Here is a 228,403-nt window from a genome sequence, read left to right as displayed (position 1 = left end):
ACCATCGTCGATTAATTCATTGCCAGCCGTCGGATAGCGGCTGGTGCCAGAGCTGGATAGCTCAAACAACCCTAAATTTTAATTTCGAAGGAATCCATACACATGGCTAACACGCTTACCGGGTTGATCCCGACTATCTATACCGCTCTGGATACTGTGTCACGTGAGCAGGTTGGGTTTATCCCTTCCGTATCACGTAATGCGAAAGCAGATGCAGCAGCGAAAGGGCAGTCAGTTACTGCACCAGTCGCACCGCCTGCAACGACCGTTGACATTGAACCGGGGGCTACGGCGCCAGATGATGGCAATCAGAATATCGGAAACGTTGAAGTTAAGATCACCAAATCCAAAATGGCCCCGGTCAAATGGAACGGTGAAGAGCAACTGGCGCTGGGTCCAGCAGGTACCTACAACACTATTCTTGCGGATCAGTTTAAGCAGGCGTTTCGCGCGCTGTCTAACGAGATGGATGCCGATTTGGCGGCGCTGTATTACGCCTCATCCCGTGCTGTTGGTACTGCGGGTACAGCACCGTTTGGTATTGCCGGTGATTTATCCGATGCAGCAAACGCGCGACAGGTTCTTTCAGACAACGGCTCACCGACGACTGATTTGCAGATGGTTCTGGGCTCCTCTGCGATTGCGAACCTTCGCGGTAAGCAGTCGGTGCTGTTTAAAGTGAACGAATCGGGTACTGATGCCTTACTGCGTGAAGGTATCGTGGGTCGCCTGGAGGGCTTTAACATCCACGAATCCGCACACGTTAAGAAACGTGCAGCATCTGCTGCTGCCGGATACCTGGTCAATGACGCGAAAGATGAAGGCGACATTCTGATTCCCATTGATAGCGGCGCGGGGGCCTTTGCTGCCGGTGATATCGTGATGTTCGACGGTGACAGCAATCAGTATCTGGTGGCCGCGGCTACTGCTGCAACTATCACCCTGGCAGCTCCGGGCTTACGCCAGGCGCTGGCCGACAACACCGCTATTACTGCGACCGGCCCCTTCACTGCCAATATGGCGTTTGATCGCAACGCATTCCTGCTGGCGTCCCGAACCCCGGCAATGCCGCAGGGTGGCGATACCGCGGATGATGTTATGAACGTTACCGACCCGGTCTCGGGCATCACTTACCAGGTGGCGCTATACCGTCAGTACCGCCAGGTGCGCTACGAAGTTGGCCTGTCATGGGGTGTGGCGGCAGTGAAAACGGAACATTCGGTTCTGCTGTTGGGTTAACAATCAGGGGCTTCGGCCCCTTTTTTAGTGGAGGGCCAATGGCCGGATTAACTAAAGAACAGCGCGCTCAACGAGCGGCGGAAAAACTTGCTGCCGAACTTGCTGCAAAAAGCAATTCTGAGCAGCAGGAGCAGCAGGAGCAGCAGGAGCAGCAGGAGCAGCAGCAGGAGCAGCAGGAGCAGGATTATCTGGTTGCTATGGTCACTGACTTTCCGGCATTTCCCGGCGCTCCAACAAATGCTGACGTACATCCTGATGAGGTTGAAAACTGGAAGGCGCTCGGCTGGAAAGAAACGGAGTAATAGATGCTCACCTTCATAACTGTTGAAGACGTCAATTCCATTCTGGGAGATTCCTGGACTGATGAAAGCAAAAAAGTCAGGTCTGTATTGATGGCTAACACCTGGATGAATGGTCTCAATCTGAAGCTTCCGTGCAATAAGGCTACTCACGAAACCATTATTCCTGACGATGTGAAGCAGGCTGGCGCCTATGCGGCACTGGCTGCATCAAATGGCGGGCTGTATCAGCAGAAAACCGATTCTGGGGTGCTGCTGAGTAAGACGGTTGATGCTGACGATGTTTCTGTTTCAAAGTCCTATGCCGAGATCGCCACCAATAGCACGGCATTACTCGATTCCGACCTGCAGCTTGCGCTGGCCATGCTTATGCCATATGGCGTTAGTAAGTCGCAGGTGCGGTTAGTCAGGGGGTAGGTAGCATGGGCATACGTGACGAGCTACAAACTGAAGTCGCCGCAGCATTCGATACCGACCTGCAGGATGCTGTTAAGGATTTCACTGGAACATACACCGTTCGAGGTGACTGGGATCCGGTAACGGAAACCGGCAGTGAAACGCAGGTGACGTATTCAGGGCGCGGTGTTCTGGCGCGGTACAAACTCCGTCGTATCGATGGCATTAATATCCTGCACGGTGACCTGAAATTAACCGCCCTGGTTAACGAGGTGACCGATAGGCCAGCAGTCGGGCACTTTGTCACGGCGCCGGAACCGATAACTTGTGTACCTCAGCGTTATGAGGTCATAACCGCCGCTGTTGATTCCGCTGGTGCTGCGTATTCCATCCAGTTACGGAGGGCGTGATATGGCTAAGGGCTGGAGTATTGACCCGGCAGCATTCGCCGGGCTGGTGGCCGATGACGTGAGGTTGCGGCAGCGAGCCATCGCTACACAGTTGCTGAATGAAATCGTGAAACGGTCTCCTGTCGGCAATCCAGAGTTATGGGCGATTAACGCTACCGCCGTCGAGTACTCCAAAGCGGTTGGAGAATGGAACGAATCGCTCTACGACAACCCGGATAATCTGACCAAAACCGGGCGACTCAGGAAGAAAGTACGTGTTAACGACAGCATGGATATCAAACGCCCGGCAGATTATCGTGCGGGTACGTTCAGGGCTTCGCATTTCGTAAGTATCGGATCACCGGATTACTCGGTTCCAACAGAGGAGGACCCGCGCGGAACGACGACATTTCTCAACGGTAAAAACATCATCGATCAGGCTCCGGCCTACTCAGTGATTTATATCCAGTCAAACCTTCCTTACTCCGTACCTCTGGAGAACGGGCATTCAACGCAGGCTCCAGCGGGCGTCTATGCAGTTTCATTTAACGGTGTCGTTCAGGCCTACAAATGACCCTTACAGAAATCAGAAACGCTGTCATTTCCCGAATGACGGCGCAGACCGCTATTGCTTCTGATGGGGTGGACTATCCCAACGGACCGCTATTTGATCCGAGTGGCCGCGATATCTGGGCACGCTTCACCAATATTTCAGGGCAGGCGGGAGCCAACGAAACCGGGAACGGGCCGGTAGTTCATCGAACCGGTGTACTTATCATTCAGCTATTTGTACCGGTCTACACCGGCACGATTCTGCTTACTCAAACAGCAGACCAACTAACGGAGCATTTTGAATTCCAGAATGACGGACGACTGAGTTACTTCGCTGTATCGGCAATCCCGGCGGGCGAGGCCGACGGCTGGTCTCAGCTCAATCTACATATTCCTTACCGCGCTCTGTAGCGCTTAACTTCGATGGAGGTGACCGCATGTCGAGCGGCGCTAAGGTACTCTCGGCCTTTATCCGGGAGACGACACCAGGAATTACGCCTGCTGGCGTCTGGAATCTTCTCAAACGTACCAATTGGGGCGTTGGCCCGTCCCAGAACACCAACGATAACGATGAGATTGGTGGAACCCGAATGGCGCAGGGCGCTACGCTGGGGACGGTCGATGTTGGCGGCGATGTCGGGGCAAAATTCCGCTATGGCCAGCATGATGACTTTCTTGCTTCGTGTTTTGGCGCAGAGTGGGCAAGCAATGTGCTGACGATGGGGAATGACCGTATTTCCTTCTCTCTTGCGACATACGCTTCGGACGTTGGCATTGCCTCTATTGTTCGTGGCGCGCAGGTGAGCGTGTTCCAGTTGGAAGTTCCGAATGATGGCGACGTTACCGCGACAGTCACATTCGCCGGGCTGGGTTGGGACTCAAAAGCAGACGATACGAGTTACATCACAGGCACACCTGCTGATAATGCTGGCGAGTTGCGTTATTCGTTCAAAGAGGTCACTGCAATTAACCTGAATGGCGTCGATGGTGGTGATGGTTTCTGTATTGATACCTTTAACATCAAGTTTGATAACAACGTTCAGACTCAGCGTTGTATCGGTACCGGCTCACCGTATGCCGGGGCCAATATCCCGACTACGTTCACGCCGTCAGGTTCGATCACTTTGTCGTGGTCAAAAGCAGCGTGGGAGGTCTGGAGTAAAACGCTTACTGGCGCAACCGTGCCATTCAGTTTCACGCTGGCGAACGACGAAGGGCAATACACGTTTAACTTCCCGAAAGTGCAGGTCTCTGGCGACTGGCCGGATGGCGGCAATACCGACATTATTCAGGTTCAACTGGATATCACTGCAGCTGACGAGTCGCCGACGATTACCCGCGCTGTTACCGCCCCTGCCACGGCAATCAGCGTAACGCCAGAAACTTCATCAGGTGATGTCGGTACTTCCGTCACGCTGACAGCGAACCTTGCCCCGGCTGGTGCGACTGATGCTGTGCAGTGGGAGTCATCAGATCCGACTGTCGCAACGGTGGTATCGACAGGCCCAAAAACCTGCCAGGTAGTCAGAGCCGGCGCCGGCACCGCAACGATAACCGGTAAAGTGCGAGGCTTCACCGCCACCGCCGAGATTATCGTAACTGAACCATAAAATTTCCCTTGCCCGTTCCGCTCTCCATGGTGGCGCGGGCTTTTTTCATGCAGGAGTTTTTAATGATTATCCTAGCCCCACGAATTGATGTTGGTGGCGAGCGCTGGTTCACACCACTGAAAGGTCTGAAACCCATTGAAGGCCTGAAACTGCTCGTCAACAGCATTGATAACGACCAGTATCGCTCGCGTAATGCTCTTATCCGTCGTCATATTGAAAAAATGGACGCCAGTTACCAGGTTGGAACCAGCGAATTTAGCCTGTCAGCGGTCGGGGAAATAGACTCTGCTGATGATCTGCTTATCGACAACTGTGCGCATTACCTGCTCAAAGACTGGAAGGGCGTTGGTGAGTTTGTTGATGGCGAAGAAGTTCCGATTGAATACACGCCGGAACGCGGAGCTGCACTTCTGAAACAGGAGCCAGCGATTTACTGGCAAATTCTGGCGGAGGCAGCCAGCATCGCCCAGGGCAAAGAGCAGCAAAAGCAGGAAACCGTAAAAAAGCCATCGAAGCGCAGAAGTGGCTGAGTGAATTCGGCGGGGAGCGGGGTGAAAAGGCAAAGTGGCGAAGGGAGAAATTAAAACTCCCGCCAATTCCTGAGCCTGAGATTGATGCTGTAACGGGGGAGATACTCAACGCTTACGCAATGATTTCTCGCGGCAGACAGTATACCGGAATGGCTGGCGTACCGCTCCCGTTGTCCCTGCACGATATCGAGCGCTATCTGGCCTCACGTTCTATCCTGATTGACCGCACAGAGTTTGATGCTTCGATACTTGCCCTCGACGATGCCTGGCGGGATGAGTGGGCGAAGGAACAGAAAGGAAGCAGCAAGAAGAAATGAGCCTCGGTACAGTCCGGGGCTTTTTTATACCCGCAACAAATCGTGCATTCGCGTGCGCATCTTCCAGCAAGAGCTTTCCGTAGTGTGAGTCTGAGACAGGGTGGTGGATTTCATCGTACCGCTCTTGGCTGCCCATGTCTGGCCGCGTTCCCCGTCAAAGGGCAAATGAAGTTACTGTATGCGGCGGCATGAGCATGAATAACCGAATTGTTGAATGCGCCTCCAGAGCTGGGCGAGACTTCTCGGAGTTCATGAAAGGCGAGAAGAACATGGTGGAGGCGCTACGGTTTGCTGAAGAATTCACAGAGCAGTTACGCATTTACGGCTGCGTTAATCACCACTTTATCAAGTTCATGATGCTGAAGGCGATAATGAAGGTGTTCGACGATGTACAGCGTGAGGAAAAGCGTGAAGATCGCCGACGCAAACGAGCGACAGAAAAATGAAGACTGAACACAACCTCGCTCTGGCGGGGTTTTTTTACGCCCGGAGAAAGGTAAATGACCGAACAAACATCACGCCTTGCTATTGTTCTGGATAGTTCCGGGGCAAAGAATAATGCCGATAATCTGGCGACGGCGCTGGCTAGAATCACCCAGGCTGGCGAGCAGGCGGAAAGGTCAACAGACAGCCTGAAGCATGAGTTCATTGATTACAACATAGTGCAAAAATCTGTTTCCAAAGAGACGCGGAACCATCGCCAAGAACTGAGTGAGCAACAGAAAGCTCTTGCAAAGCTAAGGGACCAGATTGACCCGGTTAGTGCGGCCTTGGATAAGCTGGATGACAGATATCAGGAACTCAAGAAATACCAGAAGGCTGGGATTCTGCCGGATGACGATTTCGATTATCTGGCATCTAAGCTCCGCGAGACAGAAAAAGCAATCAATGGTGAGGCGCTGGCTGAAAGAGCTGCTGCAAAAGCCAGAGATAAGCAAAGCGCGTCACTTCAGCGTCTTTCCGCTCAGCTTGACCCGATAGGTACGGCATTTAAAAGGCTGGCAGACCAGCAGAAGCAACTCGACAGCGCGAAGGCTTCTGGTATGTTGTCGCCGGAAAGATACGATGTGCTTTCTTCCAGCCTTGCGACTACCCGTAAGCAACTGGAAATCACCCAGGATGCAATGAAGAAGACCGGGGTCACGTCCCGCGCGATGGCGTACCAGATGCGCATGATCCCAGCGCAAATGACCGATATTGTCGTGAGCCTCGCTTCCGGTCAGGCTCCGATGACGGTCTTATTGCAGCAGGGCGGTCAGCTTAAAGATATGTTCGGCGGTATCGGGCCAGCGATTAAAGGAGTTGGCGGATATGTGGCGGGGCTGATTAACCCGTTTACTCTGGCGGCTGCGGCGGTCGGTGTTCTTGGTCTGGCCTATTACAAAGGCTCTAAGGATCAGGATGCGTATAATAAATCCATTATTCTTACAGGTGGCTATGCTGGTAAAACTGCCGGTGAGTTGCAGATAATGGCGAAGTCGCTTTCGACATTTTCAATATCCCAGAGTCAATTTGCTGAAAGTATTGCAAAGGTCGTTGGTACAGGCAGCTTTTCAGGCTCCAGCATTATGATGATAGCCGATACTGCTGAAAAAATGCGGGACTCGGTAGGAGTGTCAGTCGATGACACAATAAAACAGTTCCAGCGCATTCAAGACGACCCAGTAAATGCTGTAAAAGAGCTTGATAAATCGATCCACTTCCTCACCGCTACGCAGTTAGAGCAGATCACCACTCTTGCCGAGCAGGGCAGAAGCCAGGAAGCGGCGAGAATAGCCATGGAAAGCTATTCATCTGCAATGCGAACCCGCTCAGAAGAAATTAAGGCTAGCTTAGGCTCACTGGAAACAGCCTGGAACTGGCTTGGTGACGCAGCAAAAAGCGCATGGGACAAAATGCTGGATATCGGTCGCGTGAAGACGACCAAGCAGCAAATAGATGAAATTGAGCGAAAACTTGTTGAGTTCCAGACGAATCCTGTAAGTAAGGGGCTGTATTTTAATGAGACCGGACTTACCGCTGATGACCTGAGAAATGAACTGAAGAAGCTGAAAGAAATTGATTTTCGCGAAAGCCTGGACAACGCCAGAGAGCAGGCAGATAAAAACGAAGAGGAAAGGAAAAAGCGCGAATTTAATGCGACAAAGAAACTCAACCAGCAATATGAAAACGAGGAAGAGCGTCACCAGCGCACACTGAATGAAATCAGAAATTCAGGGGCAAGTCAGGCGGCAATTGATCAGGCTATCCAGCGTGAAAATGCTCGTTATGAGAAGTCGCTACAGAAGGGAAATCGCGGCAGAAAAGGCAAATCTTACTCCGAAGACGCAGCAACCCGGCTACTCGACCAGATAAACCAGCAAACAGCCGCGATGCAGTCTCAACTGAACGCCGGCGACAAGCTGAACAGCGCTACACAGGCGCGAGTAAAGTTTGAACAACAGATTGCTGACCTCAAGTCTAAAACGCAACTCACCGCCGATCAGAAGTCAATTCTGGCGCGTTCTGAGGAAATCCTTCAGGCGTACAAAAATCAGGAAGCGTTGCAAAATTCGGTTAAGACGCTGGATGACTACCGGAAGATGCAGGAGCAGGTTCTAACAAAGGATGAGCAGACAAATAACCTTCTTAGAGACCGCCTCGAGCTTCTGGAAAAGGCAAAAGCGACCGGGCAATTGATGCTGGGAGAGTATGAACAAACCCGTTCAAATATTCTCGGTAGTACAACTGCACAGCTACCAAGTTCGGTAAAGAAAGTGACTGGCAGTCTTTCGCCTGTGGGGGGCGAGCTATCTGGTTCGTGGGGAGGCATTCAGCAACAATTGCAGGAAATACAGCGAGCGCAAATGGATTTAGATATGTGGCAAGCTGATCAGCTCGCTGCATATCAGCAAATGGATCTGACCACGAAAGAATATGAGCAAAAGATGTATGAGACGCGGAGATTGTATGCCGATCAGACGGCGGCGTTGAGCAATCAGAACTTCCAGATTCAGACCGCAGCCACTCAGTCTATGTTTGATAGTGTGGTTTCAATAGCGCAAACAGGATTTGGTAAGCAGTCAGGGATTTATAAGGCTGCATTTGCTGCAAGCAAGGCATTTGCGATTGCTCAGTCCCTGATTTCTATCCAGCAGGGTATTGCTATGGCAGCAGCCAATCCATTTCCTTACAACATTGCGGCAATGGCGTCTGTTGCAGCAGCTACAGCTAGTATTGTTTCCAATATATCGACAATTTCTGGCGTTGGCTTCGCAACTGGCGGCTATACCGGCCCCGGAGGTAAATACGACCCGGCAGGCATTGTTCACAAGGGCGAGTATGTTTTCGATAAAGCATCAACGAACCGGATCGGGGTGACTCAGCTTGATGCGCTTCGGAATGGTAAACCGCTTGATGCAACGCTCAGTAGGCCGGGATACGGAACGGGCGTTCAGAGTGTCAGCAACAACAACAGCAATACCACCATCATCAGCCCTACAGTCATAGTGCCTCCGATTACTATTAACGGCAACCCATCTGATTCTACCGTTATGCTTGTCCAGCAGGCAGCTGCGAAAGGGGCAAAGCAGGGATATCAGCAGGTGGCTCATGATCTTGCTAATGGGAGAGGTGACGTATTTAAGGCTCTCTCCGGCAAGTACAATGCGGGAAGGAAGATAGGTTGATTGCAGGCAAGGACGCCCCACATTGCCATGTACCCGGCCTGTGATAACATCAGGTTATGTTTACTGTTGGGGATAGGGATATGAAAAAATTATTGTTAGCGGCTTTTGTCGCTTCATTTTTGACTGGATGCGCTAATAATCAAGGGCAGGAAGCTATAACCGGAGTTGATCGTCATAGCGGAAGTAAGACGGTGTTAATGCAGCCACATGGAACTGATTGCAAAAGTATGCAGTGTATAGCAATTGGAGCTTTCTGGGCTGAAAGTGAGAAAGATACCGCCCTTCTCAATATTTCCCTGATGAACACTACTGATTTTGTTAGAAGTGCCTACTTCGAGATAGATGGCAAAAAGTATCAACTGCGTGATGGTGGCGATCTTACTCGTTATGAGCGTCCTTTAGCTAACTACTCAGCATATGCACAGTCCCGCAAGGATTACCTTGTGCCCTTAGACTTAATCAAGAAATTATCAACAGCTAAAAAGGCTTGGATTTTTGTTGAAACTGGTAGTGGCGTGATGTCGGATGCAATCATTGATTCACAAGGTGACAGCAAGGCGTTTTACGCCATGCAAAGATTTCTTAAGCAAATTCCATATTAAAGACGCATAGCCCACTCAGGTGGGCTTTTTAACAATTAGTGCCATTTACTTGATGCCCTCAAGATATCTCTAACTCACCATATCTACTCATACTTCATCGTATCTAATTGCGGGTAAGAGTCCATGACGCTATCCCGCTGCCGGTGATTGAAGAGCATTATTACACGGCAGCAGAGGCTGGACAGAAAATCGGCGTCAGCGCCAATAAAATCGGGCGCATAGCTAACGCGAACAACCTCAAAACTGAGCAGTAGGGCAAATTCTTTCTGGATAAGTCGGCTCACTCCACTAAGCAGGTTGAAGCATTCCGCAATAACACCAACGGCATTGAATCTCTTCGCCATCTGAACCATGGTGCTGATGTTGCCTGACGGATAACAAATTTAGGTCAAGAACCCGCTTAACGGTGGGTTTTTTATGCCCGGAGGAAAAGTGGCAGAAAAATACTACCCCCACGACTATCTCCCTATGCCGCTTCAGGATGGCTATGCATTTCAGCCAGTCAGTCCGTTAATGCGTACCGAAATGACAACCGGCCGTGCCCGCCAGCGCCGGGCATTCATTTCCACGCCAACACAGGCAAATGTGCAGTGGCTTTTTGAAACGGACATTCAGGCCCAGCTATTTGAGGCCTGGTACCGCGAAACGATCACTGACGGTGCTGACTGGTTTTTTATGCGACTACAGACCCCGCTGGGCGTTGAGTTCTATAAATGCCGGTTCACCGATATCTATCAGGGGCCGACGCTGGTCGCCCCGATTTACTGGCAGTTCTCCGCGACGCTGGAGCTATGGACACGTCCTGTTCTTGGCGATGGCTGGGCTGAGTTCCCGGATTACATCATCAACAGCAGCATCATTGATATTGCGCTTAACAGGGAGTGGCCCGAAGCATGACCAGCCCGACTTTAAAACGACTGTACGCCTCTTCCGGTGAAGAGGTCATTATCAAAACCCTACAAATCAACATCGGTGATGATGCTCTGTATCTCTGTGATGGCTATGACGACATAACCGCGACAACGGAAACCGGCGAAGAAGTGACATTTATCGCAAGCACCATCGACGTTGCGTTACCTGCGCGAAACAGCGACGGTACACAGGATCTGCAGTTTGCAGTCTCTAACATTAATGGCGAGGCATCGACATCCGTGCGTAGCGCGCTGGAAAACTTGCGTGGCGCCACAGTAACTTACCGCCAGTTTACCTCTGACGATTTAACCGCTCCCGCCGAACGTCCTTATACCCTGACGGTTAAAAACGGGTACTGGACCGCGACGCAGGCGCAGATTATCGCAGGGTACATGAACGTGTTGGATACAGGCTGGCCCCGCTATCGCTACACACTCCCGTTCTATCCTGGCCTTCGTTACATGAGCTAAGGAGTTTCAATGTTCAATCAAGATAAATACCTTTCAGTCACATGGCTGAAGGGCGGACGCGCTTACCCTGAACTTGACTGTTTCGGCATCGTGAATGAAGTGCGTCGCGATCTGGGGCTTCATGAATGGCCTGATTTTGCCGGAGTGACTAAAGACGATGGTGGCCTTGACCGAGAAGCAAAAAGTTTCTCACTGACTCTTTCCCAATGCGAGCCATGCGCTGGTGCAGGGGTTTATTGCTATTCCGGTTCAACGGTGACGCATGTTGCAGTCGTGGTGGATATCAACGAGCAACTTTATGTTGTGGAATGCAACCCAAAGACCAACGTGACCATCCTTCCATTGCCGCGCTTTATGCGTCGGTTTGTTAAAGTGGAGTTCTGGCAGTGACTATCAGAATTTATCCATCCCGGTTACCCGGCGAGCCGCTGGAAATACATGAACATGGCGCACTGACTCTTCATCAGTGGTTGTCGAGCAACGTTGATAATTATCGTTCAGATATTAAACACCCGATTGCGGTTGAAGTTGATGGCGAAAATATTCCCGCAACGGAATGGTTCGATTATGTCATAGCCCCATCCAGTGAAGTACGTATCTATCCGATCCCTTACGGGCTGGAGGCCGGGACAATTGCGTGGATAGCTGTTGCTATTTCTGCCGCATCCGTTGCATATGCGCTATTTTTTGCACCAGGCGCGGTCGATCCGGGAGGATATTCATCAGGAACAGGCAATTCACTCGATGTAAACCCGGCTAAAGCCAACCAGGCTAAGCTTGGGGAGCCGATTCGTGAGCTGTTCGGACGCCGCCGAATTTACCCCGATTACGTAGTACAGCCGGTAACCCGCTTCAGCCAGGATGATCCGACAGTGATGACCGTTGAAATGTTCGTCGCGCTGGGATTCGGACAATTTTCATTCGGCAAAGGGGATATGCGTGTTGGTGCCACGCCTGTTTCATCGCTGGGTGATAGTTTCGCGTACACCGTTTTTCAGCCCGGCCAGAATGTGGCTGGTGACCGCCGTAGCGAAAACTGGTTTAACTCCACTGAAGTTGGAGGCACCAGCTCTGGCGCCGGGCTGGATATGGCCCAGACGGCGCCGGACAAGGATGATGTTGTTGCGCAGTCACTGACGGTGTCTGGAAACACAATCACGTTTAACGGATTAAGCGCTGACGACGATACTGCAACAAACGAGCTGCCTGATTCGTGGATTGCTGGCGCAACGGTTGAGCTAATCGTACCCGATCAGTTTGTTGTAACCAACGATGGCGCATACAGCCGAATTACCAGTGACAATCTGGCGGAACTCGCCCCTTATGTCGGCATGCCGGTAACGCTCTGGTACAACAGCGTCGACTATAGCCTGTTTATCGCTTCGTATACGCCGCATGCAGACGCGACAGAGGAAGAAGAGGAAGTCACCGCCTCGGTAACGCTGGCTTATGAGAGTGACACCGGTACGCCTTTTACGGGTATTCCAGAGGGGGATATCAGGCTTTCCGTTTCTCACGCTGGATATCAGTACAAAATTTTCGACGTTGACGGCACAAGTGTGACTCTTCAGCGCTTGATTGACGGCGTTGTCAATAACACATGGCCGGGTTTCGTTGCGCGCACCGTGCTTGATTTTGACGCATCTGGCGTTAACCAGAATGATTCCTGGATGGGGCCGTTTCTGGCATGCCCGGATAATGAAACCATCGACATGTTTGAAGTGAATTTCTTCTTCCCGAATGGCATTTGCTGGTACGACAAAAAAGGGAGAAAACAAAACAGAACGGTTCGCTGGGAAGTTCAGTACCGCGTCTATGGCTCTGGTTCTGGATGGTTGAGCAAAACCGGCTCGTATAATACAAAAAATATAAATGGTCTTGGTTTTACTGAGCGCATCACGCTGAGTTCTCCTGGCCTTGTTGAAGTGCGATGTCGACGCACTAACGAGCAGGGACAGGATAACAGCCGCGATAATATGTACTGGCAATCGTTGCGTGGCCGCCTTCTGACCTCGCCGTCATCGTACGCTGGCGTAACGACGATGGGTGTCACGGTGGAAACAGGCGGCAAGCTGGCCGCTCAGTCCGATCGCCGGGTGAACGTGGTAGCGACAAGGATTTACGACACTGGCGCACCAAGAAGCATCTCTGGCGCCCTGTACCACGTTGGTAACTCGTTGGGGCTGGATATGGACACCGACGCCATTGATGCGCTGGAAAGTGCGTACTGGACGCCTGGCAATGAGTTTTTCGATTTCGAGACGACTGACAGCACATCTGCGCTGGAGGTTTTGCAGAAGATAGCCAACGCCGGGAAAAGTTATTTTCTGCTGACGGACGGGCTTGCTTCGGTTGCGCGTGAAGGCGTAAAGCCATGGTCCGGGGTTATCAGTCCGCATGAGATGACTGAAGACCTGCAAACTGCATTCGTTGCTCCCTCCGGTGACGATTATGACGGCGTTGATGTAACGTATATCAACGGAACGACCTGGGCTGAGGAGACGGTACAGTGCCGGACCCCGGATAATCCAACCCCTGTCAAAATCGAAGACTACACTCTTGATGGTGTGCTTGATCGTGATCGCGCGTACCAAATCGGCATGCGCCGGTTGATGAAGTATCAGCAGCAGCGGCTGACCCATACGACATCTACTGAGCTGGACGCACTTTGCTATAACATCGGCGACCGTATCGTGCTGACTGACGATATACCCGGTAGCCAGACGGTCAGCACACTGATTGAGTCGATGGCGTCTGTGGATGGCACAACGACATTCACGGTGACAGAGCGGCTTGACTGGTCGTTTCCAAATCCTCGCGTGCTGATTCGTTATCAGGATGGTTCGGCTTCCTCACTAATGGTGGCGACCAGTGCAGGTGATTACCGGGTTTCCGTACCTTACCTGGCGACGTTCGATGACATGATTCTTGATGATCCCGGCATTGAACCGCCACGCCTGATTTTCTGCGACTCTTCACGAGTGGGCTATAACGCTCTTGTCTCAGAGATAGCCCCGCAATCTGACGGCACATGTCAGATAACGGCGAAACAGTATAAACCCAGCTTCTACGATCACGACAATGCAACATATCCCGGCGATACAGCCTGATTTCACCTACTTAACTATCACCCGCTTCGGCGGGTTTTTTCGTTTATGAGGCTCATATGACGACTTATAACACCGGCAACTCGCTGGGATCTGCTGCTGCAAAAGACCTTAACGATAACGCGCAAAACATGGATTATCTGATGAATGACCAGGTGAATGATCGACGCAATGATCGTCTTGGACATTCCCGTAAAACCTGGCACGGTATGGAGTCAGCTCATGAGAAACAACTTGCCCGCTTTTCTGCTGCCTTTCAGGAATTTCTTGTTAAGTCCGGATATGACTTTCTCGGCGATTACGAGGACGGTCCTCTTACTTTCACTGCACGAAATCAGACAATCCGGTATCAGGGGCAGTTCTGGAGACTGAATACAGCAACGGATGTTCCATTCACGACACGCGGAACGGATGCCATAAGCTGGGCAGAGGATGTTAATCATCTGGTCCTGATGGACGCTGACATGCTGCGTCAGGAACTGGCACTACCGGATGGAGCCTGGCTGGTAGGACTGGGTGATTTGACGCTGGGTGAGATACTGGCTCAGAAAATCTTCATTATTGTCATTACCGGACAGTCGAATGCAGTCGGTGCAAATAGTGGAGGGCCTAATCCGGCAAGCGATAAAATCGTTATCTGGGATGGTGCAACGGGCGACTGGGGAAGCAGTGATTATACCCGTCCACCGCTGTCACGCTCCAGTCCGAACGGGAACGGCGGCAACAACAATATAGCGCTGGCATTTGCACATCGCCTTGTGGATGAGTTTAAGGCAGAAAAGGTGTTCATCATCTATGATGCGGCAGGTGGGCGTTCCATTGAGGACTGGACAGGGGAGGGGGTTAACTCAGTCCGCTACGCAGCGATAAAAGGCAAGGTTGAAGCGGCGCTGGCCTCACCGGAAATTGTCGCCACAGGGAAGACGAGAGTCGATATGGTTGTCTTTGCGCAAGGGGAAGCTAACGGACTGACAGATACCATTACGGATTACCGCAGCAAGCTTGCCACGCTGGACAGGCAGTTTCGTGCTGAAAGCTGGATGTCTGATACCACACCGATGTTTATCATGGGTATGAGCGGATTACACATGCGTTACCAGGTCTGGCAGGCGCAACTGGATTATTGTGAAAACCACAACCGCAACTGCATTTATGTGAACTCTGCAGGACTAAAGACACAATACGACGTTGATGGTGCGGGAGATTACACGCACTGGCTGGGTACATCCCTTTGGGAACATGGCTATTATCGAATCTGGCAAGCACTGCATGAACGCGGGGTCACACACCGCCATACTCTTGCAGCGTTCTCTGCCCGGGGGGCGGGTCCGTGGAGTGGCGAGGCCATCGCGCTGGCAAAATTTTCGAGCCTGGTAAGTGCAGGCTCCACAACGGGTGATTTTCCGGCGAACGGCCCTGCTGCGTCGCACGCGATTCACTGGGGTTATCAATGTACAGCTGCAAATAATGCGCTTGCTGGAGGGTATCAGGTAACGATGGAGTCCGGTGCGAGTTATTCTATAGCATGGGGCCGCCTGAATATGTTTGCTGCTCAGGCGCAAAACTCAGCAGCTTTCGGTTACGGCAATACCATTAATACTCCCTACGCTTTTGCCGGTGGGAGAGGACATACAATCGCAGATCCTTACTGCGCGGCACTTGGCGGATTCTCTGAATACAAAACCTCGCTGGCAGATCCTGTAAGGTTCCAGGTTGGCATCGGTAAGGCTGAGGCTTCGCCAAAAACCGGTTTTGCCGTATTTGAGTCAGGCAGGTCACTGTTCGCGGGTAACATTGATTTTAAAACGGATAATAATTCCTCTGTAGGGACGCCGAGCGCACGCGCGTCAGTTATCTATGCGGGTACTGCTGCAATCAACACCTCTGATATAACGACGAAAAAATCACGTGGAGCGTTAACCGATGCTGAATTACGGGCATGGGCTAAAGTGCCGCCGACAATTTATCAGATACTGGAGTCACTGAATGAAAAAGGTGAGGACGCGCGGCTACATGCAGGGCTGATTGCACAGGATGTTGCTACGGCGTTTGAATCTGAGGGGCTGGATCCGCGCCGTTACGCGTTGTTCTGTGAAGACGAAATATTCGAAGAAGTATTCGAACCTCAAATCAGGACTGTTTCACGTCAGAAGCGTGGGCCGGGAGTTATCAGGGAGTCCGGTATTGTTGACGGCGTAGAAGTTACGGTCGAGCGTAGAGTAGAAGACGCGCTTCAGTACAAGCTTGTTAATGATGAGTTCGTGCCAGAGATTGAAGAAGTGGAAGAGACAGTGATGATTCCGGTTCGAAAGTCAGCAGGGATACGCCTCGGGCTGCGTTATACAGAATGCCTTATTTTTGAAGCTGCTTATCAGCGCTCTGTCAGCACTAAACTGGCGGCGCGCCTTGATGAGCTTACTGTTCCGGCACGTTACGCAGCCAGGTGCGGGAACAGTAATAGCTAAAATCCAACCCGATCAGTATCTATTCCACTTTTCCGACGAACATATCAGGGCCAATCTGCTGGATGTCTATGACACTACCGGGGCGGGGTCAGTCCAAAAATGACTCTGAGGTGTCTGTTAAATCCGTGGCGATTCATCTCCTGTTCATCGTTCAGTTAGCTTTTATCCGTTTCCTCCACTTCTTACGCAGCATACATACTTCGGTGCTGGCCGAAGCGTCATACTTTCGTCGGTAATAAACTGATCGGAAATTAACGACGGAGCTAAATCATGATTGCGGTACTTTTTGAAGCTGACGCCCTGCCAGAGGCACAGGAAAGATATCTTCAGCTTGCTGCCGAACTGAAGCCTTTACTGTCAGACACGCCGGGTTTTATTTCTATTGAGCGCTACCAGAGCCTGAGCGCGCCCGGAAAAATTCTTTCTTTGTCATGGTGGGAAGATGAGGAATCTGTAGCAGGATGGAAGCAAAATGTTATGCACTTGGCAGCACAGAAAGAAGGTAAACAGTCAATTTTTTTATTCTACAGAATACGTGTTGCCAGAGTGTTCCGTGATTACTCTTCTGATAAGGAGGCACATCAGCATGTATGACATTCACGTCATTCTAAGCAATACTCCGGGTTCGCTGCCTCACTTGGCAGTGTGCTGGGCAAAAACGGTGTGCGCCCTGATGGATAGGCGCGCGTGGACAGTCATGGGGAGATTCTTCTTTCATGTCATGGGGCGTTGGCGGAGATGGAGAGAGAGCTTATTGTTGAGCGAACACGGGTTGGCTTAGCTGCTGCGCGCGAAGATGGTCGGATCGGCGGCAGACGGCCAAAGTTAAGCGCAGAAGAGTAGGCTCAGGCTGGAAGGTTGATTGCTGCAGGTGAGTCAAGAAAACGTGTGGCTATAATTTATGATGTCGGGGTGTCCACGCTATACAAAAAATTTCCTGCGCGGTGTTGAGAAGACGCCACGCGTCGTCGTATGCAAGAACGGGCGGCGGCGAACTGGCGAACGTTCGATAGTGCGAGTATTGAATGATTGCCAGTCCGCTTTGAGCGAGGAGCAGACATTGTAACTTTCGCAAGCTGATTTTGAGATAGGATGGCTTTCACTTGGCTGGCATTGTGTAATGCCGTCATAGAATATGCATAATAACTTTCTTCAGCGACTAACTATTCATCATAAAATCGATATTACTGTAGAGGACAGGCGTTTCTGGCCACATTGTCTCTACAAGGAAAAACTGAAAATGAGATTTATAACACTGTTTACATTACTTTTCGCTCTTCCCCTCCATGCCGAAGACCATGATTATGGTCCTCCCATCTCTAGATGCTTGAACAAACATACTATTCCCTATATCAACACGACGATTCCTGCTGAGAATATTGTTAATGATGCTTATAAGGAGTGCGAGGATATCGTTAATGAATGGAATAATGAGCGTGCATCCTTGCCCAAGGAAATGGTAATCAAGCAGAATAAGGAATTTAGGGAGATGTATGTCAGGATGATTGATACCCGCAGGAAAACAGATGTTAACAAAAGATGAAGGCTTTGTTTTACTTCATTTTGTAAAGTAGCGCTCTTAGGGCCAGGTAAAATCTCGCATTAAGCTTTCCTGAAAGGCAGTTTTGAGCGAAGATCGGGCATTTCCTTAAAAGAAAATTTAAATCTAATGTAAAGTAAAACTTAACATTAAATAGACCGGTCAAACTGAATGACTATAATTATTTTAATTTATAAAGTGGCCTGACTAAATATTTTTTTCAAAGCTTCCCTAACAATATACACCTTGGTTGCATCAGAAATTCTACCACCATGTGCTCCTGCCTTTTTGAACAACTCACTGAAAATTTCTTTGATAAGAATTTCATTAACTGCCATTTGAGTTTCTTTATTATATTTATCCATTTCCTGTTGGATTAGTCTTAACATGCTTTCCATTTCAGTAGGTTGCTCATTCATCCATTCAATAAGCGCAGATTCATTAGCAATATCTGGGCTTTCTCTATGGCATTTATTGCATAGCAGAATATAATTTGAGACATCATTACTTCCGCCTAGTGAGTGAGGGATAATATGCGCCCTCTCCAATTTTGAGGATTCGCGGCCACAGCAGACACATACATTGAAATCACACGCATTATCATAGCGCGTATCATCCAAACCTCTTTGAATTCCATTGTCAATCCAGTACTGCCAGATCTTTTTTTTACTTGGTGCGTTTTGTCTAGGAACTACTGCCATATTACTGCTCCTCAAGAATTCAAACAGTTGATTAGAGATCAGCTGACCTGCGCCCTATAGATTAACACACTACGCTGTTAGCAACGTCCGCTCCTGGCACAGAGCTGACGTGCTAACTAGGCCAAAGGTCAGCTGTAGAGCGGAAGCGGACTTAATGGTCTTAACAGCTATATTGGCCTATTTTATAATTTACGGCCTACCCGTTTCTACAATGATTGCGCATGGAATAGTTGTCATTAATTAATTTTTGGATTTTACTTATTCTTTTTCCAGATCTAAAAATGATCATAAATTGCCAAGAAAATATAAATGTCATAAACATAAAAAAGATCAATCCTATTGTTTTAAAAATTATCTCACCGAATTCAATAAATCCTACGCCTCCCATCGAACTTGCCCTATCAATTGATTTCATCATTTCAAGCATAAGATAAACAGATGTAAAGTAGCATATAGATAAAGACGAAAAACAAATGAGCATGCTAATTAACCTACTAGTTAATGTGTTATATGTGTCTGAATACCCCACTACAATACGATTGTTACTCTCTGAGAATTTAAGAATATCAAGTAATTTTCTACCAAATGAAAAAAGCTGGATGATTTCCAATGCATTATTATAATGGAGTAGTTTTTTTAAAATATTGAATGGGATAGGTCTGCTGTTATGTATTCTAGATACACACACTTGGATTATATAAGGAGTTGTTCTCTTATTACTTAGTTCTTTAGAAAGAGTATCAACAATGCCAGTTTTATTCCTATTATTACCATGAATAAAACTCACCCATAATGAAAAAAATGAGATAGCTATAGGGAGAAAGGCAAAAATAAGAGATATTTTCATCAGAAATCCTAAATTTTCAATTAGAAAGTTATGAAATTCGACAAGAGACGCCCAATAATATAACTCTTAACCACAGATAAATGCTATGAAAATTTGTTAATGTCACTGATAATAGGTAGGTTGACAGCAATGACCTGCCCGTCGCTTATTAAAGCAACTAAGTGTGAGCAACTTCCGCTTTTGGCACAGAGTGGACTGTCAGGTTAGGTTTGGCTCTGTGCCATAAGACTGCCAGCTCAGGTCTGAGCTAATACAACTCAAGCGATATGATGGTTCAAGGCGTTTAATCTGAAACCAGCCACATATCAGCCTCTTCAAACATTTCCTGAACAGTACGGCTTATCTGTTCCTTCTCATGCTTGCTGGCGTCAGTGTTGATCGCCGGCAGCGTCATCATCGGTTTAACCCGGACATCAGCATCGGGGAAAATCCGGTGAACCCTCTTGGTCAACTCGCCCAGAATGATATCTTTTGCACCGGGCAGACCATCAAAATTCCTTTTGTCATAAACGAGTTCCACGAACATTGCTTATTGCCTCTTTACTGGATGGATACACAGTATTTATACTGTTTTTTTATCCAGTATTCAAGAAGGGGTTAATGATGCCACGACGTAGCGATATTGAAATAGCCTGGCATGCTTCGATACAGCGAGAACCGAATGGTCGGAAGACTGTCACCACACAGCGGTTTGTCCAGGAACTGGGTAAGGTTAACTGGCACTGGACGCCGAAGCAGGCCAACGATTGGATAGAATGTTATGTGACAACATTCCGCGATGTCTCCACGCAGGAAGGCGAGAACCGAACCTTTCAGCTGTTCAATCCAAACGGAGGACTATAGCCATGGGGTTCCCTTCACCGGCCAGCGATTACGTTGAAACGAGGATCTCACTCGATCAGCAGCTTATCAGCCAGCCAGCAGCGACTTACTTCATGCGGGCATCGCGTTCACATTTCAGGGAAGGGATACTCCAGGGAGCGCTGCTTGTGGTAGATGCGTCACTTACTGCCTGCGATGGTTCACTGCTGATATGTGCAATCGACGGGGAGTTCAGGATCAAGCGATATCGGACTCATCCTCAACCCCATCTGATTAATCTGGAGAGCGGGAGAAGGGAGGCGCTACCAGTAGATGATGACGGTTACGGTTCTGCACCCGCTATATTCGGGGTGATTACTTACATCATTAATGATGCCAGCAATGCGGAGTTTGATGACTGCCCGGTGATGTAGATAGAAACACATCATGGGAAAGAATAATTATGCTCAATTGGTGGTTATTTGACCATTTATGATCTTGGTAAGATTTTAGTTAAAAATATTAGATATCAATCACAAAGATTTAATGACAACCATCTTTGTAATGACTATAAATTTACCCACTCGCTAAGGATATAGCGTATCCAATATGCACTGCTGTGTAATTACGGGGTCTGTTGATGTCAGCAGACACCCGGTTTTTCATCATCAACTACACAGTCACTGTACTGCCAGGCAAATTTAAAAGTTATGGTTGTGTTTCTCCCCAGTTATTCCCCGGAGTATCCCCCGCTCAGAAAACAGACATAAAAAAGCCGTAACAGGCTGGTTCTTAGATGATTTTTGGTCGGCACGAGAGGATTTGAATCTCCGATCTCCCCATGACGACGAGCCGCCGTCTTAAGGGCTGCTATGTGCCCAGAAGCAGACGCTGGTCATTCGTAATCAATATTGCTTCAATTAACGTATATCCCAAGTCTGATGCAGATTATGCAAATTTAATGCCCCAAGAAGTGGAAGGCTGACTAGCTAAGGAGCCCTTTAAAAATATGAATATATAAGATGATTTGTATCGAACCTCGTTGCACCATGCGTTCCGATTAATGCCGCATTGTCAGTTGAACTTTGCTACTCTATGAGTGGTAGTACCCTTTATCCAATGCGGATTTAAATTAATGGAATAAATGATTATGAGTGAAAATGATATAATCCCAAAGAAGTCTAAAAGCCAGATTAACAAAGCAGTATTCTTTACATCTGCTTTGTTAATTTTCCTTCTTGTCGCCTTTGCCGCCGTATTCCCGGATGTTGCCGACAAAAATTTTAAACTACTTCAACAACAAATCTTCACGAATGCCAGCTGGTTCTACATCCTGGCTGTGGCCCTGATTTTACTGAGTGTCACGTTCCTGGGACTCTCACGCTACGGCGATATCAAGCTGGGCCCGGACCATGCGCAGCCTGATTTCAGCTACCACTCCTGGTTTGCGATGCTTTTTTCGGCAGGGATGGGGATCGGCCTGATGTTCTTTGGCGTTGCCGAACCTGTGATGCATTATCTTTCGCCCCCCGTCGGCACTCCAGAGACCGTTGCGGCAGCGAAGGAAGCAATGCGTCTGACCTTCTTCCACTGGGGCCTGCACGCATGGGCAATCTATGCCATTGTGGCGCTGATTCTGGCGTTCTTCAGTTACCGTCACGGTTTGCCTTTAACGCTGCGCTCCGCACTCTATCCCATTATTGGCGATCGCATATACGGGCCTGTAGGCCATGCGGTTGATATTTTCGCTGTTATAGGCACGGTCTTTGGCGTTGCTACATCGTTGGGTTACGGTGTTTTGCAGGTGAATGCCGGTTTGAACCATCTTTTCGGGATACCCATTAATGAAACTGTGCAGGTCATTCTGATCGTGGTCATCACGGGGTTAGCGACGATTTCAGTGGTGTCGGGCCTGGACAAGGGAATACGCATCCTGTCTGAGCTCAATCTGGGCCTGGCGTTGTTGTTGCTGGCGCTGGTCCTGTGTCTGGGACCAACCGTGCTTCTGCTGAAGTCATTTGTGGAAAATACGGGCGGTTATCTTTCAGAACTGGTGAGTAAAACGTTCAACCTTTACGCGTATGAACCTAAGTCGAGCAACTGGCTGGGAGGCTGGACATTATTGTATTGGGGATGGTGGCTTTCATGGTCGCCGTTTGTGGGGATGTTCATCGCACGGGTATCCCGCGGCCGAACCATTCGCGAGTTTGTCACCGGTGTGCTGTTTGTTCCTGCCGGCTTTACGCTCATGTGGATGACGGTATTTGGTAACAGCGCGATCTATCTTATTATGAACCAGGGGGCGACTGACCTCGCCAATACCGTTCAGCAGGATGTTGCTCTGGCCCTGTTCAATTTCCTGGAGCATTTCCCGTTCTCCTCCGTACTGTCATTCATTGCAATGGCGATGGTCATTGTCTTCTTTGTCACATCTGCTGATTCGGGGGCAATGGTTGTAGATACTCTGGCATCAGGTGGGGTGGCAAACACACCCGTCTGGCAGAGAATCTTCTGGGCCTCGCTCATGGGAATTGTTGCTATTGCGCTTCTCCTTGCAGGAGGGCTAAGCGCGCTGCAAACGGTGACAATAGCAAGTGCATTACCCTTCTCAGCTATCTTATTGATATCCATATACGGACTGTTAAAAGCCCTGCGTCGGGATTTGACTAAGCGTGAAAGCCTGAGCATGGCGACTATTGCTCCGACGGCTGCACGTAACCCAATTCCGTGGCAGAGAAGGTTGCGCAATATAGCTTATCTGCCGAAGCGTTCTCTTGTGAAACGCTTTATGGACGACGTTATCCAACCCGCCATGACGCTCGTTCAGGAAGAACTGAACAAGCAGGGGACGATAAGCCATATCAGTGACGCTGCCGATGATCGTATTCGACTTGAAGTCGATTTGGGCAACGAGCTGAATTATATTTATGAAGTGAGGCTTCGCGGGTATAACTCACCGACATTCGCCCTAGCTGCGATGGATAATGATGAGCATCATGCTGAACAACATCGATATTATCGCGCTGAGGTCTATCTCAAAGAAGGTGGTCAAAATTATGATGTGATGGGCTGGAATCAGGAACAGCTTATTAATGACATACTCGACCAGTATGAAAAACATCTGCACTTCCTGCACCTAGTTCGTTAATATCCACATGCTGTCATGGAAGGCAGCATTTATTTATTCCGACCGCAACCCGAGGAAATGCAGAAAGAATTCACGGTGACCATATAGATATCTGATAGATATTTAATAAAGTCAATTTATTTTGATTTATAATATGGCAACAATTCTAATAAAAAAACCATGGTTGTGGGGCAAGCTATTGGGTTGTTGATAAGGAAAGGGCAAAGCATTCGCGTGAGGATGGGCGTCTGCTTTGTGCCAAGCGGACCTTGAGTGCTAATTATACTTTTGGAAACAGCAGCACAGGTTCTTACGCCATCACCAGATTATTTTTTCAATGGAAAAAGATGCAGGGTATTAGCTGCCAACGGGTATATCCCCAGCATTCGGGTTGACTCCTTCAGTTCTTCAAGGCTAGCGTTCTCCTGGGGCATACGGCCGTCCCAGATGGTTATGCCTTCCGACAGGTGCGCGGGGCGGCCTTGTTTCTCTTCACTGATTTCTATTGTTTCACCATTACTCAGTGTGATAATTAGAGATGCCACTTCCATAGGCTGGTTTTCTCCATTAACGTTCTTAAGTTCTACCTTCATCAAAATACTCCTGTAGCGAGTTTGTGAATGCTGCTCCATGCCTAGTAAGCACACTTACTGATAGCAAGAAAGACCACTAGATTAGTCCTGATGGTCTGCTAAATTGACTAATTTTACCTTATTTCGCCCAGACCTTTTAGCATCATAGAGTTTGGTGTCTGCCACTTTCAATAAATCATCAAAGGTAATAAGCTTCCCTTCTCTCGGATGGTATGTCACTGCACCAATACTGATCGTGACCGATCTTCTGAGCGAACTCAGTTTCTCAATGCTTTTCCTTAATCTTTCACAAGCCAAAAAACAGTCTTTTTCATCCGTTTCAGGGAAAAGCATGATAAATTCCTCACCGCCAAATCGTGCGACCTTATCTTGGCTTCGTAGGTTATGGCTAAGTTCTTTGGCGATATTCTTAAGTGCATAGTCACCTTCCTGGTGGCCATAGGAATCATTATATGATTTAAAAAAATCGATATCGGCAATGGCAATTGACACAGGTGCGGGATCTCGCGCAATTCTGGTCATTTCATTCTCAAACCAACGCATAAACTTTCGGCGATTCGCAATCTCTGTCAGGCTGTCTTCAGTAGCCATTCGCTCAAGCATAGTATTAATTTTGTGTAATTCTTCCTTTTGCTTTTTGAGCTCAATTTCCATCGTTTTACGCTCATTAATACTTTGTATCTGAGCAATATAATATTTGACTTCACCATTATCTTCGCGTACCAAAGAAACACTCAGAAGTATCCAGATATAATTCCCTGTTGCTGTCAGATATCTCTTTTCTAGTTGGTAGAAGGGAATTTCTCCTCGAGAAAGAGCATCTAATTGTTTTAAATCAGTGCTTAAATCATCGGGGTGGGTTATATTTTGAAAATTGATAGAAAGCAGATGGTCTTCAGTATATCCCAGCATACGGGTCAGTGAATTGTTGACTTTTTTCCATTGGCCAGAAGAGGCTACCAACGCCATCCCGATAGTTGAATTTTTAAAAATAGATTCGAGTATGTCATTGTTTTTTTGTAGTGCTGAAATAACAATTTCATTTTCACTGATTAATAAATTGATCTCGATTAACGAACCAATACCCTCAGCCATTAAACTAATGAATTCATAGTCATCCTCAGAGAATGATATGGATCTTATCTGAGTGGATGAGAAATTAATTGTACCCCACAATTTTTCCCTCACCCATATTGGCGCTGAGATATAACTCTCCAGCCTCATACCAATGTAGACCGGATGGGAATTAAAGTCAGGATGTGTTCCTGCATGTTCAACGCTTATTATTCTTCTTTCTCTGACCACTTGTTGACAATAAGTGTTTTTCAGTTCAAACACCATACCAGCTGAAATGTCTCCACTTGTTGGTGAAACCGCAAGTAGAGAGTAACGCTCACCCTCTATCTGACTAATAATACCAAGAGACAGGTCAAAGGCTTTTAATCCTTCATTCAGAATAGCCAGGTATTTATCTTCAGGAGAAGCATGTCTCTTGGCCAACGCCTCATAAAGGAAGTGAATTCGGTTGATATTAACGTTGTTTTCTTTCATTTTTAACATCGCATTATCTTTTCGTCTTTTTACGCATAAAAGAGGGTTGCTATTCGGCCTTGATTAGTTTTCTACATTGTACCGTAGCGACAGCAGCCGGTATTTGAATAACTATCTTGCTCATCGCCCCTTACTGCTTAAAAATTTATCAAAAAATCGAATGGTGACACTCTTTTTATAACAGGTATCTACGATCTTGACTAAGATTTTAGAAGGGCAGCTATGCGCTGCTTCTCATCTGGGCTTATCATCGTAAGGTCGCACTATGTGTACAAAAAGGGTAATTATTTGCCTGTCAGTAGCTTCTGTACTGTTCACATCCACTACATGGGCTATCAATAAAGATTATCGGCACAAACTTGAGCAGTCTGGTTGTACTCAGGTTTCTGAAGCGCAGGGTTGTGATATCAACAAATCTAAAGATGAAAATGCAAAAGCTGGTTTTGTTAATGAAAGCAGCGATACCACAACATCAGCAACCAGTCCTTATGCAGGTAAGTGGTTAGCTTTGAGTGATAGCGGTGTTACGGTTGCAAACATCAGTATTGATAAAAATGACAAAGTCATCGTCAATGGAAAGAGCGTACATGCCACAAAATCAGACGGTGTGCTGCAGTTCAAGCAGGGGATGGTGATTTATACTATCCAAGGAGATCGTCGGGTGAAAGGTGAGGATGTCTGGCGGGATACGGATGCCGGAACGCAGGGGAAAATCTTCAAAAAGTAAAAATATGTTCGGAACAATAGCTTGCAAGAAACCGTAAGGTTAATAGTTAAAACATATCAATTAGTTAGAATTGATCAACAAATTGCCTACTATTCTCAGATATTTTTTCTTAACGTCTCCCTGAAGGTGGTTGTATGGTATTTAGCAATCGTAAGGTAAGTAGTTTTCACTTATCTAATCCAACGTAGTTCGTAGTATATTAAGGGTATTCTTTGTTATCAGGTGTTCTGTATGTCCTATTCCATCGGTGAATTTGCGCGGCTTTGTGGAATAACCGCCACGACGTTGCGCGCCTGGCAACGTCGTTATGGACTTCTCAAACCACAGCGTACGGATGGTGGGCACCGGTTGTATAACGATGACGATATTCAGCAGGCGCTTAAAATTCTCGATTGGGTGAAAAAAGGCGTACCGATAAGCCAGGTAAAACCGCTGCTGGCCCGCCCTGGAGCCAAGCGAACAAATAACTGGCTCGCCCTGCAGGAGAGTATGCTGCAGCGGCTGAACGAAGGGAAAATTGAAACCCTGCGCCAGCTTATTTATGACGCAGGCCGCGAGTATCCTCGCCCTGAATTGGTGAGTGAGGTTTTGCGCCCTCTGCGAAGCCAAGTCTCAGCTAATGTGCCGGCTATAATGACGCTGCGTGAAATCCTCGATGGTATTATTATTTCTTACACCTCGTTTTGCCTGGAAGGGGATAAGCGTGCGCCGGGCGATAACTACCTGATTACCGGCTGGCATCTTACGGACCCCTGCGAGATCTGGCTTGAAGCGCTTTGCCGCACGGGACAGGGGCATCGCATTGATGTGCTTCCCGTACCGCCCGCGACGCTTGCTCCTGAGATTTTCCCCGAGCGCAAATGGTTGTTAGTGACCTCTGGTAAGCTCACCGCAGCGCGTAAAAAACAGATAGACCTCTGGCAACAGCAGGTTAATTTCCTCGATGTGATCCCGCTTTAATCCCCTGTGATTACCTTTCCTGTGTGTGTCGATTGGCCACTGTATTAGTGGCTGTTGGATAATTTAACTCAAAAAATTAAATTTTTAATTTATTGAATTAAATGAGTTTATAAAAAATCTCCAGCAAAAACTTGGACAAATTAAAGTGTTTGTGTAAGTTTTAATTATGCCGCGACGTCATGTGGTTCACTTAAGGGTAAGAGTTATGCGCGCACAGCCATCCGTTATCGACAGGTTTATGGATTACTACGCCAGTTTGGATCGCCAGCCCGTCCCCGCGCTTGCTGGGTTGTACGACGTGCATGCAGTACTTGTCGATCCCTTCGGGGAACATAACGGGCTGTTTGCCATCCAGCGCTATTTTTCGCACCTCCTGGGAAATGTAAACGCTTGCCGTTTTGCCATAGATCCTCCGCTATGTGAGAGCGGGCGGTTTGCCGTGACGTGGACCATGTACTGGTCGCATCCGCGCATTGCTGGCGGAGAAATACGATCTTTGCCGGGATGTTCAATGGTAGAGACGCATGGCGATAAGATTTTTCGCCAGCGAGATTACTACGACGCGGGTGAGATGCTTTATGAGCATCTGCCGCTGTTGGGCTGGGCCGTTCGCGGCGTTAAAAGGAGGGTGCGCGGATGATGACTGTCCTCATTACCGGTGCAAGCTCCGGGATTGGTGCCGGGCTTGCAAAGTCATGGGCCGATGACGGCTGTCAGGTGATTGCCTGCGGTCGCAATCCAGAAAGGCTGGAACAGCTGCGCCAATCCAATGCCAACATCACAGTACGCCTGTTCGATATGACAGACAGGGACGCCTGTCGCCAGGCGTTGGCGGACTGCAAACCCGAACTGGTTATTCTCTGTGCCGGGACCTGCGAATATCTCGACCAGGGCTGGATAGACGCCGAGAAGGTTGAACGGGTGATGGCGACGAATTATCTGGGTCCCATCAACTGCCTGGAAGCGCTTCAGTCGCAGTTAACCTCCGGTAGCCGCGTGGTGCTGGTCAGTTCGATGGCGCACTGGCTGCCGTTCCCAAGGGCAGAAGCCTATGGTGCGTCTAAAGCGGCGCTAACCTGGTTTGCTAATAGCTTGCGTCTGGACTGGGAGCCGAAAGGTGTCTCCGTGACCGTCGTGTCGCCAGGATTTGTCGATACCCCGCTTACCCGTAAAAACGATTTTGCCATGCCGGGTCAGGTGAGTGTTGATTCTGCGGTGAAGGCGATTCGCCGTGGCCTGGCGAAAGGAAAAAATCATATTGCCTTCCCGACAGGCTTTGGCGTGCTGCTACGTCTGTTGGCCGGGCTGCCTGAGAGTCTCCAGCGCGCGTTGCTGCGCAGGATGGTGCGTTCATGAAAATTGCTATCATTGGCAGTGGTATTGCCGGATTAACCTGCGCCTGGCGTCTGGCCGGACACCATCAGGTGACGCTGTTTGAAGCGGCGTCGACCCCTGGCGGCCATACTGCGACGGTGGATGTGGCGACCCCGCAGGGGAATTTCGTGATTGATAGCGGCTTTATTGTCTATAACGACCGAACCTATCCGCGTTTTATGGGCTTGCTGAGCGAACTCGGTATCCAGGGGCAAAAAACGCAGATGAGTTTTTCGGTGCATAATCCGCAAAGCGGTCTGGAGTACAGCGGTCATACGCTGACTTCTTTGTTCGCCCAGCGTCGGAACCTACTCAACCCTGCATTTTGGGGTATGTTGCAAGAGATTGTCCGTTTTAATCGTCTGGCGAAACAGGCATTAAATGAGGTCGATGCGAACGCGACGCTACAGACCTTCCTCGACCAGCACCACTTCAGCGCGTTCTTTGCGCGTCATTACATTCTGCCGATGGGCGCAGCCATCTGGTCATCTTCGCTTCAGGAGATGCGCCGTTTTCCGCTTCCGCTGTTCTTACGCTTCTTTGAGCACCATGGCCTGCTGGATATCCGGGATCGCCCGCAGTGGTACGTGGTGCCGGGCGGATCGCGGGAATACATCCGTGTCATATTGGCGAAGCTGGGCGATCGTCTGACATTGCACCTTAATGCCCCTGTTCAGCAGGTTATTCGCTACGACAGCGGCGTCAAAATCCAGTTGGCAGGATCGGTACAGACATTTGATCAGGTGATCTTCGCCTGTCATTCCTCGCAGGCATTGGCTTTGCTTGAAGATGCGACCCCCGCAGAACGCGACGTGCTGGGCGCAATTGGCTGGCAGCGTAACGAGGTGGTGTTGCATAGCGATCGCCGCTGGTTACCGGTACGCGAACGCGCGTGGGCAAGCTGGAATTACCGTCTGAGTGGACAAGATCGTGCCAGCGCCTGCGTCACCTATAACATGAATATACTCCAGGGCTTACCTGAAGGAAGCCCGCTATTTTGCGTGACCCTCAATCCAGACACTCCAATTGACGATCGATTCGTCTGGCGACGCTTTGTTTACGAGCATCCATTGTTTAACCCTGAAAGCTGGCGGGCGCAGGCTCGCCGCGCTGAGATCAACGGCCTGCATCGGAGCTGGTTCTGCGGTGCCTATTGGTTCAACGGTTTTCACGAAGATGGCGTACGCAGTGCACTGGACGTGGTGTACGGCATTGCTGCAGGAGAGGGGCGCTAAGATGAACAGTTGCCTGTATCAGGGCGTATTGCGTCATCGCCGCCTTCAGCCTACAACGCACCAGTTTACTTATCAGGTGTTTATGGCGTGGCTCGATCTGGATGAACTGGCGCAGCTTCCGGGCGTCGGCGTGAAACGTAATCGCTTTGCCGCGGCGGCTTTTCATGATGCGGATTACCCGCTGGGGACACCGTTAAAAGAGAACGTGTTGAATCAGCTTGCCCTCCTGACTGGCGAACGTCCCGAAGGTCGCGTGATGCTCCTGACGCAATTGCGCTATTTCGGCTTTCATTTTAACCCGGTCAATTTTTACTACTGCTATGACCACGCGCAAATCCTGCGCTGGGTACTGGCGGAGGTCCGCAATACGCCATGGAATGAGCGACATTACTACGCCGTAGATGCACAGGAAAAGCGTCCGCTGGAAAAAGCGTTCCATGTATCGCCATTTAACCCGATGGATATGGTCTATCACTGGCGATTTAACTCGCCGGTTAAAACGCTGCATATGCATATCGAAAACCACCAGGAAGAGAAGATTTTTGATGCCACCCTGATGCTCAAACGCGAGCCGTTGACGCAGGCGAATTTACGTACGTTGCTGCTACGACTGCCGTTGATGACGCTGAAAACGGTGTCAGCGATTTACTGGCAGGCGTTACGACTGTGGCTCAAGCGAGTCCCTCTCTACAACCATCCCGTGAGCAGGAGTGAACGATCATGACCGATCCCGTCTTTGCGCTTGAACCTGATATTCCGCGCAACCTGCGTGTGGCGCGTTGGCTTCTTTTCCGCGTGCTGAGCGGTCTTCGCCAGGGGGCAATCACGGTGCGGGAAGGGGAGCAGACTTTTCATTTTGGTGATGTTTCAGCTGAGTTACGCGCCGACGTACATATTCTCTCACCCACGGTGTACTGGCGGGTGCTGAAAGGCGGAAGTCTTGCGGCGGCTGAAGCCTGGATGGACGGAGAGTGGGAAACGCAACAGCTCACGCCGTTATTGCAAATATTTGCGCTTAACACCACCCTGCTGGGACGGCTGGAAAGCGGATTTCGCCTGCTTGGACGACCCGTCGAGCGTTTGCGTCACTGGACACGTCGCAACCATCGGCAACAGGCGAGAGAAAACATCGCCGCGCATTACGACCTCGGCAATGCGTTTTACGCGCACTTTCTTGATGAGGATTTACTCTATTCCAGTGCCTTGTTCACCTGCCCCGAGCAGTCGTTAGCGCAGGCTCAGCAGGCCAAAATGGCGCGGCTTTGCGAACAGCTGGCGCTCACCGCGAATGATCATCTGCTGGAAATCGGTACCGGCTGGGGAGCGATGGCGGAATACGCCGCGCGTCATTACGGCTGCCGGGTGACCACCACGACCCTGTCGCAGGAACAGTTCGCCTGGGCGAACGCGCGCATTGCCCGCGCAGGTTTACAGGACAGAGTCAATGTACTGCTGTGCGACTACCGCGACCTGACCGGGGAATTCGACAAACTGGTGTCGGTTGAAATGATCGAGGCGGTGGGTCAGCGTTATCTGCCGACGTTTTTCCGCACCTGTCAGGCGCGCCTGCGCCCTGGAGGGAAAATGGCGATTCAGGCCATTACCATTCAGGATCAGCGCTATCGCGATTACAGCAAAGGCGTGGATTTTATTCAGCGTTATATCTTTCCGGGAGGCTTTTTACCCAGTATCACCGCGATGAGCGGTCTGATGACAAAGCACACCGACTTTGTGGTTCGCAATCTGTTCGATATGGGGCCTGACTACGCCCGGACGCTTGCGCACTGGCGACAACGATTTGTTCACGCCTGGCATGATATTGAAAAGCTGGGCTTTGATGAGCGTTTTCGTCGCATGTGGCTGTATTACTTCGGCTACTGCGAAGCCGGTTTTAATGCGCGCACTATCAGTGTGGTGCAACTGACGGTGGAACGTCTATGAACCGCCATTTACAGGTCTTTATCCTGGCTGTCGGGTTCGATTTGTACTGGCTCATGGTGGTGTTATTACGTGAGCGCGGCCTGGTGTTATGGCTTGGGCTGGCTATTCTGGCCTGCTTCTTGCTGCCGCCTGCACAACGTCTGTACGCGTTAATGCTGGCAGCAGCGGGCAGTAGTCTGGATGCGCTGTGGGCGTTGACGGGGTTGATCGATTTTCACGGTGAAGCATTGTTACCGTTATGGATGGTCGCGCTCTGGCTCATGTTCGCCGCCCTGTGGACGCACCTTACCTGCTCGACCACTTTGCCGGGATGGCTGCTGGCAATCATGGCCACCGGTGGTGGCCCGGTCGCCTATGTGATAGGAGAGCGTTTGGGGTCTATTACTTTTCTGGAACCGGCATTTATCGTTGTCGGTTTAATGGCGGCGGGCTGGCTGGTGTTGATGCTGTTTTTTCATATTTTCATGGGGAAACGCCAATGAAACCTGCCTTACTGATACTGCTGGGCGTCATGGCGATTGCGCCGTTTGCAGGGGCTACAGACTGGTTAAGCTGGCATAAAGTCGGCGATGCAACGCTCACCTGGGGGCCATTCACGATCTATACCTCACAACTGCGCACGCCGGATGGGCGTTATCGCGGGCTGAAAGAGGAGCAGGCGCTGATTATCACCTATCAGCGCAAAATTGAACGGCAAGAACTGGTGGATGCCACCCGCGATCAGTGGCGAGCGCAGGGGATTCTGGCGCGGGAAGCGCAGAGCGAGTCCTGGCTTCGCATGTTGGGTGAGCTATGGCCAGACGTCGCGCCGGGTACGCAACTGGCTTTTGTATTGCAAGATAAGCAGGGGCAGTTCTGGTATCGCATGTCAGCGACACAAAGGCAATTTATCCCGCTTGGCCCACCGCAGTCGGCGGCGTTCAGCGAAAACTTTCTCGCTGTCTGGCTGGGTTCCCGCACGCAATATCCTGAGCTGCGTCAGCAGCTTACTGGAGGTGAAAAATGAAACGTTTATTGACCCTGAGCCTGCCCTTGCTGATGCAACTGGCTGGTTGTAGCGCTGAAATTGCCGACTATCGACAACAACAGCCGACGCTGGATATCTTTCAGTATTTTCAGGGAGAAACGCAAGCATGGGGGATGGTTCAGGACCGCAGCGGTAAACAGCTTCGTCGCTTCCACGTCGACATTAACGGCGATGTGGTGGGAGACACATTGACCCTCAACGAACGCTTTGTGTACGACGATGGCGAGAAACAGCAGCGTGTGTGGCATATCCGTAAAGTCAGCGCCGATCGTTACGAAGGCACCGCCGGCGACATTGAAGGTGTTGCGAAGGGACAGGCGGCGGGCAACGCGTTCAACTGGCATTACAGCATGAATGTGAAAGCCAGCGGCAGAACCTGGTTGCTAAATTTTGATGACTGGATGTACCTGCAGGATGCCAATCATCTGTTTAATAAAACTGAGATGAAGAAATTTGGCGTCACCGTCGGCACGGTGACACTCTTCTTCTCCCGTAAAACGCACTAGCGAGGAAGACGCAATGAAAATGCAACCCATCGTTGGGATCAGCGGCTGTTTAACGGGGTCTGCCGTCCGCTTTGACGGCGGGCATAAGCGGGCGCAGTTTGTGATGGACAGGCTGGCACAGTGGGTGACATTCCGGCCCATTTGCCCGGAGATGGCGATTGGCTTGCCTGTCCCAAGACCGGCGTTGCGCCTGGTACAAACGGCTGTCGGCGATATTCGCATGCGATTTAGCCACGCACCTCACGAAGACGTGACCGACAAAATGGCTGACTTTTGCCAGCGGTATCTGGCCGGGTTGGACACTCTGTCCGGGTTTATCGTCTGCGCCAAATCACCCAGTTGTGGTATGGAACGCGTGCGCTTATATGACGAGAAAGGCAATCGCGGGCGCAAAGACGGGGTGGGACTGTTTACCGCCACGCTTATGGAGAAATATCCGTGGCTACCGGTAGAAGAGGACGGGCGGCTGCACGATCCGGTCCTGCGCGAAAACTTCGTCGAAAGGGTTTTCGCGCTACATGAGCTAAATATGCTGCGCAAAAATGGCCTGACGCGTCGGGCTCTACTGGATTTTCATAGCCGTTATAAATTGCAATTGCTGGCTCACCATCAGGCCGGATACCGGGAAATTGGCCCATTCGTCGCATCACTGCATGAATGGGAGGATCTGGAAGCTTTCTTTGCGGTCTACCGGGATAAATTAATGACGCTTCTGAAGAAACCCGCCTCACGTAAAAACCACACTAACGTGCTGATGCACATTCAGGGATATTTCCGTAATCAGTTAACAATGCGTCAGCGCGGCGAGTTGCGCGAGGTGATCCTTAATTACCGCGCAGGACTACTGCCCATACTGGCTCCTATGACGCTGCTGAAACATTATCTGGCGGAATACCCGGACGGTTATCTGCTGACGCAGAATTACTTTGATCCCTACCCGCAAGATTTAGCATTGCGACTGACTGTTAATTGATCATATTTGATTAAAAGAAGCGGGCAGAATAACAATTTATGTAATGTTCAAAATCTTTAATTTCCGCTAATTGCTCATAGTGGATTGCAGCGACTGTAAAATCTGTACCATCGAGGTTTGCCAGTAATGGTAGCGTGTTGAATGTGCCGGCGTGAAAAACTTGGATTCTTGGTGAAAACTCTCCCCAAAACAAAAAACATAGCTCGGATAATCAATGAGTTGAAAAAGGTAGATATGGTACATTTTGCAAAATGTAAACATTATAATTTAATATTTATTATAGTGTTATGAGAGTTGTGGCGATGTAATGCTGCGTTACATTGGCAGGATTAACTGGGCACCTTGATTTTTCACATTTCCAACGGCACTCGTTACGGCATGCCATATAAATTTATCAGCCGGAACGGAACCGTCAGCCGCAATTTCCGCAGCTTCTTTTCCTCCAATGTCCTGCCTCATCCATTCGCGAGCGGCTTCTGGTGACAGTACCAGCGGCCGCCTGTCGTGAATATCTACCAGTCCTTTGTCAGCTGCAGCTGTAACTATCAGGAAACCTTCTGCTTCATCTCCTCGATCGAATGGCGTGCTGCCAATCGCCGCCATAAATATCGGCTGTCCGTCGGCCCGATGAATGAAGTAAGGCTGCTTCGTGTCACCTTCCTTTTTCCATTCGTACCAGCCATCAGCAAAGCAAATTGCACGACCGTGCTGCCAGAGCGGTTTAAACATTCTGCTGGTGGCCGCAGTTTCAGATCGAGCATTAATTAGCGGTGGCTTATCCCACCACCCAGGGGCATATCCCCAAATGACAGGGTCAAGGTGCAGTTGCTCATCACGTTCGCTCAGAAGCAGGACTTTGGTGCCAGGCGCTACGTTGAATCTTCCGATGGGTTCCGGGTCATATGGAATGTCTAGTTCGGCTTCTTCAGCGAGCAGGGCAAGATAGTCCTCTCGTGTCATTGACTGTGAAAAACGGCCACACATAGAAACCTCCAGCCATATGTCAGACTGAAAGTATAGGGCAGGAAGAAAAAGTGGTGCGCCCGGTAATGATTTAAAAGGAATTTGTAAGGTAAATCGAAATGATGGTTTTGTGAATTGATGAATTCTTAAAAATGGATGGGCGCTCGTTGAAAGCGATCCCGAATTTTTCCCGACGACGCCACGAAACCAATAGCAACTGATTGATCTTGAACGGGTGCAATAGTAAGTATCAGGAGGTGTTTTTTAGTGGGCTTTTTATGCTAACCTATTGAAGTTTATAGGTTATTGCGTTTTGAGTTGTAAACAGGAATCGTATTCGGTCTCTTTTTATGTACTTTAAAAACCAAAAGGTTAGAAAGCACGGTGCCAAAACACACGAAATTCTTCGTGCGGCATTTTATGCCTGCTACAACAATCTAAACATTTTTGTCCCCATATCCAAGTACTTTTCTGTCATTTTTCACTTTGGTCTTGGACTCGGTGCTATCTGCATCCCTTTATGCAAATGTTCTCGTAACGTGGCAGATGGATATGATTTAAATGTTGTACTATTGAAAATGACAGTATATTAATTTTTTCATAGCCATGGGGATATCGGATAAAGTTAATTGGTAATAATCTAAGGATTATGATTTATTATGAACGGGTTATAGCGATAAAATTATTAAAGATGGAATGGATATATGAATGACTCAGATGGTTATGTTTATATTTTAAAGAATGATGCCTATCAGGATAATCTTTTTAAGATAGGGTTTACAAAGAACATGCCTGAGCATCGGGCTAAGCAATTGTTTAATGGGGTGACCGGTGTTCCACTACCATTCGATGTGGTTATGGCATGTAAAGTAGGAAATTATCGGGAAGCAGAAAAGAATATTCATCTTCGCTTAAAACCTTATAGAGTAAACCATAGAAGAGAGTTTTTTGAACTACCAATAGAAATTTGCAGTAAGGTAGTTCTAGATGAATGTAATAAGATAAATGCACGACTTAATTTCAATTGTATTAATCCTATAATATTGGTGGAAAAGAAAGAGATCGCTATTGAAATTGAAAAGTATCATGAGTCTAACTTTTTGATATCTATGAAAGATATACTTATGCAAGAAAAATATAATTCTAAATTAAATAGCGAGCAAAAAGATAGAATCGAAATATTGATGCTTGTATTAGCTGAGGTGTTCCCTAACGATCTTGTGGGTTGGTATGATGGATTTATGAAAGACCATGATCCGGAAAGAGAAATACAAATTTGGGAATCGTTAGTTAAGGCTTTTTGTAAAGCCAGGCGTTATTATGAATTCAATGCATATAAACAAGAAGTTTTTAATAGCCTGCTTCTACGGACCATTAATGATAAATCGTTTGTCATGAAAGCTATGGCTTCATCGGAGGTTCCTCATGACTTACTTTCACGAATACTTGACTGTTACGATTTAAAGCCAACACCACTTGTCGTTATTACAGCGAATGGGATTAAAATGGATGCCCGATTACATATCCATAAATAATTATGTCTCGGATATAAATAGAAACGTCCCCGCCTTTCTGATGTATTTGCTAAAATTAAAGTTGCATGAGAACTGTGTACAGGAGGTCAAATGGGACTGCCTGACAATGCTTATCAAAGAGTGGAAGCGACGCGCTGGCGACATGTTTGGGTGGTCGGGGATATCCACGGTTGCTTCTCATTATTGATGGCGAAATTGCGCCAGTGTCATTTTGATCCATGGCAGGACCTGCTGGTTTCAGTGGGGGATGTTATCGACCGCGGACCAGACAGTCTGCGTTGCCTGAAACTACTGCGTAAACGCTGGATTATCGCGGTCAGAGGGAATCATGAACAGATGGGGCTGGACGCGCTGGCAACCGGGGAGCAATTCCTGTGGTTTATGAATGGCGGTTCGTGGTTTGCGCAGGCGGAGCAGCCAGCGGCGAAAGCCGCTCTTGAAACGTGTCGGCAATTACCCTGGATTCTGGAGCTGCGTTGCCAGAACGGCATACACGTTATTGCTCACGCAGATTACCCTGATGATAATTATCAGTGGCAAAAAGAGGTCGATTTACAGCGGGTACTATGGGATCGCACAAGGCTGATGAATAAAGGCAACGGCATTCGCGGCGCGGATCACTTTTGGTTTGGCCATACGCCTCTGCGTCAGCGGCTGGATCACGAGAATCTGCACTATATTGATACTGGTGCGGTGTTTGGTGGCGAGTTGACGCTGGTGCAACTGCAATAATCAAAAATCGCTGTATTCCTGGGCCGGACGCCAGAAGCTGTCGATGTAGTCATCCGCGGGTAAACATCCGCCGTTACGAATACGCTGATCGTCCATCGATATCAGGCACTGCTGCTCAGTTTTGTAGACATCAACAACGATATCTTCACAACCGCCACCCAGGTAGCACACAAAAAGAACCAGCGTGAACATTCCATCCTCAAATGGTAAAGCCATAGCTGTAGTGTAGAAGATGTTGATAGATGAGGGAAATTAACCAAGAAATAACCCGTCTGGCGACGGGTTCTTTTTGAATCAGGCAAGGCGCATGATCCAGGCATCTGACTTACGATCGTAGTGCTCGCGAAATAGAACTGAATGTTCTCCGTTAAGAAGGGCCGGGACGCTGGTGTCGGCATCCCAGGCATCAAGTTGCATGCATAAATCCGGATCGGATTTACATGGAATGGTTAACGTTCGGTCCCCTGGCGATTCGCCATGTAACTCGGCGTCGTCGATTTCAAAAGCGCCAATGCGCACACTGGTTTTCATCATCGTGCTCTCCGTTTATTTGCTGGTTGTGGTACGACCAGTTAGGCCGTCCATTTTTCAGCGTAGTCAACGTTAGCAAAAGCGCCAGTAAAAACGTGCGTTATCCTGTAAAGAGTTTGCCATCCCGGACAAGATCGCGCGGGTAGCTATTCTTTAATCGCGATCCAATACGTTTCGCCAGGCCAATCGGCTGATGCTGGAACGTAACCAGCACATCGTCGGTGGTCGGTGCGGTCTGCGGGTAGACATCCCGTCCGCGGTACCACTCTTCGGCTTCGGCAAGGGTCAGTTCGAACGCATGGCTGTGATTTGTGCTGGCGAGAGCAATGATGGCTTCATGTTGCCAGCGGTACCCTTTATTGTGCGTTTCAGCGAGTTTGATGCCGAGTCGGGAAAAGCGGACTTTGCCGATCAGGGTTTCAATCTCGGTTGGGAACAGCCAAATCTCTTTATCACGCTGCCACAGGCGCAGAGTGTCTTCCCACTGCAATCCACAGGCGTTAGCGGCCTGAGTGACAAGCGCGGATTCACGTCCTTTAAGCGGGCTGAACGGGAAGTTACCGACTTTGTATTTTGGCGTCGGTAGTGCAGGGATCGCGGCGGTTTTGCGCAGACGTGCGACGAAAAAACCTTCACAATCGTAGATCTGCGGGAACACATGCAGGAATCCTTCCGGGGTCAGGGCGCGTTCAGCCTGCGGGAATAAATCGCCCAGTGGTAAAAACTCGACGGCGTCCGGGTAGGTCTCAATCAACCACTGCATAATGTCTTCATTTTCGTCACGGTTCAGCGTGCAGGTCGAGTAAACCAACGTGCCGCCGGTACGCAAGGCATGAAAGGCGCTGTCGAGAAGTTCGCGCTGGGTTGCGGCAATTTCCAGATTACTTTCTGGCGACCAGTTTTTTAGCGCATCGGGATCTTTACGCACCACGCCTTCACCGGAACACGGCGCGTCCAGCAAAATGGCATCGAAGGCTTCTGGCAACGCTGCGCCAAATACCCGCCCGTCAAAATGGGTTAGCGCGACATTGGCTATCCCGCATCGGCTGATATTGGCATGCAGGACTTTGACGCGACTGGCGGAAAACTCATTCGCCAGAATCGCGCCCTGATTTTTCATTTTTGCGGCAATTTGCGTGGTTTTGGAGCCGGGGGCTGCCGCGACATCCATCACGCGATCCGGGGTGTTACCATCGGCAAACAGCGCGGCGACCGGCAGCATTGAGCTGGCTTCCTGAATATAAAACAGGCCGCTTAAATGTTCCGCGGTACTGCCGAGCGGTACTGACTTTTCATCATCGCGTTCGATCCAGAAACCTTCAGCGCACCAGGGTATCGGAGTGAGCGACCAGTTGTAAGGTGCTGTCAGAGTGAGGAAGTCGGCAACGGAGATTTTCAGCGTATTGACGCGGATGCTGCGACGAAGCGGACGCTGGCAGGCAGCGAGAAAATCATCAAATGAGAGCGTGGAAGGCATTGCTTCACGCATTTGGTTTAGAAAGGCGTCGGGAAAATAAGCCACTTGGTACCACCGGCAAAAAAACAGGTGCGCAGTGTAGCATAAGTGCTCCGGCGCGAGTATGTACGCCGGAGCAAGGGGAGAGATTAACGTGGCAGGGCGGTTCCCCATTCACGCCACTCTTTTGGTTCGCTTTCGAGCAGCAGGAAGTGTTTACCTGCCTGCGCTTTCGGGGCCAGCGGCGTACCCGGTGGCGTAGCGAAGGCGATTCCACCGCGAATGAACTGATTGAAGGTACCGGTCTTCACGACGCCGCCGGTCAAACCAAAGTCGAGATTGTATCCGGATGCCAGCCAGAACACGGAGTTGTTCCGCACCAGATGCTGATAACGCTGGCTAATGCGCATCGCCACCATCACGCGGTCAGAAAGCGAGCCCAGCGTCAGCCCGGTGACGGTCCCCACTTCAATGCCTCTGAACAGGACTGGCGTACCGATATTCAGCGAACCTGCTTCCGGCGCTTCTACCACAATACTCAGACCATCGAGGTAACGAGAGTCGGTAATGGTGGCTTCCTGCAGTTCAAAATCACGGCGCGGGTTACCGCGTCCTGGTTCAACGTTAATATACGGCTGTAAGATCGTATCCAGATGCTCGACGCCTGCCGCTGAGATTTGCGGTGTGATCACGGAGAAGCGGGTACCGCTACGGGCAAAAGTCTGCACGTATTCCGGATACAGAACCGCTTTTGCCTGAACTTCGTTACGGGCGGTGATGAGCTCAAGCGTCTGGATCTGGCCGATATCGATCCCCAGGTAGCGAATTGGCATGCCCGCCGCGAGTTTACCGGCATCGAACGCGTGTAGGGTTATCTGGCCGCCCACCGCACGTGCAGCGGTTTCGGAAGCATACAGAATACGCTTGTCGCCTTTGCGTTGGCTGGCGCTGGCGCCGCTGAGGTTATCGAAGCTAATCGCCCCTTTGAGCGCTCGTGACAGAGGAGATGCCTGTACGGTCAATCCGCTACCGTTAAGCTGAACCTTTGCCCCGCCTTCGGCCCAGAATACGCTGTTGCTGGTCAGCAGGTTGCGATATTCCGGTTTGATATGTAGATCGATATCAAACGCATCGGCGCGTGGGCGAACGCTAATCACTTCACCGACCTCGAATTTGCGGTATAACACCACCGAACCGGCCTGCACATCAGGCAGCGTTTCGGCGCTCAGGCTGAGCGTGGTAGTTGGCAGATCGCTCAGGCTGTTTTCAATCGCTTTTTCCAGGTTGGCATACAGCGGGTAGCTTTTTTTCATTTCACCCTTGGTACCGGGCAAAATACGAATGCCGCCGCTGAGCCATTCGCTGGCGCTGGCGCCAAGAAATTCCACGCCATCAAGCCCGACCTTGACGTCAACGCGGCTGTTGACCACAAACTTACTGTCACCTTGCACCAGAGCGCGATGCTGTGGTTCGATGGCAACGGTAAATGAAACACCTTTGCCAGAGAGCGTGCGATCAATCACCTGACCGACCTGTACGCCGTGGAGAATCAGCGGCTGACCGGCATCAATACCGTAACTCTCCGGCGCGGTCAGCGTAAGCGTCATGACGCCCGGATCGTGTAACAACGACTTCTCTGCAGGAATAACCGCAAACTGGTTACGCGGCTCGCCCTCGCCAGGTACCAGCTCGAAAGTTTTGCCCGTCAGTAGCGAACTGATATTGGCATCGTTTAACGATAATTTAGGGCTGTGTAATTCAATCCGCGTATTGTCGCGCAGCAGCGTTACTACGCTGGGATCGACCGTCATTTCGCCGGTCACTTTACCGCCTGGATTTAAATCCAGTTTGGTCAGTTGCCCGACTTCTAATCCTTGATACATCAGCGACGTTGAGCCGGCCTTGAGTCCATCGCCGCTGGGTAAATCAAGCTTGACGATCACTCCCCGCTGGCTGTGCGCGAGATCCTGATACAAACCAAACGTGTCATCGGCCACCGCGGGTTTAGAGTCTTCGGGCGAATCAAAAGCAATGGCGCCATTGACCAGCGCCGCCAGACTCTCCAGCTTGATCTTCGCTCCGCTGAGGCTGACATCCGCATTCACACCGGACACGTTCCAGAAACGGCTGCCTTTTTTCACCAGGTTGGTAAAGCGACGTTCGATCAGCACGTCGATGGTTACGCCCTGATGATTTGGGTTGATGGTGTAGTCATATACCCGGCCCACCGGAATCTTGCGGAAATAAACCAGCGAACCGCTATTGAGCGACCCGAGGTCAGGGGCGCGCAGGTGCAGCATCAAATCGCCATTATCCAGACGATATTTTGGCTGCGTATCGAGGGCGACGAAATGATCTTCCGGCTCGCCGGTTCCGGGCATCATGCCGATATAGTTGCCGCCAACCAACGCATCCAGGCCAGAAACCCCCGCCAGCGACGCTTTCGGCGTGACCAACCAGAACTGGGTATCTTTGCGCAGAGCATCTTTCATGGTCGATTTGATGCTGACGCGCACTTCAATTTTGCGTAGATCTTCGCTGAGGTTGATATCCTGCACTGTGCCCACTTCAACGCCCTGATAACGAACGGGAGTACGGCCCGGCACAATGCCGTCAGCAGACATAAAGTCAATGGTTACGGTATTGCCGCGATCTTCATAGCTTCCCCAGATAAGCCATCCTGCAATCATCAGCGCGATGAAAGGCAGCAGCCAGAACGGAGAGATACGGCGTTTAGTTTTAATCTGCGCTTCAGTCTGCGAAGCGGGCGTTTCCTGACTCATGTGCATCCCAAAGTAAGCGGCTGTCCAGCCATTCCACAGCAAGAATAGTCAATATTACCGCTGCGCCGAAATAAAACGCAGCTGGCCCCATAGTAAAAGCAAGTATCTGATCGCGATTAATCAGCGACATGGTTAAAGCGATAACAAAGAGATCCAGCATCGACCAGCGACCAATCCAGGTCACCATACGTAGCAGTTTGATGCGGGTACGCAATCCTTGCTCACATCTAAAATGGATGCTGATGAGCAACGTAAACATCACAATCACTTTGGTGAATGGCACCAGAATACTGGCGATAAAAACAATCGCCGCCACGCCAACGTTGCTGTTCGCCAGGGACATTATGCCTGACAGGATCGTGTCTTCCTGGCGGCCGCCATTGACATAAATTACCGAGATGGGCAGCAGATTAGCAGGCAAAAGCAGGACGATCGAGGCCAGCAGAGCAGCCCAACACTTTTGGATACTTTGATTCCTGCGCCAGCGCAACGGGATATGACAGCGAGGGCAGCGACCTCGGGCGTCCGGATAACCTGTAAAGTGGCAACCGAGGCAGACGCGAAGTTTTTCATCGGGCCGACGGGCTGGTCTTTGCGGATAGAAACGGTCCCAAAGCTGCTCAACGTTAAGGTGCGACAGCGTCAAAACACTGAGGATCACCAGCGCAATAAAAGCAAACAGACCTACACCGGGTTGCAAAAAAGCATAGTCCTGAACTTTGATTGATGCGACGCCAATGCCCACCAGATAGATATCAAGCATCACCCACTCTTTGAGCCTTTCCAGCATCAGCAGCACTGGGCGCAGGTTCATCCCAAGAATATTGCCAAACCACAGATAAGCGATTGAGGTCACGAGAATGATGGGCGCACCGGCAACGCAAAAGAGTACGAAGGATGCGGTGAGTGGGTCGCCTTGTCGGGTCATTTGCCAGATGCCTTGCAGCACATTGGCGTCAATGCGCACACCTAATAAATAGATGTGCAGGAGCGGTTCTCCCCAGGCAAAGGGCATCAGCAGCAGCATGGTGAAAGCCATAGCCGCCAGTCGTGTTAATGACCAGTCGCGTCCGTCACGAATTTTTGCCTGACAGCGTGGGCAAAATGCACTTTGGTGCGAACGCATTTTAGGCAAGCTAAAGATCAGGTCACATTCAGGGCAACGATGGTAATGCGCACGAGGGAGTGCATCACCAATGGACCTGATGGCTATTTTTTTAGTCGGCGTGATGCGTGGTGTCGTTAAGGCCATGTATCGCGAATCAAATTGTTGAAGTAATGTTATCTTAACTCATGACGGGAATGATCTTGAGCATTAACGCATTTAATGTTTATTTTAGTAGGCTGCAGCTTTAAGTAAGACAACTAAGTGATTACATAATGAACAAAACAGAGCTATACACGGATCTGAACCGTGACTTTCAGGCATTAATGGCAGGTGAAACCAGTTTTCTGGCAACGCTGGCAAATACCAGCGCGTTGTTGTACGAACGTCTTGCAGAAGTAAACTGGGCCGGTTTTTATCTGCTCGAAAACGATACGCTGGTGCTGGGACCTTTCCAGGGAAAAATCGCCTGCGTGCGGATCCCGGTAGGGCGCGGGGTGTGTGGGACCGCAGTAGCGCAGAACCAGGTTCAGCGCATTGAGGACGTTCATGCTTTTGACGGACACATCGCATGTGATGCCGCCAGCAACGCTGAAATCGTCCTGCCAATCACCGTCGAAAATCAGATAATCGGCGTGCTGGATATCGATAGCACCGCGTTTGGCCGCTTTACTGACGAGGATGAACAGGGGCTGCGAACGCTGGTGGCACAGCTTGAAACCGTGCTTGCAACGACGGATTACAAAAAATTCTTTGCGCGCGTCGCAGGATAATCAACGGATAACGTAGCAATTACTGATGACGTCATTATAATGTCGCCTGTTCATGCCTGCGCTTGTTGGCTACGTCCGTTGTAATCAGGAAATTTCATGGAAAATCAACCTAAGTTGAATAGCAGTAAAGAAGTCATCGCGTTTCTGGCCGAACGCTTCCCGCAGTGTTTTAGTGCGGAAGGCGAAGCGCGCCCACTGAAAATTGGCATTTTTCAGGATCTGGTAGAGCGTGTTGAGGGCGAAATGAACCTCAGCAAGACGCAGCTCCGCTCTGCCTTACGTCTCTATACTTCAAGCTGGCGCTATCTGTATGGCGTTAAATTGGGCGCAACGCGTGTTGATCTCGACGGCAACCCTTGTGGTGAGCTGGATGAGCAGCACGTTGAACATGCTCGCAAACAGCTGGAAGAAGCTAAAGCCCGCGTTCAGGCGCAACGTGCAGAGCAACAGGCGAAAAAACGCGAAGCAGCCGCTGCTGCCGGTGAAAAAGAAGACGCACCGCGTCGCGAGCGTAAGCCGCGTCCTGCACCGCGTCGTAAAGAAGGCGCTGAGCGTAAACCTCGCGCTGAGAAACCAGCAGCAAAAGCACCGCGTGCTCCTCGTGAAGAACAGCATACCCCGGTATCTGATATTTCAGTACTGACGGTAGGGCAGTCTCTGAAGGTGAAAGCAGGTAATAATGCGATGGATGCCACCGTATTAGAAATCACCAAAGATGGCGTCCGTGTACAGCTGAATTCGGGTATGTCTTTGATTGTACGCGCAGAACACCTGGTGTTCTGAAACGGAGGCCAGGCCTGGCATGAACACTTTTTTTAGGCTTACTGCGTTAGCTGGTCTGCTTGCATTAGCAGGCCAGGCACTTGCTGTGGAAGATATCACGCGTGCCGATCAAATCCCCGTTTTAAAGGAAGAAACCCAGCATGCGACGGTAAGTGAACGTGTGACATCGCGTTTTACGCGTTCGCACTATCGCCAGTTCGATTTGGATCAGGCGTTTTCGGCAAAAATTTTTGACCGCTATTTGAATCTGCTCGACTACAGCCACAACGTGCTGTTGGCGAGCGATATCGAACAGTATGCAAAAAAGAAAACGGTCCTTGGCGATGAACTGCGTACCGGCAAGCTGGATGTCTTTTACGATCTCTATAATCTGGCGCAAAAACGCCGATTTGAACGTTATCAGTACGCGTTAAGCGTACTGGCACGTCCAATGGATTTCACCGGTACCGACACCTTTAACCTCGACCGGAGCAAAGCGCCATGGCCGAAGAGCGAAGCAGAGCTTAACGCGCTGTGGGACGGCAAGGTTAAATTTGACGAACTCAGCCTGAAGCTGACCGGCAAAACCGATGCGGAAATTCGTGAAACGCTGACGCGTCGCTACAAGTTTGCGATTCGCCGTCTGGCGCAGACCAACAGCGAAGATGTGTTCTCTCTGGCGATGACGGCTTTCGCCCGTGAGATCGACCCGCATACTAACTATCTCTCTCCACGCAATACCGAACAGTTCAATACTGAAATGAGCCTGTCTCTGGAAGGTATTGGCGCGGTTTTGCAAATGGATGATGACTACACCGTCATTAACTCCATGGTGGCGGGCGGCCCGGCAGCCAAGAGCAAAGCAATAAGCGTTGGCGACCGTATTGTCGGCGTGGGTCAGACCGGTAAGGGAATGGTCGACGTGATTGGCTGGCGTCTGGATGACGTTGTTGCGCTGATCAAAGGACCCAAAGGCAGCAAAGTTCGCCTTGAAATCCTGCCTGCCGGTAAAGGAACCAAGACGCGTACCGTCACGTTAACGCGTGAACGTATTCGTCTCGAAGACCGCGCCGTGAAAATGTCCGTGAAAACCGTTGGCAAAGAAAAAGTCGGCGTACTGGATATCCCTGGCTTCTATGTTGGTCTGACGGATGATGTCAAAGTTCAGTTGCAGAAGCTGGAAAAACAGAACGTCAGCAGCGTCATTATCGATCTGCGCACTAACGGTGGCGGCGCGCTGACCGAAGCCGTTTCGCTCTCTGGTCTGTTCATTCCTTCCGGCCCGGTGGTTCAGGTTCGTGACAATAACGGTAAAGTGCGTGAAGACAGCGATACCGACGGCGTTGTGTACTACAAAGGCCCGCTGGTAGTGTTAGTCGATCGCTTCAGTGCTTCGGCATCAGAGATTTTTGCTGCGGCAATGCAGGATTATGGTCGTGCGCTGATCGTTGGTGAACCGACTTTCGGGAAAGGCACTGTACAGCAGTATCGCTCTCTGAACCGTATTTATGATCAGATGCTGCGTCCGGAATGGCCGGCGCTGGGTTCTGTTCAGTATACGATCCAGAAATTCTACCGTGTAAACGGTGGCAGTACACAGCGTAAGGGCGTTACGCCGGACATCATCATGCCGACAGGTAATGAAGAAACGGAAACCGGTGAGAAGTTTGAAGATAACGCGCTGCCGTGGGATAGCATTGATGCTGCGACCTACACCAAATCAGAGAATCTGACGCCGTTCGGACCTGAATTGTTAAAAGAGCACAATGCACGTATTGCCAACGATCCTGAGTTCCAGTACATCATGAAGGATATTGCGCGTTTCAATGCGATGAAGGATAAACGCAACATCGCTTCTCTCAATTACGCTCAGCGTGAGAAAGAGAATAACGAAGATGACGCAATGCGTCTGGCGCGTATCAACGATCGGTTTAAGCGAGAAGGTAAGCCGCCGCTGAAAAAACTGGACGATTTACCGAAGGATTACCAGGAACCAGATCCCTACCTGGATGAAACGGTAAAAATTGCTCTTGACCTGGCGCATCTTGAAAAAGAAAAGCCAGCGGAACAGCCCGCAACCAGTAAATAACCTCCAACAGGCACAAGAAATTGTGCCTGTTTTTTTAACAAACGCATGAAGACGTCAGTGTGATACGATAAAATGTAAAGTTGTGTCTTTCTGGTGACTTAGCACCTATGGATGCTTGAAAATAGCCATAAGACCCATACGATATGGGTAATCGCATAGTGCGTTTTGTTAAATTGAGGTTAAAAGAAAATTATGATGCGAATCGCGCTCTTCCTGCTGACGAACCTGGCTGTGATGGTCGTTTTCGGGCTGGTATTGAGCCTGACAGGGATTCAGTCAAGCAGCGTTCAAGGCTTGTTGATCATGGCACTGCTGTTTGGTTTTGGTGGTTCCTTCATTTCGCTGCTGATGTCCAAATGGATGGCGTTAAAATCCGTTGGTGGGGAAGTGATCGAACAGCCTCGCAATGAAAGAGAACGCTGGCTGATGAATACGGTAGCGAATCAGGCTCGCCAGGCTGGGATCGCTATGCCGCAGGTTGCAATCTACCATGCGCCAGATATTAACGCGTTTGCTACCGGTGCGCGCCGGGATGCTTCGCTGGTGGCTGTGAGTACAGGCCTGTTGCAAAACATGAGCCCGGACGAAGCTGAAGCCGTTATCGCGCATGAAATCAGCCACATTGCTAATGGCGATATGGTTACCATGACGCTCATTCAGGGTGTGGTGAACACCTTCGTTATCTTTATCTCACGTATTCTGGCGCAAATTGCCGCTGGCTTTATGGGCGGAAACCGCGATGAGGGTGAGGGCAGTAACGGCAATCCATTGATCTACTTTGCAGTGGCGACGGTGCTGGAACTGGTGTTTGGTATTCTGGCGAGCATTATTACCATGTGGTTCTCACGTCATCGTGAATTCCATGCGGATGCCGGTTCAGCAAAACTGGTGGGGCGTGAGAAAATGATCGCCGCGCTGCAGCGTCTGAAAACCAGCTATGAGCCGCAGGAAGCGACCAGCATGATGGCGTTCTGCATCAACGGTAAATCCAAGTCGTTGAGTGAGCTGTTTATGACTCACCCGCCGTTGGATAAACGTATTGAAGCGCTGCGCAGCGGAGAGTATTTGAAGTAAGTTAATGACTGTCACGGGGCACTCGTTGCTCCGTGACTCATAAAACATAATGGCTATTTAAAGCTATCGATTAAAGCCTCGCCCAGACTATTCTGTCCCAGTTCAGCTTTACCTCTCATTCCGTCATTTTTCTCTGCCGGGGACGAAAATATTCCTTGTCGCTTTATCTCTGGTAAAAACATTGGAGCCCCGCTGGCTGGCAAAAAGAACAGTGCCGGGCATTTGGTGAAACCCAGTGGTCGACGGGCTATCATTGACAGCCCGTCTGGTAGGAAAAAACTAAATCAGAACTGGTAGTTTAACGATACCCAATAGTTACGGCCCGGGTTTACATATCCCGTAGTGGATTGCGCAGTCTGATAGTAATCTCCTGCGTAGGTGCTATTACGGCCTACCTGATAAAGTTTAACCTCGCTAAAGTCTTTATCCAGCACGTTATTGACCGCCGTATTCAGCGTCAGATCTTTGGTCAGCTTATAAGACATTCCCATGTCGAGAACGGTCCAGGCTTTTAAATCAGCGCCTTTATCGTCATAGACGGCCTTTTGTACTGCGCTGAGGTTGTTGTAATTTTCGGTAAAGCGTGGAGCTTTACCGCGATAACGTGCGCTCAGCCAGGCATTCATATCTTCCGTTGCCTGCCAGTTCAGGTGAGCATTAGCCATATGTTTTGGCGTGTAGCTTAACGGCGCGCCTTTATTGTCACCATCTTTTTGCTTGCTCTGGGTGTAGGTGTAGTTGAGGGATAAAGTCAGTACATCCGACCACAGAGGGAAGGTGCTGGCAAATTCAACGCCATCGGTCCTTGCCTTTCCGCTGTTGGTATAGCTGTTGGTATTATCATCGATAGAATACGAGACAATTTTATTTTTGTATTCGGTATAGAAGCCGGTAATGTTGGCGTTCAGCCCGGTGTCGTTCTCGTAATACAGCCCGGTTTCGTAGCTGATACTCTCCTCAGGTTTTAGGTCCGGATTACCGACCGTATTCACGGTTCCTTGCGCGGTTACGCCGCTGATCCCGTTATGTAACTGGCTCAGTGATGGCGCTTTATAACCTGTCGTCACGCCGCCTTTGAGCGTCCATTCGTCGGATACGTCCCAAACCATATACGCGCGTGGGCTGAGATGACCGCCAAAGACATCGTTATGCTCGTAGCGTGTCCCTGCGGTTAAGGCCAACGAGTCGAGAATATGCCATTCATCTTCTACATAGGCTGCCCACGTTTTTTGATGGAACGTTTCGCCGGTATTGGCCAGCACCACACCGTCTTTCATCCGCGCATCCCAATATTCCCCGCCGAGGGTTAAGAGGTGCGAATCACCTAATGGCGTCAGCAGTACTGAGTCCAGAATGACGTTGGTGTTCTTCAGTTCACGTGCGTCACCGGCCCGGCCTGCGTTCTCTGGCGTGAGTGCGGAGGAGACCAGTTGTCGTCCTTTGTTCTCAGTTTCATTCCAGCCGAGGGAGGATTTCCAGGTGCCGAACGTTAAGGCGGTATCGTGGCCGAGGGTGACTTTGTTACGCTCATAGCGCAGCGTTTTATCGTAACCCCCCGTCAGGTTACCCAACTGACCGTCATCGTTATCATAGCGCTGTCTGGCGGAGTCGAGATCTAACCATAGCGTATTGCTTTCATTCGTTTTCCAGTCGAGTCGCGTGCCGATGTTATAGTTTTCTGACTCGGTAGGATAAGGTACGCGGGTGGAGGAGGTATCGCTCAGGGAGGTAACGCTGGAACCCTGACGTTGGGTGGTGCTACCCCGAACCTGCATATCCAGTACGCCAGCGATTAACGGGCCGCTTGACCAGAAGTTGGCGACCGTGCTGTTACCCCATTTATTACTCTCTTGCAGGTTAACGCCGGTATTGATGGAGGTGCTCCATTTATCGGTGCTTTTTTTGGTGATGATATTCACCACGCCACCGATTGCGTCGGAGCCATAAAGCGTCGACATCGGGCCGCGGATCACCTCAATATGATCGATTGCCGCCAGTGGAGGCATAAAGCTGGTATTCATAGCTGAGAAGCCGTTTGGCGTCACATCGCTGCTGCCGTTTTGACGAATACCATCAATCAGGATCAGGGTATAACTGGCGGGCATGCCACGAATGCTGATCTCCAGACCACCGGTTTTACCGGTGCTGCTTTCGACATCCACCCCTTCAACAGAACGCAAGGCTTCGCCTAAATCATTATATTTATTGGTTTGTAACTCTTGCTGTGAAATAACGGAGACGCTGGCGGCAGCGTTGGTGATTTTCTTTTCGTAACCGGAAGCGGTTACCACCATAACATCTTCAGCGAAGGCCAGGGGACTGGAAAATCCTAAACAGGACAGAACAACAGAAGCAACAGGTTTTAAGCGCATAGTCAAACTTCCTTTGTTAAAAATTCAAAGGAAGTAAGATAATTGATGGGAATGATAATAAAAATAATTATCATTATATGTTTACATAACTTATCACTTCTGGTGTTTTTCTTGAATAAATATACATAAATTGTCATTAGTTTTAGCTAAGTAAATAGCGGAAATGACCAATAATTAGTATTTGTAATCATTAGGTTGTAATTAATTTGCCATTAATTGACTGGCTAACATTTAATCTATTTTCTGTGATTCAGAGGGTACTCAATTAGGAGTATCAGAAAAAAGTATGATAATTTTAGAAAATCGTCATACTTTTCTGCGCCGCATCATTTTTTTCGTCATTTCAGTCCGCCATAATCCCTTCCCCAGGAGACCGTTTAACGGCAATGAATCGTTGAGCGGCATAAAAATAACGCAAATCTGGATAACATAATGATTAAAGGCAAGCTGGCACTGCTTACGTGCGCATTGACTCTCGCATTAACCTCACCACTTCTCGCCGCGCAAAATGTGAGCGAGGGGCAGACGTTGAAGCTGGCAATTGGACCTGAGCCAACGGAAGGGTTTGACCCGATGCTGGGCTGGAGTCATGGCAGCTATTTGCTTTTGCATGCACCATTATTAAAACAAAACGCAGATATGAGCTGGGGTAACCTGCTGACGGAAAAAGTTGAAACCAGCGCTGACGGCAAAACCTGGACGTTGACGTTAAAACCCGACCTTAAATTCTCCGATGGTTCCCCGCTAACCGCTGAAGATGTGGTGTTCACCTATAATAAAGCCGCAAAGAGCGGCGGCAAAATCGACATGGGTAACTTTACTCATGCCAGCCTGAAAGATAACCGCACGGTAGAAATCACGCTGCGCAGCCCGCAGAGCACCTTTGTGAACGTGCTGGGCTCTTTGGGTATTGTTCCCGAAAAACGGTATGACGAAAAAACATTCGCCAAAAATCCGATTGGCGCGGGCCCTTATCGGTTGGTGAGTTTTCAGCCGGGGCAGCAGCTGATCGTGGAGGCGAACCCCTGGTATGCCGGTAAGAAAAATGATTTCAGTAAGCTGGTGTTTGTCTTCCTTGATGAAGATAACGCTTATGCCGCAGCGCGCAGTGGTCAACTGGGACTCGTGCGTATTGCGCCTTCGATGGCGGTCGCCCCTCAACAGCAGAATTTGAAGCTTTGGGTACGCGACAGCGTGGAAAACCGTGGCATTGTGTTCCCGATGGTCCCTGCGGGTAAAAAAGACGCCAATGGTTATCCGGTCGGCAACGATATCACGGCTGATATCGCCATCAGACGCGCCATCAACTACGCCATCGATCGTAAACAACTTTCCGATCAGGTCATGGAAGGTCATGCGATTCCGGCGTATAGCGCGGTTCAGGGCCTGCCATGGCAGGGACAGTCAGTTGCGTTCAAAGATGGCGACAGCGAAAAAGCACGGATGATTCTGGAAGAAGCCGGCTGGAAGGTGGGGAAAGACGGCGTACGCGTGAAAGACGGTAAAGAGGCTCGCCTGACTCTATGGTACGCCAGCGGAGACAGTACGCGCCGGGATTTAGCCGAGGCCGTACGTGCGATGCTGGAGCCCGTGGGTATTCAGGTCTCGCTGCAATCCGGAAGCTGGGAAACCGTTGAGCGGCATATGCATGCGAATCCGACGCTGTTTGGCTGGGGAAGCCTGGATCCGATGGAGCTTTTCCATCACTACAGCAATCAGGCCGCGGGCGTGGAATACTACAATCCAGGCTATTACAGCAATCCCGTCGTTGAACAACATCTTAAACAGGCCATTGATGCTCCGGACTGGCAAAAAGCGTTGCCTTTCTGGCAACAGGTGGAGTGGGATGGCAAGCAAGGGGCTGGGGTGCAGGGCGATGCCGCCTGGGCATGGCTGCTGAACATTCAGCACACTTATCTGGCAAATCCGTGTATTGACTTAGGCAAAGGCGCGCCGGAGATCCACGGTAGCTGGTCCCTGCTCAATAATCTGGATGAATGGACCTGGACCTGCCGTTGATGAAGTCTGTTGTAGGCCATTTTCTACGGCTGATAGTGTTATTAGTGCTGGTTGCGGCTGGCACTTTTATGCTGCTCAGCTTTTCTCCTGTCGATCCGATTCGCGCCTATATTGGCAACGATCTCCTGCACGTGCCGCCGGAACAATATGCGCGTATCGCTGCTCGCTGGGGATTAGACCAGCCGTTATGGGAGCGTTTTGGTCACTGGTTTATACGTGTATTGCAGGGCGATCTCGGCTACTCAATGTTGTTTAATGCACCGGTTGCCAGCGTAATCAAGGAGCGCTTTGCAACTTCGTTTGCCTTGCTTGGCGGCGCGTGGCTGCTCTCCGGCATACTGGGAACGGCAATGGGGTTTGTCGCGGGTCGTTATCTGAATCGCTGGCCGGATAAAGCAATCTGTCGACTCAGCTATCTGCTTTCGTCGTTGCCGACCTTCTGGATTGGCATGCTGCTGCTGGCGTTATTTGCCGTGCGCTGGCCGGTATTTCCGGTCTGCTGCGCGTGGGAGCCGGGCAACAGTGGTGATATGGCCACGCTGGCTGAGCGTCTGCGCCATTTAGTGCTGCCCGTTTGCGCGCTAAGTTTATTGGGACTTGGCCAAATTACACTTCATACGCGGGAAAGTATCGCCAGCGTGATGAAAAGCGATTTTGTCCGTTTTGCGCGTTCTCAGGGAGATAAAGGCTGGTCGCTGCTGCGTCATCAGGTTCTGCGCCACGCTATCACGCCCGCGCTGTGCCTGCAGTTCGCCTCGTTGGGAGAACTGCTGGGCGGCGCATTGCTGGCGGAAAAAGTTTTTGCTTATCCGGGATTGGGACAGGCCACTATTGATGCCGGATTGCGCGGCGATCTGCCGTTACTGATGGGGATTGTGTTGTTCAGTACCGTACTGGTGTTCATTGGCAACTCGTTGTCTACCTGGCTTGTCCATGTGTTGAACCGTGCTCTGGAGCGACCTGATGCTCTATAATCCGACGCCGACGCTGATTCGTCTTCTGCTCTCTTTTAGCTGCCTGCTAGGCATTGCGGTGTATGGCGCCGCGACGCTGGATAACCCATTGAGCGTTAATCTGCTTGCCCGTCATTTACCGCCTGATGCGCTGTATTGGTTTGGCACCGATAACCTCGGTCGCGATCTGTGGATTCGTTGCTTTCAGGGCGCGTTAACCAGTCTGCAAATTGGTATTGGCGCGGCGTTGTGCAGCGGTTTCATCGCATTACTGATGGCAGCGGTTTCACGTATACATCCGCGTCTGGATGTACTAATGCGTCTGATTACCGATGCCATGCTGTCAATGCCGCATTTGCTGTTGCTCATATTGATCTGTTTCACGCTGGGTGGCGGAAAAAATGGGGTGATTATGGCGGTTGCGTTGACCCACTGGCCGCGTCTGGCGCTAATCCTGCGTGCCGAAGCGCAGCGCGTGGCCCACAGTGACTATCTAACATTGACCTGGCGTCTGGGACACGGACATTTTTACTGCTGGCGGCATCACTATCTCCCGGCATTGTTACCCCAGTGGTTAACGGGAACCTTGCTGATGTTTCCCCACGCGGTGTTGCACAGCGCGGCGTTGAGCTTCCTCGGTTTTGGGCTGGCGCCGCATGAACCATCGCTGGGCCTGTTGCTGGCTGATGCGCTGAGGTTTATCAGTCATGGCGACTGGTGGTTAGTGCTGTTTCCCGGGCTGATGCTATTCAGTCTGGTTATGTTATTCGATCAGCTCGCAAGGGCAGTGCATCGTTTATGGTTACGAGGTGACGCATGTTGAGTTTAAGACAGGTCTCGCTGGACGTGGCGCGTTATCGCTGGTACGGCGCGAGAAACTGGTCTTCGCTGTTGCAGGATATCTCTTTCGACGTAGCGCCTGGTCAGATGGTGGCGTTAGTTGGGGGAAGTGGGGAAGGTAAAAGCCTGTTGCTGCAATGTCTGCTTGATCTCTTACCGGACAATTTGCGCTTCAACGGCTCCATCACCCTGGAGGGGAAAACGCTGGACAGTGATGATATTCGCAAATGTCGTGGCAATACTTTCAGCTATGTCCCGCAAGGTGTTCAGGCACTTAACCCGCTGCTCTCGATTGAAAAGCATCTGCGCAGGGCAAGTCAGCTCTCCGGCCAGGCCTGGAATGCCGGAAAAATTGAACGATTGCTCCAGCGTAGCCAACTGGAAAGTCGCGTATTAGATGCCTTCCCACGCCAGCTTTCAGGGGGGATGGCGAAACGTGTTCTGGCCTGTCACGCGTCGCTGAGCCAGGCTCGCTATATTCTGGCTGATGAAATTACCGCCTGGCTTGATGCACCGCTGGCTAATCAACTGCTTGAACAGCTACGTGAGCAATGTGAGCAAGGGGCTGGCGTTTTATGGGTAACGCACGACCTCACGCTGGCCGCTCGCCACGCGGACCGCATTGTCGCGCTGTACCAGGGAAGGGTGTCGGATAACGTCAGCCGGGAACAGCTGTTACGCGGAGAGATCAGCGAGCATCTGCAACGCCAATGGCGGGCCCTGCCTGAAAGAAATCAACTTTTTGGAGAGCGCGATGCTGTGCTGTCGTGAGGTGACGATTTGTCAGGGAGGAAAGGTGCTATGGCAAAATCTGACCTTCTCTCTGCGCCCCGGAGAACGCATTGGGGTTTGCGCACCCAGCGGAACCGGCAAAACAACGTTGGGGCGCGTACTGGCGGGCTGGCAAAAACCGACCTCGGGTGACATTCTGGTTGATGACCAACCGCTGCCAATGCACCAGTATTGCCCGGTGCAACTGGTGCCGCAGCATCCGGAATTAACCTTTAATCCGCGGCGCAGCACCGGCGATGCGGTTTATGATGCCTGGCGACCTGATGCTGAACTGCTTATCCGTCTTCACATCAACCCTGAGTGGTTAACCCGCCGTCCCGGACAGCTTTCTGGCGGTGAACTGGCGCGAATTGCTTTACTTCGCGCGCTGGATCCGCGGACACGTTTTCTTATTGCCGATGAAATTACCGCCCAGCTCGATCCTTCCATTCAAAAAGATATCTGGGTATTGCTGCTTGAAGAGTGCCAGCGTCGGCCATTAGGTATGCTCATTATCAGCCATCAGCAGGCTCTGCTTGATCAGATCTGCTCCAGAAAACTCATTGAAGCGTGAGGCAATAACGTGCAGTAATGTCTATTGATTAAATTGTTACGTTATATTATAACAATTCACTCGCAAACGATTTGAGGGTGAAATTTTGGCTATTCGTTTTAACAAACTGACAATCGCTCTGGGGATGCTTTTAGTCAGTGGGCAGGTTTTGGCGCATGGTCATCATTCCCATGGTGCGCCGATGAGTGAAGTAGAACAAAAGGCGTCGGAAGGGGTATTTGATGATAACCAGGTGCAGAACCGGGCGCTGTCCGACTGGGATGGCATGTGGCAATCTGTCTATCCGTATCTGGTCAGTGGCGAACTTGATCCGGTTTTCAAAAAGAAAGCGGAGAAAGATAAAAGCAAAACGGCAGAACAAATTAAAGCTTATTACCGTACAGGCTATGCAACCAATGTAGACACCATCGGCATCGAAGATGGCGTGATGGAATTTCACACCGGTAATCAGGTCGCATCGTGCAAATACGATTATGCCGGGTATAAAATCTTGCACTATAAATCAGGCAAGAAAGGTGTACGGTATCTGTTTGAGTGTAAAGCCGCTGACAGCAAAGCGCCTAAATACGTGCAATTCAGCGATCATATTATCGCGCCGCGTAAATCGAGCCACTTCCATATCTTTATGGGAAATACCTCGCAGGCTGCCTTGCTTGAGGAGATGGAAAACTGGCCTACCTACTACCCTTATCAACTGAAGGGCGAAGAAGTAGTGGATGAGATGCTGCACCATTAATCTGGGCTAACCTTATCTGTACACACCCGCCACCAGTGGCGGGTTTTTTAATTAATAACCTGCTCTTTCCATCACCTGTCGCATTCGTTAGCATATTGTATCGCAGCAAGTGCATGTGTTTTTTCAGGAAGAGGTTAACGTGTTCGCAGAGTATGGAGTTCTGAATTACTGGACGTATCTGGTGGGGGCTATTTTTATCGTGCTGGTACCGGGGCCAAATACGATATTTGTGCTGAAAAACAGCGTCGGTAGGGGAGTAAAGGGGGGTTATCTCGCCGCCAGCGGTGTGTTTATTGGTGATGCCGTGTTGATGTTTTTGGCCTATGCCGGTGTTGCTGCATTGATTAAAACAACGCCCGTTTTGTTCAATATCGTTCGTTATCTTGGCGCTTTCTATTTACTGTATCTTGGCGCGAAGATCCTGTATGCAACACTGAAATCGAAAGCAAGCGACGCCGCGCCTGAGGAAGTTCCGTTTGGCGCTATTTTTAAGCGCGCATTAATCCTGAGCCTGACCAATCCCAAAGCTATTCTGTTTTATGTGTCGTTCTTCGTGCAGTTTATTGATGTCAATGCGCCGCATTCAGGGCTGTCATTCTTTATTCTGGCTATTACGCTTGAGATAGTGAGCTTTTTCTATTTGAGTTTCCTTATTTTCTCCGGCGCGTTTGTGACGCAATATATCCGTACGAAGAAGAAACTGGCCAAAGTGGGTAATTCCCTTATCGGCCTGATTTTCGTTGGTTTTGCCGCCCGTCTGGCCACGCTTCAATCGTGATGCCATCGGCCCGCTGAGTGCGGCGGGCCTTTAATATTGCGCTCTGCTTTTCATTTATAATCGTAGGGTTATAACCAATAAATGGTATTTTAAATGTATATTTTGAGGCGTACCCTGTATACAGCAGCGGTTCAATATGACTCGCTGGTTGTCGACTGGAAAAGGGAAGAAAAATGCTTCAAATTCCACAGAATCATATCCATACACGCTCTACGCCATTCTGGAACAAAGAAACGGCGCCTGCCGGAATTTTCGAACGCCACCTTGATAAAGGGACCCGTGCCGGGGTTTATCCTCGACTTTCGGTTATGCAGGGGGCGGTCAAATATCTCGGATACGCAGACGAACACAGTCCGGAGCCAGTAGAGGTGATGATTATTGAAGCCGGTCAGTTTGGCGTTTTTCCACCGGAAAAATGGCATAACATCGAAGTGATGACCGACGACACTTACTTTAATATCGATTTTTTCGTCGCCCCGGAAGTTCTGATGGAGAGTGCAAATCAACGAAAAGTCGTGCGCACCGGCAAGGAGTAAATCATGGGTAAAGCAACCTATACCGTAACCGTGACCAATAACAGCAACGGTGTTTCTGTTGATTATGAAACAGAGGCGCCAATGACATTACTGGTGCCGGATGTGGCAGCAGAAGTGGTCAAAGATCTGGTCAATACCGTGCGTTCGTACGATACCGAAAATGAGCACGAAGTCTGCGGGTGGTAGGCATTAGTCACTGCTACTGATTGAGTATATTAGTTTTTAATCTAAAAACTGCACTGCGCTTTGACGGCGCAGTGCGTTTTTTTTCTGGGCGAACAGGGAAATATTCAGAAAGGATTCCTTAAGAATACCTTAAGAGATTCGCATTGATTGCTAATAGTTGATCATTCACAGGGGTTATGATCGCGAAACAGATATAAAACAGAACATCGCGCTTATGAAACTCAATACCCGACTTACATTACCCACAATCATTCTCGGATTAGCCATCGTGGCGATCCCGTTCGCCGCGAACTGGCATCTCCCGCTACTCAACGGTACTGTCGTCAGCTGGATTGAAAATGGCCAGGCGCTATGGCTGCTGTTTGGTGCCATATTTACACTCAGCTACATCAGGCCCTTATCACGTCCCGAAGGCGAGAAGCAATTTTGGCTTTGGGCGGCAGCGTGGTGGCTGGTATTACTGGGCCGAAGCACAAGTTGGGGCCGCGATTATTTTCCTGAGCATCCCAAACTCCTGTTCCGGGCTATCTCAGTGGTATTGATTGCCATGATTATTCTGCCAGTGCTGATTTCGAAGCGCTTACGCCAGGATATTGCCCGTCGCTTTCGCAATGAACCGCTACCTCTGTGGCTGTTAGCGATCACCACCTGTGCATTTTTGATCTCCGATACGGTAGAGCATCATCGTCTGCTGGCTCCCATCTTTCTGCACAATGCTCAGTATGGCGATCTGATTGAAGAACTGTACGAACTACCGTTTATGGCGGGATTGTTTCTGATGAACCTCGGCTTTATGCGGCGGGATAAGCAGGAGGAAGCTGCATCCATCCGCTTCAGTGAACCACAGCTGGCGAAGTCATGAGATAAGGCCTGAGTCTGGAAAGCCAGACTCAGGCGATAATGGCGGTGACTTACGCAATAGCCTCACACAGACGTGACTTCATATCGCTATACGTTTGTGCGGCATATTTTTCTGCCCACCCCTGATCGGTAATGTGTTCAATATTTACGGCGCAATATTTGGTTTCCGGCGTTTTCGAAATAGGATCGAGATTGTCCTGGGTTAACTCGTTACACGCGCCAATCCACCATTGATAAGTCATATAGACCGTTCCGACATTGATGCGCTCGGAGACATCCGCGCGGCTGATAACCTTACCGCGGCGCGAGCTGACCCATACCAGATCGCGATGACGAATACCCAATTTTTCAGCATCATGGGTATTGATTTGCACATACCCAGGCTCGTCTGCCAGCGCTTGCAACGCTGCGCAGTTGCCGGTCATCGAACGGCAGGAGTAGTGCCCAACCTCACGCACGGTACACAGCACCAGCGGATATTGTTCATCAGGAACTTCTGCAGGCGCTCGCCACGGTGCGGCAAACAGTTTGCCTTTGCCATTGGCGGTATCAAACTGGCTGTGCGCGTAAAGGTAGGGCGTACCAGGACTATCGAGATCGGGACATGGCCACTGAACATGACCCATCTCACCCATTTTCTCATAGGTCACGCCGTAGAACAGTGGACACAGCTCGCGCATCTCATCCCAGATTTGCTGGTTATTTTGATACTGCATTGGATAGCCCATTTCGCTGGCCAGCAGGCTGATAATCTCCCAGTCACGCTTTACATCTCCAGTGGGTTCAATCGCTTTCTCAAAACGCTGGAAACCGCGATCGGCGCAGGTAAAGACGCCACCGTGTTCACCCCATGAGGTGGCAGGCAGGAGGACATCGGCCATTTCCGCCGTCTTGGTCATGAAGATATCCTGCACGACGATAAAATCGAGCGCGTTAAATCCTTCGCGGACCAGACCCAAATCGGCCTCGGTTTGCAGCGGATCTTCTCCCATGATGTAGTAGGCTTTGATTTTGCCTTCGATAGCCAGATGCGGAACTTCGGTGATGCGGGTTCCAACCTTGTCATCCATCTGATTAACGTCAATACCCCATGCGGCGGCAAATTTCTCCCTGACGGCGAAATCGGTTACGTCCTGATACCCTGGAAACTGGTTAGGCAGCACCCCCATATCGCACGCGCCCTGCACGTTATTTTGCCCGCGCACCGGGCCAACACCGACGTTAGGGCGTCCCAGATTTCCGGTCAGCAAGGCCAGGCTCGACAAACCACGAACCACGTCAACGGCCTGACCAAACTGGGTAACGCCCATCCCCCACATTACGGTGGCCGATGGCGCCGCGGCAAATGTACGCATCGCCTGACGAACCTGCTGTGCGGGAACACCGGTTAAATGTTCAACGTCTTCAGGCGCATACTCCTTAACGGTTTCCCAGTATGTTTCCAGTCCTTCCGCATGCTTTTGTACATACTCGCGATCGTAGAGTTGCTCCTCGATGAGAACATGGCCAAACGCGTTGACCAGCGCCATATTGCAACCGTTTTTCAACTGCAAATGTTGGTCAGCGATACGGGCAGTTTCAATACGGCGTGGGTCGCAGACAATGATTTTTGCGCCGTTCTGGCGAGCTTTAATTACCCGGCGGGCCACAATTGGGTGTGAATCGGCACAGTTATAACCAAAGATCAGCAGGCATTTTGAGTTTTCAATGTCGCTGATGGAATTGCTCATGGCGCCATTGCCTAACGTTTCCTGTAACCCGGCCACGGAAGGGCCGTGACAGACGCGGGCACAGCAATCGACATTGTTGGTATGGAGCACGCCACGTGCGAATTTTTGCATCACGTAGTTGGTCTCATTCCCAGTTCCACGGGAAGAGCCGGTGGTCATGATGGCTCGAGGGCCATAGGTATTTTTGATTTCAGTTAAGCGTTTTGCGGTGTAACGAATGGCTTCATCCAAGCTAACGGGAGTGAATTTTCCACCTTTTTCATAACGGATCATCGGGCGGGTCAGACGGGGAGTCAGAAGGCGTGTGTCGTTAAGAAAGTCCCAACCATAATAGCCTTTCAGGCATAACTGATTTTGGTTCGTTACACCCTCTGCGGCCTCAGCGCGGATGATTTTGTTATTCTCAACAACAAGCTTGAGCTTGCACCCGGCCCCACAGTATGGGCATACACTGGTGATTTTTTTCATCAATAACAGACCTGTTAAATGCTGAAATAGCGCGAATTGTAGACGCAGTCACGCGATACGCATCGCGGACTACGATGTGTCGTAGTGACGGGCTGTTTAAGCATAAAGTGTGCCAGAAGTGAAAACCCAGCAATAGCAGGGGCTGGCGGCCAAAGCGTTAAGCAGAATGACTGACGATTCGACATTAATGACGAGGCGCGACAAAATTTAGTCTGCCGGTCAGAGGTGTAACCTTATGAAACATCGGAAAAAGATGAAAAACAGAAGTGATAGCGATCACAAATTTTAATTTTTCAGCGCTATGCTATGCTTTTATACGACGAGTGAATCGTTAATTTAAAAACATAAGTGAGGGAAATTATGGGCATTATTTCATGGGTGGTTTTCGGTCTTATTGCTGGGATTTTGGCAAAATGGATTATGCCGGGTAAAGATGGCGGCGGATTCTTTATGACCATTATCTTAGGGGTTGTCGGTGCGGTAGTGGGTGGCTGGATCAGCACTTTCTTTGGTTTTGGTAAAGTCGATGGTTTCAACTTCGGCAGTTTCGCCGTGGCGGTGATCGGTGCGATTGTGGTGTTGTTTATCTACAGAAAAATCAAAAGCTAAGTAAACATACAGACAATAGAGGCCACTAATATGTGGCCTTTTTCTTAGGTCACCACCAGCCGAATTCTGTTCCCAGAACGACGATGATAGCCACGCCAATCATAATAAGCGTTGTTTTTTTCATCGTTATGCTCCCGGCGCAGCGTAGCCGCCAATAAAAAACCAGGATAAGAAAACGACAGCGGAAATGAAAATGATGACGGGGAAAATAATACCGAGTCGCATACGATTATCTGCCAGAGTTATTTAAAGACGGGTTAGCATAGCAGGGCTTAATGTACGACAAAAGTGGTTTTATCCTGACGCTTTTTATCCTTGTACATTGCGCTGTCTGCGAGGTGAAGCGCGCAGTTTACATCAGTCTCCAACGGATTAATTTCCACCACGCCCAGACTGGCGCCAGGATAAAATAGATGAATGTCGCCCAGGTGGTAGTCACCACAAATTTGCTGTTGTAGCTGATTTTTCACCTGCTGCAGGCGGTCCCGCGGATCCCTGTCATCTTCCGGTGACAGGCTCACGACTAAAAATTCGTCACCACCCAGTCGCCCAAGGATATCATTGTCACCGCATTCGCGAAGCAGACGCTGACCAATCTGGATCAGAAACTGGTCGCCAACCTCGTGGCCAAAGCGGTCATTGATCAATTTGAAATCATCCAAATCAATATAGGCAAAAATAATCTTCTGCCTGAGATGTCGGGCAAGGGAAAAAAGAGTCTCAACATTCTCAAAAATGGCGCGCCGATTCGGTAATCCGGTCAGAGCATCGGTGTAAGAGTGCGCAATCAGCGCGGCATTCGCTTCGCGTAACTGAGCAACCAGCGACTCTTTTTGAATTGACTGGGCGATCAGGCCTGCAAACAGATGTAACACCTGTTCGCCACGTTGGCTTAATGCGTGCTGGTGGCGACTGGTGGCGCAGAGCGTACCGTAAAACGTTCCGTCGGGAAGATGAACCGGCGTGCTCAGGAAAGTGGTTATCTCCAGCGCGCGGGCGGCGGTACACTCCGGCCAGCGAGCGGGGACGTTGTCGCTGTACAGACAGTTTTCGTCTATGGCGCGTTTGCATAGCGTCTCATCCCAGGGTACGGACAGCCCTTCAGGGATCTGCATCTGCTTGCTATTGCGCGCATACAAAATATGCTGCAGGCGGGCATCTAAATCGACCTTAGTTAAATAGGTGGATTCCATCTCAGTCACCACTTCCAGCATCTCCAGAAGTTGCCGAACCAGGCTCTCAACTGACTGCTCCGTGGCTAAGGATTGTGAGACTCTGGCAAGGATCATGTCCGACATGAGGTGTAAATGCTCCTGAGTAATGACTGGGCTGACGTGGCCCGCATGATAGAACATCAAGATGAAAGATGAAACACGCCATCCCGCTCAAAACTTAAACATTAAATTGAAAGCTGACAGTAAAACATGGAGATAGATGGAAAGTCGGGGTAACCTGCCGGGATAAGGTTTTTAACAGGAGTCGATATGAAACTGGCGTCTATAATTTTGCCCGGCTTGTTGGTGCTAGCGGGATGTACCACTCAGCCCGAAGCCCCCAAACCGCCGAAGATTGGTCTGGCGAATCCGGCATCGGTATATTGCGAACAAAAGGGCGGCTCGCTGATTGCGGTGCAGACCCCGCAAGGCGTAAGGTCGGACTGCAAATTACCGGGCGGGGAAGTGATTGATGAATGGGCGCTCTGGCGCAGAGAGCATCCGACAACGGGCAAATGAAATCCGGTTAGCATTGACGTATCCATTCAGCCAGCACCAGCGCGTGGTTTTGCTGGGTGTTTTTCGCCGCATACAGTAGCGTTAAGGTTTGCTGTCGGGCAATCTCTGCGAGACGCTTTCCTTCCTGCTGCTGTAGGGCGAGTTCAGCGCGATATTGCTCGGAAAAGTGTGTGAAATCAATCAATTCTGCGTGGAACGCCTTGCGTAAATCAGATGACGGCGTAAGCGCTTTATTCCATTCGTTAAAAATAAGGTCGGTCTTTTTTACCCCGCGAGGCCACAACCTGTCGACCAGTACGCGATAACCATCATTTTTTTCTGCTGGGTCATATACGCGTTTACATTGAATTTTCATCTTTTCATCCGCTCCATTAATCCACTGCTTTGATATATTTCGACACCTTTATTACGGTTAAATAAGATCGTAAAACGTGACAATTGTAACATTCTGCCCGTCCTGACTCCCAATTTAAGGGATTGTGGTACCAACAAAAAATCGGTAGGCTGAGGCTCCTTATATTGTCCCTCATTGTCTGGACATAAGGAAAGCTTAATGGAAATTTCCCCGTTTAAAGATACGCTTCGCATTGCGCTGGTGGGTGATTACAGCCCTGATATTGTGGCGCATCAGGCCATTCCTCTTGCTATCGATGATGCCGCTGCCGTCCTGGAATTAGTGGCTGATTATGACTGGCTAACCACCTCTGATATTAGCAGCAGTGAAGATCTGATTGGCTATGATGCTATTTGGGTCGTTCCTGGCAGTCCATATCGGCACCTGGAAGGCGCACTGATCGCGATCCGCTACGCGCGTGAAAACAGCATCCCATTCCTCGGGACCTGTGGCGGTTTTCAACATGCGATTCTGGAGTATGCCCGCAACGTGCTGGGCTGGAGTGATGCTGCCCATGCGGAAACGGATACCACGGGGCGGATGGTCATCGCACCGTTGACCTGCTCGCTGGTAGAAAAAACGGATGATATTGAACTGAGGGCCAATACGCTGATTGCCAAAGCCTACGGACGGGGTGTTATCTCCGAGGGGTATCACTGCAACTATGGCGTATCAGAAGATTTTGCCGCCGAGCTTGAGAGCGGTGATCTTCGTGTGACTGGCTGGGATGAGGCGGGTGATATCCGTGCCATTGAGCTGGTGACGCATCCTTTTTTTGTCGGCACACTCTTTCAGCATGAACGTGGAGCGCTGGCGGGAAAACCCGTGCCGTTAGTTCAGGCAATGCTGCGCGCTGCGCGAGGATAAAAAAACGGGCAGGTTGTACCCAAACCTGCCCGCTGCATTATGCGCTTGCGATCTCCCGATTACGCCCTGCGCACAGACCAAACACTGCCATCAGTATCGCTAACACGGCGACCCCAGCTAATGGAATCAGCCAGCTACCATTGAGGTCGTGAATCTTACCCATCAGCGGTGGCCCACAGGCAGCCAGTAAATACCCGACGGATTGTGCCATGCCGGACAGGGCCGCGGCCTGATGCGCTGAGCTTGCACGCAGGCCAATAAAGGTCAAACCAAGGATCATCGTGGCGCCTGAGCCAAAGCCAAACAGTATGGTCCACAGCAAAGCCTGCCCGGGCATTACCGCGAATCCGGCTGCGCCGACGGCGCACATTAACGAAACCAGTGCGGCGATGGCGCGCTGATCCTTAAATCTGTTCAGGACGAGAGGGATCAATAACCCCGGCGCGGCGGTTGCCAGTTGCAGTAAACCATGCAACGAACCGGCCTGCGCTTCGCTGTAGCCGTGGCTGATTAAAATGGCAGGTAGCCAGCCAATAATCACGTAGTAGATAAGTGAATTGATCCCGAGAAACAGCGTCACCTGCCAGGCGAGGCTCGAGCGCCAGATCGCGCGGGAATGCAAAGCGCGCGAGTTGCTCAAACTGGCATTGGCCGTCTGGCGACATTGGGGTAACCAGATAATCAGCGCCAGCAGCGGAAAGACCATCAGTACCATCAGCGCACCGCGCCAGCCAAACCCGTTCAGCGCCAGCGGAACCACAATAGCTGAACCCAGAGCCGCCGCTGCGCCCATAGTCAGCGAGTATGCGCCAGTGAGTTTTGCCACATGCTGAGCAAAATCACGCTTAATCAGCCCAGGTAACAGCACATTTCCCAGCGCGATTCCGCAACCAATGATAGCGGTGCCGCTAAACAGGAAACCTGGCGTGGGCAGAGAACGTATCGCAATACCAGCGCAAATCAGTAGCATTGCGGCAAACAGGCTGCGTTCGATGCCCCAATGGCGTGCAACGGCGGCGGCCAGAGGCGATACCAGTGCGAAGGCCAGCAGCGGCAGGGTGGTCAGAAGTCCCGTCTGGGCGGTACTCAGGCCGTAGTCGGTGCGAATTGCATCCAGCAACGGGGCGGCTCCGGTAAAGGTGACGCGCAGCGTGGTGGCAATCATCAGGATCCCCGCGATCAGCCAGGCTGCGTTTTTGCCGCGGGAGGAAGGCATATTTGTCATTTTTTTCTCATATCGTCAGGCGAGGCGATACTTTAGCGTTTTTACTCAATGGATGAATCAAGCTAAAATGACAGTTTATCGCTAAAAACGGACATTTTTATGTTAGGACTGAGGCTGGATGGGTATGAGCCCGACCTTTACCACGATGCGGCGGTGGCGTTTTGTATACAGGCCCGGGAAGATGAACTCTTCAGTCCGCTGCATCAGCACCGTAAGGGGCAGTTGATTCTGGCCTTGCATGGCGCGATCACCTGTGAGGTTGAAAATGCCATGTGGATGGTGCCTCCACAATATGCGGTATGGATCCCCGGTGAAATTCCACACAGCAACCACGTTACCGTTGGGGCGCAATTGTGCTTTTTGTTTATTGAGCCGCAGGCAGTAGTGATGCCTGAACGCTGCTGCACCCTGAAAATCGCCCCGTTATGTCGGGAGCTCATTCTGGCGCTGGCGTCCAAAACGGATGATCAACGGCTGGAGCCGTCTACCCAGCGGCTGACGCAAGTGTTATTTGATGAACTCCCGCAGCAGCCGCAGGAGCAAATGCAGTTGCCGGTTTCCGATCACCCGAAAATCCGCAGAATGGTCGCGACGATGGCGCGGGAGCCCGCGCAGTGGCAGACGCTGGGACAGTGGGCCAGCGTATTTGCGATGAGTGAGCGGAACCTCGCCCGTCTGGTCGTTAAAGAAACGGGGTTGAGTTTTCGCCGCTGGCGTCACCAGCTTCAATTAATTCTGGCGCTGCAGGCGCTGATAGATGGCCATAACGTGCAACAGGTTGCGCAAATGCTCGGTTACGATTCGACCACGGCATTTATCACCATGTTCAAAAAAGGCCTGGGACAGACGCCAGGCCGTTATCTGGCTGGACTGGCTACTGCTTCCCAACAATCAATGACACCAGACCTGCCGCAATGAGCGGTCCCACCGGCACACCGCGAAATAGCGCCACGCCCAGTACCGTACCCACCAGTAAACCGGCCACAAGCTGAGGCTGGCTACCCATGAGCGTGACACCGCGCCCGCCAAGCCAGGAGACGAATACCCCGATGGCAATAGCGACCAGTGATTTCCAGTTCACAAAGGAGTGGATGAGCGTGGAGGGGGGGAGCGTTCCGCTGGCGATCGGCGCCATGACGCCAATGGTTAGAATTATAATCCCGACGGTCAGGCCCTGTTTTTCTATCCATGGAAAGAACGTATTCAGAGGGGTAACACGAACAATGATCAGCACCAGAATTGAAACAGCGACAGTGGTGTTGTGGCTGACAAAGCCCAGAGCTGCCAGTCCGAGCAGGATCAGCAGAGTGACATCAAACATCGTAGTTTCCTTGCCAAAAGAAAAAATAAGCCTGCTTACTGTACGCGTAAACGCGTGACGGAACAGGCTTTTTTTAATGATTATGATTTTTTTTGGGCTAATGCACGATGCTACGCTTTTACACCTGACTCGGGCGGCTATTGTACGCGGCGGAACGGGAGTAATTCCGGTTGCGCGATACGTAGGTAATCTGCGGTATCCATGATCACGGATTTTTCCAGCACTCCGGCATTGAACGCAATTTCATTAAAACGCTCAAACAATAGCGGATCGGCGACCAGCTTAAGTTTTGGATGGAAGCTAAACGGTGGGATAGCGCCAAATACGCAACCTGTCAGTGCATCGACTTCCGCCGGGCTGGCAAGTGATGCTCTTAACCCGCCGATATGACTGGCTAACAGACTCAGGTCGGCCTGCTGGTCGGCAGAAAGAATCGCCAGGACATGCTGATTAACGCCGTTGCCTTTGACCTTACAAACCAGCGCTTTTGCTCCCTGGCCCAGTGCGGTACCGCGAATTTCAGAAACCGCTTCACATTTGCCGACCGCTTCATGGCTTACCACGCGATACGTTGCGCCTTGTTCTGACAACAGCGAAATTAAACGCTGATGCGTTGCGTTACCTTTGTTCACTTCCGTCATGACTTACTCCTGGTACAACAATGAAAATCCTGTCAGAAAAATGATTACGCATCCGCGCGTTTTTTCTGTTTGTTCAGGTAGAGCTGTGCATCGGATGCTTTGTAGGCATCATCAATGGTGTCGTTTGGCTGCATATTATAAATCCCTGCGGAGAAGCTGATTGCTCTATCTTGCGCAATAATTTGTAAGTTATAGCGAATCCTCTCCAGCAGACGAGGCGTTAATTCAGCGGGGTAATCGATGAGGATAATGCAAAACTCATCCCCACCGAGGCGGATGGCATAGTCGTTTTTGCGAATCGAGGTTTGAATGGCTCTAGCCAGAATGGTGATAATGCGATCGCCTTCCTTATGCCCCAGCGTATCATTAATGACTTTTAGTTTATCGCAATCAATGGCGATAAAGGTCACAAGGGTGCCCGCGTTTACCAACTGCTGTAAACGCTGTTCGAGCGTCGGCGTTAAAATTTTGCGGTTGTAGAGCCCGGTCATCGCGTCACTGATATTTTCACGCGTGACGTTGTGATACAGCCGAAAATGCGTTCTGACCATATTCAGCAACAGTATTGTCGCTAGCAGATAGAAGGCGAATACTTTCCAGGAGGAGACAATAAAGTACATAAAATCAAGCGATAAGGTGATGCGTATACCGCCGGGCATGTCCTCCTGGTAGTGAACATAGCTAAACAGATTGTTCTCACTTTGGTGAACGAGTATCTCTTTACCTGAGTTGATGTCCGAAAGCGTCACGTTAAGATAGCGCCAGACGAGAGGGCGGTCGCTGGTATAGAAAATATTCTTTAAATTCTCTTTGTTAATATCCACCATCACCACGCCTTTTAACTTACCGGCATAGTAGACCGGTGTTAAAAAGCTCATCACTTTTTTCTCGGTCAGGTTATCTTCATAAATACGGGAGATTACCGTGCGGCCAGTGAAAATACCGTCAATATCATTCTGGTTGATACCCAGGTTTCCTTTTTGCAAAAACGACCAGTTGTGTATCGCAAATTTCCGCGAGTCGACCAGATCAAAGAAATAGACGTAGTTATTTTTGAGATCGACGTAATATCGAAATTTATACTCCTGCATACCTAAACCATGACCGTAATCTTTCTGCTCACGATTAACGTTTACCGCCCGGTCAAAAGAGGGCAGTAGAAATATGTCTTCAAGTTTCTCGCTACATTTTGTGGTGGGGGTTTGCAACGTACCGTGTAATGGTAGGTAGTTATGCTGGGTGAGGTTGAGCCCATGAGTGCCGTTAACGCTGTCGAAAGCGTTGCAAAGTGCTTTTTGTTGCTCGATAGAAGCGGGTTCCTGGGGGGATGAAAATGTGCGCATCAGATGGGCTGCAATACTTTGATTAGTATACTTATCATAGAGAAACGACGAGTCGGCTTTCTCATTGATATAGCGCATGTACGCATTCATTGCTTTATCGCTGGCAATGAGCTCATAAACCAAAAAAGAAAACGTCAAAACAACTACGCTGACGGAGATAAAGAGCCTGAGCGCTTTATGATGCAATTGCATAATGATGTACAGCCCTGTAAGTCTGATACTTCAGTCTATCACACGGCATACATCCGCTCTAACGCTACTGGGAAGGGCATTTTGTAATAAAAATCATTCGCGTGCTTCACCTTTAACTCTTGTTGTTGTATTTATAATGCAACTTATAAGAAAGGAGACAAGCAGGTGAGCGCGACTGATAAAGCGGGCCATACGTTCTTAGCCAGCCTGGGCAAAACCCGTCTGCGTCCGGGGGGCGTTGAAGCAACAGAGTGGTTGTTCAGCCAGTCACAGCTGACGCCCGACAGCCAGGTGCTGGAAGTGGCGTGTAACATGGCCACGACGGCGATAGAGTTAGTTCAACGTTTTGGTTGTACGGTATACGCCATTGATATGGATAAAACCGCACTGGCAAACGCCAGAAATAACGTGGCGGCAAATGGTCTGGAAAATCACATTCACGTTATGGCAGCTAACGCTAACACCCTTCCATTTGCGGATAACAGTTTCGACGTTGTGATCAACGAAGCCATGCTGACAATGTATGCCGATAAAGCGAAGGCGAAGTTAATTGCCGAATATTATCGCGTATTGAAGCCCGGCGGGCGTCTGTTAACTCACGACATTATGTTCACCGCACAAAAACTGGGCACGGGCGAGCAGGGCCAGCTTGTAGAGGTAGTGAAATCAAACGTTAGCCCGATGACCAGCCAAGGCTGGCGCGATTTATTTCTGAACGGTGGGTTTGCACAGGTCTTGCAGCAGAATGGTGATATGTCGCTGATGTCGCCGCGAGGATTAATTCGTGATGAAGGGCTGACTGGGGCGGTTAAAATTGTGTTTAACGGCTTACGCACACGCGAAAATCGTCGCCGGTTCCTGAAAATGTTTCGCTTCTTCCGTTCGCAACGTCACCAGCTAAACTACATTGTCTGCTGCTCCGTAAAGGGAAAATAAAAAGGATAAACGGATGAATATTGATAAAATGAAAAATCAGCATGTTGAAATTCTGGAGAAAATATCATTTCTACGTACGTTGAGCCATGCAGGCGTATCATCCAATGCCCAGGAAATTGCAACTGCGATCGTTAGCATGAGTGCCATTATAAAAACACATTTGTTTGCTGAAGATCAGTTCCTTTATCCACATATTGAGCAGGATGGAAATAGTACGCTCAGACAGGTTAGCTCAAAATTTCAACGTGAAATGACGGATATCGTCAGCGAATATGAAGTTTTTTCCCGGCGCTGGAATATTGCCAGTAAATTAAAAGGTAATGATGAGGCATTCAGACGTGATGCCAACAATGTTCTACGCAAAGTGTATGAGCGTATGCAAAAAGAAAATAAAGACTTCTATCCGCTGGTGGAAAGGATGTAGGGTGTTTTAAAACACAATGATAAAAGGATGGCGAAGTGTCAGAAAAACACTGGTCGAGAATGGAGTACCTTCATCAGACAGTGACCAACCCTAATATAGTTATTAAGGGTACGCATAGCTATTACAGTGACTGCTGGGATCAAGGATTCGAACGTTCGGTGGTGCGGTATTTACTCGGTGATGAGATCAGCCGGGACTGGGAACCGCTTGGGCATTTGGATAAGTTGATTATTGGGAATTTCGTCTGCATTGGCGCTGAGAGCGTTATTCTGATGGGGGGAAATAGTACGCATCGGCTTGACTGGATCAGTCTTTATCCCTTTATGGCGTCGATCAAAGATGCCTACGAGTTTCGGGGTGACACGGTGTTGCATGATGGTTGCTGGTTAGGCATGCGCGCCATGATCATGCCAGGCGTTACGCTCGGGGAAGGCGCTGTTGTCGCAGCAGGTGCGGTGGTGACTAAAGATGTGCCACCGTATGCGGTAGTCGGCGGCAATCCGGCAAAAATAATAAAATATCGCCTACCGGTGGGGGATATTGAACGAATACTGGCCCTTAATTTGTATCAACTTCCGGAAGAGTCGCTCGTGAAAATGCAACCGCTGTTGTCTTCTGGCGATATTTCCGCGCTCGAAGTGGAAGTGGCTAGCCTGAGACAAAATGCTAAATGACATAACATGTGGTCGAAACGCGAGGTCATAAAAATCAACCAGAGGAGATAACCTCTGGCTGATTTATGTATGTGGTTAGCTATTGCTGGTTGTACTTTGCTTATGAAACAGTTCGCGAAAGACCGGATAAATATCATCCTGGTCGCGGATATGCTGCATCGCAAAGTTTTCAAACGTTGATTGCAGATGTTCGTATTCACGCCACAAGGTCTGGTGCGCGCGGCGGGTGATTTCGATATAGCTATAATATCGCACCATCGGCAGCAGTTTTTTCGCCAGAATCTCATGACACAACGGGGAATCATCCGCCCAGTTATCACCGTCCGAGGCCTGTGCGGCATAGATGTTCCACTGAGCCGGGTCGTAACGGTCTTTTACCACTTCATCCATTAACTTCAGCGCGCTGGAGACAATGGTTCCCCCGGTTTCCTGAGAGTAGAAGAACTCGTGCTCATCCACCTCTTTCGCCTGGGTATGGTGGCGAATATAAACCACTTCCACGTTTTTGTAGGTCCGACTCAAGAACAGATACAGCAAGATATAAAAACGCTTGGCCATATCTTTGGTCGACTGATCCATTGAACCGGAGACGTCCATCAGGCAGAACATCACTGCCTGGCTGGAAGGATCGGGCCGTTTTTCATAATTCTTGTAGCGTAAATCAAAGGTGTCGATAAACGGCACGCGTTCGATTTTTGCCCGTAGTTCGGCAATCTCTTTGCGTAACCGTTCCTCTTCCAGCAACTGCGCTGGTTCACTTTTTGCGATGGTTTCCAGATCCGCTTCGAGCGCATGCAATTCGCGACGCTTACCTGCCGTCATCGCTGTGCGGCGCGCCAGTGAGTTTTGCAGGGAGCGCACCACGCTGATGTTGGCAGGCACGCCGTTAGAGGTGAAACCTGCCCGGTGCGTTTTGTACTCCGTTAACTGACGCTGCTGATTTTGCTTCAGGTTAGGAAGTGCTAAATCTTCGAACAACAGATCGAGATATTCATCTTTAGAGATCTGGAAGACGAACTCATCCTGACCCTCGCCATCCTGGCTGGCCTGGCCTTGTCCGCTTCCTGAACCACCGCCGCCGCCCTGCGGGCGTTCAATGCGGTCGTTCTGCACAAAATGGTCGTTACCCGGATGCACGCGATGGCGCAAGCCGCCACGCCCCTGATGGAACATCGGTTCGCTAATATCATCAGTCGGAATAGAGACAGATTCGCCGCTATCCACATCAGTCACCGAACGCTTGTTAATGGCCTCGGAGATCGACTGTTTAATTTGCGATTTATAACGGCGTAAGAAGCGCTGGCGGTTTACCGTGCTCTTGTTTTTGCCGTTAAGACGCCGGTCAATAAACCAGGTCATAAGCCCCCCGTACTGCATTTGCCAACTTTATGCTACATCAGTAACGCCGGATGCGCTGAGCATATCCGGCCTACGGATGTGTATTGTAGGCCCGGCAAGCGTACGCGCCTCCGGGCACTTATTTTAAGACGATTTACGTACGCGCAAATACCATTCGCACAGTAAACGTACCTGCTTACGCGTGTAGCCTTTTTCCATCATCCGGTCGACAAAATCGTCGTGTTTTTTCTGCTCGTCAGTTGAGGTTTTGGCGTTGAACGAAATGACCGGCAGCAGCTCCTCGGTATTGGAGAACATTTTCTTCTCAATGACCGTGCGCAGTTTTTCGTAACTGGTCCAGTTTGGATTGCGACCGCTGTTATTCGCTCTGGCACGCAGAACAAAGTTGACGATCTCGTTACGGAAATCTTTGGGGTTACTGATACCCGCCGGTTTCTCAATTTTCTCCAGTTCTGAGTTCAACGACTCGCGGTCAAACAGCTGACCGGTATCCGGGTCGCGATACTCCTGATCCTGAATCCAGAAATCCGCATAAGTGACATAACGGTCGAAAATGTTTTGTCCATATTCGGAATAGGATTCGAGATAAGCCGTCTGGATCTCTTTGCCAATGAACTCAGCATATTTCGGGATCAGATAGCCTTTCAGGAACTCAAGGTAACGTTCTGCCAGCTCCTGCGGGAACTGTTCGCGCTCGATTTGCTGCTCCAGTACGTAGAACAGATGCACCGGGTTAGCTGCCACTTCGGCGTGGTCAAAGTTAAAGACGCGTGAGAGGATCTTAAACGCGAAGCGCGTGGAAAGACCGTTCATTCCCTCATCGACCCCGGCGTAATCCCGATATTCTTGATAGGACTTCGCTTTTGGATCGGTATCTTTCAGGCTTTCCCCATCGTAAACGCGCATCTTCGAGTAAATGCTCGAGTTCTCAGGCTCTTTCAGGCGAGAAAGAATGGTAAAGCGAGAGAGCGTTTCCAGCGTGCCTGGTGCGCAAGGCGCATGGGTCAGCTCACTGTGGTTAAGCAGTTTTTCGTAAATTTTGATCTCTTCGGAGATCCGCAGGCAATAAGGCACTTTGACGATGTAAACACGGTCAAGGAACGCCTCATTGTTTTTATTATTACGGAACGTCACCCATTCGGACTCGTTCGAGTGGGCAAGAATAATTCCGTTAAACGGCAGGGCAGAGATACCTTCTGTCCCGTTGTAGTTTCCTTCCTGGGTTGCGGTCAGCAGAGGATGCAGCACTTTAATTGGTGCTTTAAACATCTCAACGAACTCCATAATCCCCTGGTTTGAGCGGCACAGTGCGCCCGAATAACCGTAGGCATCAGGATCGTTCTGGGCGTGGTGTTCGAGTTTACGAATATCCACTTTCCCGACCAGCGCAGAGATATCCTGGTTGTTTTCATCACCAGGCTCCGTTTTGGCAATAGCGATCTGCTCCAGAATAGACGGCCAGACTTTGACAACGCGGAATTTTGTAATGTCCCCGCCAAAATCATGCAGACGTTTTGCAGCCCAGGGCGACATGATCGTACCGAGATAACGACGTGGGATCCCATACTCTTTTTCCAGGATCTGGGCGTCTTCCTGCGGGTTAAACAGGCATAACGGATGATCGTTTACCGGGCTACGCTCGCCGTTGGCGCTCAGGACATAAATCGGTACTCGCTGCATCAGCGACTTCAGCCGCTCAGCAAGAGATGATTTCCCCCCTCCCACAGGCCCCAGCAGATACAGAATCTGCTTCTTCTCTTCCAGACCCTGAGCCGCATGCTTCAAATAAGAAACAATCTGCTCAATGGCCTCTTCCATGCCATAAAACTCTTCAAAAGCAGGGTATCGTGCAATCACCCGATTCGAAAAGAGTCGAGAAAGACGAGGTTCGTGGGCAGTGTCGACCATGACAGGCTCACCAATAGCCATTAATAGCCGCTCTGCCGCATTGGCATAAGCGCTGCGATCTTGCCGACAAGTGGTAAGAAACTCCTGCAGCGTGAACTCTTCGTCCTTGGCAGCTTCATAACGCTGGCGATAGTGATCGAATATATTCATGGTATGCCGTCCTTTCGTTTTTTTAGCACATGTTAAGAGCCGTTCATATGAATAGTAGAGGCCCCTGAAGAGGTAAACTGAACGACGTCGCTGCTGAAGAAATAAGCAACTCTCATGCCATTGTGGTGGTCAGGAGATCAACGTATTCGGTGATACACCTTCTAAAATTAAGCGTAGATGGCATTTGCAAAACTTGCCTGTGTGCGCAAATGAATTTCAATGGCATATCAATAACTCATCAGCAAAAAAAGCATATCTTTTGTAAATCTAAGGGGCAGGATTCATGCGGTGTTCACTGTCCTGCAAGCAAAATGTCATCACTCGCTGAGAAATTAGGGGGTTACATTCTGGGGCGAATCCGTAAAATAGTTGGGCTGAAGCGTATTGACGGTTAAACTTTGACCGCTACACATTTAAATAAGGAATTATTGACTGTGACCAAACTCAAACTTCTGGCACTTAGCGTGCTTATCGCCACTTCCGCTAACGTCGCACAGGCAGAGAGCAACCTGACGCTGGGCGCAGGCGTTGGTGTGGTTGAGCACCCTTACAAAGATTACGATAGTGACGTTTACCCGGTCCCGGTTGTGACTTATGAAAGCGATAACTTCTGGTTCCGTGGTCTGGGCGGTGGTTACTACCTGTGGAATGACGATACCGATAAGCTGTCGGTGATGGCCTATTGGTCGCCAATGTACTTCAAACCGGGTGACAGCGACGACAACCGTCTGCGTAGTCTGGATAAACGTAAGAGCACCATGATGGCTGGCCTTTCTTACATTCACAACACGCAATACGGTTTCCTGCGTACCAGCCTTGCAGGCGATACGCTGGATAACAGCAATGGTATTGTATGGGATCTGGCGTGGTTATACCGCTATACCAATGGCGGTTTGACGTTGACTCCGGGGATTGGTGTCGAGTGGAACAGTGAAAACCAGAATGAATACTATTATGGTGTTTCACGCCATGAATCTGCCCGTAGCGGCTTGCGTAGCTACGATCCTGAAAGCTCCTGGAACCCGTATCTGGAGCTCAGCGCAAACTATAACTTCCTGGGCAACTGGAGCGTATACGGTACTGCGCGTTATACCCATCTGTCTGATGAAGTGACAGACAGCCCGATGGTGGACAAATCCTGGACGGGTCTGATTTCAACGGGTGTTACCTACAAGTTCTGATGCCATTGCGTGTCAAACACTAGCCCGCAGAGATGCGGGCTTTTTTGTGCATATCAGAGATGAATATTGATCCAAAACATGTGATTTGATTTTTTGTGCTGTTTTGGCATTACATCTGCCGCAACAAATAGTTAACGTATTTTTCCTGCCGCAATTACCAAAATTAAACCTGTTGTTTGATGAGACTGAAATCTATTCGTTTGTGAATGGAAGAATATCTGTACAGTTTCACGAATCATTGTTCTGGGAGAGTGATTTCTGGTTACGCAATATATTGATAATATTCTATTTTATAATCACGGTATAATTTTATCGTGAAACTCTCGCCACTAAAAATAGCAAGATAACTATTTTATTATTTTTGTGTGACGATGAAAGTTAACTTTCATTTGAAAAAAATAAAATCATTAATTTAATTTTTATTTTACATCTTTTAGGTATTTATCTGAAAAAATTAAAATTGACATTAAATAAGCGATTGCAGATATTACTCCAACTTAATAAGTAAAGACAGTAACGCTGCATGGCTCAGATATTAAATGTCATGTGGTTTTCTTGCGAATAAACCTGGTAGAGATAATGAAAAAGTTAATCATGATAGCAGTGATGGGTGGGATTCTGACGGGATGTTCCACCGAGGCTTCACGCATGAGTGCTTGCGAAAGCAAGGGCGTGAGCCGCGATTCCTGCTATATCGCTGAGCAAAACCGTCAGGCGACAATCAATGCCGTAGCTGAAAAACAAGCTATGGAGAACGCGCAAAACGTATATAACTCAAATGATACTAATTCCAGTCATCACCACAAACACAATAATTATTAAGGTGTAACTTATGAAGAAATTAATAATTATCGCTGCACTGGTCGCAACATCTGCGGCTGCACCAGCCTATGCCATCAGCGAGGCTTACCGTCAGCAGTTACAGCATGAACATAAAACGATGGTCAGCGATGCTAATGCTCCGCTGCAAGCCAGTAAAATCACACCCGTGCATATGAATAAACTGGGCGTAGACTTTAAACGTGGCGCTGATGGTATTGCTTATATTAATGGCAAAGCTGCGGCAAATGATGAGAACAATGCAGACGCTCAGTCTTATAGCGCGGGCTTGATTACCGTCATTGTCTATAAAAACGGGAAAATTAACGCGATGAAAGAGGGGAAATATTTAGGTCGCTTAAAATAACCGCAGTGCAGTTAAGATTTTCTGTCATTCGGCCCGGGAGCATTGTTTGTTCCCGGGTTTTTTATTGCCGTTGCCATAGCGGTCAACTTCCAATCTTAGAAGGTGCAATTTGTGCACCCTAACAGGACACATGCCAGTTGTTTTGCTTTACTGTGGTGCATTAACACAGGAGGGCGCGATGACAGCGAAACAGGTGATGTTTACAAAGCAGGTATCGCTGCCTGCTATTGGGCAGGGAACATGGTACATGGGCGAGGATCCTTGCCGACGCCGGGAAGAGGTTTCAGCGCTGCGGGCTGGTCTGGATCTCGGTCTGCGGTTGATCGATACCGCCGAAATGTATGCAGATGGTGCAGCGGAAGAGGTAGTGGGTGAAGCATTAATCGGGCGTCGTGATAGCGCTTTTTTAGTCTCGAAAGTATACCCCTGGAATGCCGGTGGTCAGAAAGCCATTGCCGCCTGTGAGGCGAGCCTGCGTCGACTAAAAACCGATTATCTGGATCTCTATTTGCTCCACTGGACGGGCCGTTTTTCATTTGCTGAGACCGTTGATGCCATGGAAGCACTCATTGCGCAGGGGAAAATCCGCCGCTGGGGCGTCTCTAATCTCGATTACGATGACATGCAGGCGTTATGGCAAGTCACAGGTGGGCGGGAATGTGCCACTAACCAGGTGCTTTATCATTTAGCATCGCGCGGTATTGAATATGATTTACTGCCGTGGTGCCAGCAGCAGCAGATGCCGGTCATGGCTTACAGTCCGCTGGCTCAGGCGGGGCGATTGCGCGGTGACTTGCTTTCTCATTCTGTGGTGAACGACATCGCGCACGCGCACAATGTTAGTGCTGCGCAGATTTTGCTGGCATGGGTGATCCGTCTGCCGGGCGTGATGGCGATTCCAAAAGCGGCAAGCATAGCGCATGTCGAACAAAATGCCGCCGCGCTGGAGATAACGCTCTCTGTTGATGAGCTGAAGCAGTTAGATAAGGCATATCCAGCGCCAAAGGGTAAAACGGCGCTGGATATGGCCTGATTTGCCGAATGGCGATGCTCACGCTTCTTATCCGGCCAACGCAATGTTTGGTAGGCCGGATAAGGCGCAAGTTCCGTCAGGCTACAGACACAATTTTAGCGTTTAGCAACGCGGATAGTTTGTGCCAGGCGTGATGGTTTTTCTTCGCGGGTTTTCTGCGGCGCGGTCGCGTAAGCCGTCTCTACGCAAACAAACGTTTTATAGCCGTCATCCGGCATGTCGCCCATGCTAACGGACAGCGCCGGACCCGGGTTCCAGCCCACGACATTCAGATGGTGATGATGGACGACGTCGATATTGCGGTTGAGCGCATCATCATGGATAACGCTGCACGCTTGCGGATTCAGATAGACACGATCGGTGCGGTCCGGGAAGGTCTGGATACCATCAGCCAGCACATCTTCTTTAGCATCATTCACTTTGTCGATCAGGCGATCGCCAAGTCCACTGACTTTTACTGCCGCAATGTCACCGACGTTGAAATAGGTATGCAGCGCAGAGGTGGTTTCAAATTCACCGTGGGCTTCCAGTTCCATTTCACAGGTGGCACCTACTTTGAAACGGGCCAGCAGGCAGAACTCGTGCGGCCATAGCTGACGCGTTTCAGCGTTGCTTTGCAATTCAAACGTCAGCACCACGCCATTGTCGTCTTCGTTGTGCGCTTTCAGCGTCCATGGCAGGTTGCGGGCAAAACCATGAGAAGGCAGACCCTGCTGAGCAGCCGGGCCAAACCACGGCCAGCAAATTGGTACGCCGCCACGCAGCGCTACGCCGGCTTTAAACGGGGTATTGTTACTTAGCCACAGGACTTCCTCTTCGCCGTTGGGTTTCCAGGAAAGAAGATGTGCGCCCTGCAGTGCGAAAGATGCTTTAACCTGTGGATGATCGACCACAAGAATCTCAAGTTCATCAAGCTGGCGGCGGGAGAGGACCGGGGTAATTTGTTCGATTACCGGAAGTGCAAAAATTTTATTAATCATTATGCAATCCTTTTTTTTACCCTAAATAATTCGAGTTGCAGGACGGCGGCAAGTGAACGATCCCGATGAGCTTACAGAAGTAAGTGATTCGGGTGAGAGAGCATTGCCAACACACCGGTAACTTGAAGTATGACGGGTATCTTCAGGCAAAAAAAAGAGCGACCTGAGTCGCTCTTACAGATTACTGTTTCATCTCAACTTATTTGGAGATGTGAGCAATCAGGTCCAGAACTTTGTTGGAGTAGCCGGTTTCGTTGTCGTACCAGGATACCAGTTTCACGAAGTTGTCGTTCAGTGCGATACCAGCTTTAGCATCGAACACGGAAGTGCAAACTTCACCGTTGAAATCGGTAGATACTACGTCGTCTTCGGTGTAACCCAGAACGCCTTTCATCGGGCCTTCGGAAGCAGCTTTGATTGCTTTCTTAATTTCTTCGTAAGAAGCAGCTTTTTCCAGACGAACGGTCAGGTCAACAACAGATACGTTCGGGGTAGGAACGCGGAACGCCATACCAGTCAGTTTGCCATTCAGTTCTGGCAGTACTTTACCTACAGCTTTAGCAGCACCGGTAGAGGACGGGATGATGTTCTGGGATGCGCCGCGGCCGCCGCGCCAGTCTTTGTGAGACGGGCCATCAACGGTTTTCTGAGTAGCGGTGGTCGCGTGAACAGTAGTCATCAGACCTTCGATGATGCCGAAGTTGTCGTTGATAACTTTAGCCAGCGGAGCCAGGCAGTTAGTGGTGCAGGAAGCGTTAGAAACGATGTCCTGACCTTCGTATTTGTCAAAGTTAGCGCCTTTAACAAACATCGGAGTGTTATCTTTGGACGGACCAGTCAGAACCACTTTTTTCGCGCCAGCAGTGATGTGCTTACGAGCGGTTTCATCTGTCAGGAACAGGCCAGTAGCTTCAGCTACTACGTCAACACCAACTTCGTCCCATTTCAGGTTAGCCGGATCACGTTCAGCGGTAACACGGATTTTTTTACCGTTTACGATCAGATGACCGTCTTTCACTTCAACGGTACCGTTGAAACGGCCGTGAGTGGAGTCATATTTCAGCATGTAAGCCATGTAGTCAGCGTCTAACAGGTCGTTGATTGCAACGATCTCGATGTCAGAGCGTTCTTGAGCAGCACGGAAAACAATGCGACCGATACGGCCAAAACCGTTGATACCTACTTTGATAGTCATATATTCCACCAGCTATTTGTTAGTGAATAAAAGGTTGCCTGTAAAATTACAAAAACCTTACGCAGCGTCAAGCGGAATCGTGTCAATCATTGCGACAAATCAATCTGCTGCTTAAGCTTTGCGCAACTGACTCGCCTCACTCTTCCTTTGGGCTTGAAACCACATGGGGTCGGCGGCCCGAATTTTAAAGGGCAATCAAGATAAAAACGTGATTGTGATCACGAATTGCAGGCTGCCATTTCGCACGGATCAAGTTTAGAACAAAAGTTCGCACTCTGGTGTTAATGTTTTGTTAGAATCTGTCTCGCGATGTGAGTTTAGATAAAGCGAGATGTGAGCAAATGGCTAATCAACCTTCTCCAGAAGAACTAAAAAAAAATTTAACCGAAATGCAGTTCTACGTGACGCAGAATCACGGGACAGAACCGCCATTTACCGGGCGTTTGCTGCACAACAAGCGTGACGGAATCTACCACTGTTTGGTCTGTGACAAACCGCTATTTCGTTCCGAGACAAAATATGACTCTGGCTGCGGCTGGCCCAGCTTTTACGAGCCTGTCAGCGCAGAGGCTATCCGTTACATTAAAGATACTTCACACGGTATGCAGCGCATTGAAATCCGCTGTGGTAACTGTGATGCGCACCTGGGGCACGTCTTCCCGGATGGTCCGCAACCTACCGGTGAACGTTACTGCGTTAACTCAGCCTCTTTGAACTTCACCGATGGTGAAAACGGTGAGCAGACCAAAGGCTGAAGAAACGATTCAGCAAATTATTCTACGGAGAGTGGATTTAACATGAATCTTGATGAGATGATCAACAGCATGACGCCGGAAGTTTATCAGCGCTTATCAACTGCCGTTGAACTCGGAAAATGGCCGGATGGCGTGGCGCTAACGGCAGAACAAAAAGAGAACTGCTTACAGCTGGTGATGTTGTGGCAGGCGCGAAACAATATTGACGCGCAGCATATGACGATTGATACCAACGGTGAGATGGTGATGAAGAGTAAGCAGCAGTTGAAAGTGGAGTTTGGTATTACGCCCGAACCCATTGCGACGTTTAAATCCTGATTACTCAGGCCCGGCAAACATCTATGTCGGGCCCGCAGTTGAAGTTATTTCTTGTTCATCATCGCCTTCAGATCGGCGAATGGATTATATTTCGCTTCGCCCACCGCCTTCTGCGCATCTTCGCCTGCAACCACCGTTGAACCATACTGGTCCGCTTCCGTATATTTCGAATGTTCGTGATCGTGGCAGTACAGGCACAACATTTCCCAGTTGCTACCATCTTCCGGGTTATTGGAGTGATCGTGATCGATATGGTGTACCGTCAATTCGCGCAAATTTGAATACACGAACTCACGGGAACAACGTCCGCAGACCCAGGGGAAGAGTTTAAGCGCCTTTTCCCGGTAACCGACTTCCAGACGGGCGTAATTTTTAGGGATAAAAGCCATAAAGCTCATGCCTCCAGTAGAAAATGAAAAGCTGCGCCAAAAGCTGGCGCAGCAGAATGCGATAATCATAACCTATTGTGTCAGGCGTTGGGATCAGTGTTTGATGCCTAACGAATCGGCTAACTGCTTAGCCAACTGGTTTTGGTCATCCGCACCGTATTCCCAGAACATGGCGCCTCCCAGCCCCTTGCTCTTGATGTAGTCAGCCTTGATCGCTACCGAGCGCGGGTTTTCATAGGAGAGGGCAAAGAGCGCTTTTCCCTCCACAGACTGCACTGACAGCCACGGCACTTTTGCTTCATCATCCCAATGCTGGCTAAAGCGCTTCTGCGGATCGTTGATCAATTTCGCCACGATATCGTTGTACTTCACATAGGTATCTTTGCTCAGATCGACGCCCAGTGATTTGAACAATTCAATTTGCGCGGGCTCGAAATAGGGCTGGGTAACAGGATTTTTCTGTGCGTCAGGTTTGCTCCAGTCAATGCCTGGCTCAACAGCGCGTTTCGGTACGCGACCATAAAAACCAATGCCCAGGTTCATCTGACTCGCTTTTAGACCGGCAGCAAGATAGTTGTTGACCACAAAATCAGCGCTGTACTTATCCGCCGCGGCGACTGTCGGCCATTGTGTCGAATCGTACAGGTTCGAGTTGAAATACTGCGTACCGTAAGCCATGTCATAGGTCATCAGGTTTATGTAGTCGAGCGATGGCGCAATGGCTTTCACATCCACCCAGCTTTTCGGGCTTTCCGCATTTGCGCCCACGGCGATAGTCAGTAGTTTTTTATGCCCCAATGCGGCGCGGAGCTCTTTTAACAGCGCGGTAAAGTTAGCTCGGTCGGCCGGTTTACTTTCGACCAGTCCCCAGGCGCCGTTGACCGGATATTCCCAGTCGAGGTCGATGCCATCAAGGCCATATTTCGCAATTATCTCCTGAGCAGACTGAATAAACACCGCCCGCGATTCTTTCGTTGCCGCCGCGCCTGAGAATCCACGTGCCCCCCAACCACCGACGGAAAGCAATACTTTCAGGTTCGGATTCTGTTTACGCAACTGTGGAATTTTCAGTAAATCATCCTGCACTTTCGGTGAAAGCCAAATCTGATGCAGCTTGCCGGCGTCTTTTAAGGCGTCATTGGTCTCGTCTTTTTCGTTGTTGTAGACAAGGCCAAACGAATAGTTGAGATGGGTTATCTGACGAACATCCAGTTTATTGATGTCACCACCAGGACCGGCAGTGACGTCGCCGCCACCATTGAAGTAGCCAACTGACATCAGTGAACTGGCGGAAACAACGCTGGCGCAAAGCAGGGGTAATGCTGCCAACAAAGGCAATAGTTTCATCGGTGTTCCTCTTTGACATTTAAACAAGCAAACACGCCACGGAAATGGCGTGGCGAAAAAAACAGCATCTGCAGGTTAACAGTTTCATAACAGGAAAAATGCGAAGAGGTTCACGTCATGTCGGCGAAGCGGCAAACCATTTCTGGTAGGTTGTATCGGTTGGGGCAAACATTACTGATTGTTGACGCAAGTCCTTTTTCAGGCCTACAGATTTGCATACATGCGCAAATTCAATAGGCCGGATAAGGCGTTTTAAAGTATTAGCGATGGGTTTCCAGCCAGTCATCAAGCGTATACAGCGTCGCGCCCGCTGCGGCCATTTCCATAAACGCCTCTGCACTGTCCTGTGGTTGAATATTGACGCCACGGCAGCCGTCGGTAATAACGCTGACGGTATAACCAAGATCGAGCGCATCCAGAACGGTGAATTTAACGCAATAGTCGCTAGCCAGACCCATGATAATAAGCTCAGCAATACGGTGTTCGAGCAGCCAGGCGTTCAGCGTGGTTGCCTGACGACGACCGTTATCAAAAAACGCACTGTAACTGTCGACCAGCGGGTTCTCGCCCTTGGTGAAGGTTTTCGCTATCGCACGCTGGTTCAGCAGCGGATGCAGGGCCGCTCCTTCGCTGTTTTGCACGCAATGATCGGGCCAGAACGTTTGCGCCAGACCATCCAGTTGTCCCTGACTGTAGGGGGCGACCCGATGCTGGCTGGCAAAACTACCGTGATTAGCCGGATGCCAGTCCAGACTGGCAACAACCGTGTCGCCGCGTAGGGCGCACCAGTCAATCAGACGGTTGGCAATCTCGATTGTGCTATCGCCTTGCGGAACAGCGAGAGCGCCGCCGGCACAAAAGTCATTTTGTAAATCGACCAACAGTAAGGCTCGGGCCATGGGCATAGACTCCTTTATTCGTCGGGGGTGAGCTCGCCGCGCAGATTTTGCGTCATTGCTTCACGAATGCTCTGCACATCCAGTCCCTGACTGAGTAAATAATGCAATTTGGTGAGCGTGGCTTCGACGGTCATATCCGCGCCGCCAATCACGCCAGCGTGGGCGAGGGCATTACCCGTCGCGTAGCCACCCATGTTTACCTTGCCGGACATACACTGGGTCAGGTTCACCACCACAATGCCACGTGAGCTCGCATCTTCAAGTTCTTGCAGAAACTCTTTATTTTGCGGTGCATTGCCCACGCCGTAGGAGCGCAAAATTAACGCTTTCACCGGCTGGCGCAGGAAGTTACGCACCACATCAGCGGAGATACCTGGATAAATGGTGACCACGCCAATCGGTTGTGGAGTAATAGGATGAACAATCAGTTCTCCTGCGCCGTGCGGTGCTGGCGGTGTTCCCAGTCGACGGATGTGGATCCCAGCTTCCAGTAGCGGCGCAAGGTTGGGTGAGGCAAAGGCGTCAAAGCCATCGGCGTGCGCTTTAGTGGTACGGTTGCCGCGAAACAGTCGATTGTTGAAAAACAGGGTGACTTCATTGATCGGGTAATTTGCCGCAACGTACAGCGCATTGAGCAGATTGATTTGCCCGTCTGAACGTAGCTCTGCCAGCGGAATTTGTGACCCGGTCACAATTACCGGTTTACCCAGGTTCTCCAACATAAAAGAGAGCGCTGAAGCCGTAAACGCCATGGTGTCGGTGCCGTGCAGAATGACAAAACCATCGTAATCGTCGTAGTGTGCTTTAATGTCTTCCGCAATATGCTGCCAGTCTTCCGGCGTCATGTCGGAGGAATCCATCAACGGGACGTATTCGTGGATGGTGAAGTCTGGCATCTCCGGGCGGTGGAATTCAGGCATCAATGCCAGTTGACGCTGGAGATGACCAGAAACAGGAATATAACCCTGTTCTGAGCGCTGCATACCGATGGTACCGCCGGTATAGGCAACGTAAATCGATTTCTTTTGCATGACTTTTCTTCTGTCTCAATGAAAACCCCTCTTCATCCCGAAGAGGGGGCAATTGTTAGCGAACGTTGGCGCAGGTCAGGCAAAACGCATATCGGTTTTGCGGATCGTTAAACGCGGCCAGCTTATCGCTTTCCGCTTTAACTGCACTGGCCGCAGAAGCAAGCGGCGCCGGGAGCATGGCCTGAATAGCTTCGGGCAGCATGGCGCGAACGGAGCCTGACATGCTGTCCATTACCATATCGACGAATGTCGGTTCATCCTGATAATACGCAATGTGCCACTGTTTCAGCTTGGCAAGCTCAGCCGCTTTCGCGATGGCGTCGTCAAAATCACCGAGGCTGTCTACCAGTCCGTTGGCTTTCGCATCCTGACCGGTCCAGACGTGACCCTGCGCGATTTTGTCAATCTGCTCAGGGGTTGTCTTACGTGCATCCGCGACCAGCGTGATAAAGCGCTTATAGCCATTTTCAATGCTCAATTGCATCATTTGCTGCACTTCAGGCGGTAACGCTTTGGTTATGGAGATATCCGCCAGCGGGGAAGTGGCCACGCCATCGGTATGTACACCAATGGAATCCAGGCTGTTTTCTACGGTGTTGATCACACCAAAGATCCCGATTGAACCGGTCAAAGTGCTGGGGTTTGCCACAATGTAACTGGCTGGGGTGGAGATCCAGTAGCCACCGGAGGCCGCCATGCCGCCCATGGACACGACAACCGGTTTACCCGCCGCTTTTGCCGCAGCCAGCTCAGCACGAATGACTTCCGAGGCGCTGACGCTGCCGCCAGGACTGTTCACGCGCAGAACAATAGCTTTCACTTTCGGATCGAGACGTGCTTCGCGGATTTGTGCGGCAGTGGTGTCGCCCCCCACATTTCCTGGGGTTTCTTCACCGTCCATAATCGCGCCGTTCGCGAAGATAACGCCAATGCTGTCTCCGGTATCCGCCGGCGTTTTCAGCGAATAATCGTAATAGCTGACGGCGCGATAGTTTTTATCCGCTTTGCTCCAGCCAAACTGTTTGGTCAGCATTTTTTCGACTTCGGCGCTGGAGGCGAGTGCATCCACCAGTTTGTTGTCGAGCGCATATTTCGCCGTATCTCCATCGACCTTCGTCAAACCGTCCAGCATCGCCTGTGCGCCAGGGAACACCTGCTGAGCTGGGATCTGGCGGTTGGCGGCGACCGTGTCGAGATAGTTCTGCCACAGCTCGCCGATCCAGCGACTGTCGGCTTCACGCGCGGCAGGAGACATATCATCGCGGATAAACGGTTCTACGGCAGACTTATAGGTCCCGACGCGGAATACGTGCGTGGAAACTTTCAGCTTATCGAGCAGGGACTTGTAGTACAGACCGTTGGTGGCAAAGCCGTGCAGATCAACGGAACCCTGCGGAGAGAGGTAAATTTTGTTAGCAAAACTGGCGAGGTAATACTGCCCCTGGCTGAAGTTATCGCCCACGGCAAAGACCGGTTTACCGCTGTCGCGGAATTCCCGCAGTGCTTTGCCGATATACTGCATGGAAGGCTGGTCTGCCCCGGCAAAATTTTTCAGATCCATCACGATGCCGGTGATGTTGCGATCATCTTTTGCCTGGCGAATCGTATTCACGATATCAAACAGAGAGTTTTCCTGCAGACGATCGGAACTGGCGCCAAACAGCTGACGGCCAATAACGCTTAAACGACTGGTGCTCGAAGGCTTATCGACAATCACCCCGGAGATATCCAGCAGTAGCGCGCCTCGCTCAGCGTGTTCGCTGGTGTTGCTGCTGCTGACCTGCATCCAGATGCCCACGCCAACCAGCACCAAAAAGATGAAGAACAGGTTAAGCACAAATTCACGGACGAAATTGAGTAATCGCCATGTCCATTTAAAAAATCCGGCAATAAATCGCCACAGGGTTCGCATGTATTCTCCCTACCAATTAACAACACGCCACCCCGAAATCCCGGAGAAAGGCGATAAGATGAGGCTATCGTAATGACCCGACAGGCACTTGTCAGCAGGAATCACCGCCTGTGCTGTAACAAAATCCGCTCACGTGTTAATTTTGTGAACAAATTTCATTGTTGGAGTTAAGCAAATGGATGCACTCGAATTACTTATGACCCGTCGTAGCGCCTCTCGTCTCGTCGAACCGGCCCCGGCAGGAGAACAACTGCAAAATATTCTGCGTGCGGGAATGCGCGCGCCGGACCACAAAACGCTGCAACCGTGGCAATTCTTTGTCATTGAGGGCGAAGGGCGTGAACGCTTTGCCGCCGTGCTTGAAAAAGGGGCTATTGCATCTGACAGCGATGAGAAGGCCCAGGAAAAAGCGCGCAGCGCGCCGTTTCGCGCACCGCTGATTATTACCGTGGTAGCGAAATGTGAAGCAAACGACAAGGTTCCGCTATGGGAACAGGAAATGTCTGCCGGTTGTGCGGTGATGGCCATGCAGATGGCTGCCATTGCCCAGGGCTTTGGCGGTATCTGGCGCAGTGGCGCATTAACCGAAAGTGAGGTCGTCCGCGAAGCGTTTGACTGTCGCCCACAGGATAAAATCGTCGGTTTTCTCTATCTGGGCACACCACAGTTGAAAGCATCCACGACGATTACCCTTGCCGATCCGAGCGCATTCGTCCGTTATTTCTGATATCAACGGCAAAACTGTCTGGATTATGAGCAAAGGCACCCGAATTCAGACAGTCACTCTTACCACATCATGGAATGAGCGCTACCATATCCGGATTGCAATGACAGGAGATGTCCATGAGCGAGCAAGCTATTCGTTTAACGCAATACAGCCACGGAGCCGGTTGCGGTTGTAAAATTTCCCCAAAAGTGCTGGAAACTATCCTGCACAGTGAGCAGGCGAAGTTTGTTGATCCAAACTTACTGGTGGGTAATGAAACCCGCGACGACGCGGCTGTATACGATCTGGGAAACGGCACCAGCGTAATCAGCACCACCGATTTCTTTATGCCGATTGTCGATAATCCGTTTGATTTTGGCCGCATCGCCGCCACCAACGCCATCAGCGATATTTTCGCCATGGGCGGCAAACCGATTATGGCAATTGCTATCCTGGGCTGGCCGCTTGATAAGCTGGCGCCGGAAATCGCCCGCGAAGTAACCGAAGGCGGACGCTTTGCCTGCCGTCAGGCGGGTATCGCGCTGGCGGGGGGGCACTCTATCGATGCCCCTGAACCTATCTTTGGTCTTGCGGTAACCGGCGTTGTTCCAACCGAACGCGTGAAGAAAAACAGCACCGCCGAGGCGGGATGCAAGCTGTTTTTGACCAAGCCTCTGGGTATTGGTGTCCTGACCACCGCAGAGAAAAAATCGCTGCTGAAGGACGAGCACAAAGGGCTGGCGACGGAAGTGATGTGCCGGATGAACATTGCCGGGGCGGCATTTGCCGATATCGACGGCGTGAAAGCCATGACCGACGTTACCGGTTTTGGGCTGCTGGGGCATCTGAGCGAGATGTGTCAGGGGGCCGGCGTTCAGGCGCAGATCGTCTACCAGGCTATTCCTAAGCTGCCAGGTGTTGAAGAATACATCGCGCAGGGCGCGGTGCCGGGCGGTACCCAGCGTAACTTTGCCAGCTACGGACACCTGATGGGTGAAATGCCGCAGTCGGTTCGCGATTTGCTCTGCGATCCGCAAACTTCCGGTGGTCTGCTGTTAGCGGTAACGCCGGAAGCTGAAGCCGAAGTTAAAGCGGCAGCGGCGCAGTTTGGCATCGACCTCACTGCGATTGGTGAGTTAGTGGAAGCTCGTGGCGGTCGCGCCATGGTTGAGATCCGTTAACTCGATGCGGTTGTTTATTGCCGAAAAACCGAGTCTGGCGCGCGCTATCGCCGATGTGCTGCCGAAGCCGCATCGCAAAGGTGACGGTTTTATCGAGTGCGGAAACGGGCAAGTGGTGACCTGGTGTATTGGTCACCTGCTTGAGCAGGCGCAGCCAGATGCCTACGACAGTCGTTATGCTCGCTGGAGTCTGGTTGATCTGCCGATTGTCCCGGAAAAGTGGCAACTGCAGCCGCGTCCCTCGGTGACCAAACAGCTCAACGTTATTAAGCGATTTTTGCATGAGGCCAGTGAAGTCATTCACGCAGGTGACCCCGATCGTGAAGGACAACTGCTGGTGGATGAAGTGCTGGATTACCTGCAACTGGCCCCTGAAAAGCGCCAGCAGGTGCAACGCTGCCTGATTAACGACCTCAACCCGCAGGCCGTCGAGCGAGCGATTGAGCGTCTGCGCGCCAACAGTGAGTTCATCCCCCTGTGCGTGTCGGCACTGGCGCGAGCGCGGGCGGACTGGCTGTACGGTATCAACATGACGCGCGCTTATACCATTCTGGGGCGTAACGCGGGCTATCAGGGCGTACTTTCGGTCGGGCGCGTGCAAACGCCGGTGCTCGGACTGGTTGTGCGTCGCGATGAAGAAATTGAAAACTTCGTTGCCAAAGACTTCTTCGAGGTAAAGGCGCATATCGTGACGCCCGCCGATGAGCGGTTTACCGCTATCTGGCAGCCGAGCGAAGCGTGTGAGCCGCATCAGGATGAAGAAGGGCGCTTGCTGAATCGCTCGCTGGCTGAACACGTGGTAAACCGCATTAACGGTCAGCCGGCGATTGTCACCAGCTATAACGATAAACGGGAATCAGAATCCGCGCCGTTGCCGTTTTCGCTGTCGGCGTTGCAGATTGAAGCGGCGAAACGCTTTGGCTTAAGTGCGCAAAACGTTCTGGATATCTGCCAGAAGCTGTATGAAACCCATAAACTGATCACCTATCCGCGTTCGGATAGCCGTTATCTGCCGGAAGAACACTTTGCCGGACGTCACGCGGTGCTGAACGCGATTAGTGTCCATGCGCCGGATCTGCTTCCGCAACCGGCGGTCAATCCCGATACGCGAAACCGCTGTTGGGATGATAAAAAAGTGGATGCGCACCACGCCATCATTCCAACCGCGCGCAGTTCGTCCATCAACCTGAACGATAATGAAGCGAAGATATACAACCTGATTGCCCGTCAATATCTGATGCAGTTTTGCGCGGATGCGGTATTCAGGAAGTGCGTTATTGAGCTGGATATCGCGAAAGGTAAGTTTGTCGCCAAAGCCCGTTTTCTGGCGGAGGCCGGATGGCGTACGCTGCTTGGCAACAAAGAGCGCGACGAAGATAACGACGGGACGCCGCTGCCGGTGGTGGCAAAAGACGACGAGCTGCTGTGCGAAAAAGGCGAAGTGGTTGAACGACAGACCCAGCCTCCGCGGCACTTTACCGATGCCACGCTGCTGTCAGCGATGACCGGAATCGCGCGCTTTGTGCAGGATAAAGATCTGAAAAAGATCCTGCGCGCAACGGACGGACTGGGAACGGAAGCGACGCGCGCCGGGATTATCGAGCTGCTGTTTAAGCGTGGTTTCCTGGTGAAGAAGGGGCGCTATATCCATTCTACCGATGCCGGAAAAGCGCTGTTTCATTCGCTGCCTGAAATGGCGACGCGCCCGGATATGACCGCGCACTGGGAATCTATCCTGACCCAAATCAGCGAAAAGCAGTGTCGATATCAGGATTTCATGCAGCCGCTGGTGGGGACGCTGTATCAGCTAATCGATCAGGCGCGCAGCACGCCGGTACGACGCTTCCGTGGTATTGCCGCACCGGGTAGTAGTGGTGGTGACAAGAAAAAGAGCGCGCCGCGTAAACGCACGGCGAAAAAAAGCCCGCCATCTGAAGAGGCGGGCCTGTAATGCGCTCTTAGGCTGGATAAGGCATGTGTGCCGCATCAAGCCTACGGGAACAACAGATCTGAATTAAATCACACCCTGGCCCAACATCGCGTCGGCAACTTTCACGAATCCCGCGATGTTGGCGCCACGTACGTAGTTGGTTTGCTTGCTTTCGCCGCCGTACTCGACGCAGGCATGGTGAATATCCAGCATGATGTGGTGCAGGCGTGCATCCACTTTCTCCGCTTTCCAGCCCAGACGTGCGGCGTTCTGCGCCATTTCCAGACCGGATGTCGCTACGCCTCCCGCGTTGGCCGCTTTACCCGGCGCGAACAATACACCCGCTTCCAGGAACAGATCGGTGGCCTCGATGGTGGTAGGCATGTTTGCCCCTTCGGCGACAGCCTTCACGCCGTTGGCGATCAGCACGCGTGCCGCATCGACATCAAGTTCGTTCTGGGTGGCGCACGGCAGGGCGATATCCACCGGAACCGACCACGGCTGTTGGCCTTCCAGATAGGTCAAGCCAAATTCGCGGGCGTAATCCGCCACGCGGCCGTCGCGGCTGTCTTTGATCGCGCACAGACGCGCCAGTTTTTCTTTGGTAAATCCGCTTTCGTCGACCACAGTTCCGCTGGAGTCGGAGGCGGTGACTACTCGCGCGCCAAACTCCATGGCTTTCTCAATGGCGAATTGCGCCACGTTACCGGAACCAGAGACGGCCACGCGCATGCCTTCAAAGCCCAGGCCATGGCGTTTGAGCATCGCTTCGGTGAAGTACACCAGACCGTAGCCGGTAGCTTCCGGGCGAATCAGGCTGCCGCCGAAAGAGAGACCTTTACCGGTAAAGACACAGGCGCTGTTGTTGGACAGTTTTTTCATCATCCCGGCCATAAAGCCGACTTCACGACCGCCTACGCCGATATCGCCCGCCGGAACATCGGTATCGGGTCCTAAATGGCGGAACAGTTCGGTCATCAGCGCCTGGCAGAAACGCATGATTTCGCCTTCGCTTTTACCTTTCGGATCGAAATCGCTCCCGCCTTTACCCCCGCCCATTGGCAGCGTGGTGAGGGCGTTTTTAAATGTTTGCTCGAAGCCAAGGAATTTCAGGATCGACAGGTTCACGGAAGGGTGGAAACGCATCCCGCCTTTGTATGGGCCAATGGCGGAGCTAAACTGCACGCGCCACGCGCGGTTGACCTGCACCTGATTGCGATCGTCCAGCCAGACGACGCGGAACTGGATCACGCGCTCCGGTTCAACCAGACGTTCCAGCAACGACATCTGACGATAACGCGGGTTTTGCTCGAGGAAGGGCCACAGTGTCGTCATTACCTCACGAACGGCTTGCGCGAACTCGGTCTGATTCGGGTCGCGCTTTTGCACATGGTTAAGGAATGACTCCAGAGAACGTGTCTGATCCATAGATATAAGTACCTCTTATGTATTGATATGGTTATATTTTTGATTTTTGTGTTAAGTGTTTTGCAGTTTTTGACTATAACATCAGCAGTGTGACGGGACGCAAGAAAAAATTAACCGCGCTAAGTAAATTAATATTGCGGCGTGGGTCATAACCAAAAGCGATGATGGCAAGGGCTAAAGTTTCTGCCGGTTTATACCGTTATACTGAGCATAACTGTCAGTCAAAAAGGAAAGAATATGCGCCATATAATCATGGCAGGAGCGTTGGCACTGGTGTCCAGCGCGACGCTGGCAAATCAGCTTTATCGCCCGGACGTGCAGGTGAATGTCCCGCCGGAAGTGTTCAGTTCCAGCGGTCAGCGGGCGCAACCCTGTAGTCAGTGCTGTATTTATCAGGATCAAAACTACTCAGAAGGGGCGGTGATTAAAGCGGATGGCGTTTTGCTTCAGTGCCAGCGCGATGATAAAACGATCAGCACGAATCCGCTGGTCTGGCGTCGCGTAAAAGGATAAACGCTTCTAATAGCGGGATATCGGCAGGCGCCAGCGGATAACGCAGTGCTTCTTCGGGTGAACACCAGACGATATCCTGATGTTCATACACTTTCAGCTCCCCCTGATATGACGGTACATGCCAGGCATGTAAGTGAATGAGTCGGCCTGAAACCTCGCGTTGATGGCTGGCAATGTAGCGCCCAACGACCGCCTCGATGCCCAACTCTTCACGCAGTTCACGGACCAGCGCCTCTGGCTGACTTTCTCCCGGCTCAACCTTACCGCCAGCAAACTCCCACATACCTGACTGATCCGCATGCTGCGGGCGTTGAGCCAGTAAAATTTTGCCATCACGTTCAATGATAGCGGCGACCACGTCGAGGGTTTTCATTATATTCATCAAGATCTAACGGTAGAAAATGACATACTATCGTTATCTTTGTTTTATCTAAAGTATTCAGGAGCCACCGTTGAACGATCCTCAGTCGTGGGTAAAACCGTTAACGCGTATCCCTTCCAGTTTGCAACCGCTCGTTGCTACGCAGAAAAAACATTATGGCGATGTGCTGCATCCCACGCGCTGGTGGGGGCGGATGCCGTTCCTGTTCTGGCTGGTGGCGCTGTTTGTCGGGTATCTGGAGCGTAAAAAGGCGCGCCTGTCGCCGGTGATGCGCGCGCTGTTGATGACCCGCGTTTCTCAGGTGTGCCACTGCGCTTTCTGCGTTGACGCCAACAGTTTACGGCTGGCTGAACGCTGCGGCGCGCTGGATAAAGTCTTACAGGTTGCCAACTGGCAAGAATCAACGCTATTTAGCGCAGAAGAACGTGTAGGGCTGGCCTATGCTGATGCGGTCACCGCAACGCCACCACAGGTTGACGATGCGCTGAAAGCGCAGATGAAGCAATATTTTACCGATGACGCCATTACTGAAATGACCGCGCTGATTGCGTTTCAAAATCTCTCGGCGCGTTTTAATGCCGCTCTCGATATTCCCTCCCAGGGACTGTGCGACAGTTTTAAAGGACGCCCGCATGCTTGACCGCCATCTTCATCCGCGATTAAAACCGCTTTTGCATCGCTGCGTGGGCATCATTGATCAACCGGCGATTACCCCGGACGGACTTACGCTGGTCGGTTTTGCTATTGGCGTGCTGGCGTTGCCATTTCTGGCGTTAGGCTGGTATATGGCGGCGCTGGTGGCCATTGTACTCAATCGGCTGTTTGACGGGCTGGATGGGGCACTGGCACGGCGCAGAGGGCTAACGGACGCGGGAGGATTTCTCGATATCTCGCTCGATTTTCTGTTTTACGCCTTAGTGCCGTTTGGTTTTATTCTTGCTGCGCCGGCGCAAAATGCGCTGGCAGGCGGTTGGCTGTTGTTCGCGTTTATTGGCACCGGCAGCAGCTTTCTGGCCTTCGCCGCGCTGGCGGCAAAGCATCAGATTGATAACCCCGGTTATGCGCATAAATCGTTTTATTATCTGGGCGGACTGACCGAAGGAACCGAGACGATTTTGCTGTTTGTGTTGGGATGTCTGTTCCCGGAATATTTTGCCGTAATGGCGTGGGTCTTTGGCGCGCTGTGCTGGATGACGACGTTCACCCGGATCTGGAGCGGATATCTGACGCTGAAAGCGGTCCAGCGTCAGGCGTAACGTAGTGCGTTGCCGGATGCGCTTCGCTTATTTGGCCTACAACGATGGTTTATGTAGGCTGGGTAAAGCGTTCTCGCTGCATCCGGCAAAAATGACAATCTTACTTGCTGGCGTCTGGACCCCGTTCACCGCTGGCGATCGGGTTTTTCGGAGAGCTGCTCCACTCATACCAGCCGCCATCGTAGACGGAGACGTTTTTCCAGCCCATTGCGCGGGCATACATAAACGTTTCCGAAGCACGCCAGCCGGTACCACAATAGAATGAGACCTGTTGCTCTGGCAGGATATTCCATTGCTTCCACATGGCGGCGATGTCATCGGCGCTGCGCATGGTGCCATCCGGATTATGGAAATCTTCCATGTGGGTGGAGTCGCTGCCTGCATGGCCCCAACGCGCCCCTGCGATCTCACCTTTTGGCTTAATGTAGCTATAGCCGCTGGTCGTACCGATAAATTCCGGCCATGAACGAATGCTCACCAAAGACGCATCCTGGCGATGCAGCAGACCGCGAGCCTGTTGCATATCCAGCATCAGTTGCGGTTGGGCAGGGATCGTCACGCCGAAATCAGGTTCAGGCTTCACCGTTGGTGCCGTACCGCGTTCGACCGGTAAACCTGAGTCAGACCAGGTCTGCCAGCCGCCGTCGAGCAGACGAACATCTTTCACACCTGCATACAGCATAATTTGTGCCACGCGCGCGGCGGCGTAGACATCGCGGCCGTATAAAATCACCGTGGTGTCGTGGCGGATGCCGTGTTTCGCCAGCATCGCTTTGAGCTGCGCGTCGGACACTTTATTCCACAGCGGTTCGCTTTCGACTTCGTTGGTATCAATGTAGCCCGCGCCAGGGATATGGCTGAGCAGATACAACTTCGGCGCGCCCCAGGCGGCTTCAATCACTTTCCAGTCACCGGCCGGTTTGGCGGTCACCTCTTTACCCTGCTGAAGGTCGTGCAGCCACTGCGGGTAAACCAACTGTTCGAAGTGCGGCAGACGTTGCAGGCGGGCAGGGTCCGTAAGCGCATCGCTGAGGGTTGAGATAGCGTTAAAGCCGACTTTCTGCAGGCGGGATTTGACGGCCTGCATGTCAGTATCGCTGCCATACAATGCCACAGGCGCGTCGGTTTTCAGGTGATGTGCCTTAACCCAGGCGCTGAGTTGTTCATCATTCATCTTGTCGAGCCAGGCGGCAGACAGGTTCAGTGCGAAAGGCTCGTGTCCTGAAGGACCATTAAGCGATTGCGGCCAGCCGTTGTAAAAAGCGCTCTGACGGGTATCGATCGCCGCGCCTTGCTTTTGCTGTAACTGGTTGAGGGTGAGCGTCTGTGCTGTTTCAGCAGCCCAGGAAGAAGCGCAAGCGAGCCCTAAAGCCAGTGCCAGCGCGGTCATTTGAGAAACACGTTTCATCGAATAGCCCGACGTTGAAAAAGAGGACGACATTCTGTGCCGCCAGTTAAGTAAAAACCTTGCGTTAACGCAGCATATCGCCACATTCACGCCCAGTTTTCCATCTGTAATACGTGACCTGCTGGCGGAACGTCCTGCGCATCGTGGGTAACCTGTACCACCGGAATACCCAGTTTACGTACCTCGGTGAAGACCCACTGGCGAAAGGTATCGCGCAGCGACGCATCCAGCCGGCTAAAGGGTTCATCGAGTAACAGCGCCTGGGGTTGTGTCAGTAGCGCGCGAAGCAGGGCGACACGCGAGCGTTGCCCGCCGGAGAGCGAAGCCGGATCGCGTGAATAAAATCCTGCCAGGCCCGCGCGTGCGAGGGCGCTTTCCACCGCATGGCGTCTGGCGGGACCTTGCACGCTGGCGGGTAAGGCCAGCAGTAAATTCTGCCCAACGCTGAAATGGTCAAACAGCAGCGCATCCTGAAACAGAATGCCAATCTGGCGCTGCGCAGTAGGCAGTGTGTCTACGCGCTGTTCGTTGAGCCACAGTTCGCCTGACGCCTGAAACTGAGGAGACAACGCCCCGATCATCCACGAAAATAGCGAAGACTTACCGCTGCCGGAAGGCCCCATAATGGTGACAATGTCACTTTTATTAACCTGGAAATTAACGTCCTTCAGTAGCGCCGTCGTACCCTGGTATAACGAAACGCCTTGTACAATGAGCATTAGCGGAGTCCTTGTCGAAAGCGGCCAATCCACGCAGCGAGAAACGCCGCCAGTGCGAAAATTATAAGCGGTAACAGAAGCTGCCATAGCGCCTGGGTTGCCAGAATGGCGGTGCTGCCGCCGCTGCTTAATGCCACCGCTTCGGTGGTCAGCGTGGGATAGCGCCCGGCGCCTAACCACAGCGTCGGCATATACTGGGCGATACTGACTGAGAACCCTACCGCGAAGGCAACCAGCGCCGGGCGCGCCAGCTGCGGACATTTTACTTGCCAGAATATGCGGCCCCGGGTCCAACCCAGCGTTTGCGCAATCAAAATCAATCGTGGGTCAATGCGTTGCCACGCCGGTTTGAGCACAAACAGCATCCATGGCATCACCCACAGCAGGTGTCCCCAGACAATGGTTATCATCAGCCCATCCTGTCCGGCATATAACGCCAACAGATACTGTCCAGTCACCAGCGGCAGCGCAGGCAAAATGAGCGGTAGCCAGACCCAACGGTGTCCGGTTTGTGGACCCCATTCCAGCCAGGCAAAAAGTATCAGCAGCGCCAGCACGCTGGAGAGAAGCCCCAGTTGCAGGCTAGTGCTGAGCGCCTCGCTATTTAGCGACGAATAGCTGGCGATCAGCGCCAGAACCAGCGCGCACACCACACCGCCAAAGGGCAAAAGTTGTACCAGCGAACGTCCGATTGTACAGGATGAAAAACGCAGGCGTTCCCCGTTTACTGCGGGAATAGTGCGTTGCCAGGCGCGCCAGAGCAGATACCCCGCCAGCGCGATGATGAGTAGCAGCAGTACCAGCAGCAGGCTGGCGAGTGCTCCTTTAGCCTGTTGCTCGGCATCGCCCTGACTGAGCCATTGCCAGCTCAACACGGCAAGCGTTGGTGGGTTTCCGGGACCAAGGACGATTGCTACATCCACTACCGAGAGCGACCAGGCGACAATCGCCAGCATGGCTTTGCCTAACGCGGGGGCGAGAGAGGGCAGAACCAGCCAGTTCAGGCATTGCAGTCGGCTGTAACCCAGCGAATCCAGGACGATAACCTGCTGCGAAAGCTGTTTTTCACTCAGCAGAGCTGAGAGGATCCATAACAAAAAGGCACTCTCTTTTACCGCCAGCGTCACGCCAAGCCCAATGCCGTAGCGGTCAGGCTGGGAGCTGTGAAACGGGAGCCATTGCCAGAGCATGCCGCCTTCGGCAAAAACCAACAGCACGCTGGTGGCGAAGGCAACGTGCGGAATCGCCAGCAGCCACGGAAGACGCGTGCACAGACGCGCCCAGCCTGCGCCGGGCCATAAGGCGAGGATCGCCAGCAGGGCGATGATCAGCGCGCCGCCAGCCGCGAGGCTTACGGAAACCAGCGTTGCCAGTAACGCCTGCGGGAGTTGAGGATCGCTAAATAGCGCCAGCCAGTTTCTGGTACTCAGCGCCGGCGTTATCAGAGAAAAAGCCGCTGGCGCCAGCGGCAGATAAACGCCCGCCATGATGGCCCAGAGTAGCAGAATTAATGTGTACCGTAGCGGCGTAGCCATTCTTGTTCCAGAGCGTTTACCCATGCAGCATGCGGTTCTGGCAGTACGGCAGGGAGCCCTTGTGGGATCCGCGCCAGCAGCGCATTACGCTGGTCGACAGGCAATTTTTGTGGATCAAGCACCGAAGGATCTCCCCAGACAGACGGGTCGGCTTTACGCAGCTGCGCTTCGGGTGAAAGCAGGAAATTTGCCACGACTTTCGCTCCGGCGCTGGCGCGCGCATTCGCTGGAATGGTGACAAAATGCACGTTGCCGAGCATGCCCTGTGAGAAACCAAAACTATAGCTGCTTTTGGGTAATTCACCGCTGGCCACTTTTTGCTGCGCGTGGGCAGGATTAAAGGTCATTGATAAACGCAGGGTGCCACCGTTGAGCAGCGCATCCATTCGCGCTGGCGTGGGCGGAAAATCTTTACCTTCGCGCCACAGGGCAGGATGTAAAGCATCAAGATAATGCCACAATGGAGCGGTAACATCGGCGAATGTGGACGCATCTGGCGCTATTTTCAGCGCTTGCGGCTTGTTGGTGAGCGAAATTAACAACTGCTCAAGAAAAGCCGTTCCGGTAAAGTCTGGCGGTCGCGGATAGGTCACCGTGCCAGGGTGCGCCTGGGCAAACTCAAGCAGTGCCTGCGGGGATTGCGGCGGCTGCGCGGTGAGATCGTGCCTGGCAATAAAGGTAAGCTGTGCGCCGCCCCACGGTGATTCAGCCCCCTCCGTTGGAATGGAAAAGTCTTCATTCACCGGTTTATGGGTATCAACATAGCGCCAGTTAGGCAGCGTTTGCGCCCACTGGGTCTGTAGCAGCCCGGCTTCTTTCAGCGTGCGGAAATTTTCGCCGTTCACCCACAGTAAATCGACCGAGCCACCGGTTTTTCGCCCGGATGCCGCTTCCGTCTGGATACGTTTTACGGCGTCGGCGGCATCCGCCAGGCGTACGATTTTCAGGTTAATGGCATAGTGTGTTTTCATCTCGCCGCTAACCCAGTCGAGATACTGGTTAACTGCGTTGTCGCCACCCCAGGCGTTGAACCACACCGTCTGACCGCGGGCGTCATTTTTGATTTGCTGCCAACTGGCGTCCTCGGCGAAAGCCGCCAGCGGAGAGAGCAGCAAACTCAGGCACAATAAGCAGTAACGCATAATATCTCCATTGCTAAAAATGGGGGAAAGACTCAGGTCTTTTTCCGTTGATGCTCAAGATAAAGGCTTCTGGCCACGGCAATCACCACGCTCAGAGCGAACAGGATGAACAGGCCGGTAACAAACCAAAATGTGCCGCCGGTTAACAGGCTACCAGCCCATGAATAGACGATAGTGGCCGGTAACTGACCGATGCCGGTGGCGATGAAGAAATGGCGAAAACGAATCGAGGTCAGGCCTGCTGCGTAGCTTACCGGGTCGAACGGCACAAAAGGTAACAGGCGACAGACAAGAATTGTGTGCTTGCCATAGCGCTCGAAAAAAGAGTCCATGTTGTTCAGCACCGTTTTTCCGGTCAGTTTTTCCACCGCGCTGCGACCTAAAACGCGGGCAATAAAAAAGCACAGCGCCGCGCCTGCCATCGCGCTGCTCCAGGACAGAACGCCGCCCCAAAATGCGCCAAACAGCGAGGCATTGGCAAAGGTGATCACAAAGGCGGGAAGCGGCGCGACGATGGCCTGTAAGATCATCAGGAAGAACGACACGACCGCCGCCTGGGTTCCGTAAGAACGAATGAAGTTCTCAAGAGCATGCTGATCGAGCGTGGTAAATGCCGCCAGGCTGGCGTGAAGAAAATCACTCACGCCAGGTATCCACGCCCACGCCATCAGGGCGAGCAGCAGCAGGGCAAGCAAGCTTATACGGTAATAGCGTGTCCGCCGCGCTTTATTCATCTTGATCATTTACCCGCGTACTCGTGACCGAGCGCCGGATCGACATGTTTATGTCGCGCCCAGGCTTTGGCGGCCTGAACGAGGACGAATAGCGCCAGCCCCGCAACGCTGAGCTTACCGATAAATGCCCAGCTAATCCCTTCGCTGGCCAGTTCGTGCGACATCAGCGTATAGATAAAGATACCGGGCAAGGTGGTTAGCGCAGATATCACAGTAAATGACCAGAACGGAATGGCCGTCAGCCCATAGGCATAGTTTTGAATGTTATAGGGGAACAGTGGCACGAGCCGGGTCAGGATCAGAAAGTCTACTCCACTATGGGCAATGCCTGTTTCGATAGCCTGAAACGTTGCCGTATGGCCAACGTATTTCAGCAGCAATTCCCGGCCAAGCCAGCGAGCCAACATAAATGACAGCGCCGAAGCCATAGTTGCCGCCACTAACGAGATAAGCGTCCCTGTCACCGGGCCAAACAGCACACCGCCGACGATCACCAGGATGCTGCCAGGGATCAGACACAGCGCGGCAACTATAAACAGCAGGATATAAAGGGTATAGCCGAACAGGCCGCTTTGGCGGATGACATCTTGTAAATGATGGAAATTGGTGATCAGATCGGTCAGACCGTAATGATGGAAAACTCCCGCCAGAACGCAGAACAATACCGCAACAATTAGCAGCCGGTATTCTGCGTTATGCGAACTTCTTTTTCATGGGGGTTCTCCTGTAAAACCGAATGCAATGTAGCGTTTTCGTCAGCGAAAAGTGCGCGCGAAGATATAATAAATTTCCGGCCGCAACAATGTATTACCGTGGCTTTATTGATTTTGCACAGAATAAACAGACTCTCCGGGCCTGGCCCGGAGAGTGAAAATACGCAGACGATCAGACGCGGAATTTAGCCCATACAGGCGCATGGTCGGACGGCTTTTCCATGCTGCGGATTTCATAGTCGATGCCGGTTTCTTCGCAGCGCTCCGCCAGCGGTTTGCTCGCCAGCAGCAGATCGATACGCAGGCCACGGTTATCGTCAAAGCCTTTTGAGCGGTAATCAAACCACGAGAACTGGTCGTTCTTTTCAGGCCAGGCGTGACGGTAGGTATCTACCAGGCCCCAGCCCAGCAGACGTTCCATCCACTCGCGCTCTTCTGGCAGGAAGGAACATTTGCCGGTACGCAGCCAGCGTTTACGGTTCTCTTCGCCAATACCGATATCGAGGTCGGTTGGGCTGATATTCATATCACCCATGATCAATACCGGATTGTCGCGCTTCAGTTCAGTCTCCAGGTAGTTTTGTAGGTTCTGATAAAATGCGGCTTTGGCCGGGAACTTGGTTTCATGGTCACGGCTTTCGCCCTGCGGGAAATAGCCGTTGATCACCGTGATGCTGCCCAGAGGCGACGGAATTTCCGCCATGATGATACGACGCTGCGCTTCTTCGTCATCACCCGGGAAGCCACGACGCACCGCAATCGGCGTTTCTTTCGTTAATAGTGCTACGCCGTAGTGGCCTTTCTGACCGTGATAAAAGACGTTATAACCCAGCTTTGCTACCTCTTCGAGAGGGAACATATCGTCGTGGACTTTTGTCTCCTGTAAGCCAATAACATCCGGTTGGTGTTTTTCGACAATGGCTGCCAGTTGATGGGGACGGGCACGCAGGCCGTTGATATTAAAAGAGACAAATTTCATAGTCGCTGCCACTTTGCAAGATGAATAGTGCAAGGATGGTAGCAGAATTTCTGCAGGCTGACTGCTTCTTGTCACCTGATTCCAACAATGATTGCTAATGGTGTTAACGATGGAGCAAAAACTGCACCGTTTTGGCGCGTAGAGCGTCGGAATAGAGCAATAATTTCCGATAAATTTCGTATACGATCACAATTCCAGAATTATATTTGGCGACTGAATAAAATTGCGTTTTTTCCTCTGTTTAGTCATCTGGTACGCAAACATATTCACTTTATATGCACATACAGTGAATATCGTCAGGTTGTAACTCGTTGATATTCCGTCACCGCCCTCCGTTTATGCACTTTTTTCGCTGGCTGGCACGAAGCCTGCAATCTACATTTACACCGCAAATACTATATTTATTAACATATAAATAACCTTTTATTTACCGTTGAGGTCGCTATGTCTCTGTCAATTACGCGTGAAAATTTTGATGAATGGATGATGCCCGTATACGCTCCGGCCCCTTTTATTCCGGTGCGTGGCGAAGGTTCACGTCTGTGGGATCAGCAGGGTAAAGAGTATATCGATTTCGCGGGAGGCATTGCGGTTAACGCGCTGGGTCATGCACATCCGGCATTGCGCGAGGCATTAAACGACCAGGCGAGCAAATTCTGGCATACGGGAAATGGCTACACCAACGAGCCGGTGCTGCGCCTGGCGAAAAAGCTGATTGATGCCACTTTTGCCGAGCGCATTTTCTTCTGTAACTCTGGCGCAGAAGCTAACGAAGCGGCATTAAAACTGGCACGTAAATATGCCCACGATCGTTTTGGTAGCCAGAAGAGCGGCATTGTGGCGTTTAAAAATGCTTTCCATGGTCGCACGCTGTTTACCGTCAGCGCCGGAGGACAGCCCGCCTATTCACAGGACTTCGCGCCGCTGCCGCCGGATATCCGCCATGCCGTGTATAACGATCTCGACTCTGCCGGTCAACTGATTGATGACAACACCTGTGCGGTTATTGTGGAGCCGGTGCAGGGAGAAGGTGGCGTAGTGCCGGCAACAAACGCCTTTTTGCAGGGGTTGCGTGAATTATGCGATCGCCATAATGCGCTGTTGATTTTTGATGAAGTTCAGACCGGAGTTGGTCGTACCGGCGAACTGTATGCCTACATGCACTACGGCGTTACGCCGGACCTGCTGACGACAGCAAAAGCGCTGGGCGGTGGTTTCCCCATCGGCGCACTGCTGGCGACAGAGCGTTGCGCCAGTGTGATGACGGTCGGTACGCACGGTACAACCTATGGCGGAAACCCGCTGGCCACTGCGGTGGCGGGAAAACTGCTGGAAATTGTTAACACGCCGGAAGTGCTTAACGGAGTGAAACAGCGTCACGACTGGTTTGTGGAGCGTATTAACGCCATTAACGAACGTTTTGGACTGTTTAGTGAAATTCGTGGACTCGGACTGCTGATTGGCTGTGTGCTGAACGCGGAATTTGCCGGGAAAGCAAAACTCATCTCGCAAGAAGCGGCGGTTGCCGGAGTGATGGTGCTGATTGCTGGCGCTAATGTGGTGCGGTTTGCGCCAGCGTTAAACGTCAGCGAAGAAGAAATCGCCACCGGACTGGATCGCTTTGCGCTGGCCTGCGAACGCATTAAAGCAGGAGGTTCATCATGATGGTGATTCGTCCCATTGAACGCGCTGATATCACCGCGCTGATGCAGCTTGCCAGTAAGACCGGCGGCGGGTTGACCTCGCTACCGGCGAATGAAGCTACGCTGATGGCGCGTATCGAACGTTCGCTACAAACCTGGCGCGGTGAGTTGCCCAAAAGTGAGCAGGGATATGTGTTTGTGCTTGAAGACAGCGCCAGCGGAACCGTGGCGGGGATTTGCGCCATTGAGGTGGCGGTGGGGCTTAACGATCCCTGGTACAACTACCGGGTCGGTACTCTGGTGCACGCCTCGAAAGAGCTGAACGTGTATAACGCGCTGCCGACGCTGTTTCTGAGTAACGATCACACGGGCAGTAGCGAGCTTTGTTCTCTGTTTCTCGATCCGGACTGGCGTAAAGAAGGCAACGGCTATTTGTTGTCGAAGTCGCGCTTTATGTTTATGGCGGCCTTTCGTGACCGGTTCAATGAGAAGGTCGTGGCCGAGATGCGCGGCGTGATCGATGAGCACGGCTACTCTCCGTTTTGGCAAAGCCTCGGCAAACGTTTTTTCTCAATGGAGTTCAGCCGGGCGGATTTTCTCTGCGGAACCGGGCAAAAAGCCTTTATTGCTGAACTGATGCCTAAGCATCCGATTTATACCCATTTCCTGTCTGACGAAGCGCAAAGCGTGATTGGTCAGGTGCATCCGCAAACGGCTCCTGCGCGGGCGGTGCTGGAGAAAGAAGGATTTCGCTACCGCAACTACGTCGATATTTTCGACGGCGGACCGACCCTGGAATGCGATATTGACCGGGTACGGGCTATCCGTAAAAGCAGGCTGGTGGAGGTGGCTGAAGGGCAGCCTGCGCCGGGCGACTATCCTGCTTGTCTGGTTGCCAATGAAAATTATCAAAATTTCCGCGTCATGTTGGTTCGTGCCGACCCGGATACTCAGCGTCTGGTGCTGACGGCGGCGCAACTGGACGCCCTGAAATGTCACGCGGGCGACCATGTACGTTTTGTGCGTCTTTGTGCAGAGGAGAAAACAGCATGACATTATGGATAAACGGCGACTGGGTGACGGGGCTGGGTGAGCGTCGGGTGAAAACCAATCCCGTAAGCGGTGATGTGCTGTGGCAGGGGAATGATGCCGATGCAGCCCAGGTAGCGCAGGCGTGCCGGGCCGCGCGCGCAGCCTTTGCCAGTTGGGCTAAACAGCCCTTTGGCGCACGCCAGGCCATTGTTGAAAAATTTGCCTCATTGCTGGAAAGCAATAAAGCCGAACTCACACAGATTATCGCCCGGGAAACCGGCAAACCCCGTTGGGAAGCCGCTACGGAACTGACGGCGATGATCAATAAAATTGCCATCTCCGTGAAAGCCTGGCATGCGCGTACCGGAGAGCATCACAGCGAATTACCGGATGGCGCAGCGACGTTGCGCCATCGCCCGCACGGCGTGCTGGCGGTTTTTGGCCCGTATAACTTCCCTGGCCATTTACCCAATGGTCATATTGTTCCGGCACTGCTGGCAGGCAACACATTGATTTTCAAACCCAGCGAGCTGACGCCGTGGACCGGTGAAGCCGTGACAAAGCTGTGGGAGCAGGCGGGATTGCCGCCGGGTGTGCTGAACCTGGTGCAGGGCGGTCGCGATACGGGACAGGCGCTGAGCGCGCAGGACGATCTTGATGGCCTGCTGTTTACCGGCAGTGCCAATACGGGTTATCAACTGCATCGACAGCTATCCGGCCAGCCGGAAAAAATCCTCGCTCTGGAGATGGGGGGCAACAACCCGCTGATTATTGAGAACCCGGAAGATATTGATGCCGCAGTGCATCTGACTATTCAGTCCGCGTTTGTCACCGCCGGACAGCGTTGTACCTGCGCCCGTCGCCTGTTAGTTAAAAAAGGCGCGCAGGGGGATGCGTTCCTGACGCGCCTGGTGGACGTCAGCCAGCGTTTAATGCCCGGCAACTGGGATGCAGAACCGCAGCCATTTATTGGCGGGCTGATTTCCGAACAGGCCGCGCGGCATGTCTATGATGCCTGGCAGCGTCTGGAATCGTTAGGGGGCCGAACGCTATTAGCGCCACGTCTGGTGCAAGCCGGAACGTCACTGCTCACCCCTGGGATCATCGAACTGACCGGGGCGGCGAACGTACCCGATGAAGAGGTCTTTGGACCGCTGCTTGGCGTCTGGCGTTATGACAGCTTTGATGACGCAATTCGTATGGCGAACAACACCCGCTTTGGATTGTCGTGTGGGTTGGTTTCCCCCGATCGCAGCCAGTTTGATCAACTGCTGCTCGAGGCGCGGGCCGGGATCGTCAACTGGAATAAGCCGTTAACCGGCGCGGCGAGTACAGCGCCGTTTGGCGGCGTTGGCGCTTCCGGGAACCATCGCGCCAGCGCGTGGTATGCCGCAGATTATTGCGCCTGGCCGATGGCAAGTCTGGAATCACCGGCCTTAACGCTGCCAACGACGCTTAGCCCCGGCCTGGATTTTTCTCGCGAGGATAAGCTATGAAAGCCCGTGAGGTAAATTTTGATGGTCTGGTGGGGCTGACCCACCACTATGCGGGGCTGTCATTTGGTAATGAGGCCTCAACCAAACATCGTTTTCAGCTATCGAACCCGCGTCTGGCGGCGAAGCAGGGTCTGCTAAAGATGAAAGCGCTGGCGGATGCGGGATTTCCCCAGGCGGTGATCCCGCCTCATGAGCGGCCGTATATTCCGGTGCTGCGTCAGTTGGGCTTTACCGGCCGCGACGAACAGATACTGGAGAACGTGGCGCGTCAGGCGCCTCACTGGCTCTCCAGCGCCAGCTCCGCATCGTCTATGTGGGTGGCGAATGCGGCAACGGTCTGCCCTTCAGCCGATGCGCTGGACGGGAAAGTGCATCTGACGGTGGCGAATCTGAATAATAAGTTTCACCGTTCGCTGGAAGCGCCGACCACCGAAGCGTTGCTACGGGCGATTTTCCGTGATGAGAATAGTTTTACGGTCCACGGTGCGTTACCCCAGGTTGCACTATTCGGTGATGAAGGTGCGGCAAACCATAACCGCCTCGGCGGGGATTACGGCGACCCTGGCGTACAGCTGTTTGTTTACGGTCGTGAAGAAGGGAATGCGTCCCATCCGAAGCGCTATCCGGCGAGGCAATCCCGTGAGGCCAGCGAGGCGGTCGCCCGACTGAATCAAGTTAACCCGCATCAGCGCATTTTTGCCCAGCAAAACCCGGACGTTATCGATCTTGGCGTGTTTCATAACGATGTGATTGCGGTGTCGAATCGCCAGGTACTGTTTTGTCATCAGTTGGCGTTTGTCAGACAGCAGGCGTTGTTCGAGCAGTTACGCAGTCAGGTGGCAGGTTTTACCCCGCTGGAAGTCCCGGCTGCGGAAGTGTCGGTGCAGGATGCGGTGACTACCTATCTGTTTAACAGCCAGTTACTGAGCCGTGATGACGGTTCGATGATGCTGGTCCTGCCGCAGGAGTGTCGGGAGCATGCGGGCGTGTGGCGGTATTTGAACCATCTGCTCGAGGAAGACAATCCGATCGATGACCTGCAGGTATTCGATCTGCGTGAAAGTATGTCCAATGGCGGCGGTCCGGCATGTCTGCGCCTGAGAGTGGTGCTTACGCCACAGGAGCTGCAGGCCGTAAATCCGGCGGTTATCATGAACGATACGCTGTTTAACACGCTGAATAATTGGGTCGACCGTTACTATCGCGATCGTCTTACCGCCGCCGACCTTGCCGACCCGCAGCTGTTGCGTGAGGGGCGTGAAGCGCTGGATACGTTGACGCAATTGCTCAACCTCGGCTCTGTGTATCCCTTCCAGCAGGAGAGGACCAGCCATGGATAATTTTCTGGCCCAGACGCTGGCAGGGATAACCCCCGAGACAACCGAGGGCACAGCTCGCGGCTTTTCCTGGCAGTGGATTGGTCATGGGATTCTGGAGCTGACGCCGGACACTCCGGCGGAATATTCGCTGGTGCTGTCTGCGGGGATCCACGGCAATGAAACGGCCCCGGTAGAGATACTTGATTCAATTCTCTCCAGGCTGTTTAGCGGTGAACTAACGCTGACATGGCGGCTGCTGGTGATTCTGGGGAACCCGCAGGCGCTGGCGGCGGGACAACGTTATTGTCATAGCGACCTGAACCGTATGTTTGGCGGCCGTTGGCAGATTTTTGCCGCGAGTGAAGAAACGCACCGAGCCCATCAGCTTGAACTATGTCTGGAGGATTTTTATTCGCGGGCGAAAGAGCCAGTCCGCTGGCATCTGGATCTGCACACCGCGATTCGCGGTTCGCAGCATCTGCGCTTTGGCGTGTTGCCACAACGCAACGTTGCCTGGGACGAAGATTTTTTGGGATGGCTGGGAGAGGCAGGGCTGGAGGCGCTGGTTTTCCATCAGACACCTGGCGGCACGTTCACCCATTTTAGCGCTGAACATTTTGGCGCGCTGGCCTGCACGCTGGAACTGGGTAAAGCGCTGCCGTTTGGACAAAACGATCTGACTCAGTTTGCGCTGACGGCAGATGCGCTGGCGAAGCTGCTAAAGGGCGAGCGAATGTCACCGGGAGAAACATCTCCGCTGCGTTACCGCGTGGTGTCGCAAATCACGCGGCGTAGCGACGATTTCATTCTTCACATGGATAACCAGACGCTCAACTTTACCCCTTTTACAGAGGGCACCTTGCTGGCGCAGGACGGTGATGAACGTTTTACCGTCACCCATGATGTTGAATACGTTCTTTTTCCAAATCCAAACGTGGCCTGTGGTTTACGTGCCGGATTGATGCTCGAAAAATTGTGACAAATATATATGCCCTTTTGGTTTATCCCTAAGGGCTTATTTTTGCGTGCTGTTTTTATTTATTACGGATTATTCCTGGTGAATTGCTTTCTTAATAATCAGGGATGAGGTATAGTTCTTCATAATCCCTTCAAAATCATCCTGTTGTAATTTTTTATTGCAACTTTGCGCAATTTATTCTTTTTTTCTCCATAATTGATGAAAGTTTGTTTTTTACACTTTCATTGTTTTACCGTTGCTCTGATTAATTGACGCTTAAGCCGGTAAAGTTAATCTCGTCAACACGACATCACATTGCATAAGAGTCGCATGAGTGTCGTAAAAATAACTGAAAGAAAGGATAGAAATTATGCGTAAACTGACTGCTCTGTTTGTTGCCTCTACCCTGGCGCTGGGCGCTGCTAACCTGGCCCACGCCGCTGACACGACAACAGCTGCGCCAGCTGATGCCAAACCAATGATGCACCACAACGGTAAGTTTGCCCCGCATCACGACATGATGTTTAAAGACCTGAACCTGACCGATGCGCAGAAACAGCAGATTCGCGAGATCATGAAAGGTCAGCGCGATCAGATGAAACGTCCACCGCTGGAAGAGCGCCGCGCAATGCACGACATCATCGCTAGCGATAGCTTCGATAAAGCGAAAGCGGAAGCGCAGATTGCGAAGATGGAAGAACAGCGCAAAGCCAACATGCTGGCGCACATGGAAACCCAGAACAAGATTTACAACATTCTGACCCCGGAACAGAAAAAGCAGTTTAATGCCAATTTTGAGAAGCGTCTGACAGAACGTGCCGCGCAGAAGGGTAAAATGCCGCAAGCTGCTGAGTAATCGTTCAGCGTCTACACTATATCATTCACGCTGTGTGTGCTGATTGCCGCACAGTGTGAAACCAAACTCAAGACCGCCGCTCTTGTCCACAACACGTTTAACGAGGTGGGCAGGATCGGCGGTTTTTTCTTTGCTGCCTCTTGCACCGCGCTTGTGACACGTTATTCTCCTGAAGCCCGCGAAAATTCCACCTGGAGGGCGCGTTGTTCTTTTTTGCAAAACACCGGGTTCATCGCTAAGGCAAATCAACTCTGCTGCCGATAACAATAATCTGCAGGGTGAACATAACAATGATGATTTATGGCTGCCTGTTTACGGTGGGCTGCCGTGCTGCGCCTTTCTGGAGGGATGATGGAATACTTTGATATCCGCAAAATGCCGGTCAATCTGTGGCGAAATGGTGCGGGAGAAACGCGTGAGATTTGCTGTTTTCCGCCAGCAACACGAGATTTTCACTGGCGGGCGAGTATCGCCTCCATCGCAGCGAATGGGGAGTTTTCTCTTTTTCCCGGCGTAGAACGCGTGATTACCCTGCTGGAAGGCGGAGAAGTGACACTGGAAGAGCCGAACACCTTCACGCATACCCTGAAACAGCATCAGCCTTTTACCTTTGCCGGTGACAAGGTGGTAAAAGCGAAGCTGACGGAAGGGCAGATGTCGATGGATTTTAATATCATGACCCGACGGGATGTCTGCCAGGCAAAAGTCAGAGTTGCCGATCGCACCTTTACGACCTTTGGTTCGCGCGGCGGCGTGGTGTTTGTTATCAGCGGAGCCTGGCAACTGGGTGATAAGTTGTTGACCGTCGATCAGGGTGCAAGCTGGCACGACGGTAAACACACGTTACGACTGCTGGAGCGCGAGGGGAAACTGCTGTTCAGCGAGATTAACTGGATGCCGGGGCATTCTCCGGACTCAGTTCAATAATGTCATATTGACCAGACAGAATTGGCCGGCAGAGAATTTTGTAGCCATCTTGATCAAAGCCGGCCGGCATTCGCGCGAGTGTAGCTGCCTCATCCAGCGTTGAAACGGCTCCCAGCCACAGCCAGTTATTGATGATATGGTACTGCGTCATTTCAGCGCGGGTTTCCTGCAGCGCAATGGCATTGCTCCACGGCCAGCAGATTACGCGCACTCTTTCCAGGGCTTCTACCAGACGCAAATGATGCGCTTCAGGGCTTTCTTTCCCACAGCAGGCTCCGGCGCAGCGTTTAAGCGCGGAGCGAAAACAGGCGCGCCCGTGGCTGAGGGGTTCCAGCCCCAACAGGCCGTAGCACAGCTGTTGTTCATCGGCGAGGCTTTGCAGCGTCTGTAGCGCCGCGCGGCGGTTGGCAAACAGGCCAAACAGATTGGGGGCGTGGGAGAAATCAATATCTCGTGCATAAACCACCTGAACCGTTCGATCGGTAAGCTGCAAGGCACACAGCTGGCGATTGCGTCGCAGCCGTTTGTTAAACAGGGGCTGCTGTTCTTTGATAAGCCGCGCTTCCAGCAGCAGGGCGCCAATTTCTCCGGCCGTACAAATCCAGCTAATGCGCCTGGCCTGACGCAGCATACTCGCTTCGTCTGCGGTACGCAGATGCGCCAGCACACGGCTGCGAATATTGACGCTTTTACCAATATAAAGCGGCATGGTGTCGCTATCACTGTGAAACAGATAGACGCCTGGCGCGGTGGGAAGCGCACTCAAAAACGGGCGCAGGTGCTCGGGATATTCATAGATTGCCGCTGCCTCAAATGTCAGACGAGGGGCTGATTGACGCTGTACCACTGTTGACTCCAGATGCTGGTTATTCATCCAGTATAGCAGTTTGAGGACGCTTAAAAAAGCGGCATGAGATTCAGCAGGCTAATGCCAGATAGTGCCAATCCTGGCGCTACCCGGCATTTTGAAGGGAAAAGGATTACGCTTTTTTCCAGAAATCATCAAACACGGTGATCGGGGTGCGACGTTTATGCTCAGTTTTCACGTACCAGCCTTCAATTTTTTTTGCGACGTCGGCATCCAGCGTTTTTCCTTCCAGATAGTCGTCGATGTTGTCGTAAGTGACGCCCAGTGCGGCTTCATCCGGCAGAGAAGGGCGATCGTCCTCGAGGTCAGCAGTTGGTGCTTTCTTATATAAGTGCTCCGGGCACCCCAGCGCGGCGAGCAGTTGTTTGCCCTGGCGCTTGTTCAGACGAAATAGTGGGTTAATGTCGGTACCGCCATCGCCGTACTTAGTGAAAAATCCGGTGATGGCTTCTGCAGCATGATCGGTACCCACGACAACCCCGCTGGTCATGCCGGCGATACTGTATTGTGCCTTCATACGTTCACGGGCTTTTTCATTGCCACGCACAAAATCGCTCAGTTCGATACCCGCTTCACGCAGGGCCTGCTCGCTGGCCAGCACCGCGCCCTTAATATTGACGGTCAGTACGCGGTCCGGTTGAATAAAGGCGATGGCATCCTGGCAGTCCTGCTCATCGGCCTGAACACCATACGGTAGGCGTACGGCAATAAACTGCAGTGCGTCATTACCCGTTTCTTTTCGCAGCTCGGTGATAGCCATCTGGCACAGTTTTCCCGCGAGCGTTGAGTCCTGTCCGCCGCTAATTCCCAACACCAGCGATTTCAGAAAGGGGTAGGTCTGCAGATACGATTTCAGGAAATCCACGCTGCGGCGAATTTCTTCTTCTGCATCGATGTGTGGTTTTGCGCCAAGCGCCTGGATTATCTCTTGCTGCAGAGTCATTTAACCCCCTCCGAAAAATAAAATGATCAAAAAAATGATGTGTTAAAGCTAACGCGTTGAGGCCCAAACGACAAGGGATGCGAGCCTGATATAGCATCATTTTGTTTTAATAGAATTTTCCGAAACCACCTAAGTATCCTCTGATTGCTTGAAAAATGCGTTGTTGTGCTCCAGGCTTATATAACACGCTGAAATACAAGAGGACGGAATATGAACAAGAATCTAACAGGAATTCTGAGCGCAGCGGCTGTTTTGACTATGCTGGCAGGGTGTACGGCCTACGATCGTACGAAAGACCAATTTGTTCAGCCCGTGGTGAAAGATGTGAAGAAAGGGATGAGCCGGGCACAGGTAGCGCAGATTGCCGGTAAACCGTCTTCCGAAGTCAGTATGATCCATGCGCGTGGGACGTGTCAGACCTACATCCTGGGTCAACGAGATGGTAAAGCTGAGACCTATTTTGTTGCTTTAGATGACACCGGACACGTGATTAACTCTGGCTACCAGACCTGCGCAGAGTACGACACCGACCCGCAGGCAGCGAAGAAGTAACAACTGTTTATTGCCTGAGCACTCGGGAAAACCGGCCACTGCGCCGGTTTTTTTATGTCACACGATCTTAATTATTGACGCGAATTATTTACCTGAAGTGTGAGGGGGGTCATAACGCCAGGTCAAGGAGAGACAATTTAGTTGGTCAAGGAAATACCATCCGCCGGTGCAATCCCGTATACTCATTTCAGCCACCTAAAAAAGTAATTTAGCTGACGCAAGTTACCCAGAGCATGGATGCAGGTTAGGGCTTGCGGAGTGTCTGGTGACAGATAATCGCACATGAGGATCGTTTTAATGGAAAAGAAACACATTTATCTGTTTTGTTCTGCGGGCATGTCGACTTCATTGTTGGTTTCGAAGATGCGTGCTCAGGCCGAAAAATACGAAGTACCGGTTATTATTGAAGCGTTTCCTGAAACGCTGGCCGGAGAAAAAGGTCCAGTGGCCGATGTTGTATTATTAGGTCCACAAATTGCTTATATGTTGCCCGAAATTCAGCGTTTGTTACCCAACAAGCCTGTGGAAGTGATTGACTCGCTGCTGTATGGCAAAGTCGATGGTTTAGGCGTGCTTAAGGCTGCGGTTGCAGCAATTAAAAAAGCCGCAGCAAATTAATTATTTTATTTTAATTTTTCCCGTCAAAGAGTTATTTCATTAACATTCACCGCAATTATTAATTGCGGTATTTAAGGGTATTTTTCTATGAGTAACGCTATTGCTTCACTTGAAAAGGTACTCCTTCCTTTTGCTGTAAAAATTGGAAAGCAGCCACACGTTAATGCAATCAAAAACGGTTTTATTCGTTTAATGCCGTTAACCCTCGCAGGGGCCATGTTTGTATTAATCAATAACGTTTTCCTGAGCTTTGGGGAGGGGTCGTTTTTTTATTCAATGGGCATTCGACTTGATGCTTCAACTATTGAAACGCTGAATAGTTTGAAAGGCATTGGTGGAAACGTCTATAACGGCACGCTGGGTATCATGTCATTGATGGCGCCGTTCTTTATCGGTATGGCGCTGGCAGAAGAACGCAAAGTCGACTCTCTGGCTGCCGGGCTGTTATCCGTCGCCGCGTTTATGACCGTAACGCCATATAGCGTGGGTGAAGCCTATGCCGTTGGCGCGAACTGGCTCGGCGGTGCCAATATTATTTCCGGTATTATTATCGGCCTCGCGGTCGCGGAAATGTTCACCTTTGTGGTCCGTCGCAATTGGGTAATTAAATTACCTGATAGCGTACCGACATCCGTGTCGCGCTCTTTCTCTGCGCTGATTCCTGGCTTCCTTATCCTCTCCATTATGGGGATCATCGCCTGGGCATTGAACACCTGGGGTACGAACTTCCACCAGATCATCATGGATTCCATTTCAACTCCGCTGGCATCGCTGGGCAGCGTGGTGGGTTGGGCCTACGTGATTTTTGTTCCGCTGCTGTGGTTCTTCGGTATTCACGGTTCACTGGCGCTGACCGCGCTGGACAGCGGTATCATGACGCCATGGGCGCTGGAAAACATCTCCATTTACCAACAGTTTGGTTCCGTAGACGCCGCGCTGGAAGCCGGAAAGACCTTCCACGTCTGGGCGAAACCGATGCTCGACTCCTATATTTTCCTCGGGGGTAGCGGGGCTACGCTGGGGCTGATTATCGCTATCTTCCTGGCATCGCGTCGTCCGGATTATCGTCAGGTTGCTAAACTGGCACTGCCGTCAGGCCTGTTCCAGATTAACGAACCTATCCTGTTCGGTCTGCCGATCATCATGAACCCGGTGATGTTTATCCCGTTCATTCTGGTGCAGCCGATTCTGGCGGCGATTACGCTGGCAGCTTATTACTCCGGCATTATTCCACCGATTACCAACATCGCACCGTGGACCATGCCAACCGGTTTGGGCGCGTTCTTTAACACCAACGGTAGCGTCGCTGCTCTGCTGGTCGCGCTGTTCAACCTCGGTATCGCCACGCTGGTTTACCTGCCGTTCGTGGTGGTAGCCAACAAAGCGCAGAACGTTATTGATCAAGAAGAAAGCGAAGAAGATATCGCTAACGCATTGAAATTCTAAATTTAATCCGGCATGGCTTCACGGTCATGCCGGACTGAACCAGAGGAAAAAAGTATGTTGGATATCGAAAACATCGTCGACACGCAGTCAGAAGCAGAAGAACTCGAAGAAGTGGTGATGGGTCTCATCATCAACTCCGGTCAGGCGCGTAGCCTGGCGTATGGCGCGCTCAAAATGGCCAAGCAAGGCGATTTCGAGTCAGCTAAGGCTATGATGGACCAGTCTCGCCTGGCGCTGAATGAAGCGCACCTCGTGCAAACGAAACTGATTGAAGGCGATCAGGGCGAAGGTAAAATGAAAGTTAGCCTGGTGCTGGTTCATGCTCAGGACCACCTGATGACATCAATGCTGGCGCGTGAGCTGGTGACTGAACTGATTGAGCTTCACGAAAAGCTGAAATAGCGAGGAGTGCATAATGCAGCTACAGATTAACGCACCGGAAATTAAAACCGTCTATGAGCAGCAGCTGTTTAATGGCAAAAATTTCCATGTGTTCATCTATAACAAAACTGAGAGCATCAGCGGGCTGCATCAGCATGACTACTACGAATTTACCCTGGTTTTAACCGGGCGCTATTATCAGGAAATCAACGGTAAACGCGTATTGCTCGAACGCGGGGACTTTGTTTTTATTCCATTGGGATCGCACCACCAGAGTTTTTATGATTTTGGGGCGACAAGGATCCTGAACGTCGGTATCAGTAAACGCTTTTTTGAACAGCACTACCACCCGCTGCTGCCATTTTGTTTCGTTGCATCGCAGGTCTATCGGGCGAATAATTCGTTTCTCACCTACATTGAAACGGTTATTGCATCACTAAACTTTCGCGAGAGCGGACTGGATGAATTTGTAGAAGTGGTCACCTTCTATATTATTAACCGGTTGCGCCATCATCGCGAAGAGCAGGTGCTGGATGATATTCCGCAGTGGCTTAAAACCACCGTGGAGACCATGCATGACAAACGGCAGTTTAGCGAGAATGCGCTGGAAAACATGGTACACCTGTCCGCGAAATCCCAGGAGTATCTGACCCGCGCAACCCAGCGTTATTACAGCAAAACGCCGATGCAGATCATTAATGAAATCCGCATTAACTTTGCTAAAAAACAGCTGGAAATGACTAACTATTCTGTAACGGATATTGCTTACGAATCTGGCTACAGTAGTCCAAGTCTGTTTATTAAAACGTTTAAAAAGCTGACGTCATTTACACCTAATAGCTATCGTAAGAAATTAACTGAATTTAATCAGTAGATATTATTTGCCAATAACCCATTTTTTATAGCTTGCCCAAAATAGCGTCGGGACAGCCACGCTATACCTGACAAACGGGTTGAGCATAATACACGTCAGTGTTTTGACACTGAAGGGAGAAAGTATGAGCCAGAAATTAAAAGTCGTCACTATCGGTGGCGGGAGCAGCTACACCCCTGAGTTACTTGAAGGCTTTATTAAGCGCTATCATGAATTACCGGTTTCTGAATTGTGGCTGGTTGATGTCGACGATGGAAAAGAGAAGCTGGACATTATTTTTGACCTTTGCCAGCGCATGATCGATAAAGCTGGCGTGCCGATGAAGTTGTTTAAAACGCTGGACCGCCGTGAAGCGCTGAAAGATGCTGATTTCGTTACCACCCAGTTGCGCGTAGGGCAACTGAAAGCCCGCGAAAAGGATGAACGCATTCCGCTGAGCCACGGGTATCTGGGGCAGGAAACCAACGGCGCTGGTGGGCTGTTCAAAGGTCTGCGTACTATTCCGGTTATCTTTGATATTGTCAAAGATGTGGAAGAACTGTGCCCGAATGCGTGGGTGATTAACTTTACTAACCCGGCCGGGATGGTGACGGAAGCGGTCTATCGCCATACGAATTTTAAGAAATTCATCGGTGTATGTAATATTCCTGTCGGCATGAAAATGTTCATTAGCGATGTGCTGGCGCTGAAAGAGAGCGATGACTTATCCATCGATCTGTTCGGTCTGAACCATATGGTCTTTATTAAAGACGTACTGGTGAATGGTAAATCACGCTTTGATGAACTGTTGGATGGCGTGGCTTCAGGTCAACTGAAAGCCTCCACCGTGAAGAACATCTTCGATCTGCCGTTCAGTGAAGGGTTGATTCGCTCGCTGAAGCTGCTGCCGTGCTCATATTTGCTCTATTACTTCAAGCCAAAAGAGATGCTGGCGATTGAAATGGGTGAATACTATAAGGGCGGCGCTCGCGCTCAGGTGGTACAGAAAGTGGAGAAACAACTGTTTGATCTCTACAAAAAACCGGATTTGAACGTGAAACCGAAAGAGCTGGAACAGCGTGGTGGAGCCTATTACTCCGATGCGGCCTGTGAAGTGATCAACGCCATCTACAACGACAAACAGACCGAGCACTATGTCAACGTTCCACATCATGGGCATGTTGACAATATCCCGGCGGACTGGGCGGTTGAGATGACCTGTACACTGGGACGCAACGGCGCCACGCCGCACCCACGTATTACCCATTTTGATGAGAAAGTGCTCGGCCTTATCTATACCATTAAAGGCTTTGAAGTCGCGGCGAGCAATGCGGCACTGAGCGGCGAGCTGAATGATGTGCTGCTGGCGTTGAACCTGAGCCCGCTGGTGCATTCTGACAGCGATGCCGAGATTCTGGCGCGTGAGCTAATTCTGGCGCATGAAAAATGGCTGCCAAACTTCGCCGGGTGTATCGAGAAACTCAAAAGCGAACAACACTAACTGAGGTCGGCTATGGAACGCGTACTGATTGTAAATGCGGATGATTTTGGCCTGAGTAAAGGACAAAACTACGGCATTGTTGAAGCCTGTCGCAATGGCGTGGTCACCTCGACAACCGCACTGGTTAATGGCGCAGCCATTGACCATGCGGTACAGCTGAGTCGCGACATTCCTGAACTTGCCGTTGGGATGCATTTTGTTCTGACGCTGGGCAGGCCGTTGACGGCAATGCCAGGCCTTACTCGTGACGGGTTACTGGGAAAATGGATCTGGCAGATGGCTGAAGAAGACACCTTGCCGTTGGATGAAATTTCTCAGGAACTGGCCGCGCAGTATCAGCGTTTTATTGACCTGTTCGGGCGGGAGCCAACGCATCTGGATAGCCATCACCATGTGCATATGTTCCCGCAGATTTTCCCTATCGTGGCCGGGTTTGCTGCCCAACGGGGGATTGCGTTACGGATCGATCGTCAGACGGTATTCCAGGCGTCTGACTTTCCGCAGACGTTACGGACTTCCCAGGGATTCAGCAGCGAGTTTTATGGCGAAGCGATTTCTGAAGCCCTGTTTTTGCAAACGCTTGACGCGTCAGCAGACCGGGGAGAGTCCTCGCTGGAAGTGATGTGTCATCCGGCCTTTATCGATGACATTATTCGTCAAAGTGCCTACTGTTACCCCCGCTTAACTGAGCTCGACGTGCTGACGTCTCCGTCACTGAAATATGCTATTGCGGAGCGCGGTTATCGTCTTGGCAGTTTTCTGAACGTCTAACTCCTGAGTTTGCGGCGCATAATGCGCCGCATTTTTTTAGGCTGGTATCGTGTCGATTTTTCCGGCGCGTGACCAGACGCGGTGCGCAGTCATTAGCGTCAGCAGGGTATCCATAAACTGTGCGTCTGCACTGTCTGCCTCCACCACGCCTTCTTCTCCTTCATTTTTGATATTCAACGTTGCTTTAAACTGACGCGCATCGCCAGCCAGTGCGATAGGTTTTAAGTGCTTATACGCTTCGAGTAAGTAATATCGGGCATCACCGTTCATAGCGATATCTGCGATATTGCCACACGGAACGATAACCGCATCGACGGTCAGCGATGGTGAACCCGCAAAGGTACCGGCGATTGTCAGGACGGAACCATCATCGGCAACCACATTACCCATTCGGGAATAGAGCAGTTTGGCGTGAACGCCTTTGGCCTGTAAGGCTTGCATGATGGCAAGCAGGTCGCCTGATTTCACCTGGTCATTAAGTAGAATGGCGACCACGCGGCCCTTAATCTCACCTTGCGCACCCGCATATAAACTGAGTGACGGCGCACTTTTCAAACCATTGACGTTAGCCGGTGGGGCGATTTTGGCCTGTTCCTCGGTTAGCTCAAAACCGAGGTTATCGGCAACCGCCTCGGCGAGGGCTGTATCAATATGGGCTAACTGTTCGACCACTCTTTCCCGAATATAGGGGCGCGTAACTTTGCTGAGTTCGAAGCTGAATCCGCCGATAATATGCTGCTGTTCAATTGGCGTCTGACTTAGCCAGAACAGGCGAGGGTGCGCATAGTATTCGCCAAAAGAGGGGCTACGTTCGCGGATTTTGTTTCCTTCAATCCGTTCCTGATACGATTCAAATCCACCGCGTTTTGGCCCCGGCGGCGTTTCACGCGGCCAGTTATCATTGATGGAATTTGGTTCATAGTTGGCAGGGTTGGTATCGATGTCCATACGATGCATGCCGTCACGCTGGAAATTATGGTACGGGCAGGTCGGGCGATTAATCGGGATTTCATGGAAGTTGGGCCCGCCCAGGCGACTGAGCTGGGTATCGGTATACGAAAACAAGCGGCCTTGCAGCAAGGGATCGTTGGTAAAATCGATACCAGGGACGATGTGTCCGGGATGAAAAGCGACTTGTTCATTTTCGGCGAAGAAATTATCCGGATTACGATTCAGCACCATTTTACCGACGCGTTGCACCGGAACCAGCTCTTCCGGGATCAGCTTGGTCGGGTCGAGCAGGTCAAAATCGAACTTGAATTCGTCTTCTTCAGGAATGAGCTGCAGCCCCAGTTCGTATTCCGGATAATCGCCTGCTTCAATAGCTTCCCACAGATCGCGGCGATGAAAATCGGGATCACGACCGGTAAGTTTTTGCGCTTCATCCCATACCAGCGAAGCTTTGCCCGCCAGCGGTTTCCAGTGAAAACGGACAAAGGTGGCTTTCCCTTGCGCATTTATCAACCGGAACGTGTGGATGCCAAAGCCTTCCATCGTGCGATAGCTGCGTGGAATACCCCGGTCGGACATTGCCCATATAACGTTGTGCAACGTTTCTGGCTGTAACGAGACATAATCCCAAAAGGTATCGTGGGCGCTTTGACCCTGTGGGATAGCCCAATGCGGCTCCGGTTTTACCGCATGAACGAAATCCGGGAATTTATGGGCATCCTGAATGAAGAAGACTGGCGTGTTGTTTCCCACCAGATCGAAAACGCCCTCTTCAGTATAAAATTTGGTCGCAAATCCTCGAATATCTCTGACCGTATCCGCTGAGCCTGCGCCGCCCTGAACCGTAGAGAAACGGACAAAAACCGGGGTGATTTTATTTTCATCACTCAGAAAGTCCGCTTTCGTCGTCGCGCTGAGGCTGGCATAGGGCTGAAAGTAACCATGAGCGGCCGAACCTCGGGCATGTACGATCCGCTCCGGGATGCGTTCGTGATCAAAATGGGTGATTTTTTCCCGCAGGATAAAGTCTTCCAGCAGAGTTGGCCCACGGTTTCCTGCGCGCAGAGAGTTTTGATCGTCCGCGATGCGCACTCCCTGATTGGTTGTCAGAGCAAAATCTTCGCTGCCTTTGCGAAAACTTTCCAGCGCGTTGAGTTTGTCACTTTTGGTGTCAGGCGCTTTTAAGCTGCCGGACGTAGTGGGCTGCATGCCAGGTGGTGTGGGTTCAGGTGTTGGCCGATGTGAACCGTCTGCTGGCGCCAGTGAGTCAAGTCCTGGCTGGGATTCGCTGGCATCATGAACCGGCGCTGAGTGATGGAGTGGGTGCTTATCATTCTGTGACATTAAACTCGTCTCCTGTTTTCATCGCTTAAAGGTCGTTGTTGCCGTCAAAAGCTTTAACTATAGACCACTTGCTCAGTGGTGCAGGAACTGACCGAGGGCGTAAAGCGCGATGAACCAGGCAAACAGCGCACGCAAGGCAGGACGTCAGGAGGCAAAATCGGCTAAGATAGCCGTTTTCTGATTTTTAGAATTAGTCTTTAGTGAAGCAACTGATTATGAAACCTCTTCGCCAACAAAATCGTCCGGTAATTAGCTATGTTCCTCGCGTGGAGCCAGCCCCACCAGAGCATGCAGTTAAAATGGATGCGTTTCGTGACGTATGGATACTGCGCGGAAAATATGTCGCTTTTGTCTTAATAGGGGAGGCGTTTCAGCGTTCACCTGCATTTACGGTCCCGGAATCAGCGCAACGCTGGGCTAATCAGGTTCGCCAGGAAAATGAACTGAGCGATTAATGGATATAAAAAAACCGCCGGAGCATGACACTCCGGCGGTTTTTTTTGTTTTTCAGTCTAACAGACTTAGCGATGCGCCAGTTCGGCGTTATCGTCGCTGTCCAGAATTGTTTTATCGGTCTGTTTCAGCCATTGGCTGGTCAGCGTACCGGCTGTCATAGAACCGCTCACGTTCAGCGCGGTACGACCCATATCGATCAGCGGCTCAACGGAAATCAGCAGCGCAACCAGCGTGACCGGCAGACCCATAGCTGGCAGGACGATCAACGCGGCAAACGTTGCACCGCCACCCACACCCGCAACCCCTGCGGAACTGACGGTTACGATACCAACCAGCGTGGCAATCCACATCGGGTCCAGCGGGTTGATCCCGACGGTCGGGGCGACCATTACTGCCAGCATTGCCGGGTACAGCCCTGCACAACCGTTCTGGCCAATGGTGGCGCCAAAGGAGGCGGCAAAAGAGGCGATGGATTCAGGCACGCCCAGACGACGGGTTTGCGCTTCAACGTTCAGCGGAATTGAGGCTGCGCTGGAACGGCTGGTGAAGGCGAAAGTCAGCACCGGCCACACCTTGCGGAAGTATTTCAGCGGGCTAACGCCGTTAACACCCAACAGGATCCCGTGTACCACGAACATAATACCCAGACCGAGATAAGAGGCCACGACAAAGCTACCCAGCTTGATGATGTCCTGCAGGTTGGAGCCTGCAACCACTTTGGTCATCAGCGCCAGAACACCGTATGGTGTCAACTGCATCACCAAACGAACCAGCTTCATCACCCAGCTTTGCAGGGTATCGATAGCGACCAGCACGCGCTCGCCTTTCGGCGCATCATCTTTCAGCAGCTTCAGTGCGGCAACACCGAGGAATGCCGCGAAGATAACCACGCTGATAATCGACGTCGGGTTAGCTCCGGTCAGATCGGCAAACGGGTTTTTCGGGATAAACGACAACACCAGCTGTGGAACGCTGAGGTCAGCTACTTTGCCAACATAGTTGGTTTCAATCGCGTTCAGACGAGCGGTTTCGGCCCCACCTTGCACCAGACCTTCTGCGGTCAGGCCGAACAGGTTGGTCACCAGAACCCCTACCAGCGCGGCAATCAGCGTAGTAAACAGCAGCGTACCGATGGTCAGGAAGCTGATTTTACCTAACTGAGAGGCGTTGTGCAGACGCGCAACGGCGCTGAGAATAGACGCAAACACCAGCGGCATGACAATCATCTGCAGCAGTTGGACGTAACCGTTGCCGACAATGTTGAACCACTGTACGGAATCTTTAAGAACCTGGCTGTCGGAACCATAAATGGTGTGCAGGGCGAGGCCAAACACCACACCCATGACCAGACCGACCAGTACTTTTTTTGCCAGACTCCACTGCTTGTGACGGGCTTGCGCCAGCACGAACAGCAGCACTACGAACACGATAATGTTCGCGATTAATGGATAGTTCATCCCCGTTCTCCTGATCTTATTATGCGTATCACCGTGTGACGGTGATTCTGTTGGCGCAAGATTAGCAGAACTGTGACTTGCCTCTTATATTCAAATGGAATTGTTTATGCCAAAAATAACTTTATGGCTGATTTATTAGTCAACCTGGTGCGTTATAAAACGATTAAACTGCATTTGCAGCGTATTTATCATTTGTGATGACCAGCGCACCGCACTGTTCTCTTGTACGGTCTGCGGCATCCAGATTGCCCACGCGAACAGCGCCATGCACAGAAACCGCTCCAGTTGGTTGCCTTTTTGCGGCACGAGGATAGGCAGACGAAAACGCCAGCGGCAGGGCCAAAGCAAGGGGACGCCCGCCGGGGTCAACATGTCGGCCAGAATGTGGCTGAGATAACCGAGAACCATACCTTGTAAGGCATCAGCCGGAATTATCCAGGTATCAGGGACTTTCAGGTAAAACGTGGCCAGCAGGGCAAAAACCGCCAGCAGGCTATGCGTAAACCCGCGATGACCAAATGCCCGGGCAATGGGCTTTGATACCCACTTCAGACGCTGCCCCAGCAGGGATTTGGGATGATCGATATCCGGCAGTAAGCACGTCAAAATGGCTGAAGGAACAATATGCCACCAGTCACCCTGCGCAAGAACGGGCGTTAGCTCGGCATTCTTGGCAAATACCGCACAGGCAATAGAAAAAAGAAGGTGACCTTCCGCCGTCATGATAAAACCCAATAAACTGTCGATTCATACAGTATAGGGGTTTTATACAGTAGGCGGAAGAGGTGACGTTGTAACCCTTTGTCACAAGTGCGCCTTTACCGCGCCAGCCAACCGCCATCCACGACCAGCGTATAGCCATGTATATAGTCCGAGGCAGCACTTGCGAGGAACACGACCGGGCCTTTCAGATCATCAGGCGTGCCCCAGCGTCCGGCAGGCGGGCAATGCGATCATTGCCCGTCGCAGGATTAGCCGCGCAGGTGAGCGGCAGTGAGTTCGGTGAGCGAGGCCAGTTTGACGTCGGCCAGAACGAAGCGAGGATCGTCCTGATTTTCATGCGCAGGTACTACGATGGAACGCATACGGGCGGCTTTCGAAGCAATCATGCCGTTCACCGAGTCTTCCAGTGCTACGCAGTTTATAGGGTCAATGCCCAGTTTCGCCGCGCAATCGAGATAAACCTGCGGGTGCGGTTTGCTGTAGGGCAGTTTTTCCGCAGAAGCCAGTGCGTCGAAGCTGCTGCGCAGATCAAACATGGTTAGCACTTTTTCCAGCATATGCAGCGGCGAGGCGGATGCCAGTCCTACTTTCAACCCCTGAGATTTACACAATGCCACGGCCTCACGCACGCCCGGCAGCAGTGGTTTTGTTTCTTCAACTAACGCAATTGCCCGGGTAATGATGCGCTCAGTAACTTCCTGACGTGAGGGACCGTTCCACGGTTGCTGTGCAAACCACAAATCAACCACCATGTCGATGCGTAAGCCAAGTGTATCGGGAAGTTCATGGCGGCGGGAGATATCAACGCCTAAACTTGCTATCACATCCAGTTCGGCCTGATCCCAAAGCGGTTCAGAATCGACCAGTAATCCATCCATATCGAAAATTGCAGCAAGAATTTGACGCGGGGTTGACATCACAACCTCTCCTTTACGGGTGATAAAAGGGATTAAGAGCCAGCCAGGACGGGCTCTGAGCGTTCATTATGGCTAATTCAGCAGTATACCGCCTTTAAAGATCAGGCGAAAACGATAATCAACGGGTAAACTTAGGCCAAAATGACACGTCTTAATCAAGGGGAACTCATGACGTATCAACAAGCTGGACGCATTGCCATCTTGAAAAGGCTGGTGGGATGGGTGATTTTCATTCCCGCGCTGATTTCAACCCTGGTTTCAGTACTGAAGTTTATGTATGCGCACAGCGAAAAGCAGGAAGGGATTAACGCGGTCATGCTCGATTTTGCTCACGTGATGATCGACATGATGCGCGTGAACACACCTTTTCTTAACGTGTTTTGGTATAACTCGCCGACGCCCGATTTTCAAAGTGGACTGAATCTCGTTTTTTGGCTGATTTTCATTCTGATTTTTATCGGTCTGGCGTTGCAGGATTCAGGCGCCAGAATGAGCCGTCAGGCGCGTTATTTACGCGAGGGCGTTGAGGACCAGTTGATTCTGGAACAGGCAAAGGGCAGTGAAGGGTTATCACGCGAGCAACTTGAGTCGCGTATTGTGGTACCGCACCATACGATCTTTTTACAAATTTTCCCGCTCTATATTTTGCCGGTGATCGTTATCGTGATTGGCTACTTCTTCTTTTCATTACTGGGTTTTTTGTAACTGCTGCACTATCAGGCCTGACGCGTTGTGAAACGCCAGGCCAGATAAGCAACGTGCGACTTTGCTAAGCCGCCAGTAACCTGTCCAGCGCTTTCTGCGCCACGACCAGATGCTGTCCCCCGAACAGAATAGCCCTGTTCAGCAGCGTATAGAGCTGGTAGACAGGCTGTCTGTCGAGAAAATCCAATGGTAGCGGAGAAACAGACTGATAACCGTCATAGAGTTGCGGCGGCTGATCGGTATGTAACGGCAGCATTGCCAGGTCACACTCTCTGTCCCCCCAGTAGCAGGCAGGGTCAAAGATGTACGGGCCGTTCGGGCCGAGAGCGCAGTTCCCGGACCACAAATCACCATGCAGAAGAGACGGCTGCGGCTGATGAGAAGAGAGACGCTGCTGAACATGCTCGACAATAGCGTCGATATTGCCAAACGCAATGCCTTTTTCAGCGGCGAGTTCCAACTGCCAGCCAATACGCTGCTCGGCAAAAAAGGTTGACCAGCGACGTTGCCAGGTGTTGGGCTGCGGCGTGGTAGAGAGCGCATTATCGAAGTCGAGCCCAAACTGCGGCTGATCGCTCCATTCATGCAAATGCGCCAACTGTTGGCCGAGGATAAACGCGTTGTGCGCATCAAGCGGACGGGGAGGGAGGAAATCCATCACCAGAAAGCTGTAATCTCTGTCTGCGCCTACCGCCCAGACTTTCGGTACAGATACGGTTTGACTGCGAGAAAGTAGCTCCAGCTGATCGGCTTCCGCCGTAAAGCCGGTTAACAGCTCTCTTTCATCGCATTTGACGAAAAAATCGCGCCCCGCATAGCGTAAATGCCATGCGGCGTGGATCTCTCCGCCGGGCAGTTCGTTACGCAGTTCGATTTCGCCTTCACCTAATTGCTCGCTTAAAAGACGACTGATAGCCTGCCACATGATGTCTCTCCCCATGTTGTCTGCCAGATCATAAGGTTAGCGCAAGAATGCGGTTAAAAAACACGAACTGACGCACACCACGGACGCGTCATCGCTGGAAAGGCACTTAATGTGTGTCGTTCTTCTTCACCTCGCATAGTTGTGAAGACGCCTGGTCGCACATGATTCACTGCTTTGTAATCACGTGATTTTTTATCATAGACGTATAACACCTATGCCGACAGTTTTACGGGGAAATCCCCTTGTAGCTAAACAAGGGGAAACCGTTATTACTGAGCCAGATACGCGTATATTTTTTGCGTATCGTCTAAAGCGCACAGACGCGTACCCTGATTCAGGGTGGCGGCGCTACCTGCGGCGACACCGTAACGAACAATATCTGCAAAAGGTGCGCTCTCAGCCAGTTTAAGCGTCATGGCCCCGACCATACTGTCGCCCGCGCCTACGGTACTTTGACTCTTCACCGGTGGCGGAACCACCTGGACACAGGTTTCACGATCAACGCCCAGCGCTCCTTGCGGTCCAAGCGAGACCACTACGCGATGCGCTTTTCCGCTTTGCACGATTTCCTGCGCGGCGTTGCGCACATCATCGGGCTGCGTGAGTTCGCGATTCACCAGCGCGCTCAGTTCTTTGAGGTTGGGTTTGACCAGTTCGATATTGCCGATGGTTAATGCTGCCGCCAGCGCTTCGCCAGAACTATCGACGATACAGCGAATCCCTTGTTTTTGTGCTGTGGTAATGAGCCGGGTCAGCTTCTCAAGCTGTACGCCAGGCGGCAAACTGCCGCTGATAACCAGCAGTGCGCCAGACTCAATTTCCAGCACCTGATCCTGAAGTTGGTAGAACTCATCATCGGTGAGCGCAGCGCCTGGCATGACGAAGCGATACTGTTCGCCGCTGGACTCAACGTGGACATGGAGATTTTGTCGGGTCCAGTCTTTAGCTTCGACGGTGGATACGGGAACATTTTCGTCGGCGAGCAAAGCAACAAGATGCTCTCCGGTGGCGCCACCCGCAGGGAAGATGGCCGTAGCGGTGCCGCCAAGATGGGCAATTGCGCGAGCGACGTTGATGCCGCCGCCGCCGGGTTCAAAAACCGGCGAGGTACAGCGAAGCTTACCTTCCGGGTAGATTTGCGGCGTGATTGTTGCGCTATCGAGAGAGGGCGCAAGTGTTAACGTATAGATACGTACCATCTTTACCTCCTGTTAGGCTGTCCTCAGTCTGGCACTTAACCCCCCGAAAGTGAAGTAATTAACAACATGATTTTTCATATCTTTATTTAAAATAATCGCGTTAAAGATATATAAATAAAAAAACGATTTAGGAACGCTCTTATTCAAAAAATGAAATAAGAATTTATTGCTATGTTATTCGAGTCTTTTTATAATTTGTTACCTTTCAAGGGTCTTTTGTCATTGATCCATATGAAAGTTTCCGAGACCGTTATGGTCTCTTTTTTTGTTGTACGGACTCTTAATAAATGAAGCTTTTGAAGACAGTGCCCGCAGCGTTACTGCTGACGGGTGGCCTGCTTGCGTCAATGCAGGCTGCCGCCGATGATTCCGTTTTTACTGTCATGGATGACCCTTCCAGCGCGAAAAAACCCTTTGAAGGTAACCTGAACGCGGGATATCTCGCCCAGTCAGGCAACACAAAAAGTTCTTCTTTAACTGCAGACACCACCATGACCTGGTACGGTCAAACTACGGCGTGGTCTTTGTGGGGAAATGCCAGCAATACCTCCTCAAATGATGAGCGTTCATCGGAGAAATATGCCGTAGGTGGTCGTAGTCGTTACAACATGACCGACTATGATTATCTCTTTGGGCAGGCAAGCTGGCTGACCGACCGTTACAACGGCTATCGCGAGCGTGACGTGCTGACCGCAGGTTATGGTCGTCAGTTCCTCAACGGACCGGTGCACAGCTTCCGTTTTGAATTCGGTCCTGGTGTGCGCTATGACGAGCACACGGATGGCACCACCGAAACACAGCCGCTGGGCTATGCGTCCGGGGCCTATGCGTGGCAGATGACGGACAATACTAAGTTTACGCAAGGTGTGTCGGTATTTGGTGCTGACGATACAACGCTCAATTCTGAAACAGCCTTGAACGTTGCCATCAACGAACACTTTGGGTTAAAGGTGGCTTACAACGTTACCTGGAACTCTGAACCACCGGCAACAGCGCCGGAGCATACCGATCGTCGTACTACTGTGTCACTCGGCTATCGTATGTAATGACAAGCCGGGTCAAATAATTGGCCCGGCTTTTCTCAATTAACGTTAAATTTATTTAATATTAAATCTGTGTTTTATTTTTAATACTTATCAATAACGCGCTATTTTCAGACGAATTCGATTTAATTGATAAATACAACGGAACCGGAACAGCGTGTGCCAGTATTTTAACCCCAGATCATCGCAGCCCAACGTAGCATCAGCATTGCCGCACAAATAACGAGCAGTATCACAACCATCTTCCAGTGTTTCTTCGCAAAGCGATTTGTTGGCATTGTCCTTTTCCTGCTCAGGTTAGATGACTTTATACAAGTGTAACAAAAACGTCAGGGTGTCAGTGAATTGATTTACATCATAGAGTGCGCGTTGATTGTTACTTTGATCGGCTCGTAATGCCGTGTACACTGTCAAACGGTGTTATCAAAAAGCGGGTGTAGGTCCAGTGTAGCCATTAAGGCGACCAGTGACATATTTCGCAGAGTGAAGCGGGAATCAGCCCACACCTTTTTGATGATTTTAAATATTGAATCTTTGTATGTGATCTTACGTGTGGGTCACCACTGCAAATAAGGATATAACATGCCTGTTATTACTCTTCCTGATGGCAGCCAACGCCATTACGACCACGCTGTAAGCCCCATGGATGTTGCGCTGGACATCGGTCCAGGTCTGGCGAAAGCCACTATTGCTGGCCGTGTTGACGGTGAGCTGGTAGATGCTTCCGATCTGATTGAGCATGATGCGAAGCTCTCCATCATCACCGCGAAGGATGAAGAAGGTCTGGAGATCATTCGTCACTCCTGTGCGCACCTGTTAGGGCACGCGATCAAACAACTCTGGCCGCACACCAAAATGGCGATCGGACCGGTTGTTGATAACGGTTTTTACTACGATATCGATCTTGACCGTACGCTAACCCAGGAAGATGTCGACGCGCTCGAGAAGCGGATGCACGAGCTCGCTGAGAAAAACTACGATGTCATTAAGAAGAAAGTCAGCTGGTACGAAGCGCGTGAAACCTTCGTGAAGCGTGGCGAGACCTATAAAGTCTCGATTCTTGATGAAAACATTGCCCATGATGACAAGCCTGGCTTGTACCATCATGAAGAATATGTCGATATGTGCCGTGGCCCGCACGTGCCGAACATGCGTTTCTGTCATCACTTCAAACTGATGAAGACCGCTGGGGCATACTGGCGTGGCGACAGCAATAACAAGATGCTGCAGCGTATTTATGGTACTGCGTGGGCCGATAAAAAAGCCCTGAGTGCCTACCTGCAACGTCTGGAAGAAGCGGCCAAACGCGACCACCGTAAAATCGGTAAGCAGCTTGACCTGTATCATATGCAGGAAGAAGCGCCGGGTATGGTGTTCTGGCACAATGATGGCTGGACAATCTTCCGTGAACTGGAAGTCTTTGTTCGCTCAAAACTGAAAGAATACCAGTATCAGGAAGTTAAAGGTCCGTTCATGATGGACCGCGTGCTGTGGGAAAAAACAGGTCACTGGGATAACTACAAAGATGCGATGTTCACGACCTCCTCTGAGAACCGTGAATACTGCATTAAGCCCATGAACTGCCCGGGCCACGTGCAGATCTTCAATCAGGGTCTGAAATCCTATCGTGATCTGCCGCTGCGTATGGCCGAGTTTGGTAGCTGCCACCGTAATGAGCCGTCAGGCGCGCTGCATGGCCTGATGCGTGTTCGTGGCTTCACTCAGGATGATGCACATATCTTCTGTACAGAAGAGCAGATCCGTGATGAAGTTAACGCTTGCATTCGTATGGTCTACGATATGTATAGCACCTTTGGCTTCGAGAAAATCGTCGTCAAACTGTCCACTCGCCCCGAAAAACGTATCGGTAGCGATGAAATGTGGGACCGTGCTGAAGCTGACCTGGCCGTTGCGCTGGAAGAAAACAACATCCCGTTTGAGTACCAACTGGGTGAGGGCGCATTCTACGGTCCGAAAATTGAATTTACCCTGTATGACTGCCTCGATCGTGCATGGCAGTGCGGCACTGTACAGCTGGACTTCTCTCTGCCGTCCCGTTTAAGCGCCTCTTATGTTGGCGAAAACAACGAGCGTCAGGTGCCGGTTATGATTCACCGCGCAATTCTTGGGTCGATGGAACGTTTCATCGGTATCCTGACCGAAGAGTTCGCTGGCTTCTTCCCGACCTGGCTTGCGCCAGTTCAGGTTGTCGTCATGAACATCACCGATTCACAGTCTGAATACGTCAACGAATTAACGCAGAAACTACAAAATGCGGGTATTCGTGTAAAAGCAGACTTGAGAAATGAGAAGATTGGCTTTAAAATCCGCGAGCACACTTTACGTCGTGTCCCTTACATGTTGGTCTGTGGCGACAAAGAGGTAGAAGCAGGCAAAGTTGCCGTGCGCACCCGTCGTGGCAAAGACTTGGGCAGCCTGGACGTAAATGAAGTGATTGAGAAGCTGCAACAAGAGATTCGCAGCCGCAGTCTTCAACAACTGGAGGAATAAGGTATTAAAGGCGGAAAACGAGTTCAAACGGCACGTCCGAATCGTATCAATGGCGAGATTCGCGCCCTGGAAGTTCGCTTAACAGGTCTGGAAGGCGAAGCTTTGGGTATTGTGAGTCTGAGAGAAGCGATCGAAAAAGCTGAAGAAGCTGGAGTAGATTTAGTTGAAATCAGCCCTAACGCCGAACCGCCAGTTTGTCGTATTATGGACTACGGCAAGTTCCTTTATGAAAAGAGTAAGTCTTCTAAGGAACAGAAGAAAAAGCAAAAAGTTATCCAGGTTAAGGAAATTAAATTCCGTCCTGGCACCGACGATGGCGATTACCAGGTAAAACTCCGCAGCCTGGTACGCTTTCTGGAAGATGGCGATAAGGCTAAGATCACGCTGCGTTTTCGCGGTCGTGAGATGGCCCACCAACAGATCGGTATGGAAGTGCTCAACCGCGTCCGTGACGATCTGAGTGAACTGGCAGTAGTCGAATCCTTCCCTACGAAGATCGAAGGCCGCCAGATGATCATGGTGCTCGCTCCTAAGAAGAAACAGTAAGGCCTTCAAGTAGCAATGTCTGTGGAGCCTGCGGGTTCCACAGCCGTTGTTCGCCTACGTTTCGTTTATTAACAATGCGAAGTGGAAGTTATTAAAATGCCAAAAATTAAGACCGTACGCGGTGCTGCTAAGCGCTTCAAAAAAACCGGTGGTGGTGGATTTAAGCGTAAGCACGCAAACCTGCGTCATATTCTGACCAAAAAATCTACTAAGCGTAAACGTCACCTGCGTCCAAAAGGCCTCGTTTCTAAAGGCGATCTGGGTCTGGTTATCGCGTGCTTGCCGTACGCATAAGCCGTTAACGTTTAATTAATTTTTTTACTAAGAATATAGATACAGGAGAGCACATATGGCTCGCGTAAAACGTGGTGTAGTTGCCCGTGCACGTCACAAGAAAATTTTGAAACAAGCTAAAGGCTACTACGGTGCGCGTTCTCGCGTATACCGCGTTGCCTTCCAGGCTGTTATCAAAGCTGGTCAGTACGCTTATCGTGACCGTCGTCAGAAAAAGCGTCAGTTCCGTCAACTGTGGATTGCGCGTATCAACGCAGCAGCACGTCAGAACGGTATTTCTTACAGCAAATTCATCAACGGCCTGAAAAAAGCCTCTGTTGAAATCGACCGTAAGATCCTGGCTGACATCGCAGTATTCGACAAAGTAGCGTTCACCGCTCTGGTCGAAAAAGCGAAAGCAGCTCTGGCATAAGCCGGTGAAAAGAGGGAGCCTGGCTCCCTCTCTTTTATTTGTAGTGCAATCAATTGGTTGACAATTTATCCGTAAGCCTTTTCAATAAAGGTTGTCCGGTTTTTACCACACAAGGTAACGCAAGCATGAATGCTGCTATTTTCCGCTTCTTCTTTTACTTTAGCACCTGAACTCAGGAGGCTTGCGCGTGAAAGAAGAAACGGAAAACAGCGCCTAAAAGCCTCCCTGGTGGAGGCTTTTTTTATACACGTTATCCTTCAGGCTGCCTCTGCGTTGGCTGCAGTCGCTTACCCCAGTCACGTACTTGTCTGAGGATTAGCGCTCTACTGCTGCCTTGACTCAGCCAGAATGATTTTGTGTATATACGAGCGACTAGTGAATATCGCAACATAACGAGGAAAACCATGTCACATCTCGCAGAGCTGGTTGCCAGTGCAACGGCCGCCATTAACCAGGCTTCAGATGTTGCCGCGTTAGACAATGTCCGCGTCGAATATTTGGGCAAGAAAGGGCACCTGACCCTTCAGATGACTACCCTGCGTGAACTGCCGGCAGAAGAGCGCCCGGCAGCAGGTGCGGTGATAAACGAAGCCAAAGAGCAGGTTCAGCAAGCGCTGAACGCGCGTAAAGCCGAATTAGAAAATGCCGCGCTGAATGCTCGTCTGGCTGAAGAAACGATCGATATCTCCTTGCCTGGGCGTCGTATCGAAAACGGCGGTTTGCATCCGGTAACGCGGACTATCGATCGCATTGAAAGTTTCTTTGGTGAGCTGGGCTTTACCGTGGCGACCGGTCCGGAAATCGAAGATGACTATCATAACTTCGATGCGCTGAACATTCCTGGCCATCACCCGGCGCGCGCTGACCACGACACTTTCTGGTTTGATGCGACGCGTCTGCTGCGCACGCAGACTTCCGGCGTGCAGATCCGCACCATGAAAGAAAAACAGCCGCCGATCCGTATTATCGCTCCGGGCCGCGTATATCGTAACGACTACGATCAGACGCACACCCCAATGTTCCATCAGATGGAAGGGCTGATTGTTGATACCAACATCAACTTCACCAACCTGAAAGGCACGCTGCACGATTTCCTGCGCAACTTCTTTGAAGAAGACCTGCAGGTTCGTTTCCGTCCTTCCTACTTCCCGTTCACCGAACCATCTGCGGAAGTCGATGTGATGGGTAAAAATGGCAAATGGCTGGAAGTATTGGGTTGCGGAATGGTTCACCCGAACGTGCTGCGTAACGTCGGTATCGATCCGGAAATCTACTCTGGCTTTGCATTCGGTATGGGTATGGAGCGTCTGACCATGCTGCGTTACGGCGTAACCGATCTGCGTTCTTTCTTCGAAAACGATCTGCGTTTCCTCAAACAGTTTAAATAAAGGCAGGATAAAACAATGAAATTCAGTGAACTGTGGTTACGCGAATGGGTAAACCCGGCGATTGATAGCGATGCGTTGTCAAACCAAATCACGATGGCGGGTCTGGAAGTTGACGGTGTGGATCCTGTTTCTGGCGCGTTCAACGGTGTTGTGGTGGGCGAAGTGGTTGAGTGCGCTCAGCATCCTAACGCTGACAAACTGCGCGTCACCAAGGTGAATGTCGGCGGCGACCGCCTGCTGGATATCGTCTGCGGTGCGCCAAACTGCCGTCAAGGGTTGAAAGTGGCAGTAGCAACCGTTGGTGCCGTTCTGCCGGGCGATTTCAAAATTAAAGCCGCAAAACTGCGCGGTGAGCCGTCTGAAGGCATGCTGTGCTCGTTCTCCGAGCTGGGTATTTCTGACGATCACAACGGTATTATCGAACTGCCTGTCGATGCACCAATTGGTACCGATATCCGTGAATACCTGAAACTTGACGATAATACTATCGAAATCAGCGTCACTCCGAACCGCGCCGACTGCTTAGGCATTATCGGTGTAGCACGTGACGTTGCTGTACTGAACAAAGCCCCTCTGGTTGAGCCGGAAATAGCGCCAGTAGCCGCAACTATTAGCGACGTCCTGCCGATTCAGGTCGACGCGGTGGAAGCCTGCCCACGCTATCTGGGCCGCGTGGTGAAAGGCATTAACGTTAAAGCGCCAACCCCGCTGTGGATGAAAGAAAAACTGCGTCGTTGCGGCATCCGCTCGATCGATGCCGTGGTTGACGTGACTAACTATGTGCTGCTCGAATTGGGCCAGCCGATGCACGCATTCGACAAAGACCGCATTGAAGGCGGGATTGTTGTCCGCATGGCAAAAGAAGGTGAAACCCTGGTATTGCTGGACGGCAGTGAAGCGAAGCTGAATGCGGATACGCTGGTGATTGCGGACCATAACAAAGCGCTGGCAATGGGCGGCATCTTTGGTGGCGAGCACTCCGGTGTGAATGATGAAACGCAAAACGTCCTGCTGGAATGCGCGTTCTTCAGCCCGCTGTCTATTACCGGTCGCGCACGTCGTCACGGTCTGCACACCGATGCCTCTCACCGCTATGAGCGTGGTGTCGATCCGGCGCTGCAACATAAAGCCATGGAGCGTGCTACGCGCCTGCTGATTGATATCTGCGGCGGCGAAGCGGGTCCAATCATTGACGTGACGAACGAAGCCTCGCTGCCAAAACGCGCAACCATTACGCTTCGCCGTAGCAAACTGGATCGTCTGATCGGACACCATATTGCAGATGAGCAGGTGAGCGATATTCTGCGCCGTCTGGGTTGTGATGTTACGGAAGGGCAAGATGAGTGGAAAGCGGTAGCGCCGAGCTGGCGTTTCGATATGGAGATCGAAGAAGACCTGGTCGAAGAAGTCGCCCGTGTATACGGTTATGACAATATCCCGAATACGCCAATTCAGGCGGGTCTTATCATGGGTACGCATCGTGAAGCGGATTTGTCGCTGAAACGCGTAAAAACCATGCTGAATGACAAAGGCTACCAGGAAGTTATTACCTACAGCTTTGTCGACCCGAAAGTCCAGGCGCTGCTGCACCCGGGTGAAGAAGCGCTGCTGCTGCCAAGCCCAATCTCGATTGATATGTCGGCAATGCGTTTATCCCTGTGGACCGGCTTGCTGTCTACGGTAGTGTACAACCAGAATCGTCAGCAAAACCGCGTGCGTATTTTCGAAACGGGTTTACGTTTCGTACCGGACACGCAGGCCAATCTCGGGATCCGTCAGGATCTGATGCTGGCGGGCGCGATCTGCGGTAACCGTCATGATGAACACTGGAATCTGGCAAAAGAGACCGTTGATTTCTATGATCTGAAAGGCGATCTGGAAGCGGTTCTCGACCTGACCGGCAAGCTGGCGGATATTCAGTTCAAAGCTGAAGCGAATCCAGCACTGCATCCGGGGCAGTCTGCGGCGATTTATCTGAAAGGTGAACGCATTGGTTTCATTGGGGTTGTTCATCCTGAACTGGAACGTAAACTGGATCTGAACGGTCGCACTCTGGTGTTTGAACTGGAGTGGAACAAGCTCGCAGACCGCGTGGTGCCTCAGGCGCGTGAAGTTTCTCGCTTCCCGGCGAACCGTCGCGACATCGCAGTTGTTGTGGCAGAAAACGTTCCCGCTGCGGATATTTTATCCGAATGTAAGAAAGTTGGCGTAAATCAGGTAGTTGGCGTAAACTTGTTTGACGTGTACCGCGGTAAGGGTGTTGCGGAGGGTTATAAGAGCCTCGCTATCAGCCTGATCCTTCAGGATACCAGCCGTACACTTGAAGAAGAGGAGATTGCCGCTACCGTCGCCAAATGTGTAGAGGCATTAAAAGAGCGATTCCAGGCATCATTGAGGGATTGAACCTATGGCGCTTACAAAAGCTGAAATGTCAGAATATCTGTTTGATAAGCTTGGGCTTAGCAAGCGGGATGCCAAAGAACTGGTCGAGCTGTTTTTCGAAGAGATCCGTCGTGCTCTGGAAAATGGTGAGCAGGTAAAACTCTCTGGTTTTGGTAACTTCGATCTGCGTGATAAGAATCAACGTCCGGGCCGTAATCCGAAAACGGGCGAAGATATTCCCATTACAGCACGGCGCGTGGTGACCTTCAGACCCGGACAGAAGTTAAAAAGCCGGGTTGAAAACGCAACGCCGAAAGAAGAGTAATCTGAACTAACTAAAAAGGCCGCGAATGCGGCCTTTTTTCTTAGTGGGCCAGAAGGAAAAACAGCCCGGTCAGTGCTGCACTCAGCAGGTTAGACAACGTGCCCGCCAGGATCACTTTAAGCCCCATTTTAGCAATGAAACTTTTTTTCCCCGGCACAATCCCCCCCAGTACGCCAATCAATGCAGCAGGAGAGGACAAATTGGCAAACCCAGCCAGCGCCATGATCGTTATTATCTGCGAATATTCCGACAGTTGGTCTTTCATTGGAATAAAGCTGGTATACGCGACGAACTCATTCAACACCAATTTTTGACCTAACAGGCTGCCAATTTGCAAGACTTCGTTAGTGGGAATGCCCAACAGCCAGGCAACCGGAGCAAAGAGGTAACTAAAGATAAATTGTAGCGTGACGTTTCCATAGCCGAAAAAGCCACAAAACCAGCCCAACAAGCCGTTCACCATAGCAATTAATGCAATCAGTGCCAGAAGCATTGCCCCCACGTTAGCGGCTAGCTTCAGCCCGATAGTCGCGCCATTTGTCGCCGCTTCAACGATGTTGATAGGCTTTTCCTCTTGACCAAGCATATCGCCCGTCACGTCGGCAGTATTTTCGGGTTCCGTTTCTGGAAACAGCATTTTCGCCATTAACAGACCGCCAGGTGCTGACATAAAAGAGGCGGCTACCAGATAGCGAATTTCGATCCCCATACTGGCATAGCCAACCAGCACTGAGCCTGCGATAGAGGCCACACCACCTGTCATGAGGGCAAACAGTTCTGAGCGCGTCATGCGTGGCGCATAAGGCTTCATCAGGACGAAGACGTCAGTATTGCCCGCAAAAATATTGGCCGTTGCAGCCATGGATTCTGCCGGGCTGGTGCGTAGCAGTTTATGGATACCCGTACCGATGAGACGGATAATCCACTGCATGATGCCCAGGTAGTACAGCACGGAGAACAATGCTGACATAAAAATGATAATCGGCAGAACATGCACGGCAAATACAAACCCCATTTTGAACTGTCCGAGATTACCGAAGAGAAAGTTAATCCCTTCCGACGAATAGTTCAGCATGCCTGACAGACTGTTTGATATGGCGAGTAAGATTTTTTCCCCTAAGGGGACATACAGGATAAATGCAGCAAAAAGAGCCTGGATTGCAAAGGCACCGCCAACGGTGCGAAACCGGATAGCTTTGCGATTTTCTGAACATAGCCAGGCAACGAGTAACAGGACAACAATGCCAAGTATGACGATGAGTATCTGCATGGTTTATCCCTCATCGGCATCAATGATGCTACGGAAAAGATCTTTAAAGAGAGCATCCCGCTCAATAAATTTTGCGACCTGAATGACGTGACGGCGGTTATCAAAACTCCAGCTCAGATTGTCATTGATCAAAGGGGATGTACGGTATTCACAGGTGAACCAGTCAGGATTCAGGACATAGCCAACCGTAGTGATATCCCAAATGACTTTGCGGGATGCAAAACCAATCCAGGGGCATCGCGGGGCAATTTCAGCAAAGTAGCTACCAATGCGGCTGGTCTCTGCAAAATAGTGCTGCATCTCTGGGACCGATGAGGCCATAGTGTTAGCCACGCCAAAGCAGGGGATTTGGGTGAGCGCTACGCCGCTATCAAAAAGTACCCGACTCGCCGCAATGTCCTGCATCAGGTTGAATTCATGATTATCTTTCCAGGCATAACTGTTACCCCCAAGCCAGATGACATGAATCTTTGTGACGATGTCCGGCGCGAGGAGCAGTGCGTTAGCGATATTGGTCGGCGCGGCGATTGCGAGTACATGTAATGTTTGCTCAGCCGTTCTTGCCCGGTTAATCAAATCCTGTACTGCTGCTGACATCTCCGGCTGGTTGCTATCTTTCAGATAGCGTGTTGAACCCTGGAATATTTGCGGTATGTTTTCGCGGCGGGGGAGTTTGTTAAATACGCGATAGATCTCATCGACGCTCAGTTGCATGCCTACTGCGGGATCGTCAACATATGTGTGCGAGCCCTCTTTACCAAAATAGTGGTTGGTAAACGGAGCGGCGTAAACAGCTTGCAGATCGAGGCGCTCCGGGTGTAAGAATGCCCAGGCAATGGCCATCTGATCGTCAATTTCATTGTAGGTATCGCTGTCAATAACGATAGGCACTTTGCCATACTTAGGTGGCGTAATTAAGGCAATACGCTGCGCTGAAGTTAATTCAGGCCAGTGGATACTTAACATCGTTAATGTTCCTTAAGTTAGAAGTCGTAGGCCAGTCGATAAATGAGAATATCGCCATATCCATCCGCACCAAGTTTGTTATAAAAGTACCGATACATTAATGTGGTGGATATATGAGGCATGATTTTCCAGGTAATATTCAGGCCGCCGTTTAAACCATTGCTACCATGATTGTTAGCGGTATAGTCATCATTACGGTCAAGTTCTATTTCATTCCAATTGGACAGTAAGAAGTCCTGGTTGAGGAGATTGAAAGCATAACCAGCGTTCCATCCAATTGAGAAACCATTGAGTCCATTAATATCATAAGCTGGGCCAAAATTACTGTGTGCGGTAATGTACTGACGAGCAATCCAGGGTTTAAACCACCATCCATCGCCTTTCAGGTCGGTATAGCCAAGCCCAATAAATTGATTCGTCTCTTTAAAATTGGGGCTTTGCGAATTATAGACTTTTGTAAATAAGCTGGAACCCGTTTTCCAGAGGTAGGTATGGATTTCACCATTCGCAGTCTGCCCCTGATTTCCCTCGTCATCTAGAATATTTTCAAAATCATAAAAACCGTACATTTCACCCCAATCAAAACCAATACCTCCCTCAATACCAATTAAGGCTTGTTCATATTCGAGGTCTTTAACACCGGCATCCCAGGATTGATAGTCAAAATGTATATTTCCCCAACCGTATTGTTGTTCAGCTAATGAGGAAAAAGCTACGCACGATAATAAAGCCCCGAAGGCGATTTTTTTCATTTTATATCCCTATTTTTGTGGTGGGTTAATATCAGTATTTAGTACAAGCTAATCGTTTTAATACGAGTTCATGGGATGGCATATTGGCTGCGCCTTCACGCTCTACGGCCAGTGCTGCAAATACACAGGCGTAATGAATTGCGTTGGCAATATTTTCTCCACAGGCAAGTCGTGCAGCGAGTGCACCATTAAATGCATCACCGGCGCCGGATGTATCAATATTAACGGCGGGATATGCCGGGAACTGTTGGTGAGTAGAACCATCAAATAACCAGCACCCATCTTTGCCTAACGTAATTAGAATATATTGTGGTCCCATTTGGTGCATGGTTTCGGCGGCCTGACGAATATCGTCTGGCGTACGAATAGCCTTGCCAATTATCGCCTCTGCTTCTGTGAGGTTTGGGGTCAGGATGTGTGTCCAGCGGAGAAGATCTGTCACTTCCTTGCGCCATGGTGCTGGATTCAGGATTGTCATCACCCCGGCGGCATGTGCGAACTTAATAGCTTGAGCTGTAGCATCAGGATTGTTTTCCATCTGCGTCAAAAAAACATTGGCGGTGCCTATCTCGTCATAACAGGATATAATTTCTTCACTCGTTATTTCCTGATTAGCCCCTGGATTAATAACGATTACATTATCGCCAGCCTCTTCGGATATCATCACTACGGCACTGCCGGTTGGTGCATCATTTTTGGTAAAGATGGTTAGTTTTTCTAATCCTACGCCATTTAAAAAATGCTGGGCTTTGGTTGAAAACTCATCTTCACCTAATTTGACTGTAAAATAAGTGCGAGCATTGGCTTGTGCGGATGCTATCGCCTGGTTGCTGCCTTTCCCTCCGGGTAAACAACAGGAAAAAAGCGCGCGCGTGGTTTCTCCTGAAATAGGAAAACGGTGAAGCCGATATACTAAGTCGGTATTAAATGAACCCAGAATGTAAACTTTCCCATTGTTTTCGTTCATTGATATTTCTCGTTCGATCTTTGATTGGTTAATGATGATGTTTTGGTGCAAATAAAGAGAGTTGTTCTCATATAATGGGAATGCATTGTCGTGATTATATACAGCACCTCCATAGCATGAGCGGACATGTCCTGTTTTTACGAGGTCATTGATGTCGCGGCGGAGTGTTCTTTCCGTAACATCAAGTACCTTAACAAGAGATGATATTTGTACACTTCCTTGTTTTTTGAGTAGTGTTAAAATATAGCGAAGACGCTGTTTTTTGTAACGACAGGGCATCTAATCCTCACTTTTCATGAATGTGATGAGAGGTCCATGTAATAAGTTTATTTTTTCTATGTGTTAATTTTTTGGTGAATGAATTTATTTGTTGAATAAATAGTTAAAGATCTGATTACCACTAAGCACACCGATGATACCAAATACACCAGGCCAGACAGTAGGGGCTGGAATGGGAAGTTTTATTAATGTAAATATGAAACCAATAATCGCACCGGCAATAAGCGAAAGAATTATATCCATAAGATAATTCCTGAGGATGTTATGATGATACGAAGACTACACAATATATTTACGTATTGATGAGAAGACAATCACACAAAACTTCTGCAACCGGACATCCTGTCCGGTTGTGGTTATTTATTTAATCTCAGGAACGATATTAATAATGACAGCTACTACCTGGTATTGCTGCCAGCATTGCATTATGCAAAAGTCTAAGGTTCATGCTGTTTTGGGCCATTGCCTCATTTGCGGTAGAGCTTCCTTCCATGTTTTTTGCTTTCATCGTAAAATTAATGAGATAACCCATAAAAAAAGTATAAACATGCAACCTTTTGCACAATTACAACGTCGGCGAGACCGATACTGGTTAGGCACTTTATCGCTGTTGCTATTGGCCATGCTCGTGATTAGCTTATGCGCAGGAGAACAGTGGATCGCCCCCGGCGACTGGTTCAGCGCCCGCGGCGATCTGTTCGTCTGGCAAATCCGATTTCCCCGTACCCTCGCCGTTTTGCTGGTTGGTGCTGCGTTGGCCTTATCTGGCGCAGTGATGCAAGCTCTCTTTGAAAACCCGCTCGCAGAGCCTGGATTACTGGGTGTGTCTAATGGCGCGGGCGTCGGGCTCATCGCGGCGGTGCTGCTGGGGCAGGGGCAGCTCCCCGGCTGGGCGTTGGGTTTATGCGCCATCGCTGGGGCGCTGATTATCACGCTTATTCTGCTCCGTTTTGCCCGCCGTCATTTGTCTACCAGCCGTCTGCTGTTGGCGGGGGTGGCGCTGGGCATTATCTGTAGCGCGCTGATGACATGGGCCATCTACTTCTCCACTTCTTTTGATTTGCGACAGCTAATGTACTGGATGATGGGGGGCTTTGGTGGCGTTGACTGGCATCAGGCCTGGCTCATGGTGGCGTTGATTCCAGTGCTGGTGTGGATCTGCTGTCAGTCGCAGCCGATGAATATGCTGGCGCTGGGAGAGACTTCTGCACGTCAGTTGGGATTGCCATTATGGTTCTGGCGCAACCTGCTGGTGGTCGCCACGGGCTGGATGGTTGGCGTAAGCGTGGCTCTGGCGGGAGCGATTGGCTTTATTGGGCTTGTGATCCCACATATTCTGCGGCTGTGCGGCTTAACCGATCATCGCGTGTTACTGCCGGGCTGCGCATTGGCTGGCGCTATCGTATTACTGTTGGCTGATGTTGTCGCGCGTCTGGTGCTGGCCTCGGCTGAGCTGCCAATTGGCGTGGTGACGGCCACCATGGGCGCACCGGTATTTATCTGGCTATTGTTAAAAGCCGCGCGCTAGAACGCGTTGATTCGGTCTATGATTAAAAACTGAAAATCCACCTGTTGTTCTGGAGATGCTATGCAAAACACTATCCTCGATACAGACGTGACGACCATCGACGGCGAGGTGACCTCACTGCAGCCGTATGCCGGAAATGTGCTGTTAATCGTCAACGTTGCTTCAAAATGTGGTCTAACGCCGCAATATGAGCAACTGGAGAATCTGCAGAAAGCCTGGCATCAGCAGGGCTTTACCGTTCTTGGGTTCCCCTGCAACCAGTTTCTGGGCCAGGAGCCGGGCAGTGAAGAGGAAATAAAAACGTACTGCAGTACCACCTGGGGCGTTACCTTCCCGATGTTCAGCAAAATTGAGGTCAACGGCGAGGGACGCCATCCGCTGTATCAGAAACTGATTGATGCCGCGCCAACCGCCGTTGCGCCTGCGGATAGTGGATTCTATGAGCGTATGGCGAGTAAAGGTCGGGCGCCGCTCTACCCGGACGATATTCTGTGGAATTTCGAGAAGTTTTTAGTGGGTCGGGATGGTCAGGTACTGCAACGATTTTCACCCGATATGACGCCTGAGGATCCTGTTCTGGTGCAATCCATCAAGACGGCGCTGGCAAACTAATGTCTCGATTGATGCAGCTACAGGACGTAGCAGAATCGACCCGACTCGGCCCGCTTTCTGGTGAGATAAAAGCAGGGGAGATCCTGCATTTAGTGGGACCTAACGGCGCAGGAAAGAGCACGCTGTTGGCGCGAATGGCGGGGCTGACGACCGGCAAGGGCAGCATCACCTTTGGTGATGTGTCATTGGATGAATGGCCGGCAGCAAAGCTGGCGCAATATCGTGCTTATCTTGCGCAACAGCAAAACCCGCCGTTTGCGATGCCGGTCTGGCATTTTCTGACGCTGCATCAACCCGATAAAGCACGCACCGATCTGTTACAGGAAGTCGCCGATGCGCTTGGGCTTGGGGATAAGCTGGGACGCAGCGTGAATCAGCTCTCCGGCGGTGAGTGGCAGCGCGTGCGCCTGGCTGCGGTTATCCTGCAGATTTGCCCACAAGCGAATCCATTCGGCCAGCTTTTGCTGCTGGATGAGCCGATGAACAGCCTGGACGTGGCGCAACAAAATGCGCTGGACCGGATGCTGGGTCAGCTGTGTTTGCAGGGCATCGCGATTGTAATGAGCAGCCATGACCTTAATCATACCTTACGTCATGCGCACAAGGCCTGGCTCCTCAAACGCGGGAAGCTGCTTGCCAGTGGTGCTCGTGATACGGTACTAACGCCGGCCAATCTGTCTGCGGCTTATGGCGTGAACTTCCGTCGTTTGGATATTGAAGGCCACAGAATGCTCATATCAACCACTTAAGTTAAATGGGTTCTTGAAAATCATATAATTTCCACGCTAAATTGACATAAAAATATAATTCAGAGGATTCGTCCTGAATGCGCTTTTGGCTTCTTTTCATCACAGCATTGTTTTTGGCGGGCTGCAGCAGCCATCGTGCTCCTGCGCCAAATGCCCGCTTGTCGGATTCTATCGCCGTTATCGCCGGGCTTAATGACCAGCTACAAACCTGGCATGGCACACCCTATCGTTATGGCGGCATGAGCCGTAGCGGAGTGGATTGTTCTGGATTTGTATTGATGACAATGCGCGATAAATTCGATCTGCAACTCCCGCGTGATACGCGCACGCAATCAAAGATTGGTACCGAAATTGATAAAGATGATTTGCTGCCCGGCGATCTGGTGTTCTTTAAAACCGGTTCTGGGGAAAGCGGTCTGCATGTCGGAATTTACGACACCAATAATCAATTTATTCATGCCTCAACCAGCCGTGGTGTGATGCGCTCGTCACTGGACAACGTTTACTGGCGCAAAAACTTTTGGCAGGCGCGACGTATTTAATCCTCATCAGTCACGAGGCTGCCTACGGCTGAGTAGCCTCGACATTTCCATTTGTTAGTAACTTCTTATTTCTGCCGCCAGCCGGACAATACCCCTGAACATTAAGAGCGTATCTTGCTAAAAATATGATTTATTCCGAGATATTAAAAAGTGCAAAGCTGGATATTCGCTTATAATCAGGATAAGCTAAAAAAAAGGGATTCGATTTACTGGCTATAAAGGGAAAAATGAAAGGGCCTCTACTTGCATCAGCAATAACGTATTTCTCCATCCTTTGCTACAGGATGCCGGATAACACCTATGCAGAGGGGCTGGCACGATGATTGTTTCAATGGATACTCTTTACCATTCAGAGTTCTCTTTTCTCCCTGCGAGAAACGAAAAAGGCGATCTTGAATACGTAGATATCATTACCAGTTTTGCCAGTGCGCAGGGGGATGTGCGTATACCCACCGAGCTGGTCCTACCTCGGATGTCGGACGAAGAGCAATGTCGCTTATTTACCGAAAAGCTTGAATTAATCGAAACGTGCCAACATTTTTTTATTCAACGAAAGGTTTCTGCCTGGATTAATTTAACGCCGGCAATTGCTAATACTTTATTATCAGATACTAAATTTGCTTCACAAGTTGAACGATTGTCATTTCTGGAACTGGCTATTAATGAAAACTATCCAGAGTTAAATAATGGAAAAGCGAATCCAACGCTGGCAGCACTGGCGGCGCGATTTCCATTAGTACTGACAAACTATGGTGCTGGCGGCATATCAAACCGGGCAATTTTTGATGGGCTGTTCAAACGCGTCGTGCTCGATAAATACTTTGTTCAACAAAGGATTACACATATTTCGTTTGAGCCATTTATGCGGGCTATCCTGGCACAGCTATTTCCCAGCAGTGAGTCAATTATCATCAGCGGTATTGATACACCCGAGATGTTAGCGCGCGTACTGCCTCTGGGATTCAGCGCCATGCAGGGCGCGCTGTGGCCTGCTGTGCCCCCCGCGCAGATAATTTCGCTCGCGAAGATATAACCCTCATATTTGCTGGTGTTTAACAGGCTTTTAACAGTCTACACTAGAGACAGGAGGCCCTATGACCCTGTCTTTTACCACCCGCTGGCGTGATGAATTACCAGCAACCTATACAGCACTTTCACCCACTCCCCTGAAAAACGCGCGCCTGATCTGGCATAACGATGCGCTGGCGGAGCAATTAGCTATTCCAGAGACACTATTTGATATTCCAACCGGAGCCGGTGTTTGGGGCGGTGAATCGTTGCTTCCCGGGATGTCGCCTTTAGCGCAAGTTTATAGCGGACATCAATTTGGCGTCTGGGCGGGCCAGCTTGGCGATGGACGCGGGATCTTGTTGGGCGAACAACAGCTCGCTGACGGCTCAACGTGTGACTGGCACCTGAAAGGCGCCGGACTTACGCCTTATTCCCGTATGGGGGATGGTCGCGCCGTACTGCGCTCGACAATTCGCGAAAGCCTGGCCAGCGAAGCGATGCATTACCTGGGAATACCGACCACGCGGGCATTGTCGATTGTTACCAGCGACACGCCGGTGTATCGCGAAACGGTAGAATCAGGGGCGATGCTCATTCGCGTGGCGCAAAGCCATCTGCGCTTTGGCCATTTTGAGCATTTTTACTATCGCCGCGAGCCGGAAAAAGTGCGCCAGTTGGCTGACTTTGCGATTCGCTATTATTGGCCACAATGGCAGGAAGAAGCCGATAAGTATCAGCTGTGGTTTAACGATGTTGTCACGCGTACTGCGACGTTAATCGCGGACTGGCAGGCGGTGGGATTTGCACATGGTGTCATGAACACCGACAACATGTCGATTCTGGGACTGACGATGGATTACGGTCCATTCGGTTTTCTTGATGACTACGTGCCCGATTTTATCTGCAACCACTCAGACAACCAGGGGCGATACAGTTTCGATAATCAACCGGCCGCGGCGCTTTGGAACCTGCAACGTCTGGCGCAAACTCTGTCGCCATTTATCCCGGTGGAGGCGCTTAATGATGCGCTGGACAGTTATCAACTGGCGCTGTTAACACGCTACGGTCAGCGGATGCGACAAAAGCTTGGCTTCTTTAGCGAGCAAAAAAACGATAACGAACTGCTTAGTGAACTGTTTAACCTGATGGCGCGGGAAAGAAGCGACTATACCCGAACATTTCGCATGCTCAGTCAGACGGAACAACACAGCGCGCAATCCCCGCTGCGCGATGAGTTTATCGACCGCGCAGCGTTTGACGACTGGTTCACGCGGTATCGCTCACGCCTGCAGCAAGACAACATTGCCGACGCAGACAGACAAACGCAGATGAAGGCGGCTAATCCGGCGATGGTATTGCGTAACTGGTTGGCGCAACGGGCGATTAATCAGGCAGAGCAGGGGGATTACGCCGAGCTGCATCGGTTACACGAGGCGTTGCGTACCCCATTTATCGATCGTGATGATGACTATGTCAGCCGTCCACCTGACTGGGGCAAACGGCTGGAAGTGAGCTGTTCAAGCTAAGGGGCCAGAAATACCTGCGGGGATCCGTTGGCCGGATGCTGGCCAACGTGTACCTGCGCGCCATACCAGCGTTTCAGGTCATCGGCCTGTAACACGACCTCAGGCGTTCCCTGCGACACCAGCCTGCCGTTGTGCAGCAACACTATTCTGTCTGCCCACAGTGCGGCGAGATTCAGATCGTGAAGCACAATGCACACATGCAGCTCTTGTGAAGCGGTAAGCGTCTTCAGCAAGCGCAACAGATGCTGCTGGTGGTAAAGATCCAGCGCAGAGGTCGGCTCATCAAGGAATAACCAGCCGCGAGGCGCGCCGTCGCACCAAAGTTGCGCCAGTGCACGGGCTAACTGTACTCGCTGTTGTTCGCCGCCGGAAAGCGCGGCGTATTGCCGGCCCGCCAGCGGTGTACATCCGGTCATTTCCATCACCTGAGCGATAAGTCGAGGTTCCGACCGCGAGGTCCAGGGCGCACGCCCCATCGCGATGACGGCCTCTACCGGCCAGTCAAATCCCAACTGCGTTTGCTGGCGCATCACCGCCCGATGCCGCGACAGTGTTTGGCTATGCCATTCATCCAGCGGTTTACCCGCCAGCACGCAGCGCCCTGTAGCCGGTTTCAGAAAACCGGTCAGCAGGCGCAGCAGGGTGGATTTCCCCGCACCGTTTGGGCCGATGAGCGCCACCAGTTCACCTTTTTCGAGAGCAAGAGTGACGTCGTCAATCACCGCTCTGCCCGCGACGCGATAGTGAAGCCCTTCAGCGATGAAATGTTCAGCCATGAGGTCCTCGCTGACGAAAAATAAGCCATAAAAACCACGGTGCGCCCAGAAGACTGGTTAGCAAACCGACCGGCATTTCCGCAGGCGCAACCGCCGTACGGGCCAGCGTGTCGGCTATCAGCAATAAAAATGCGCCCGCCAGCACGGAACCTGGGATAACGGCCCGATGGTCTGAGCCGAGCCACATGCGCATCAGATGCGGGATAACCAGCCCGATGAAGCCTATTACGCCGCTTACCGCCACGGCTGCGGCAACCAGCAATGCGCTACAAAGTAGCAAAACACGCTGAACGGTACGCACATCTACGCCGAGGTAATGCGCCTCTTCCTCACCTAACTGCAGCAGGTTCAGCGCCGGTGCCAGACGCCAGATGATCAGCACCGTCGGGACAGTCAATGAAGTGACAGCCAGCAGCGTGGACCATTGCGCGGCCCCCAGACTGCCCATCCCCCATAGCGACAGCTGGCGCAGTTGCGCGTCATTACTGACCCACGACAGAACGCCAACCGCCGCCCCGCACAGCGCGTTGATGGCAATACCGACCAACAGCAGACGTGAGAGTGAAGCGTCGTGCTGTTGGCTAAGGATAAAAATAACCACCGTAGCAGCCAGCGCACCGAGAAAAGCGGCCAGCATGGGGGCGTACAGCATTAGCAGCGCGGGCAAAGAGACCGGCAGCACTACCCACAGGGCGACGGCGCAGGCGGCTCCGCTGCTTATCCCCAGTAATCCCGGATCGGCAAGCGGGTTGCGAAACAGGCCCTGCATCACGCAGCCCGCGAGCGCCAGAGAACCGCCAATCACCAGCGCCAGCAGGACGCGGGGCAGGCGAATGGTGAGCCAGATTTGACGCAGTGCCTCATCGCCATCACGCCACAGCATACTTACCGGCAGGCGCAACGCGCCAAAACCGGTAGCCATGATTGTCATCACGACCAACATGAGTGCGAGTGTCCATAAAGAACAACGGATACGTCGCGACATCAGGGCAATTGCTCAGCTTTAGCGCGAAGCTGCAAAATGGCCTGCGGGGTGCGTACGCTAAAGCCGAGCAGCGCCATATCGTCAACCTGCAATACCTGTTTATTTCGTCCGGCAGGCGTCTGCGCCAGGCCCGGCAGCGCCCACAGGTTATCTTCGCCCCCCATCGCCTTAACGCCGTCCTGTGAAATCACCACCAGATCGGGCTGGCTGGCAATGACACCTTCCTGCGACAGCGGCTGATAGCGGTTAACACCCTGCATTGCGTTGCGCAAACCGGCGGCACGAATAGCCGCATCGGCTGCGGTTTGCTGGCCCGCTGCCATCGCGGTCATCCCGCCATGATTGAGAATAAACAGCACGCGTTTGTTAAGTTCAGATGACGGCAGCGCCGCCAGTTCCTGACGGAAGCGGGTGCGCAGCGTTTCGCCATCGGCCTGCCTATGGGTGGCTTCGGCGATGACGCGAATTTTTTCATCAATCACATTAAGCGCGTTGCTTGCCGGGAGCGTTACAACCCTGACGTTGCTCTGTTCGAGCTGTTTTAGCGCCAGAGAGGGCTGCGCCTGCGCGCTGGCAAGGACCAGTGTAGGGCGGGTGGCAAGGATCCCTTCGGCGTTGAGTTGGCGCAAATAACCGACATCAGGTAGGGCGTTTGCTGCTTCAGGCCACTGGCTGGTGCTGTCTCGCGCCACAAGGGAAGACTGTGCTCCCAGTGCGTATACAATCTCGGTGACATCGCCACCGAGAGCAACAACCCGTTCCCTGGACGCAGCCATCGCGACGATGGGCAGTAGCGCAATCAGGACCAGCAGTTTTTTCATGCGGCCAGCCCCTTCGGCGTCAGTGCGTCAATTTGCGCGCGCCATTGCGTCTGCTCCGGTTCGCCTTCCGTTCGTTGACCATACAGCTGGGCGATTTGCGTGCCGTCGGCAGCAAACAGTTCCAGGCTGGTGACGTGGCCATCGGCGGTCGGTTTGCGCGTTACCCATGTTTCTGCCACGCTCTCTTCCAGTAGGTGTAAGGTAAATGTCGGGTTGAATATATTCAGCCAGCCTTTCATCGGCACCAGTTTTTCTATCACACCGGTAAAAATCTGTACGCAGCCACGATTACCCACAAAGACCATAATTTCATTGCCATCCTGGCGCGCGGTGTCGAGTAACTGCGCCAGAGCGCTATTTGCGACTTTACAGGCCAGATCGTCGCCCACCAGGTTAAACGCCTGTTGGCGGGTGAGATCGTGGCGTTTCAGCAGACCGAAGAACTGGTGTACATCGGTCATGGCTCGCCACTCTTGATCAACAGTCTGCGCATCGACCGTGACGGTGGCTGGAGCAGAAGGGGGGGCGGGTTGCAGCGCCAGAGGCGGGTTTTCAGCGAAGATGAAACGGGTCAGCAACGCAGCCCATTCCTCAATGAGGGTATTCTGTGTGGCATAGACCTTCAGTAGCGCATCCCCCTGATGGTCAAAGAACTGAATGCTCTGACGTTCGCCGTGGGCGGTTGTTTCGCTGATATGGAACACGCTTGCCCACTGATTGAGGAACAGGCGCAGGTCGAGGGCGCGCGGATTGAGTACCAGTCCGGCATGACCGTTCAGGTGCTGATTGGTAAACGCACCAACCTGCTCATGCACCGCATATTCGTTGCGGCATATACATTTGGTTTCGCCGACGGCTTCCAGTGCGCCGAGGATTTCACGCACTTCGCCACGTAAGCGCCAGGCGTCATGACCGACGCGCGTGAAGGTCAGTTCGGCTTCGCTAATATTCATCAATCCCGCAATATCACGTGCGTATTTGCCAGGATTTTCTTTCTTCAGTTCCAGCCAGCGTGTGTAATGATTCATTGTCTCTTCCTTCCAGATTGCTGCCCCGGCGAACCGGGGAAAAGTGATTACCACTGATAACTCACGAAAATTTTGCCATTACGACCATCCTGCGGAATGCCCTGCGGCGACCAGTACTCTTTGTCGAAGGCGTTGCCCAGTACCAGCGTGGTGGTCATGCCTTTCAGCGCTTGTTGGCCCTGATAGCTCACGTAGAAATCGTTTACCGCATAACCGGGCTGTTTCGTGTAGCTGTTGCTGATATGCGTTGAACGGTCAGCAAAGGTACCTATCCAGCCAACGGAGAAACCGCTGTGCGCAACCGGTACGTTCAGTTTGCTGGTGACGGTATCCGGGTTAATGCTGGAAATATATTCGCCGGTGTCTGTATCTTTGCCGCGCGTACGGTTATAGGCCATGTCGAGGCTGAACAGATCGGCGGAATATTTCGCCATCACGTCCCAGCCCCAGATTTTGGCGTTGGGTACGTTATGGGACATGGTTGTCGCGGCGGCAAAGTCGACGCTGGTGGAGATGTAATCTTTCGCTTTGGTGTCGAAATAGCTGGCTTTAAATTCGAGCGCATCGCTCGCCATCAACAGATCGTCAAAGCGCAGGCCAAATCCGTATTCCTGCGTTTCGTTGGTTTCCGGGCGTAGGTTAGGGTTCGGTACCCAGTAGTTGGTGTAAAAACGGCCAATCGAGAAGTGTTTCGCATCGTTATACATCTCGCCCATGGTCGGCGCACGGAAGGCCTGAGCGTATGATCCGAACAGCATCAGCCAGTCGGTTGGCGCAACGGTGAGCCCGGCGCGGGACGACCATTTATCGGCATCGACATCTTCATAGCCGTCGCTGCTGCCGCGATAAGAGTCATAACGGGTACCGCCCAGCAGCGTAACCGGTAGGTCGCGCAGGGTGATTTCATCTTGTAGCCAACCGGAGCTGAAATCGATTTTTGCCTCCGGGAAACCGGTGGTTGCGCCGCCTGGCTGTTGTTCCTGACGATAGTATTCCCCGCCGTAAGTCAGCAGGTGAGATGCAAAAGAGTCGGTAAACAGACGGCTGCGGTTGTCGATTTTGCCGCCTTTGGTGGTTTGTTTGCGAAACTCGCCGGTGTTATCCGTGTTTTGCGCATTAATGCGTGCTTCGGACCAGTAGACGCGGGCATCCGCGTTCAACCAGTCATTGTCGGCTGGAGCAATCGAGTAGGTCAGTTGCGCGTCGCGCTGGATGGTTGAGCGATCGGTCATCGGGTTGCTGGTGGCATCCGCCGCGCTGGTTTGCGGGTTTTTAGGTTCACGGGCGTCATTGTTGTAGTAACGCAGCGAGCCGGCCAGCGTCTGGGCGCTGTCAATTTTCCAGCTGCCTTTCGCCAGCATATTGTTAATCGCTTCGTCGTTTGGTGCCGTAGTACCGTTGCTCTGGCGCAAATTACCGCGATCGCGACTGGACCAGGCAAGCAGTCCGTCCAGCGTATCGGTGCGACCAAACGCGCTGGCGCCCATACCGAGGCTGTGATCGCCGGTTGCCGCGGTACCGAACACGCGATAACCGCTGTTTTGTCCGGCTTCCAGCAGATCTTTGGCATTCGCAGTGTCATAGGCGATCACACCACCTAACGCGCCGCTACCGTACAGCAGTGCAGAAGGACCACGGACGACCTCGATGCGTTTGATCAGCGCCGGATCGAGGAAGGTACTGTTCAGGTGTCCGGTGTCGGTTCCCTGACGAACGCCATCAACCAGCACCAGAACGCCACGTCGATCGTAGCCGCGCAGATTCACGTCCTGGCCGTTAGTACGACCGGTGCCGTCAAGGGTCAGGCCCGGAACCGTACGCAACAGGTCGGCTGCCGAGCTGGCGGTCTGGTTTTCCGGCGCGGTGGCATCAATCACGCTGACCATCATCGGTGCTTCAAAAGCACTTCGGGCATTGCCGGTAGCGGTGACGGTCATATCTTCTACCGCCGCATACGCGACGGCGGGCAGGTTACTGATAATCGCCAGCGCCAAGAGCGAAGGGCGCAGGGATGCAGTGTGCAGGTGTGGCATAGCAACTCTCCATTAGGAAATCGAAAAGCGCTGGCTGCCTGGGTACTACCTGGGTGGCTGGCGAAAAGTGGTGTTTATTTGGTCAGAATGAGTTTTCCGGCTTGTGTCTGGCGCAGCAGATAGAGCTGACCATCGTGTTCTATGATCACGCGCCCCTCTTTGCCCAGCAGACTTTTACTGTCAATTCGGCGCTCGTTTGGCGCGACGGCAGGCGGTGTTTTTTCTTTTGCGGGCGTTGTTGTGTTATCCATACGTGAATAGTGTTTAAAAATAACAATCAATTTAACAATGATAATCATTATCATCAAACTGCAAAATTGCGGCAAGCCTTTTTGTGAAATAATTGTGACGAGAATAGATTTTGTACAATAAGGAGGGGGAAAACAAAGGATTAGCACCGGGCAACGTGATGTTACCCGGCGAACAGCATTAAAAACGGCTATCAACCGCAGAGGCGAGTTTTTCAACCAGCAGTTCAGTATCTTCCCAGTTCAGGCACGGGTCGGTAATGGACTGGCCGTAAACCAGCGGCTGGCCGCTAACGATTTTTTGCGTACCTTCACGCAGGAAACTCTCCGCCATAATCCCGGCAATCGCCGTCGAACCATTGCGAATTTGCTGGCACACATCATCACAAACGTCTAACTGACGACGATGCTGCTTCTGGCAATTGCCATGGCTAAAATCGACCACCAGATGTTCAGGCAGGGAAAATTCGTGCAGGGTATCGCAGGCGGCGGCAATATCTTCAGCATAATAATTCGGCTTTTTACCGCCGCGCATGATGATATGCCCGTAAGGATTGCCGCTGGTCTGATAAATGGTCATCTGGCCGGTTTTATCCGGAGAGAGGAACATATGGCTGGCACGGGAGGCGCGAATCGCATCGACGGCAATACGCGTATTGCCATCCGTACCGTTTTTAAAGCCGACCGGGCAGGAAAGCGCAGAGGCCATTTCACGGTGGATCTGGCTTTCGGTGGTGCGTGCGCCAATGGCTCCCCAACTGATTAAATCGGCAATAAACTGACCGGTCACCATGTCGAGGAATTCTGTTGCCGTGGGTACGCCCAGTTCATTGACCTGCAACAGCAGTTTGCGCGCCAGTTCAATGCCGTGGTTCACGCGGTAGCTGCCGTTTAAATCCGGGTCGGAAATTAAGCCTTTCCAGCCCACTACGGTGCGCGGTTTTTCAAAATAAGTGCGCATCACGATTTCCAGACGCGCCTGATGTTTTTCGCGCAGCGCCTGTAAACGCGTCGCGTATTCCATGGCGGCATCAAGATCGTGAATCGAGCAGGGACCTACGATCACCAGTAAACGAGCGTCTTCACCATTTAATATTTTTTCTATCCGGCGTCGGGAGTCCGTAACATGACGGGCGACGGAGGACGAAACAGGATGCCGTTGCGCAAGCTCTGCTGGAGTGACCAGGTTGTCAATACGCGCAGTACGGAGTTCATCGGTTCTGTTCATTACTTGTCTCAGAAATTTGTTGCTTCAACGGCAGGACTACCGGGAAGTGATGTATATCACAATATCATACTCATCCTGCCTGGTGGCGAGCATAATAACAAAAAATCGAACCAATGCACTAGCATTCTAGTACATGCGGCGATTCAGCCCCATGATGTCGAGGATCTTGGTAGCAATCTCTTCTACCGAATAATTGGTACTGTTCAGCCATGGGATCTGGTTTTTCCGGTACAGCGCTTCCACCTCAGCAACCTCCATCCGGCACTGGCGCATCGAGGCGTAACGGCTGTTTTCCCGGCGCTCTTCGCGGATGGCCGCCAGGCGCTCAGGGTCAATGGTCAGGCCGAACAATTTATGCTGTAACGGCTTCAGGGACGCTGGCAGCACCAGATTATCCATATCATCGGCAATAAAGGGGTAGTTGGCCGCGCGAATGCCAAACTGCATGGCCAGATACAAACTGGTCGGGGTTTTACCGCAACGGGAAACGCCAAGCAGGATCACCTGCGCCTGATCGAGGTTGCGCAACGAAATACCGTCGTCATGGGCGAGGGTATAATCAATGGCGGCAATGCGCGCGTCGTACTTGTTAAGGTTGCCGGGGTTCAGGCCGTGGGTACGATGGGCGATCGGCGTAGGGTCGAGCTTCATCTCTTGCTGCAGTGGGGCAACCAACGCCTGCACGATATCCTGACAAAATCCTTCGCTTTGCAAAATGATCGAGCGAATTTCCGGCAAAACGATAGAGTAAAACACCAGAGGGCGCACGCCAGTTTGTTGATAGATCGCGTCAATCTGGTCTTTAACCGCTCGCGCACGACTCTCATTTTCCACAAACGGCAGCGTAATGCTGCTGATCGTAACCGGAAATTGTGACATTACCGCGTGGCCCAATACCTCGGCGGTGATGGCCGTACCATCAGAAATATAAAATACGTGACGATCAACAGCATTATCCATTTTGCTCATCCTGGGGCTGACATAATTCTCTGAAAGCATAAATTAAAATTCGCCAGAAGCGAATATTGCTGCATCTATTTTGTAAAATGAAACGGTATTTTTATATTTACTGAAAAGTACATTTCATTTTTCGGAACAAATGTTTATACCGGTAGTTTTTGTGGTGATCCCCTGTGGCTCGCGGGTTTGCGCAAATGCGGAAACAATCTGAAAAAATAAAAAATAAAGTTGCTTGAACGATTCACCGTTTTTTTCGCTGAAGTAAATATGCAAAGATAATTACGCAAAATTGAGTTTCCTAACCTCGTTCATATATAAGGATTGTTCGATGTCCAACAATGGCTCGTCACCGCTGGTGCTTTGGTATAACCAACTCGGCATGAATGATGTAGACAGAGTTGGGGGCAAAAATGCCTCCCTGGGTGAAATGATTACTAACCTTTCCGGTATGGGTGTTTCCGTACCGAATGGTTTTGCAACGACCGCCGATGCGTTTAACCAGTTTCTGGACCAGAGCGGTGTAAACCAGCGCATTTATGAGCTGCTGGATAAAACGGATATTGACGATGTCACCGAGCTTGCGAAAGCCGGCGCACAGATCCGCCAGTGGATTATCGACACTCCTTTCCAGCCGGAGCTGGAAAATGCCGTCCGCGATGCCTACGCGCAGCTGTCAGCAGACGATGCCCATGCCTCTTTTGCCGTGCGCTCTTCCGCCACCGCAGAAGATATGCCAGATGCGTCATTTGCCGGTCAGCAGGAAACCTTCCTCAACGTCCAGGGATTTGATGCCGTACTGGTTGCTATCAAACACGTCTTTGCCTCGCTGTTTAACGACCGTGCAATCTCTTATCGCGTTCACCAGGGTTATGACCATCGTGGCGTGGCGCTCTCTGCTGGCGTTCAGCGGATGGTGCGCTCAGACCTCGCGTCTTCCGGCGTAATGTTCTCCATCGATACCGAATCCGGTTTCGATCAGGTGGTGTTCATCACTTCCGCATGGGGCCTCGGCGAGATGGTCGTGCAGGGTGCCGTTAACCCGGATGAATTCTACGTGCACAAACCGACTCTGGCGGCAAACCGTCCGGCGATCGTCCGTCGCACAATGGGTTCGAAAAAAATCCGTATGGTCTACGCGCCAACCCAGGAACACGGCAAGCAGGTGACGATTGAAGATGTACCGCAGGAGCAGCGCGACATTTTCTCCCTGACCAACGCAGAAGTGCAGGAACTGGCGAAGCAGGCGGTACAGATCGAGAAGCACTACGGTCGTCCGATGGACATCGAATGGGCGAAAGACGGTCATACCGGCAAGCTGTTCATTGTGCAGGCGCGTCCGGAAACTGTGCGCTCGCGCGGCCAGGTGATGGAGCGTTATACGCTGCATGCTCAGGGTAAAATTATTGCTGAAGGTCGTGCTATCGGTCACCGCATTGGCGCGGGTCCGGTCAAAGTCATTCAGGACATCAGCGAAATGAACCGTATCGAACCTGGCGACGTCCTGGTTACCGACATGACCGACCCGGACTGGGAACCGATCATGAAGAAAGCGGCGGCGATTGTCACCAACCGTGGCGGTCGTACCTGCCACGCGGCGATCATTGCCCGTGAACTGGGGATCCCGGCCGTGGTTGGCTGTGGTGATGCCACCGAGCGTATGAAGGACGGTGAGAAAGTCACAGTCTCCTGCGCCGAGGGTGATACCGGTTATGTTTATGCTGAGATGCTCGACTTCAGCGTGAAGAGTTCCAGCGTGGAGACCATGCCGGATCTGCCGTTGAAGGTGATGATGAACGTGGGTAACCCGGACCGGGCTTTCGACTTCGCCTGTCTGCCAAACGAAGGTGTCGGCCTGGCGCGTCTGGAATTTATCATCAACCGCATGATTGGCGTACACCCGCGTGCGTTGCTGGAGTTCGATGACCAGACGCCTGAGCTGCAAAACGAAATCCGCGGCATGATGAAAGGTTTTGATTCCCCGCGTGAATTCTACGTTGGTCGTCTGACGGAAGGGATCGCCACGCTGGGTGCGGCGTTCTATCCAAAACGCGTTATCGTGCGTATGTCAGACTTTAAGTCCAACGAATATGCCAACCTCGTCGGCGGTGAGCGTTATGAGCCGCATGAAGAGAACCCGATGTTGGGCTTCCGCGGGGCGGGCCGTTACATTGCTGATAGCTTCCGCGACTGTTTCGCGCTGGAATGTGACGCAGTGAAACGTGTCCGTAACGATATGGGCCTGACTAACGTAGAAGTGATGGTACCGTTTGTACGTACCGTTGCCCAGGCGAAAGCGGTAGTGGAAGAGCTGGCGCGTCAGGGGCTGAAACGCGGTGAGAACGGACTGAAGATCATCATGATGTGCGAGATCCCATCCAACGCCTTGCTGGCCGAGCAGTTCCTTGAGTACTTTGACGGCTTCTCCATCGGTTCAAACGACATGACGCAGCTGGCGTTGGGACTGGACCGTGACTCTGGTGTGGTTTCTGAACTGTTTGACGAACGTAACGACGCGGTGAAAGCGCTGCTGTCGATGGCGATTCGTGCAGCCAAGAAACAGGGCAAATACGTTGGTATTTGCGGTCAGGGTCCATCCGATCACGAAGACTTCGCCGCCTGGCTGATGGAAGAGGGGATCGACAGTCTGTCGCTGAACCCGGACACCGTCGTGCAGACCTGGCTGAGCCTGGCTGAACTGAAGAAGTAACATCATGCCGGATGGTGGCGTAAATGCCTTACCCGGCCTACGGTTAGTATGCAACGTAGGCCGGATTAGAGGTGTTAGCATCGCCATCCGGTATTTTACCCTTCAACGCTTTCCACACTCTCCACGCTTAAACGCTGAATGATATCCTGACGCAGCTGGTATTTTTGTACCTTGCCTGACGCCGTGCGCGGTAACGTTTCGACAATGACGATGTGTTCCGGATATTTATACTTTGCCACCCGTTTGCGACTAAAAAAGGCCACCACTGATTCCAGCGACAGCGAATGATGCGGCGGTTTCAGTACCACATAAGCGCACGACCGTTCACCTAGCCGATCGTCTGGCATCGCGACAACGCAGGCATCATGAATGCGCGGATGCTGCAATAAAATATCCTCCACTTCGCGGCTGCTGATGTTTTCCCCGCCGCGCACAATAATATCTTTTTTACGCCCGGTAATTTTGATGTATCCCGCTTCGTCCATGCGGCATAAGTCGCCACTGTAATACCAGCCATCTTTGTCCAGCGCGCGGGCGGTCAGTTCAGGCTCATCGAGGTAGCCCATAAAAACATTGGGGCCACGCGAGGCCTCTTCACCTTCGACCCCTGCAGGCAACGTATTGCGCGCTTCATCGACGACTTTAATTTCAACGCCTGCGGCGGCATATCCATCGGTGTTCATTATGCGTGAAAGTGAATCGTCGAGATTGACCAGCGCATGCGGCGAGCTCTCCGTCGAACCATAGATGCTTAACAATTTAATGCCGCGCTGTTGGCAGGCACGGGCAATCTTTTGCGGAATGGTGGTGCCACCGCATAAGAAAAAACGTAGTGATGTGAGATCACAGGGCCGTTTTTCCAGACTACACAACATGTCGTAGACGAAGGGGGTTGCACCGAGCACGCAGGTACAGCGTTGTTGCTCGAGCAGTTCAAGACAGGCGGTTGGGGTGAATATATCCAACAATACGCTGCGTGCGCCGATTAAAAACGGCGCGGTAACGCCATGCAAAAAACCGGTAGCGTGTCCCAGTGGGGCGGGCATCAAAAACACATCCTGCCAGGTGAGATTGAGTCGGGCACAGTAGGCGCGTTCGCTGGCAAGGATATTGTTGTGGGTTAACATTACGCCTTTCGGCATTCCCTCGGTCCCGGAGGTAAACAGCACGGCAGCCAGTTCATCGGCGTGAACGTTAATAGCCTGGGTTAATGGCGGAGCCAGAAGCAGTTGGCTGAACGCCAGCGAAGCGGTGGCCGGTGCCAGTTTATCTACGGCGACAATCTTTTGCAGATGCGGCAATTGATTTTGCAAGGGGAGGATCAGATCAACCGGTCGGGTCTGTTTAAACAACGTCGGTGCGAAAAAAATCTTCGCTTTGCATTTGTTCAGTACCCACACCAGTTCCGCTTCGCGCCAGGCAGGCAGCAGTGGTACGGAAACGGCCCCGGTTTTCAGGCAGGCCAGGTAGATAATGGTGAACTCGCACCAGCCAGGCAACTGAAAGGCAATGCGATCGCCGGGTTGGATCCCGCAGGCTACAAACCAGGTTGCCAGACTGCTGGCAGCATCGTCGAGTGCAGCGTAGGTATATGAAGCGCCATGATTATCAACCACGGCGATTTTATCCGGCATGGCTCTGGCGGTTTGGTGCCAGTAATCGCCAAGCGAAGCATCTCCCCATAAACCCAGTTGTCGCCAGGCCTGGCGACGTTCGGCGTTAAACGTAAGTGTGATACTCATGAAGTTATTCCCAGGATTATTTCGGCATACATCTGACCGGATGGCCAGGCGGGGCCAATCCGGCGTACAACATGCAAAATCCGTTAGCCGTAGCGGAAATCAACGCCAAATGTTCCGAGCGGGTATTCCCATTGTGTGAGGATCGTGTCACCGCACAGCACCCGGCAGGTGCCGCACTCCAGGCAGCCTGCGGAATCAAAATGAATATTTCCACTCTCATCCTGTTTATACAGTCCGGCGGGGCAGGCTTTCAGCAACTTGCGAAATTCATTAAGGTCGGGATGTTCAGCCAGAATGATGTGCGGGTGGCCTTCATCAACATTAAATTTATTGACGCCCAGTTTGACGTCGACGTTAACGTTAGTGTCCTGATTCATAGTGCGGTGGCCCCCTTGATGCCGTCTTTCAGTAAGTTCATCAGCCCAATCTGCCTGGCATGGGACATGATCATCTTGCGAACGGGCTGATTTGGGCTTCCGTCAACGGTAAACATATCGTTCATGATATCGGCCACCATGCGAGGATATTGGGTAAACAGGCGCGGGTTTTCCATCAGCGTCGGGATCTTGCGAAAATGCTGTAAATCACGCATCACACAGCCCTGTTCGAGGGCGCGTTTGTAATCCATCAGGCTACTGGCCGAGTAATCCTGGCGCTCTTTTGCAGCAATGGCTGTTTGGGCGGCGGCTTCTGCGGAAGCTATCGCCAAATCCATGCCGCGCACGGTATAACCCAGATTCAGACAGAAACCAGCGGCATCGCCGACGATCATTACCCCGTCATCAACCAGTTTCGGAACCATTGCCAGACCGCCTTCCGGTACCATATGTGCGGAATACTCCAGCAGTTCCCCGCCGGCAATCAGCGGACGAATAGTCGGGTGTCGCTTAAAGTCTTCCAGCATTTGCGGAATGCTTTTCGTGGCATGGGCAATATCCCCCAGACCACACACCAGGCCCAGAGAGATGGAATCCTGGTTGGTATACAGAAATCCGCCTCCCATCAGTCCATCAGACGGTGAACCTGCGAACAGCCAGGCTGCACCTTCGTTGCCTGACAGATTGAACCGATCCGCAATCACCGCTGACGGTAAGCCGATCAGCTCTTTTACGCCAACGGCATAGTGCTGCGCAGAAGAGGGGGGAACCATCCCCAGCGACCGTCCCAGCATAGAATTAACGCCATCGGCTAGGATGACAATATTGGCTTCGAGGATATCGTCCCCGGCTTGTACTCCGGTGACCTTATTGCCTTCGCGAATTAGCGCGTCGACGCGCACGCCGGGGATAAACTGCACGCCAGCCTGTTCCGCTTTTTCCATTAGCCATGGGTCAAGCCGGTTGCGCAAAACGGTATAAGAGTCCTGCGCTGGCGCGTTGTCTTTTTCACGATGGAAGTCGAGGGTAACGGCGCTCTCTTCGGTCAGGAAGGAGATTTTTTCGCGGGTGACTTTACGTTCGAGAGGCGCTTCCTGCGCGAATCCGGGCATGATGCGCTCAAGGCTGTGCGCGTAGAGCCTCCCGCCGGTCATATTTTTACTGCCCGCACTGTTGCCGCGCTCGATGACCAGTACGTCCAGTCCGGCCCGGGCCATAACGTAGCCTGCCATTGTACCCGCTACACCAGCACCGACCACAATGGCATCAAATTTTTCATCTGACATGCTTTATGCTCCTTTCCCGCCGCGAGGGCAGCGGGAGATGTGCGTTAAACGGGGTTAGCGGCTGAGATGGTCGATAAGGGCCGGAACCACTTTGTAGATGTCGCCCACCAGACCGTAATCGGCGTAATTGAAAATAGGGGCTTTTTTATCTTTGTTGATGGCGACAATGACTTTCGCGCCGTTACCGCCGACCATATGCTGAATTTGTCCTGAGATGCCCAGTGTGAGATACAGGTCTGATTTCAATAACACGCCAGAAACGCCAATGTAGCGTTCGCGTTCCATCCAGTTTTCGCCTTCGGCAATCGGTCGTGAACAACCCACTTCAGCACCCAGCACCGATGCCAGTTGGCGCACCATTTCCAGATCGTTTTGCGCCACCAGACCGCGACCCACACCCACCACGCGCTTAGCTTTGCTGAGATCCACGCTGCTCACGGATTTGGCACGACGCTCCAGGCACATCACTTCATGGTGCGGCGCGATGTACGTTGCTGAGACAACCGGGCAGTTGTGTGAGGCGTTTTCCGCGACCGGTTCAAGCTGGCCTGGAGCAAGTGTGATAATCGCCAGCGTACTTTTGATTTTTTCTTTGCCAAATGCCAGACCACCATACATCCGGTGTTCGGCGAACAGTGTGCCTGCATCCAGCGTTACCGATGTGGCGTCGTTCACCATCGCTGCGTTGAGCTGAATGCTTAAGCGTGCGCCAAGGGATTTGGCTCGTTTAGTCGCGGACATCAGCAGCAGCCCGGCGTGTTCCTGCATCAGGGCGGCGATGGTCTCAGCGTAATTTTCAACACGCTGTAAACCGGAGGTTGCGTCGAGCACGACTATCTTATCGGCGCCCAGGGCTTGCAACTGATTGGCCTGGTCGCTGCCTTGTACGATAAGGTGAACCTGCTCACCCCACAGGCGAGCGCCGGCCATTAATTCTGCATAGCGTTCTACGTTATCGCTGAACACCCAGACGTTGGCTAATTTACTCATGATGATTTCTCTCCGTTGGGCTTAGTTCAGGGCTTTTTTCAGGTGTTCAGCCAGTTCGGCAATGGCTTCTGCTGAGTCATTTTCCAGAATGATGTGCTGACGTTCGGTTTGCGGCGGCACGGTAAGGCTCACCAGTTCCGCTAACGGTGACGCAGGTATCCAACCAATATCGCTGGCTTGCCACGGGGTGACCGGTTTTTTACCCGCGCCCAGAATCGCCTTCATCGAGGGAATACGCGGTGTGTTGATATCTGACGTCACGCACAGTACGGCGGGGAGCGGCAGATCAATTACTTCGACTTCATCTTCAAGCGTGCGCTCAACCACAAGGCGATCGCCGTTACGTTGGATGTTGCTGACGGCATTAATCACCGGGAGCTGTAATAGTTCGCCAACCAGTAAGCCGACCTGCTGCGCGTAGATATCCCCCGATCCTTCACCGAACAGCATCAGGTCGAAATCCATATTGTTGGCCGCACAGGCCAGCGCCTGAGCGGTATCCCGGGGTAATGAATGCTCCAGTTGTGGATCCTGCACCATATACAAACTGTCCGGACCGCGGGACAGCACGTCTTTACGCACTTTGGAGTTTTGTAGTAGCGACCCGCCCACCGTTAAGGCGACGATTTCATCACCCTCCGCGCTAAGTTGCGCTGCGGCCTCTATCGCATTTAAGTCAAACTGGCTGATTTTGGCATCGGCCCGGTCAAAGTTAAGCGAGCGCTGTGGGGTAACAACAATGTCCTGTTCTTCAGGCACCAACTTAAAGCAGGTTATTATTTTCATGGCATCTCCAGTGATTCTCGTGTGGATGATGACGTGGTGCGTCATTATCGACAGTAGGGAAAATTGACTGAAAATAGTTTGCGACAGAGGGAGGGCTGTTTTCGACGGGGAAATCTGTTTTCATTGCCAACAATCTTGCAAAAAAAACGTCCCGGGAATGCCTGGTTTATCAGCAATAATCAGACGGTGCGTCCCAGAGGAAAAAACGGGAACACAAAGACAGTGAAAATAATTGCGAAATGCATCATGTTTTTAATCGCCTCTGCGCTGAATTTGTTTCTTATATGTAAATTATTAATGCAGACTTAATAACATTTATTCTTTTTGATTATTATAAAACGAAAATAATCAATGGCAGCAATGTACCAAAGCAAAAGGTGTCATCTTGCAGACGGGGCAAATAATTTTGTTTCGCCGGGAAGGAATAACGTTGTATAACGTCATTATCATTTTTATTTTCTGATATTAATAATCCCAAAATTGCTGCCTTTAGGTGGAGGTTGTCATGTATCAACGCTGCTTTGATAATGCCGTGGAGACCCTTTTTGAACAGGGGAAAACCCCAAGATTCTCGCGATTCGTCATCAGTGATGACCCTAACTGGGAGTCGGGTCATCACGTTCACGATAATGAAACAGAGCTTATTTATGTCAAAAAAGGGGTCGCAAGATTAATTATCGATTCGTCGCTGTATGTCGCGCATGCCGGGGATATCGTGGTGATAGAGCAAGGGCGACTCCATGCGGTTGCTTCGGATAGTAGCGCGCCTGCAACGACTTATACCTGCGCGCTCTACGGTTTTCGTTTCAACGGCTGGCAGGATAATCAGCTATTGCAGATGCACTCGTGTCCGGTGATTAGCGTTACTCAGGGGAAGGAGGTTATTAAGAGTATCTTTAATGAGTTGGGAGTTATGCTCCCCCAGAGCAAAAATAACCTGACATCTTCAGCCTACGACGCTTTTGCTTATGCTCTAACCGTTTTATTTTACGAAAACTTTAAAAATGCCTATCGTTCTGAGCAAGGTTATATTAAAAAAGATGTCTTAATTAAAGATGTGCTGGTTTATTTAAATAATAACTTCCGCGAAAAAATTACTCTCGATCAGTTATCCAAAAAATTCCGGGCCAGCGTGAGTTATATCTGCCATGAATTTACTAAGGAGTATCGAATTTCGCCGATCAATTATGTGATTCAGCGACGAATGACCGAGGCGAAATTTGCCCTGACGAATACGGAAGCTTCGTTAGCGGAAATCTCCTGGCGGGTAGGGTATGAAAATGTCGATCACTTTGCCAAACTCTTTCAGCGGCATGTGGGTTGTACCCCCAGTGATTATCGCAAGCAGTTTAAAAATAATCTGGTTGAGCAGGAATGCTTGATCCCAGAGGTCTGATTATCCTGGATCGTGCCGGAAAACGCTTGTGCGCTATCCGGCACGAATTACCGCTTACTTATTCTGGTAATCTTTCAGGATTTGGCGTCCGGCGACGTAAATCATAATTTCGTCGGTGCCGCCGCCAATGCGCTCGCAGCGAACATCGCGCCAGAATCGGGAAACGCGCGCTTCATCGGTGTAACCCAGCCCGCCCATGATCTGAATGGCGTCATCAATCACTTCCATTGCCGTGCGGGCGCAATACAGTTTTGCCAACGCCGCGCTGGTCCGCAGCGACTGTTCCTGATCGGCCTGCCAGGCCACTTTCAACACCATATTGCGCATGTTTTCAATTTTAATCGCCATCAGCGCCAGTTTTTCCTGGATCATCTGGTTATGGCCAATCGGTTTACCAAATGCGATGCGCTGGTTAGCATAGCGGGCGGCATCTTCGAAGGCGCACTCGGCGAAACCGGTACTACGCGCGGCGTTGATCAACCGTTCCATCTCAAAGTTGTACATGACGTTGAGGAAGCCCATGCCTTCTTCGCCGACCATATCGCTTTCGTCTACTTCAACATCATCAAGATAGACTTCGCAGGTGCTGAGCATGTGCCAGCCGATTTTATGCAGCGGATTAACCTTAATGCCGGGTTTCTTCGAATCCACCCACCACAGCGTAAAGGCTTTCTTCGGATCTTTCGGCTCCGGATCGCGAGCCAGTACCAGCATATAAGGATACTCTTTAGCGCCGGTGATAAAGGTTTTTTGCCCGTTGAGATATACCTTGCCGTTTTTGCGGGTGTAGCTGGTGGTGGCGCTGTTATTGTCTGAACCTGCTCCCGGTTCGGTTAATGCCAGCGCATAAGCCGGATCGCCCGTTTCCATGGTGCTTTCTGCCGTTTTACGTAACTGCTCGGCGGAGCCAAAACGACGCATACTGTGAATGCACTGACCGTTCGTGATTAAAAAAGCGGGTGCGCCGCATTTGGAAACTTCCATCAGTGCCAGCATCTGCGTGACGTAATCTGCCGGGATACCGCCGAATTCTTCCGGAACGCCCAGCATTGAAATTCCGTTGTCCGCAAGGGCGCGCATAAACTCTTTCGGATAGGTAGCCGTCTGATCGCAGGTACGGAAATATTCCTCCGGGAAATTGCTGGTAATCAGTTCGCGAATGCTGGCAAGCAGCAGTTCTTGTTCTTCAGTTAATGAAAAATCCATCAGGGTACTCCTTTTAATTGGCGGCATCGGGCAATATAAAACCCATCGAAGCATCGATAAATAATCTTTCGTCCATCAGTTTCAGTTCCGGAGAAATAACAGGAGGGAAATCCATTTTGTCCAGAATGTCTTCCTGCAAAGAGACTCCTGGCGCAATTTCGACTAAATGAAGGCCATCTTCTTTTAAGGTAAATACAGCGCGCTCGGTGATGTAACGGACATCCAGTCCGCGCTCGAGTGCAATTTTTCCGCTGAAAGTGACTTCTGGTAATTCGTTGACGAATTTTTTCACCCGGCCTTCCTGCACGATATTTAATTTGCCATTGGCAACTTCCGTTTTCAGGCTTCCGGCAGTTAACGTGCCGCAAAATATTATTTTCTTCGAGGTGGCGCTAATATCGATAAAACCGCCGGTCCCCATAATTTTGCCATTGAATTTATGTACGCCGACATTGCCGTGGCGATCCACTTCGGCGAAGCTTAAATAGCAGACATCCAGCCCACCGCCGTGGTAGAAGTCAAACTGGGAGGTCATATCCAGAATCGCGCGGGTGTTGACGTTGGCGCCAAAAGCGATGCCCTGGGAGGTAATTCCGCCAATCGGGCCGGTCTCGACCGTCAGAATAAAGTCGTCAGCGCAGCCTTCTTCGCGTGCAACGAGACCAATACCATCGGCGATACCCACGCCAACGTTGCCGACCGCGCCTTTACGCATTTCGAACAGGGCGCGTCGGGCCACCAGTTTACGCTGATTGAGCGGCAGGGCAGTCTGCTGGCTGTCATCAAGGACAAAATCGCCCGAGATAAAGCGGTTAACCGGCGCACCGCCGTACAATTGAGTTTGATCGGGATCGATGACCACAATATCGACCAGATAGCCCGGAATACGCACGGCTTTTGGGTGCAGTGTGGCTTTCTTCACCATTTTTTGCACCTGCATCATGACGATACCGCCGTTGTTGTGAACGGCCTGAGCAATCACCAACGCGTCGAGATACATAACTTCATCTTCAAACGTGGCGTAACCTTCGCTGTCGCAGGTGGTGGCGCGAATAAAGGCGATGTTTGGCGCAATGGCTTTGTAGTAGAGGTACTCTTTGTTATCAATTTCCACCAGCTTGATCAGATCTTCGGTGGTCACTTCATTCAGCTTTCCGCCCTGTTGGCGGGGATCGACAAATGTTCCGATACCGATCTCACTCAGAATACCCGGCTGGTGGGCTGCCGAGGCACGCAGGGTCTGGGTTAATACGCCCTGAGGATAGTTATAGGCGGCAATTTTATTCTGCTCAGCGAAGTCAGAAATTCGTGGTGATTGTCCCCAGTGGCCGCATAATGCCCATTTGACTAAACCTTCCTGTGCTAACGGGCTAATTCCACGGTCAGCACGGTCACCTAATCCCGTTGGGCTAATCAATGATAAGTTTCGGGGTGAGTGTGCATTTTTATATTTTTCAGCCAGCGCGTTAATTAATGTTGTTGCTTCGAGAATACCGCCGCCTGCGCCTAATACACAGAGCGTTGCCTCATCAGGAATATAATTAATGGCATCCGCTGCGGATAATACGGGGACCCGACCATCAATGCGTTTTGGTCTTGATAATTTCATGTGAACTCCAGATTATATGCGTGCGACTACCTGTCGCTATATTCGACAATAATAATGTGAGTTATTTAATAATGTCCGGCCATCTGCCCGATATTCGGGATTAAGCGAATATCTGGGGCAGGGCATTACTGATATTAATATGGATAAACAGTACTATTACGCCTGATGCAATATGGTCAAAACGGTACGTAGGTCGGTGACCGAAATTTGCCCAGGGGCAGAGGCTTTTTTCACCGCGCCAAAGGTTGCCGCTGAACCGAAAACCTCACCGGACAGACGTGAAATCACCCCTGTTTTGGCCATCGACATGGTAATGATCGGGCGATCGGCATAGCGTTCCTGCATTTCCAGCGTGGCGCCAAGCAGGGTCAATACATCCGTCTTGTTTTGCGGCATCAGGGCGATTTTCGGGATATCAGCGCCAAGCTCCTGCATTTTACGCAGGCGCAGGACAATCTCTTGTGCCGCTGGCGTCTTATGGAAATCATGATTCGACATAATGACGGCGACATTTTTTGCATGTGCATATTCGACGGTGGCTTTAATCAGTTCGTCACCGGTGAAAAGCTCCAGGTCAATCATATCGACCAGACCGCTATCTACCGCCGCACGGTTTAGCGCAATATAGTTTTCGACAGCCAGCGCCTGTTCACCACCTTCTTTGGCACTACGGAAGGTGAACAGCAGCGGTTTGTCAGCCATCACCTCGCGGATGGCGCGTGCAGCTTCCAGTACGGCATCAACGGAGGACACCTCGGTGAAATGGTCAACGCGCCATTCCAGAATGTCGAAATCCGCCTCGCGATAGGCCAGCGCTTCGCTTTTTACCGTTGCGATGTCTTTACCCATCAGTGAGACAATGATCTTCGGCGCACCCTCGCCAATGACGAGGTTTTTTACGGTTACGGTTTTCATCGATTACCCTTTAAATATTTTACAAATGCTTGCCCATCAGGCTGCAAAACCCATAACCTGTTTCACATACTCAAGAGGGAAATCTTTCCCGGTCCAGAGTTTAAACTGTTCAGCCCCTTGCCATAACAACATGCCGTAACCATCAATCGTTTTGCAACCGGCAAGTTGTGCCTGTTGCAATAATTTGGTCATATGCGGGTTGTAGACGCATTCAGTCACCAGCAGATCCGGGCGTAGCAGGGAAACGTCGGTCACCAGAGATTCGTTCTCCAGCGGCTTCATTCCCACTTTCGTACCGTTGGTCAGAATATCCGCGCTGACCAGTGCGTCCGCAAAAGCCTGTCGATCGTCGAGATCGATAACGGTGACCACGCAATCGGTATTTTCATTAACACGTTTGGCGAATTCCTGCGCTTTGGCAAAGAACTCATCTTGACGGTTAAAGAGTTTGATTTCTTTGATGCCTTCAATCGCCGCCTGGGCGCCAATGGCCGTTGACGCGCCGCCTGCGCCCAACAGTACCATGGTTTTACCCCTGATATCGAAACCGCTTTCCTTGATGGCACGAATATGACCCGTGCCATCAGTATTGTAGCCGCGCAGGTAACCATCATCATTGACGATAGTATTAATCGCGCCGACCAGTTTGGCTGCAGGCGTTAATTCATCAACATATTCACATGCCAGTTGCTTGTTGGGCATTGAGACTCCGGTACCGCGCATTTTTAAGGCCTTCAGCCCGGCAATCGCATTAGCAAACGTGGAGTTATCGACTTCAAATGCCATGTAGGTAAAAGGTAATCCCGCTTTTTCTAATGCCTTATTTTGCATTTCAGGCGACAGGCTGTGTCTGATCGGGTAGGCCATCAGACCAATCAGTTCATATTTTGCAGTTACGTCCATTTGATACTCCTTCTAAGCAATTTATTGAAAATAACGTTCGCCCAACCGCACATCATTTTTGGGAATATCAAATACGCGGTAGTAACGAATAAAGACGATGATGGCGGTGATGAAGGCCAGCAAAGCAAATGCGAGGTCCAGCAAAATGATGTACTGCAGGCCTATGTTAGAAAGGTATCCGGTGATTAATGGGATAATAAAGTTGGCTACGCCCCCCATCATCATATAAATACTGGTGACCTTGGCTTTGCTCCTGGGGAAAAACTCTGACATCACCGAAACGCCGAGCTGTAAAATACCGCCTGCGGCAGAAAACCCGATAAGAAATGAACCGGCGTTACACACCAATGGGGATGGATATAAATAGATAACCGCTGCGGTGAGGGCTGCCAGCCCGGCGTTAAATACATTCGCCCAAATGGGTCGAACCATTTTCTTGAGCAGTGCAGCAAAAATAAACACGCAGACCAGCGATCCCATACTGTAGTAAGAGATGGTTTTCAGCGCGTCGGCTTCTGCCATGCCGGCAAATGCCATCGCGTATTTCGGCATCCAGACTACGATGACGTAAAAGGTCGAGAATGCGGCCACCCCAAACATAACGGAGGCTACGCCTTCCAGCCAGACCAGCGGTTTACTGTTCATCTGTGGTAGCTCTTTTGCAATGCCCGCATCCACCATCTGGCTGGGGAAACGGCTTTTGAGCAGCATCAACGTTATGATGACGAACAGTATCCCCGGGATAATGACCGCATAGCCGTACCAGATATGGTTGAGCAGCATGGTGCTGACGACGATGGGGTAGATCATCTGCCCGAATGAGACCATCGCTTTAACCAGGATAACCGCTGACCCAGACGCCTTAGGGAAGCATTCCATCAAAGCCGGATAGCCACCTGTATCCAGGGCCGAGTTAGCGACGCCGACACAAACAGCGAGAATAAAGGCAATCATCAGATTCGGGCTGGCGGGAATGCCGAAGAAAAACAGCATGTATAGAATTGCCCCTAACAGAATGATAGCCCGTCTACCAAATTTATCTGAGAGCACACCAAAGAATAAAATACTCACCAGGCGGCCAAGACCAATGCCGGAAATTAAATAGGCTATCCCAGCATTGTCAGTGGAGAATTTTTCTGCGAGAGAGCTCATATTTTGCGCCAGTGTAATGACGCTAATGCCGTGTAAAAAATAACTTAAATAAATACAGATTATCGCCAAAAGAAATGGCGTATTAAAGGTCTTATTTTGAGACATGTTCACAACTCCTTGCGGATTTTAAAATTGTTCTGTGCTCGTCGATTTTGTTTAAATTGCGGCGACCTTGTGATTAATATACCGGGGTGCTGATATTGTGCCTACATAGCATGGCGTTTAAGTTACCAGGTATGTTGCATGCTCAACTGTGAAACTTAATTCTTTCAACCAACATTTTGCTGAAGTTTTAAAACCGCGACCAATTATTTTGCAACGGGGGAGAACAATATTGCATCCGCGTTATTTTACGACCGTCGCCATGTTTAGTTGCTGCTTTGTCGCGATACGGCTGCGATAGCCAATAAACAATGCTAACAGGAAGCCTACCGCGGCTATGCCGGTATCAAACCACATGATGTGAGCAATGCTGGTCTGCGAGAGTCTTGCCGTTATCAGTGGGATGGTGAAGGTCGCAATGCTGCCCGCGCTGTAGTAAATCCCGGTAGCTTTGCCCTTCGCATCGGGAAAGCGTGCGGCCATCAGCGTTAAACCGATTTGTACAACGCCTCCGGCTGAAGAGAAACCGATGACAAATGCGAAGACGATCACCATGTAGATCGACGGATGCAGGCAGACCATCAGCAATGCGATAAATGAGATAAAGGTGTACAGCATTAACAGAGAGGTTGCGCGCCCTGTCTTTCGTGCCAGTGGCGCGGTGATCAACACACACAGTAGAGAACCGCAGGTGTAAATGCTTAACAGCTTGATCGATAAAGTGTAGGACATCCCGGCGACAAACTGTCCGTATTGTGCTAACCACTGGCTTATCAGATAAAATGTCGCCATGGCGATGTAGCCGTACAGAGTGTAACTGGTGAGATCGAGAAGAGAACAACGATGTTCAGATTGTATGCTTTTCTGTTCAACGGGTAATGCCTTGAGGGGGGCTTGATGCCCAGGATGGGCCGGGAATCGACAGCGAAACAAAAATATGCCATTGATTAGCATTACCGCGGCCGCCACAAGGAAGGACCAGCCAAACCAAAGTTCTGCCCACACCAGCAAACTGATAATCATCGGCAGCAGAAACTGACCGATGGAAACAAACGCTTTAATTAAGATATTAGCCGTGCCGGGAGAGCGGGGAAACGCCTCCATCAGGCTGGGGTAAGTTCCGGCGTCAAGAAAACTGTTTGCCATTCCGGCTAAAAATCCAAAAGCATAGGCAATATAAATGCTATGAGTATTGATGATGCCTACAAAGAACAGCAGGTAGCAGACCATACCGAAAATAATAAACGGTCTGCGGCCATAGCGATCGGAAAGCATACCCGCCACCAATAAGACGCTTAAACGGCCAATGCCGAGTGAGGAAATAACAATTGAGACCCCTGCGGCATCGGTGTGCCACTGTTGTTCCAGTGAAGACATATTGAGGCTCATCAGAATGACCCCCATGCCGTGTACCAGGTAATTAAAGTACAGCCCTATCGCAGTGGAGAAATAGGTGTTTTTCATAATATGTTACTCAGCGAAAAGGCTAAATGAGTGTGGCGCTGCGGTCTCTTAACACAAACGCTCAAGGTCGTGGGCATACAGTTCAACAGCGGCCGATTGATAGATTTTCCAGTCGAGAAAATCATCGTGCTGATAAACCGCCTGAAAAGAGTTCAGATCGGGAAAGAAACGCATGGTGTTATTACCGATACGGTTATTTATTTTTTCGATAATGGCGTTAATTCTTAACTTTCGTCTGGCTTTCATTTCTGCACAAATGCGCGTGATGTCTTCCGGGATTTCCCTTTCGCCATTCTCCCATTGTTGCCAGGCGGCAACATTGTGATCCCGCGAGATATACATAGCGCTTTCTTCTACCGTCATAGCAAAAATATGGCGGATAGCCTGGAGTTCTAATGCGTTCATTATTTGATCACCTCATAAAAGACGGTGGAATAGTAATAACATTGCTGTGGATATTTCGGCTTGAAGAGAGTCACAGTATCTTGTGCAATATTATTTGTTTATCAACGGGGAAGAGGGGAGCTGTGGTGCGGTAAGGGTGGTGGCGAGGCGCGCGAAGGACAAAAAAAAGCCCATCGTGGGAGATGGGCAAAGACTACACACAGCAATTCGTTGTTTCACTCAGGGGATTTCCATGCTTATAAATCAATGTGTTGATCTAAAGCCATGGGCTAATAGTAGGCATACTGATTTTTTACGTCGATCAGATTCATCTCAATAGTTTAAAAACTGTAAATAATTTGCGAAGCAAATGAGTATTTAAAGAAGGATAACGTTGGGTCTTATTCAGTAAGTGGGCGGAATTGATTAGCAATGTTAAACAATCAGGCGGCGGTGCCGCCTGACGTGGGATTACTTATTGCGTTCGATTTCAGCAATTTCTTCGAGGATTTCGTCGGGATCGCTACCTGGCGCAGGGGCTTCGTTTACCCAGGCGGAGAACAGACGCCAGGACACGGCCAGTACCACCGGGCCGATAAACAGACCAATCATGCCGAAGGCAATCAGTCCGCCGATGACCCCTGAGAGAATCAGGATCAGCGGCAAATCGGCCCCCATGCGAATCAGCATCGGGCGAATAACGTTATCCAGCGTTCCGACCACGCCGCTCCACACCAGCAGCACCGTGCCCCAGGTTGAATCGCCCGTCCAGTACAGCCAGATAATGGCCGGGACCAGCACCGGCAATGGCCCCAGTTGCACCAGACAAGACAGGATCATCAATACCGCCAGCAACGTGGCGTACGGCACGCCGGTTACCGCCAGACCAATACCACCGAGCACTGCCTGCACCAGCGCGGTGACCACAACCCCTAATGCGACGGCGCGAATGGCTTGTGCTGCCAGCAGAATGGCGGCATCGCCACGTTTGGATGCCAGGCGACAAGCGAAGTGGCGAATACCTAACGCCACCTGTTCACCGCGCCAGTACAGCAGGGCGCTGAACAGCAGCATCAGACCACAGTGCATCATAAAGCGGCCAAGATGTGCAGCCTGGCCAACAAACCAGGTCGTCGTCGTGCCGATATAAGGACGAACCTTGGCCATGATGGCCGCGCCGCCCATATCCAGCAGACTGTGCCACGCGGCATACAATTTTGCGCCGACCAACGGAATACTGTTCAGCCACGCCAGATCCGGCAGGGTCATATCGCCTGCGGTTACGGCATGGATCAATGGCCCGCTGCCATCAACAATGCTATTGACCAGTAGCGCGATAGGAATGATGAACAACAGCACCAGCAGCAGGGTCATCACCAGCACGGCCAGCGAGCGACGGCCCCAGAGCAATTTTTGTAAGCGTAGCAGGATCGGCCAGGTCGCAATGACCACCGTCCCCGCCCATGCAAAACCGAGGATAAAGGGCTGAACAATCCAAAGACAGGCCACAATCATGACGGCTAAAAACAGCGCCGATAGCAGCACTTGTGCAATATCCTTGGGCTGGCGGAAATTTACCATAAATACTTTTCACCTTTGTCTTTGCGCCAGAACGTTGACGCGACGTGAACACTTAAATGACACCCTGTAATGATGAGCAATTTCAGCGGTTTTTAACAGGCGGATTCTGCCTGTAAATCTGCTGAGCGTATTAGAAAAAAATGTGATACAACAAACAAAGCAACACGCAAACGATTAAATTCACAACACAGACCGCAGGAAAGGGTCACTATAATGATTCCACAAATTTCTCAGGCGCCAGGTGTCGTTCAACTGGTGCTCAATTTTTTGCAGGCACTGGAGCAGCAAGGATTTACGGGCGATACGGCAACGAGCTATGCCGATCGTCTGACAATGTCGACGGATAACAGTATTTATCAGCTGCTTCCTGATGCTGTCGTATTCCCTCGTTCAACCGCAGATGTGGCGCTCATCGCTCGTCTGGCGGCGGAACCTCTTTTCTCTTCGTTGATTTTTACCCCACGCGGCGGCGGCACCGGGACCAACGGTCAGGCGCTGAATCAGGGCATTATTGTTGATATGTCCCGCTATATGAGCCGCATCATTGAAATCAATGCGCAGGAAGGTTGGGTGCGGGTCGAAGCCGGGGTGATAAAAGACCAGCTCAACCAGTTTCTCAAGCCTTACGGCTATTTCTTTGCCCCCGAGTTATCCACCAGTAACCGGGCAACGCTGGGTGGGATGATCAATACCGACGCATCCGGACAAGGCTCGTTGGTTTACGGTAAAACCTCCGATCACGTGCTGGGTATCCGCGCGGTGCTGATGGGCGGCGATATTCTTGATACCCAGCCAATGCCGGTCGAACTTGCCCAAACGCTGGGTAATAGCAACACCACTATTGGCCGCATCTACAAGACGGTTTATGAGCGTTGCCGCGACAACCGACTGCTGATCATTGATAAATTCCCGAAACTTAATCGCTTCCTGACCGGTTACGATCTGCGGCACGTCTTTAACGATGAGATGACCGAATTTGATTTAACCCGCATTCTTACCGGCTCTGAAGGTACGCTGGCGTTTATCACCGAAGCCCGTCTGGATATCACGCCGCTACCCAAAGTCAGACAACTGGTTAACGTTAAGTACGACTCTTTCGACTCGGCATTGCGTAATGCCCCGGTGATGGTGGAAGCGCGCGCGCTGTCGGTAGAAACCGTCGACTCCAAAGTGCTTAACCTGGCACGGGAAGATATTGTCTGGCACTCGGTAAGTGAATTGATTACCGATGTGGCGGATAAAGAGATGCTGGGTCTGAATATTGTGGAGTTTGCCGGTGACGATGAAGCATTGATTGATTCGCAGGTCAGCGCACTGTGCGAACGGCTGGATGGCTTAATTGCGTGTCAGGAAGCGGGTGTTATAGGCTGGCAGCTATGTACCGAGCTGGCAGGCGTCGAGCGCATTTACGCGATGCGTAAAAAAGCTGTCGGTCTGCTGGGGAATGCGAAAGGGGCCGCGAAGCCGATTCCGTTTGCTGAAGATACCTGCGTTCCGCCGGAACATCTGGCTGACTATATTGCCGAGTTCCGCGCGCTGCTCGATAGCCACGGCCTGAGTTACGGCATGTTTGGTCACGTAGATGCAGGCGTGTTGCACGTCAGACCGGCGCTGGATATGTGCGACCCGCAGCAGGAAGTGCTGATGAAACGCATTTCTGACGATGTTGTCGCGCTGACGGCAAAATATGGCGGTCTGCTGTGGGGCGAGCACGGGAAAGGTTTTCGTGCAGAATATAGCCCGGCGTTCTTCGGTGAGGAATTGTATCGCGAACTGCGTAAAGTGAAATCGGTGTTTGATCCGCAAAACCGGCTCAATCCGGGCAAAATCTGTCCACCGGAGGATGTTGATGCGCCGATGATGAAAGTGGACGCGGTGAAGCGCGGAACGTATGACCGTCAGATCCCGCTGGCCGTACGCCAGGAGTGGCGTGGGGCGATGGAGTGTAACGGCAACGGGTTATGCTTTAACTTTGATGCGAAAAGCCCGATGTGTCCGTCGATGAAAATCAGCCTCAACCGTATCCATTCACCGAAAGGGCGAGCTACGCTGGTGCGTGAATGGCTGCGTCTGTTGGCAGATCGCGGGATTGACCCGCTACAGCTGGAAAAAGAGCTACCGGAAAAACGTGCCAGTTTACGTACGCTGATTGCCCGTACCCGCAATAGCTGGCATGCGCGCAAAGGCGAATACGATTTCTCGCACGAAGTGAAAGAGGCAATGTCGGGTTGTCTGGCGTGTAAAGCCTGCTCCACACAGTGTCCGATTAAAATCGATGTGCCGGAGTTCCGCTCACGCTTCCTGCAGTTGTACCACACGCGTTATCTGCGGCCGTTGCGCGATCACATGGTGGCGACCGTTGAGAGCTATGCGCCTTTAATGGCGCGGGCGCCCAACACGTTTAACTTCTTCATCAACCAGCCGCTGGTGCGTAATCTGGCTAAAAAGCACATCGGCATGGTCGATTTACCGCTGCTGTCTGCGCCGTCGCTTCAACGTCAGCTGGTTGGCCATCGTTCCGCCAATATGACGCTGGAACAACTCGAATTACTCAGCCTTGAGCAAAAAGCCCGTACGGTGCTGGTGGTGCAGGATCCGTTCACCAGCTATTACGATGCACAGGTGGTGGCTGATTTTATACGTCTGGTTGAAAAGCTGGGTTTGCAGCCTGTACTGCTGCCGTTCTCGCCAAACGGCAAGGCCCAGCATATTAAGGGCTTTTTAAACCGTTTTGCTAAAACCGCAAAGAAAACATCTGAGTTTCTCAATCGGGTGGCGAAGCTGAATATTCCGATGGTGGGTGTCGATCCGGCGCTGGTGCTTTGCTATCGCGATGAATACAAACTGGCGCTCGGGGAACAGCGGGGCGATTTCCATGTGTTACTCGCCAACGAATGGTTATCGACAGTTGTGGAGTCACAGCCGCCAGTCGCTGTGGGCGGTGAACCGTGGTACTTCTTTGGACACTGTACCGAAGTGACGGCCCTGCCGGGCGCGCCTGCTCAGTGGGCGGCTATTTTTGCCCGCTTTGGCGCGAAGCTGGAGAACATCAGCGTAGGGTGCTGTGGTATGGCGGGCACCTATGGCCACGAAGTGAAGAATCATCAGAACTCACTGGGGATCTATGAGCTATCATGGCACCAGGCAATGCAACGATTGCCGCGTAACCGTTGTCTGGCTACCGGATACTCCTGTCGCAGTCAGGTTAAACGCGTTGAAGGCACGGGCGTTCGCCATCCATTACAGGCACTGCTGGAGATTATAGGATGATCTGGAAACGTGAAGTCACACTCGAAGTGCTCAACGCCATGGGTGAAGGAAATATGGTTGGGCTGCTTGATATTCGTTTTGTGCACATTGGCGATGACACGCTGGAAGCCACAATGCCGGTAGACCACCGTACTAAACAACCTTTTGGTTTGCTGCACGGCGGCGCGTCCGTAGTGCTGGCTGAGAGCATTGGTTCGGTGGCTGGTTATCTGTGTACTCAGGGTGAGCAGAAAGTGGTGGGCCTGGAGGTCAACGCCAACCATATTCGCTCGGCGCGGGAAGGGCGAGTCAGAGGGGTATGTCGCGCGGTGCATACCGGCTCTCGTCATCAGGTTTGGCAAATCGAAATCTTCGATGAGCAGGGACGATTGTGCTGCACGTCGCGTCTGACGACAGCAATTTTGTGATGCATATTGCTTTTGGTCATTATCTGCACAGGGAATGGTGTTATACTGTGCAGGTTTTGAACACAAGCGAGGATGATATGTCTACCCAATTAGACCCGGCCCAACTGGCAATAGAGTTTTTACGTCGTGATAAAACCGATCTTTCACCAGCTCAGTACCTGAAAAGACTGAAACAGTTAGAGCTGGAGTTCGCGGATTTATTGACGCTTTCTTCGACTGAACTAAAAGAAGAGATCTATTTTGCCTGGCGCATGGGCGTTCATTGATTCCGGTATGCTTATCGTAATGAAACCCCGACACGCGTTCGGGGTTATTTTTTGCGTTAAATCTCAATCACCACTTCATCTCACCAGTATTAACCTTCGCACTTAGCTCCAGAGAACTTGCGTCTGCAAGACCTGGCCATGCCGCGGTGATGGTTTTAATCACATAATCCGAACCTTTCTTCGCCCCTAACGCCTGCTCAAACGATTGCAGATAGTCCTGTGTGAAGCGAATCGCTTTATCGCCCGCAGGGCGTTCGCCGATGTAATGCCCCGGGACCACCTGGGTGGGTTGTAACTTCTGCATTTCGCCCAATACGCTACGCCACGCGCTACGCTGTTCTGCAGATTGCGTATCCGCCGTCCAGACGTGTATACCAGACGCCACGCCGGTACCGCCAATAATGGCACGGTTCGCCGGGATCCAGACATAGGCTGCATAATCATTAGGGTGGCGCAGCTCCAGCGTTTCACCATCAACCGTGAAATGCGTTTGCGTTGTTGCTTGCGGAACGGTGAGCGATGTTGGCGCACCATCCTTCATTTGCGGACCCCAGAATTGCAGTTTGGCCTCTTTGGTGGCACGGATATGGTCTACTACGTGCGGTGTTGCCAGGACTTTTACCTGTGGGAAGGCTTTGACGATAGGCTGCAGTCCGAAATAGAAATCCGGATCGCCGGAGGTGATCACGATGGCCTTTAGCGTTTTACCGCTGGCGCGAATCATCTGCACCAGCTGTTCACCATCTTTAGTACTGAACTGTGCGTCAAACAATATTGCTTCTTTCGGTCCTGAAACCAGCGTTGAAGAGACCGGGAAAATAGCCTTGTCCTGTGGATTGTAGACGTCCAGCTGTAGCGTCGCGGCAAAGGCTGAAGAGGCGAACAGAGGTAACAGCAGGGCCAGCGTTTTAACTTTCATGTCAGGTATCCTTGTGCAGGAAATTGTCTTTTGATAGTTCCTGTATTTTAAGGAAATTCGGATCTGTTAGAATTCCCTTATTAGGACATGCTGAGTTTCATAAAACGATCGGATGGGATGCAATGGACAGAGTGATGGCGGCAACGGTATTCAACCATATCTGTGATTTGGGCAGTCTGAGCGCCGCCGCGCGTGCGCTAGGGCTTTCCCGTCCGATGGTCAGTCGTTACCTCGACGAGATGGAGAAATGGGCGGGTGCAAGGCTTATCCATCGCTCGTCGCGCCGTCTGACGATCACGCCAGCGGGTGAAGAGGCATTAGTGAAAACGCGTTCTCTGGCGCAGCTTTCGCTGGATATTGGTGCCGCCAGCGCCGCGCAAACTCCCTCTGGCACGCTACGTGTGGCCTGTGCGCATTTTACAGCTATGCATATTTTAGCGCCGGTACTGCCCGCGTTTCTGACGAAGTATCCACAACTGCGTATCGAGGTGGAGATCAATAATCAACCGGTAAGCCTCGTTGGAGAACGCATTGATGTGGCGATCCGTATAACGGAAAACCCTGAACCTGGAACTATCGCCCGTCGCCTTGGCGACTGTAAATCGGTACTGTGCGCGTCTGTAGAGTACCTGCATCAACATGGCACTCCTGAGACTATCGACGACCTTACGCGGCATAATTGTCTGTACTACAGCGGGTTTGCCGGAAAATCCTGGCACTTTCTGGATGCCCAGGGGCGGGCTGCCGCTGTTGCGATTAAAGGCAATTTGAGCGCCGGGATCTCTTCGTTGCTCTGTGAGTCGGCGTTGGCGGGAACGGGCATTGCGCTGGTGCCGGAACTGGAGGCGCGAGAAGGGCTGGCACAGGGAAAGCTGGTTAGACTCTTGCCCGAGCTTCAACCAAAAAGCCTGCCAATTTATGGTTTATATCTTTCGCGGGAGCATCAGCCTGCAGGACTGCGCCTGTTGCTGGACGCGCTCAGTGAAAAACAGCGCCTAATAATTGATTGAATACGCTTATAAAATAGTCAAATCGCAATTTGTGTTAAACAAAACATATCCGGAAGTGAGATTATTCTTATCGCCCCTTCAAGAGCTAAGCCATCGTGAGTGCCGGAGATAAGCGCCGGATGGGGCCGGAACCCTTAAGCCTGCCAGCAAGCAGCCTTAAGGGTTTTTTGTTGTCTTCACGTAGTGCCCGAACGGGATTGTACCTACTTGCCGTGAGTCTGCAGACCGATGTTGTCAAAAAATAGCCGTGGTGACATTTAAGTTTAAAGAATCATAACCGCTTTATATAGCACAGAGAATACAGAACAGACGCTTTGGTAAATCATTACTGTGTGCGCTGTTCTGGTCACCGTGAAACGTTAACCGGGTTTAAATAATGGTAGAGAATCTTGTTTTCAATTATAAAAATCAGACACCGATTCACTATCGATTCAAACCGGCCTCCAGAGATTGTCGGCATTTGTTGATTGTCATGTCTGGATTTAATATCCCGGATGCTACCATCTATGACTTTGTCATGCTTGACCATTGCCATTCTGCAATTCTATGGATTAAAGATGATTTTGGCGGTCTGCCAGCTTATTACTTGTGTAATAAAATGAATTTCGATATTGAGCAGGGGGTTAGTCTACTCATGCAGGGGGTGATTGATTTTGTAAAACCCTCTAACACGACTATTCTTGGTGCTTCCAAAGGCGGGTCGATGTCGATGTATTACGGCATTAAGCACAACATTCGGAACATCATTACAGCAGTCCCCCAGTTTTACATCGGTAGCTATGTTGCAAAAGGATATTGGGCGCACGTCGGACAAGAGATGATGGGCACCATCTCGCCAGCGAATATTAATAAGCTGGATAATATGCTGCAGGATGTTATCTACAGAGATAAACATAAAACTGCGAATATCTATCTTTTCACCTCACCAAATGATAAACAGTTTCCTGTTGAGATTGCGCCAAATTTAGCACTGTTGCAGGAATATAATCATTTCAATCTTGTGGAAACCAGTTCATCCTTTGCAACCGAACATAATCAAATAACACGATATAACTTAAATGTTATTTTATCCATCATCTATCAGCTTGAAAATAATATAACCCCTGCCTACGGGCGAGTGAAAAATGGCAATGGGTGGTTAGCCGGCCGTTAACTTTTGTCCGTTCACCGCTCTGCGAATCTCATCTCTGATAACTCCCTGGTTAGGTATAGCCTGACAGAGGAAGTTACCCCTTCTATCACAGAAATAGTCATTTTCTATACATCTTTTGATTATCGACCTGTCTCGCCGATTGAAATTACTTAATCCATTATTAATCAATGCATTGAACAAAAAAATCCATCCCTGTTAACCCACGCAGCAGGGTCTATGCTTAGTAAAAGGGGTCAAAAAGGGCGATTAACCCGAATGCCCCTGCTGTTGAGGGGTTGAAGTGATAATCATTATCACTAACATGTTGTTATAGCTTGAAAGCTAGTGACTCGAGGTAACCCTATGGAATTGCATTCAGGAACATTTAACCCGGACGATTTTGCCTGGCGTGGTCTGACGTTAACGCCAGCGGCTGCGGCGCACATCCGCGAGCTGGTGGCAAAGCAACCCGACATGTTAGGCGTGCGTTTAGGCGTGAAGCAAACGGGATGCGCGGGATTTGGCTACGTGCTGGACACCGTTCGCCAGGCGGAAAAAGACGATCTGCTGTTTGAAACGGAGGGGGCCAGACTTTATGTGCCGTTACAGGCGATGCCGTTCATCGACGGCACAGAAGTCGATTTCGTGCGCGAAGGATTAAATCAGCTATTTAAATTTCATAACCCGAAAGCCCAGAACGAATGCGGCTGTGGCGAAAGTTTTGGGGTATAGGCGGTACTATGTCTCGTAATACTGAAGCAACTGACGATGTCAACACCTGGGCTGGCGGGCCCCTTAATTACAAAGAGGGCTTCTTCACCCATCTACAAACCGATGAGCTGGCGAAAGGGATCAACGAAGATGTCGTGCGCGCGATTTCGGCAAAACGTAATGAACCCGACTGGATGCTGGAATTTCGCCTGAATGCCTTTAAAGCGTGGCTGACCATGGAAGAGCCGCACTGGCTAAAAGCGCATTACGATAAGCTGAACTACCAGGAGTACAGTTATTACTCCGCGCCGTCCTGCGGTAATTGCGATGAAACCTGCGCGTCTGAGCCGGGCGCGGTGCAGCAAACGGGGGCGAATGCGTTTTTAAGTAAAGAAGTTGAGGACGCATTCGAGCAGCTTGGCGTGCCGGTCCGCGAAGGCAAAGAGGTGGCGGTTGATGCCATTTTTGACTCGGTGTCGGTGGCGACAACTTATCGCGATAAACTGGCGGAACAGGGCATTATTTTCTGTTCGTTTGGTGAGGCGATTCACGATCACCCTGAGCTGGTAAAACAATATCTGGGTACGGTTGTCCCGGGTAATGACAATTTCTTTGCGGCGCTAAATGCGGCGGTGGCCTCCGACGGCACGTTTATTTATGTCCCGAAAGGTGTACGTTGCCCAATGGAACTGTCGACCTATTTCCGTATAAATGCGGAAAAAACCGGTCAGTTTGAACGCACCATTCTGGTTGCGGATGAGGGCAGTTACGTCAGCTATATCGAAGGCTGTTCAGCCCCGGTACGCGATAGCTACCAACTGCATGCCGCGGTGGTGGAAGTCATCATCCACAAAGATGCCGAAGTGAAATACTCGACGGTACAAAACTGGTTCCCTGGTGATGGTAACACCGGCGGCATTTTGAACTTCGTCACCAAGCGCGCTCTGTGCGAAGGCGAAAACAGCAAAATGTCGTGGACGCAGTCGGAAACCGGCTCGGCCATTACCTGGAAATACCCAAGCTGTATTCTGCGCGGCGACAACTCTATCGGCGAATTCTACTCCGTCGCGCTGACCAGTGGTTATCAGCAGGCCGATACCGGCACCAAGATGATCCACATCGGCAAGAACACCAAATCGACCATTATCTCGAAAGGGATCTCCGCGGGACACAGTCAAAACAGCTATCGCGGCTTAGTGAAGATCATGCCGACCGCAACCAACGCCCGCAACTATACCCAATGCGACTCGATGCTGATTGGCGCGGATTGTGGAGCGCACACCTTCCCGTATGTGGAGTGTCGTAACAATAGCGCCCAGCTTGAGCATGAAGCCACGACCTCGCGCATTGGTGAAGACCAACTGTTTTACTGTTTACAGCGCGGCATCAGCGAAGAGGATGCCATTTCGATGATCGTTAATGGTTTCTGTAAAGACGTGTTCTCTGAACTGCCGCTGGAATTTGCTGTTGAAGCGCAAAAACTTCTCGCCATAAGTCTTGAACACAGCGTCGGTTAAAATTTAAGGAAAGCACATGTTAAGCATTAAAAATTTACAGGTCAGTGTGGAAGATAAGGCGATCCTGCGTGGGCTGAGCCTGGATATTGGCCCCGGAGAGGTACACGCCATTATGGGGCCGAACGGTTCCGGGAAAAGTACGCTTTCCGCAACGCTCGCCGGGCGCGATGACTACGAAGTCACCGGCGGGACGGTAGAATTCAACGGTAAGGATTTACTGGAACTGTCACCCGAAGACCGGGCCGGTGAAGGGATCTTTATGGCATTTCAGTATCCGGTAGAAATCCCCGGCGTCAGTAATCAGTTTTTCCTGCAAACGGCACTGAATGCGGTGCGCAGTTACCGTGGCGAAGAGTCGCTGGACAGGTTTGACTTCCAGGATCTGATGGAAGAGAAAATCGCGTTATTGAAGATGCCGGAAGATTTGCTAACGCGTTCGGTCAACGTTGGTTTCTCAGGTGGCGAGAAAAAGCGTAATGACATTTTGCAAATGGCGGTGCTGGAACCTCAGCTGTGCATTCTTGATGAGTCGGACTCCGGGCTGGATATCGACGCGCTGAAAGTCGTTGCGGATGGCGTGAACTCGCTGCGCGACGGGCAACGTTCATTCATTATCGTCACCCACTATCAGCGCATCCTGGATTACATCAAACCCGATTATGTGCACGTTCTCTACCAGGGGCGAATTGTGAAATCCGGCGATTTCACGCTGGTCAAACAACTGGAGGAGCAAGGTTATGGCTGGCTTAGCGAACAGCAGTAACGTGCTGCAACAGTGGCATCATCTGTTTGAAACGCAAGGGAAGACGCGCTCGCACCATGCCCAGCAGCACCTGCAGCAGATGCTGCGTCTGGGACTGCCAACGCGTAAGCATGAGGACTGGAAATACACGCCGCTGGAAGGATTAACCAACAGCCAGTTTGTCAGTCATGTCACTGAGATAACGTCCGCCCAGTGTGAAGCGTTAGCGCCGGCTATTGATGCTGTCCGCCTGGTGTTTGTTGACGGGCAATTCTGTCCAACGCTCAGCGACAGCGTGGAAGGTAGCGGTTTTAACATTACCGTTGATGATGTGCGCCAGTCGCTACCGGCGGCTATCCAACCGGAAGTCTTTCTGCACCTGACCGAAAGCCTCTCCCGCAGCGTAACGCACATTCAGGTGAGGCGTAACCAGCGACCGGCAAAACCGTTGCTGCTGCTGCACATTACCCAGGGGCTGGCGGGTGATGAGGTGAACACGGCGCACTATCGCCACCATCTGGACCTGGCAGAAGGCGCAGAAGCCACCGTCATTGAACAGTATGTCAGCCTCAGCGAATATCGCCATTTTACCGGTGCACGATTAACGATGAACGTCGCGGCAAACGCACACTTGCGCCACATCAAACTGGCGTTTGAGAATCCGCTCAGCCACCACTTCGCGCATAATGATATTCAGTTGGGCGCTGATGCCACGGCCGCCAGCCACAGCTTTTTACTCGGTGATGCGGTGTTGCGCCATAACACCAGCACCCAGCTTAACGGCGAAAACACCACGCTTCGGCTTAACAGCCTGGCGATGCCGGTGAAAAATGAAGTCTGCGATACCCGCACCTGGCTTGCGCACAACAAGGGATATTGCAACAGTCGACAACTGCATAAAACGATTGTCAGCGATAAGGGGCGCGCGGTATTCAATGGCCTGATCAACGTCGCTCAGCACGCCATTAAAACCGACGGTCAGATGACCAACAATAATTTGCTGCTCGGAAAACTGGCGGAAGTGGATACCAAGCCGCAGCTTGAAATTTACGCCGACGACGTGAAATGCAGCCACGGGGCGACGGTAGGGCGGATCGACGACGAGCAGATGTTCTATCTGCGTTCGCGCGGGATCGGCCAGCAGGATGCCCAACAAATGATTCTCTACGCGTTTGCCGCTGAGCTGACGGAAGCCCTGGGCGAGGAAACGCTGAAACAACAGGTTCTGGCACGGATCGCCCAACGCTTGCCGGGAGGCGTAGCATGACATTTCCCATTGAAAAAGTGCGGGCTGATTTTCCGGTCCTGACGCGTGAAGTGAACGGTTTACCGTTGGCGTATCTGGATAGCGCCGCCAGCGCGCAAAAGCCCAACCAGGTGATTGATGCCGAAGCCGAGTTTTACCGTCATGGCTATGCCGCGGTCCACCGCGGGATCCATACGCTGAGCGCGCAGGCCACGGAAAAAATGGAGAATGTGCGCAAGCTCGCCTCGCTGTTTATCAACGCCCGTTCAGCTGAAGAACTGGTGTTTGTTCGCGGCACAACGGAAGGTATCAACCTGGTAGCTAACAGCTGGGGCGGCAGCAATGTGCGGGCGGGCGATAACATTATCATCAGCGAAATGGAGCACCACGCCAATATTGTGCCCTGGCAGATGTTGTGCGCCCGCGTAGGTGCAGAACTGCGCGTTATTCCGCTCAATACAGAGGGTACGTTGCAACTGGAAACGCTGCCGACGCTGTTTGACGATCGCACGAAACTGCTGGCGATTACCCATGTGTCTAACGTGCTGGGCACGGAAAACCCATTGGTTGAGATGATTGAGCTGGCGCATCAATACGGCGCGAAAGTGCTGGTGGATGGCGCACAGGCAGTTATGCATCATCAGGTTGATGTGCAGGCGCTGGATTGCGACTTCTATGTTTTCTCTGGGCACAAGCTCTACGGGCCAACCGGTATTGGCGTTCTGTATGCCAGAGAGTCGTTGCTGCAGGAGATGCCGCCGTGGGAAGGCGGAGGGTCGATGATTGCGACGGTGAGCCTGAGCCAGGGGACGACGTGGGCCAAAGCCCCCTGGCGGTTTGAAGCCGGAACGCCAAACACCGGGGGAATTATTGGACTCGGCGCGGCTATTGAATATGTTTCCGCGCTGGGGCTTACTGAAATCAGCGAATATGAACAATTCCTGATGCGCTATGCGCTGGAACAGCTGGCGGATGTGCCGGATTTAACGCTCTACGGGCCGGATAATCGTCTGGGGGTGATTGCGTTTAACCTCGGCAAACATCATGCCTATGATGTCGGGAGTTTTCTTGATAACTATGGCATCGCCGTGCGGACAGGGCATCACTGCGCTATGCCGCTGATGGCCTGCTATAACGTTCCTGCGATGTGCCGGGCGTCGATTGCCATGTACAACACCCACGAAGAAGTGGATCGCCTGGTAACGGGCCTCAAGCGTATTCATCACTTACTGGGATAACAGGGAGGCGTTATGGCTGCGCTACCGGATAAAGAAAAGTTGTTGCGTAATTTTCTGCGTTGCGCTAATTGGGAAGAGAAATACCTGTACATTATTGAACTGGGTCAGCGTTTGCCGGAATTAAACGACGACGATCGTAATACGGAAAATAGCATCCAGGGCTGTCAAAGTCAGGTATGGATTGTCATGCGTCAGAATGCTGAAGGAATTATTGAATTACAAGGCGACAGCGATGCGGCAATTGTGAAAGGGCTTATCGCTGTCGTATTCATTTTATATGACCGCATGACCGCCCAGGATATTGTGAATTTTGATGTGCGTCCGTGGTTTGAAAAAATGGCGCTCGCACAGCATCTCACACCGTCTCGTTCACAAGGGCTGGAGGCGATGATTCGGGCTATTCGCACCAAAGCCGCAACTCTTAGCTAAACTGATAAAACACGTCAATTTTCAGCTCGACGTGAAAGAGTGAGGTAGTGCAACGCAGTGACTCGTAGGCCGGATCGGGCGCTCGACGCCGTCCGGCAGGAACGCCAGGGGGGTGAGTATGAAACGCGCGTCTGTTATTACGTTAATGCTAATCGGCGCTTACAGCGCTATTCAGGCCGCATGGGCGGTCGATTATCCTTTGCCTCAGGCGAACAGCCGTCTTGTTGGGCAAAATCAAACTTACACCGTGCAGGAAGGCGATAAAAACCTACAGGCGATTGCCCGTAAGTTTGATACCGCCGCAATGCTGATCCTTGAAGCCAATAATACTATTGCCCCCGTACCTAAACCCGGAACGCTGATTACTATTCCCTCGCAATTACTGCTACCGGATGCACCACGAGAAGGCATTATTGTGAATCTGGCGGAACTGCGTCTGTATTACTTCCCGCCGGGAGAGAATATTGTTCAGGTTTTCCCAATTGGTATCGGTTTGCAGGGGCTGGAAACGCCGGTAATGGAAACCCGGGTTGGGCAGAAAATCCCGAATCCGACCTGGACCCCTACAGCAGGCATCCGTAAACGCTCTTTGGAGCGCGGCATAACATTACCGCCGGTAGTACCTGCCGGGCCAAATAACCCGTTAGGACGCTTTGCACTGCGTCTGGCGCATGGAAACGGTGAATATCTGATCCATGGCACCAGTGCGCCTGACAGCGTGGGACTGCGCGTAAGTTCTGGGTGTATTCGCATGAACGCGCCGGACATCAAAGCACTGTTTGCTCAGGTCCGGACAGGAACGCCGGTTCGGGTGATTAATGAGCCGATAAAATATTCGATAGAGCCGAACGGAATGCGCTATGTCGAGGTGCATCGACCGCTGTCGCCGGAGGAGGAGCAAAACGTCCAGACCATGCCGTATGTGCTGCCAGCCGGTTTTACCCAGTTTAAAGACAATAAAGCCGTGGATAATAGTTTGGTGGAAAGAGCCTTGTATCGTCGTGCCGGCTATCCGGTCACCGTAACGGCCGGGCAAGCGTCGGTCGTAAGCAATGGCGCGGAAGTGAAGTCTGCACAGAATGGCGTGCCGGGAGAGGATGCAGAGGTGCGTGCTACGCAATAACAGGGAAGGGAAATTCAGAGCAAAAAAAATGGCGCACAATGTGCGCCATTTTTATTACACAGATACTATTACTTGCGGTATTTAGTAGCTGCGTTGTCCAGACGCTGGTTAGCGCGAGCTGCGTCATCTTTAGCAGCCTGAACGTCGGAACGCATTGCGTTCACGTCGTTGCTCAGCTGGTCAACTTTAGCGTTCAGAGTCTGAACGTCAGAAGACAGCTGATCGATTTTAGCGTTGCTGGAGCAACCTGCCAGCAGAGTAGAACCCAGGATTACCGCGCCCAGTACCAGTTTAGTACGATTCATTATTAATACCCTCTAGATTGAGTTAATCTCCATGTAGCGTTACAAGTATTACACAAAGTTTTTTATGTTGAGAATATTTTTTTGATGGGAATGCACTTATTTTTGATCGTTCGCTCAAAGAAGCATCGAATTGTGCAAAAACGGCTAAAAACCCGAGTGAAAACAGAAAGCTTCCATCGGATTCATCTTAGATAATCACGGATTAGATAGTGAAATCCGATTTGATTTTTTATTAATTGTAGCTATCGATAAAATAAAAAAAGCGCCACCAGGGCGCTTTTTTAAGCAAATTAATTCGCGTTGGAATTATTACAGCACGTGAACGGATGCCGTGTTGGTCGTGCCGCTCGGAACCAGTGCACCGGAAACCATCACCACAACGTCACCTTTCTGAGCCAGACCGCTTTCCAGAGCGACTTCTTTACCCAGACGATAGAAATCATCGGTAGAGCTGATTTCTTTAACCACCTGTGCAACAACGCCTTTGCTCAGCACCAGCTGACGCGCGGTAGTTTCGTTGGTGGTCAGCGCCAGGATGGTGGCATCCGGGAAGTATTTACGTACTGCGCGAGCAGATTTACCGCCCTGGGTTGCTACAACGATCAGCGGAGCATCCAGTTTTTCTGCAGTTTCAACCGCGCCACGGCAAACGGCTTCGGTGATGCGCAGTTTACGGCTGTCGTTGTTGAAGTCCAGACGGCTGGTCATCACGCGGTCGGTACGCTCACAGATGGTTGCCATGATGGTGACGGCTTCCAGCGGGTATTTACCTTTTGCAGACTCGCCAGACAGCATGACTGCATCGGTACCGTCGAGGATGGCGTTCGCTACGTCACCGGCTTCAGCGCGGGTCGGACGCGGGTTTTTGATCATGGAGTCCAGCATCTGGGTCGCAGTGATAACGACTTTACGTGCACGGATACATTTTTCGATGATCATCTTCTGCGCGAAGATAACTTCTTCAACCGGGATCTCAACGCCCATGTCGCCACGAGCAACCATGATGCCGTCAGATGCTTCGAGGATTTCGTCGAAGTTGTTCAGGCCTTCCTGGTTTTCGATTTTGGAGATGATCTGGATGTTTTCGCCGCCGTGCGCTTTCAGGTGCTCACGGATTTCAACGACGTCAGAACGTTTACGGATAAAGGATGCTGCAACGAAGTCAACGCCTTGCTCGCAACCGAAGATCAGGTCCTGTTTGTCTTTTTCAGCCAGTGCTGGCAGCGCGATGGAAACGCCCGGCAGGTTAACGCCTTTGTTTTCGCCCAGGTCGCCGTTGTTCAGCACTTTACAGATAACTTTGTTACCTTCGATAGCGGTAACTTCCATGCCGATCAGACCATCGTCAACCAGAACGGTATTGCCGACGGACAGATCTTTAGTGAAGCCTTCATAAGTAACAGCAACGATTTCGTTGTTGCCGACGACAGATTTGTCGGTGGTGAAGGTGAAGGTCTGGCCCGCTTTCAGGGAAACGTCGTTACCGCCTTCCAGTTTGATGGTACGGATTTCCGGACCTTTGGTGTCGAGCAGGATTGCGGCTTTCTTGCCGGTTTTGCTCATGACGTTGCGCAAATTCTTGATGCGCTGACCGTGTTCTTCATAGTCCCCGTGGGAGAAGTTCAGACGCATGACGTTCATGCCCGCGTCCAGCATTTTGGTTAACATCTCTTCGGATTCGGTTTTCGGACCGATGGTGCAAACAATTTTCGTCTTTTTCATGACAGTCTTAGTCTTTAAGTTGAGAAGGATATGGAAATCTGGCTCCCGCCGCGCACGGACGGGAAGCTAAACCTGAGTTACGAAAGTTGTGATGCCTCGCTCTAAGGATAGGTGACATCGAAAGAGCGTGCAGAGGAATGTGTGCTTGTGTTTCAGCCCAACGGGATGGTGAGTTTTGTAGTCGTTGAGTTTTACAGGTCAATGTGCTGAAACCATTCAAGAGACAATTGGCGCGCATTATACGCTGAAAATTATCAAAAAGGAAAATGGAAACAGCGTTTCAAAACACTTCTGTGCAGTTTTACAGAAAATATTCATTAATTTGTTTCCAGGTATGGATAAAGAGGTTGTTCGCAGCAGCATTTGTTGCGCAACAAGGTGTAATTGTCATCCCAATCCCTGACTTTTTGTGTATAACGCCGACCAAGTCGACATATTTCTAAAAGTTATATCAAATGCGTTTTAATTCATTTTAAAAGCCAATCTCACTGATTACACTCGTTTGGATATCCATACTGCTAAACAGCTAAAAGCGCTAGCAGCAGAACAATAAGCAGCAGCGGATACCTAAACGACATGATTGTCCTGAAAAATATTTCGAAAGTGTTTACGCCAGGCAGGCTTGCCATTACCGCTGTCGATAACGTCAACCTGACGGTTGAACAGGGACAGATTTACGGAATTATTGGTTACAGCGGGGCGGGGAAAAGCACCTTAATACGCTTACTTAATGGTCTGGAAAAACCGACTTCAGGCAGCGTAACGATTAACGGCCACGATATCTCTGCCGCCCGTGGGGAATCTTTACGTCAGGCGCGACTGAAAATCAGCATGGTGTTTCAACACTTCAATTTGCTGTGGTCACGAACGGTTAGTGAAAATATTGCGTTCTCTATGCAAATTGCTGGAGCGCCAAAAGCATCAATTAAAGCGCGAGTTGCTGAACTGATTTCGCTGGTGGGGCTGAGCGGTCGTGAAAATGCGTATCCGTCCCAGCTTAGCGGTGGGCAAAAACAGCGGGTAGGAATTGCCCGTGCGTTGGCGAACAATCCTGACGTTCTGCTGTGTGACGAAGCCACTTCGGCGCTGGATCCGCAAACTACCGATCAGATCCTCGATTTGCTGCTCGATATTAATCGCCGCTTCAAATTAACCATTGTGCTGATCACGCATGAAATGCACGTGGTACGCAAAATCTGCGATCGCGTGGCGGTAATGGAAAACGGCAGGGTCGTTGAGGAAGGCGACGTGCTCAACGTCTTTACCCATCCGCAGCAGCCGATCACCCGACAGTTTGTTCGTCAGGTGAGTCAGTACACCGAGGAAGACGAGTTTAACCCACAGTTGGCCAGCGAGCTGGGCGGTGTGGTGATCAAGCTAACGTTTACCGGGCAACGTACGCATCGGCCTGTGGTTGGCGAATTGACTCTGCGCTATGGCCTGCCGTTTAACATTTTACACGGCAAGATGACGCAAACCGCGCACGGTGTATTTGGTCAGCTTTGGGTGCACGTTGTGGCCTCTGAGGAACAATTGAACAATATTTTGGCCGATCTGCGCCAGAGCGACATTGAAGGCGAGGTGATCAACCATGGCTGAAGAACTGTTTCCTCATCTGAAGTGGGAACAACTGCTGGCAGCAACCCAGGAAACGCTCTACATGACGGTCCTTTCTGGCGCAGCGACCTTTGTCCTGGGCGTTGCACTTGGTCTGGCGCTGTTCCTGACCGCACGCGGCGGACTGTTTCACAATCGCGCGGTGTATAGCGTTATTTCGCTGGTGGTGAATATCTTTCGTTCCATCCCGTTCATCATTCTGATCGTGCTGCTGATCCCGTTTACCAAAGCGATGGTTGGCACCATTCTCGGCGCTAATGCCGCGTTGCCTGCGCTGATTGTAGGGGCCGCACCGTTTTATGCGCGTCTGGTCGAAATTGCCCTGCGTGAAGTCGACAAAGGGGTTATTGAGGCGACGCGTTCGATGGGCGCACGGCTAAGCACGCTTATTTTTCGGGTTTTACTGCCGGAATCCTCTCCTGCTCTGGTGTCCGGGATCACCGTGACGCTGATTGCGCTGGTCAGCTACAGCGCGATGGCAGGGGTGATTGGCGCCGGTGGTTTAGGGAATTTGGCTTATCTGGAAGGATTCCAGCGCAACCACAGCGACGTCACGCTGGTGGCGACGGTGACGATTTTGCTCATTGTCTTCATCATCCAGCTTTGCGGCGATGTGATCACCTCTCTGTTAGATAAACGCTAATAAAATACGGAAACCATTATCATGAAAAAATCACTGACGTTACTCGCCGCAGCAACCTTAAGCGCCCTGAGCTTTGCCTCCTGGGCAGATACTCTGACCGTTGGCGCCTCAAACGTGCCGCACGCGGAGATCCTTGAGCAGGCTAAGCCTATTCTGGCGAAGCAGGGGATCGACTTAGAGATTAAACCGTTCCAGGATTACATTCTGCCCAACACCGCGCTGGCTGGCCGTGAGATTGACGCTAACTACTTCCAGCATATTCCGTACCTGAACAGCGTGATTAAAGATCATGCGGGCGATAAAACCTATGATTTCGTCAGTGCCGGAGCGATTCACATCGAGCCAATTGGGATCTATTCGAAAAAAGTGAAATCGCTTAAAGATCTGCCGGAAGGCGGCAAGGTCATCATGCGCGATGCGGTATCTGAAGAAGGCCGTATTCTGTCGATTTTCGAAAAAGAGGGCGTAATCAAGCTGAAGCCGGGCGTGGATAAAGTCACCGCGCGCATTAGCGATATCGTCGAGAACCCGAAAAAACTGAAGTTCCTGCCTAACGTGGAAGCCGCGCTGTTACCGCAGATGTATAACAACGACGAAGGCGATGCGGTGGTGATTAACGCCAACTACGCCATCGACGCCGGGCTGGATCCGGTGAAAGATCCTATCGCTGTCGAAAGTGGTGAAAACAACCCGTATGCCAACATCATTACCGTGCATCGTGGCGACGAGAAGAAAAAAGATATCGTGGCGCTGGTTGATGTCCTGCACTCAAAAGAGATCCAGGACTGGATCCGCACCAAATATAAAGGTGCGGTGATCCCGGTAAATAACTGATCCGCTGGCGTTGCCTTATCCGGCCTACGACGTTCTGTAGGCCGGATAAAACGCGTTGGCGTGGCCATCCGGCGCTAGAGTTTCACTCGCTCAATCCTCGCTGGTAAACCCTGGCGCACCGCTGCACCTGACACCCAGTCAAGCCAGGTATTGGCTACCTGCCGGGTAGGATCCGCAAAGCCCAAATCGTTGAGATTAATCCCCGACCTTATTTGTGCGTCAAATGCCATCGGCTTGCCGTCGAGCGTATGCTGCGCCGCGCCCATTTCTTTATGCCCATAACCGTGTTCAATGGCGATCACGCCCGGCATCACGCCATTAAGCAGGCTTATCTGCGCCTGCGCCTGACCGCCAGGCGTGGTGATACGCACCATATCGCCGTGCGCTAAACCATATCGTTGACCATCCTGCGGATTAAGCGCCACCAGATTAACCGGCTTCAGATGATGCAGACGTGGGATCACCGCCGTGGCGCTGGACATGGTATTGGATTTAAAAGAAATCAGTTTCAGCGGCCACTCTTGTTCCGGGAACAACTCCTCGACCGCACGCCCATCTGACAGGCGTGAAGGATACCAGGCCGGGCAGCCGCTGTAGCGCTCGCCGGTAATTGCATGGCGGTGCGCGGCGACGTCCGCATTCCAGATTTGTAGCGGTTTTTCCCACGCATTGCCTATCCGATTCTCAACCCGCCCGCTGTTGTCTGGCGCAAAACGCCCACCGCGGGAGTAGATAAACGCCACCCGGCTGATTTCATCGGCTTTCAGCGTTTGGGTCATCACCGGCACGATCCGCTGTACCCCAGTCAGCGCCAGGTCTTCCGGTTGCGCTTCAGCGACCGGTGCTTTGCCCATAAACGCAATATTGGCGGCGAGTCGCAGGTAGTAATCTTCCGCACGATTCAACGGATAGTGATTGCCCTGCGAATCGGTAATCGCATTGTCACCAAATCCGGGGAGCCCGATACGTTTTGCCACTGCGATACAGAAAGATTCCATCGAGGCGGGTTGACCATCAGCGGTACTGCTGGTTGCCGCTGTCACTACCGGCCAACGCGCGGTGGTGGCTTTACTGGCAACGCCGGCCCACGGGGCGCTGAATCCCCAACTTTCAAAGTTGTGGGTATCCGGCACGATGTAATCGGCCAGCGCCGTGGTTTCGTTCATAAAGGCGTCAATAGCGATAAACAGCGGCAGACGCGCAGGATCCTTGAGCTTTTCTTCCGCCACGCTGCGCAACCCTGCGATGCCGTAGAACGGGTTAGTCATGTTGGAGATCCAGGCTTTCAGTGGATAAGGGTAGCCTTCCAGCGCCGAGACGAGGAGTTCGGTAAGCTGGCCTGCGACAAACGGATACCACGGGGCTTTGGCCGGGAAGGGCGATTGTCCGGCGGCCACCTTATTGCGATACTCTTCGGAAGACTCATAAGCAGTTTTACTGCGCGCGATGCTTAATCCTTTTGGTTTTACCTTCCCGGCGAAGCTGTCCATGTTGTAGCGCGGACCGTCGGTGGCGCCATTGAACTTGCCGCCGCCGACAAATACGCCGCCTTCAAGACTGAGATTGCCAATCAGCGCATTGAGCATCATCACCGACCAGGCGTTATAAAATCCATTGCCTGCCATCATTCCACCGTGCGTAATCACCGCTGCCTGGCGGCCATGGCGGGTAAACGCGTCGGCCAGGGCGCCAATGTCAGCTTCAGACACACCGCATTGCTGGCTGTACTGCGTCAGCGTTAGTTTCCCGGCGGACTCTTTCAGACACTGGAAGCTGCTTTTTACCGTCACCGTCTGACCGTCTGCCAGCGTGACCTGGCGGGTGACGAACAACTGCGCGCGTGGGCAACTGCTGGCGGCGACAATTTCGCCGGCCTCGTTAATGACCACCGGCTCCTGGGCGGCGTTTGCACTCAGGTGCGCGAGGGTTAAATGCTGTCCGGCAAGGGTTGGAAGCTCATCGGTAATCACCAGATGCGTGGCGTTAGTCCAGCTTTTTTCCCCGGCCTGCTGCATGGCCTGTACGCCGGGAATGGTGAGATAATCGGCGTTATAACGCTGTTTTTCGATAATCCAACGGATCATCCCCATCGCCAGCGCGGAGTCACTTCCCGGTCGTACAGGCTGCCAGTGGCCGCGATTGTCAGCCTGCACCGTGGTCAATGGCAGGGCCGGTGCCACCACCACATAACGGAAGTCGTCGCGTAAACGGGCGCTGGCCAGTTGGCGAGCCTGGCGCTTAAACGGGTTACCGGATTGCGCCGGAGACGTTCCCATAAATAGCGCGAATTTGACGTTGTCCCAGTCGGGCTTCACGTGGGTATTTTTATCCAGATCGCCCATTAACGCACCGGAACCGGCACGGTATGCCAGACCACAGTAAGCGCCATGAGCGCCGAAGTTTTTACTGCCAAAACTATTTAATGCAAAGCGGCGCAAAAATGAATCACGTCCTTCATCGCTGGTATTGGTGACCAGCAGTTGATTGGATTTAGGGCCATAGCCGGGATGCCTGGCATCAAGCGGTGTGTTGGTGTCATGGATTGCCCGCAAGCCGTCAACGTGGCCTTCACCAAACAAGTCGCCGCCTTCCACCACCTCTTTGATCAGCTGTTCGAAGCTGATGCGCTGCCATTTTCCCTCACCGCGTTTGCCGACACGTTTCATGGGCTGGAGAATGCGTAACGGGCTGTATAAACCTTCAAGTAAGGTTGCGCCACGGGCGCAGGCCGTGGAACGCGCGTCAAGACCCGTTTCGCCCGCCAGTTGTTCCATTGCGGTGGCAAAGGGGACGGAGGCGTCAATATGGTGCTCGTGAGACAATGGGTGATAGGGGTTGCCTGCAATGCGCAACACCTTGCCTTGTTCGCTGTCAACGCGCACCCGCACGCCACACTGCGTCCAGCAGCCGAAGCACTGCGTCATGGAGATAACCTGCTGCGGGTTCTGCTGCCAGCGCGGCTGGGCATTGGCTTCGGGGATGAGGGCGTTACCAAAGATGCGGTCTCGGGTAATTTTGCCCGAGGAGCCGTCCAGCAAACCGTCTATCGCGCGCTTTGCCACATCCCGATAACTCAGGCCAAAAGTCACCATACCACCTACGGCAAGGCCTACTTTAAGCCACTGACGACGGGTTAAATTAGCCATGTTGCATTCTCCTTGCGATCGCGTTCAGGGCTTCACGAACAATAATGATCAGTGCTATCCACAGGCCGAAGGTGCCCACAATGGCCAGCCAGCCATCGGTACCACCGGGCAGGGTATAAGGATTAAACAGCGCGTTAAATTTCGGTACGGTCTGCACCTGGATAAGTAACGTCCAGCGCATCAGCCAGCACAGCGCCATCGCGCTAAATGCAAGTAATATGCGCAGCGGCAGCGATAAGGGGTTACGGAGCACCAGCCCGCACAGGACAAGCGAAACAAGCCATAGCGTAACCCAACCGATAGCGTAGTGTCGTGCTAACGGGGCAACGTTCAGCCATTGGCGAATAGCCGAACCGGAAAGCGTATTGCCGCTCACCCATATCACTACGACTAAAGCCAGTACCATCAGGGTGACTGTCTGCCCCCACGCCAGTTTGCGGGTCAATGTTCCCTCGCGTTTTGTCGCGGCGATGAGCAGGGCGAGAAACGTTTGCAGCGCGCTGAGGAACATCGCAACCGGAAAGGCGTAGCTGAACCAGACGGGACGCGCCTGCACTACCGACACTTCGCGGCCGGTGTATACCAGCAACCCGATGGCTGACAAGGCGCTACCTATCGCCAGCCACTTAGTGACGCTGTAACTTTTAAGCGTTAACCGTTTAACATGCTGCGCCAGAAACCACAGACCTAAGAAGCCGGTAAATAGCGGTAAAAACAGCGCGCCCCAGGGCATCCAGGACCACGGCGTCGGCCAGGCGTAGAAATGCCAGACGCGGGCGGTTTGGTGTAAGTCAGCGGTAAGCGCCAGCGGCGCGGTAATCGCGCAGGTCAGGGCGATTAACAGCGTCAGGTTTTCCAGTTCCGGCATCTCTTGTTTACGCCAGTGAAGCACGCAGGCGAACAGCGCGGCGCAGGCGGCAATGCCGATGAAAAAGAAATATTGTACGGCCCAGGGTAACCAACTTACGTCCTGGGGATGGGCCAGAACCTCTTCAATAACCAGTGAATGGTTCATTTAAACCTCCTGCCAGAGAGCGGGTTGAGCACGTCCCATCAACGGGGTTACAAACGCTTCGTCCAGACCCAGATAGAACACGTGCGGTGATGTCCCGTTTTCCGGTTTCAGGACTTTGATGGTGCCATGGTGTTCACGCAGCATTTGAGAAATCCGGCTGTGCGGATCTTTGATATCGCCTATGATGCGCGCGCCGCCGACGCAGGATTCCACGCAGGCCGGGAGCAGGCCAGCTTCGAGGCGATGAACGCAAAAGGTACATTTATCGGCGGTTTGTGTTTCATGGTTGATGAACCGCGCATCATAAGGGCAGGCCTGCACGCAGTAGGCGCAGCCCACGCAGCGCGTGTTGTCGACCACCACAATGCCGTCTTCGCGTTGGAAGGTAGCCTGTACCGGGCAAACGGGCACGCAGGGAGGATTATCACAATGGTTGCACAGCCGCGGCAGCAGGACGTTGGTGACGCTCTGCTGACCTTCAATCTGCACCTGGTACTGGTTAACGAGGGTGCGAAATTCACCCTGCGGCGTCTGGTTTTCAATGGCGCAACTGACAGTACAGGCCTGGCAGCCGATACAACGTCGCAGGTCAACCAGCATGGCGTAGCGATGCTGAAGTGAGCCTTCATGGCGTTCAGGCGAGAAGGGAAATTGCGCCTGAGCCAAGGGTACCAGTGATGCGCCAGCGGTCAGGACGCCCAGTTGCTGGAGAAACTGCCGTTTACTGCTGTCCATATTTTCTCCCGTCACGATGCAACAACGAAACATTGGTCACGCCGTTGGTTTGCGTGTGATGAATAAAGAATCTTGATGATTTACAGTGTAAAAATCGTGACGGGGGGTACTCTATTGTGGTTAACCACATACCCGGCTTGTTGTTGATCTAAAACAACATAATTGACAGGGATAATTGAGTGGGACGCAACGTAGCAAAATGTCTGACGGTGCTGGTGTCGCTATGGATGCTAAGCGGTGTGGTCAGGGCTCAGACATGGAACATTGGCGTTTTGGCGATGCGTGGGGAGGTCTCCACACGTAATCACTGGCAGCCGCTGGAAACCCTGTTGAATCAGCAAATTCCCGGCGAACAGTTTCATATTCAACCGCTGGACCTGCGGCAGATGCAGGAGGCGGTGAATCGTGGAACGGTACAATTTGTGGTCACTAATCCGGCGCAATTTGTTCAACTAAACAGCCGCGCTGCGCTACGCTGGCTGGCGTCACTCCGTTCTACTCGCGGGGGGAAAGCCACCAGTAATGTGATTGGCAGCGCGATCCTCGTCAGGCGCGATAGCGGGATAACCTCCGCACACGATCTGATCGGCAAAACGGTGGGTGCCATTGATGCTCAGGCATTTGGCGGCTATTTGCTGGGATATAAAGCGCTCAGCGATGCCGGCCTGCGCCCGGAGCGCGATTTGCGCCTGACGTTTACCGGATTTCCCGCCGATGCCTTACTCTATTTATTACGCGAAAAAGCCGTGCAGGCAGTGATTGTGCCGGTGTGCCTGTTGGAAAAAATGGACGAAGAAGGGCTTATTCGTAAAACAGATTTTACGGCCGTGCTTAACCATCCAACGTCGATTCCCTGTTTAACCAGTACGCCGCTCTATCCTGACTGGTCATTTGCGGCACTGCCTGCGGTAAGCGACGAGCTGGCCGATCGCGTCACGCGGGCCCTGTTCAATGCGCCGCAAAACGCGACGTTTCGCTGGGGGGCGCCCGCCTCGACCCGCGAGGTGGAAGCGTTGCTGCGCGATGTCCGCCAGCATCCGCAGCAGCGCCAGTTGTGGCTGGATGTCAAAAGCTGGTTTATTCAACATCGGCTGGCGATGGGGGCCGCGGCTCTTGTTTTGTTGTTGCTGACGCTCAATTACATCTGGGTGATGTTGCTGGTCCGCCGACGCGGCAGGCAATTGGAGCGAAACAACGTATTGTTGCGCAAACAGGAACAGGAGCTGGAAACCGCTCGCCAAATGAGCGTGCTTGGCGAGATGACGTCGGGTTTTGCCCACGAGCTCAATCAGCCGCTATCGGCTATCCGTCATTATGCGCAGGGCTGTCTGATCCGCCTGCGTAGTCAGGATCAACAGCATCCGCTGCTGCCCGCGCTGGAACACATTGATACCCAGGCGCAGCGGGGGGCTGATACGCTGCACAATCTTCGCCAGTGGGTCAGCCAGGCACAGGGCAATCCGGTGATGACCGATGACTGGCAGGTCGTCAACGTTCATGATGCTATCCATCACGTCTGGCAATTATTACGCATGCCACAGCAATTCCCGGCGGTAGCGCTGCAAACGCAGATCGGTAAGGCGTTAACATTAACGTTGCCAAGTGTTCTCCTCGAACAGGTACTGGCCAATGTGGTTCTCAACGCCGCTCAGGCGGGGGCAACCACCGTGTGGTTTAGCGCTCAGCGTGAGGATGGTGATGTGAGTATTCAGGTGCAGGATAACGCCGGAGGTATTGATGAGGTGCAGCTGTACCAGGCTTTTCAGCCGTTTATGACCACCCGTAAAGAGGGCATGGGGCTGGGGCTAGCCATTTGCCAGCGGCTGGTGCGCTACGCAAACGGAGACATTGAGATCAAAAATCATCAGGCTCCAGATGAAAAAGCGGGCGTGGTGGTGACATTACATTTTAAGCAAAACCCGGAGGGAGGCCGTCGTGGCAATCATTCATCTGCTGGATGACGATATTGCCGTCACCCAGGCTTGCGCGTTTTTACTGGAAAGTCTGGGATATGAGGTGTGTTGCTGGGAGCAAGGCGAAACATTCCTCACCGAGGCAAATCTGCACCAGGTGGGCGTACTTTTGCTGGATATGCGTATGCCTGTACTGGATGGGCATGCTGTGCATGAAGCCATGCGCCAGCGTGAGAGTACGCTGGCGGTGGTATTTCTCACCGGGCATGGCGATGTGCCGATGGCGGTTGAGCAAATGAAACGCGGTGCGGTCGATTTTTTGCAAAAGCCGGTTTCCGCCGCGCCTCTGCAAGCGGCGTTAGAGCATGCAGTGCAGATTTCTCACGCCGCCTTTTCGCGACAAGAGATCGTGGTTTGCTATCAGCAGCTTACGCCAAAGGAGCGAGAGCTGGCGCAACTGGTAGCAAAAGGGTTAATGAATCGGGAAATTGCTGATGCCATGAATATTGCCGTGCGCACGGTTGAGGTTCATCGGGCGCGGGTGATGGAAAAAATGCAGGCGGGGAGTCTTGCTGAACTGGTTAATCGACTGCAGAGGATTCAGTAAATTTATGACATTTATTTGATTTTCATTGAATTTTGTCTAATCCGTCAGACTGATATATGCTGTTGGTTTGAGTTAATGACGAGCGGGAAAAAATGGGAAATCAGACCAAAGACGATGAGTTGTACCGTGAAATGTGCAGAGTAGTCGGTAAAGTAGTGCTGGAAATGCGCGATCTGGGACAAGAGCCTAAGCATATCGTCATTGCGGGAGTACTGAGAACCACCCTCGCCAACCAGCGCGTGAAGCGCAGCGAGTTAGAAAAACAGGCTATTGAGACCGTCATTAAAGCATTAGCCGGTTAATCCACAAAAAGAGGATGGTGGTCTCGTTCGCCGTCCTTTTATTCTCGTCACGTTAATTTATCAATATATATAATTTAGTGCTGCAATTAGAAGAGTAACCTTCGCTGTATATTGAGTTATATTCCGAATGATATATTAAAATATATATGCGAGTAGAGTCACAAATATTTGCAAAGCATGTGAAATATTATTTCAACTTATCTTAATGATAATAAATCTCACTCCGCATTTATTATTTCCCTTCCGTTTTTTAATTGATGACGATCAAAACTATGAGCGCTGAATAACCACATTATCTTTACGCCTAACCCTAAAGGATTAGATTCATTCAGTTTAACCACCGTCATTTTACGCGATCAGGTTAGGGCAAAAATTTACGTGTTGTTGGCAACATTAACCGCCCGAAATGGCTTGAGCTGCACGGGTTTAATTTAGCTGGAGGTGTTGCTAACACAGCGTTTGCGAAGAGGATGCGAAATAAATGAATCAGGTTGATCGTCCATTTTTAGATTGTGGTTTAACGCGGCTTGAATTTCTGCGGATATCAGGAAAAGGTTTGGCGGGATTAACCATCGCCCCTGCACTGTTATCACTTTTTGGCTGTAAGCAGGAAGATATCGACAGCGGTACCGTGGGGCTTATCAATACGCCGAAAGGGGTGCTGGTGACCCAGCGAGCGCGCTGTACTGGCTGCCACCGCTGTGAAATTTCCTGTACCAATTATAACGATGGTGCCGTGGGTACTTTCTTTTCCCGTATAAAAATCCATCGCAACTTCTTCTTTGGCGATGATGGCGTCGGGTCCGGTGGCGGACTTTATGGCGATTTAAACTATACCGCTGATACCTGCCGTCAGTGCAAAGATCCGCAATGCATGAAGGTCTGCCCCATTGGCGCTATTACCTGGAAACAGGAAGACGGCTGTATTGCGGTGGATCATAAACGTTGTATTGGCTGCAGCGCTTGTACCACCGCCTGCCCGTGGATGATGGCGACCGTGAATACCGAAACAAAAAAATCCTCAAAATGTGTGTTATGTGGGGAGTGCGCCAATGCTTGTCCGACTGGGGCATTAAAAATTATCGAGTGGAAAGATATTACTGTTTGATAGATAGCAGGCATACCTGATACGCGTCATTAATTGCCAAAAATATCGCAGTTTTGCAAAAAAACTGCCTGAAGGATGGCGGGTATATCTATTAAACCTTCTTGCAAAGGAAAACATGATGGCTAATGGTTGGACAGGTAATATTTTACGGGTCAATCTCACCACGGGGAATATCACCCTTGAAGATTCCAGTAAATTTAAAAAATTTGTCGGCGGGATGGGCTTTGGTTATAAAATTATGTACGACGAAGTCCCGCCAGGCACCATGCCTTTTGATGAAGGGAATAAACTGGTTTTCGCCACCGGGCCATTAACGGGCTCTGGTGCCCCTTGTAGCTCCCGCGTCAATATCACCTCCTTATCGACTTTTACCAAAGGCAATTTAGTGGTGGATGCTCATATGGGCGGCTTCTTTGCTGCGCAAATGAAATTCGCCGGTTACGACGCCATTATTATCGAAGGTAAGTCCGCGACGCCTGTCTGGATCAACATTAAAGACGAAAAGGTCAGCATCGAAAAAGCCGATTTCCTGTGGGGTAAGGGAACGCGCGCCACAACCGAAGAGATTTGCCGCATTACCAGCCCGGAAACCTGCGTCGCCGCTATTGGTCAGGCGGGTGAAAATCTGGTGCCGCTCTCCTGCATGATCAACAGTCGCAACCACAGCGGAGGCGCCGGTACTGGCGCGGTAATGGGGTCGAAAAACCTGAAGGCTATTGCGGTAGAAGGGACCAAAGGGGTCAATATTGCCGATCGTAAAGAGATGAAGCGGCTCAATGATTACATGATGACCGAGCTCATCGGTGCCAACAACAACCACGTTGTGCCAAGCACCCCGCAGGCCTGGGCAGAATACTCTTCGCCAAACTCGCGCTGGACGGCCCGTAAGGGACTGTTCTGGGGCGCGGCAGAAGGGGGACCAATCGAAACCGGGGAAATCCCGCCGGGTAACCAGAATACCGTGGGTTTCCGTACCTATAAATCCGTGTTCGATCTGGGGCCAGCCGCTGAGAAATACACGGTCAAAATGAGCGGCTGCCATTCATGCCCCATTCGCTGTATGTCGCAGCTCAATGTCCCGCGGGTGAAAGATTTTGGCGTGCCAAGTACCGGCGGTAACACCTGCGTGGCGAACTTTGTCCACACCACCATTTTCCCCAATGGCCCGAAAGATTTCGACGATAAAGACGATGGGCGCGTGGTGGGAAATCTGATTGGCCTGAACCTGTTTGACGATTATGGCATCTGGTGTAACTACGGGCAGTTGCACCGTGATTTTACTTACTGCTATTCGAAAGGCGTCTTTAAGCGCGTACTGCCAACTGAAGAGTATGCGGAGATCCGCTGGGATCAGCTGGAAGCGGGCGATCCTCATTTTATTAAGGATTTTTACTACCGGTTGGCGCATCGCGTGGGGGAACTCAGCCATCTTGCGGACGGATCGTATGCCATTGCTGAACGCTGGAATTTGGGTGAAGAGTACTGGGGTTATGCCAAAAATAAACTGTGGTCGCCGTTTGGATTCCCTGTCCACCATGCAAACGAGGCCTCTGCACAGGTGGGGGCTATCACCAACTGTATGTTTAACCGTGACTGTATGGCGCACACCCATATCAACTTCATCGGTTCCGGTTTACCGCTGAAATTACAGCGCGAAGTGGCGGGCGAGCTATTTGGTTCGCAGGATGCATACGACGAAACCAAAAACTACACCCCGATCAATGCCGCCAAGATCAAATACGCCAAATGGACGCTGCTGAAAGTCTGCCTGCATAACGCGGTTACGCTGTGCAACTGGGTGTGGCCGATGACGGTTTCACCACTCAAGAGCCGTAACTATCGCGGCGATTTGGATCTGGAAGCAAAATTCTTCCAGGCGGTCACCGGCGATGAAACCACGCAGGAGAGTCTGGACCTGGCCGCTGAACGCATCTTTACTCTGCACCGTGCCTATACGGTCAAATTGATGCAAACCAAAGATATGCGCAATGAGCACGATCTCATCTGCTCCTGGGTGTTTGATAAAGATCCGAAGATCCCGGTCTTCACTGAAGGGACCGACAAGATGGACCGGGAGGATATGCGTCAGTCGCTGACGATGTTCTATCAGGAAATGGGCTGGGATCCAGAGTTGGGTTGCCCAACGCGTGAAACCCTGAACCGACTCGGACTTGAAGATGTAGCCGCTGATTTGGCTGCACAAGATCTGTTGCCGGCGTAAGGAATGCGAGATGACTAACGTGAGCGACGTGCTGACCCCCGTTGAGGCGTTTCCTGACGAAGTGGATAGCCGAAAGAGACAGTGGCTGCAGGCGTTTCACCCGCCTGTAGAACAGATGAATGCGCCCCAGGTTCAGGAACCAGCCAGCCCGGAGTCGATTGTGGCAGATTTTATCCGTCAGCATTCAGCATCGGGGCAACTGGTGGCGCGCAGTGTCTTTTTGCTGCCGCCTTATTCGGTTCCTGAAACCGATCTTTCCGCGCTGCTGGATGTGCTGGGCCAGGACGCGAATGGTGCGGATATCACCTGTGTGCAGGGTGCGGAAGAAGCATATTTCTATTCGACGCAAACCATGACGGCAAATTACGCCGACATGTGTGTGCAGGTGGTGGAAAACGACATCTGCCGTGCGATTGCCGAGGCGGTACGCTTCGACTGTCGAACGTATCCTCGCCCTTATAAGGTCGCCATGTTGACGCAACCGCCGTATCGCTTTGAGTCTCAACAGATTGCCGCTGCGCTCACGGCCATGGAAACGCATCCCGATTATGCAGATATACGGACTGTGGAATCGTCAAATGCGGAGCCTTATTTGTTCAGCGAACGTTTTATGAGTTATGGCAAAGCGTACGGCCTGTGCGAATGGCTTGAGGTTGAGCAGTATCAGAACCCCTGAATTATTCAGGTTGATGTCATGGAACGTGTGGACGACCACTGTCACAGTATTAGAGGATAACCCGATGTCCTTCACCCGACGAAAATTTGTCATTGGCATGGGGACGGTGATTTTTTTCACTGGCCCAGGTCAAAATCTGTTAGCGAGTACCATGAGTTCTAAAGACGTACATTACGTCATGATTCACGATGAATCACTGTGTAACGGATGTAATATCTGCGCCCGCGCATGCAGGAAAACCAACCATGTTCCTGCGCAGGGTAGCCGTTTGTCGATAGCTCATATTCCGGTTTCGGACAACGACAACGAAACGCTGTATCACTACTTCCGTCAGTCCTGCCAGCACTGTGATGATGCCCCCTGTATTGAGGTGTGTCCGACCGGCGCCTCATGGCGAGATGACAACGGCATTGTGCGGGTAGACACGTCTTCCTGTATCGGCTGCAGTTACTGTATTGGCGCGTGTCCTTATCAGGTGCGCTATCTCAACCCGCAGACCAAAGTGGCGGATAAATGCGACTTCTGCGCTGAATCTCGTCTGGCGAAAGGTTTCCCGCCGATCTGTGTTAACGCCTGCCCGGAACATGCGCTGATTTTTGGTCGCGAAGATAGCCCGGAAATTCAGACCTGGTTGAGAGAAAATAAGTATTACGAGCATCAACTTGCAGGCGCCGGGAAACCCCATCTGTATCGTCGGTTCGGTCAACATTTGATTAAAAAGGAAAATGTATGAACGCGTCGCAGAATGCCGAACAGTTTCACGCCCAGCTTGCGCAGTATGTTCCCCTGTTTTCACCGGACTACTGGCCTGTGTGGTTGGTCATCGCCGGGTTAATGCTAGTGGGGATGTGGCTGGTGCTGGCGCTACACGCCATGCTGCGCTTTCGGGCCGCGCATAAAGCGTCGGCAGGGCACGGTGAGAAAGTCTATTTATACTCGAAGGCCGTTCGTTTGTGGCACTGGTCGAATGCGCTGCTATTTCTGCTACTTCTGGTCAGTGGCCTGGTCAATCACTTCTCCGTCGTCAGTGCGTCGGTGATGAAAAGCCTGCTTACCGTGCATGAGGTCTGCGGCTTTTTGCTGCTCGCCTGCTGGATTGGCTTTGTCCTGATCAATCTGATTGGCGGCAACGGGCATCACTATATTATCCAACGTCAGGGCTGGATCGGACGAGCGCAAAGACAAACGCGTTTTTACCTGTTTGGCATTATGCAGGGCGAGTCACACCCATTCCCGGCATCAAAGCGTTCTAAATTCAACCCGCTACAGCAGGCGGCCTATGTTGGCGTGATGTATGGCTTACTGCCACTGCTGTTGATCTCAGGGTTGTTATCGCTCTATCCGACGGTTGTCGGTGACCTGTTCCCCGGCGTGCGTTACTGGTTGCTCCAGGCGCACTTCGCGCTGGCAATAATCAGTCTGTTTTTCATTTTTGGGCATCTTTATCTCTGCACGACAGGTCGTACGCCGGGCGAAACCTTCAAGTGTATGGTGGATGGCTATCACCGGCATTAAGCGATGATGATTACGCGAAGTGACTTACGGGCCTGGCGCGTTGGGCCCGTAATGTATCGCTGGTTTCTACGCGCGTTTCCAACTGGCGGAAGCTACGCTGATGTCCATCGTGCGCTCCAGCGGGAAGGGTATACAGACTGGGCAAATAGTCTGGTGGAATACGGCTGGTCAAAATGGCGGGAAGAGGCGAGTTTTGCCCAGCAGGATATTCGCGCGATGGGGAATATTTCCCGTGTGCAAACGGCGGGGGAAATCAGCCCTCCGCTGGCGAGTGCGGAAGATAATGCCCGATTCAGTTGTGCAGGCGATAACGTTAAAATCACCAGCGCCGGGTATGCCGCACAGATCGCCAGCGCAGGTTACAGCGCACGTATTGGTAGCGTAGGCTATAACGCGCATATCGGCAGTTCAGGCGATCGCGGGCGAATTGCGGTTGCGGGAAATTCGGCACGTATCAGTAGCGTGGGTGACGGGACGCGTATCGCCAGTACCGGCATGCGCGTACGCATCAGTTCGCTCGGCGACAGAAACCGGATTGCCTGCGGTGGTGATTTAACTCAGTTGGCCTGTTTTGGCGCAGAGTCTAAAATCGCCAACTGCGCCGACAACATCCACATTATTGCCAGCGGAGAGAACGCCGTTGTTGCCAGTACCGGTGTTGTCGATTCGATAATACTCGGCCCCGGCGGCTGCGCGGCGCTGGCCTATCACGATGGCGAGAGAATGCGTTTTGCACTTGCCGTTGAGGGGGAAAATAACATTCGGGCGGGCGTGAAATATCGGCTCAACGAAGACCACCAGTTTGTGGAATGTTGAGCCGTGATCTCATTTTAACGCGAAGCGGCGTTGGGTGATTTTCTCCAGGCTCAGGCACAGCAGGTAATAGACCAGTCCCGTAAAAATAAAAATGGCTGCCGGATAGATTTGTACCCGGCTGTTAACCTGACCCGCAACCGTTGTGAGTTCCGGAACGTTAACGATAAACGCCAACGACGTGTCCTTCAGTAATCCAATAAAAATCCCCGTCAGCGATGGCAGTACGTTACGCAGCACCTGCGGCAATAAGATAAGCCACAGGGCCTGATACGGGCGAAAACCCTGAACCACGGCAGCATCATATTGCCCGCCAGGCAGCGCGCTAATTCCTGCATACACTGAGTGCATGACCGAGGCAGCGGTGAACCATGCCAGCGCCAGCGTCACGGTAACGGCTCCGGGGAGATCGCTTCCGGTCAGCATGGGTAGCAAATACCACATCCAGAAAATCACAAAGATTAGCGGAATGCCGCGAATAAACTCCGCCCAGATAAACAACCCGTTGCGAACCGTGCCTGGAAAACGCCAGGCGCAGCAGGCAAGAACTATCCCACCAGGCAAGGCCAGCAGCGCCGCGCCGAGAGCCATCAACAACGTGAGCAGAACGCCGCCGGGTTGTCCCTGAGCCACCCGTCCCCACAGGAGATAATCAAGATTGTCGGTAATGACCGAAATATTAGCGATCATGCAGTATGCTCCTGACGCTGAAGATACGCGTTTTAACCTTTGACGATTTACCCGATGCAGGTCGTGGGCCAAGACGCGTAAGCAGCATACCCAGAACGATGCCTGTGAACAGATAGAGCGCAGTGCCAACAGCAAAGGCTTCCAGCGCGTGCGCGTTGTAGCTCTCAATTTGCCGCACCTGGTAGGTGAGCTCAGCAAATCCAATACCACTGGCAAGCGAGGAAAGTTTCATCAGGTTAAGGTATTGCCCAACAATGGGTTGCCAGGCGTTCGCCAGTCCCTGAGGGAGCAGAATGTGACGAAACGTCGCCCAGGATGAAAAACCCTGCGCCACGGCAGCCTCACGTTGTCCGGCAGAAACCGCCTGTAAACCAGAGGCGATCTCCTCGACCAAAAATGCCGAGGTAAATACGCCCAGCCCCCATGCTGAACAGATAAACTCTGGTGTTAACCACCAGACATCGCCTGGCAGAATAGACCAGGGATGCTCTGCATTGATGAAGGTAATGATGTTGCGGGGCAGCCAGTTCCATGCGGCAAAATACCAGAACATCAGTTGCACCAGTAAAGGCGTGTTGCGAAACACCGAAATCCATACACTGACCACCGCTTTGTTGAAGCGATTGCCCGTCAGACGCAGGCCGAGTAGGAAGATGGCAATGAGCGTGGCGAGTACGACACCTGCCAGTGTCACCCAGAGCGTGGTGAGAAAACCGGAAATTATCCATTGCAGAGGTTGCCCGCTCAGCACTCCCTGCCAGTCCATTGCAAGCATTATAGCGATGACTCCTGGTGTAACGGGTCGAGCACTTTTTTCAGGAAACGCTGGGTTCTCGGGTGCTGTGGCCGGGTGAAAAAATCCTCCGGCGCGGCCACTTCAAGAATTTCTCCGCCATCGATGAATACCACGCGATCGGCAATCTCACGGGCAAAATGCATTTCATGGGTCACGACGATCATGGTGATACCGCTGTGGGCCAGGTTTTTCATCACCTGTAATACTTCGCCGATCATTTCCGGATCCAGCGCGGAGGTGGGCTCATCAAACAGAAGGATTTGTGGCGATGAGGCCAGCGCGCGGGCGATGGCCACGCGCTGTTGCTGCCCACCGGACAACTGTGCGGCATAAGCGCTCGCTTTTTCTGCTAGTCCCACCTGATCCAGCAATTCGAGTGCCCGACGCGCCGCTGCCGCCTTGTTCCAGCCGTGAACATATTCCAGCGCCAGCGAGATGTTCTGATGCGCTGTCAGATGCGAATAGAGATTGAATTGCTGAAAAACGAAACCGATACGGCTGCGTAACTGGCGTAATGCTGCCCCGCGCAACTGACTAATTGGTTTGTCATCAATGAAAATCTCGCCACCGCTGAGCGACTCAAGCTGGTTGATAAGGCGTATAAGCGTGGATTTTCCCGAGCCAGAAGGGCCCAGAATAGTCACCACTTCACCGGGTTCAACTGACAGGCTGACGCCGTTAAGTACGGTATGAGTGTCAAACTGTTTGATGACATTGCGCAGTTCGACGCTTGCCTGGCGCAAATGGTTAAAATCCGCCGCGGAAACTGCACAACGATGAAACAGGGCTGAGAGCATATTACTTCGCTTCTATTTTAAAGGCGCGGGGTTGCGGATTTTTGGTTTCAGGGCCAAACCAGACATCATAAATTTTTGCCGCCTGCCCGGTAGATTCCAGCCTCAAAAGCTCATCATTGACGGCTTTTAACAGCGCTGGCTCACCTTTTTTCACTCCCACGCCGATCTCTTCTTTGCTCAACAGATCAGGCAGAATTTTGAAATCTGCTTTATCCGGCGCACCGCTTAATAGACCGGCCAGAATCGTACTGTCCTGGGTGATGGCCTGAACATTGCCATTGCGTAGCGCGGTTAACGCCAGTGGAATATCGTCGTAGGCCAGCACACGCGACTGCGGGAAGCGCTGATGTAGCGCCTGCTCACCGGTAGTACCTTTTACCGCGCCGATTCGCGCTTTGCTGTATGCATCGAGCTGGTCCGGGGATTTGGCCGGTACCAGGAACTGCTGCCCGGTAACAAAATAGGGGACGGAGAAGTCAATGACCTGCGCCCGCTCAGGCGTAATCGTGATATCCGCCACGATTAAATCGGCTTTACCGGATTGTAATAACGGAATGCGGTTTGCCGGATTAGTCGCTACCAGTTCCAGTTTTACGCCGAGGGATTTTGCCAGCGCTTCAGCAAAATCAACGTCATAGCCGACAATCTTATGCGTTTTGGCATCGACGGAGCCAAACGGCGGATTCGCGTCGAATGTCGCAACTTTTACTACGCCTGCGGCTTTGATATCGGCCAGTTGGTCAGCCTGAGCCTGCGAGGCGGCAATGCCGGTGGCCAGCAGCACGCCGAGTGCCAGCAGTGTTTTTTTAGCGCGATAAGTTTTCGTTGCCATCATGATGTAAATCCCTGTCGTTTTTGGTTTGTGCTTTTTACGCTCCCATAACTTACGTTCAGGACAAAATAAGAAAAAATTCTTATCTATTTACAAAATGTTATTAGTGAAAGCGGTGTTAACAATGGGTAAACGCAATGGGAAATGTAGATAAGAGGAGGGGCATAGTCTGGCGGTAAAAAAACCGGCATTGCGCCGGTTTGGAAATCAGATTTTACAGGCGTCGCCGCAGTCATTATCAGCAATAATGTCCTGCGCTTTCTTGTCAGCATCTTCCAGACGTTCAGCATTACGCTCTTGCGCTTCTTCCAGTCCATCAAAGACCAGATTATCGAGATCAATTTCCATCATTCACCTGCTCAGGTTCAGCGTTTAACATCACATTATTATATTGCAAAAATGTTGCTTAACAGCAGCGATTCTTGCTACTTAGCGTCGAACTCAATTCGGGGTGCCTGTTTATCAGCCAATTGGCCAACCGTTCGCAATTGCTAAAGAACCGTGAAGCGTAAATACCGAAAAATGCTTGTGCCCTCGACTGTTCTACTTCCACTTTTTCATTAACGTGATGCGCGATCATTTTTAACAAATTAGCGACAAAATCACTATACATATAACTTAATATCTTTTATACATTAATTGTTCAACCCTGCGACTATTCCACAAAAGAGAAAGCTATATGGAACAGACACCTGATAAGAAAAACGATAATTTTCAAAAAGATGGCAAAGAACAGTTCAATCGCTCGATCGGTCTTATTTCAAACTTTGCGTTGGGTTTTACCTACCTTTCGCCGCTTACCGCCGTCTATTCGCTGTTTGCACTGGCCGTAACGCTGGCGGGGCCGCCCGCAGTCTGGTGGATTTTAATCGTCGCATGTGGACAACTTTTGGTGGCGTTGGTGTTTGGTGAGGTGGCTTCCCAGTATCCGATAACCGGCGGGCTTTATCCGTGGGCCAGAAGGTTATGGGGCAAGAAATATGCGTGGATCGCTGCCTGGATTTACCTGTGGGCACTGGTGGTCACCATTACGTCAATCGCGGAATATACTTCAACATTTGTTGAGTCGCTCTTCCACTATGGTCAGACGCCAGCCACTATGTTGGCGACTTCCGTCCTGCTGCTGCTTTTAATGATGGCTGTTAATATGTCCGGGACTAAAAATCTGGCTCGGGTCGCAAAAATTGGCTTCTGGTGTGAAATCGTTAGCGTGATTGCGCTGGGAATTTATCTGTTGATATTCCACCGTTCGCAGCCATTCTCCGTAATTTTTGATTCGATGGGCGTGCTGGCGCATGACGGCAGCTATTCCACCGCGTTTATGTCTGCCGCGCTGATGGGGCTGTTTATGTTCTTTGGCTTTGAGGCCTGCGGTAACGTTGCGGAAGAGGTACAGAATCCAAGTAAAAAGATCCCGGTTGCGATGATTTTGAGCATCGTATTTGGCGCGATTTCGGCGATTATTTCCGTCATGGGATACCTCCTGGCTTCACCAAATCTGGTCAGTATCGTGAATGGCAAAACGTCTGACCCGATTCCGGCCATCCTTAATGAAGCTCTTGGTGAAACTGGTGCAACTATCTTTATCATCGTCGCGATTGTGGCGATGCTGTCGTGCATTTTGTCTCTGCAGGCTGCGTTAAGCCGTCTTATCTTTTCTTTCTCCCGCGACAGAATGCTGCCGGGAAGTGAGTGGATGTCAAAGATCTCTAAAAATGGTGTTCCGGATAATGCGATGGTTGTTAGCTGTCTGCTGCCAGTCATCATCTGCGTTTGGGTCTATTTCCAGCCAGACAATCTGTCGCGTATTACCGCGTTTGCCGTCATCGGTATTTATATCTCGTTCCAGATGGTTGTGCTTGCCGCACTGCGCCAGCGCCTGAAAGGCTGGAAACCGGCCGGGGAGTGGACCATTGGCGGTTGGGGCGTGATTGTGAACGTGCTGGCGCTAGCCTATGGATTGTGTGGGATCTGGTTGTTGGCGCAACCGGCAGACAGCAGCGATTTCATCGACCGTTGGACGGTACTGTTCGGCCTGGCGATTGTCGTTGGCTCCGGGCTTATCTATATGTTCCTGACCCGACCGTTTGGTCGCTCTGCGGCACCGGAAAACGACGCCATTGCCTACGCTAACAAGCTGAATATGGGGCAGGATAACTAAACACTAAGGGCCTTCGGGCCCTTAGTTTTGATAGTGATAAAGGATAAAGTAGTCGCTCTGATAAACAACGGTACTGTTTGCGGGAGAGAGTAATTCACCCACGCGAAAACGTGGCCAGCTGGAAAAGATAATTCTGTTTTCCAGATTGGTCAGAATGACATAGTCAGGATGAGCGCAGGAGAGCAGTTCGGCCTCTATCTGACTGACCAGCAGATCGACGGCGGCAACGCCAAGAAACTGATCGTTGTAGTAGATCGGCACTGCCGAGGTCAGGGTGTAGGAAATATTGCAGATATAGTCGACGTAGGGACCGTGGATATAGGCTTTTCCTGCCGGAGGTGAGTGCTTAAACCACTCGAAGGTTCTGAAATCCAGGCGTTGCTGGGTGGCCTGATCTAAATCGAGGTGCGCCTGACTCAAACCATTATCTTTCTTATACCACCATTCCAGCAGCCAATACTCTTTTGTGGTGGCAGTGCTCTCAATATGGCTGGCGAACCCGGCCCCTGAACAGTAATGATTGTTACTGAGGGTGCGCTTGATGTGTTGCTGAACGGTAGATCTCACCGATGGATCGAGGACAACTTCTGCTGAGGCCTTTTGCACCCCGGAAATCGCCTCATGGATGCTCCTCGCCAGCGCAACGGTAGAATCTACGGTAGAGGCGGTAATATCATCAATCTTACGAATTAATGCGCTTAAGGATGTCGAAGAGCTCATTGTCTGTCCTGCCTTCACTGATTGTCAGTTCGAGTTATATTTCAGCTTTTTTTCAATAAGGTAATAGGTAAACGTGTCGATGATCCGTGTGGCAAGCTGCACGGATTCTGCCTCATTGTGAGCTGCCAGCGCATCGGCCAGTGCCGAGTAAAGCGCAATAATTTCGGCATGAATGTTGTCTGCGCGATAAAGTATCGCCACCAGCGATGCCCATTCAGCCTGGACCTGCAGCTCCTGATTGGCCAGTCGCGCCGAATGTGAACTGGCAGCTATCGCCAGTAGACAGCGCATATCGGCCTGGGTCATCAGCTCTGGTGAGTTTGCCTTGCTGAGCACCTCAACAAACTCGCGAAATTTGGCGATATCCGCGCCGGTCATCCGTCTGGAAGCCAGCCTTGCGCTATGGCTGATAATGGCGCAATGCATTTCGCCCAGGTCAGAAAGATAATCCGTACTGATCGCTTTGAACGGATGCAGGGCGCTGTTTTTGCCATCAATATTTTCGCAAACGAAGCTCCCGCCATTACGACCACGAACCGTATGGATAAGATTATTAGCCCGAAGCGTGTTTAGCGCTTCTCTGATAGTGATATGTGAGACACCCATCATCTTTGCCAAATCAGTTTCGTTGGGGAGCTGTTCTTTTGGCTCCAGCAACCCCGTGATAATGGCGTTTGACAGGCGCTGCACTATCTGGTCTGAACGACTGACCTGCCCGATAGGCGCAAATATGACCGCGTGAGTAATCATAATCTTTTCTGCACTCAATTCCCTGAAACAACGACCATTTTTAACACATGCCCGTCAGGCAAGGAAGGTAAGAATGGCCGAGTTATTTTACATGCCTATGCGCAACGTCACTGCACAAGCGGATGTGTGTCCCGATAACTTCATGATGAGCTGAGCATAAAGCCTCGGCTCACGATGAAAAGCCTTATCCCGAAAATGTAAAAATTAAGTTAAAAATGCGAGGCTTATCATAGTGTCAATGTTGCGCATTTGAAAATCTTTTACAATATATATATTACATAAGATTCTTTATGTATTAACGGGCAGGAGACAGACATGAAAACCCTGAAGCATTTTATTAATGGGCAATATGTAGCAGGTCGTAGCGAAGATACCTTCGAACTGGTGAGTCCGGTCGACGGCGAAACGTACGCATTATCACCCAACGCTAATGCGGAAGAGGTGGAGCAGGCCTACTCGGCGGCGGAGGCGGCGTTTAGCATCTGGCGAAAATCGACGCCGGCACAGCGGCAAAAGGCGTTATTGCAGCTGGCAGATGAGATTGAACGAAACGTTGAGCGGCTGGTGAACGCGCAGAGTCAGGAGACCGGTCAGCTTCGCCATTTTATTGAGAAGGAAGAGATCGCGGCATCCTGCGATGCCATCCGCTTTTTTGCCGGTGCGGCGCGCTGTCTTGAAGGGAAAGCGGCAGGGGAATATTCCGCTGGGTTTACCTCGACTATCCGCCGTGAACCGCTGGGTATCGTTGGACAAGTCACGCCATGGAACTACCCGTTCATGATGGCGGTATGGAAGATTGCGCCAGCGCTGGCAGCAGGCAATACGGTCGTATTAAAACCCAGCGACACCACGCCGGTCAGCACGCTGCTGTTGGCTGAACTGGCCGCGCCGTTGTTCCCAAGAGGGGCGTTTAACGTCGTATTAGGTAAAGCCAGCACCGGTTCGCTGGTGGTTTCAAACCCGAAGGCCTCACTGGTTTCGATTACCGGTTCGGTCCGAGCGGGCCTACAGGTTGCGGCTTCGGCAGCGGCGAACCTGACCAAGGCGCATCTGGAATTGGGCGGGAAAGCGCCTGCGGTGGTGTTTGCTGATGCAGATATGGACAAGGCGATCGCGACGATCACCACGGCAGGCTTCTTCAATGCCGGCCAGGATTGCACGGCGGCTACGCGTATTCTGGTCGAACAATCCATCTACGCTGAATTCCTGGAAAAGCTGGTTCAGAAAACGAAGAGTATTAAATTTGGACCGCCAGCGGATCAGGCTGCGCTATATGGCGCATTGAACAGTAAAAACCAACTGGAGCAGGTGAAAGGCTTTATTGCGCGTTTACCGGCACATGCAAAAATTGAAACGGGTGGGCGTGCCGGGCCAGGTCCGGGCTTCTATTTTGAGCCGACGATCGTCTCCGGATTGCATCAACATGACGAAGCTATTCAGCATGAAGTATTTGGACCGGTAATGACTATTCAACCGTTTTCGACTGATGAAGAGGGACTACACAAAGCGAATGATGTGGAATATGGTCTGGCCGCCAGCGTCTGGACCAGTAACCATGGTCGCGCACAGCGCTTCAGCATTGACCTCGATTTTGGCACCGTGTGGATTAACAATCACATTCCTTTGTGCGCCGAAATGCCGCACGGCGGGTTCAAAAAATCGGGTTATGGCAAAGATCTCTCATCCTACTCGCTCGAAGAATATACCCGGGTGAAACATATCATGTGTGACATTTCTGAATAGAGAGGATGTCGATGAAAACATTAAACATAGCGGTGCTTTCATTCGTGATGTTCTCGGGCTATAGCCTCGCAGAAAGCACATCGCTGAATACCGTTAAAGAGTACATGGCGGCCTGGAATGCACACGATGCTTCGCGAGCCGCGCAATATCTTGCTGATGACGCAGTCTATTATGATGCCGCCGCTGGCGAACCGATAAATGGCAGAGAAAAAGCTGAAAAAGACGTTATCGGTGCCTTTATTAAGGCGGTGCCAGATCTGAGCTGGAAAATGGTCGGCAAACCCGTTTACGACGAAGATACCGTGGCGTTTCGTTGGGAATTTTCAGGCAAAAATAGTGGCGAATGGGCAGGGAGTCCGCCGACAAATAATCCGATAAAATTTGAAGGTGTCAGCTATATTCATGTTAAAGCAGGTAAAATCACCTGGCAGGGTGATTATTATGATTCTAAAAAACTGGATGAAGAGTTAAAGCCAGGGAAATAGTCGGCTATACCCCTTTATTACTATGAAGGGGGACATCTCTTATTTGTGTCGTATTTAGGGCAGTGTGTAGCAATAAGGAAAAAAGTTAATGGCAATTACCAGACGTGATTTTCTCAACGGCGTCGCGGTGACTATTGCGGCGGGGCTTACCCCGCTGGAATGGGTCAGGGCGGCAGGAAAGGGAAACGCATTTATAGATGGAAATTATTATCCGCCAGGGCTGACGGGGCTGCGGGGTAATCATCCTGGATCGTTTGAAATGGCGCATGCAGTAGGCCGCGAGCATAAACATTTTGATTTAAACGCTCTGCCCGTTGAGGAAGAGTACGATCTGGTGATTGTGGGCGGCGGTATTAGCGGGCTGGCTGCCGGTTGTTTCTGGCGTCAGCTTGCCGGGCAAAATAGCCGGATCCTGATCCTCGATAACCATGACGATTTTGGCGGACACGCCAAACGTAACGAATTTACGAGCTCAGGTAAGAAATTACTCGGCTATGGCGGTAGCGAAGCATTCCAGTCGCCCGCGCACAATTTCAGCCCTGAGGTGCAAAAACTGATGGAAACCGTGGGCGTCAGCGTCACGCGGTTAAAAGAGAGTTTTGACGTAAACTTCTACCCCGACTGGCAGCTCAGTCGCGGTGTTTTCTTCGACAAAAAGAATTTTGGCGAGACAAAAATCGTCAGCGGCGATCCGGGGCGCGCGGTATCTGATGATATCCCGCCGAACAGGCTAAATGGCCGTAAAATTGAAGACTTTATCAATGATTTTCCGCTAAGTGAGCACGACCGAAAGGCGTTGATCGACCTGCACGTCCATCCTGGCGACTATCTTCCGGGCATGACGGTCGATGAGAAAATGGAATGGCTGGATACCCACAGCTACAGTGAATTTTTGGCCACAAAAGTTGGTTTGAGCAAAATGGCGCTGCTCTATTTTCAGCAGCGTTCTAATGACTTCTTCGCCATCGGCATTGAAGGCATTTCCTGTAGCGATGCCAGGGCGTGCGCATTACCCGGCATGGAGGCGCTGGGAATACCGCCGTTGGACGGCGAGTCGCTGGCCGACCTCGAAGAGCCGTATGTTTACCATTTCCCTGACGGTAACGCCGGGCTGGCCCGACTGTTAGTCAGGTATATGCTGCCGGATGCGCTACCGGGTAACACGATGGAAGACTCTGTCCTTGCCAGAATGCATTACGAAAAGCTGGATCTGCCGGAAAACACCACGCGCTTGCGTCTGAATAGCACGGTGATTAATGCGGCCAACACAAAGGATGGCGTGGTGGTGACCTATCTGCGTGACGGCAAAATGCATCGCGTGCGCGGTAAAAACACCATCATGGCGGGCTATAACATGATGATCCCGTATCTGGTGCCTGAGATGCCGGAACAGCAGCAGGCGGATCTCAAACTGAACGTGAAGGCACCGCTGGTGTACACCAACGTGGTGGTCAAAAACTGGCAGGCGTTCAAACAGCTTGGCGTGCATGAATTTTACTCTCCGGCGGCACCATACAGCCGGATTAAGCTCGACTATCCGGTCAGCATCGGCGGGTATCAACACCCGGCCTCACCGGACGATCCGATGGTCATTCACATGGTCTATGTGCCTACTTATCCGGGCAGTAATCTGTCGGCCAGAGAGCAATTCCGTCTGGGGCGAGCGTATTTACTGGGGACCACATTTGCGACGCATGAGGAGATGATTCGCTCCCAGTTGCAGGAAATGTTTGGCTCAACGGGCTTTGATAATCAACGCGATATCTCCGCCATTACGGTTAACCGCTGGGCGCATGGCTATGCGTATTACGCCAACGCGTTGTTCGATGATATGGATAAAATGCCAGAAATTATCGAGCGGGCGCGTCAGCCAGTTGGTCGCATTGCCATCGCTAATTCCGATTCTGACTGGGGCGCTTATGCCCATACGGCCATCGACCAGGCATGGCGTGCGGTTAATGAACTCAAGGATATGGGGTGATCTATGCGTAACGTAACCGTTCTTGCCGCCTGTTTGTTTACCGCCTCTGTGAGTGCAGCGGAATCTAATGGCGAATATATCGCCCGTATCTCTGACTGTGTGGCCTGTCATACCACCGAAGGGGGGGCAGCGATGGCGGGTGGCAAAAAGTTTCCTACTCCGGTAGGGGATATTTATTCGACCAACATTACCCCAGACAAGACCCAGGGTATTGGTAATTACTCCTACGAGGATTTTGACAAGGCCGTACGTCAGGGAATTGCTAAAGATGGTCATCCGCTCTATCCGGCCATGCCTTATCCCTCTTACGCGAAACTTTCTGATGACGATGTACAGGCGTTGTATCGCTATTTTATGCATGATGTCACCCCCTCTGCGCAGCCCAATAAAGAGAATGCCATTCCGTGGCTACTCTCCGCCCGCTGGCCGCTGCATATCTGGAACTGGCTGTTTACCGACGCGCCAGCGACGGCTGTAGAGCGTGCAAAAACGGATGACAACGCTGCGTTAGTAAAACGGGGCGCTTATCTGGTGGAAGGTCCCGGACACTGCGGTTCTTGCCATACCCCGAGAGGCATGGCGATGAACGAAAAAGCGTATACCAATGCTGATGCCGAGTACCTGAGCGGCGCGATGATCGACGGCTGGTATGCGCCTTCGCTGCGCGGCACGGGAATGTCTGAGCAGGAATTAAAATCGCTGTTGCTGACCGGTAAAAGCAAGCATGCCGCGGTTTCAGGTTCGATGGCTGAAGTCGTTACGCAGAGTACACAGTACCTGACCGATGACGATGCCACGGCGATCGCGCAATATCTGCTGAGCCTGAAAAGCGTGAAGCCTGAAACGGTGCGCGCAGCGGCAACTACGGTGTCCTGGTCGAATTCACCCGAGGCGGGCAAAGTGACCTATAACAGCTACTGCTCAACCTGTCACGGTCTGGAGGGGAAAGGTACGGATGATAACGCACCTTCTTTGATCAACAATCCGCTGGTGATGGTTGATGACCCGACGCCGCTATTCAGAGTGATTGCCCACGGCGCAGAAACACCGACAACGCGTGGCAGCGTCTCCTTTAAGATGCCGGCTTACGGTGGCATGTTAAGCGACAACGAAATGCGCGACGTGATTAATTACGTGCGTAAAAGTTGGGGAGAAGGGAATGGCGAAGTGAGCCAGGAGGACCTGGCAGGGATTAAAAAAGCGTCACATTAAACAGCATGTCGGCCGGACAAGGTGCTTGCAGCGCCATCCGGCAGTGCTTAAACGGCGTTTACTCTGATAATACCCACCAGTCGGGTAAACGCCGCCGCCATTTCATGCTCTTCAATACTGGCATATCCCAGCAGCAGGCCGCTGCGTTTCTCTTCATTCACGTAGTAGCGAGACAGCGGGCGCACCAGCAGCCCTTGCGCATTTGCCTGTTGGGCAATGACAACGTCATCGCTCCCGACGGGCAACTGTAGAATCATATGCAGCCCGGCGTTGCTGCTGAAGGAGCCAAGATACTGCTCGCCCAACTGGCGGCTGATAAGCTCCACCAAGGTTTGGCGGCGACGACTGTACAACTGGCGCATTTTACGAATGTGCGCCGCGTAGTAACCCTCGCGGATAAACTCCGCCAGCGCTGCCTGAATCAGCAAATGTCCACCACGATAGAGGTCGTTATGAACCTTCTTCAGCGGCGCGGCGAGCGGTTTGGGCAGTACCACATAACCGAGCCGCAGTGCGGGATAGAGTGTTTTACTGAATGTCCCGATATAGATGACCGGCGTCTCTTCTTCCAGTCCCTGCAATGATGGAATTGGCTGGCCGGAAAAGCGAAACTCGCTGTCGTAGTCATCTTCCACTATCCAGCTTCGCGTTTCACGTGCGCGAAAGAGAAGTGCCCGACGGCGGTTGAGGCTCATTACCGAACCGAGCGGATATTGATGTGACGGTGTCACAAAAATCAGCTTTGGCGCGGATTCGCCAGCCTCTGGCGGCACCATGCCTTGTTCATCAACCGGGATCGCCGAAAAGTTAACCGCATTGATGCGCAGAATATTTTTGATTCCCCAGTAGCCCGGCTCCTCAATCCAGGCGTTATCCCCCGGGTTGCATAGCGTCCGGGTCACCAGATCCAGCGCCTGGTGAATACCTTCAGTAATCAGAATTTGCTCCGGTGAACACCGCACCCCGCGTGCGGTGCGCAGATAGTCTGCCAGTGCTTCTTTCAGCTCAGTCACGCCGCCTGCGGCATCGTACGTGAGAAACTCCGGGCGCAACCGTCTCGCCAGCCGATCCTGAATTTTTTTGAGCACCCGGTGAGGGAAATGCTCCACATCAGGCACGCCTGGAATAAATGCGCCCCATTGACGGGGGCTGGCGCTGGCATGGCCCAGCAGCTCAAGGCAGCGGGCAGATAAGCGGGTGTGATCCTCCAGTGTGGCGGCAACGGGCTCTTTGTGGGGACGCAGGTCGAGATTGTCCAGCACGCTGTCGGTGACAAATGTGCCGCTGCTGGTGCGCGCGGAAATATAACCTTCGGCCTGCAATTGCTCGTAAACCCGCAGGACGGTATTGCGCGATAGCGTCAGTTCGCCTGCCAGGTCACGCGACGGAGGCATTCGGGTAGCCGGTTTCAGGCTACCTTCGAGGATGCAACTGCAGATGGCGGCATACAGGCGACGATGCAGCTTTTCATCGGTCTGCTGGCTAAATGCCTGCTTGATCACATCTCCGGCAAGTGAACGCATTTGGATCCTTAAAATAAAACGATTTGGCTCTCGATTAAAGTACCAGATGGCGTCTAAATTTAAAGGGTAATTCAACCTAAATGTATTAATGGACAAGGTGTAGAGAATGAACAATAAAAACCTGCAACAACGTCGTCTGGATGCCACCCCGCGTGGCGTGGGTGTAATGTGTGATTTTTATGCCCAGTCAGCAGAAAACAGCACAATTACCGATATCGAAGGCAATCAGTACATCGATTTTGCCGCCGGGATTGCCGTGCTGAACACCGGACACCGTCATCCTCGCCTGGTGCAGGCAGTCGAAGCGCAACTGCAGGCTTTTACCCATACGGCTTATCAGATTGTCCCGTACGAAAGCTATGTGTCTTTGGCGGAGAAAATCAACGCCGTTGCGCCAATCGACGGCAAGCGCAAAACCACATTCTTCACCACCGGGGCTGAAGCGGTCGAAAATGCGGTGAAAATTGCGCGCGCACATACCGGCCGTCCTGGCGTTATTGCTTTTGGCGGCGGTTTTCATGGGCGTACCTACATGACGATGGCGTTAACCGGCAAGGTGGCGCCGTATAAAAAAGGGTTCGGCCCGTTCCCTGGCTCCGTTTACCACGCACCGTATCCTTGCGAGTTGCAGGGGATTTCTACGGCGGACTCCATCAAAGCGATTGAGCGCCTGTTTAAAGCCGATATCGATCCCACCCAGGTCGCGGCGATTATTTTCGAACCCGTCCAGGGCGAAGGGGGCTTCGTGGTGGCGCCGCCGGAGTTTGTGGCTGCCATCCGCCGTATTTGCGACGAGCATGGCATCGTGATGATTGCCGATGAGGTGCAAAGCGGGTTTGCCCGTACAGGCCAGTTGTTTGCGATGGACCACTACGCTGACAAAGCTGACCTGATGACTATGGCAAAAAGCCTTGCAGGCGGCATGCCGCTGTCTGGCGTCGTGGGCAAAGCTGAAATTATGGATGCGCCTGCGCCGGGTGGTCTGGGCGGAACCTACGCCGGAAACCCGCTGTCAATTGCGGCAGCTCATGCGGTGCTGGATATTATTCGTGATGAACAGCTGTGCCAGCGTGCGGCAGCTCTTGGCGAACAACTGCGCGCCACTCTGACTGACGCGCAAACCGGGTGTCCTGAACTGGCCGAAGTGCGCGGCTTAGGCTCTATGATCGCCGCTGAATTCTGTGATGCAGCGACGGGAGAACCCAACGCAGCCGCCGCACAACGCGTGCAGAAGAAAGCCCTTGAGCAAGGATTACTGCTGCTGACCTGTGGTCAGTATGGCAACGTTATTCGTTTCCTTTATCCGCTGACGATCCCGCAGGATCAGTTCGTCAAAGCGCTCGATATCATTAAAGCGGCAACCAAATAATCCGTTAGTCCTGGTGTTACCCACAGCCGACGGTGGTCATCACCGTCGGCTTTTTTGTCGGCATAAATTGATCTTCCTCGTGTGTCGTGCGGTATTTATCGCGAATGGGTTGCCTGTCATATCGTTATATAATTTAATACACATCGTTTTTACTCCGCTATCCAGATGGTATCCCATGTTAACTTTCCGCTCTTTTGTGCTGGTATGCGCCAGCATGTTGTTTGCGTTTTCTGCCCAGGCCGACCGTACGATCACCGACCAGCTTGGTCGTCAGGTCACGATTCCGGACCACGTCGACAAAGTGGTCGTGCTGCAACACCAGACGTTGAATATTCTGGTCCAGCTTAATGCTCAGCAGGACATTATTGGCGTGATGTCGAGCTGGAAAAAACAGCTCGGGCCTGAGTTTGCGCGCTTTATGCCGACAATTGCCACATTGCCGACGCCGGGCGATCTCACCAGCGTGAATATCGAAAGCCTACTGGCGATTCATCCACAGGTGGTTTTTGTCGCCAACTATGCGCCTGCGGAGATGATCCAGCAGATTCAGAACGCCGGTATTCCGGTCGTGGCAATCTCATTGCGCAAGGATGCAGCCGGGCAACAGAATAAAATGAACCCGACCATGGCCGATGAAGAGCAGGTCTACAACGAAGGGTTAAAGCAGGGGATTCGCCTGATTGCGGACGTCGTGGGGCGCAAACCGCAAGCTGAGACGTTAATCGACTACGTATTTGCTGCGCGGGCAAAATTCAATGCGCCGGTCGCAAAAATCCCGGATGCGCAAAAAGTCCGTATTTATATGGCTAACCCCGACCTGATGACTTACGGCTCCGGGAAGTACACGGGACTCATGATGCAGCACGCGGGTGGGCTAAACGTGGCGGCTGCCAGTGTAAAAGGCGCCCGTCAGGTTGCGCTGGAACAGGTATTGGCGTGGAACCCGCAGGTAATTTTTGTTCAGGATCGCTACCCGCAGGTGGTAACGGAGATCCAAAACGATCCTAACTGGCAGGGGATTGATGCGGTGAAAAATCATCGCGTCTGGTTGATGCCTGAGTACGCCAAAGCCTGGGGCTATCCGATGCCAGAAGCGTTGGCGATTGGTGAGCTGTGGATGGCCAAAAAACTGTACCCGGACGCCTATAAAGACGTGGATGTTGATGCGCAGGCGCAAGACTACTATCAGCGTTTTTATCGTGTGAACTGGCAGCCTGATGCAGTTAAGTAAGCGCATTTTACTCCAGCAACCACTCTTAATCGCGACGGTCCTGTTGCTGGGCCTTGGTTCGTTGTGCCTCGGACAATATCCGCTGTCGTTAAGCGAAGTCTTTTATCACCTGATGCACTATAGCGACGCTGAAGGGATTGCCGGTCAGGTTATCTGGACGGTCAGGCTACCGCGAATTCTGATGGCGCTGCTGGCGGGTGGTGCGTTGGGGTTATGTGGCGCGACGCTGCAAGGGGTATTTCATAATCCGCTGGTCGACCCGCATATTATTGGCGTGACGTCCGGGGCCGCTTTTGGCGGAACGCTGGCTATTCTGCTCGGCCTGTCGCCTTGGCTGATGATGGGTTCAACGTTTTTCTTCGGTCTGACGGCGCTGATCCTGGTGTATGCCATTGCTGCGCTGCAGGGGCTGGAGAATACGCTGGTGTTGATCCTGTCGGGTATCATTTTGAGTGGTTTTTTTGCCGCGCTGGTAAGCCTGATTCAGTATCAGGCTGATACCGAAGAAACGTTACCCAATATCGTGTTCTGGCTGCTCGGCAGCTTTGCGACAGCTAACTGGCATAAAGTTCTGCTGTTGGCGATTCCAGTCGGTATCGCTGCGACAGTTTTGTACCAGCTACGCTGGCGGATAAACCTGTTATCACTCAATGATAAAGATGCCCGATCGTTAGGCGTCGCGGTGGTTCCTCTGCGACGCAGCGTTTTGCTGTGCTGCGCTTGTTTAGTCGCCGCTCAGGTAGCGGTCAGCGGCAGTATCGCCTGGGTTGGGTTGGTTATTCCGCATCTGGCGCGTTTGCTGGTGGGGGTTGATCATCGGCGTCTACTGCCGTGCGCCTTCTGGATGGGAGGCGGTTTTATGATTGTGGTGGATGATATTGCCCGTACCCTGATGCACGCGGAGATACCGCTTGGGATCATCACCGCAATATTCGGCGCGCCGCTGTTTGCTTTTTTACTCATCCGCTCCAGCCGCCGGGAGATATCATGAAACCTGCCGCATTGCGTGTAAATATGCTTACCTATGGGTATCGCGCGCCGCTATTTGAGCCGCTTACATTCAGTTGCCAGAAAGGTGAGATCTGGGCTGTGCTGGGACGTAACGGCCTGGGTAAAAGTACGCTGCTCGATACGCTAACCGGCACGCTACCAGCTTTGGACGGCAGCATTGAAATTGACGGCGGGATCGGGATTGTGGCGCAGCATTGCCACCTGCCATTTCCTTATACGGTGAGCGACGTGGTGCTGATGGGGCGGGCACAGCACGTGAAGCTTTTTGCGCAACCCAGCCAGCAGGATCAACTAAGAGCGACCCAGGCGCTGGAGCAGTTAAATATTGCCCAGCTTGCTTCCCACTCGTTTAGCTCACTTTCCGGGGGGCAACAGCAACTGGTGATGATAGCCCGGGCGCTGGTGACGGAGTGTCAAACGCTGCTGCTTGATGAGCCGTGCTCCGCGCTGGATCTCGCCAATCAGCAGGTGGTGCTTCAGCTCATCAGCGATCTGGCCCATCTACAGGGATGCAGCATTCTTTTTTCGACCCACGATCCGCTGCATGCGTTACAAATAGCCACCCATACTTTGCTGCTGCTCCCTGAAGGAAAATGGCGGGCAGGGCCAACGGACAGCATTGTGACGGAAGATAATCTGTTCCAGGCCTATGGCTTACCGCTGCGAAAACTCAGTGTAGAGAACCACCCGACGCCGTTTATCGCACCGCTGTTTTCTATTCGTCGTTAAGAGGTATAAACCCGGCGGCGGTAAGAAACGCCTGACCGCCGTTGGAGAGCATGAATTTAACCAGCGCCATCACCTCGTTGGATGCGTCGAGCACCGCCAGTTGGTATTCGCAGCGAATATTGTGCTCATCAGGGATAGCTACATAATGCACGTCGGGTTGGGCGCGCAGCGTTTTCGCGTAATGCGCGTAGCCGATAAACAGATCGGCCAGTCCCTGGCGAAGGATCCAGGCGCTCGCCAGTTCACCAGACGGGATTTTCACCGTATCACGCCCACCAACCAGCGGGATGGCGCGCGCCCTAAGCTGTTGTCCGAGTCCTGGATCCACTACATCCATATTGTCGAAAAATGCCCAGGTATAGTCTCCGGAAGGGTCGCAGCCGGGCGTGGATGTACCTATTCGTAGCGTTGGGTCGCGGAGCAAATCCAGCCAGGCTCCGTTTCGGTTGCTGACCAGACTCAGTTGATTCCAGCTAAAGGTTTGCGTGAGGACAGCTTTTTGCAAAGCCAGCAGGCGTTGCGGGTGCTCCCGATTGGCTGAGGCAAAGAGCGCACACGGTTCACCGGCTTCAATACGCTCGCGTAATAAACCGGCCGGACCATATTCCACCTTCACGTCTATTCCGCTATGGCGCGAGAACTGGCTTATCAAAGGGGCAAATGCCAGGCGTAAACTGCCCGCGGCAAACAGAATAATGGAAGAGGGCATGGTATCCGATCTCTGGCGAAAAAGGTTTGCGAAGAGGATAAATGATACGCGCTGAGCATAGCGTTTAGAAGGCTTTGGCGCATCGCTTTGTGCCAGCATCATACGGAGTAATGATTAAGCTTAAGGTTACGAACAGGGGAATAAAAAGAAATTATGAGGAGTAACGAAGGGAAATAGCACCAAATCATAGAAATAATTTGGTGCGTCCGAGTGGACTCGAACCACCGACCCCCACCATGTCAAGGTGGTGCTCTAACCAACTGAGCTACGGACGCAAGATGGTGCGTTCAATTGGACTCGAACCAACGACCCCCACCATGTCAAGGTGGTGCTCTAACCAACTGAGCTATGAACGCAACGTTGTAGGTGACAACGGGGACGAATATTAGCGGCACAGACCGAATGAGGCAAGAGGGAAATAGCATTTTTCTTCCTGAACTCACGCGATTGCAGAGTAATTAAGCAAGTTGATTATATTTTGTTGATTTTGCAGCGTGTTTTTTATTCAGACAGTGCGCTGGGGCATAATGGGGACGGTTTGAATGACAGGTGCGCTCAGACTTTAAGCGCAGCAAGGATCGCGGTTTCTATTTTCTCAGGGGTAGTGAACGGCGCAAAACGCTTGAGCGGTTTGCCGTCACGTCCGATCAGGAACTTAGTGAAATTCCACTTGATACGCCCACCCAGCACGCCGGGTAATTCGTTTTTCAGGTAACGAAACACCGGATGCGTAGCCGCGCCGTTGACTTCCACTTTCTCAAATATCGGGAAGCTCACACCGTAGTTGATGTGACAGGTTTGCGAGATTTCGTCGGCCCCGCCGGGCTCCTGATTACCGAACTGGTTGCAGGGGAAACCAAGCACCACCAGACCCTGCGCGGCGTACTTCTTGTAAAGCGCTTCGAGGCCTGCATATTGCGGCGTGAAGCCACAATGGCTGGCAGTATTGACCACCAGAACCAGTTTGCCAGCGTAGTCGGCCATAGAGACGGGCTCACCATGCAGACGGGTGGCTGTAAGTTGATAAAAGGTGATCATGCCGGAATCCTCAAATAAGATCGCATTACTCATTTTATTATGGTCGCAACTGTCTGATTAATAAACTGACCGTTAAAGTGATGCCGATTTATTATTTTGTCGGGTTATCGCTAATTTTTTTAAACGCGTCACCCCAGCAGCATCGTTAGGTGACGACTAAAAATGGGGGACGTGACGTTGTGGGCGATTGTCACTGGGACAAACACGTAACAGATATAAAAAAATCCACGCCTGGCGTGGATTTAGAGAGAGTGTGAGAGCAGGGGATTAACGTTCGTGCCTTGCCATTAGCATTGCCAGGTCGACGAGGCGATTAGAGAATCCCCATTCGTTGTCGTACCACGCCAGAATTTTGACCATATTGCCGCCAATCACCAGCGTTGACAGGCCGTCGATGATGGATGAGCGCGGGTCACCCTGGTAATCGCTTGAGACAAGCGGTTCATCGCTGTAGCCGAGGATCCCTTTCAGTGGCCCTGTCGCGGCGGCGTCACGAAACGCATTATTGACCTCCTCTGCTGTAACATCCCGCTCAAGCGTTACGGTCAGGTCGACAATGGACACCACCGGAACCGGTACGCGCAGCGAGTAACCGGTTAAGCGACCATCCAGCTCCGGGATGACTTTGCCAAGCGCCTTCGCGGCACCGCTGGAGTAGGGCACAATCGACAATGCAGCGGCGCGGGCACCACGAAGATCTTTTTCCGGCTGGTCGTGCAGCGCCTGGCTGTTGGTATAGGCGTGGGTGGTATTCATCAAACCATGCCTAATGCCGAAATGTTGGTGCAAAACCTGTGCGGCAGGTGCCAGACCGTTAGTGGTGCAGCTACCGTTGCTAACGACAAAGTGTTTATCCGCGGAATAGAGGTGATCGTTAACGCCCATCACGATGGTTAAATCATCGTTCTTACCAGGGGCGGAGATAATCACTCGTTTTGCGCCACCGCTGTGGATATGCACCGCCGCCTTGTCACGTTCAGTGAAGAAGCCGGTTGCTTCAATGACAATATCGACTTCACGCTGACGCCATGGGATGTTGGCTGGATCGCGTTCTCTGAACACGGTAATGGATTTACCGTTAACCACCAACTGCCCCTCACCGGCGGTGACATCGGCGTCGAGTTTACCGAGCAGCGAGTCGTATTTCAGCAGATGCGCCAGCGTTTTACTGTCTGTCAGATCGTTGATTGCCACGATCTGGATCTCCGGGTTACCCAGTGCAGCACGCAGTACGTTACGTCCGATACGGCCAAAACCGTTAATACCGACCTTTACCATGATGAACTCCTTATCTGTTGTCTCTGGAGTAAATTTAGGCCGGTCACGTGTTGGCGTAAATGACAAAAAAGGATCACTTTACGCCATTTTACGACAGTGAAAGCGCTGGCGATATTCACCAGGCGTCAGGTGAAGCTGTTTTTCAAACAGCCTTCGCAGGTTAATGCTGCTACCAAATCCTGTTTGTTCGGCGATACGCTCCAGCGTCTCGTTGGTCTGCTCCAGACGCTGTCGGGCAGCGGCCAGACGGGCTTCGGCCACGTAGCGTGCCGGTGATGCGCCCGTTTCTCGGGTAAACACGCGGGTGAAATTACGCGGACTCATGGCGACTTTTTCCGCCAGTTTATCCACACTGAGATCGGCGGTGAGGTTCTCAAGCAGCCAGGCGAGCAGATCGTTAATCGGGCCCAGGGTGCTGGTCTGCTGAAGGTTGTAGCGGCTAAACTGGAGTTGTCCCCCGGGACGGCGCAGGTACATGACGAAATCCTGAGCGACGTCGCGCGCCAGACTGAAGCCGTAATCCTCTTCAACTAACGCTAACGTCAGGTCAAAGCCGGAACTGACGCCACCTGATGTCCAGATGTGTTCGTCCTGGATATAGAGCGGACCGCTTTCGACGCGCACCTTTGGGAATTCTGCCTGCATGGTTTCCAGTAGCTTCCAGTGGGTGGTGGCTCGTCGGCCGTCCAGCAGCCCGGTTTCTGCCAGCAGCATCGCGCCGCCGCAAATGGATGCAATGCGGCGGGCGTGGGGAGCGGCAAGGCGTAGCCAGTCAACCACCGCAATCCCTTCCTGCGGGCTTTGACCTCTGCCAGTGATGATGATGGTATCGAGAGGTTCGCGAGGATCTATCTCATGCAGGCGGTGATCTGCCAGTAGATTTAGGCCGGACTGACCATGGATCACCTGATGCGGTTGCGTTGTCGCTAACTGAACCTGGTAACACGTCTCCGTAGCGCCTTTGGGATGCAGGCGACTGGCCTGCATCAGAATGTCGGCAATACCGGCGGACTCAAACAGCATACCGCCATCGGGAACAATAATGAGTATCTTCTTCATGTCCTGAAAAGTAATCTTTTTACACAATAAGTCAATGTTACATACTCAAATGGAAAAAGTCTTACCCGTGGCACAGCGACATTACCGCCACTGGTCGATGGTTTGATGTTGACTCAACGGCGTTGCCTGGGCATCTCCCTTGATTAAGAATAGCGTTGCATTGACCCATTAAACTCACCGCGAGGAGCTGACGCTCCGCTGCACCAAAAATGGACTTGTTCTACAAGTCACTCTCCTGACGAGGTCTTATGAAAATCAGAAGGTTTAGTAATGGAGATGAAATTTCGTTATTCAGCGTCTTTTTATCTTCTGTACATACCCTCGCATCACATTACTACACACAGGAACAAATAGATGCGTGGGCCCCAACGGATATCGACCCGGAACAATGGGCCAATCATATGAAAGAATTACGCCCCTTTGTTGTTGAAGTGGATGGTGAAATAGCTGGATATGCAGATGTTCAGCCAAATGGGTACATTGACCATTTCTTTGTCTCGGGAACCTACCCGAGACAGGGAGTAGGGACACTATTGATGAATCGCATTCATGAAGAAGCCAGACAACGTGGAATTGGCGAACTGACTTCAAATGTCAGTAAGGCTGCGGAGGCGTTCTTTCTACGACACGGTTTTCATGTTGTGGAACGTGGGTTTCCTGCCTGTCGCGGAGTGACATTACAAAATGCACTGATGCGAAAATATTTGGTGAAAAAATAGAAGATAACGGGGCTAAAGGTCCGCGATCAGCGAGGGCGGACACTCGGCTCT

At 51.5% G+C, this 228,403-nt stretch carries 227 protein-coding genes, 2 tRNA genes, 1 other RNA gene, 5 pseudogenes and 1 other annotated feature (1 of these 236 cut by a window edge); of the genes and pseudogenes, 137 read left to right on the top strand and 98 right to left on the bottom strand.

Features of this window, described 5'->3' with window-relative positions; all coding sequences use genetic code 11:
• The 22 genes and pseudogenes from OGV93_RS20940 to OGV93_RS20835 form a co-directional block, all read left to right on the top strand.
• Positions 1-15: the final stretch of a DUF6651 domain-containing protein gene (locus tag OGV93_RS20940; protein ID WP_047418049.1), read on the top strand. It extends 750 nt beyond the left edge of the window; only the last 15 of its 765 coding nucleotides appear in the window; the start codon falls outside the window, past its left edge; it ends in the stop codon at positions 13-15.
• Between the two features lie 87 nt (positions 16-102).
• The gene (locus tag OGV93_RS20935; RefSeq protein WP_047418045.1) at positions 103-1,239 is read left to right on the top strand and encodes a major capsid protein; all 1,137 of its coding nucleotides are present in this window, start codon (positions 103-105) and stop codon (positions 1,237-1,239) included.
• A 38-nt stretch (positions 1,240-1,277) separates the two neighbouring features.
• Complete coding sequence (locus OGV93_RS20930) at positions 1,278-1,541, top strand: hypothetical protein (protein ID WP_181634817.1); 264 nt, start codon at positions 1,278-1,280, stop codon at positions 1,539-1,541.
• A 3-nt stretch (positions 1,542-1,544) separates the two neighbouring features.
• Entirely contained in the window at positions 1,545-1,955 is a 411-nt protein-coding gene (locus OGV93_RS20925; RefSeq protein ID WP_047418040.1) for a DnaT-like ssDNA-binding protein, read from the top strand.
• A gap of 5 nt (positions 1,956-1,960) precedes the next feature.
• A complete protein-coding gene (locus tag OGV93_RS20920; protein WP_047418037.1) occupies positions 1,961-2,344 on the top strand; it encodes a hypothetical protein in 384 nt (127 codons plus the stop codon).
• A 1-nt stretch (position 2,345) separates the two neighbouring features.
• Complete coding sequence (locus OGV93_RS20915; RefSeq protein ID WP_047418035.1) at positions 2,346-2,897, top strand: hypothetical protein; 552 nt, start codon at positions 2,346-2,348, stop codon at positions 2,895-2,897.
• Complete coding sequence (locus OGV93_RS20910) at positions 2,894-3,286, top strand: phage tail terminator-like protein (protein WP_047418033.1); 393 nt, start codon at positions 2,894-2,896, stop codon at positions 3,284-3,286. The genes OGV93_RS20915 and OGV93_RS20910 overlap by 4 nt, the downstream gene beginning before the upstream one ends.
• A gap of 26 nt (positions 3,287-3,312) precedes the next feature.
• Positions 3,313-4,485 (top strand): phage tail tube protein, encoded by a 1,173-nt coding sequence (locus tag OGV93_RS20905; protein WP_047418030.1) that lies wholly within the window; start codon positions 3,313-3,315, stop codon positions 4,483-4,485.
• 62 nt (positions 4,486-4,547) lie between these two features.
• Positions 4,548-5,015 (top strand): phage-derived protein YdaY family protein, encoded by a 468-nt coding sequence (locus tag OGV93_RS20900; protein ID WP_047418027.1) that lies wholly within the window; start codon positions 4,548-4,550, stop codon positions 5,013-5,015.
• Positions 5,016-5,164: 149 nt separating this feature from the next.
• Positions 5,165-5,332: a hypothetical protein gene (locus OGV93_RS20895; protein ID WP_103766491.1), complete on the top strand. Its 168-nt coding sequence runs from the start codon at positions 5,165-5,167 to the stop codon at positions 5,330-5,332.
• Between the two features lie 194 nt (positions 5,333-5,526).
• Positions 5,527-5,778 carry a hypothetical protein gene (locus OGV93_RS20890; protein ID WP_047418022.1) on the top strand — a complete coding sequence of 84 codons (252 nt, stop codon included), beginning with the start codon at positions 5,527-5,529 and terminating at the stop codon, positions 5,776-5,778.
• Positions 5,779-5,832: 54 nt separating this feature from the next.
• Positions 5,833-9,000 carry a phage tail length tape measure family protein gene (locus OGV93_RS20885; protein ID WP_047418019.1) on the top strand — a complete coding sequence of 1,056 codons (3,168 nt, stop codon included), beginning with the start codon at positions 5,833-5,835 and terminating at the stop codon, positions 8,998-9,000.
• Positions 9,001-9,080: 80 nt separating this feature from the next.
• Positions 9,081-9,602 carry a hypothetical protein gene (locus OGV93_RS20880; protein ID WP_131382546.1) on the top strand — a complete coding sequence of 174 codons (522 nt, stop codon included), beginning with the start codon at positions 9,081-9,083 and terminating at the stop codon, positions 9,600-9,602.
• Positions 9,603-9,724: 122 nt separating this feature from the next.
• A pseudogene (locus OGV93_RS20875) lies at positions 9,725-9,973 on the top strand (phage repressor protein); the annotation flags it as partial.
• 61 nt (positions 9,974-10,034) lie between these two features.
• The gene (locus OGV93_RS20870; protein WP_047418010.1) at positions 10,035-10,499 is read left to right on the top strand and encodes a hypothetical protein; all 465 of its coding nucleotides are present in this window, start codon (positions 10,035-10,037) and stop codon (positions 10,497-10,499) included.
• Positions 10,496-10,984 carry a DUF1833 family protein gene (locus OGV93_RS20865; RefSeq protein WP_047418008.1) on the top strand — a complete coding sequence of 163 codons (489 nt, stop codon included), beginning with the start codon at positions 10,496-10,498 and terminating at the stop codon, positions 10,982-10,984. Before OGV93_RS20870 ends, OGV93_RS20865 begins: the two co-directional genes overlap by 4 nt.
• Before the next feature lie 9 nt (positions 10,985-10,993).
• Positions 10,994-11,374 carry a hypothetical protein gene (locus OGV93_RS20860; protein ID WP_047418006.1) on the top strand — a complete coding sequence of 127 codons (381 nt, stop codon included), beginning with the start codon at positions 10,994-10,996 and terminating at the stop codon, positions 11,372-11,374.
• Complete coding sequence (locus OGV93_RS20855) at positions 11,371-14,094, top strand: host specificity factor TipJ family phage tail protein (protein WP_047418004.1); 2,724 nt, start codon at positions 11,371-11,373, stop codon at positions 14,092-14,094. Before OGV93_RS20860 ends, OGV93_RS20855 begins: the two co-directional genes overlap by 4 nt.
• A gap of 56 nt (positions 14,095-14,150) precedes the next feature.
• The gene (locus OGV93_RS20850) at positions 14,151-16,556 is read left to right on the top strand and encodes a sialate O-acetylesterase (protein ID WP_072034388.1); all 2,406 of its coding nucleotides are present in this window, start codon (positions 14,151-14,153) and stop codon (positions 16,554-16,556) included.
• Between the two features lie 270 nt (positions 16,557-16,826).
• Positions 16,827-17,150 carry an antibiotic biosynthesis monooxygenase family protein gene (locus OGV93_RS20845; protein WP_047418003.1) on the top strand — a complete coding sequence of 108 codons (324 nt, stop codon included), beginning with the start codon at positions 16,827-16,829 and terminating at the stop codon, positions 17,148-17,150.
• A 97-nt stretch (positions 17,151-17,247) separates the two neighbouring features.
• Positions 17,248-17,507, top strand: a pseudogene (locus OGV93_RS20840) (helix-turn-helix domain-containing protein); the annotation flags it as partial.
• Between the two features lie 289 nt (positions 17,508-17,796).
• Positions 17,797-18,099, top strand: coding sequence for a hypothetical protein (locus OGV93_RS20835; protein ID WP_052134162.1), 303 nt, complete (start codon positions 17,797-17,799; stop codon positions 18,097-18,099).
• Between the two features lie 188 nt (positions 18,100-18,287).
• Here the strand turns inward: OGV93_RS20835 and OGV93_RS20830 are convergent, their stop codons facing one another.
• The 4 genes and pseudogenes from OGV93_RS20830 to OGV93_RS20815 form a co-directional block, all read right to left on the bottom strand.
• Positions 18,288-18,797 carry an HNH endonuclease gene (locus OGV93_RS20830; protein ID WP_052134161.1) on the bottom strand — a complete coding sequence of 170 codons (510 nt, stop codon included), beginning with the start codon at positions 18,795-18,797 and terminating at the stop codon, positions 18,288-18,290.
• A gap of 196 nt (positions 18,798-18,993) precedes the next feature.
• Complete coding sequence (locus tag OGV93_RS20825) at positions 18,994-19,644, bottom strand: hypothetical protein (RefSeq protein ID WP_101699969.1); 651 nt, start codon at positions 19,642-19,644, stop codon at positions 18,994-18,996.
• A 283-nt stretch (positions 19,645-19,927) separates the two neighbouring features.
• Complete coding sequence (locus tag OGV93_RS20820; RefSeq protein ID WP_003840850.1) at positions 19,928-20,170, bottom strand: DinI family protein; 243 nt, start codon at positions 20,168-20,170, stop codon at positions 19,928-19,930.
• Positions 20,171-20,265: 95 nt separating this feature from the next.
• Positions 20,266-20,367 (bottom strand): annotated as a pseudogene (locus OGV93_RS20815) (hypothetical protein); the annotation flags it as partial.
• 122 nt (positions 20,368-20,489) lie between these two features.
• On the opposite strand from OGV93_RS20815, the gene OGV93_RS20810 reads away from it, so the two are divergent.
• Both OGV93_RS20810 and OGV93_RS20805 read left to right on the top strand, forming a co-directional pair.
• A complete protein-coding gene (locus OGV93_RS20810) occupies positions 20,490-20,879 on the top strand; it encodes a HumD family translesion DNA polymerase (RefSeq protein ID WP_047417995.1) in 390 nt (129 codons plus the stop codon).
• 716 nt (positions 20,880-21,595) lie between these two features.
• Positions 21,596-23,593: a BCCT family transporter gene (locus tag OGV93_RS20805; protein ID WP_047418455.1), complete on the top strand. Its 1,998-nt coding sequence runs from the start codon at positions 21,596-21,598 to the stop codon at positions 23,591-23,593.
• A 305-nt stretch (positions 23,594-23,898) separates the two neighbouring features.
• Here OGV93_RS20805 and OGV93_RS20800 read toward each other — a convergent pair whose 3' ends face one another.
• Entirely contained in the window at positions 23,899-24,165 is a 267-nt protein-coding gene (locus tag OGV93_RS20800) for a hypothetical protein (protein ID WP_287110105.1), read from the bottom strand.
• Between the two features lie 81 nt (positions 24,166-24,246).
• Positions 24,247-25,725 (bottom strand): sensor domain-containing diguanylate cyclase, encoded by a 1,479-nt coding sequence (locus OGV93_RS20795; RefSeq protein ID WP_228522529.1) that lies wholly within the window; start codon positions 25,723-25,725, stop codon positions 24,247-24,249.
• A gap of 256 nt (positions 25,726-25,981) precedes the next feature.
• Here OGV93_RS20795 and OGV93_RS20790 point away from each other — a divergent pair, with 256 nt between their 5' ends.
• The 11 genes from OGV93_RS20790 to OGV93_RS20740 all read left to right on the top strand — a co-directional run bounded on the left by OGV93_RS20790 (position 25,982) and on the right by OGV93_RS20740 (position 34,459).
• Positions 25,982-26,443, top strand: coding sequence for a hypothetical protein (locus tag OGV93_RS20790; RefSeq protein WP_047417989.1), 462 nt, complete (start codon positions 25,982-25,984; stop codon positions 26,441-26,443).
• Positions 26,444-26,674: 231 nt separating this feature from the next.
• Positions 26,675-27,403 (top strand): MerR family transcriptional regulator, encoded by a 729-nt coding sequence (locus tag OGV93_RS20785; RefSeq protein WP_047417986.1) that lies wholly within the window; start codon positions 26,675-26,677, stop codon positions 27,401-27,403.
• Positions 27,404-27,608: 205 nt separating this feature from the next.
• Positions 27,609-28,043, top strand: a complete 435-nt coding sequence (locus OGV93_RS20780; protein ID WP_101699971.1) for a nuclear transport factor 2 family protein — start codon at positions 27,609-27,611, stop codon at positions 28,041-28,043.
• Positions 28,040-28,759, top strand: a complete 720-nt coding sequence (locus OGV93_RS20775) for an SDR family NAD(P)-dependent oxidoreductase (protein WP_047417980.1) — start codon at positions 28,040-28,042, stop codon at positions 28,757-28,759. The genes OGV93_RS20780 and OGV93_RS20775 overlap by 4 nt, the downstream gene beginning before the upstream one ends.
• Positions 28,756-30,012, top strand: coding sequence for an NAD(P)/FAD-dependent oxidoreductase (locus OGV93_RS20770; protein ID WP_101699972.1), 1,257 nt, complete (start codon positions 28,756-28,758; stop codon positions 30,010-30,012). Before OGV93_RS20775 ends, OGV93_RS20770 begins: the two co-directional genes overlap by 4 nt.
• Position 30,013: 1 nt before the next feature.
• A complete protein-coding gene (locus OGV93_RS20765) occupies positions 30,014-30,736 on the top strand; it encodes a DUF1365 domain-containing protein (RefSeq protein WP_049281531.1) in 723 nt (240 codons plus the stop codon).
• Positions 30,733-31,953 (top strand): SAM-dependent methyltransferase, encoded by a 1,221-nt coding sequence (locus OGV93_RS20760; protein ID WP_101699973.1) that lies wholly within the window; start codon positions 30,733-30,735, stop codon positions 31,951-31,953. The genes OGV93_RS20765 and OGV93_RS20760 overlap by 4 nt, the downstream gene beginning before the upstream one ends.
• The gene (locus OGV93_RS20755) at positions 31,950-32,435 is read left to right on the top strand and encodes a DUF2878 domain-containing protein (RefSeq protein WP_101699974.1); all 486 of its coding nucleotides are present in this window, start codon (positions 31,950-31,952) and stop codon (positions 32,433-32,435) included. Before OGV93_RS20760 ends, OGV93_RS20755 begins: the two co-directional genes overlap by 4 nt.
• A complete protein-coding gene (locus OGV93_RS20750) occupies positions 32,432-32,959 on the top strand; it encodes a hypothetical protein (RefSeq protein WP_101699975.1) in 528 nt (175 codons plus the stop codon). The genes OGV93_RS20755 and OGV93_RS20750 overlap by 4 nt, the downstream gene beginning before the upstream one ends.
• A complete protein-coding gene (locus OGV93_RS20745; protein ID WP_101699976.1) occupies positions 32,956-33,486 on the top strand; it encodes a DUF3833 domain-containing protein in 531 nt (176 codons plus the stop codon). Before OGV93_RS20750 ends, OGV93_RS20745 begins: the two co-directional genes overlap by 4 nt.
• 13 nt (positions 33,487-33,499) lie before the next feature.
• Positions 33,500-34,459, top strand: a complete 960-nt coding sequence (locus OGV93_RS20740) for a YbgA family protein (RefSeq protein ID WP_101699977.1) — start codon at positions 33,500-33,502, stop codon at positions 34,457-34,459.
• Between the two features lie 315 nt (positions 34,460-34,774).
• On the opposite strand, the gene OGV93_RS20735 is transcribed toward OGV93_RS20740, so the two are convergent.
• Positions 34,775-35,443 carry an SOS response-associated peptidase gene (locus OGV93_RS20735; RefSeq protein WP_101699978.1) on the bottom strand — a complete coding sequence of 223 codons (669 nt, stop codon included), beginning with the start codon at positions 35,441-35,443 and terminating at the stop codon, positions 34,775-34,777.
• A gap of 683 nt (positions 35,444-36,126) precedes the next feature.
• Between OGV93_RS20735 and OGV93_RS20730 the strand changes: the two genes are divergently transcribed.
• Both OGV93_RS20730 and pphA read left to right on the top strand, forming a co-directional pair.
• The gene (locus OGV93_RS20730; protein WP_287110102.1) at positions 36,127-36,957 is read left to right on the top strand and encodes a GIY-YIG nuclease family protein; all 831 of its coding nucleotides are present in this window, start codon (positions 36,127-36,129) and stop codon (positions 36,955-36,957) included.
• Between the two features lie 90 nt (positions 36,958-37,047).
• Complete coding sequence (pphA, locus tag OGV93_RS20725; protein WP_142417900.1) at positions 37,048-37,689, top strand: protein-serine/threonine phosphatase; 642 nt, start codon at positions 37,048-37,050, stop codon at positions 37,687-37,689.
• Here pphA and OGV93_RS20720 read toward each other — a convergent pair whose 3' ends face one another.
• The 5 genes from OGV93_RS20720 to yebS form a co-directional block, all read right to left on the bottom strand.
• Positions 37,690-37,881, bottom strand: a complete 192-nt coding sequence (locus OGV93_RS20720) for a YdfD/YebW family protein (RefSeq protein WP_016152779.1) — start codon at positions 37,879-37,881, stop codon at positions 37,690-37,692.
• 102 nt (positions 37,882-37,983) lie between these two features.
• The gene (locus OGV93_RS20715; protein ID WP_029139506.1) at positions 37,984-38,220 is read right to left on the bottom strand and encodes a YebV family protein; all 237 of its coding nucleotides are present in this window, start codon (positions 38,218-38,220) and stop codon (positions 37,984-37,986) included.
• Positions 38,221-38,320: 100 nt separating this feature from the next.
• On the bottom strand, positions 38,321-39,742 hold the full coding sequence (gene rsmF / locus OGV93_RS20710) for a 16S rRNA (cytosine(1407)-C(5))-methyltransferase RsmF (RefSeq protein ID WP_268063661.1): 1,422 nt from the start codon (positions 39,740-39,742) through the stop codon (positions 38,321-38,323).
• Between the two features lie 83 nt (positions 39,743-39,825).
• Positions 39,826-42,459, bottom strand: coding sequence for a PqiB family protein (locus OGV93_RS20705; protein WP_019076590.1), 2,634 nt, complete (start codon positions 42,457-42,459; stop codon positions 39,826-39,828).
• On the bottom strand, positions 42,428-43,711 hold the full coding sequence (gene yebS, locus OGV93_RS20700) for a membrane integrity lipid transport subunit YebS (protein WP_016152782.1): 1,284 nt from the start codon (positions 43,709-43,711) through the stop codon (positions 42,428-42,430). The genes OGV93_RS20705 and yebS overlap by 32 nt, the downstream gene beginning before the upstream one ends.
• Positions 43,712-43,839: 128 nt before the next feature.
• On the opposite strand from yebS, the gene msrC reads away from it, so the two are divergent.
• From msrC to htpX, 4 genes are all read left to right on the top strand, one after another.
• Entirely contained in the window at positions 43,840-44,337 is a 498-nt protein-coding gene (gene msrC / locus OGV93_RS20695; RefSeq protein WP_016152783.1) for a free L-methionine (R)-S-oxide reductase MsrC, read from the top strand.
• A 96-nt stretch (positions 44,338-44,433) separates the two neighbouring features.
• Positions 44,434-45,120: an RNA chaperone ProQ gene (gene proQ / locus OGV93_RS20690; protein WP_003833781.1), complete on the top strand. Its 687-nt coding sequence runs from the start codon at positions 44,434-44,436 to the stop codon at positions 45,118-45,120.
• A gap of 19 nt (positions 45,121-45,139) precedes the next feature.
• Complete coding sequence (gene prc, locus OGV93_RS20685) at positions 45,140-47,188, top strand: carboxy terminal-processing peptidase (RefSeq protein ID WP_046276431.1); 2,049 nt, start codon at positions 45,140-45,142, stop codon at positions 47,186-47,188.
• 192 nt (positions 47,189-47,380) lie between these two features.
• The gene (gene htpX / locus OGV93_RS20680) at positions 47,381-48,262 is read left to right on the top strand and encodes a protease HtpX (RefSeq protein WP_003034964.1); all 882 of its coding nucleotides are present in this window, start codon (positions 47,381-47,383) and stop codon (positions 48,260-48,262) included.
• Between the two features lie 284 nt (positions 48,263-48,546).
• Here htpX and OGV93_RS20675 read toward each other — a convergent pair whose 3' ends face one another.
• Entirely contained in the window at positions 48,547-50,634 is a 2,088-nt protein-coding gene (locus OGV93_RS20675) for a TonB-dependent receptor (RefSeq protein ID WP_287110098.1), read from the bottom strand.
• 432 nt (positions 50,635-51,066) lie between these two features.
• Here OGV93_RS20675 and OGV93_RS20670 point away from each other — a divergent pair, with 432 nt between their 5' ends.
• The 10 genes from OGV93_RS20670 (at position 51,067) to OGV93_RS20625 (ending at position 58,889) form a co-directional block, all read left to right on the top strand.
• Complete coding sequence (locus OGV93_RS20670) at positions 51,067-52,653, top strand: ABC transporter substrate-binding protein (RefSeq protein WP_287110096.1); 1,587 nt, start codon at positions 51,067-51,069, stop codon at positions 52,651-52,653.
• Complete coding sequence (locus OGV93_RS20665; RefSeq protein ID WP_016156289.1) at positions 52,653-53,627, top strand: ABC transporter permease; 975 nt, start codon at positions 52,653-52,655, stop codon at positions 53,625-53,627. The genes OGV93_RS20670 and OGV93_RS20665 overlap by 1 nt, the downstream gene beginning before the upstream one ends.
• A complete protein-coding gene (locus OGV93_RS20660; RefSeq protein WP_046275919.1) occupies positions 53,617-54,429 on the top strand; it encodes an ABC transporter permease in 813 nt (270 codons plus the stop codon). The genes OGV93_RS20665 and OGV93_RS20660 overlap by 11 nt, the downstream gene beginning before the upstream one ends.
• A complete protein-coding gene (locus tag OGV93_RS20655; protein WP_155574155.1) occupies positions 54,423-55,217 on the top strand; it encodes an ATP-binding cassette domain-containing protein in 795 nt (264 codons plus the stop codon). The genes OGV93_RS20660 and OGV93_RS20655 overlap by 7 nt, the downstream gene beginning before the upstream one ends.
• Positions 55,201-55,791: an ATP-binding cassette domain-containing protein gene (locus OGV93_RS20650; RefSeq protein ID WP_155574156.1), complete on the top strand. Its 591-nt coding sequence runs from the start codon at positions 55,201-55,203 to the stop codon at positions 55,789-55,791. Before OGV93_RS20655 ends, OGV93_RS20650 begins: the two co-directional genes overlap by 17 nt.
• Positions 55,792-55,876: 85 nt before the next feature.
• Entirely contained in the window at positions 55,877-56,527 is a 651-nt protein-coding gene (gene zinT, locus OGV93_RS20645) for a metal-binding protein ZinT (protein WP_053389825.1), read from the top strand.
• A 139-nt stretch (positions 56,528-56,666) separates the two neighbouring features.
• The gene (gene leuE, locus OGV93_RS20640) at positions 56,667-57,305 is read left to right on the top strand and encodes a leucine efflux protein LeuE (RefSeq protein WP_016152793.1); all 639 of its coding nucleotides are present in this window, start codon (positions 56,667-56,669) and stop codon (positions 57,303-57,305) included.
• A 173-nt stretch (positions 57,306-57,478) separates the two neighbouring features.
• Positions 57,479-57,841, top strand: coding sequence for a DUF1971 domain-containing protein YeaR (yeaR, locus tag OGV93_RS20635; RefSeq protein WP_005120376.1), 363 nt, complete (start codon positions 57,479-57,481; stop codon positions 57,839-57,841).
• Between the two features lie 3 nt (positions 57,842-57,844).
• Positions 57,845-58,027, top strand: a complete 183-nt coding sequence (locus OGV93_RS20630; RefSeq protein ID WP_003832433.1) for a DUF1869 domain-containing protein — start codon at positions 57,845-57,847, stop codon at positions 58,025-58,027.
• Positions 58,028-58,241: 214 nt separating this feature from the next.
• Complete coding sequence (locus OGV93_RS20625; RefSeq protein WP_016156293.1) at positions 58,242-58,889, top strand: hypothetical protein; 648 nt, start codon at positions 58,242-58,244, stop codon at positions 58,887-58,889.
• A gap of 49 nt (positions 58,890-58,938) precedes the next feature.
• On the opposite strand, the gene fdhF is transcribed toward OGV93_RS20625, so the two are convergent.
• The gene (gene fdhF, locus OGV93_RS20620; protein WP_287110093.1) at positions 58,939-61,086 is read right to left on the bottom strand and encodes a formate dehydrogenase subunit alpha; all 2,148 of its coding nucleotides are present in this window, start codon (positions 61,084-61,086) and stop codon (positions 58,939-58,941) included.
• Positions 61,087-61,446: 360 nt separating this feature from the next.
• Between fdhF and OGV93_RS20615 the strand changes: the two genes are divergently transcribed.
• Positions 61,447-61,695: a GlsB/YeaQ/YmgE family stress response membrane protein gene (locus OGV93_RS20615; protein ID WP_016152796.1), complete on the top strand. Its 249-nt coding sequence runs from the start codon at positions 61,447-61,449 to the stop codon at positions 61,693-61,695.
• A gap of 49 nt (positions 61,696-61,744) precedes the next feature.
• On the opposite strand, the gene yoaJ is transcribed toward OGV93_RS20615, so the two are convergent.
• The 3 genes from yoaJ to OGV93_RS20600 are packed head-to-tail and all read right to left on the bottom strand — an operon-like array spanning position 61,745 to position 62,993.
• Positions 61,745-61,819 carry a protein YoaJ gene (gene yoaJ / locus OGV93_RS20610; protein WP_101700011.1) on the bottom strand — a complete coding sequence of 25 codons (75 nt, stop codon included), beginning with the start codon at positions 61,817-61,819 and terminating at the stop codon, positions 61,745-61,747.
• 2 nt (positions 61,820-61,821) lie between these two features.
• Positions 61,822-61,920 carry a YoaK family small membrane protein gene (locus OGV93_RS20605; protein WP_032941789.1) on the bottom strand — a complete coding sequence of 33 codons (99 nt, stop codon included), beginning with the start codon at positions 61,918-61,920 and terminating at the stop codon, positions 61,822-61,824.
• A gap of 47 nt (positions 61,921-61,967) precedes the next feature.
• Entirely contained in the window at positions 61,968-62,993 is a 1,026-nt protein-coding gene (locus OGV93_RS20600) for a sensor domain-containing diguanylate cyclase (protein ID WP_131381123.1), read from the bottom strand.
• A 186-nt stretch (positions 62,994-63,179) separates the two neighbouring features.
• Here OGV93_RS20600 and OGV93_RS20595 point away from each other — a divergent pair, with 186 nt between their 5' ends.
• A complete protein-coding gene (locus OGV93_RS20595) occupies positions 63,180-63,428 on the top strand; it encodes a putative hemolysin (RefSeq protein WP_047358589.1) in 249 nt (82 codons plus the stop codon).
• Between the two features lie 7 nt (positions 63,429-63,435).
• Here OGV93_RS20595 and OGV93_RS20590 read toward each other — a convergent pair whose 3' ends face one another.
• Positions 63,436-63,783, bottom strand: a complete 348-nt coding sequence (locus tag OGV93_RS20590) for a DUF488 domain-containing protein (RefSeq protein WP_016152799.1) — start codon at positions 63,781-63,783, stop codon at positions 63,436-63,438.
• Positions 63,784-63,981: 198 nt separating this feature from the next.
• Here OGV93_RS20590 and OGV93_RS20585 point away from each other — a divergent pair, with 198 nt between their 5' ends.
• Entirely contained in the window at positions 63,982-64,689 is a 708-nt protein-coding gene (locus tag OGV93_RS20585; RefSeq protein ID WP_016156299.1) for a CTP synthase C-terminal region-related (seleno)protein, read from the top strand.
• A 37-nt stretch (positions 64,690-64,726) separates the two neighbouring features.
• On the opposite strand, the gene OGV93_RS20580 is transcribed toward OGV93_RS20585, so the two are convergent.
• Positions 64,727-65,914: a CynX/NimT family MFS transporter gene (locus tag OGV93_RS20580; RefSeq protein WP_169330192.1), complete on the bottom strand. Its 1,188-nt coding sequence runs from the start codon at positions 65,912-65,914 to the stop codon at positions 64,727-64,729.
• A gap of 99 nt (positions 65,915-66,013) precedes the next feature.
• Between OGV93_RS20580 and OGV93_RS20575 the strand changes: the two are divergent.
• Positions 66,014-66,812 (top strand): annotated as a pseudogene (locus OGV93_RS20575) (AraC family transcriptional regulator).
• Here OGV93_RS20575 and OGV93_RS20570 read toward each other — a convergent pair.
• From OGV93_RS20570 to dgcJ, 3 genes are all read right to left on the bottom strand, one after another.
• Positions 66,789-67,235, bottom strand: a complete 447-nt coding sequence (locus OGV93_RS20570; protein ID WP_016152803.1) for a DUF441 domain-containing protein — start codon at positions 67,233-67,235, stop codon at positions 66,789-66,791. The pseudogene OGV93_RS20575 and the gene OGV93_RS20570 sit on opposite strands and share 24 nt — an antisense overlap.
• Positions 67,236-67,372: 137 nt before the next feature.
• Positions 67,373-67,876 (bottom strand): YbaK/prolyl-tRNA synthetase associated domain-containing protein, encoded by a 504-nt coding sequence (locus OGV93_RS20565; RefSeq protein ID WP_046275927.1) that lies wholly within the window; start codon positions 67,874-67,876, stop codon positions 67,373-67,375.
• 44 nt (positions 67,877-67,920) lie between these two features.
• The gene (gene dgcJ / locus OGV93_RS20560) at positions 67,921-69,411 is read right to left on the bottom strand and encodes a diguanylate cyclase DgcJ (RefSeq protein WP_016152805.1); all 1,491 of its coding nucleotides are present in this window, start codon (positions 69,409-69,411) and stop codon (positions 67,921-67,923) included.
• A gap of 165 nt (positions 69,412-69,576) precedes the next feature.
• On the opposite strand from dgcJ, the gene OGV93_RS20555 reads away from it, so the two are divergent.
• Genes OGV93_RS20555 through OGV93_RS20545 form a run of 3 tightly spaced genes read left to right on the top strand, consistent with a single transcriptional unit; the run spans position 69,577 to position 71,445 of the window.
• Positions 69,577-70,347 carry a class I SAM-dependent methyltransferase gene (locus tag OGV93_RS20555; RefSeq protein ID WP_286482783.1) on the top strand — a complete coding sequence of 257 codons (771 nt, stop codon included), beginning with the start codon at positions 69,577-69,579 and terminating at the stop codon, positions 70,345-70,347.
• Between the two features lie 13 nt (positions 70,348-70,360).
• Positions 70,361-70,771, top strand: coding sequence for a hemerythrin domain-containing protein (locus OGV93_RS20550; protein ID WP_016156304.1), 411 nt, complete (start codon positions 70,361-70,363; stop codon positions 70,769-70,771).
• A gap of 35 nt (positions 70,772-70,806) precedes the next feature.
• A complete protein-coding gene (locus tag OGV93_RS20545) occupies positions 70,807-71,445 on the top strand; it encodes a CatB-related O-acetyltransferase (RefSeq protein WP_170973730.1) in 639 nt (212 codons plus the stop codon).
• Between the two features lie 75 nt (positions 71,446-71,520).
• On the opposite strand, the gene OGV93_RS20540 is transcribed toward OGV93_RS20545, so the two are convergent.
• Together OGV93_RS20540 and yeaG are read right to left on the bottom strand one after the other, a co-directional pair.
• Positions 71,521-72,804 (bottom strand): YeaH/YhbH family protein, encoded by a 1,284-nt coding sequence (locus OGV93_RS20540; RefSeq protein ID WP_016152809.1) that lies wholly within the window; start codon positions 72,802-72,804, stop codon positions 71,521-71,523.
• A gap of 123 nt (positions 72,805-72,927) precedes the next feature.
• Positions 72,928-74,862 (bottom strand): protein kinase YeaG, encoded by a 1,935-nt coding sequence (gene yeaG, locus OGV93_RS20535; protein ID WP_016152810.1) that lies wholly within the window; start codon positions 74,860-74,862, stop codon positions 72,928-72,930.
• Positions 74,863-75,296: 434 nt separating this feature from the next.
• On the opposite strand from yeaG, the gene OGV93_RS20530 reads away from it, so the two are divergent.
• The 4 genes from OGV93_RS20530 (at position 75,297) to OGV93_RS20515 (ending at position 78,262) form a co-directional block, all read left to right on the top strand.
• The gene (locus tag OGV93_RS20530; protein ID WP_046275390.1) at positions 75,297-76,043 is read left to right on the top strand and encodes a MipA/OmpV family protein; all 747 of its coding nucleotides are present in this window, start codon (positions 75,297-75,299) and stop codon (positions 76,041-76,043) included.
• A 579-nt stretch (positions 76,044-76,622) separates the two neighbouring features.
• Positions 76,623-76,865 carry a hypothetical protein gene (locus tag OGV93_RS20525; protein WP_046275893.1) on the top strand — a complete coding sequence of 81 codons (243 nt, stop codon included), beginning with the start codon at positions 76,623-76,625 and terminating at the stop codon, positions 76,863-76,865.
• A gap of 10 nt (positions 76,866-76,875) precedes the next feature.
• On the top strand, positions 76,876-77,229 hold the full coding sequence (locus OGV93_RS20520) for a hypothetical protein (protein WP_287110089.1): 354 nt from the start codon (positions 76,876-76,878) through the stop codon (positions 77,227-77,229).
• Positions 77,230-77,407: 178 nt separating this feature from the next.
• The gene (locus OGV93_RS20515; protein WP_287110087.1) at positions 77,408-78,262 is read left to right on the top strand and encodes an aldo/keto reductase; all 855 of its coding nucleotides are present in this window, start codon (positions 77,408-77,410) and stop codon (positions 78,260-78,262) included.
• A 95-nt stretch (positions 78,263-78,357) separates the two neighbouring features.
• Here OGV93_RS20515 and OGV93_RS20510 read toward each other — a convergent pair whose 3' ends face one another.
• Both OGV93_RS20510 and gapA read right to left on the bottom strand, forming a co-directional pair.
• Positions 78,358-79,242 (bottom strand): D-hexose-6-phosphate mutarotase, encoded by an 885-nt coding sequence (locus tag OGV93_RS20510; protein ID WP_080858692.1) that lies wholly within the window; start codon positions 79,240-79,242, stop codon positions 78,358-78,360.
• 199 nt (positions 79,243-79,441) lie between these two features.
• A complete protein-coding gene (gene gapA, locus OGV93_RS20505; RefSeq protein ID WP_003030697.1) occupies positions 79,442-80,437 on the bottom strand; it encodes a glyceraldehyde-3-phosphate dehydrogenase in 996 nt (331 codons plus the stop codon).
• 341 nt (positions 80,438-80,778) lie between these two features.
• On the opposite strand from gapA, the gene msrB reads away from it, so the two are divergent.
• Together msrB and OGV93_RS20495 are read left to right on the top strand one after the other, a co-directional pair.
• Complete coding sequence (gene msrB / locus OGV93_RS20500; protein ID WP_016152816.1) at positions 80,779-81,192, top strand: peptide-methionine (R)-S-oxide reductase MsrB; 414 nt, start codon at positions 80,779-80,781, stop codon at positions 81,190-81,192.
• Between the two features lie 42 nt (positions 81,193-81,234).
• A complete protein-coding gene (locus OGV93_RS20495; protein ID WP_016152817.1) occupies positions 81,235-81,510 on the top strand; it encodes a YeaC family protein in 276 nt (91 codons plus the stop codon).
• 44 nt (positions 81,511-81,554) lie between these two features.
• Here OGV93_RS20495 and yajD read toward each other — a convergent pair whose 3' ends face one another.
• The 5 genes from yajD to sppA all read right to left on the bottom strand — a co-directional run bounded on the left by yajD (position 81,555) and on the right by sppA (position 87,088).
• The gene (yajD, locus tag OGV93_RS20490; protein ID WP_003832478.1) at positions 81,555-81,899 is read right to left on the bottom strand and encodes an HNH nuclease YajD; all 345 of its coding nucleotides are present in this window, start codon (positions 81,897-81,899) and stop codon (positions 81,555-81,557) included.
• Positions 81,900-81,992: 93 nt separating this feature from the next.
• A complete protein-coding gene (gene chiD / locus OGV93_RS20485; protein ID WP_200011037.1) occupies positions 81,993-83,246 on the bottom strand; it encodes a chitinase ChiD in 1,254 nt (417 codons plus the stop codon).
• Between the two features lie 260 nt (positions 83,247-83,506).
• Positions 83,507-84,145, bottom strand: coding sequence for a bifunctional nicotinamidase/pyrazinamidase (gene pncA, locus OGV93_RS20480; RefSeq protein WP_370602726.1), 639 nt, complete (start codon positions 84,143-84,145; stop codon positions 83,507-83,509).
• Between the two features lie 14 nt (positions 84,146-84,159).
• Entirely contained in the window at positions 84,160-85,176 is a 1,017-nt protein-coding gene (ansA, locus tag OGV93_RS20475; RefSeq protein ID WP_016156311.1) for an asparaginase, read from the bottom strand.
• Positions 85,177-85,231: 55 nt separating this feature from the next.
• Complete coding sequence (sppA, locus tag OGV93_RS20470) at positions 85,232-87,088, bottom strand: signal peptide peptidase SppA (RefSeq protein WP_016156312.1); 1,857 nt, start codon at positions 87,086-87,088, stop codon at positions 85,232-85,234.
• Positions 87,089-87,263: 175 nt separating this feature from the next.
• Here sppA and OGV93_RS20465 point away from each other — a divergent pair, with 175 nt between their 5' ends.
• The 3 genes from OGV93_RS20465 (at position 87,264) to topB (ending at position 90,926) form a co-directional block, all read left to right on the top strand.
• Positions 87,264-87,815 carry an NAD(P)H nitroreductase gene (locus tag OGV93_RS20465; protein WP_155574164.1) on the top strand — a complete coding sequence of 184 codons (552 nt, stop codon included), beginning with the start codon at positions 87,264-87,266 and terminating at the stop codon, positions 87,813-87,815.
• 116 nt (positions 87,816-87,931) lie between these two features.
• The gene (selD, locus tag OGV93_RS20460; protein WP_016152831.1) at positions 87,932-88,975 is read left to right on the top strand and encodes a selenide, water dikinase SelD; all 1,044 of its coding nucleotides are present in this window, start codon (positions 87,932-87,934) and stop codon (positions 88,973-88,975) included.
• Positions 88,976-88,979: 4 nt separating this feature from the next.
• Positions 88,980-90,926 carry a DNA topoisomerase III gene (gene topB / locus OGV93_RS20455; protein WP_049282049.1) on the top strand — a complete coding sequence of 649 codons (1,947 nt, stop codon included), beginning with the start codon at positions 88,980-88,982 and terminating at the stop codon, positions 90,924-90,926.
• A gap of 63 nt (positions 90,927-90,989) precedes the next feature.
• Here topB and gdhA read toward each other — a convergent pair whose 3' ends face one another.
• The gene (gene gdhA / locus OGV93_RS20450) at positions 90,990-92,333 is read right to left on the bottom strand and encodes an NADP-specific glutamate dehydrogenase (RefSeq protein WP_016152833.1); all 1,344 of its coding nucleotides are present in this window, start codon (positions 92,331-92,333) and stop codon (positions 90,990-90,992) included.
• 237 nt (positions 92,334-92,570) lie between these two features.
• On the opposite strand from gdhA, the gene OGV93_RS20445 reads away from it, so the two are divergent.
• Complete coding sequence (locus OGV93_RS20445; RefSeq protein ID WP_434532898.1) at positions 92,571-92,846, top strand: YnjH family protein; 276 nt, start codon at positions 92,571-92,573, stop codon at positions 92,844-92,846.
• On the opposite strand, the gene OGV93_RS20440 is transcribed toward OGV93_RS20445, so the two are convergent.
• Positions 92,806-93,219: a pyrimidine (deoxy)nucleoside triphosphate diphosphatase gene (locus OGV93_RS20440; RefSeq protein WP_032947020.1), complete on the bottom strand. Its 414-nt coding sequence runs from the start codon at positions 93,217-93,219 to the stop codon at positions 92,806-92,808. The genes OGV93_RS20445 and OGV93_RS20440 overlap by 41 nt on opposite strands.
• A gap of 79 nt (positions 93,220-93,298) precedes the next feature.
• On the opposite strand from OGV93_RS20440, the gene OGV93_RS20435 reads away from it, so the two are divergent.
• Together OGV93_RS20435 and OGV93_RS20430 are read left to right on the top strand one after the other, a co-directional pair.
• Complete coding sequence (locus tag OGV93_RS20435; protein ID WP_047417903.1) at positions 93,299-93,868, top strand: carboxymuconolactone decarboxylase family protein; 570 nt, start codon at positions 93,299-93,301, stop codon at positions 93,866-93,868.
• Entirely contained in the window at positions 93,861-94,484 is a 624-nt protein-coding gene (locus OGV93_RS20430) for a CDP-alcohol phosphatidyltransferase family protein (protein WP_047358607.1), read from the top strand. The genes OGV93_RS20435 and OGV93_RS20430 overlap by 8 nt, the downstream gene beginning before the upstream one ends.
• Positions 94,485-94,584: 100 nt before the next feature.
• Here OGV93_RS20430 and OGV93_RS20425 read toward each other — a convergent pair whose 3' ends face one another.
• From OGV93_RS20425 to xthA, 7 genes are all read right to left on the bottom strand, one after another.
• The gene (locus OGV93_RS20425; RefSeq protein WP_287110082.1) at positions 94,585-95,892 is read right to left on the bottom strand and encodes a sulfurtransferase; all 1,308 of its coding nucleotides are present in this window, start codon (positions 95,890-95,892) and stop codon (positions 94,585-94,587) included.
• A gap of 86 nt (positions 95,893-95,978) precedes the next feature.
• On the bottom strand, positions 95,979-96,611 hold the full coding sequence (locus tag OGV93_RS20420; protein WP_287110080.1) for an ATP-binding cassette domain-containing protein: 633 nt from the start codon (positions 96,609-96,611) through the stop codon (positions 95,979-95,981).
• Positions 96,611-98,146 (bottom strand): ABC transporter permease family protein, encoded by a 1,536-nt coding sequence (locus tag OGV93_RS20415; RefSeq protein WP_287110079.1) that lies wholly within the window; start codon positions 98,144-98,146, stop codon positions 96,611-96,613. Before OGV93_RS20415 ends, OGV93_RS20420 begins: the two co-directional genes overlap by 1 nt.
• Positions 98,119-99,288, bottom strand: coding sequence for an ABC transporter substrate-binding protein (locus OGV93_RS20410; protein WP_287110078.1), 1,170 nt, complete (start codon positions 99,286-99,288; stop codon positions 98,119-98,121). The genes OGV93_RS20415 and OGV93_RS20410 overlap by 28 nt, the downstream gene beginning before the upstream one ends.
• Positions 99,289-99,320: 32 nt before the next feature.
• Positions 99,321-100,031, bottom strand: coding sequence for a TVP38/TMEM64 family protein (locus OGV93_RS20405; RefSeq protein ID WP_103283887.1), 711 nt, complete (start codon positions 100,029-100,031; stop codon positions 99,321-99,323).
• Complete coding sequence (locus OGV93_RS20400) at positions 100,028-100,684, bottom strand: TVP38/TMEM64 family protein (protein WP_287110076.1); 657 nt, start codon at positions 100,682-100,684, stop codon at positions 100,028-100,030. The genes OGV93_RS20405 and OGV93_RS20400 overlap by 4 nt, the downstream gene beginning before the upstream one ends.
• Positions 100,685-100,907: 223 nt before the next feature.
• The gene (gene xthA, locus OGV93_RS20395) at positions 100,908-101,714 is read right to left on the bottom strand and encodes an exodeoxyribonuclease III (protein WP_016152844.1); all 807 of its coding nucleotides are present in this window, start codon (positions 101,712-101,714) and stop codon (positions 100,908-100,910) included.
• 444 nt (positions 101,715-102,158) lie between these two features.
• Here xthA and astC point away from each other — a divergent pair, with 444 nt between their 5' ends.
• From astC to ves, 7 genes are all read left to right on the top strand, one after another.
• Positions 102,159-103,379, top strand: a complete 1,221-nt coding sequence (astC, locus tag OGV93_RS20390) for a succinylornithine/acetylornithine transaminase (protein WP_131348429.1) — start codon at positions 102,159-102,161, stop codon at positions 103,377-103,379.
• Positions 103,376-104,410 (top strand): arginine N-succinyltransferase, encoded by a 1,035-nt coding sequence (astA, locus tag OGV93_RS20385; RefSeq protein ID WP_016152846.1) that lies wholly within the window; start codon positions 103,376-103,378, stop codon positions 104,408-104,410. Before astC ends, astA begins: the two co-directional genes overlap by 4 nt.
• On the top strand, positions 104,407-105,885 hold the full coding sequence (gene astD / locus OGV93_RS20380) for a succinylglutamate-semialdehyde dehydrogenase (RefSeq protein ID WP_049040428.1): 1,479 nt from the start codon (positions 104,407-104,409) through the stop codon (positions 105,883-105,885). Before astA ends, astD begins: the two co-directional genes overlap by 4 nt.
• Positions 105,882-107,225 (top strand): N-succinylarginine dihydrolase, encoded by a 1,344-nt coding sequence (gene astB, locus OGV93_RS20375; protein WP_153646481.1) that lies wholly within the window; start codon positions 105,882-105,884, stop codon positions 107,223-107,225. Before astD ends, astB begins: the two co-directional genes overlap by 4 nt.
• The gene (gene astE / locus OGV93_RS20370; RefSeq protein WP_200047785.1) at positions 107,218-108,183 is read left to right on the top strand and encodes a succinylglutamate desuccinylase; all 966 of its coding nucleotides are present in this window, start codon (positions 107,218-107,220) and stop codon (positions 108,181-108,183) included. Before astB ends, astE begins: the two co-directional genes overlap by 8 nt.
• A 349-nt stretch (positions 108,184-108,532) precedes the next feature.
• Positions 108,533-109,018: an ATP-independent periplasmic protein-refolding chaperone Spy gene (spy, locus tag OGV93_RS20365; protein WP_003030629.1), complete on the top strand. Its 486-nt coding sequence runs from the start codon at positions 108,533-108,535 to the stop codon at positions 109,016-109,018.
• A 351-nt stretch (positions 109,019-109,369) separates the two neighbouring features.
• The gene (gene ves, locus OGV93_RS20360; RefSeq protein ID WP_016152850.1) at positions 109,370-109,945 is read left to right on the top strand and encodes an environmental stress-induced protein Ves; all 576 of its coding nucleotides are present in this window, start codon (positions 109,370-109,372) and stop codon (positions 109,943-109,945) included.
• On the opposite strand, the gene cho is transcribed toward ves, so the two are convergent.
• Positions 109,905-110,819 (bottom strand): excinuclease Cho, encoded by a 915-nt coding sequence (cho, locus tag OGV93_RS20355; protein WP_131348439.1) that lies wholly within the window; start codon positions 110,817-110,819, stop codon positions 109,905-109,907. The genes ves and cho overlap by 41 nt on opposite strands.
• A gap of 106 nt (positions 110,820-110,925) precedes the next feature.
• Complete coding sequence (gene nadE / locus OGV93_RS20350) at positions 110,926-111,756, bottom strand: NAD(+) synthase (protein ID WP_047498859.1); 831 nt, start codon at positions 111,754-111,756, stop codon at positions 110,926-110,928.
• 210 nt (positions 111,757-111,966) lie between these two features.
• Here nadE and osmE point away from each other — a divergent pair, with 210 nt between their 5' ends.
• From osmE to chbG, 7 genes are all read left to right on the top strand, one after another.
• Positions 111,967-112,308 (top strand): osmotically-inducible lipoprotein OsmE, encoded by a 342-nt coding sequence (gene osmE / locus OGV93_RS20345; RefSeq protein ID WP_003030621.1) that lies wholly within the window; start codon positions 111,967-111,969, stop codon positions 112,306-112,308.
• Positions 112,309-112,605: 297 nt separating this feature from the next.
• Positions 112,606-112,926 carry a PTS N,N'-diacetylchitobiose transporter subunit IIB gene (chbB, locus tag OGV93_RS20340; RefSeq protein ID WP_003832547.1) on the top strand — a complete coding sequence of 107 codons (321 nt, stop codon included), beginning with the start codon at positions 112,606-112,608 and terminating at the stop codon, positions 112,924-112,926.
• Between the two features lie 87 nt (positions 112,927-113,013).
• Positions 113,014-114,372 (top strand): PTS N,N'-diacetylchitobiose transporter subunit IIC, encoded by a 1,359-nt coding sequence (gene chbC, locus OGV93_RS20335; protein WP_003030619.1) that lies wholly within the window; start codon positions 113,014-113,016, stop codon positions 114,370-114,372.
• A gap of 54 nt (positions 114,373-114,426) precedes the next feature.
• Positions 114,427-114,774 (top strand): PTS N,N'-diacetylchitobiose transporter subunit IIA, encoded by a 348-nt coding sequence (gene chbA / locus OGV93_RS20330; protein ID WP_003030618.1) that lies wholly within the window; start codon positions 114,427-114,429, stop codon positions 114,772-114,774.
• A 10-nt stretch (positions 114,775-114,784) separates the two neighbouring features.
• On the top strand, positions 114,785-115,627 hold the full coding sequence (gene chbR, locus OGV93_RS20325; protein ID WP_085951046.1) for a transcriptional regulator ChbR: 843 nt from the start codon (positions 114,785-114,787) through the stop codon (positions 115,625-115,627).
• Positions 115,628-115,751: 124 nt separating this feature from the next.
• Entirely contained in the window at positions 115,752-117,107 is a 1,356-nt protein-coding gene (locus OGV93_RS20320) for a 6-phospho-beta-glucosidase (RefSeq protein WP_287110073.1), read from the top strand.
• 12 nt (positions 117,108-117,119) lie between these two features.
• A complete protein-coding gene (gene chbG, locus OGV93_RS20315; RefSeq protein WP_019076632.1) occupies positions 117,120-117,878 on the top strand; it encodes a chitin disaccharide deacetylase in 759 nt (252 codons plus the stop codon).
• A 36-nt stretch (positions 117,879-117,914) separates the two neighbouring features.
• Here chbG and katE read toward each other — a convergent pair whose 3' ends face one another.
• Entirely contained in the window at positions 117,915-120,173 is a 2,259-nt protein-coding gene (gene katE, locus OGV93_RS20310) for a catalase HPII (protein ID WP_287110072.1), read from the bottom strand.
• Positions 120,174-120,382: 209 nt separating this feature from the next.
• Between katE and cedA the strand changes: the two genes are divergently transcribed.
• On the top strand, positions 120,383-120,628 hold the full coding sequence (gene cedA / locus OGV93_RS20305; RefSeq protein ID WP_369707928.1) for a cell division activator CedA: 246 nt from the start codon (positions 120,383-120,385) through the stop codon (positions 120,626-120,628).
• A 66-nt stretch (positions 120,629-120,694) separates the two neighbouring features.
• Here the strand turns inward: cedA and tcyP are convergent, their stop codons facing one another.
• The 4 genes and pseudogenes from tcyP to hxpB form a co-directional block, all read right to left on the bottom strand.
• Complete coding sequence (gene tcyP, locus OGV93_RS20300) at positions 120,695-122,086, bottom strand: cystine/sulfocysteine:cation symporter (protein WP_019078417.1); 1,392 nt, start codon at positions 122,084-122,086, stop codon at positions 120,695-120,697.
• 135 nt (positions 122,087-122,221) lie between these two features.
• Positions 122,222-122,821 (bottom strand): metal-dependent hydrolase, encoded by a 600-nt coding sequence (locus OGV93_RS20295; protein WP_087121839.1) that lies wholly within the window; start codon positions 122,819-122,821, stop codon positions 122,222-122,224.
• An 83-nt stretch (positions 122,822-122,904) separates the two neighbouring features.
• A pseudogene (locus OGV93_RS20290) lies at positions 122,905-123,027 on the bottom strand (SDR family oxidoreductase); the annotation flags it as partial.
• 30 nt (positions 123,028-123,057) lie between these two features.
• On the bottom strand, positions 123,058-123,726 hold the full coding sequence (gene hxpB, locus OGV93_RS20285) for a hexitol phosphatase HxpB (RefSeq protein WP_016156335.1): 669 nt from the start codon (positions 123,724-123,726) through the stop codon (positions 123,058-123,060).
• Between the two features lie 168 nt (positions 123,727-123,894).
• Between hxpB and OGV93_RS20280 the strand changes: the two genes are divergently transcribed.
• Entirely contained in the window at positions 123,895-124,431 is a 537-nt protein-coding gene (locus tag OGV93_RS20280; RefSeq protein WP_019076635.1) for a YniB family protein, read from the top strand.
• A gap of 64 nt (positions 124,432-124,495) precedes the next feature.
• Here the strand turns inward: OGV93_RS20280 and OGV93_RS20275 are convergent, their stop codons facing one another.
• Together OGV93_RS20275 and pfkB are read right to left on the bottom strand one after the other, a co-directional pair.
• Positions 124,496-125,356, bottom strand: a complete 861-nt coding sequence (locus OGV93_RS20275; RefSeq protein ID WP_016152861.1) for a fructosamine kinase family protein — start codon at positions 125,354-125,356, stop codon at positions 124,496-124,498.
• Positions 125,357-125,625: 269 nt separating this feature from the next.
• Positions 125,626-126,555 (bottom strand): 6-phosphofructokinase II, encoded by a 930-nt coding sequence (gene pfkB, locus OGV93_RS20270; RefSeq protein ID WP_016156336.1) that lies wholly within the window; start codon positions 126,553-126,555, stop codon positions 125,626-125,628.
• Positions 126,556-126,842: 287 nt separating this feature from the next.
• Between pfkB and OGV93_RS20265 the strand changes: the two genes are divergently transcribed.
• Positions 126,843-127,601, top strand: coding sequence for a DUF481 domain-containing protein (locus OGV93_RS20265; protein WP_016152863.1), 759 nt, complete (start codon positions 126,843-126,845; stop codon positions 127,599-127,601).
• Positions 127,602-127,768: 167 nt separating this feature from the next.
• On the opposite strand, the gene yniD is transcribed toward OGV93_RS20265, so the two are convergent.
• Positions 127,769-127,876, bottom strand: a complete 108-nt coding sequence (yniD, locus tag OGV93_RS20260; RefSeq protein WP_003030590.1) for a small membrane protein YniD — start codon at positions 127,874-127,876, stop codon at positions 127,769-127,771.
• 304 nt (positions 127,877-128,180) lie between these two features.
• Here yniD and thrS point away from each other — a divergent pair, with 304 nt between their 5' ends.
• From thrS to ihfA, 8 genes are all read left to right on the top strand, one after another.
• Complete coding sequence (gene thrS, locus OGV93_RS20255; protein ID WP_016152864.1) at positions 128,181-130,109, top strand: threonine--tRNA ligase; 1,929 nt, start codon at positions 128,181-128,183, stop codon at positions 130,107-130,109.
• 3 nt (positions 130,110-130,112) lie between these two features.
• Positions 130,113-130,655: a translation initiation factor IF-3 gene (gene infC, locus OGV93_RS20250; protein WP_048997935.1), complete on the top strand. Its 543-nt coding sequence runs from the start codon at positions 130,113-130,115 to the stop codon at positions 130,653-130,655.
• A gap of 96 nt (positions 130,656-130,751) precedes the next feature.
• A complete protein-coding gene (gene rpmI / locus OGV93_RS20245; RefSeq protein WP_003030583.1) occupies positions 130,752-130,949 on the top strand; it encodes a 50S ribosomal protein L35 in 198 nt (65 codons plus the stop codon).
• Between the two features lie 55 nt (positions 130,950-131,004).
• Complete coding sequence (gene rplT, locus OGV93_RS20240) at positions 131,005-131,361, top strand: 50S ribosomal protein L20 (protein ID WP_003030578.1); 357 nt, start codon at positions 131,005-131,007, stop codon at positions 131,359-131,361.
• A gap of 120 nt (positions 131,362-131,481) precedes the next feature.
• Positions 131,482-131,606, top strand: a sequence feature (Phe leader region).
• A complete protein-coding gene (gene pheM, locus OGV93_RS20235) occupies positions 131,487-131,531 on the top strand; it encodes a pheST operon leader peptide PheM (protein WP_001386830.1) in 45 nt (14 codons plus the stop codon). It overlaps the preceding feature by 45 nt.
• Before the next feature lie 159 nt (positions 131,607-131,765).
• Positions 131,766-132,749, top strand: a complete 984-nt coding sequence (pheS, locus tag OGV93_RS20230; RefSeq protein WP_016152865.1) for a phenylalanine--tRNA ligase subunit alpha — start codon at positions 131,766-131,768, stop codon at positions 132,747-132,749.
• Positions 132,750-132,764: 15 nt separating this feature from the next.
• Complete coding sequence (pheT, locus tag OGV93_RS20225; protein ID WP_016152866.1) at positions 132,765-135,152, top strand: phenylalanine--tRNA ligase subunit beta; 2,388 nt, start codon at positions 132,765-132,767, stop codon at positions 135,150-135,152.
• 4 nt (positions 135,153-135,156) lie between these two features.
• Positions 135,157-135,456 carry an integration host factor subunit alpha gene (gene ihfA, locus OGV93_RS20220; RefSeq protein WP_003030571.1) on the top strand — a complete coding sequence of 100 codons (300 nt, stop codon included), beginning with the start codon at positions 135,157-135,159 and terminating at the stop codon, positions 135,454-135,456.
• 40 nt (positions 135,457-135,496) lie between these two features.
• Here ihfA and OGV93_RS20215 read toward each other — a convergent pair whose 3' ends face one another.
• The 5 genes from OGV93_RS20215 to OGV93_RS20195 form a co-directional block, all read right to left on the bottom strand.
• Positions 135,497-136,726, bottom strand: a complete 1,230-nt coding sequence (locus tag OGV93_RS20215; protein ID WP_149380955.1) for a NupC/NupG family nucleoside CNT transporter — start codon at positions 136,724-136,726, stop codon at positions 135,497-135,499.
• 3 nt (positions 136,727-136,729) lie between these two features.
• On the bottom strand, positions 136,730-137,692 hold the full coding sequence (locus tag OGV93_RS20210) for a nucleoside hydrolase (RefSeq protein WP_080858713.1): 963 nt from the start codon (positions 137,690-137,692) through the stop codon (positions 136,730-136,732).
• Positions 137,693-137,709: 17 nt separating this feature from the next.
• Positions 137,710-138,444, bottom strand: coding sequence for an outer membrane protein OmpK (locus OGV93_RS20205; protein WP_287110071.1), 735 nt, complete (start codon positions 138,442-138,444; stop codon positions 137,710-137,712).
• A 31-nt stretch (positions 138,445-138,475) separates the two neighbouring features.
• The gene (locus tag OGV93_RS20200) at positions 138,476-139,690 is read right to left on the bottom strand and encodes a PfkB family carbohydrate kinase (protein WP_287110069.1); all 1,215 of its coding nucleotides are present in this window, start codon (positions 139,688-139,690) and stop codon (positions 138,476-138,478) included.
• 84 nt (positions 139,691-139,774) lie between these two features.
• The gene (locus OGV93_RS20195; RefSeq protein WP_049268801.1) at positions 139,775-139,933 is read right to left on the bottom strand and encodes a DUF1427 family protein; all 159 of its coding nucleotides are present in this window, start codon (positions 139,931-139,933) and stop codon (positions 139,775-139,777) included.
• 304 nt (positions 139,934-140,237) lie between these two features.
• Between OGV93_RS20195 and btuC the strand changes: the two genes are divergently transcribed.
• From btuC to selO, 6 genes are all read left to right on the top strand, one after another.
• Positions 140,238-141,218: a vitamin B12 ABC transporter permease BtuC gene (btuC, locus tag OGV93_RS20190; RefSeq protein ID WP_131350579.1), complete on the top strand. Its 981-nt coding sequence runs from the start codon at positions 140,238-140,240 to the stop codon at positions 141,216-141,218.
• A gap of 60 nt (positions 141,219-141,278) precedes the next feature.
• Positions 141,279-141,830: a glutathione peroxidase gene (locus OGV93_RS20185; protein WP_016156341.1), complete on the top strand. Its 552-nt coding sequence runs from the start codon at positions 141,279-141,281 to the stop codon at positions 141,828-141,830.
• Positions 141,830-142,579, top strand: coding sequence for a vitamin B12 ABC transporter ATP-binding protein BtuD (btuD, locus tag OGV93_RS20180; RefSeq protein ID WP_016152874.1), 750 nt, complete (start codon positions 141,830-141,832; stop codon positions 142,577-142,579). The genes OGV93_RS20185 and btuD overlap by 1 nt, the downstream gene beginning before the upstream one ends.
• 77 nt (positions 142,580-142,656) lie before the next feature.
• Complete coding sequence (locus tag OGV93_RS20175) at positions 142,657-143,121, top strand: NlpC/P60 family protein (protein ID WP_003832591.1); 465 nt, start codon at positions 142,657-142,659, stop codon at positions 143,119-143,121.
• A gap of 319 nt (positions 143,122-143,440) precedes the next feature.
• A complete protein-coding gene (locus tag OGV93_RS20170; protein ID WP_094761880.1) occupies positions 143,441-144,154 on the top strand; it encodes an EAL domain-containing protein in 714 nt (237 codons plus the stop codon).
• Between the two features lie 61 nt (positions 144,155-144,215).
• Positions 144,216-145,658: a protein adenylyltransferase SelO gene (gene selO, locus OGV93_RS20165; RefSeq protein WP_287110067.1), complete on the top strand. Its 1,443-nt coding sequence runs from the start codon at positions 144,216-144,218 to the stop codon at positions 145,656-145,658.
• Here selO and OGV93_RS20160 read toward each other — a convergent pair.
• The 8 genes from OGV93_RS20160 to ppsR all read right to left on the bottom strand — a co-directional run bounded on the left by OGV93_RS20160 (position 145,655) and on the right by ppsR (position 153,737).
• On the bottom strand, positions 145,655-146,434 hold the full coding sequence (locus OGV93_RS20160; protein ID WP_287110065.1) for a heme ABC transporter ATP-binding protein: 780 nt from the start codon (positions 146,432-146,434) through the stop codon (positions 145,655-145,657). The two genes, selO and OGV93_RS20160, sit on opposite strands and share 4 nt — an antisense overlap.
• Positions 146,427-147,419, bottom strand: a complete 993-nt coding sequence (locus tag OGV93_RS20155) for a FecCD family ABC transporter permease (protein WP_200084198.1) — start codon at positions 147,417-147,419, stop codon at positions 146,427-146,429. The genes OGV93_RS20160 and OGV93_RS20155 overlap by 8 nt, the downstream gene beginning before the upstream one ends.
• The gene (locus OGV93_RS20150) at positions 147,419-148,240 is read right to left on the bottom strand and encodes a heme/hemin ABC transporter substrate-binding protein (protein ID WP_200084197.1); all 822 of its coding nucleotides are present in this window, start codon (positions 148,238-148,240) and stop codon (positions 147,419-147,421) included. The genes OGV93_RS20155 and OGV93_RS20150 overlap by 1 nt, the downstream gene beginning before the upstream one ends.
• Positions 148,237-149,268 carry a hemin-degrading factor gene (gene chuS, locus OGV93_RS20145; RefSeq protein ID WP_200013738.1) on the bottom strand — a complete coding sequence of 344 codons (1,032 nt, stop codon included), beginning with the start codon at positions 149,266-149,268 and terminating at the stop codon, positions 148,237-148,239. Before chuS ends, OGV93_RS20150 begins: the two co-directional genes overlap by 4 nt.
• Positions 149,269-149,315: 47 nt before the next feature.
• Complete coding sequence (locus OGV93_RS20140; protein ID WP_200084195.1) at positions 149,316-151,301, bottom strand: TonB-dependent hemoglobin/transferrin/lactoferrin family receptor; 1,986 nt, start codon at positions 151,299-151,301, stop codon at positions 149,316-149,318.
• A 74-nt stretch (positions 151,302-151,375) separates the two neighbouring features.
• Positions 151,376-151,606, bottom strand: a complete 231-nt coding sequence (gene hemP, locus OGV93_RS20135) for a hemin uptake protein HemP (protein ID WP_072034386.1) — start codon at positions 151,604-151,606, stop codon at positions 151,376-151,378.
• Positions 151,607-151,730: 124 nt separating this feature from the next.
• Positions 151,731-152,777 (bottom strand): 3-deoxy-7-phosphoheptulonate synthase AroH, encoded by a 1,047-nt coding sequence (gene aroH, locus OGV93_RS20130; protein WP_016152883.1) that lies wholly within the window; start codon positions 152,775-152,777, stop codon positions 151,731-151,733.
• Positions 152,778-152,903: 126 nt separating this feature from the next.
• Positions 152,904-153,737: a posphoenolpyruvate synthetase regulatory kinase/phosphorylase PpsR gene (gene ppsR, locus OGV93_RS20125; protein WP_016152884.1), complete on the bottom strand. Its 834-nt coding sequence runs from the start codon at positions 153,735-153,737 to the stop codon at positions 152,904-152,906.
• A gap of 328 nt (positions 153,738-154,065) precedes the next feature.
• Between ppsR and ppsA the strand changes: the two genes are divergently transcribed.
• Positions 154,066-156,444: a phosphoenolpyruvate synthase gene (gene ppsA, locus OGV93_RS20120; protein WP_016152885.1), complete on the top strand. Its 2,379-nt coding sequence runs from the start codon at positions 154,066-154,068 to the stop codon at positions 156,442-156,444.
• Between the two features lie 95 nt (positions 156,445-156,539).
• Here ppsA and fadK read toward each other — a convergent pair whose 3' ends face one another.
• The 5 genes from fadK to OGV93_RS20095 all read right to left on the bottom strand — a co-directional run bounded on the left by fadK (position 156,540) and on the right by OGV93_RS20095 (position 161,625).
• Positions 156,540-158,186 (bottom strand): medium-chain fatty-acid--CoA ligase, encoded by a 1,647-nt coding sequence (gene fadK / locus OGV93_RS20115; RefSeq protein ID WP_287110063.1) that lies wholly within the window; start codon positions 158,184-158,186, stop codon positions 156,540-156,542.
• Positions 158,187-158,269: 83 nt separating this feature from the next.
• Positions 158,270-158,563: a ferredoxin family protein gene (locus OGV93_RS20110; RefSeq protein ID WP_016152887.1), complete on the bottom strand. Its 294-nt coding sequence runs from the start codon at positions 158,561-158,563 to the stop codon at positions 158,270-158,272.
• Positions 158,560-159,849: an FAD-dependent oxidoreductase gene (locus tag OGV93_RS20105; protein WP_095715557.1), complete on the bottom strand. Its 1,290-nt coding sequence runs from the start codon at positions 159,847-159,849 to the stop codon at positions 158,560-158,562. The genes OGV93_RS20110 and OGV93_RS20105 overlap by 4 nt, the downstream gene beginning before the upstream one ends.
• 54 nt (positions 159,850-159,903) lie before the next feature.
• Complete coding sequence (locus OGV93_RS20100; protein ID WP_049268708.1) at positions 159,904-160,839, bottom strand: electron transfer flavoprotein subunit alpha; 936 nt, start codon at positions 160,837-160,839, stop codon at positions 159,904-159,906.
• A gap of 21 nt (positions 160,840-160,860) precedes the next feature.
• Positions 160,861-161,625, bottom strand: a complete 765-nt coding sequence (locus OGV93_RS20095; protein ID WP_095715558.1) for an electron transfer flavoprotein — start codon at positions 161,623-161,625, stop codon at positions 160,861-160,863.
• A gap of 505 nt (positions 161,626-162,130) precedes the next feature.
• Here OGV93_RS20095 and OGV93_RS20090 point away from each other — a divergent pair.
• Positions 162,131-163,021 carry an AraC family transcriptional regulator gene (locus OGV93_RS20090; RefSeq protein ID WP_016156354.1) on the top strand — a complete coding sequence of 297 codons (891 nt, stop codon included), beginning with the start codon at positions 162,131-162,133 and terminating at the stop codon, positions 163,019-163,021.
• 54 nt (positions 163,022-163,075) lie between these two features.
• Here OGV93_RS20090 and OGV93_RS20085 read toward each other — a convergent pair whose 3' ends face one another.
• The 9 genes from OGV93_RS20085 to ydiK form a co-directional block, all read right to left on the bottom strand.
• Positions 163,076-164,227: an acyl-CoA dehydrogenase gene (locus OGV93_RS20085; RefSeq protein WP_003836610.1), complete on the bottom strand. Its 1,152-nt coding sequence runs from the start codon at positions 164,225-164,227 to the stop codon at positions 163,076-163,078.
• Between the two features lie 13 nt (positions 164,228-164,240).
• On the bottom strand, positions 164,241-165,836 hold the full coding sequence (locus tag OGV93_RS20080; protein ID WP_287110060.1) for an acyl CoA:acetate/3-ketoacid CoA transferase: 1,596 nt from the start codon (positions 165,834-165,836) through the stop codon (positions 164,241-164,243).
• A gap of 156 nt (positions 165,837-165,992) precedes the next feature.
• Positions 165,993-166,751: a type I 3-dehydroquinate dehydratase gene (gene aroD, locus OGV93_RS20075; protein ID WP_016152893.1), complete on the bottom strand. Its 759-nt coding sequence runs from the start codon at positions 166,749-166,751 to the stop codon at positions 165,993-165,995.
• Between the two features lie 36 nt (positions 166,752-166,787).
• The gene (gene ydiB, locus OGV93_RS20070; RefSeq protein WP_101700831.1) at positions 166,788-167,654 is read right to left on the bottom strand and encodes a quinate/shikimate dehydrogenase; all 867 of its coding nucleotides are present in this window, start codon (positions 167,652-167,654) and stop codon (positions 166,788-166,790) included.
• A 21-nt stretch (positions 167,655-167,675) separates the two neighbouring features.
• A complete protein-coding gene (locus tag OGV93_RS20065; protein ID WP_287110057.1) occupies positions 167,676-168,911 on the bottom strand; it encodes an MFS transporter in 1,236 nt (411 codons plus the stop codon).
• A 240-nt stretch (positions 168,912-169,151) separates the two neighbouring features.
• A complete protein-coding gene (locus OGV93_RS20060) occupies positions 169,152-170,372 on the bottom strand; it encodes an MFS transporter (RefSeq protein WP_200010919.1) in 1,221 nt (406 codons plus the stop codon).
• Between the two features lie 48 nt (positions 170,373-170,420).
• A complete protein-coding gene (locus OGV93_RS20055; RefSeq protein ID WP_019076677.1) occupies positions 170,421-170,777 on the bottom strand; it encodes a YdiL family protein in 357 nt (118 codons plus the stop codon).
• 158 nt (positions 170,778-170,935) lie between these two features.
• An RNA gene (gene rprA / locus OGV93_RS20050) (antisense sRNA RprA) lies at positions 170,936-171,043 on the bottom strand.
• A gap of 184 nt (positions 171,044-171,227) precedes the next feature.
• A complete protein-coding gene (ydiK, locus tag OGV93_RS20045; protein ID WP_016156362.1) occupies positions 171,228-172,337 on the bottom strand; it encodes an AI-2E family transporter YdiK in 1,110 nt (369 codons plus the stop codon).
• Positions 172,338-172,550: 213 nt separating this feature from the next.
• Between ydiK and ydiJ the strand changes: the two genes are divergently transcribed.
• The 3 genes from ydiJ (at position 172,551) to OGV93_RS20030 (ending at position 176,280) form a co-directional block, all read left to right on the top strand.
• Positions 172,551-175,607: a D-2-hydroxyglutarate dehydrogenase YdiJ gene (gene ydiJ, locus OGV93_RS20040; RefSeq protein ID WP_287110056.1), complete on the top strand. Its 3,057-nt coding sequence runs from the start codon at positions 172,551-172,553 to the stop codon at positions 175,605-175,607.
• Complete coding sequence (gene menI / locus OGV93_RS20035) at positions 175,604-176,014, top strand: 1,4-dihydroxy-2-naphthoyl-CoA hydrolase (RefSeq protein ID WP_213239048.1); 411 nt, start codon at positions 175,604-175,606, stop codon at positions 176,012-176,014. The genes ydiJ and menI overlap by 4 nt, the downstream gene beginning before the upstream one ends.
• 77 nt (positions 176,015-176,091) lie before the next feature.
• Complete coding sequence (locus OGV93_RS20030; RefSeq protein WP_029139522.1) at positions 176,092-176,280, top strand: YdiH family protein; 189 nt, start codon at positions 176,092-176,094, stop codon at positions 176,278-176,280.
• Between the two features lie 67 nt (positions 176,281-176,347).
• On the opposite strand, the gene OGV93_RS20025 is transcribed toward OGV93_RS20030, so the two are convergent.
• Entirely contained in the window at positions 176,348-177,199 is an 852-nt protein-coding gene (locus tag OGV93_RS20025; protein ID WP_049268703.1) for a Vmh family MBL fold metallo-hydrolase, read from the bottom strand.
• Between the two features lie 122 nt (positions 177,200-177,321).
• On the opposite strand from OGV93_RS20025, the gene OGV93_RS20020 reads away from it, so the two are divergent.
• The 9 genes from OGV93_RS20020 to ldtE all read left to right on the top strand — a co-directional run bounded on the left by OGV93_RS20020 (position 177,322) and on the right by ldtE (position 186,347).
• Positions 177,322-178,209 carry a LysR family transcriptional regulator gene (locus OGV93_RS20020; RefSeq protein ID WP_029139523.1) on the top strand — a complete coding sequence of 296 codons (888 nt, stop codon included), beginning with the start codon at positions 177,322-177,324 and terminating at the stop codon, positions 178,207-178,209.
• A 376-nt stretch (positions 178,210-178,585) separates the two neighbouring features.
• Entirely contained in the window at positions 178,586-179,362 is a 777-nt protein-coding gene (locus OGV93_RS20015) for a hypothetical protein (RefSeq protein ID WP_279272961.1), read from the top strand.
• Positions 179,363-179,704: 342 nt separating this feature from the next.
• Positions 179,705-180,073 (top strand): Fe-S cluster assembly scaffold SufA, encoded by a 369-nt coding sequence (gene sufA, locus OGV93_RS20010; protein WP_016152905.1) that lies wholly within the window; start codon positions 179,705-179,707, stop codon positions 180,071-180,073.
• A gap of 8 nt (positions 180,074-180,081) precedes the next feature.
• Positions 180,082-181,569, top strand: a complete 1,488-nt coding sequence (sufB, locus tag OGV93_RS20005; protein WP_279272288.1) for a Fe-S cluster assembly protein SufB — start codon at positions 180,082-180,084, stop codon at positions 181,567-181,569.
• A 16-nt stretch (positions 181,570-181,585) separates the two neighbouring features.
• The gene (gene sufC, locus OGV93_RS20000) at positions 181,586-182,332 is read left to right on the top strand and encodes a Fe-S cluster assembly ATPase SufC (protein WP_016152907.1); all 747 of its coding nucleotides are present in this window, start codon (positions 181,586-181,588) and stop codon (positions 182,330-182,332) included.
• Positions 182,307-183,578: a Fe-S cluster assembly protein SufD gene (sufD, locus tag OGV93_RS19995; protein ID WP_287110053.1), complete on the top strand. Its 1,272-nt coding sequence runs from the start codon at positions 182,307-182,309 to the stop codon at positions 183,576-183,578. The genes sufC and sufD overlap by 26 nt, the downstream gene beginning before the upstream one ends.
• Positions 183,575-184,795, top strand: coding sequence for a cysteine desulfurase SufS (sufS, locus tag OGV93_RS19990; RefSeq protein WP_287110051.1), 1,221 nt, complete (start codon positions 183,575-183,577; stop codon positions 184,793-184,795). The genes sufD and sufS overlap by 4 nt, the downstream gene beginning before the upstream one ends.
• 12 nt (positions 184,796-184,807) lie before the next feature.
• Positions 184,808-185,224, top strand: coding sequence for a cysteine desulfuration protein SufE (gene sufE, locus OGV93_RS19985; protein WP_016152910.1), 417 nt, complete (start codon positions 184,808-184,810; stop codon positions 185,222-185,224).
• Positions 185,225-185,342: 118 nt separating this feature from the next.
• Positions 185,343-186,347: a L,D-transpeptidase LdtE gene (gene ldtE, locus OGV93_RS19980; RefSeq protein ID WP_016152911.1), complete on the top strand. Its 1,005-nt coding sequence runs from the start codon at positions 185,343-185,345 to the stop codon at positions 186,345-186,347.
• Between the two features lie 68 nt (positions 186,348-186,415).
• On the opposite strand, the gene lpp is transcribed toward ldtE, so the two are convergent.
• The 3 genes from lpp to ynhH all read right to left on the bottom strand — a co-directional run bounded on the left by lpp (position 186,416) and on the right by ynhH (position 188,576).
• Positions 186,416-186,652: a murein lipoprotein Lpp gene (gene lpp / locus OGV93_RS19975; protein ID WP_003029373.1), complete on the bottom strand. Its 237-nt coding sequence runs from the start codon at positions 186,650-186,652 to the stop codon at positions 186,416-186,418.
• 309 nt (positions 186,653-186,961) lie between these two features.
• The gene (gene pykF, locus OGV93_RS19970) at positions 186,962-188,374 is read right to left on the bottom strand and encodes a pyruvate kinase PykF (protein WP_016152912.1); all 1,413 of its coding nucleotides are present in this window, start codon (positions 188,372-188,374) and stop codon (positions 186,962-186,964) included.
• A 7-nt stretch (positions 188,375-188,381) separates the two neighbouring features.
• Positions 188,382-188,576: a protein YnhH gene (gene ynhH, locus OGV93_RS19965; protein ID WP_242637968.1), complete on the bottom strand. Its 195-nt coding sequence runs from the start codon at positions 188,574-188,576 to the stop codon at positions 188,382-188,384.
• Positions 188,577-188,950: 374 nt separating this feature from the next.
• On the opposite strand from ynhH, the gene OGV93_RS19960 reads away from it, so the two are divergent.
• The 3 genes from OGV93_RS19960 to OGV93_RS19950 are packed head-to-tail and all read left to right on the top strand — an operon-like array spanning position 188,951 to position 191,468.
• Positions 188,951-189,973: a methionine ABC transporter ATP-binding protein gene (locus tag OGV93_RS19960; RefSeq protein WP_016152913.1), complete on the top strand. Its 1,023-nt coding sequence runs from the start codon at positions 188,951-188,953 to the stop codon at positions 189,971-189,973.
• Positions 189,966-190,634, top strand: a complete 669-nt coding sequence (locus OGV93_RS19955; protein ID WP_016152914.1) for a methionine ABC transporter permease — start codon at positions 189,966-189,968, stop codon at positions 190,632-190,634. Before OGV93_RS19960 ends, OGV93_RS19955 begins: the two co-directional genes overlap by 8 nt.
• A 21-nt stretch (positions 190,635-190,655) precedes the next feature.
• Positions 190,656-191,468, top strand: coding sequence for a MetQ/NlpA family ABC transporter substrate-binding protein (locus OGV93_RS19950; RefSeq protein WP_003029358.1), 813 nt, complete (start codon positions 190,656-190,658; stop codon positions 191,466-191,468).
• A gap of 74 nt (positions 191,469-191,542) precedes the next feature.
• On the opposite strand, the gene ttrA is transcribed toward OGV93_RS19950, so the two are convergent.
• Genes ttrA through ttrB form a run of 3 tightly spaced genes read right to left on the bottom strand, consistent with a single transcriptional unit; the run spans position 191,543 to position 196,364 of the window.
• Positions 191,543-194,614 (bottom strand): tetrathionate reductase subunit TtrA, encoded by a 3,072-nt coding sequence (gene ttrA / locus OGV93_RS19945; RefSeq protein WP_287110049.1) that lies wholly within the window; start codon positions 194,612-194,614, stop codon positions 191,543-191,545.
• Positions 194,607-195,629, bottom strand: a complete 1,023-nt coding sequence (ttrC, locus tag OGV93_RS19940; RefSeq protein ID WP_155574186.1) for a tetrathionate reductase subunit TtrC — start codon at positions 195,627-195,629, stop codon at positions 194,607-194,609. The genes ttrA and ttrC overlap by 8 nt, the downstream gene beginning before the upstream one ends.
• Positions 195,630-196,364, bottom strand: coding sequence for a tetrathionate reductase subunit TtrB (gene ttrB, locus OGV93_RS19935; protein WP_353057861.1), 735 nt, complete (start codon positions 196,362-196,364; stop codon positions 195,630-195,632).
• 227 nt (positions 196,365-196,591) lie between these two features.
• On the opposite strand from ttrB, the gene ttrS reads away from it, so the two are divergent.
• The 9 genes from ttrS (at position 196,592) to ydhT (ending at position 205,522) form a co-directional block, all read left to right on the top strand.
• A complete protein-coding gene (gene ttrS / locus OGV93_RS19930; protein WP_230675865.1) occupies positions 196,592-198,325 on the top strand; it encodes a tetrathionate respiration histidine kinase TtrS in 1,734 nt (577 codons plus the stop codon).
• On the top strand, positions 198,300-198,884 hold the full coding sequence (gene ttrR, locus OGV93_RS19925; protein ID WP_016156376.1) for a tetrathionate respiration response regulator TtrR: 585 nt from the start codon (positions 198,300-198,302) through the stop codon (positions 198,882-198,884). The genes ttrS and ttrR overlap by 26 nt, the downstream gene beginning before the upstream one ends.
• 92 nt (positions 198,885-198,976) lie before the next feature.
• The gene (gene fumD / locus OGV93_RS19920; protein WP_003029345.1) at positions 198,977-199,186 is read left to right on the top strand and encodes a fumarate hydratase FumD; all 210 of its coding nucleotides are present in this window, start codon (positions 198,977-198,979) and stop codon (positions 199,184-199,186) included.
• Between the two features lie 481 nt (positions 199,187-199,667).
• Positions 199,668-200,294: a ferredoxin-like protein gene (locus tag OGV93_RS19915; protein WP_016152920.1), complete on the top strand. Its 627-nt coding sequence runs from the start codon at positions 199,668-199,670 to the stop codon at positions 200,292-200,294.
• Between the two features lie 118 nt (positions 200,295-200,412).
• Positions 200,413-202,515: an aldehyde ferredoxin oxidoreductase gene (locus tag OGV93_RS19910; protein ID WP_101700841.1), complete on the top strand. Its 2,103-nt coding sequence runs from the start codon at positions 200,413-200,415 to the stop codon at positions 202,513-202,515.
• 10 nt (positions 202,516-202,525) lie between these two features.
• Positions 202,526-203,191 (top strand): YdhW family putative oxidoreductase system protein, encoded by a 666-nt coding sequence (locus tag OGV93_RS19905; RefSeq protein WP_046274687.1) that lies wholly within the window; start codon positions 202,526-202,528, stop codon positions 203,189-203,191.
• 64 nt (positions 203,192-203,255) lie between these two features.
• The gene (locus OGV93_RS19900; protein WP_103928156.1) at positions 203,256-203,924 is read left to right on the top strand and encodes a 4Fe-4S dicluster domain-containing protein; all 669 of its coding nucleotides are present in this window, start codon (positions 203,256-203,258) and stop codon (positions 203,922-203,924) included.
• Positions 203,921-204,706, top strand: a complete 786-nt coding sequence (gene phsC / locus OGV93_RS19895; protein ID WP_016152924.1) for a thiosulfate reductase cytochrome B subunit — start codon at positions 203,921-203,923, stop codon at positions 204,704-204,706. Before OGV93_RS19900 ends, phsC begins: the two co-directional genes overlap by 4 nt.
• Positions 204,707-204,709: 3 nt before the next feature.
• Positions 204,710-205,522, top strand: coding sequence for a protein YdhT (ydhT, locus tag OGV93_RS19890; RefSeq protein ID WP_016156379.1), 813 nt, complete (start codon positions 204,710-204,712; stop codon positions 205,520-205,522).
• 9 nt (positions 205,523-205,531) lie between these two features.
• Here ydhT and OGV93_RS19885 read toward each other — a convergent pair whose 3' ends face one another.
• The 5 genes from OGV93_RS19885 to OGV93_RS19865 all read right to left on the bottom strand — a co-directional run bounded on the left by OGV93_RS19885 (position 205,532) and on the right by OGV93_RS19865 (position 208,982).
• Positions 205,532-206,209, bottom strand: coding sequence for an amino acid ABC transporter permease (locus OGV93_RS19885; protein ID WP_016156380.1), 678 nt, complete (start codon positions 206,207-206,209; stop codon positions 205,532-205,534).
• Complete coding sequence (locus tag OGV93_RS19880; protein WP_016156381.1) at positions 206,199-206,984, bottom strand: amino acid ABC transporter permease; 786 nt, start codon at positions 206,982-206,984, stop codon at positions 206,199-206,201. The genes OGV93_RS19885 and OGV93_RS19880 overlap by 11 nt, the downstream gene beginning before the upstream one ends.
• The gene (locus tag OGV93_RS19875; protein WP_016156382.1) at positions 206,984-207,802 is read right to left on the bottom strand and encodes an amino acid ABC transporter ATP-binding protein; all 819 of its coding nucleotides are present in this window, start codon (positions 207,800-207,802) and stop codon (positions 206,984-206,986) included. The genes OGV93_RS19880 and OGV93_RS19875 overlap by 1 nt, the downstream gene beginning before the upstream one ends.
• A 1-nt stretch (position 207,803) precedes the next feature.
• Positions 207,804-208,637 carry an ABC transporter substrate-binding protein gene (locus tag OGV93_RS19870; RefSeq protein WP_047417771.1) on the bottom strand — a complete coding sequence of 278 codons (834 nt, stop codon included), beginning with the start codon at positions 208,635-208,637 and terminating at the stop codon, positions 207,804-207,806.
• Between the two features lie 204 nt (positions 208,638-208,841).
• On the bottom strand, positions 208,842-208,982 hold the full coding sequence (locus OGV93_RS19865) for a hypothetical protein (protein WP_016152930.1): 141 nt from the start codon (positions 208,980-208,982) through the stop codon (positions 208,842-208,844).
• A gap of 331 nt (positions 208,983-209,313) precedes the next feature.
• On the opposite strand from OGV93_RS19865, the gene OGV93_RS19860 reads away from it, so the two are divergent.
• A complete protein-coding gene (locus tag OGV93_RS19860) occupies positions 209,314-210,795 on the top strand; it encodes an APC family permease (RefSeq protein WP_016152931.1) in 1,482 nt (493 codons plus the stop codon).
• 21 nt (positions 210,796-210,816) lie between these two features.
• Here the strand turns inward: OGV93_RS19860 and OGV93_RS19855 are convergent, their stop codons facing one another.
• Both OGV93_RS19855 and OGV93_RS19850 read right to left on the bottom strand, forming a co-directional pair.
• Positions 210,817-211,515, bottom strand: a complete 699-nt coding sequence (locus tag OGV93_RS19855) for a cache domain-containing protein (protein WP_016152932.1) — start codon at positions 211,513-211,515, stop codon at positions 210,817-210,819.
• Between the two features lie 24 nt (positions 211,516-211,539).
• Positions 211,540-212,265, bottom strand: coding sequence for a FadR/GntR family transcriptional regulator (locus tag OGV93_RS19850; RefSeq protein ID WP_016156385.1), 726 nt, complete (start codon positions 212,263-212,265; stop codon positions 211,540-211,542).
• 315 nt (positions 212,266-212,580) lie between these two features.
• Here OGV93_RS19850 and OGV93_RS19845 point away from each other — a divergent pair, with 315 nt between their 5' ends.
• The 4 genes from OGV93_RS19845 to OGV93_RS19830 all read left to right on the top strand — a co-directional run bounded on the left by OGV93_RS19845 (position 212,581) and on the right by OGV93_RS19830 (position 217,686).
• On the top strand, positions 212,581-214,008 hold the full coding sequence (locus tag OGV93_RS19845) for a gamma-aminobutyraldehyde dehydrogenase (RefSeq protein ID WP_016152934.1): 1,428 nt from the start codon (positions 212,581-212,583) through the stop codon (positions 214,006-214,008).
• Between the two features lie 11 nt (positions 214,009-214,019).
• A complete protein-coding gene (locus OGV93_RS19840) occupies positions 214,020-214,493 on the top strand; it encodes an ester cyclase (protein ID WP_052733163.1) in 474 nt (157 codons plus the stop codon).
• An 88-nt stretch (positions 214,494-214,581) separates the two neighbouring features.
• Positions 214,582-216,474, top strand: coding sequence for a flavin monoamine oxidase family protein (locus OGV93_RS19835; protein ID WP_287110046.1), 1,893 nt, complete (start codon positions 214,582-214,584; stop codon positions 216,472-216,474).
• Between the two features lie 3 nt (positions 216,475-216,477).
• Positions 216,478-217,686 carry a cytochrome c gene (locus tag OGV93_RS19830; protein ID WP_287110045.1) on the top strand — a complete coding sequence of 403 codons (1,209 nt, stop codon included), beginning with the start codon at positions 216,478-216,480 and terminating at the stop codon, positions 217,684-217,686.
• 47 nt (positions 217,687-217,733) lie between these two features.
• Here the strand turns inward: OGV93_RS19830 and pdxR are convergent, their stop codons facing one another.
• Positions 217,734-219,209: a MocR-like pyridoxine biosynthesis transcription factor PdxR gene (gene pdxR / locus OGV93_RS19825; protein ID WP_287110043.1), complete on the bottom strand. Its 1,476-nt coding sequence runs from the start codon at positions 219,207-219,209 to the stop codon at positions 217,734-217,736.
• A gap of 106 nt (positions 219,210-219,315) precedes the next feature.
• Here pdxR and puuE point away from each other — a divergent pair, with 106 nt between their 5' ends.
• From puuE to OGV93_RS19805, 4 genes are all read left to right on the top strand, one after another.
• Positions 219,316-220,578, top strand: a complete 1,263-nt coding sequence (puuE, locus tag OGV93_RS19820; RefSeq protein ID WP_019076699.1) for a 4-aminobutyrate transaminase — start codon at positions 219,316-219,318, stop codon at positions 220,576-220,578.
• Positions 220,579-220,753: 175 nt separating this feature from the next.
• Complete coding sequence (locus tag OGV93_RS19815; RefSeq protein ID WP_131350623.1) at positions 220,754-221,809, top strand: ABC transporter substrate-binding protein; 1,056 nt, start codon at positions 220,754-220,756, stop codon at positions 221,807-221,809.
• Entirely contained in the window at positions 221,796-222,800 is a 1,005-nt protein-coding gene (locus OGV93_RS19810; protein ID WP_131379231.1) for a FecCD family ABC transporter permease, read from the top strand. Before OGV93_RS19815 ends, OGV93_RS19810 begins: the two co-directional genes overlap by 14 nt.
• On the top strand, positions 222,797-223,549 hold the full coding sequence (locus OGV93_RS19805; protein ID WP_131379233.1) for an ABC transporter ATP-binding protein: 753 nt from the start codon (positions 222,797-222,799) through the stop codon (positions 223,547-223,549). The genes OGV93_RS19810 and OGV93_RS19805 overlap by 4 nt, the downstream gene beginning before the upstream one ends.
• Here OGV93_RS19805 and OGV93_RS19800 read toward each other — a convergent pair.
• The 6 genes from OGV93_RS19800 to OGV93_RS19775 all read right to left on the bottom strand — a co-directional run bounded on the left by OGV93_RS19800 (position 223,536) and on the right by OGV93_RS19775 (position 227,633).
• Positions 223,536-224,258 (bottom strand): substrate-binding domain-containing protein, encoded by a 723-nt coding sequence (locus OGV93_RS19800; protein ID WP_287110153.1) that lies wholly within the window; start codon positions 224,256-224,258, stop codon positions 223,536-223,538. The two genes, OGV93_RS19805 and OGV93_RS19800, sit on opposite strands and share 14 nt — an antisense overlap.
• 198 nt (positions 224,259-224,456) lie before the next feature.
• Positions 224,457-224,533 (bottom strand) — tRNA-Val (locus OGV93_RS19795).
• Positions 224,534-224,537: 4 nt separating this feature from the next.
• Positions 224,538-224,614: transfer RNA gene (locus tag OGV93_RS19790), tRNA-Val, on the bottom strand.
• A gap of 199 nt (positions 224,615-224,813) precedes the next feature.
• Complete coding sequence (locus tag OGV93_RS19785; RefSeq protein ID WP_016152944.1) at positions 224,814-225,296, bottom strand: glutathione peroxidase; 483 nt, start codon at positions 225,294-225,296, stop codon at positions 224,814-224,816.
• A 267-nt stretch (positions 225,297-225,563) separates the two neighbouring features.
• Positions 225,564-226,574, bottom strand: coding sequence for a type I glyceraldehyde-3-phosphate dehydrogenase (gap, locus tag OGV93_RS19780; RefSeq protein WP_287110038.1), 1,011 nt, complete (start codon positions 226,572-226,574; stop codon positions 225,564-225,566).
• Positions 226,575-226,652: 78 nt separating this feature from the next.
• Positions 226,653-227,633, bottom strand: coding sequence for a GlxA family transcriptional regulator (locus OGV93_RS19775; RefSeq protein WP_287110037.1), 981 nt, complete (start codon positions 227,631-227,633; stop codon positions 226,653-226,655).
• 248 nt (positions 227,634-227,881) lie between these two features.
• Between OGV93_RS19775 and OGV93_RS19770 the strand changes: the two genes are divergently transcribed.
• On the top strand, positions 227,882-228,352 hold the full coding sequence (locus tag OGV93_RS19770; RefSeq protein WP_019076706.1) for a GNAT family N-acetyltransferase: 471 nt from the start codon (positions 227,882-227,884) through the stop codon (positions 228,350-228,352).
• The last annotated feature ends 51 nt before the right edge of the window (positions 228,353-228,403 follow it).

The organism is Citrobacter sp. Cb031, from assembly GCF_030336725.1.
GTDB lineage: Bacteria > Pseudomonadota > Gammaproteobacteria > Enterobacterales > Enterobacteriaceae > Citrobacter > Citrobacter braakii.
The sequence above is the reverse complement of the archived record's forward strand: the minus strand, read 5'-3'. Positions and strand labels throughout refer to the sequence as shown.

Excerpts from the sequence above, each read along its gene's own strand:
- OGV93_RS20920 (WP_047418037.1), top strand. The coding sequence starts at position 1,961 with ATGGGCATACGTGACGAGCTACAAACTGAAGTCGCCGCAGCATTCGAT.
- OGV93_RS20850 (WP_072034388.1), top strand. The coding sequence starts at position 14,151 with ATGACGACTTATAACACCGGCAACTCGCTGGGATCTGCTGCTGCAAAA.
- OGV93_RS20805 (WP_047418455.1), top strand. The coding sequence starts at position 21,596 with ATGAGTGAAAATGATATAATCCCAAAGAAGTCTAAAAGCCAGATTAAC.
- pfkB (WP_016156336.1), bottom strand. The coding sequence starts at position 126,555 with ATGGTACGTATCTATACGTTAACACTTGCGCCCTCTCTCGATAGCGCA.
- OGV93_RS19845 (WP_016152934.1), top strand. The coding sequence starts at position 212,581 with ATGAAAACCCTGAAGCATTTTATTAATGGGCAATATGTAGCAGGTCGT.
- OGV93_RS20905 (WP_047418030.1), top strand. The coding sequence starts at position 3,313 with ATGTCGAGCGGCGCTAAGGTACTCTCGGCCTTTATCCGGGAGACGACA.
- OGV93_RS20605 (WP_032941789.1), bottom strand. The coding sequence starts at position 61,920 with ATGCGACTCGGTATTATTTTCCCCGTCATCATTTTCATTTCCGCTGTC.
- OGV93_RS19785 (WP_016152944.1), bottom strand. The coding sequence starts at position 225,296 with ATGATCACCTTTTATCAACTTACAGCCACCCGTCTGCATGGTGAGCCC.
- sufC (WP_016152907.1), top strand. The coding sequence starts at position 181,586 with ATGTTAAGCATTAAAAATTTACAGGTCAGTGTGGAAGATAAGGCGATC.
- OGV93_RS20160 (WP_287110065.1), bottom strand. The coding sequence starts at position 146,434 with ATGGCTGAACATTTCATCGCTGAAGGGCTTCACTATCGCGTCGCGGGC.
- OGV93_RS20670 (WP_287110096.1), top strand. The coding sequence starts at position 51,067 with ATGATTAAAGGCAAGCTGGCACTGCTTACGTGCGCATTGACTCTCGCA.
- OGV93_RS20865 (WP_047418008.1), top strand. The coding sequence starts at position 10,496 with ATGACCAGCCCGACTTTAAAACGACTGTACGCCTCTTCCGGTGAAGAG.
- spy (WP_003030629.1), top strand. The coding sequence starts at position 108,533 with ATGCGTAAACTGACTGCTCTGTTTGTTGCCTCTACCCTGGCGCTGGGC.
- OGV93_RS20510 (WP_080858692.1), bottom strand. The coding sequence starts at position 79,242 with ATGATTAATAAAATTTTTGCACTTCCGGTAATCGAACAAATTACCCCG.
- OGV93_RS20800 (WP_287110105.1), bottom strand. The coding sequence starts at position 24,165 with ATGAAGGTAGAACTTAAGAACGTTAATGGAGAAAACCAGCCTATGGAA.
- htpX (WP_003034964.1), top strand. The coding sequence starts at position 47,381 with ATGATGCGAATCGCGCTCTTCCTGCTGACGAACCTGGCTGTGATGGTC.
- nadE (WP_047498859.1), bottom strand. The coding sequence starts at position 111,756 with ATGACTCTGCAGCAAGAGATAATCCAGGCGCTTGGCGCAAAACCACAC.
- OGV93_RS19915 (WP_016152920.1), top strand. The coding sequence starts at position 199,668 with ATGAATCAGGTTGATCGTCCATTTTTAGATTGTGGTTTAACGCGGCTT.
- OGV93_RS20275 (WP_016152861.1), bottom strand. The coding sequence starts at position 125,356 with ATGTGGCAGGCTATCAGTCGTCTTTTAAGCGAGCAATTAGGTGAAGGC.
- OGV93_RS20585 (WP_016156299.1), top strand. The coding sequence starts at position 63,982 with ATGGAAATTTCCCCGTTTAAAGATACGCTTCGCATTGCGCTGGTGGGT.
- OGV93_RS20080 (WP_287110060.1), bottom strand. The coding sequence starts at position 165,836 with ATGAAATTATCAAGACCAAAACGCATTGATGGTCGGGTCCCCGTATTA.
- yeaR (WP_005120376.1), top strand. The coding sequence starts at position 57,479 with ATGCTTCAAATTCCACAGAATCATATCCATACACGCTCTACGCCATTC.
- ydhT (WP_016156379.1), top strand. The coding sequence starts at position 204,710 with ATGATGATTACGCGAAGTGACTTACGGGCCTGGCGCGTTGGGCCCGTA.
- OGV93_RS20170 (WP_094761880.1), top strand. The coding sequence starts at position 143,441 with ATGATTGTTTCAATGGATACTCTTTACCATTCAGAGTTCTCTTTTCTC.
- fdhF (WP_287110093.1), bottom strand. The coding sequence starts at position 61,086 with ATGAAAAAAATCACCAGTGTATGCCCATACTGTGGGGCCGGGTGCAAG.
- OGV93_RS20415 (WP_287110079.1), bottom strand. The coding sequence starts at position 98,146 with ATGGCTACGCCGCTACGGTACACATTAATTCTGCTACTCTGGGCCATC.
- OGV93_RS20465 (WP_155574164.1), top strand. The coding sequence starts at position 87,264 with ATGGATGCACTCGAATTACTTATGACCCGTCGTAGCGCCTCTCGTCTC.
- OGV93_RS20755 (WP_101699974.1), top strand. The coding sequence starts at position 31,950 with ATGAACCGCCATTTACAGGTCTTTATCCTGGCTGTCGGGTTCGATTTG.
- chiD (WP_200011037.1), bottom strand. The coding sequence starts at position 83,246 with ATGAAACTATTGCCTTTGTTGGCAGCATTACCCCTGCTTTGCGCCAGC.
- OGV93_RS20845 (WP_047418003.1), top strand. The coding sequence starts at position 16,827 with ATGATTGCGGTACTTTTTGAAGCTGACGCCCTGCCAGAGGCACAGGAA.
- OGV93_RS20215 (WP_149380955.1), bottom strand. The coding sequence starts at position 136,726 with ATGCAGATACTCATCGTCATACTTGGCATTGTTGTCCTGTTACTCGTT.
- chuS (WP_200013738.1), bottom strand. The coding sequence starts at position 149,268 with ATGAATCATTACACACGCTGGCTGGAACTGAAGAAAGAAAATCCTGGC.
- OGV93_RS20935 (WP_047418045.1), top strand. The coding sequence starts at position 103 with ATGGCTAACACGCTTACCGGGTTGATCCCGACTATCTATACCGCTCTG.
- pdxR (WP_287110043.1), bottom strand. The coding sequence starts at position 219,209 with ATGCGTTCACTTGCCGGAGATGTGATCAAGCAGGCATTTAGCCAGCAG.
- pphA (WP_142417900.1), top strand. The coding sequence starts at position 37,048 with ATGGGACTGCCTGACAATGCTTATCAAAGAGTGGAAGCGACGCGCTGG.
- OGV93_RS20205 (WP_287110071.1), bottom strand. The coding sequence starts at position 138,444 with ATGAAAAAAATCGCCTTCGGGGCTTTATTATCGTGCGTAGCTTTTTCC.
- OGV93_RS20155 (WP_200084198.1), bottom strand. The coding sequence starts at position 147,419 with ATGTCGCGACGTATCCGTTGTTCTTTATGGACACTCGCACTCATGTTG.
- hemP (WP_072034386.1), bottom strand. The coding sequence starts at position 151,606 with ATGATAATGATTATCATTGTTAAATTGATTGTTATTTTTAAACACTAT.
- OGV93_RS20665 (WP_016156289.1), top strand. The coding sequence starts at position 52,653 with ATGAAGTCTGTTGTAGGCCATTTTCTACGGCTGATAGTGTTATTAGTG.
- chbC (WP_003030619.1), top strand. The coding sequence starts at position 113,014 with ATGAGTAACGCTATTGCTTCACTTGAAAAGGTACTCCTTCCTTTTGCT.
- OGV93_RS20925 (WP_047418040.1), top strand. The coding sequence starts at position 1,545 with ATGCTCACCTTCATAACTGTTGAAGACGTCAATTCCATTCTGGGAGAT.
- katE (WP_287110072.1), bottom strand. The coding sequence starts at position 120,173 with ATGTCACAGAATGATAAGCACCCACTCCATCACTCAGCGCCGGTTCAT.
- xthA (WP_016152844.1), bottom strand. The coding sequence starts at position 101,714 with ATGAAATTTGTCTCTTTTAATATCAACGGCCTGCGTGCCCGTCCCCAT.
- btuD (WP_016152874.1), top strand. The coding sequence starts at position 141,830 with ATGTCTCGATTGATGCAGCTACAGGACGTAGCAGAATCGACCCGACTC.
- OGV93_RS19805 (WP_131379233.1), top strand. The coding sequence starts at position 222,797 with ATGAAACCTGCCGCATTGCGTGTAAATATGCTTACCTATGGGTATCGC.
- proQ (WP_003833781.1), top strand. The coding sequence starts at position 44,434 with ATGGAAAATCAACCTAAGTTGAATAGCAGTAAAGAAGTCATCGCGTTT.
- OGV93_RS20280 (WP_019076635.1), top strand. The coding sequence starts at position 123,895 with ATGACGTATCAACAAGCTGGACGCATTGCCATCTTGAAAAGGCTGGTG.
- OGV93_RS19855 (WP_016152932.1), bottom strand. The coding sequence starts at position 211,515 with ATGAGCTCTTCGACATCCTTAAGCGCATTAATTCGTAAGATTGATGAT.
- osmE (WP_003030621.1), top strand. The coding sequence starts at position 111,967 with ATGAACAAGAATCTAACAGGAATTCTGAGCGCAGCGGCTGTTTTGACT.
- hxpB (WP_016156335.1), bottom strand. The coding sequence starts at position 123,726 with ATGTCAACCCCGCGTCAAATTCTTGCTGCAATTTTCGATATGGATGGA.
- OGV93_RS19810 (WP_131379231.1), top strand. The coding sequence starts at position 221,796 with ATGCAGTTAAGTAAGCGCATTTTACTCCAGCAACCACTCTTAATCGCG.
- OGV93_RS20015 (WP_279272961.1), top strand. The coding sequence starts at position 178,586 with ATGGTAGAGAATCTTGTTTTCAATTATAAAAATCAGACACCGATTCAC.
- OGV93_RS20630 (WP_003832433.1), top strand. The coding sequence starts at position 57,845 with ATGGGTAAAGCAACCTATACCGTAACCGTGACCAATAACAGCAACGGT.
- OGV93_RS20320 (WP_287110073.1), top strand. The coding sequence starts at position 115,752 with ATGAGCCAGAAATTAAAAGTCGTCACTATCGGTGGCGGGAGCAGCTAC.
- OGV93_RS19950 (WP_003029358.1), top strand. The coding sequence starts at position 190,656 with ATGAAAAAATCACTGACGTTACTCGCCGCAGCAACCTTAAGCGCCCTG.
- OGV93_RS20425 (WP_287110082.1), bottom strand. The coding sequence starts at position 95,892 with ATGAAACGTGTTTCTCAAATGACCGCGCTGGCACTGGCTTTAGGGCTC.
- tcyP (WP_019078417.1), bottom strand. The coding sequence starts at position 122,086 with ATGAACTATCCATTAATCGCGAACATTATCGTGTTCGTAGTGCTGCTG.
- OGV93_RS20860 (WP_047418006.1), top strand. The coding sequence starts at position 10,994 with ATGTTCAATCAAGATAAATACCTTTCAGTCACATGGCTGAAGGGCGGA.
- OGV93_RS20210 (WP_080858713.1), bottom strand. The coding sequence starts at position 137,692 with ATGTTAAGTATCCACTGGCCTGAATTAACTTCAGCGCAGCGTATTGCC.
- sufD (WP_287110053.1), top strand. The coding sequence starts at position 182,307 with ATGGCTGGCTTAGCGAACAGCAGTAACGTGCTGCAACAGTGGCATCAT.
- OGV93_RS20720 (WP_016152779.1), bottom strand. The coding sequence starts at position 37,881 with ATGTTCACGCTGGTTCTTTTTGTGTGCTACCTGGGTGGCGGTTGTGAA.
- cho (WP_131348439.1), bottom strand. The coding sequence starts at position 110,819 with ATGAATAACCAGCATCTGGAGTCAACAGTGGTACAGCGTCAATCAGCC.
- OGV93_RS19775 (WP_287110037.1), bottom strand. The coding sequence starts at position 227,633 with ATGAAGAAGATACTCATTATTGTTCCCGATGGCGGTATGCTGTTTGAG.
- ttrS (WP_230675865.1), top strand. The coding sequence starts at position 196,592 with ATGCTAAGCGGTGTGGTCAGGGCTCAGACATGGAACATTGGCGTTTTG.
- OGV93_RS20615 (WP_016152796.1), top strand. The coding sequence starts at position 61,447 with ATGGGCATTATTTCATGGGTGGTTTTCGGTCTTATTGCTGGGATTTTG.
- astC (WP_131348429.1), top strand. The coding sequence starts at position 102,159 with ATGTCTCTGTCAATTACGCGTGAAAATTTTGATGAATGGATGATGCCC.
- OGV93_RS19770 (WP_019076706.1), top strand. The coding sequence starts at position 227,882 with ATGAAAATCAGAAGGTTTAGTAATGGAGATGAAATTTCGTTATTCAGC.
- OGV93_RS20440 (WP_032947020.1), bottom strand. The coding sequence starts at position 93,219 with ATGAAAACCCTCGACGTGGTCGCCGCTATCATTGAACGTGATGGCAAA.
- msrC (WP_016152783.1), top strand. The coding sequence starts at position 43,840 with ATGAACAAAACAGAGCTATACACGGATCTGAACCGTGACTTTCAGGCA.
- OGV93_RS20785 (WP_047417986.1), top strand. The coding sequence starts at position 26,675 with ATGTCCTATTCCATCGGTGAATTTGCGCGGCTTTGTGGAATAACCGCC.
- OGV93_RS19955 (WP_016152914.1), top strand. The coding sequence starts at position 189,966 with ATGGCTGAAGAACTGTTTCCTCATCTGAAGTGGGAACAACTGCTGGCA.
- OGV93_RS20430 (WP_047358607.1), top strand. The coding sequence starts at position 93,861 with ATGCTTGACCGCCATCTTCATCCGCGATTAAAACCGCTTTTGCATCGC.
- OGV93_RS20495 (WP_016152817.1), top strand. The coding sequence starts at position 81,235 with ATGAATCTTGATGAGATGATCAACAGCATGACGCCGGAAGTTTATCAG.
- ttrB (WP_353057861.1), bottom strand. The coding sequence starts at position 196,364 with ATGGACAGCAGTAAACGGCAGTTTCTCCAGCAACTGGGCGTCCTGACC.
- OGV93_RS19910 (WP_101700841.1), top strand. The coding sequence starts at position 200,413 with ATGGCTAATGGTTGGACAGGTAATATTTTACGGGTCAATCTCACCACG.
- OGV93_RS20885 (WP_047418019.1), top strand. The coding sequence starts at position 5,833 with ATGACCGAACAAACATCACGCCTTGCTATTGTTCTGGATAGTTCCGGG.
- OGV93_RS20595 (WP_047358589.1), top strand. The coding sequence starts at position 63,180 with ATGAAACTGGCGTCTATAATTTTGCCCGGCTTGTTGGTGCTAGCGGGA.
- OGV93_RS20795 (WP_228522529.1), bottom strand. The coding sequence starts at position 25,725 with ATGTTAAAAATGAAAGAAAACAACGTTAATATCAACCGAATTCACTTC.
- pncA (WP_370602726.1), bottom strand. The coding sequence starts at position 84,145 with ATGGCCCGAGCCTTACTGTTGGTCGATTTACAAAATGACTTTTGTGCC.
- OGV93_RS19870 (WP_047417771.1), bottom strand. The coding sequence starts at position 208,637 with ATGATGGCAACGAAAACTTATCGCGCTAAAAAAACACTGCTGGCACTC.
- fadK (WP_287110063.1), bottom strand. The coding sequence starts at position 158,186 with ATGAGTATCACACTTACGTTTAACGCCGAACGTCGCCAGGCCTGGCGA.
- OGV93_RS20405 (WP_103283887.1), bottom strand. The coding sequence starts at position 100,031 with ATGATCAAGATGAATAAAGCGCGGCGGACACGCTATTACCGTATAAGC.
- gap (WP_287110038.1), bottom strand. The coding sequence starts at position 226,574 with ATGGTAAAGGTCGGTATTAACGGTTTTGGCCGTATCGGACGTAACGTA.
- OGV93_RS20030 (WP_029139522.1), top strand. The coding sequence starts at position 176,092 with ATGTCTACCCAATTAGACCCGGCCCAACTGGCAATAGAGTTTTTACGT.
- btuC (WP_131350579.1), top strand. The coding sequence starts at position 140,238 with ATGCAACCTTTTGCACAATTACAACGTCGGCGAGACCGATACTGGTTA.
- OGV93_RS20915 (WP_047418035.1), top strand. The coding sequence starts at position 2,346 with ATGGCTAAGGGCTGGAGTATTGACCCGGCAGCATTCGCCGGGCTGGTG.
- OGV93_RS20780 (WP_101699971.1), top strand. The coding sequence starts at position 27,609 with ATGCGCGCACAGCCATCCGTTATCGACAGGTTTATGGATTACTACGCC.
- sufA (WP_016152905.1), top strand. The coding sequence starts at position 179,705 with ATGGAATTGCATTCAGGAACATTTAACCCGGACGATTTTGCCTGGCGT.
- OGV93_RS20090 (WP_016156354.1), top strand. The coding sequence starts at position 162,131 with ATGTATCAACGCTGCTTTGATAATGCCGTGGAGACCCTTTTTGAACAG.
- msrB (WP_016152816.1), top strand. The coding sequence starts at position 80,779 with ATGGCTAATCAACCTTCTCCAGAAGAACTAAAAAAAAATTTAACCGAA.
- astE (WP_200047785.1), top strand. The coding sequence starts at position 107,218 with ATGGATAATTTTCTGGCCCAGACGCTGGCAGGGATAACCCCCGAGACA.
- OGV93_RS20660 (WP_046275919.1), top strand. The coding sequence starts at position 53,617 with ATGCTCTATAATCCGACGCCGACGCTGATTCGTCTTCTGCTCTCTTTT.
- ttrA (WP_287110049.1), bottom strand. The coding sequence starts at position 194,614 with ATGGCTAATTTAACCCGTCGTCAGTGGCTTAAAGTAGGCCTTGCCGTA.
- OGV93_RS20175 (WP_003832591.1), top strand. The coding sequence starts at position 142,657 with ATGCGCTTTTGGCTTCTTTTCATCACAGCATTGTTTTTGGCGGGCTGC.
- astD (WP_049040428.1), top strand. The coding sequence starts at position 104,407 with ATGACATTATGGATAAACGGCGACTGGGTGACGGGGCTGGGTGAGCGT.
- OGV93_RS20775 (WP_047417980.1), top strand. The coding sequence starts at position 28,040 with ATGATGACTGTCCTCATTACCGGTGCAAGCTCCGGGATTGGTGCCGGG.
- OGV93_RS20085 (WP_003836610.1), bottom strand. The coding sequence starts at position 164,227 with ATGGATTTTTCATTAACTGAAGAACAAGAACTGCTGCTTGCCAGCATT.
- OGV93_RS20745 (WP_101699976.1), top strand. The coding sequence starts at position 32,956 with ATGAAACGTTTATTGACCCTGAGCCTGCCCTTGCTGATGCAACTGGCT.
- OGV93_RS19900 (WP_103928156.1), top strand. The coding sequence starts at position 203,256 with ATGTCCTTCACCCGACGAAAATTTGTCATTGGCATGGGGACGGTGATT.
- ttrC (WP_155574186.1), bottom strand. The coding sequence starts at position 195,629 with ATGAACCATTCACTGGTTATTGAAGAGGTTCTGGCCCATCCCCAGGAC.
- OGV93_RS20515 (WP_287110087.1), top strand. The coding sequence starts at position 77,408 with ATGACAGCGAAACAGGTGATGTTTACAAAGCAGGTATCGCTGCCTGCT.
- OGV93_RS19875 (WP_016156382.1), bottom strand. The coding sequence starts at position 207,802 with ATGCTCTCAGCCCTGTTTCATCGTTGTGCAGTTTCCGCGGCGGATTTT.
- OGV93_RS20055 (WP_019076677.1), bottom strand. The coding sequence starts at position 170,777 with ATGAACGCATTAGAACTCCAGGCTATCCGCCATATTTTTGCTATGACG.
- OGV93_RS20410 (WP_287110078.1), bottom strand. The coding sequence starts at position 99,288 with ATGCGTTACTGCTTATTGTGCCTGAGTTTGCTGCTCTCTCCGCTGGCG.
- OGV93_RS20740 (WP_101699977.1), top strand. The coding sequence starts at position 33,500 with ATGAAAATGCAACCCATCGTTGGGATCAGCGGCTGTTTAACGGGGTCT.
- OGV93_RS20760 (WP_101699973.1), top strand. The coding sequence starts at position 30,733 with ATGACCGATCCCGTCTTTGCGCTTGAACCTGATATTCCGCGCAACCTG.
- OGV93_RS20100 (WP_049268708.1), bottom strand. The coding sequence starts at position 160,839 with ATGAGTAAATTAGCCAACGTCTGGGTGTTCAGCGATAACGTAGAACGC.
- OGV93_RS20420 (WP_287110080.1), bottom strand. The coding sequence starts at position 96,611 with ATGCTCATTGTACAAGGCGTTTCGTTATACCAGGGTACGACGGCGCTA.
- OGV93_RS20265 (WP_016152863.1), top strand. The coding sequence starts at position 126,843 with ATGAAGCTTTTGAAGACAGTGCCCGCAGCGTTACTGCTGACGGGTGGC.
- OGV93_RS20735 (WP_101699978.1), bottom strand. The coding sequence starts at position 35,443 with ATGTGTGGCCGTTTTTCACAGTCAATGACACGAGAGGACTATCTTGCC.
- astA (WP_016152846.1), top strand. The coding sequence starts at position 103,376 with ATGATGGTGATTCGTCCCATTGAACGCGCTGATATCACCGCGCTGATG.
- OGV93_RS19885 (WP_016156380.1), bottom strand. The coding sequence starts at position 206,209 with ATGATCGCTAATATTTCGGTCATTACCGACAATCTTGATTATCTCCTG.
- phsC (WP_016152924.1), top strand. The coding sequence starts at position 203,921 with ATGAACGCGTCGCAGAATGCCGAACAGTTTCACGCCCAGCTTGCGCAG.
- OGV93_RS20020 (WP_029139523.1), top strand. The coding sequence starts at position 177,322 with ATGGACAGAGTGATGGCGGCAACGGTATTCAACCATATCTGTGATTTG.
- ihfA (WP_003030571.1), top strand. The coding sequence starts at position 135,157 with ATGGCGCTTACAAAAGCTGAAATGTCAGAATATCTGTTTGATAAGCTT.
- OGV93_RS20065 (WP_287110057.1), bottom strand. The coding sequence starts at position 168,911 with ATGTCTCAAAATAAGACCTTTAATACGCCATTTCTTTTGGCGATAATC.
- OGV93_RS20655 (WP_155574155.1), top strand. The coding sequence starts at position 54,423 with ATGTTGAGTTTAAGACAGGTCTCGCTGGACGTGGCGCGTTATCGCTGG.
- sufB (WP_279272288.1), top strand. The coding sequence starts at position 180,082 with ATGTCTCGTAATACTGAAGCAACTGACGATGTCAACACCTGGGCTGGC.
- gdhA (WP_016152833.1), bottom strand. The coding sequence starts at position 92,333 with ATGGATCAGACACGTTCTCTGGAGTCATTCCTTAACCATGTGCAAAAG.
- OGV93_RS20540 (WP_016152809.1), bottom strand. The coding sequence starts at position 72,804 with ATGACCTGGTTTATTGACCGGCGTCTTAACGGCAAAAACAAGAGCACG.
- yajD (WP_003832478.1), bottom strand. The coding sequence starts at position 81,899 with ATGGCTTTTATCCCTAAAAATTACGCCCGTCTGGAAGTCGGTTACCGG.
- OGV93_RS20765 (WP_049281531.1), top strand. The coding sequence starts at position 30,014 with ATGAACAGTTGCCTGTATCAGGGCGTATTGCGTCATCGCCGCCTTCAG.
- OGV93_RS20900 (WP_047418027.1), top strand. The coding sequence starts at position 4,548 with ATGATTATCCTAGCCCCACGAATTGATGTTGGTGGCGAGCGCTGGTTC.
- OGV93_RS20060 (WP_200010919.1), bottom strand. The coding sequence starts at position 170,372 with ATGAAAAACACCTATTTCTCCACTGCGATAGGGCTGTACTTTAATTAC.
- lpp (WP_003029373.1), bottom strand. The coding sequence starts at position 186,652 with ATGAATCGTACTAAACTGGTACTGGGCGCGGTAATCCTGGGTTCTACT.
- OGV93_RS20890 (WP_047418022.1), top strand. The coding sequence starts at position 5,527 with ATGAATAACCGAATTGTTGAATGCGCCTCCAGAGCTGGGCGAGACTTC.
- pheS (WP_016152865.1), top strand. The coding sequence starts at position 131,766 with ATGTCACATCTCGCAGAGCTGGTTGCCAGTGCAACGGCCGCCATTAAC.
- OGV93_RS20550 (WP_016156304.1), top strand. The coding sequence starts at position 70,361 with ATGAATATTGATAAAATGAAAAATCAGCATGTTGAAATTCTGGAGAAA.
- selD (WP_016152831.1), top strand. The coding sequence starts at position 87,932 with ATGAGCGAGCAAGCTATTCGTTTAACGCAATACAGCCACGGAGCCGGT.
- OGV93_RS20675 (WP_287110098.1), bottom strand. The coding sequence starts at position 50,634 with ATGCGCTTAAAACCTGTTGCTTCTGTTGTTCTGTCCTGTTTAGGATTT.
- gapA (WP_003030697.1), bottom strand. The coding sequence starts at position 80,437 with ATGACTATCAAAGTAGGTATCAACGGTTTTGGCCGTATCGGTCGCATT.
- ydiJ (WP_287110056.1), top strand. The coding sequence starts at position 172,551 with ATGATTCCACAAATTTCTCAGGCGCCAGGTGTCGTTCAACTGGTGCTC.
- OGV93_RS20810 (WP_047417995.1), top strand. The coding sequence starts at position 20,490 with ATGGGGTTCCCTTCACCGGCCAGCGATTACGTTGAAACGAGGATCTCA.
- OGV93_RS20580 (WP_169330192.1), bottom strand. The coding sequence starts at position 65,914 with ATGACAAATATGCCTTCCTCCCGCGGCAAAAACGCAGCCTGGCTGATC.
- OGV93_RS20105 (WP_095715557.1), bottom strand. The coding sequence starts at position 159,849 with ATGTCAGATGAAAAATTTGATGCCATTGTGGTCGGTGCTGGTGTAGCG.
- OGV93_RS19830 (WP_287110045.1), top strand. The coding sequence starts at position 216,478 with ATGCGTAACGTAACCGTTCTTGCCGCCTGTTTGTTTACCGCCTCTGTG.
- OGV93_RS20730 (WP_287110102.1), top strand. The coding sequence starts at position 36,127 with ATGAATGACTCAGATGGTTATGTTTATATTTTAAAGAATGATGCCTAT.
- yeaG (WP_016152810.1), bottom strand. The coding sequence starts at position 74,862 with ATGAATATATTCGATCACTATCGCCAGCGTTATGAAGCTGCCAAGGAC.
- OGV93_RS20705 (WP_019076590.1), bottom strand. The coding sequence starts at position 42,459 with ATGAGTCAGGAAACGCCCGCTTCGCAGACTGAAGCGCAGATTAAAACT.
- sufS (WP_287110051.1), top strand. The coding sequence starts at position 183,575 with ATGACATTTCCCATTGAAAAAGTGCGGGCTGATTTTCCGGTCCTGACG.
- OGV93_RS20715 (WP_029139506.1), bottom strand. The coding sequence starts at position 38,220 with ATGAAAACCAGTGTGCGCATTGGCGCTTTTGAAATCGACGACGCCGAG.
- ves (WP_016152850.1), top strand. The coding sequence starts at position 109,370 with ATGGAATACTTTGATATCCGCAAAATGCCGGTCAATCTGTGGCGAAAT.
- pykF (WP_016152912.1), bottom strand. The coding sequence starts at position 188,374 with ATGAAAAAGACGAAAATTGTTTGCACCATCGGTCCGAAAACCGAATCC.
- OGV93_RS20650 (WP_155574156.1), top strand. The coding sequence starts at position 55,201 with ATGCTGTGCTGTCGTGAGGTGACGATTTGTCAGGGAGGAAAGGTGCTA.
- OGV93_RS19865 (WP_016152930.1), bottom strand. The coding sequence starts at position 208,982 with ATGGAAATTGATCTCGATAATCTGGTCTTTGATGGACTGGAAGAAGCG.
- OGV93_RS20445 (WP_434532898.1), top strand. The coding sequence starts at position 92,571 with ATGCGCCATATAATCATGGCAGGAGCGTTGGCACTGGTGTCCAGCGCG.
- OGV93_RS20525 (WP_046275893.1), top strand. The coding sequence starts at position 76,623 with ATGAAAAAGTTAATCATGATAGCAGTGATGGGTGGGATTCTGACGGGA.
- ppsA (WP_016152885.1), top strand. The coding sequence starts at position 154,066 with ATGTCCAACAATGGCTCGTCACCGCTGGTGCTTTGGTATAACCAACTC.
- thrS (WP_016152864.1), top strand. The coding sequence starts at position 128,181 with ATGCCTGTTATTACTCTTCCTGATGGCAGCCAACGCCATTACGACCAC.
- pheT (WP_016152866.1), top strand. The coding sequence starts at position 132,765 with ATGAAATTCAGTGAACTGTGGTTACGCGAATGGGTAAACCCGGCGATT.
- selO (WP_287110067.1), top strand. The coding sequence starts at position 144,216 with ATGACCCTGTCTTTTACCACCCGCTGGCGTGATGAATTACCAGCAACC.
- chbB (WP_003832547.1), top strand. The coding sequence starts at position 112,606 with ATGGAAAAGAAACACATTTATCTGTTTTGTTCTGCGGGCATGTCGACT.
- OGV93_RS20200 (WP_287110069.1), bottom strand. The coding sequence starts at position 139,690 with ATGCCCTGTCGTTACAAAAAACAGCGTCTTCGCTATATTTTAACACTA.
- ldtE (WP_016152911.1), top strand. The coding sequence starts at position 185,343 with ATGAAACGCGCGTCTGTTATTACGTTAATGCTAATCGGCGCTTACAGC.
- sppA (WP_016156312.1), bottom strand. The coding sequence starts at position 87,088 with ATGCGAACCCTGTGGCGATTTATTGCCGGATTTTTTAAATGGACATGG.
- OGV93_RS20825 (WP_101699969.1), bottom strand. The coding sequence starts at position 19,644 with ATGAAAATATCTCTTATTTTTGCCTTTCTCCCTATAGCTATCTCATTT.
- OGV93_RS20520 (WP_287110089.1), top strand. The coding sequence starts at position 76,876 with ATGAAGAAATTAATAATTATCGCTGCACTGGTCGCAACATCTGCGGCT.
- OGV93_RS20195 (WP_049268801.1), bottom strand. The coding sequence starts at position 139,933 with ATGGATATAATTCTTTCGCTTATTGCCGGTGCGATTATTGGTTTCATA.
- OGV93_RS20895 (WP_103766491.1), top strand. The coding sequence starts at position 5,165 with ATGGCTGGCGTACCGCTCCCGTTGTCCCTGCACGATATCGAGCGCTAT.
- ppsR (WP_016152884.1), bottom strand. The coding sequence starts at position 153,737 with ATGGATAATGCTGTTGATCGTCACGTATTTTATATTTCTGATGGTACG.
- OGV93_RS20565 (WP_046275927.1), bottom strand. The coding sequence starts at position 67,876 with ATGACGGAAGTGAACAAAGGTAACGCAACGCATCAGCGTTTAATTTCG.
- OGV93_RS20590 (WP_016152799.1), bottom strand. The coding sequence starts at position 63,783 with ATGAAAATTCAATGTAAACGCGTATATGACCCAGCAGAAAAAAATGAT.
- OGV93_RS19960 (WP_016152913.1), top strand. The coding sequence starts at position 188,951 with ATGATTGTCCTGAAAAATATTTCGAAAGTGTTTACGCCAGGCAGGCTT.
- yebS (WP_016152782.1), bottom strand. The coding sequence starts at position 43,711 with ATGGCCTTAACGACACCACGCATCACGCCGACTAAAAAAATAGCCATC.
- OGV93_RS20930 (WP_181634817.1), top strand. The coding sequence starts at position 1,278 with ATGGCCGGATTAACTAAAGAACAGCGCGCTCAACGAGCGGCGGAAAAA.
- OGV93_RS20750 (WP_101699975.1), top strand. The coding sequence starts at position 32,432 with ATGAAACCTGCCTTACTGATACTGCTGGGCGTCATGGCGATTGCGCCG.
- OGV93_RS20110 (WP_016152887.1), bottom strand. The coding sequence starts at position 158,563 with ATGAATCAGGACACTAACGTTAACGTCGACGTCAAACTGGGCGTCAAT.
- topB (WP_049282049.1), top strand. The coding sequence starts at position 88,980 with ATGCGGTTGTTTATTGCCGAAAAACCGAGTCTGGCGCGCGCTATCGCC.
- OGV93_RS20025 (WP_049268703.1), bottom strand. The coding sequence starts at position 177,199 with ATGAAAGTTAAAACGCTGGCCCTGCTGTTACCTCTGTTCGCCTCTTCA.
- OGV93_RS20820 (WP_003840850.1), bottom strand. The coding sequence starts at position 20,170 with ATGTTCGTGGAACTCGTTTATGACAAAAGGAATTTTGATGGTCTGCCC.
- aroH (WP_016152883.1), bottom strand. The coding sequence starts at position 152,777 with ATGAACAGAACCGATGAACTCCGTACTGCGCGTATTGACAACCTGGTC.
- chbA (WP_003030618.1), top strand. The coding sequence starts at position 114,427 with ATGTTGGATATCGAAAACATCGTCGACACGCAGTCAGAAGCAGAAGAA.
- chbG (WP_019076632.1), top strand. The coding sequence starts at position 117,120 with ATGGAACGCGTACTGATTGTAAATGCGGATGATTTTGGCCTGAGTAAA.
- OGV93_RS20625 (WP_016156293.1), top strand. The coding sequence starts at position 58,242 with ATGAAACTCAATACCCGACTTACATTACCCACAATCATTCTCGGATTA.
- prc (WP_046276431.1), top strand. The coding sequence starts at position 45,140 with ATGAACACTTTTTTTAGGCTTACTGCGTTAGCTGGTCTGCTTGCATTA.
- OGV93_RS19815 (WP_131350623.1), top strand. The coding sequence starts at position 220,754 with ATGTTAACTTTCCGCTCTTTTGTGCTGGTATGCGCCAGCATGTTGTTT.
- dgcJ (WP_016152805.1), bottom strand. The coding sequence starts at position 69,411 with ATGCAATTGCATCATAAAGCGCTCAGGCTCTTTATCTCCGTCAGCGTA.
- OGV93_RS20790 (WP_047417989.1), top strand. The coding sequence starts at position 25,982 with ATGTGTACAAAAAGGGTAATTATTTGCCTGTCAGTAGCTTCTGTACTG.
- fumD (WP_003029345.1), top strand. The coding sequence starts at position 198,977 with ATGGGAAATCAGACCAAAGACGATGAGTTGTACCGTGAAATGTGCAGA.
- OGV93_RS19840 (WP_052733163.1), top strand. The coding sequence starts at position 214,020 with ATGAAAACATTAAACATAGCGGTGCTTTCATTCGTGATGTTCTCGGGC.
- ansA (WP_016156311.1), bottom strand. The coding sequence starts at position 85,176 with ATGCAAAAGAAATCGATTTACGTTGCCTATACCGGCGGTACCATCGGT.
- aroD (WP_016152893.1), bottom strand. The coding sequence starts at position 166,751 with ATGAAAACCGTAACCGTAAAAAACCTCGTCATTGGCGAGGGTGCGCCG.
- OGV93_RS19800 (WP_287110153.1), bottom strand. The coding sequence starts at position 224,258 with ATGCCCTCTTCCATTATTCTGTTTGCCGCGGGCAGTTTACGCCTGGCA.
- OGV93_RS19835 (WP_287110046.1), top strand. The coding sequence starts at position 214,582 with ATGGCAATTACCAGACGTGATTTTCTCAACGGCGTCGCGGTGACTATT.
- rplT (WP_003030578.1), top strand. The coding sequence starts at position 131,005 with ATGGCTCGCGTAAAACGTGGTGTAGTTGCCCGTGCACGTCACAAGAAA.
- OGV93_RS20140 (WP_200084195.1), bottom strand. The coding sequence starts at position 151,301 with ATGCCACACCTGCACACTGCATCCCTGCGCCCTTCGCTCTTGGCGCTG.
- menI (WP_213239048.1), top strand. The coding sequence starts at position 175,604 with ATGATCTGGAAACGTGAAGTCACACTCGAAGTGCTCAACGCCATGGGT.
- astB (WP_153646481.1), top strand. The coding sequence starts at position 105,882 with ATGAAAGCCCGTGAGGTAAATTTTGATGGTCTGGTGGGGCTGACCCAC.
- ydiK (WP_016156362.1), bottom strand. The coding sequence starts at position 172,337 with ATGGTAAATTTCCGCCAGCCCAAGGATATTGCACAAGTGCTGCTATCG.
- OGV93_RS20880 (WP_131382546.1), top strand. The coding sequence starts at position 9,081 with ATGAAAAAATTATTGTTAGCGGCTTTTGTCGCTTCATTTTTGACTGGA.
- OGV93_RS20570 (WP_016152803.1), bottom strand. The coding sequence starts at position 67,235 with ATGTTTGATGTCACTCTGCTGATCCTGCTCGGACTGGCAGCTCTGGGC.
- OGV93_RS20150 (WP_200084197.1), bottom strand. The coding sequence starts at position 148,240 with ATGAAAAAACTGCTGGTCCTGATTGCGCTACTGCCCATCGTCGCGATG.
- OGV93_RS20835 (WP_052134162.1), top strand. The coding sequence starts at position 17,797 with ATGAGATTTATAACACTGTTTACATTACTTTTCGCTCTTCCCCTCCAT.
- OGV93_RS20185 (WP_016156341.1), top strand. The coding sequence starts at position 141,279 with ATGCAAAACACTATCCTCGATACAGACGTGACGACCATCGACGGCGAG.
- yniD (WP_003030590.1), bottom strand. The coding sequence starts at position 127,876 with ATGCCAACAAATCGCTTTGCGAAGAAACACTGGAAGATGGTTGTGATA.
- OGV93_RS19880 (WP_016156381.1), bottom strand. The coding sequence starts at position 206,984 with ATGCTTGCAATGGACTGGCAGGGAGTGCTGAGCGGGCAACCTCTGCAA.
- OGV93_RS20910 (WP_047418033.1), top strand. The coding sequence starts at position 2,894 with ATGACCCTTACAGAAATCAGAAACGCTGTCATTTCCCGAATGACGGCG.
- puuE (WP_019076699.1), top strand. The coding sequence starts at position 219,316 with ATGAACAATAAAAACCTGCAACAACGTCGTCTGGATGCCACCCCGCGT.
- OGV93_RS20095 (WP_095715558.1), bottom strand. The coding sequence starts at position 161,625 with ATGAAAATAATAACCTGCTTTAAGTTGGTGCCTGAAGAACAGGACATT.
- OGV93_RS19860 (WP_016152931.1), top strand. The coding sequence starts at position 209,314 with ATGGAACAGACACCTGATAAGAAAAACGATAATTTTCAAAAAGATGGC.
- OGV93_RS19850 (WP_016156385.1), bottom strand. The coding sequence starts at position 212,265 with ATGATTACTCACGCGGTCATATTTGCGCCTATCGGGCAGGTCAGTCGT.
- OGV93_RS19905 (WP_046274687.1), top strand. The coding sequence starts at position 202,526 with ATGACTAACGTGAGCGACGTGCTGACCCCCGTTGAGGCGTTTCCTGAC.
- OGV93_RS20770 (WP_101699972.1), top strand. The coding sequence starts at position 28,756 with ATGAAAATTGCTATCATTGGCAGTGGTATTGCCGGATTAACCTGCGCC.
- ydiB (WP_101700831.1), bottom strand. The coding sequence starts at position 167,654 with ATGGACGTAACTGCAAAATATGAACTGATTGGTCTGATGGCCTACCCG.
- rpmI (WP_003030583.1), top strand. The coding sequence starts at position 130,752 with ATGCCAAAAATTAAGACCGTACGCGGTGCTGCTAAGCGCTTCAAAAAA.
- sufE (WP_016152910.1), top strand. The coding sequence starts at position 184,808 with ATGGCTGCGCTACCGGATAAAGAAAAGTTGTTGCGTAATTTTCTGCGT.
- OGV93_RS20830 (WP_052134161.1), bottom strand. The coding sequence starts at position 18,797 with ATGGCAGTAGTTCCTAGACAAAACGCACCAAGTAAAAAAAAGATCTGG.
- OGV93_RS20600 (WP_131381123.1), bottom strand. The coding sequence starts at position 62,993 with ATGTCGGACATGATCCTTGCCAGAGTCTCACAATCCTTAGCCACGGAG.